Source organism: Streptomyces sp. NPDC002181, from assembly GCF_042890485.1.
Taxonomy (GTDB): Bacteria; Actinomycetota; Actinomycetes; order Streptomycetales; family Streptomycetaceae; genus Streptomyces.
Genome location: NZ_JBIASC010000005.1, coordinates 26,401 through 253,671, shown reverse-complemented (window position 1 = coordinate 253,671; position 227,271 = coordinate 26,401). Strand labels below are relative to the sequence as shown.

207 protein-coding genes, 14 tRNA genes, 1 other RNA gene, 3 pseudogenes and 1 riboswitch (1 of these 226 only partly in view) are annotated in these 227,271 nt (G+C 71.2%); of the genes and pseudogenes, 110 read left to right on the top strand and 115 right to left on the bottom strand.

From position 1 onward, the window contains the following. Both ACFYXV_RS16195 and pknB read left to right on the top strand, forming a co-directional pair. On the top strand, window positions 1–1,182 hold the 3' portion of the coding sequence (locus ACFYXV_RS16195; protein ID WP_385475443.1) for a peptidoglycan D,D-transpeptidase FtsI family protein. It extends 294 nt beyond the left edge of the window; 1,182 of the gene's 1,476 nt are visible here — the last part of the coding sequence; its start codon lies beyond the left edge, outside the window; it ends in the stop codon at window positions 1,180–1,182. A 214-nt stretch (window positions 1,183–1,396) separates the two neighbouring features. Next, window positions 1,397–3,421, top strand: a complete 2,025-nt coding sequence (gene pknB / locus ACFYXV_RS16190; protein ID WP_385475445.1) for a Stk1 family PASTA domain-containing Ser/Thr kinase — start codon at window positions 1,397–1,399, stop codon at window positions 3,419–3,421. Between the two features lie 151 nt (window positions 3,422–3,572). On the opposite strand, the gene ACFYXV_RS16185 is transcribed toward pknB, so the two are convergent. From ACFYXV_RS16185 to ACFYXV_RS16160, 6 genes and pseudogenes are all read right to left on the bottom strand, one after another. After that, the gene (locus ACFYXV_RS16185) at window positions 3,573–4,289 is read right to left on the bottom strand and encodes a class E sortase (RefSeq protein ID WP_389383181.1); all 717 of its coding nucleotides are present in this window, start codon (window positions 4,287–4,289) and stop codon (window positions 3,573–3,575) included. Window positions 4,290–4,314: 25 nt separating this feature from the next. Next, window positions 4,315–4,923: pseudogene (locus ACFYXV_RS16180) on the bottom strand (class E sortase); the annotation flags it as partial. A gap of 188 nt (window positions 4,924–5,111) precedes the next feature. Next, window positions 5,112–5,750 carry an aminodeoxychorismate/anthranilate synthase component II gene (locus ACFYXV_RS16175; protein WP_383337050.1) on the bottom strand — a complete coding sequence of 213 codons (639 nt, stop codon included), beginning with the start codon at window positions 5,748–5,750 and terminating at the stop codon, window positions 5,112–5,114. Beyond that, on the bottom strand, window positions 5,747–5,923 hold the full coding sequence (locus ACFYXV_RS16170; RefSeq protein ID WP_385475448.1) for a hypothetical protein: 177 nt from the start codon (window positions 5,921–5,923) through the stop codon (window positions 5,747–5,749). The genes ACFYXV_RS16175 and ACFYXV_RS16170 overlap by 4 nt, the downstream gene beginning before the upstream one ends. An 89-nt stretch (window positions 5,924–6,012) precedes the next feature. Next, window positions 6,013–6,813, bottom strand: coding sequence for a class E sortase (locus ACFYXV_RS16165; RefSeq protein WP_389383180.1), 801 nt, complete (start codon window positions 6,811–6,813; stop codon window positions 6,013–6,015). Beyond that, window positions 6,770–7,558 carry a DUF881 domain-containing protein gene (locus ACFYXV_RS16160; RefSeq protein ID WP_383337044.1) on the bottom strand — a complete coding sequence of 263 codons (789 nt, stop codon included), beginning with the start codon at window positions 7,556–7,558 and terminating at the stop codon, window positions 6,770–6,772. The genes ACFYXV_RS16165 and ACFYXV_RS16160 overlap by 44 nt, the downstream gene beginning before the upstream one ends. A 91-nt stretch (window positions 7,559–7,649) precedes the next feature. On the opposite strand from ACFYXV_RS16160, the gene crgA reads away from it, so the two are divergent. Then, window positions 7,650–7,904 carry a cell division protein CrgA gene (gene crgA / locus ACFYXV_RS16155; RefSeq protein WP_030153143.1) on the top strand — a complete coding sequence of 85 codons (255 nt, stop codon included), beginning with the start codon at window positions 7,650–7,652 and terminating at the stop codon, window positions 7,902–7,904. 142 nt (window positions 7,905–8,046) lie between these two features. Here the strand turns inward: crgA and ACFYXV_RS16150 are convergent, their stop codons facing one another. Beyond that, the gene (locus ACFYXV_RS16150) at window positions 8,047–8,922 is read right to left on the bottom strand and encodes a rhomboid family intramembrane serine protease (protein WP_385475452.1); all 876 of its coding nucleotides are present in this window, start codon (window positions 8,920–8,922) and stop codon (window positions 8,047–8,049) included. 131 nt (window positions 8,923–9,053) lie between these two features. After that, entirely contained in the window at window positions 9,054–9,581 is a 528-nt protein-coding gene (locus ACFYXV_RS16145) for a peptidylprolyl isomerase (protein ID WP_385475458.1), read from the bottom strand. A gap of 175 nt (window positions 9,582–9,756) precedes the next feature. On the opposite strand from ACFYXV_RS16145, the gene ACFYXV_RS16140 reads away from it, so the two are divergent. Continuing rightward, a complete protein-coding gene (locus ACFYXV_RS16140) occupies window positions 9,757–10,440 on the top strand; it encodes a DUF5324 family protein (RefSeq protein ID WP_389383179.1) in 684 nt (227 codons plus the stop codon). Window positions 10,441–10,532: 92 nt separating this feature from the next. Here the strand turns inward: ACFYXV_RS16140 and ACFYXV_RS16135 are convergent, their stop codons facing one another. Continuing rightward, window positions 10,533–10,943, bottom strand: a complete 411-nt coding sequence (locus ACFYXV_RS16135; RefSeq protein ID WP_385473661.1) for a LysM peptidoglycan-binding domain-containing protein — start codon at window positions 10,941–10,943, stop codon at window positions 10,533–10,535. Window positions 10,944–11,082: 139 nt separating this feature from the next. On the opposite strand from ACFYXV_RS16135, the gene ACFYXV_RS16130 reads away from it, so the two are divergent. Further along, window positions 11,083–11,607, top strand: a complete 525-nt coding sequence (locus ACFYXV_RS16130; RefSeq protein WP_385473658.1) for a GNAT family N-acetyltransferase — start codon at window positions 11,083–11,085, stop codon at window positions 11,605–11,607. Between the two features lie 83 nt (window positions 11,608–11,690). On the opposite strand, the gene ACFYXV_RS16125 is transcribed toward ACFYXV_RS16130, so the two are convergent. After that, window positions 11,691–11,763, bottom strand: a tRNA-Ala gene (locus tag ACFYXV_RS16125). Between the two features lie 164 nt (window positions 11,764–11,927). On the opposite strand from ACFYXV_RS16125, the gene ACFYXV_RS16120 reads away from it, so the two are divergent. Both ACFYXV_RS16120 and ACFYXV_RS16115 read left to right on the top strand, forming a co-directional pair. Then, window positions 11,928–12,476 carry a helix-turn-helix domain-containing protein gene (locus ACFYXV_RS16120; RefSeq protein WP_383337034.1) on the top strand — a complete coding sequence of 183 codons (549 nt, stop codon included), beginning with the start codon at window positions 11,928–11,930 and terminating at the stop codon, window positions 12,474–12,476. An 81-nt stretch (window positions 12,477–12,557) separates the two neighbouring features. Continuing rightward, window positions 12,558–13,826 (top strand): serine/threonine-protein kinase, encoded by a 1,269-nt coding sequence (locus ACFYXV_RS16115; protein ID WP_389383178.1) that lies wholly within the window; start codon window positions 12,558–12,560, stop codon window positions 13,824–13,826. A gap of 6 nt (window positions 13,827–13,832) precedes the next feature. Here ACFYXV_RS16115 and ACFYXV_RS16110 read toward each other — a convergent pair whose 3' ends face one another. From ACFYXV_RS16110 to dnaA (ACFYXV_RS16055), 12 genes and pseudogenes are all read right to left on the bottom strand, one after another. Then, on the bottom strand, window positions 13,833–15,137 hold the full coding sequence (locus ACFYXV_RS16110) for a hypothetical protein (protein ID WP_389383177.1): 1,305 nt from the start codon (window positions 15,135–15,137) through the stop codon (window positions 13,833–13,835). Between the two features lie 122 nt (window positions 15,138–15,259). Then, window positions 15,260–15,394, bottom strand: coding sequence for a DLW-39 family protein (locus ACFYXV_RS16105; protein ID WP_208809277.1), 135 nt, complete (start codon window positions 15,392–15,394; stop codon window positions 15,260–15,262). Between the two features lie 145 nt (window positions 15,395–15,539). Continuing rightward, window positions 15,540–15,613 (bottom strand) — tRNA-Ile (locus ACFYXV_RS16100). A 94-nt stretch (window positions 15,614–15,707) separates the two neighbouring features. Further along, entirely contained in the window at window positions 15,708–16,418 is a 711-nt protein-coding gene (locus ACFYXV_RS16095) for a DUF3566 domain-containing protein (protein WP_389383176.1), read from the bottom strand. Window positions 16,419–16,421: 3 nt separating this feature from the next. Continuing rightward, window positions 16,422–19,016 (bottom strand): DNA gyrase subunit A, encoded by a 2,595-nt coding sequence (gyrA, locus tag ACFYXV_RS16090; protein WP_385473609.1) that lies wholly within the window; start codon window positions 19,014–19,016, stop codon window positions 16,422–16,424. Between the two features lie 44 nt (window positions 19,017–19,060). Then, window positions 19,061–21,121, bottom strand: a complete 2,061-nt coding sequence (gene gyrB, locus ACFYXV_RS16085) for a DNA topoisomerase (ATP-hydrolyzing) subunit B (protein WP_383337001.1) — start codon at window positions 21,119–21,121, stop codon at window positions 19,061–19,063. 284 nt (window positions 21,122–21,405) lie between these two features. Next, window positions 21,406–21,945, bottom strand: coding sequence for a DUF721 domain-containing protein (locus ACFYXV_RS16080; protein WP_389383174.1), 540 nt, complete (start codon window positions 21,943–21,945; stop codon window positions 21,406–21,408). Next, complete coding sequence (recF, locus tag ACFYXV_RS16075) at window positions 21,942–23,102, bottom strand: DNA replication/repair protein RecF (RefSeq protein WP_389383173.1); 1,161 nt, start codon at window positions 23,100–23,102, stop codon at window positions 21,942–21,944. Before recF ends, ACFYXV_RS16080 begins: the two co-directional genes overlap by 4 nt. 85 nt (window positions 23,103–23,187) lie before the next feature. Next, on the bottom strand, window positions 23,188–24,063 hold the full coding sequence (gnd, locus tag ACFYXV_RS16070) for a phosphogluconate dehydrogenase (NAD(+)-dependent, decarboxylating) (RefSeq protein WP_385473599.1): 876 nt from the start codon (window positions 24,061–24,063) through the stop codon (window positions 23,188–23,190). Window positions 24,064–24,306: 243 nt separating this feature from the next. Further along, window positions 24,307–25,437 carry a DNA polymerase III subunit beta gene (gene dnaN, locus ACFYXV_RS16065; protein ID WP_030153167.1) on the bottom strand — a complete coding sequence of 377 codons (1,131 nt, stop codon included), beginning with the start codon at window positions 25,435–25,437 and terminating at the stop codon, window positions 24,307–24,309. Between the two features lie 895 nt (window positions 25,438–26,332). Further along, window positions 26,333–27,469, bottom strand: a pseudogene (gene dnaA, locus ACFYXV_RS16060) (chromosomal replication initiator protein DnaA); the annotation flags it as partial. Between the two features lie 149 nt (window positions 27,470–27,618). After that, window positions 27,619–28,120, bottom strand: a pseudogene (dnaA, locus tag ACFYXV_RS16055) (chromosomal replication initiator protein DnaA); the annotation flags it as partial. Window positions 28,121–28,475: 355 nt separating this feature from the next. Here dnaA (ACFYXV_RS16055) and rpmH point away from each other — a divergent pair. The 9 genes from rpmH (at window position 28,476) to ACFYXV_RS16010 (ending at window position 34,933) form a co-directional block, all read left to right on the top strand. Then, complete coding sequence (gene rpmH, locus ACFYXV_RS16050) at window positions 28,476–28,613, top strand: 50S ribosomal protein L34 (RefSeq protein ID WP_008741645.1); 138 nt, start codon at window positions 28,476–28,478, stop codon at window positions 28,611–28,613. Window positions 28,614–28,634: 21 nt separating this feature from the next. Next, window positions 28,635–29,009: a ribonuclease P protein component gene (rnpA, locus tag ACFYXV_RS16045; protein ID WP_389383172.1), complete on the top strand. Its 375-nt coding sequence runs from the start codon at window positions 28,635–28,637 to the stop codon at window positions 29,007–29,009. Beyond that, window positions 29,006–29,287 (top strand): membrane protein insertion efficiency factor YidD, encoded by a 282-nt coding sequence (yidD, locus tag ACFYXV_RS16040; protein ID WP_078613072.1) that lies wholly within the window; start codon window positions 29,006–29,008, stop codon window positions 29,285–29,287. The genes rnpA and yidD overlap by 4 nt, the downstream gene beginning before the upstream one ends. Window positions 29,288–29,290: 3 nt before the next feature. Continuing rightward, the gene (yidC, locus tag ACFYXV_RS16035; RefSeq protein ID WP_383336994.1) at window positions 29,291–30,394 is read left to right on the top strand and encodes a membrane protein insertase YidC; all 1,104 of its coding nucleotides are present in this window, start codon (window positions 29,291–29,293) and stop codon (window positions 30,392–30,394) included. Between the two features lie 15 nt (window positions 30,395–30,409). Then, entirely contained in the window at window positions 30,410–30,922 is a 513-nt protein-coding gene (locus tag ACFYXV_RS16030) for a R3H domain-containing nucleic acid-binding protein (protein ID WP_266786761.1), read from the top strand. A gap of 112 nt (window positions 30,923–31,034) precedes the next feature. Then, window positions 31,035–31,775 carry a 16S rRNA (guanine(527)-N(7))-methyltransferase RsmG gene (gene rsmG, locus ACFYXV_RS16025; protein ID WP_037835282.1) on the top strand — a complete coding sequence of 247 codons (741 nt, stop codon included), beginning with the start codon at window positions 31,035–31,037 and terminating at the stop codon, window positions 31,773–31,775. A 246-nt stretch (window positions 31,776–32,021) separates the two neighbouring features. Then, window positions 32,022–33,107: an AAA family ATPase gene (locus ACFYXV_RS16020; RefSeq protein WP_385473592.1), complete on the top strand. Its 1,086-nt coding sequence runs from the start codon at window positions 32,022–32,024 to the stop codon at window positions 33,105–33,107. Then, complete coding sequence (locus ACFYXV_RS16015; protein ID WP_389383171.1) at window positions 33,104–34,210, top strand: ParB/RepB/Spo0J family partition protein; 1,107 nt, start codon at window positions 33,104–33,106, stop codon at window positions 34,208–34,210. Before ACFYXV_RS16020 ends, ACFYXV_RS16015 begins: the two co-directional genes overlap by 4 nt. Window positions 34,211–34,315: 105 nt before the next feature. After that, complete coding sequence (locus tag ACFYXV_RS16010; protein ID WP_383336984.1) at window positions 34,316–34,933, top strand: GNAT family N-acetyltransferase; 618 nt, start codon at window positions 34,316–34,318, stop codon at window positions 34,931–34,933. A gap of 106 nt (window positions 34,934–35,039) precedes the next feature. Here ACFYXV_RS16010 and trxA read toward each other — a convergent pair whose 3' ends face one another. The 7 genes from trxA to ACFYXV_RS15975 form a co-directional block, all read right to left on the bottom strand. Further along, window positions 35,040–35,381, bottom strand: coding sequence for a thioredoxin (trxA, locus tag ACFYXV_RS16005; protein ID WP_385473587.1), 342 nt, complete (start codon window positions 35,379–35,381; stop codon window positions 35,040–35,042). 52 nt (window positions 35,382–35,433) lie between these two features. After that, entirely contained in the window at window positions 35,434–36,393 is a 960-nt protein-coding gene (trxB, locus tag ACFYXV_RS16000) for a thioredoxin-disulfide reductase (RefSeq protein WP_359170007.1), read from the bottom strand. A 126-nt stretch (window positions 36,394–36,519) separates the two neighbouring features. After that, entirely contained in the window at window positions 36,520–37,449 is a 930-nt protein-coding gene (locus ACFYXV_RS15995; protein ID WP_385473584.1) for an anti-sigma factor family protein, read from the bottom strand. Then, window positions 37,446–38,147, bottom strand: a complete 702-nt coding sequence (gene sigM / locus ACFYXV_RS15990; protein WP_389383170.1) for an RNA polymerase sigma factor SigM — start codon at window positions 38,145–38,147, stop codon at window positions 37,446–37,448. Before sigM ends, ACFYXV_RS15995 begins: the two co-directional genes overlap by 4 nt. Before the next feature lie 101 nt (window positions 38,148–38,248). Continuing rightward, entirely contained in the window at window positions 38,249–39,985 is a 1,737-nt protein-coding gene (locus tag ACFYXV_RS15985) for a protein kinase family protein (protein ID WP_385473578.1), read from the bottom strand. Window positions 39,986–40,102: 117 nt separating this feature from the next. After that, the gene (murJ, locus tag ACFYXV_RS15980) at window positions 40,103–42,277 is read right to left on the bottom strand and encodes a murein biosynthesis integral membrane protein MurJ (protein WP_385473575.1); all 2,175 of its coding nucleotides are present in this window, start codon (window positions 42,275–42,277) and stop codon (window positions 40,103–40,105) included. 46 nt (window positions 42,278–42,323) lie between these two features. After that, on the bottom strand, window positions 42,324–44,591 hold the full coding sequence (locus tag ACFYXV_RS15975; RefSeq protein ID WP_389383169.1) for a DUF6049 family protein: 2,268 nt from the start codon (window positions 44,589–44,591) through the stop codon (window positions 42,324–42,326). Window positions 44,592–44,776: 185 nt separating this feature from the next. Between ACFYXV_RS15975 and ACFYXV_RS15970 the strand changes: the two genes are divergently transcribed. Next, entirely contained in the window at window positions 44,777–46,219 is a 1,443-nt protein-coding gene (locus tag ACFYXV_RS15970; protein WP_385473569.1) for a CCA tRNA nucleotidyltransferase, read from the top strand. A gap of 53 nt (window positions 46,220–46,272) precedes the next feature. Here ACFYXV_RS15970 and ACFYXV_RS15965 read toward each other — a convergent pair whose 3' ends face one another. From ACFYXV_RS15965 to ACFYXV_RS15955, 3 genes are all read right to left on the bottom strand, one after another. Beyond that, the gene (locus ACFYXV_RS15965) at window positions 46,273–47,547 is read right to left on the bottom strand and encodes an MFS transporter (RefSeq protein WP_385477438.1); all 1,275 of its coding nucleotides are present in this window, start codon (window positions 47,545–47,547) and stop codon (window positions 46,273–46,275) included. 105 nt (window positions 47,548–47,652) lie between these two features. Next, window positions 47,653–48,735, bottom strand: a complete 1,083-nt coding sequence (locus ACFYXV_RS15960; RefSeq protein WP_385477436.1) for an inositol-3-phosphate synthase — start codon at window positions 48,733–48,735, stop codon at window positions 47,653–47,655. 49 nt (window positions 48,736–48,784) lie between these two features. Next, complete coding sequence (locus ACFYXV_RS15955; RefSeq protein ID WP_383336959.1) at window positions 48,785–49,387, bottom strand: PadR family transcriptional regulator; 603 nt, start codon at window positions 49,385–49,387, stop codon at window positions 48,785–48,787. Window positions 49,388–49,660: 273 nt separating this feature from the next. Between ACFYXV_RS15955 and ACFYXV_RS15950 the strand changes: the two genes are divergently transcribed. Continuing rightward, window positions 49,661–52,246, top strand: coding sequence for a transglycosylase domain-containing protein (locus ACFYXV_RS15950; RefSeq protein WP_389383167.1), 2,586 nt, complete (start codon window positions 49,661–49,663; stop codon window positions 52,244–52,246). A gap of 86 nt (window positions 52,247–52,332) precedes the next feature. Then, a complete protein-coding gene (locus ACFYXV_RS15945; protein ID WP_383336955.1) occupies window positions 52,333–53,793 on the top strand; it encodes a glycosyltransferase family 87 protein in 1,461 nt (486 codons plus the stop codon). 4 nt (window positions 53,794–53,797) lie between these two features. On the opposite strand, the gene ACFYXV_RS15940 is transcribed toward ACFYXV_RS15945, so the two are convergent. The 3 genes from ACFYXV_RS15940 to ACFYXV_RS15930 all read right to left on the bottom strand — a co-directional run bounded on the left by ACFYXV_RS15940 (window position 53,798) and on the right by ACFYXV_RS15930 (window position 56,464). Then, complete coding sequence (locus ACFYXV_RS15940; protein ID WP_099890647.1) at window positions 53,798–54,829, bottom strand: alanine racemase; 1,032 nt, start codon at window positions 54,827–54,829, stop codon at window positions 53,798–53,800. 70 nt (window positions 54,830–54,899) lie between these two features. After that, window positions 54,900–56,018 carry a peptidoglycan bridge formation glycyltransferase FemA/FemB family protein gene (locus tag ACFYXV_RS15935; RefSeq protein ID WP_030857748.1) on the bottom strand — a complete coding sequence of 373 codons (1,119 nt, stop codon included), beginning with the start codon at window positions 56,016–56,018 and terminating at the stop codon, window positions 54,900–54,902. A 131-nt stretch (window positions 56,019–56,149) separates the two neighbouring features. Next, window positions 56,150–56,464: a hypothetical protein gene (locus ACFYXV_RS15930; RefSeq protein ID WP_359171706.1), complete on the bottom strand. Its 315-nt coding sequence runs from the start codon at window positions 56,462–56,464 to the stop codon at window positions 56,150–56,152. 247 nt (window positions 56,465–56,711) lie between these two features. Between ACFYXV_RS15930 and rpsF the strand changes: the two genes are divergently transcribed. The 4 genes from rpsF (at window position 56,712) to rplI (ending at window position 58,416) form a co-directional block, all read left to right on the top strand. Beyond that, complete coding sequence (rpsF, locus tag ACFYXV_RS15925) at window positions 56,712–57,002, top strand: 30S ribosomal protein S6 (RefSeq protein WP_004950685.1); 291 nt, start codon at window positions 56,712–56,714, stop codon at window positions 57,000–57,002. A gap of 72 nt (window positions 57,003–57,074) precedes the next feature. Next, complete coding sequence (locus tag ACFYXV_RS15920) at window positions 57,075–57,671, top strand: single-stranded DNA-binding protein (protein ID WP_383336952.1); 597 nt, start codon at window positions 57,075–57,077, stop codon at window positions 57,669–57,671. A 43-nt stretch (window positions 57,672–57,714) separates the two neighbouring features. Then, on the top strand, window positions 57,715–57,951 hold the full coding sequence (rpsR, locus tag ACFYXV_RS15915) for a 30S ribosomal protein S18 (RefSeq protein WP_005315025.1): 237 nt from the start codon (window positions 57,715–57,717) through the stop codon (window positions 57,949–57,951). An 18-nt stretch (window positions 57,952–57,969) separates the two neighbouring features. Continuing rightward, window positions 57,970–58,416, top strand: a complete 447-nt coding sequence (gene rplI / locus ACFYXV_RS15910; RefSeq protein WP_382986209.1) for a 50S ribosomal protein L9 — start codon at window positions 57,970–57,972, stop codon at window positions 58,414–58,416. Between the two features lie 147 nt (window positions 58,417–58,563). Here rplI and ACFYXV_RS15905 read toward each other — a convergent pair whose 3' ends face one another. After that, window positions 58,564–59,901 (bottom strand): MATE family efflux transporter, encoded by a 1,338-nt coding sequence (locus tag ACFYXV_RS15905; RefSeq protein ID WP_389383165.1) that lies wholly within the window; start codon window positions 59,899–59,901, stop codon window positions 58,564–58,566. Between the two features lie 434 nt (window positions 59,902–60,335). Here ACFYXV_RS15905 and dnaB point away from each other — a divergent pair, with 434 nt between their 5' ends. Beyond that, the gene (gene dnaB / locus ACFYXV_RS15900; RefSeq protein ID WP_383336947.1) at window positions 60,336–61,817 is read left to right on the top strand and encodes a replicative DNA helicase; all 1,482 of its coding nucleotides are present in this window, start codon (window positions 60,336–60,338) and stop codon (window positions 61,815–61,817) included. A 72-nt stretch (window positions 61,818–61,889) separates the two neighbouring features. Beyond that, complete coding sequence (locus tag ACFYXV_RS15895) at window positions 61,890–63,275, top strand: serine hydrolase domain-containing protein (protein WP_389383164.1); 1,386 nt, start codon at window positions 61,890–61,892, stop codon at window positions 63,273–63,275. Between the two features lie 38 nt (window positions 63,276–63,313). On the opposite strand, the gene ACFYXV_RS15890 is transcribed toward ACFYXV_RS15895, so the two are convergent. Genes ACFYXV_RS15890 through ACFYXV_RS15880 form a run of 3 tightly spaced genes read right to left on the bottom strand, consistent with a single transcriptional unit; the run spans window position 63,314 to window position 65,928 of the window. Further along, entirely contained in the window at window positions 63,314–64,489 is a 1,176-nt protein-coding gene (locus tag ACFYXV_RS15890) for a winged helix DNA-binding domain-containing protein (RefSeq protein WP_389383163.1), read from the bottom strand. Window positions 64,490–64,543: 54 nt separating this feature from the next. Beyond that, entirely contained in the window at window positions 64,544–65,005 is a 462-nt protein-coding gene (locus ACFYXV_RS15885; protein ID WP_385463646.1) for a GNAT family N-acetyltransferase, read from the bottom strand. Window positions 65,006–65,034: 29 nt separating this feature from the next. Further along, on the bottom strand, window positions 65,035–65,928 hold the full coding sequence (locus tag ACFYXV_RS15880) for a GNAT family N-acetyltransferase (RefSeq protein ID WP_385463649.1): 894 nt from the start codon (window positions 65,926–65,928) through the stop codon (window positions 65,035–65,037). Window positions 65,929–66,046: 118 nt separating this feature from the next. Here ACFYXV_RS15880 and ACFYXV_RS15875 point away from each other — a divergent pair, with 118 nt between their 5' ends. Together ACFYXV_RS15875 and ACFYXV_RS15870 are read left to right on the top strand one after the other, a co-directional pair. Next, complete coding sequence (locus ACFYXV_RS15875; protein WP_385463652.1) at window positions 66,047–66,697, top strand: HAD family hydrolase; 651 nt, start codon at window positions 66,047–66,049, stop codon at window positions 66,695–66,697. 139 nt (window positions 66,698–66,836) lie between these two features. After that, the gene (locus ACFYXV_RS15870) at window positions 66,837–68,021 is read left to right on the top strand and encodes a globin domain-containing protein (protein ID WP_385463655.1); all 1,185 of its coding nucleotides are present in this window, start codon (window positions 66,837–66,839) and stop codon (window positions 68,019–68,021) included. An 86-nt stretch (window positions 68,022–68,107) separates the two neighbouring features. Here the strand turns inward: ACFYXV_RS15870 and ACFYXV_RS15865 are convergent, their stop codons facing one another. From ACFYXV_RS15865 to ACFYXV_RS15845, 5 genes are all read right to left on the bottom strand, one after another. Continuing rightward, on the bottom strand, window positions 68,108–68,587 hold the full coding sequence (locus ACFYXV_RS15865; protein ID WP_383336929.1) for an NUDIX domain-containing protein: 480 nt from the start codon (window positions 68,585–68,587) through the stop codon (window positions 68,108–68,110). 74 nt (window positions 68,588–68,661) lie between these two features. Beyond that, complete coding sequence (locus ACFYXV_RS15860) at window positions 68,662–69,567, bottom strand: LysR family transcriptional regulator (RefSeq protein ID WP_389383162.1); 906 nt, start codon at window positions 69,565–69,567, stop codon at window positions 68,662–68,664. A gap of 177 nt (window positions 69,568–69,744) precedes the next feature. After that, complete coding sequence (locus ACFYXV_RS15855) at window positions 69,745–70,941, bottom strand: cystathionine gamma-lyase (RefSeq protein WP_389383161.1); 1,197 nt, start codon at window positions 70,939–70,941, stop codon at window positions 69,745–69,747. After that, complete coding sequence (locus ACFYXV_RS15850) at window positions 70,938–71,429, bottom strand: low molecular weight protein-tyrosine-phosphatase (protein WP_389383160.1); 492 nt, start codon at window positions 71,427–71,429, stop codon at window positions 70,938–70,940. Before ACFYXV_RS15850 ends, ACFYXV_RS15855 begins: the two co-directional genes overlap by 4 nt. A gap of 10 nt (window positions 71,430–71,439) precedes the next feature. After that, on the bottom strand, window positions 71,440–71,820 hold the full coding sequence (locus ACFYXV_RS15845) for a phage holin family protein (protein ID WP_383336919.1): 381 nt from the start codon (window positions 71,818–71,820) through the stop codon (window positions 71,440–71,442). 89 nt (window positions 71,821–71,909) lie between these two features. Here ACFYXV_RS15845 and ACFYXV_RS15840 point away from each other — a divergent pair, with 89 nt between their 5' ends. The 4 genes from ACFYXV_RS15840 (at window position 71,910) to ACFYXV_RS15825 (ending at window position 74,244) form a co-directional block, all read left to right on the top strand. Further along, the gene (locus ACFYXV_RS15840) at window positions 71,910–72,227 is read left to right on the top strand and encodes a cupin domain-containing protein (protein ID WP_389383159.1); all 318 of its coding nucleotides are present in this window, start codon (window positions 71,910–71,912) and stop codon (window positions 72,225–72,227) included. Window positions 72,228–72,391: 164 nt separating this feature from the next. Continuing rightward, the gene (locus tag ACFYXV_RS15835) at window positions 72,392–72,610 is read left to right on the top strand and encodes a DUF5326 family protein (protein WP_099895491.1); all 219 of its coding nucleotides are present in this window, start codon (window positions 72,392–72,394) and stop codon (window positions 72,608–72,610) included. A gap of 316 nt (window positions 72,611–72,926) precedes the next feature. Beyond that, the gene (locus ACFYXV_RS15830; RefSeq protein ID WP_385463670.1) at window positions 72,927–73,697 is read left to right on the top strand and encodes an IclR family transcriptional regulator; all 771 of its coding nucleotides are present in this window, start codon (window positions 72,927–72,929) and stop codon (window positions 73,695–73,697) included. A 97-nt stretch (window positions 73,698–73,794) separates the two neighbouring features. Continuing rightward, window positions 73,795–74,244: an SsgA family sporulation/cell division regulator gene (locus ACFYXV_RS15825; protein WP_383336913.1), complete on the top strand. Its 450-nt coding sequence runs from the start codon at window positions 73,795–73,797 to the stop codon at window positions 74,242–74,244. A gap of 76 nt (window positions 74,245–74,320) precedes the next feature. Here ACFYXV_RS15825 and ACFYXV_RS15820 read toward each other — a convergent pair whose 3' ends face one another. Further along, the gene (locus tag ACFYXV_RS15820; protein WP_385463673.1) at window positions 74,321–75,745 is read right to left on the bottom strand and encodes a YibE/F family protein; all 1,425 of its coding nucleotides are present in this window, start codon (window positions 75,743–75,745) and stop codon (window positions 74,321–74,323) included. 72 nt (window positions 75,746–75,817) lie between these two features. Then, window positions 75,818–75,963: riboswitch (TPP riboswitch) on the top strand. Here ACFYXV_RS15820 and thiC point away from each other — a divergent pair. Continuing rightward, window positions 75,958–77,745 carry a phosphomethylpyrimidine synthase ThiC gene (gene thiC / locus ACFYXV_RS15815; RefSeq protein WP_383336907.1) on the top strand — a complete coding sequence of 596 codons (1,788 nt, stop codon included), beginning with the start codon at window positions 75,958–75,960 and terminating at the stop codon, window positions 77,743–77,745. It overlaps the preceding riboswitch by 6 nt. 88 nt (window positions 77,746–77,833) lie before the next feature. Here thiC and ACFYXV_RS15810 read toward each other — a convergent pair whose 3' ends face one another. Beyond that, window positions 77,834–78,964: a glycosyltransferase gene (locus ACFYXV_RS15810; protein ID WP_389383158.1), complete on the bottom strand. Its 1,131-nt coding sequence runs from the start codon at window positions 78,962–78,964 to the stop codon at window positions 77,834–77,836. 233 nt (window positions 78,965–79,197) lie between these two features. Between ACFYXV_RS15810 and ACFYXV_RS15805 the strand changes: the two genes are divergently transcribed. Then, a complete protein-coding gene (locus tag ACFYXV_RS15805) occupies window positions 79,198–80,280 on the top strand; it encodes a hypothetical protein (protein ID WP_389383156.1) in 1,083 nt (360 codons plus the stop codon). Window positions 80,281–80,298: 18 nt separating this feature from the next. On the opposite strand, the gene ACFYXV_RS15800 is transcribed toward ACFYXV_RS15805, so the two are convergent. The 3 genes from ACFYXV_RS15800 to ACFYXV_RS15790 all read right to left on the bottom strand — a co-directional run bounded on the left by ACFYXV_RS15800 (window position 80,299) and on the right by ACFYXV_RS15790 (window position 83,838). Beyond that, window positions 80,299–81,126 (bottom strand): hypothetical protein, encoded by an 828-nt coding sequence (locus tag ACFYXV_RS15800; protein WP_385463683.1) that lies wholly within the window; start codon window positions 81,124–81,126, stop codon window positions 80,299–80,301. A 150-nt stretch (window positions 81,127–81,276) separates the two neighbouring features. After that, complete coding sequence (locus ACFYXV_RS15795; RefSeq protein WP_385463883.1) at window positions 81,277–82,506, bottom strand: metallophosphoesterase; 1,230 nt, start codon at window positions 82,504–82,506, stop codon at window positions 81,277–81,279. A gap of 216 nt (window positions 82,507–82,722) precedes the next feature. Next, window positions 82,723–83,838 (bottom strand): LacI family DNA-binding transcriptional regulator, encoded by a 1,116-nt coding sequence (locus ACFYXV_RS15790; RefSeq protein ID WP_383336898.1) that lies wholly within the window; start codon window positions 83,836–83,838, stop codon window positions 82,723–82,725. A gap of 362 nt (window positions 83,839–84,200) precedes the next feature. Between ACFYXV_RS15790 and hisC the strand changes: the two genes are divergently transcribed. Then, window positions 84,201–85,280 carry a histidinol-phosphate transaminase gene (gene hisC, locus ACFYXV_RS15785; protein ID WP_385463686.1) on the top strand — a complete coding sequence of 360 codons (1,080 nt, stop codon included), beginning with the start codon at window positions 84,201–84,203 and terminating at the stop codon, window positions 85,278–85,280. A 53-nt stretch (window positions 85,281–85,333) separates the two neighbouring features. On the opposite strand, the gene ACFYXV_RS15780 is transcribed toward hisC, so the two are convergent. Continuing rightward, entirely contained in the window at window positions 85,334–85,702 is a 369-nt protein-coding gene (locus tag ACFYXV_RS15780; RefSeq protein WP_389383155.1) for a cyclophilin-like fold protein, read from the bottom strand. Between the two features lie 188 nt (window positions 85,703–85,890). Between ACFYXV_RS15780 and ACFYXV_RS15775 the strand changes: the two genes are divergently transcribed. From ACFYXV_RS15775 to ACFYXV_RS15760, 4 genes are read left to right on the top strand one after another with little or no spacing between them, the layout of a single operon-like run. Continuing rightward, window positions 85,891–87,396 (top strand): cytochrome ubiquinol oxidase subunit I, encoded by a 1,506-nt coding sequence (locus ACFYXV_RS15775; protein WP_389383154.1) that lies wholly within the window; start codon window positions 85,891–85,893, stop codon window positions 87,394–87,396. 18 nt (window positions 87,397–87,414) lie between these two features. Next, window positions 87,415–88,416, top strand: a complete 1,002-nt coding sequence (gene cydB, locus ACFYXV_RS15770) for a cytochrome d ubiquinol oxidase subunit II (RefSeq protein ID WP_385463693.1) — start codon at window positions 87,415–87,417, stop codon at window positions 88,414–88,416. Window positions 88,417–88,459: 43 nt separating this feature from the next. Then, window positions 88,460–92,032, top strand: a complete 3,573-nt coding sequence (gene cydD / locus ACFYXV_RS15765; RefSeq protein WP_389383152.1) for a thiol reductant ABC exporter subunit CydD — start codon at window positions 88,460–88,462, stop codon at window positions 92,030–92,032. Window positions 92,033–92,056: 24 nt separating this feature from the next. Then, on the top strand, window positions 92,057–93,793 hold the full coding sequence (locus ACFYXV_RS15760; protein WP_385463700.1) for a GAF domain-containing sensor histidine kinase: 1,737 nt from the start codon (window positions 92,057–92,059) through the stop codon (window positions 93,791–93,793). A gap of 3 nt (window positions 93,794–93,796) precedes the next feature. Here the strand turns inward: ACFYXV_RS15760 and ACFYXV_RS15755 are convergent, their stop codons facing one another. Then, entirely contained in the window at window positions 93,797–94,681 is an 885-nt protein-coding gene (locus ACFYXV_RS15755; RefSeq protein WP_385463703.1) for a Cof-type HAD-IIB family hydrolase, read from the bottom strand. Between the two features lie 148 nt (window positions 94,682–94,829). Here ACFYXV_RS15755 and ACFYXV_RS15750 point away from each other — a divergent pair, with 148 nt between their 5' ends. Beyond that, window positions 94,830–95,735, top strand: coding sequence for an LLM class flavin-dependent oxidoreductase (locus ACFYXV_RS15750; protein ID WP_389383151.1), 906 nt, complete (start codon window positions 94,830–94,832; stop codon window positions 95,733–95,735). Between the two features lie 48 nt (window positions 95,736–95,783). Here ACFYXV_RS15750 and ACFYXV_RS15745 read toward each other — a convergent pair whose 3' ends face one another. From ACFYXV_RS15745 to ACFYXV_RS15735, 3 genes are all read right to left on the bottom strand, one after another. After that, entirely contained in the window at window positions 95,784–98,852 is a 3,069-nt protein-coding gene (locus ACFYXV_RS15745) for a tetratricopeptide repeat protein (RefSeq protein WP_389383149.1), read from the bottom strand. Continuing rightward, the gene (locus tag ACFYXV_RS15740; RefSeq protein ID WP_389383148.1) at window positions 98,849–100,744 is read right to left on the bottom strand and encodes an HSP90 family protein; all 1,896 of its coding nucleotides are present in this window, start codon (window positions 100,742–100,744) and stop codon (window positions 98,849–98,851) included. Before ACFYXV_RS15740 ends, ACFYXV_RS15745 begins: the two co-directional genes overlap by 4 nt. A gap of 119 nt (window positions 100,745–100,863) precedes the next feature. Beyond that, a complete protein-coding gene (locus tag ACFYXV_RS15735) occupies window positions 100,864–101,403 on the bottom strand; it encodes an RNA 2'-phosphotransferase (RefSeq protein ID WP_385463715.1) in 540 nt (179 codons plus the stop codon). Window positions 101,404–101,545: 142 nt separating this feature from the next. On the opposite strand from ACFYXV_RS15735, the gene ACFYXV_RS15730 reads away from it, so the two are divergent. After that, on the top strand, window positions 101,546–102,352 hold the full coding sequence (locus tag ACFYXV_RS15730; RefSeq protein WP_385463718.1) for an aquaporin: 807 nt from the start codon (window positions 101,546–101,548) through the stop codon (window positions 102,350–102,352). Window positions 102,353–102,425: 73 nt separating this feature from the next. Here ACFYXV_RS15730 and ACFYXV_RS15725 read toward each other — a convergent pair whose 3' ends face one another. From ACFYXV_RS15725 to ACFYXV_RS15715, 3 genes are all read right to left on the bottom strand, one after another. Beyond that, complete coding sequence (locus tag ACFYXV_RS15725; protein ID WP_385463721.1) at window positions 102,426–103,340, bottom strand: MerR family transcriptional regulator; 915 nt, start codon at window positions 103,338–103,340, stop codon at window positions 102,426–102,428. A gap of 165 nt (window positions 103,341–103,505) precedes the next feature. After that, window positions 103,506–105,296: an SDR family oxidoreductase gene (locus tag ACFYXV_RS15720; protein WP_385463724.1), complete on the bottom strand. Its 1,791-nt coding sequence runs from the start codon at window positions 105,294–105,296 to the stop codon at window positions 103,506–103,508. Next, on the bottom strand, window positions 105,293–106,150 hold the full coding sequence (locus ACFYXV_RS15715; RefSeq protein WP_385463727.1) for a M24 family metallopeptidase: 858 nt from the start codon (window positions 106,148–106,150) through the stop codon (window positions 105,293–105,295). The genes ACFYXV_RS15720 and ACFYXV_RS15715 overlap by 4 nt, the downstream gene beginning before the upstream one ends. Before the next feature lie 263 nt (window positions 106,151–106,413). On the opposite strand from ACFYXV_RS15715, the gene ACFYXV_RS15710 reads away from it, so the two are divergent. The 5 genes from ACFYXV_RS15710 to ACFYXV_RS15690 all read left to right on the top strand — a co-directional run bounded on the left by ACFYXV_RS15710 (window position 106,414) and on the right by ACFYXV_RS15690 (window position 110,670). Next, window positions 106,414–107,397 (top strand): ABC transporter ATP-binding protein, encoded by a 984-nt coding sequence (locus ACFYXV_RS15710; protein ID WP_383336867.1) that lies wholly within the window; start codon window positions 106,414–106,416, stop codon window positions 107,395–107,397. After that, complete coding sequence (locus ACFYXV_RS15705; RefSeq protein ID WP_389383146.1) at window positions 107,387–108,274, top strand: ABC transporter permease subunit; 888 nt, start codon at window positions 107,387–107,389, stop codon at window positions 108,272–108,274. Before ACFYXV_RS15710 ends, ACFYXV_RS15705 begins: the two co-directional genes overlap by 11 nt. Then, the gene (locus ACFYXV_RS15700) at window positions 108,271–109,182 is read left to right on the top strand and encodes an ABC transporter ATP-binding protein (protein WP_099890725.1); all 912 of its coding nucleotides are present in this window, start codon (window positions 108,271–108,273) and stop codon (window positions 109,180–109,182) included. The genes ACFYXV_RS15705 and ACFYXV_RS15700 overlap by 4 nt, the downstream gene beginning before the upstream one ends. 14 nt (window positions 109,183–109,196) lie before the next feature. Next, complete coding sequence (locus tag ACFYXV_RS15695) at window positions 109,197–109,916, top strand: ABC transporter permease (RefSeq protein WP_383336861.1); 720 nt, start codon at window positions 109,197–109,199, stop codon at window positions 109,914–109,916. Window positions 109,917–110,001: 85 nt separating this feature from the next. Next, entirely contained in the window at window positions 110,002–110,670 is a 669-nt protein-coding gene (locus ACFYXV_RS15690; protein ID WP_385463737.1) for a rhomboid-like protein, read from the top strand. Between the two features lie 144 nt (window positions 110,671–110,814). On the opposite strand, the gene ACFYXV_RS15685 is transcribed toward ACFYXV_RS15690, so the two are convergent. The 9 genes from ACFYXV_RS15685 to ACFYXV_RS15645 all read right to left on the bottom strand — a co-directional run bounded on the left by ACFYXV_RS15685 (window position 110,815) and on the right by ACFYXV_RS15645 (window position 120,572). Then, a complete protein-coding gene (locus ACFYXV_RS15685) occupies window positions 110,815–111,627 on the bottom strand; it encodes an HAD family hydrolase (protein ID WP_385463740.1) in 813 nt (270 codons plus the stop codon). Then, window positions 111,624–112,901, bottom strand: a complete 1,278-nt coding sequence (serS, locus tag ACFYXV_RS15680) for a serine--tRNA ligase (protein WP_389383144.1) — start codon at window positions 112,899–112,901, stop codon at window positions 111,624–111,626. Before serS ends, ACFYXV_RS15685 begins: the two co-directional genes overlap by 4 nt. Window positions 112,902–113,428: 527 nt before the next feature. Then, the gene (gene pheA / locus ACFYXV_RS15675; protein ID WP_385463744.1) at window positions 113,429–114,364 is read right to left on the bottom strand and encodes a prephenate dehydratase; all 936 of its coding nucleotides are present in this window, start codon (window positions 114,362–114,364) and stop codon (window positions 113,429–113,431) included. A gap of 42 nt (window positions 114,365–114,406) precedes the next feature. Continuing rightward, the gene (gene efeB / locus ACFYXV_RS15670; RefSeq protein ID WP_389383143.1) at window positions 114,407–115,762 is read right to left on the bottom strand and encodes an iron uptake transporter deferrochelatase/peroxidase subunit; all 1,356 of its coding nucleotides are present in this window, start codon (window positions 115,760–115,762) and stop codon (window positions 114,407–114,409) included. Then, entirely contained in the window at window positions 115,687–117,669 is a 1,983-nt protein-coding gene (locus ACFYXV_RS15665; RefSeq protein ID WP_389383142.1) for a copper resistance CopC/CopD family protein, read from the bottom strand. Before ACFYXV_RS15665 ends, efeB begins: the two co-directional genes overlap by 76 nt. Before the next feature lie 22 nt (window positions 117,670–117,691). After that, window positions 117,692–118,177: a copper chaperone PCu(A)C gene (locus ACFYXV_RS15660; protein WP_389383141.1), complete on the bottom strand. Its 486-nt coding sequence runs from the start codon at window positions 118,175–118,177 to the stop codon at window positions 117,692–117,694. Next, window positions 118,174–118,830 carry an SCO family protein gene (locus ACFYXV_RS15655; protein WP_385463756.1) on the bottom strand — a complete coding sequence of 219 codons (657 nt, stop codon included), beginning with the start codon at window positions 118,828–118,830 and terminating at the stop codon, window positions 118,174–118,176. The genes ACFYXV_RS15660 and ACFYXV_RS15655 overlap by 4 nt, the downstream gene beginning before the upstream one ends. Before the next feature lie 111 nt (window positions 118,831–118,941). Beyond that, window positions 118,942–119,649 (bottom strand): YcnI family protein, encoded by a 708-nt coding sequence (locus tag ACFYXV_RS15650; protein ID WP_389383140.1) that lies wholly within the window; start codon window positions 119,647–119,649, stop codon window positions 118,942–118,944. Window positions 119,650–119,756: 107 nt separating this feature from the next. Continuing rightward, window positions 119,757–120,572, bottom strand: a complete 816-nt coding sequence (locus ACFYXV_RS15645; protein WP_385463762.1) for a hypothetical protein — start codon at window positions 120,570–120,572, stop codon at window positions 119,757–119,759. 218 nt (window positions 120,573–120,790) lie between these two features. On the opposite strand from ACFYXV_RS15645, the gene ACFYXV_RS15640 reads away from it, so the two are divergent. Continuing rightward, complete coding sequence (locus tag ACFYXV_RS15640) at window positions 120,791–121,282, top strand: ATP-binding protein (protein ID WP_389383139.1); 492 nt, start codon at window positions 120,791–120,793, stop codon at window positions 121,280–121,282. Between the two features lie 97 nt (window positions 121,283–121,379). Here the strand turns inward: ACFYXV_RS15640 and ACFYXV_RS15635 are convergent, their stop codons facing one another. Further along, on the bottom strand, window positions 121,380–122,846 hold the full coding sequence (locus tag ACFYXV_RS15635) for an aminopeptidase P family protein (protein ID WP_385463768.1): 1,467 nt from the start codon (window positions 122,844–122,846) through the stop codon (window positions 121,380–121,382). 104 nt (window positions 122,847–122,950) lie between these two features. Then, on the bottom strand, window positions 122,951–124,591 hold the full coding sequence (locus tag ACFYXV_RS15630) for a PP2C family protein-serine/threonine phosphatase (protein WP_385463771.1): 1,641 nt from the start codon (window positions 124,589–124,591) through the stop codon (window positions 122,951–122,953). Between the two features lie 408 nt (window positions 124,592–124,999). Between ACFYXV_RS15630 and ACFYXV_RS15625 the strand changes: the two genes are divergently transcribed. Both ACFYXV_RS15625 and ACFYXV_RS15620 read left to right on the top strand, forming a co-directional pair. Continuing rightward, window positions 125,000–125,704, top strand: coding sequence for a bifunctional DNA primase/polymerase (locus ACFYXV_RS15625; protein WP_385463774.1), 705 nt, complete (start codon window positions 125,000–125,002; stop codon window positions 125,702–125,704). A gap of 125 nt (window positions 125,705–125,829) precedes the next feature. Further along, entirely contained in the window at window positions 125,830–126,441 is a 612-nt protein-coding gene (locus tag ACFYXV_RS15620; RefSeq protein WP_389383138.1) for a hypothetical protein, read from the top strand. A 181-nt stretch (window positions 126,442–126,622) separates the two neighbouring features. On the opposite strand, the gene ACFYXV_RS15615 is transcribed toward ACFYXV_RS15620, so the two are convergent. The 3 genes from ACFYXV_RS15615 to ACFYXV_RS15605 all read right to left on the bottom strand — a co-directional run bounded on the left by ACFYXV_RS15615 (window position 126,623) and on the right by ACFYXV_RS15605 (window position 129,299). Then, window positions 126,623–127,597, bottom strand: coding sequence for a DUF5926 family protein (locus ACFYXV_RS15615; protein WP_389383137.1), 975 nt, complete (start codon window positions 127,595–127,597; stop codon window positions 126,623–126,625). A gap of 217 nt (window positions 127,598–127,814) precedes the next feature. Beyond that, a complete protein-coding gene (locus ACFYXV_RS15610; protein WP_383336824.1) occupies window positions 127,815–128,417 on the bottom strand; it encodes an ATP-binding protein in 603 nt (200 codons plus the stop codon). Between the two features lie 84 nt (window positions 128,418–128,501). After that, the gene (locus tag ACFYXV_RS15605; RefSeq protein WP_385463783.1) at window positions 128,502–129,299 is read right to left on the bottom strand and encodes a glycerophosphodiester phosphodiesterase; all 798 of its coding nucleotides are present in this window, start codon (window positions 129,297–129,299) and stop codon (window positions 128,502–128,504) included. A 224-nt stretch (window positions 129,300–129,523) separates the two neighbouring features. Between ACFYXV_RS15605 and ACFYXV_RS15600 the strand changes: the two genes are divergently transcribed. From ACFYXV_RS15600 to ACFYXV_RS15575, 6 genes are all read left to right on the top strand, one after another. Further along, entirely contained in the window at window positions 129,524–130,960 is a 1,437-nt protein-coding gene (locus tag ACFYXV_RS15600) for a S1C family serine protease (RefSeq protein WP_389383136.1), read from the top strand. A 117-nt stretch (window positions 130,961–131,077) separates the two neighbouring features. Next, window positions 131,078–131,983, top strand: a complete 906-nt coding sequence (locus ACFYXV_RS15595; protein ID WP_389383135.1) for a LysR family transcriptional regulator — start codon at window positions 131,078–131,080, stop codon at window positions 131,981–131,983. A 99-nt stretch (window positions 131,984–132,082) separates the two neighbouring features. Further along, window positions 132,083–132,637, top strand: a complete 555-nt coding sequence (locus tag ACFYXV_RS15590; protein ID WP_385463793.1) for a cysteine dioxygenase — start codon at window positions 132,083–132,085, stop codon at window positions 132,635–132,637. Continuing rightward, the gene (locus tag ACFYXV_RS15585; RefSeq protein WP_389383134.1) at window positions 132,637–133,695 is read left to right on the top strand and encodes a YeiH family protein; all 1,059 of its coding nucleotides are present in this window, start codon (window positions 132,637–132,639) and stop codon (window positions 133,693–133,695) included. Before ACFYXV_RS15590 ends, ACFYXV_RS15585 begins: the two co-directional genes overlap by 1 nt. 179 nt (window positions 133,696–133,874) lie before the next feature. After that, the gene (locus ACFYXV_RS15580) at window positions 133,875–134,834 is read left to right on the top strand and encodes a trypsin-like serine peptidase (RefSeq protein WP_389383133.1); all 960 of its coding nucleotides are present in this window, start codon (window positions 133,875–133,877) and stop codon (window positions 134,832–134,834) included. 39 nt (window positions 134,835–134,873) lie between these two features. Continuing rightward, a tRNA-Ser gene (locus tag ACFYXV_RS15575) sits at window positions 134,874–134,961 on the top strand. A 106-nt stretch (window positions 134,962–135,067) separates the two neighbouring features. Here ACFYXV_RS15575 and ACFYXV_RS15570 read toward each other — a convergent pair. Then, a complete protein-coding gene (locus ACFYXV_RS15570) occupies window positions 135,068–135,577 on the bottom strand; it encodes a GNAT family N-acetyltransferase (protein ID WP_389383132.1) in 510 nt (169 codons plus the stop codon). A 143-nt stretch (window positions 135,578–135,720) separates the two neighbouring features. Between ACFYXV_RS15570 and ACFYXV_RS15565 the strand changes: the two genes are divergently transcribed. The 9 genes from ACFYXV_RS15565 (at window position 135,721) to ACFYXV_RS15525 (ending at window position 144,476) form a co-directional block, all read left to right on the top strand. Further along, entirely contained in the window at window positions 135,721–136,179 is a 459-nt protein-coding gene (locus ACFYXV_RS15565; RefSeq protein WP_389383131.1) for a DUF6344 domain-containing protein, read from the top strand. Window positions 136,180–136,709: 530 nt separating this feature from the next. Continuing rightward, on the top strand, window positions 136,710–137,015 hold the full coding sequence (locus tag ACFYXV_RS15560; protein WP_383336804.1) for a hypothetical protein: 306 nt from the start codon (window positions 136,710–136,712) through the stop codon (window positions 137,013–137,015). Between the two features lie 204 nt (window positions 137,016–137,219). Continuing rightward, window positions 137,220–138,371, top strand: a complete 1,152-nt coding sequence (locus tag ACFYXV_RS15555) for an acyl-CoA dehydrogenase family protein (protein WP_389383130.1) — start codon at window positions 137,220–137,222, stop codon at window positions 138,369–138,371. Next, on the top strand, window positions 138,368–139,345 hold the full coding sequence (locus tag ACFYXV_RS15550) for a bifunctional MaoC family dehydratase N-terminal/OB-fold nucleic acid binding domain-containing protein (RefSeq protein WP_389383129.1): 978 nt from the start codon (window positions 138,368–138,370) through the stop codon (window positions 139,343–139,345). Before ACFYXV_RS15555 ends, ACFYXV_RS15550 begins: the two co-directional genes overlap by 4 nt. Then, window positions 139,345–140,394 carry an acyl-CoA dehydrogenase family protein gene (locus tag ACFYXV_RS15545; protein ID WP_385463815.1) on the top strand — a complete coding sequence of 350 codons (1,050 nt, stop codon included), beginning with the start codon at window positions 139,345–139,347 and terminating at the stop codon, window positions 140,392–140,394. The genes ACFYXV_RS15550 and ACFYXV_RS15545 overlap by 1 nt, the downstream gene beginning before the upstream one ends. Beyond that, window positions 140,391–140,786 (top strand): acyl dehydratase, encoded by a 396-nt coding sequence (locus ACFYXV_RS15540; RefSeq protein WP_385463818.1) that lies wholly within the window; start codon window positions 140,391–140,393, stop codon window positions 140,784–140,786. Before ACFYXV_RS15545 ends, ACFYXV_RS15540 begins: the two co-directional genes overlap by 4 nt. Beyond that, on the top strand, window positions 140,783–141,949 hold the full coding sequence (locus ACFYXV_RS15535; RefSeq protein WP_383497730.1) for a lipid-transfer protein: 1,167 nt from the start codon (window positions 140,783–140,785) through the stop codon (window positions 141,947–141,949). The genes ACFYXV_RS15540 and ACFYXV_RS15535 overlap by 4 nt, the downstream gene beginning before the upstream one ends. 170 nt (window positions 141,950–142,119) lie before the next feature. Next, entirely contained in the window at window positions 142,120–142,653 is a 534-nt protein-coding gene (locus tag ACFYXV_RS15530) for a SigE family RNA polymerase sigma factor (protein ID WP_030153345.1), read from the top strand. Between the two features lie 161 nt (window positions 142,654–142,814). Beyond that, window positions 142,815–144,476, top strand: coding sequence for a long-chain fatty acid--CoA ligase (locus ACFYXV_RS15525; RefSeq protein WP_389383127.1), 1,662 nt, complete (start codon window positions 142,815–142,817; stop codon window positions 144,474–144,476). 18 nt (window positions 144,477–144,494) lie between these two features. Here ACFYXV_RS15525 and ACFYXV_RS15520 read toward each other — a convergent pair whose 3' ends face one another. The 3 genes from ACFYXV_RS15520 to ACFYXV_RS15510 all read right to left on the bottom strand — a co-directional run bounded on the left by ACFYXV_RS15520 (window position 144,495) and on the right by ACFYXV_RS15510 (window position 149,066). Further along, window positions 144,495–145,079, bottom strand: a complete 585-nt coding sequence (locus ACFYXV_RS15520; protein WP_389383125.1) for an antibiotic biosynthesis monooxygenase — start codon at window positions 145,077–145,079, stop codon at window positions 144,495–144,497. A 13-nt stretch (window positions 145,080–145,092) separates the two neighbouring features. After that, on the bottom strand, window positions 145,093–148,509 hold the full coding sequence (locus ACFYXV_RS15515; RefSeq protein WP_389383123.1) for a PAS domain-containing protein: 3,417 nt from the start codon (window positions 148,507–148,509) through the stop codon (window positions 145,093–145,095). A gap of 119 nt (window positions 148,510–148,628) precedes the next feature. After that, window positions 148,629–149,066, bottom strand: coding sequence for an SSI family serine proteinase inhibitor (locus ACFYXV_RS15510; RefSeq protein WP_389383122.1), 438 nt, complete (start codon window positions 149,064–149,066; stop codon window positions 148,629–148,631). A gap of 235 nt (window positions 149,067–149,301) precedes the next feature. Here ACFYXV_RS15510 and ACFYXV_RS15505 point away from each other — a divergent pair. From ACFYXV_RS15505 to ACFYXV_RS15450, 12 genes are all read left to right on the top strand, one after another. Then, window positions 149,302–149,392: transfer RNA gene (locus ACFYXV_RS15505), tRNA-Ser, on the top strand. A gap of 253 nt (window positions 149,393–149,645) precedes the next feature. After that, window positions 149,646–149,718: transfer RNA gene (locus tag ACFYXV_RS15500), tRNA-Arg, on the top strand. A gap of 189 nt (window positions 149,719–149,907) precedes the next feature. Beyond that, window positions 149,908–150,273 (top strand): PH domain-containing protein, encoded by a 366-nt coding sequence (locus tag ACFYXV_RS15495; RefSeq protein WP_383336779.1) that lies wholly within the window; start codon window positions 149,908–149,910, stop codon window positions 150,271–150,273. A 123-nt stretch (window positions 150,274–150,396) separates the two neighbouring features. Then, a complete protein-coding gene (locus ACFYXV_RS15490) occupies window positions 150,397–150,831 on the top strand; it encodes an Lrp/AsnC family transcriptional regulator (RefSeq protein WP_383497720.1) in 435 nt (144 codons plus the stop codon). After that, complete coding sequence (locus ACFYXV_RS15485) at window positions 150,828–151,709, top strand: DUF2797 domain-containing protein (RefSeq protein WP_389383121.1); 882 nt, start codon at window positions 150,828–150,830, stop codon at window positions 151,707–151,709. Before ACFYXV_RS15490 ends, ACFYXV_RS15485 begins: the two co-directional genes overlap by 4 nt. 121 nt (window positions 151,710–151,830) lie before the next feature. After that, the gene (locus ACFYXV_RS15480; RefSeq protein WP_385463842.1) at window positions 151,831–152,169 is read left to right on the top strand and encodes an antibiotic biosynthesis monooxygenase family protein; all 339 of its coding nucleotides are present in this window, start codon (window positions 151,831–151,833) and stop codon (window positions 152,167–152,169) included. Then, window positions 152,153–153,031, top strand: a complete 879-nt coding sequence (locus ACFYXV_RS15475; RefSeq protein WP_389383120.1) for an amidohydrolase family protein — start codon at window positions 152,153–152,155, stop codon at window positions 153,029–153,031. The genes ACFYXV_RS15480 and ACFYXV_RS15475 overlap by 17 nt, the downstream gene beginning before the upstream one ends. Window positions 153,032–153,118: 87 nt before the next feature. Beyond that, entirely contained in the window at window positions 153,119–153,886 is a 768-nt protein-coding gene (locus ACFYXV_RS15470; protein WP_048476651.1) for a response regulator transcription factor, read from the top strand. A 23-nt stretch (window positions 153,887–153,909) separates the two neighbouring features. Next, window positions 153,910–155,481 carry a sensor histidine kinase gene (locus tag ACFYXV_RS15465; RefSeq protein WP_389383318.1) on the top strand — a complete coding sequence of 524 codons (1,572 nt, stop codon included), beginning with the start codon at window positions 153,910–153,912 and terminating at the stop codon, window positions 155,479–155,481. A 25-nt stretch (window positions 155,482–155,506) separates the two neighbouring features. After that, window positions 155,507–156,775, top strand: coding sequence for a glycosyltransferase (locus ACFYXV_RS15460; protein ID WP_385463849.1), 1,269 nt, complete (start codon window positions 155,507–155,509; stop codon window positions 156,773–156,775). Continuing rightward, window positions 156,772–159,039, top strand: coding sequence for an ArnT family glycosyltransferase (locus tag ACFYXV_RS15455; protein ID WP_389383119.1), 2,268 nt, complete (start codon window positions 156,772–156,774; stop codon window positions 159,037–159,039). Before ACFYXV_RS15460 ends, ACFYXV_RS15455 begins: the two co-directional genes overlap by 4 nt. A gap of 90 nt (window positions 159,040–159,129) precedes the next feature. After that, window positions 159,130–159,783: a TetR/AcrR family transcriptional regulator gene (locus ACFYXV_RS15450; protein ID WP_389383117.1), complete on the top strand. Its 654-nt coding sequence runs from the start codon at window positions 159,130–159,132 to the stop codon at window positions 159,781–159,783. Window positions 159,784–159,865: 82 nt separating this feature from the next. Here ACFYXV_RS15450 and ACFYXV_RS15445 read toward each other — a convergent pair whose 3' ends face one another. Together ACFYXV_RS15445 and ACFYXV_RS15440 are read right to left on the bottom strand one after the other, a co-directional pair. Then, window positions 159,866–161,527: an MDR family MFS transporter gene (locus ACFYXV_RS15445; protein ID WP_389383115.1), complete on the bottom strand. Its 1,662-nt coding sequence runs from the start codon at window positions 161,525–161,527 to the stop codon at window positions 159,866–159,868. Between the two features lie 13 nt (window positions 161,528–161,540). Further along, the gene (locus tag ACFYXV_RS15440; protein WP_383336753.1) at window positions 161,541–162,011 is read right to left on the bottom strand and encodes a MarR family winged helix-turn-helix transcriptional regulator; all 471 of its coding nucleotides are present in this window, start codon (window positions 162,009–162,011) and stop codon (window positions 161,541–161,543) included. 135 nt (window positions 162,012–162,146) lie between these two features. On the opposite strand from ACFYXV_RS15440, the gene ACFYXV_RS15435 reads away from it, so the two are divergent. Further along, window positions 162,147–162,392 (top strand): hypothetical protein, encoded by a 246-nt coding sequence (locus ACFYXV_RS15435; protein WP_385463862.1) that lies wholly within the window; start codon window positions 162,147–162,149, stop codon window positions 162,390–162,392. A gap of 124 nt (window positions 162,393–162,516) precedes the next feature. Here ACFYXV_RS15435 and ACFYXV_RS15430 read toward each other — a convergent pair whose 3' ends face one another. The 10 genes from ACFYXV_RS15430 to ACFYXV_RS15385 all read right to left on the bottom strand — a co-directional run bounded on the left by ACFYXV_RS15430 (window position 162,517) and on the right by ACFYXV_RS15385 (window position 169,436). Next, window positions 162,517–163,185: a hypothetical protein gene (locus ACFYXV_RS15430; protein WP_389383114.1), complete on the bottom strand. Its 669-nt coding sequence runs from the start codon at window positions 163,183–163,185 to the stop codon at window positions 162,517–162,519. An 85-nt stretch (window positions 163,186–163,270) separates the two neighbouring features. Next, complete coding sequence (locus ACFYXV_RS15425) at window positions 163,271–164,137, bottom strand: RNA polymerase sigma factor SigF (protein ID WP_382986384.1); 867 nt, start codon at window positions 164,135–164,137, stop codon at window positions 163,271–163,273. 219 nt (window positions 164,138–164,356) lie between these two features. Further along, window positions 164,357–165,319 (bottom strand): SigB/SigF/SigG family RNA polymerase sigma factor, encoded by a 963-nt coding sequence (locus ACFYXV_RS15420; protein WP_385463869.1) that lies wholly within the window; start codon window positions 165,317–165,319, stop codon window positions 164,357–164,359. 243 nt (window positions 165,320–165,562) lie between these two features. Further along, window positions 165,563–165,724, bottom strand: coding sequence for a hypothetical protein (locus ACFYXV_RS15415; RefSeq protein WP_165937499.1), 162 nt, complete (start codon window positions 165,722–165,724; stop codon window positions 165,563–165,565). 391 nt (window positions 165,725–166,115) lie between these two features. Beyond that, the gene (locus tag ACFYXV_RS15410) at window positions 166,116–166,403 is read right to left on the bottom strand and encodes a hypothetical protein (protein WP_385463873.1); all 288 of its coding nucleotides are present in this window, start codon (window positions 166,401–166,403) and stop codon (window positions 166,116–166,118) included. Window positions 166,404–166,578: 175 nt separating this feature from the next. Next, window positions 166,579–166,663, bottom strand: a tRNA-Ser gene (locus tag ACFYXV_RS15405). A 57-nt stretch (window positions 166,664–166,720) separates the two neighbouring features. Beyond that, a complete protein-coding gene (gene tadA / locus ACFYXV_RS15400) occupies window positions 166,721–167,212 on the bottom strand; it encodes a tRNA adenosine(34) deaminase TadA (RefSeq protein WP_383336738.1) in 492 nt (163 codons plus the stop codon). After that, entirely contained in the window at window positions 167,212–167,757 is a 546-nt protein-coding gene (locus ACFYXV_RS15395; RefSeq protein WP_383336736.1) for a hypothetical protein, read from the bottom strand. Before ACFYXV_RS15395 ends, tadA begins: the two co-directional genes overlap by 1 nt. Before the next feature lie 406 nt (window positions 167,758–168,163). Beyond that, a complete protein-coding gene (locus ACFYXV_RS15390) occupies window positions 168,164–168,358 on the bottom strand; it encodes a hypothetical protein (protein WP_383336733.1) in 195 nt (64 codons plus the stop codon). A 118-nt stretch (window positions 168,359–168,476) separates the two neighbouring features. Further along, window positions 168,477–169,436, bottom strand: coding sequence for a universal stress protein (locus ACFYXV_RS15385; RefSeq protein ID WP_385463878.1), 960 nt, complete (start codon window positions 169,434–169,436; stop codon window positions 168,477–168,479). Window positions 169,437–169,650: 214 nt separating this feature from the next. Here ACFYXV_RS15385 and upp point away from each other — a divergent pair, with 214 nt between their 5' ends. Further along, window positions 169,651–170,286 (top strand): uracil phosphoribosyltransferase, encoded by a 636-nt coding sequence (gene upp, locus ACFYXV_RS15380; protein ID WP_030160225.1) that lies wholly within the window; start codon window positions 169,651–169,653, stop codon window positions 170,284–170,286. Window positions 170,287–170,361: 75 nt separating this feature from the next. Here the strand turns inward: upp and ACFYXV_RS15375 are convergent, their stop codons facing one another. Together ACFYXV_RS15375 and ACFYXV_RS15370 are read right to left on the bottom strand one after the other, a co-directional pair. Next, window positions 170,362–171,024, bottom strand: a complete 663-nt coding sequence (locus ACFYXV_RS15375; protein ID WP_383336729.1) for a LytR C-terminal domain-containing protein — start codon at window positions 171,022–171,024, stop codon at window positions 170,362–170,364. A 152-nt stretch (window positions 171,025–171,176) separates the two neighbouring features. Continuing rightward, window positions 171,177–171,476, bottom strand: a complete 300-nt coding sequence (locus ACFYXV_RS15370) for a type II toxin-antitoxin system VapB family antitoxin (protein WP_266787007.1) — start codon at window positions 171,474–171,476, stop codon at window positions 171,177–171,179. Window positions 171,477–171,564: 88 nt separating this feature from the next. Here ACFYXV_RS15370 and ACFYXV_RS15365 point away from each other — a divergent pair, with 88 nt between their 5' ends. Both ACFYXV_RS15365 and opcA read left to right on the top strand, forming a co-directional pair. Continuing rightward, window positions 171,565–173,157 carry a helicase HerA-like domain-containing protein gene (locus ACFYXV_RS15365; protein ID WP_385476216.1) on the top strand — a complete coding sequence of 531 codons (1,593 nt, stop codon included), beginning with the start codon at window positions 171,565–171,567 and terminating at the stop codon, window positions 173,155–173,157. Window positions 173,158–173,259: 102 nt separating this feature from the next. Beyond that, window positions 173,260–174,198: a glucose-6-phosphate dehydrogenase assembly protein OpcA gene (opcA, locus tag ACFYXV_RS15360; protein ID WP_389383111.1), complete on the top strand. Its 939-nt coding sequence runs from the start codon at window positions 173,260–173,262 to the stop codon at window positions 174,196–174,198. Here opcA and ACFYXV_RS15355 read toward each other — a convergent pair. Continuing rightward, window positions 174,195–174,794, bottom strand: a complete 600-nt coding sequence (locus ACFYXV_RS15355) for an HhH-GPD-type base excision DNA repair protein (RefSeq protein WP_385476212.1) — start codon at window positions 174,792–174,794, stop codon at window positions 174,195–174,197. The genes opcA and ACFYXV_RS15355 overlap by 4 nt on opposite strands. Window positions 174,795–174,898: 104 nt before the next feature. On the opposite strand from ACFYXV_RS15355, the gene ACFYXV_RS15350 reads away from it, so the two are divergent. Then, entirely contained in the window at window positions 174,899–175,717 is an 819-nt protein-coding gene (locus tag ACFYXV_RS15350) for a VOC family protein (protein WP_385476210.1), read from the top strand. A 35-nt stretch (window positions 175,718–175,752) separates the two neighbouring features. Here the strand turns inward: ACFYXV_RS15350 and ACFYXV_RS15345 are convergent, their stop codons facing one another. After that, window positions 175,753–176,658, bottom strand: coding sequence for a helix-turn-helix domain-containing protein (locus tag ACFYXV_RS15345; RefSeq protein WP_389383109.1), 906 nt, complete (start codon window positions 176,656–176,658; stop codon window positions 175,753–175,755). 359 nt (window positions 176,659–177,017) lie between these two features. Between ACFYXV_RS15345 and ACFYXV_RS15340 the strand changes: the two genes are divergently transcribed. From ACFYXV_RS15340 to ACFYXV_RS15325, 4 genes are all read left to right on the top strand, one after another. Continuing rightward, window positions 177,018–177,881 (top strand): helix-turn-helix transcriptional regulator, encoded by an 864-nt coding sequence (locus ACFYXV_RS15340; protein ID WP_389383108.1) that lies wholly within the window; start codon window positions 177,018–177,020, stop codon window positions 177,879–177,881. After that, window positions 177,878–178,135 (top strand): DUF397 domain-containing protein, encoded by a 258-nt coding sequence (locus ACFYXV_RS15335; protein ID WP_389383106.1) that lies wholly within the window; start codon window positions 177,878–177,880, stop codon window positions 178,133–178,135. The genes ACFYXV_RS15340 and ACFYXV_RS15335 overlap by 4 nt, the downstream gene beginning before the upstream one ends. Window positions 178,136–178,216: 81 nt before the next feature. Further along, entirely contained in the window at window positions 178,217–178,408 is a 192-nt protein-coding gene (locus tag ACFYXV_RS15330) for a DUF1059 domain-containing protein (RefSeq protein WP_385476204.1), read from the top strand. A gap of 143 nt (window positions 178,409–178,551) precedes the next feature. After that, complete coding sequence (locus ACFYXV_RS15325; protein WP_366105293.1) at window positions 178,552–178,971, top strand: TOBE domain-containing protein; 420 nt, start codon at window positions 178,552–178,554, stop codon at window positions 178,969–178,971. Between the two features lie 8 nt (window positions 178,972–178,979). Here ACFYXV_RS15325 and ACFYXV_RS15320 read toward each other — a convergent pair whose 3' ends face one another. The 3 genes from ACFYXV_RS15320 to ACFYXV_RS15310 form a co-directional block, all read right to left on the bottom strand. Then, entirely contained in the window at window positions 178,980–179,426 is a 447-nt protein-coding gene (locus ACFYXV_RS15320; RefSeq protein WP_385476202.1) for a molybdopterin-dependent oxidoreductase, read from the bottom strand. An 80-nt stretch (window positions 179,427–179,506) separates the two neighbouring features. Beyond that, on the bottom strand, window positions 179,507–182,299 hold the full coding sequence (locus ACFYXV_RS15315; RefSeq protein ID WP_389383104.1) for a molybdopterin-dependent oxidoreductase: 2,793 nt from the start codon (window positions 182,297–182,299) through the stop codon (window positions 179,507–179,509). Continuing rightward, complete coding sequence (locus ACFYXV_RS15310; protein WP_389383102.1) at window positions 182,296–183,132, bottom strand: FAD binding domain-containing protein; 837 nt, start codon at window positions 183,130–183,132, stop codon at window positions 182,296–182,298. Before ACFYXV_RS15310 ends, ACFYXV_RS15315 begins: the two co-directional genes overlap by 4 nt. A gap of 238 nt (window positions 183,133–183,370) precedes the next feature. Here ACFYXV_RS15310 and ACFYXV_RS15305 point away from each other — a divergent pair, with 238 nt between their 5' ends. Then, window positions 183,371–184,831: a PucR family transcriptional regulator gene (locus ACFYXV_RS15305; RefSeq protein ID WP_385476196.1), complete on the top strand. Its 1,461-nt coding sequence runs from the start codon at window positions 183,371–183,373 to the stop codon at window positions 184,829–184,831. A 21-nt stretch (window positions 184,832–184,852) separates the two neighbouring features. Here ACFYXV_RS15305 and ACFYXV_RS15300 read toward each other — a convergent pair whose 3' ends face one another. Both ACFYXV_RS15300 and ACFYXV_RS15295 read right to left on the bottom strand, forming a co-directional pair. Then, window positions 184,853–185,257 (bottom strand): molybdopterin-binding protein, encoded by a 405-nt coding sequence (locus tag ACFYXV_RS15300; protein WP_383495002.1) that lies wholly within the window; start codon window positions 185,255–185,257, stop codon window positions 184,853–184,855. 62 nt (window positions 185,258–185,319) lie between these two features. After that, window positions 185,320–185,892: a hypothetical protein gene (locus ACFYXV_RS15295; RefSeq protein WP_389383100.1), complete on the bottom strand. Its 573-nt coding sequence runs from the start codon at window positions 185,890–185,892 to the stop codon at window positions 185,320–185,322. Window positions 185,893–185,990: 98 nt separating this feature from the next. On the opposite strand from ACFYXV_RS15295, the gene ACFYXV_RS15290 reads away from it, so the two are divergent. Then, complete coding sequence (locus ACFYXV_RS15290; RefSeq protein WP_385476192.1) at window positions 185,991–186,503, top strand: PadR family transcriptional regulator; 513 nt, start codon at window positions 185,991–185,993, stop codon at window positions 186,501–186,503. Window positions 186,504–186,542: 39 nt separating this feature from the next. On the opposite strand, the gene sigJ is transcribed toward ACFYXV_RS15290, so the two are convergent. Next, window positions 186,543–187,475 carry an RNA polymerase sigma factor SigJ gene (sigJ, locus tag ACFYXV_RS15285; protein WP_389383317.1) on the bottom strand — a complete coding sequence of 311 codons (933 nt, stop codon included), beginning with the start codon at window positions 187,473–187,475 and terminating at the stop codon, window positions 186,543–186,545. A 134-nt stretch (window positions 187,476–187,609) separates the two neighbouring features. Between sigJ and ACFYXV_RS15280 the strand changes: the two genes are divergently transcribed. Further along, window positions 187,610–188,050, top strand: a complete 441-nt coding sequence (locus ACFYXV_RS15280; protein WP_385476188.1) for a hypothetical protein — start codon at window positions 187,610–187,612, stop codon at window positions 188,048–188,050. Between the two features lie 39 nt (window positions 188,051–188,089). On the opposite strand, the gene ACFYXV_RS15275 is transcribed toward ACFYXV_RS15280, so the two are convergent. The 3 genes from ACFYXV_RS15275 to ACFYXV_RS15265 form a co-directional block, all read right to left on the bottom strand. Further along, window positions 188,090–188,815 carry a PaeR7I family type II restriction endonuclease gene (locus ACFYXV_RS15275; RefSeq protein ID WP_385476186.1) on the bottom strand — a complete coding sequence of 242 codons (726 nt, stop codon included), beginning with the start codon at window positions 188,813–188,815 and terminating at the stop codon, window positions 188,090–188,092. A 14-nt stretch (window positions 188,816–188,829) separates the two neighbouring features. Next, window positions 188,830–190,506, bottom strand: a complete 1,677-nt coding sequence (locus tag ACFYXV_RS15270) for an Eco57I restriction-modification methylase domain-containing protein (protein ID WP_385476184.1) — start codon at window positions 190,504–190,506, stop codon at window positions 188,830–188,832. A 169-nt stretch (window positions 190,507–190,675) separates the two neighbouring features. After that, a tRNA-Ser gene (locus ACFYXV_RS15265) sits at window positions 190,676–190,760 on the bottom strand. 141 nt (window positions 190,761–190,901) lie between these two features. Between ACFYXV_RS15265 and ffs the strand changes: the two genes are divergently transcribed. The 6 genes from ffs to ACFYXV_RS15235 all read left to right on the top strand — a co-directional run bounded on the left by ffs (window position 190,902) and on the right by ACFYXV_RS15235 (window position 199,422). Continuing rightward, an RNA gene (gene ffs, locus ACFYXV_RS15260) (signal recognition particle sRNA small type) lies at window positions 190,902–191,000 on the top strand. Between the two features lie 155 nt (window positions 191,001–191,155). Then, window positions 191,156–193,384 (top strand): DNA polymerase III subunit gamma and tau, encoded by a 2,229-nt coding sequence (locus tag ACFYXV_RS15255; protein WP_389383099.1) that lies wholly within the window; start codon window positions 191,156–191,158, stop codon window positions 193,382–193,384. A gap of 60 nt (window positions 193,385–193,444) precedes the next feature. Continuing rightward, window positions 193,445–194,698 (top strand): phosphoribosylamine--glycine ligase, encoded by a 1,254-nt coding sequence (gene purD, locus ACFYXV_RS15250; protein ID WP_383336681.1) that lies wholly within the window; start codon window positions 193,445–193,447, stop codon window positions 194,696–194,698. Window positions 194,699–194,987: 289 nt separating this feature from the next. Beyond that, window positions 194,988–196,601, top strand: a complete 1,614-nt coding sequence (locus ACFYXV_RS15245; protein ID WP_385471113.1) for a hypothetical protein — start codon at window positions 194,988–194,990, stop codon at window positions 196,599–196,601. 292 nt (window positions 196,602–196,893) lie between these two features. Beyond that, window positions 196,894–198,390, top strand: coding sequence for a N,N-dimethylformamidase beta subunit family domain-containing protein (locus tag ACFYXV_RS15240; RefSeq protein ID WP_389383098.1), 1,497 nt, complete (start codon window positions 196,894–196,896; stop codon window positions 198,388–198,390). A gap of 129 nt (window positions 198,391–198,519) precedes the next feature. Then, entirely contained in the window at window positions 198,520–199,422 is a 903-nt protein-coding gene (locus ACFYXV_RS15235) for a phosphoribosylaminoimidazolesuccinocarboxamide synthase (RefSeq protein ID WP_385471109.1), read from the top strand. A gap of 106 nt (window positions 199,423–199,528) precedes the next feature. On the opposite strand, the gene ACFYXV_RS15230 is transcribed toward ACFYXV_RS15235, so the two are convergent. The 6 genes from ACFYXV_RS15230 to ACFYXV_RS15205 form a co-directional block, all read right to left on the bottom strand. After that, a tRNA-Gly gene (locus tag ACFYXV_RS15230) sits at window positions 199,529–199,604 on the bottom strand. Window positions 199,605–199,628: 24 nt separating this feature from the next. After that, complete coding sequence (locus ACFYXV_RS15225) at window positions 199,629–200,240, bottom strand: response regulator transcription factor (protein ID WP_053693839.1); 612 nt, start codon at window positions 200,238–200,240, stop codon at window positions 199,629–199,631. Then, window positions 200,237–201,463, bottom strand: a complete 1,227-nt coding sequence (locus ACFYXV_RS15220; RefSeq protein WP_385471107.1) for a sensor histidine kinase — start codon at window positions 201,461–201,463, stop codon at window positions 200,237–200,239. Before ACFYXV_RS15220 ends, ACFYXV_RS15225 begins: the two co-directional genes overlap by 4 nt. 70 nt (window positions 201,464–201,533) lie before the next feature. Then, a tRNA-Gly gene (locus ACFYXV_RS15215) sits at window positions 201,534–201,606 on the bottom strand. Window positions 201,607–201,687: 81 nt separating this feature from the next. Further along, window positions 201,688–201,759, bottom strand: a tRNA-Gly gene (locus ACFYXV_RS15210). A 208-nt stretch (window positions 201,760–201,967) separates the two neighbouring features. Continuing rightward, the gene (locus ACFYXV_RS15205) at window positions 201,968–202,285 is read right to left on the bottom strand and encodes an Lsr2 family protein (protein ID WP_383336669.1); all 318 of its coding nucleotides are present in this window, start codon (window positions 202,283–202,285) and stop codon (window positions 201,968–201,970) included. Window positions 202,286–202,632: 347 nt separating this feature from the next. On the opposite strand from ACFYXV_RS15205, the gene purS reads away from it, so the two are divergent. From purS to ACFYXV_RS15180, 5 genes are all read left to right on the top strand, one after another. Beyond that, entirely contained in the window at window positions 202,633–202,884 is a 252-nt protein-coding gene (gene purS, locus ACFYXV_RS15200; protein ID WP_008740952.1) for a phosphoribosylformylglycinamidine synthase subunit PurS, read from the top strand. Between the two features lie 2 nt (window positions 202,885–202,886). Then, window positions 202,887–203,567 carry a phosphoribosylformylglycinamidine synthase subunit PurQ gene (gene purQ, locus ACFYXV_RS15195; protein ID WP_048476878.1) on the top strand — a complete coding sequence of 227 codons (681 nt, stop codon included), beginning with the start codon at window positions 202,887–202,889 and terminating at the stop codon, window positions 203,565–203,567. Next, window positions 203,564–205,813, top strand: a complete 2,250-nt coding sequence (gene purL, locus ACFYXV_RS15190) for a phosphoribosylformylglycinamidine synthase subunit PurL (protein WP_385471104.1) — start codon at window positions 203,564–203,566, stop codon at window positions 205,811–205,813. The genes purQ and purL overlap by 4 nt, the downstream gene beginning before the upstream one ends. Before the next feature lie 137 nt (window positions 205,814–205,950). Then, complete coding sequence (locus ACFYXV_RS15185; protein ID WP_389383097.1) at window positions 205,951–206,742, top strand: sterol carrier family protein; 792 nt, start codon at window positions 205,951–205,953, stop codon at window positions 206,740–206,742. Window positions 206,743–206,778: 36 nt separating this feature from the next. Continuing rightward, window positions 206,779–207,591, top strand: coding sequence for an META domain-containing protein (locus ACFYXV_RS15180; protein ID WP_385471100.1), 813 nt, complete (start codon window positions 206,779–206,781; stop codon window positions 207,589–207,591). Between the two features lie 37 nt (window positions 207,592–207,628). Here the strand turns inward: ACFYXV_RS15180 and ACFYXV_RS15175 are convergent, their stop codons facing one another. Further along, on the bottom strand, window positions 207,629–209,062 hold the full coding sequence (locus tag ACFYXV_RS15175; protein WP_385471098.1) for a sulfatase-like hydrolase/transferase: 1,434 nt from the start codon (window positions 209,060–209,062) through the stop codon (window positions 207,629–207,631). Between the two features lie 115 nt (window positions 209,063–209,177). Then, a complete protein-coding gene (locus ACFYXV_RS15170) occupies window positions 209,178–209,273 on the bottom strand; it encodes a putative leader peptide (protein ID WP_350325720.1) in 96 nt (31 codons plus the stop codon). Window positions 209,274–209,420: 147 nt separating this feature from the next. Here ACFYXV_RS15170 and purF point away from each other — a divergent pair, with 147 nt between their 5' ends. Together purF and purM are read left to right on the top strand one after the other, a co-directional pair. Then, entirely contained in the window at window positions 209,421–210,938 is a 1,518-nt protein-coding gene (gene purF, locus ACFYXV_RS15165; protein ID WP_030160137.1) for an amidophosphoribosyltransferase, read from the top strand. A 108-nt stretch (window positions 210,939–211,046) separates the two neighbouring features. After that, window positions 211,047–212,117, top strand: coding sequence for a phosphoribosylformylglycinamidine cyclo-ligase (purM, locus tag ACFYXV_RS15160; RefSeq protein WP_389383094.1), 1,071 nt, complete (start codon window positions 211,047–211,049; stop codon window positions 212,115–212,117). A 90-nt stretch (window positions 212,118–212,207) separates the two neighbouring features. On the opposite strand, the gene ACFYXV_RS15155 is transcribed toward purM, so the two are convergent. Beyond that, window positions 212,208–212,471 (bottom strand): DUF3073 domain-containing protein, encoded by a 264-nt coding sequence (locus tag ACFYXV_RS15155; protein ID WP_389383093.1) that lies wholly within the window; start codon window positions 212,469–212,471, stop codon window positions 212,208–212,210. A 280-nt stretch (window positions 212,472–212,751) separates the two neighbouring features. Continuing rightward, window positions 212,752–213,864, bottom strand: coding sequence for a Glu/Leu/Phe/Val dehydrogenase dimerization domain-containing protein (locus ACFYXV_RS15150; RefSeq protein WP_048476884.1), 1,113 nt, complete (start codon window positions 213,862–213,864; stop codon window positions 212,752–212,754). Window positions 213,865–214,047: 183 nt separating this feature from the next. Between ACFYXV_RS15150 and ACFYXV_RS15145 the strand changes: the two genes are divergently transcribed. Further along, window positions 214,048–214,902 (top strand): hypothetical protein, encoded by an 855-nt coding sequence (locus ACFYXV_RS15145; protein ID WP_385471092.1) that lies wholly within the window; start codon window positions 214,048–214,050, stop codon window positions 214,900–214,902. A 501-nt stretch (window positions 214,903–215,403) separates the two neighbouring features. Then, window positions 215,404–215,610, top strand: coding sequence for a developmental transcriptional regulator BldC (gene bldC, locus ACFYXV_RS15140; protein WP_003949541.1), 207 nt, complete (start codon window positions 215,404–215,406; stop codon window positions 215,608–215,610). Window positions 215,611–216,170: 560 nt separating this feature from the next. Here bldC and ACFYXV_RS15135 read toward each other — a convergent pair. Together ACFYXV_RS15135 and hrpA are read right to left on the bottom strand one after the other, a co-directional pair. Continuing rightward, a tRNA-Asp gene (locus ACFYXV_RS15135) sits at window positions 216,171–216,244 on the bottom strand. A 69-nt stretch (window positions 216,245–216,313) separates the two neighbouring features. Continuing rightward, the gene (gene hrpA / locus ACFYXV_RS15130; RefSeq protein WP_389383091.1) at window positions 216,314–220,249 is read right to left on the bottom strand and encodes an ATP-dependent RNA helicase HrpA; all 3,936 of its coding nucleotides are present in this window, start codon (window positions 220,247–220,249) and stop codon (window positions 216,314–216,316) included. Window positions 220,250–220,592: 343 nt separating this feature from the next. On the opposite strand from hrpA, the gene ACFYXV_RS15125 reads away from it, so the two are divergent. From ACFYXV_RS15125 to ACFYXV_RS15115, 3 genes are read left to right on the top strand one after another with little or no spacing between them, the layout of a single operon-like run. Further along, window positions 220,593–220,751, top strand: a complete 159-nt coding sequence (locus tag ACFYXV_RS15125) for a hypothetical protein (RefSeq protein ID WP_385471088.1) — start codon at window positions 220,593–220,595, stop codon at window positions 220,749–220,751. Between the two features lie 53 nt (window positions 220,752–220,804). Further along, complete coding sequence (locus ACFYXV_RS15120) at window positions 220,805–221,584, top strand: DsbA family protein (protein ID WP_389383090.1); 780 nt, start codon at window positions 220,805–220,807, stop codon at window positions 221,582–221,584. After that, a complete protein-coding gene (locus tag ACFYXV_RS15115; protein ID WP_385471084.1) occupies window positions 221,581–222,429 on the top strand; it encodes a cytochrome c biogenesis CcdA family protein in 849 nt (282 codons plus the stop codon). The genes ACFYXV_RS15120 and ACFYXV_RS15115 overlap by 4 nt, the downstream gene beginning before the upstream one ends. 36 nt (window positions 222,430–222,465) lie before the next feature. On the opposite strand, the gene ACFYXV_RS15110 is transcribed toward ACFYXV_RS15115, so the two are convergent. From ACFYXV_RS15110 to ACFYXV_RS15100, 3 genes are all read right to left on the bottom strand, one after another. Then, window positions 222,466–222,542: transfer RNA gene (locus tag ACFYXV_RS15110), tRNA-Phe, on the bottom strand. 22 nt (window positions 222,543–222,564) lie between these two features. Then, window positions 222,565–222,638, bottom strand: a tRNA-Asp gene (locus ACFYXV_RS15105). A gap of 39 nt (window positions 222,639–222,677) precedes the next feature. After that, a tRNA-Glu gene (locus tag ACFYXV_RS15100) sits at window positions 222,678–222,750 on the bottom strand. 128 nt (window positions 222,751–222,878) lie between these two features. Here ACFYXV_RS15100 and ACFYXV_RS15095 point away from each other — a divergent pair. The 5 genes from ACFYXV_RS15095 to ACFYXV_RS15075 all read left to right on the top strand — a co-directional run. Further along, window positions 222,879–223,229: a metallopeptidase family protein gene (locus ACFYXV_RS15095; RefSeq protein ID WP_030012899.1), complete on the top strand. Its 351-nt coding sequence runs from the start codon at window positions 222,879–222,881 to the stop codon at window positions 223,227–223,229. Beyond that, on the top strand, window positions 223,226–223,750 hold the full coding sequence (locus tag ACFYXV_RS15090; protein WP_389383088.1) for a fluoride efflux transporter FluC: 525 nt from the start codon (window positions 223,226–223,228) through the stop codon (window positions 223,748–223,750). Before ACFYXV_RS15095 ends, ACFYXV_RS15090 begins: the two co-directional genes overlap by 4 nt. After that, window positions 223,747–224,121, top strand: coding sequence for a fluoride efflux transporter CrcB (gene crcB, locus ACFYXV_RS15085; protein WP_383336643.1), 375 nt, complete (start codon window positions 223,747–223,749; stop codon window positions 224,119–224,121). The genes ACFYXV_RS15090 and crcB overlap by 4 nt, the downstream gene beginning before the upstream one ends. Window positions 224,122–224,350: 229 nt before the next feature. Next, a complete protein-coding gene (locus ACFYXV_RS15080) occupies window positions 224,351–224,863 on the top strand; it encodes a hypothetical protein (protein WP_389383087.1) in 513 nt (170 codons plus the stop codon). A gap of 270 nt (window positions 224,864–225,133) precedes the next feature. Then, a partial coding sequence (locus ACFYXV_RS15075; RefSeq protein ID WP_389383315.1) for a DEAD/DEAH box helicase occupies window positions 225,134–227,271 on the top strand: 2,138 nt, incomplete at its 3' end.

Sequence of the window (227,271 nt, the reverse complement as noted above, 5' to 3'; positions counted from 1 at the left end):
TCCACCCAGCTCGAATCCCTTGAGGACAAGATCCTCACCGGCAACGACGACCGGCTGTTCTTCGACCGCACCATCGGCATGTTCACCGGCGAGAAGAAGGCCGGCGGCAACGTCGTCACCACGCTGATGCCCGAGGCCCAGAAGGCCGCGTACGACACCCTCGGCGGCAAGACCGGCGCCGCGGCGGCGATCGACCCGCGCACCGGGGCCATCCTCGCCCTGGTCAGCACCCCCTCGTACGATCCGTCCGTCTTCGCCGGCAACTCCAAGACCGACGAGAAGAACTGGGTCGAGCTGAAGGACAGCCCGGAGAAGAAGCTCGTCAACCGCGCCCTGCGCGAGACGTACCCGCCCGGTTCCACGTTCAAGGTGGTCACCGCCGCGGCCGCGCTGGAGCACGGCGTCGTCACCGACATCAACGCGGCGACGGACACCCCCGAGCCGTTCTTCCTGCCGACGACCAAGACCCCGATGGTCAACCACGCCAAGGGCTGCGAGAAGGCGAGCCTCAACTTCGCGCTGCAGGTGTCCTGCAACTCCGTCTTCGCCAACGTCGCCGACAAGGTGACCAAGGACAAGATGCTGGAGACCGCGCAGAAGTTCGGCTTCAACAACGACAAGATCGACACCCCGGTCCGGGCGTTCGCCAGCATCTACGACAAGAACATGGACCGGCCCGGCAACTCGCTCTCCGCGATCGGCCAGTTCAACACCGCCGCCACCCCGCTCCAGATGGCGATGGTCGCCGCGGCCGTCGCCAACGACGGCAAGCTGATGAAGCCGTACATGGTCGACCAGCTCACCGCCCCCAACCTCGACGTCATCGAGAAGCACGAGCCGCAGGAGATGAGCCGCCCGCTCTCCCCGGCCAACGCGCAGAAGCTCCAGCAGATGATGCAGAACGTCGTCGAGAACGAGAACGGCACCGGCGGCAAGGCCAAGATCAAGGGCGTCACCGTCGGCGGCAAGACCGGCACCGCCCAGCACGGCGAGAAGAACGCCAAGCGCCCCTACGCCTGGTTCATCTCGTACGCCAAGACCGACAACGGCTCCCCGGTCGCCGTCGCCGTCGTCATCGAGGACAGCGAGGCCGACCGCGAGGACATCACCGGCGGCGGTCTCGCGGCCCCCGTCGCGAAGGCCGTCATGGAAGCCGTGCTCAAGAACCAGAACAAGGGCTGACGGGCGGACGCAAGGGACCCACAGGGACGCGAGAGCCGATCCGGAGTGATCCACATCACTGTTCCCGCCCGGATCCGAGCGTACGGTACCGGTCCGGTATCAGCCTGTGGTCACGAACCGATCACCGACGATCGGCCGGTAGCCTTTGCGCGAACAGCACACCGCCGGACCACACACGGGTGCGGTCGGGACTGACGGAGAGGGCTGCAACGTTATGGAAGAGCCGCGTCGCCTCGGCGGCCGGTACGAGCTGAGCCACGTGCTCGGCCGCGGTGGCATGGCCGAGGTCTACCTCGCCCACGACACCCGGCTCGGCCGTACCGTCGCCGTCAAGACCCTGCGCGCCGACCTCGCCCGCGACCCGTCCTTCCAGGCCCGGTTCCGGCGCGAGGCCCAGTCGGCCGCGTCGCTCAACCACCCGGCGATCGTCGCGGTCTACGACACCGGCGAGGACTACGTCGACAACATCTCCATCCCGTACATCGTGATGGAGTACGTCGACGGCTCCACCCTGCGTGAGCTCCTGCACTCCGGGCGCAAGCTGCTGCCCGAGCGCACCCTGGAAATGACCATCGGCATCCTCCAGGCGCTCGAATACTCGCACCGCGCCGGCATCGTGCACCGTGACATCAAGCCCGCCAACGTCATGCTCACCCGCACCGGCCAGGTCAAGGTCATGGACTTCGGCATCGCCCGCGCCATGGGCGACTCCGGCATGACCATGACGCAGACCGCGGCCGTCATCGGCACCGCCCAGTACCTCTCCCCGGAGCAGGCCAAGGGTGAGCAGGTCGACGCGCGCTCCGACCTCTACTCCGCGGGCTGCCTGCTGTACGAACTCCTCAGCGTCCGGCCGCCGTTCATCGGCGACTCCCCGGTCGCGGTGGCGTACCAGCACGTACGGGAAGAACCGCAGCCCCCGTCGAACTTCGACCCCGAGATCACGCCCGAGATGGACGCGATCGTGCTGAAGGCTCTGGTCAAGGACCCCGACTACCGCTACCAGTCCGCCGACGAGATGCGCGCCGACATCGAGGCCTGCCTCGACGGCCAGCCCGTCGCGGCCGCGGCGGCCATGGGGGTGCCCGGATACGGCTACCCCGACCAGGGCCACGGGTACGGACACCAGGGCTACGACCAGCCCACCACCGCCCTGCGCACGGCCGACGCCGGCCAGACCTCGATGCTCCCGCCGATGCCCCCGGGCGACGGCGGGTACCCGGGCCAGGGCCAGGGCGGCTACGACCAGAACGGCCACGGCCGCCGCCAGCAGAAGAAGAGCAAGGCCTCGACGATCCTGCTGGTCACGGCCGGCATCCTCGTCCTGGTCGGCGCGATCCTGATCGGGCGCTCCGTCTTCGGCGGCGGCGCCGACAACCGGCCCACCGTGCCCAAGTTCATCGGCGAGACCCTCGAAGCGGCCCAGAAGGCCGGCGACAACGTCGGCCTCAAGGTCGTGAAGGAAGCCGACGAGGCCTGCGACAACCAGCCCAAGGGCAACATCTGCTCGCAGAATCCGGCACCGGACACCAAGGCCGACAAGGGCTCCACGGTCAACGTCAAGGTCTCCTCGGGCGCCCCGAGCCTGCCGGTGCCCAACGTCGTCAACCTGAAGTTCGAGGACGCGGAGAAGGCGCTCAAGGACAAGGGCTTCGCCGTCGAGAAGAAGACCCAGGAGTCCGAGCGGCCCGCCGGCACCGTCCTCGACCAGGACCCGAAGAGCGGCCAGGCCCCGAAGGGCTCGACCGTCACGCTGACCGTCGCCAAGGAGCAGTCGAAGGCCGAGATGCCGGACCTCCTCGGCAAGACCCGGGAAGCGGCGATCAAGGCGCTGAACGACGCCAAGCTCAAGCTGGGCAGCCAGACGGAGGTCGACTCCCCGGGAGCCGCGCCGAAGACGATCGTCCAGCAGCAGTACCAGCCGGGCGAGCAGCTCGCCGTGGGCACCACGGTCAACGTCCAGATCGCCAAGGCCGCGCAGCAGACCCAGGTACCGCAGCTGCTGGGCAAGACGGTCGCCCAGGCCAAGAACGAGCTCGCGGGCCGGGGCCTGAGCCTCCAGGTCATCGCCGGCCCGACGGACGACAAGGCGATCATCATGGCCACCGATCCCCCGGTGGGCACCCCCGTCGAAGGGGGCCGGGTCATCAACGTGCAGACGATGGCCGGCCAGCAGAACGGCGGCAACGACGGCGGGACGCTGTTCGGCGGCCTGACCGGTGGGGGCGGCCGGCGCTAGCCGGCGGCCCTTCCCGGTGGGGGCGGCCGGCGCTAGCCGGCGGCCCTTCTCCCCACCAGGACACGGAAAAGCCCCCGTGGGCGGCCTCAGAGCCGCTCACGGGGGCTTTTCGGTACCGGCCGTGTCAGCCCTGCCGGCCGTACCGGCCGTGTCAGCGCAGCTCCGCCGGGAGGGTGCGCTGCGCGTCGACCTTCTCCGTACGCACCAGCTCGCCCCACACGACGTAGCGGAACTTCGACGTGTAGACCGGCGTGCAGGTCGTCAGCGTGATGAAACGGCCCGGCGCCGTGCGCCCCGATTCCTTCGGGACCGCCGAGATCACGTCCACGTTGTACTTCGAGGTCTGGCGCAGCTCCGCGAAGACCTTGTACACGTACCAGGTGTCCCGGGTCTCGAAGACGACGGCGTCGCCGTTCTTCACCTTGTCGATGGCGTGGAACTTCGCGCCGTGCCCGTCGCGGTGCGCCGCCAGGGCGAAGTTGCCCGACGCCTCCCACGGCAGGGCCGCCTTCACCGGGTCCGTGTAGTACCCGGCCACGCCGTCGTCGAGTACGTCCGGCGCCGTGCCCTTCTTGACCAGGACCTCGCCGTTCTTCATCGCCGGCACGTGCAGGAAGCCGATGCCGTCCATGGTGTCCAGCGCCCCCGGCACCGCGGCCCCGTTCGCCCCCGGGGCGGTCTGCCACTGCCGGCGGATCTCGTCGCCGTGCGCCGATGCCTGCCGGTCCGCGAGCACGTTCGTCCACCACAGCGAGTACGCGACGAACAGGCCGAGGACGAGGCCCACGGTGATCAGGAACTCGCCCAGCAGGCTCAGGAACCCGGCGAGCACACTACGGCTCGGCGGCGGCGACGCGGCACGTGACACTGCTTGTTCGTCCTTACGGGCTGGCCAGGGCGGGCGGAGCACCCTGGCTGCGGGGGCGTTCGTCGGTCATCCTGCCCCATACGATCATGCGGTAGGTGCTCGTGAACTCGGGAGTGCAGGTCGTCAGCGTGATGTACCGGCCCGGGGCGGTGAAACCCGAGCCCTCCGGCACCGGTTTGATCACCGACACGTTCGCCGGCGGGGTCTGCGCCAGCGACGAGGTGATCTCGTACGTGTAGTAGGCGTCCCGGGTCTCGACCACGACCGGATCCCCCGGCACCAGCCGGTTGATGAAGCGGAACGGTTCGCCATGGGTGTTGCGGTGGCCCGCCAGCGCGAAATTGCCCTGCTTGTCGGCCGGCATCGCCGACTTCAGCGCACCGTCCGCGTAGTGCCCGACCATCCCCTTGTCGAGCACCTTCGGCTTGCTGACCCCCTCCGCCACCGGCACCTTCACGTCCAGCTTCGGGATGTGGAGGATCGCGAAGCCCTGCCCGGGCTCGAACGCCGAGACCGGCGGGGCGGCGGCCCCGCCCCCGTCCCGCTCCCAGTTCTGGCGCAGCGAGCCGGCCGCCCCGTTCGCCGTCCGCTCCGCCAGCACGTTCGTGTACCAGAGCTGGTAGGCGACGAACAGCAGCATCACCACGCCCAGGGTGATGAACAGCTCCCCGGCGAGCCGGCTCAGGGCGACCACCGGGCCGCCCGACGCGGGCCGCCTGCGCCGACGGCCCCCGCCGCGCCTGCGCGTGCGCTTCGCGGCCTCCTGAGCTGCCCTGCGCCGCGCGGCCCGGCCCTCCGTGGGCGCGGACGGCGCGACCGCGGTCACGCGACGGCCTTGCCCACCACCGGGGCCAGCCCCACCGAGCGCTCGACGGCCCCCGCGTCCCCGCAGCGCACCAGCCAGTTCGCGAGCATCCGGTGGCCCCACTCGGTCAGCACCGACTCGGGGTGGAACTGCACGCCCTCGACGTCGTGCTCCCGGTGCCGCAGCCCCATGATGATCCCGTCCTCGGTGCGTGCGGTGACCTCCAGCACGTCCGGCAGGGTCCCCGGCTCGGCCGCGAGCGAGTGGTAGCGGGTCGCGGTGAAGGGCGAGGGCAGACCGGCGAAGACGCCGAGCCCCTCGTGCACCACCGGCGAGGTCTTCCCGTGCAGCAGCTCGGGGGCCCGGTCCACGACGCCGCCGTACGCCACGGCCATGGACTGCATGCCGAGGCACACGCCGAAGACCGGGACGCCGGTGTCGGCGCAGTGGCGGACCATGTCGACGCAGACGCCCGCCTGCTCCGGCGTACCCGGTCCGGGTGACAGCAGCACGCCGTCGAAGCCGTCCTGCGCGTGGGCGAGCCCGACCTCGTCGTTGCGCAGGACCTCGCACTCCGCGCCGAGCTGGTACAGGTACTGGACCAGGTTGAAGACAAAGCTGTCGTAGTTGTCGACAACCAGAATGCGCGCGCTCACGGAGTGGCTCCCGATCCCTCGTCCACCGTTACGTCGTTGAACGGGAGGAGCGGCTCGGCCCACGGGAAGACGTACTGGAACAGCACGAAGACCACTCCGAAGACCAGTACGAGGGAGATCAGCGCGCGGATCCACGCGTTGCCCGGCAGATGCCGCCAGATCCAGCCGTACATGCCGTCTGTTTCCTATCCGTCCACGATCGACCACCGCACCGCGGGGGCGGTACGCGAACAGACTAAAGGCAGCGGCCCGGCCGGGTGGGTCAGCTCGGCAAACCCTCCGGCCGGCCCTGGGCGACCGGGCGGGTCTGCGTCAGCTCCGCCCAGACGACCAGCCGGTGGCTGTGGCCCCACTCCGGATCGCAGGTCGTGAGGGTCAGGTACCGCCCGGGTCCGGTGAAGGGGGAGCGGCGCGGCACCGGGTCGACCACCCCGATGTCGGTGGGCAGGGTGCGCAGCGGCTCGCTGCGCACCGTGTACGTGTACCAGGCCGTGGCGTCCTTGAGGATCACGGCGTCGCCGGGGCGCAGCTCGGGGAAGTCCTTGAAGGGGTCCCCGTACGTGCGGCGGTGGCCCGCGACCGAGAAGTTCCCGGTGCCGCCGAGGCGGGCGGTGCCCGCGTAGTGGCCGAGGCCCTTCTTCAGCAGCTCCGTGCCGGTGCCCTCCAGGACCGGCTTGTTCCAGTCCGGGCCGAAGCGCGGGATGTACATCTCGGCGAACGGCTGGCCGGGCGGGTAGCCGGGCGGCTGTCCGGAAGGGTCCTGCGCCGGGGGCGCGGGCTGCGGTGCGGCCGCCGGCGCGGTGGCGGGAGCGGTGGACGGGGCCGCGGAAGGCGCCGCGGACGGCGCGGCGGCCGCAGCCGCGCTCCAGCGGTCGCGCATCCGGGCCATCTCCCCGTCCATGGCCCGGTCGGCCTTGACGCCGGTCCACAGCAGGACGTACGCCACGAACAGCACGATCAGCGTGCCCGCCGTCAGGCAGACCTCGCTGAACGTCCGCACCACCAGGCGCAGTACGACGTCACGGCGTACTGCTCGCGGAGGCGGATTCCAGCGGCTTCGCATAGTGGAGGTCCACTGTGCCGGAGTAGCCGGGGAGTGTCAGCTCCTTGTGCTCGTCCACTTTCCAGCCGAGCCCGTACGCCGTCACGTACTGCTGGTAGTTCTGCAGGGCCGGGGAGGCGGCGAGCGCCTTGCGCAGCGCGGCCGGGTCCCCGACCGCGCTCACCTTGTAGGGGGGCGAGTAGACGCGGCCCTGGAGGATCAGCGTGTTGCCCACGCAGCGCACCGCGCTGGTGGCGATCAGGCGCTGGTCCATGACCTGGATGCCCTGGGCTCCGCCCAGCCACAGGGCGTTCACCACGGCCTGGAGGTCCTGCTGGTGGATCACCAGGTCGTTCGGCTGCGGCTCGGGCACGTTGGGGATGCGGGCGGTGGCGTTCGGCGGGGCGTCGTTCAGGGTGACCGTGAGCCCCTTGCCGGACAGCGGCTCGGTGCCGGAGGCGACCCGCAGGGCCGCCAGCTTGGCGTCCTCGGCCCTGGTGCTGCCGTCGTCGCGCTCGGCGAGGGCGTCCACCCGGTCGCGGACGGCCGCGGTGCTCTGTTCGAGCAGGGCGTTGTTCTGGCTGCGCTCGTGGATGAGGTCCGAGAGCTTCAGGAGCGAGGCGTCCGTCCGGATGTTCGTACCCTTGGAAGTATTGAAACTGGTGACGAAGATGAGACCGGCCAGGGCGAAAACGGCGGCCGTCAGCAGCCGGACCGGCCTGGCCCGGCGACGGGGACCCGCGGAGGAGTCGTCGGAATTGCTCAACGTACCCTTCTCCTTCAACGCCACAGGTCCACTACGCTAACGGACGCCCGGGGCAGGCAAGGTCCCCAGCGCATCGACAGGAGAGCCCCTCGTGCCGAAGTCACGTATCCGCAAGAAGGACGACTACACGCCGCCGCCGGCGAAGCAGGCGCAGACGATCAGGCTGACCAACCGCAGCTGGGTCGCCCCGGTCATGCTGGCGTTCTTCCTGATCGGTCTCGCGTGGATCGTCGTCTTCTACGTGACCGAGACCCAGCTGCCCATCGAGGCACTGGGCAACTGGAACATCGTGGTCGGATTCGGCTTCATCGCGGCGGGGTTCGGCGTGTCCACCCAGTGGAAGTAGCCGGTCCCCGATCGAGCGTCCGCAAGCACAGGCGCACCGGGTCCGACAAGCTCTCCCCATGAGTTATCCACAGCGTCATCCACACCTGAGGAAAAGACAGAAGATCTGTGGATAACTCTGTGGAGTGTTGACGCCGGTGTGATCAGGTGAGTTCGGCCGTACGGACCAGGACCACCGCCGCTGCCAGCAGGAATGCCGCTCCACAGGTCCCCCACTGGACCAGGGTGCGCGTCCTGCCGGCGGCCGGTCCGACCATGCCCAGACCGACCAGCAGACCGGTCACCAGGCCCCCGATGTGGGCCTGCCAGGAGACCGACAGGCTGCCGCCGAAGGGCACGAAGGTCAGCACCAGCATGAGCACGACCATGGTGATGACCGGCCGCATCTCGTACCGCAGGCGGCGCACCAGCACGACGGTCGCGCCGAGCAGGCCGAAGATCGCTCCGGACGCGCCGAGGGTCGGCGTGTTCGGCGCGGTCAGCAGATAGACGAGGGCGCTGCCGCCCAGCCCCGACAGCACGTACACGGCGAGGTAGCGGACCCGGCCCAGGGCCGCCTCCAGCGGGCCGCCGATCACCCACAGGGCCAGCATGTTGCCCCCGATGTGCCACCACTCCACGTGCAGGAACACCGAGCTCAGCAGCCGGTAGTACTGGCCGGTCGAGACCCCTTCCACCGGGCCGCCGAAGTATTCGACGTACCGCCCGAGCAGCTCCAGCTGCACGACGACCGCCGGCGCGAGCAGGCCCACCAGGAACACCGCGGCGTTGATCCCGATGAGGATCTTGGTGACGAGGTGCGGATCGGCGGAGACCACCCCGCCCGCGACGGTGCGCGGCGCGTTCGCGGCCGGGGCGTGCCCCGTACCGGAGCCGTCACGGACGCACTCGGGGCACTGGAAGCCGACCGAGGCGCTGATCATGCACTCGGGGCAGATGGGGCGCTCACAGCGCGTGCAGCGGATCCCCGTGTCGCGATCCGGGTGGCGGTAGCAGCCCGGCAGACGGTCGGTGTCCATCGGTCCCCTCGGTCAGCGGCGGGACGGGCGGTGCACCCCGCCGGTCGTCCGGCTGTGGCCCCGGCGGGTTCCACGCATGCAGGACGGACGGGCGGGGCGGAAAGGTTCCCGGGGCGCCGGCGCGGCGGCGGTCAGCGCTTCTCGACGACGACGGACTGGATGATCACGTCGTCGAGGGGGCGCTCGGTGCGCGGGTTCGTCTTCAGGCCCGCGATGTCGTCCACGATCTTCTGGCTGGCCTTGTCCGTCACCTCGCCGAAGATGGTGTGCTTGCGGGTCAGCCAGGCGGTGGGCGCGACGGTGATGAAGAACTGGGACCCGTTGGTGCCGGGGCCGGCGTTGGCCATGGCCACCAGGTACGGCTTGGTGAAGGCCAGGTCGGGGTGGAACTCGTCGGCGAACTGGTACCCGGGGCCGCCGGTGCCGTTGCCGAGCGGGTCGCCGCCCTGGATCATGAACCCGCTGATGACGCGGTGGAAGACGGTGCCGTCGTACAGCGGATCGGTGGTCTTCTGGCCGTCGGTGGGACGGGTCCATTCGCGGGCGCCCGTGGCCAGCTCCACGAAGTTCTTGACCGTCTTCGGGGCGAAGTTGGCCAGCAGCTCGATCTCGATGTCGCCGTGGTTCGTCTTCAGGGTGGCGTAGAGCTTCTCGGCCACGGATCTGCCTTCCATAGTCGTCACTGTCGGTTCCAGATCCTCCCACGGAGCGCTGCGCGGCACAGAAATCCTCCACCCGTATGCCCTGTCACGCATGCCGCCCGACGGTATGGCAGGCATGATCCGACAAAGGGTGGAAAGGTGAACTGTGTCCGCCACCGAGGAGGAGGATCCTGTGACCCGCAAGGACAGCGTGCACCTGGCCGCCGAAAGCGCCAGGGAAACGGCGAGGCACGCAGCGGAAGCGGTGGCGCCGTACGCAACGGCCGCCCGGGACGCCGCTGCGCACTACGCGGCCGAGGCGAACGACCGGCTGGCACCGAAGGTCTCGTACGCGACGGCCGAGGCGGCCCGGCAGGCCCGTACGGCGTACGACGAGCATCTGCACCCGAGGATGAGGGCGGCCCGCACGCACGTGCCCCCGAACGTGGACCGGGCGGCGACGATGGCCGTGCACCACACGCGCCGGGCGGCGCGGCAGGCGGCCGACTACACGCAGCCGAGGCTGGAGAGCGCGCTGGCCGCGGCGCAGCCGGTGGCCGAGGAGGCCGCATCGCGGTCGACGGCTGCCCTGGCGGCGCTGCGCGGCCAGGTGTCGGCCAAGGAGGTCCAGCAGCTGGTGAAGCGCCACGAGCGGCGCCACCGGGCCGGCCGGGCCTTCAAGTGCATGGCGGTGGTCGGCGCGCTGGCCGCCGGTGCGTACATGGCGTGGCGGTGGTGGGACCAGCAGTCGAACCCGGACTGGCTCGTCGAGCCGCCGGCGGCCACCGAGCTCTCGCGCGAGCGCGAGCCGGCCAGCTTCGACGACGAACTGGCGGCCAAGGAGCGCGAATCCTCAGCCGGAACGGCGGACGAGTGAGCAGGTTCTGACCGCGGTCGCCCCTGAGCGGCACGGCGGGACGGCGGGAGGGCCCGGATCCGATGGATCCGGGCCCTCCCGCCGTCCCGCCACTAGCGGGGCAGGGTGAGCACCTGGCCGGGCTGGATCAGCTCGGGGTTCGAGCCGATGACTCCGCGGTTCATGGCGTAGAGCTCGCGCCAGCGGGCCTCGTTGCCCAGCTCCCGGCGGGCGATCGCGGAGAGCGAGTCGCCCGTCCGCACGATGTACGTGCGCTTCGCGGCGGCCGGCACCGGCTTGGGCTCCGGAGCCGCGGGAACCGCCTTGTGCGCGGCGGACGTGGGCTTCGGGGTGTGCGGCGCGGCCTTCGGCGGCGCCGCCGCGGCCATCCGCTCGGCGGCGGCCTTGGTGGCCGACACGGCGTCCGTGTACTTCGCCGCGTAGTCGGCGGCCGCGGCCGCCGCGGCCTTCTCGGCGGCCTCGTGCTTCTTCTTGTCGGACTTGAGGAAGTCGAAGAGTCCCATGTGTCTGTACGCCTCCGGCGTGGTGTCGCCCCCTGGCTCGGTGCCTTCCCCCACTGTCGGCCAGCCCGCGCCGCCCGGCCCTGTGACAGGGCCAACCGGGGGACCCGGGCGGGGGACGCCCGGCTGTTACCGTCAACGGATGCCCGAGCTCGTGTTCCCCTCCCCCCGCCTGCACGCCTCCTGGCTGGAAGCCCGTGCGGAATGGGGGCACGACAGCGACATGGACGGGGCCGGACTCGGCTCCGAGGACGACGTGGACAGCCCCGGGGGCTTCGCGGCCTGGACGGAGCGGCTGCGCGGGTACGGGGACCGGACCCGCCCCGTGGAGCAGGGCCGCGTGCACGCCACGTACTGGTGGATCGCCGAGGGCGACACCTATCTGGGCGCCATCGACCTGCGCCACTACCTGAACGGCTTCCTCCTCGACGCAGGCGGCCACATCGGGTACGGCATCCGGCCCTCCGCGCGCCGGCGCGGACTGGCCGGCTGGGCGCTCGGCTCGGTCCTGTACGAGGCCCGGCTGCTGGGGATGGACCGGGTACTCCTGACGTGCGACCCCGGCAACACGGGCTCGGTACGCACGATCGAGCGCAGCGGCGGGGTCCTGGAAGACGTCCGCGAGACCCTCATAGGCCCCAAGCGCCGGTACTGGATCGACCTCTAGCCGGGCGCGCCGCCGGGCGCACCCCACGACGCAAAGAGGCCACCTGACCCGCGTTTCCGCTGGTCAGGTGGCCTCTGGTGCTGTGGAGCTTAGGAGATTCGAACTCCTGACATCTGCCTTGCAAAGGCAGCGCTCTACCAACTGAGCTAAAGCCCCGAAAAGATGGACGCGACCGCCTCCCGTGAAGGTGTGGCCGTTCCGCAGAACAGAGTACCGGGTGTACCCCCGCATCTCGCAAAATTATGGGGGCTCCCGCCACGCGACCACGCTCCGTAAGATGCTCGCGAGGTTCGCACCAGCGAAGTAGGGGAGTACTGAGAGTGGACGCTGTTCAGCAAGAGGCCACGGCCAGAGCCAGGGAGCTTCAGCGCAGCTGGTACGGGGAGCCGCTCGGCGCGCTCTTCCGCCGGCTCATAGATGACCTCGGCTTGAACCAGGCACGCCTCGCTGCGGTCCTCGGACTGTCGGCGCCCATGCTGTCCCAGCTGATGAGCGGCCAGCGGGCCAAGATCGGGAACCCGGCCGTGGTGCAGCGCGTCCAGGCCCTCCAGGACCTCGCGGGCCAGGTGGCGGACGGAAGCGTCAGCGCGGCCGAGGCCACCGACCGGATGGACGAGATCAAGAGGACCCAGGGAGGCTCCGTCCTCAGCAACAGCGGCCAGACCACGACCGGTTCGGGCGCACCCACGGTCAAGCGCGTCGTCCGCGAGATCCAGTCGCTGCTGCGCTCGGTCTCCGCGGCCGGCGACATCATCGACGCGGCCGACTCCCTCGCCCCCAGCCATCCCGAACTGGCAGAGTTCCTCAGGGTCTACGGCGCGGGCCGCACCGCGGACGCGGTCGCCCACTACGAGTCCCACCAGAACTGACGCGACACCGCGGCGCGGGCCGCACGCACGGACGCATGCACGCACGGGACGCCACGCACGGAACGGGGGACGGGCGCAGCGATGGGTGAGATCTTCGCCGGCCGGTACGAGCTGATCGATCCGATCGGGCGCGGTGGCGCGGGCGCCGTGTGGCGGGCCTGGGACCACCGGCGCCGCCGGTACGTCGCCGCCAAGGTCCTGCGGCAGAGCGACGCCCACACCCTGCTCCGGTTCGTCCGGGAGCAGGCCCTGCGCATCGACCACCCGCACGTGCTGGCCCCGGCCAGCTGGGCGGCCGACGACGACAAGGTCCTGTTCACGATGGACCTCGTCGCCGGCGGCTCCCTCGCCCACGTCATCGGGGACTACGGCCCGCTGCCGCCCCGCTTCGTGTGCACGCTGCTCGACCAGCTCCTGTCGGGGCTGGCGGCGGTGCACGCGGAAGGGGTCGTCCACCGCGACATCAAGCCGGCCAACATCCTGATGGAGGCCACCGGATCCGGACGGCCGCACCTGCGGCTGTCCGACTTCGGCATCTCGATGCGCAAGGGCGAGCCGCGCCTCACCGAGACCGACTACGTGGTGGGCACGCCCGGCTATTTCGCCCCGGAACAACTGCTCGGCTCCGAACCCGACTTCCCCGCCGACCTCTTCGCCGTCGGGCTGGTCGCCCTCTACCTCCTGCGGGGCTCCAAGCCCGATTCCCGGGCTCTGGTGGAGCACTTCCTCGCCCATGGCACCCCCGCCGCCCCCGAGGGCGTTCCGGCGCCGCTCTGGGACGTCGTGGCGAACCTCCTCCAGCCGGATCCCCACAGCCGGTTCAAGACCGCCACAGGGGCCCGCAAGGCCCTTGCCGAGGCCGTGGAGCTGCTTCCGCCGCCCGCCCCCGACGAGGATCCGGTGGAGGTGTTCGACCAACTCGGTCCGCTGCCGCCCGGTTTCGGCCCCCGGGGGCCGCAGAGCACGGCCGCGGTGACCCCCGAGTCGCCCACCGCGGCGGGTGTCCCGCCGCAGGCGGCCGCGGTTCCCGCACCCGTCGCGCCGGCGGGGTTCGGACCGCCGCCGGCCGGGGTGTTCGGCCCGTCCGAGACGGGCAGCTTCCACCTCCCGCCGCCGGTGCGTTCCGGCGCGGCCGCGACGGCGACCGCGCCCGACCCGGCCGCACCCGCCCCGGCCGCACCCGCCCCGGCCGCCGTCGCCCCGGCCGCGGCCGCCTCCACCGCCCCGCACGCGCCGCCGCCCGTACGGACCGGCGGGATCGCCCCGCCGTCGCCGAAGGTCGCCGCCGGGATCCTCACCGCCGCGCTGCTCTGCTTCGCGGTGGGCGCCTGGGCGCTGACCCGGATCTGAGCCGCGCTACGCGCCCTGCCCGCGCCGGCCCAGCAGGAACCATCCGCCGAGCACGAGCAGCAGTACCGTCCCGGTGCCGAAGCCCGCGCCGGCCACCACCCGCATCACCGAGCGCCCTCCGGCCGCCTCCGCGGCCTCGGGTGCGGTGAGCCCCTCCCTGGCGGCCGCCCGGTCGTCCGCGCCGACCCCGAACCCGGCCGCGCTCAGGCTCTCCCCGTACGCGGGCGCCTTGGCCGGGCCGCCCGTCACGTCCATGCGCAGCGTCAGCGGCACCGGGCTCGCGTCCTGCGTGAACTCGGCGACCTTCGCGCCCAGGGTCACGGCGATGTAGTACCAGCCCGCCAGCCGGGCCCCCCGTACCTCCCCGGTGTCCGAGAAGCGGTTCTCGTACGCCACCGGCGCCGTCTTCGGCAGGGTGACGCCCGCCTGCTTGCCCCCGTACGCGATGCCCTTGTCCTCGATCAGCCCCCGGTACGGGCTGTACAGCGCGACGGTGAGCCCGTCGGAGGCCGAGCCGTACGACTTGGTCATCCTGGCGTCGGCGAGCTCGGCGCTGAGCCCCAACTGCTGTCCCCAGTCGAGCGGGACCCGGTAGAAGCGGGTCTGCCCGGGCCGCAGGTCGTCGCGCCAGACCCCGCTGCCCAGCGCACGGGCGTCGTTGAAGCCGGTGCCCCCGGGGCGCGCCACCGGCTCGCTGCCGGGCAGCGTCGGCGAGGCCGAGGGCCAGACGCTGGGGGCGGTGGTGGGGGCGCTGCCGGTGGCGAGGCCGGGTTCGCGCAGGAGCAGCAGTTCCACCGGCCACGCCCCCTGGTCGGAGTCCTTGGCGGCGGTGCGGGTGACCTTGGCGAAGTAGACGCCGGCGCCCTGGCATTCGGCGTCCTCCTCCAGCCGGCGGACCGCCACGGCGCCGAGGGGGACCGGGTCGTAGCCGAAACCGGCCCGGCCCGGGTTGTTCGGGCAGCGCTCGCCCTCCTTGGTCATGATCTCGACCTCAAGGCCGTCGCTGTAGCCGACCTTGGCGCCGCGCGGAGGCTGGACCACGGCGGAGAAGTACACGCTGGAGGCGTCGTCGAGATTCAGCCGGTAGAAGCGCTCGCCCGGGCCGATGGTGTCGGCGTAGGCCTGTCCGGCCGCCACGAGCGGCGCGTCCGCGCTGCCGGGCCCGCCCTGGATCCGCTTGGCGCCCTCGGCGCCCCGGTACGCCGGCGCCGGCTGCGGGGGCGCCGTGGCGGCGGACGCCGCGCCCGGAAGGCCCCCGGCCAGCGCCAGGGCCGCCGCCCCCGCCAGCACCGTCGTCCGTACCCGCCCCATCACGCCCACCCCGATTTTGCTAACGCAAGCCAAATCTTTGCATAACGTAACTTTTCGTCACAGAACAGCACAAAGCCCCGGCAGCAGCGGCAGCCGGGGCTTCATGAGATCAGCTTTGGGTCTCACACACCGGAACCAGAGGGCACGGAGTCAGTTGCCTCCGTCCACAGGTCCTGCTCGGCGCGGTCCGCCTGGATCTGGCGGTACACGAGGAGCCCGCCGATGGCGGCCAGTGCGACCAGGAGCAGCTTCTTCACCGCGCGACCTCGTCTTTCGTTGACGTTGGGGACTTCTGACGGCCAACAATACACACGCACCGATACCGTTCGGTGACCTGGGAAGCCCCCAACTGACCGTACGCAGAAGACCCCCAGGCCAAGGGCCTGGGGGTCTTCTTCACTGTGGGGCTAACAGGATTTGAACCTGTGGCCTCATCCTTATCAGGGATGCGCTCTAACCAACTGAGCTATAGCCCCATCCGCGCTGCGCGCTGACTCCTGAAGATTAGCGCACAGACACGGTCGAGCCAAAATCCGTTCCCCGGGGCAGTCCCCGCAGGTCAATCAGCGGTCATTCGTCCTCGGCGAGCGTGAGCTCCACACCGCCGACGAAGCCCGCCGACAAGTTGTAGATGAACGCGCCCAGCGTGGCCAGAGCCGTCGCCAGCACCACGTCGATGACCGCGATCACCGACGTGAAGATCAGAACGCGCGGCAGCGACAGGAACGACTGGAGGTCGAAGCCATTGCTCTCGTTCGACCCGGTCGCCTCGCTGATGGTGCCGCCGACGGTCGAGAAGACGCCCATGGCGTCCATGACCATCCACAGCACCGCCGCCGCGACGATCGTGCACACGCCCAGCGCGATCGACAGCAGGAAGCTGACCTTCATCACCGACCACGGATCGGCCTTGGCCACCCGCAGCCGCGCCTTGCGCGTCCTGGGCGTCGTACGGGCCCCCGTACGCGCCTTGCGCTGCGCGGCGGCGTCCCCGGCAGCCCGCGGCGCGCCCGGCGCCTGGGGTGCCGCGTACGCCTGCGGCGGGTGGTACGGCTGCTCCGGCGGCCGGCCGGGCGCGGCCACCGGGGCCGCCCCTGCCGCGGCCGGGGTCGCGCCGGCCGCGGCCGGCGCGGCCTTCTCCTGCTTCGGCTTGCGGGTGTCCGTCACGGTTCTCCCCCTGCCCTCGGCTGCCTCGGCGCCCCCGTCCGGGGAGTCCGCGGCGGGGCCACGGGTACCGTCCTCCCCAGTCTTGGCCGGTCCGGCGCCCGTGGCTCCACTCACGACTTACTCCTCGTGCTCCCCGGCCGAGGGCTGCGTGCCCTCGGCGGCCTCGGCGGCCTGTCCTTCGGCTGCGTCGGTCTCCTCGACCTCGTCAGCTTCCTGACCGGCCTCGGCGTTACGAGCGATACCGACCACGGCATCGCGCTTGCCCAGGTTGATCAGCTGGACGCCCATGGTGTCACGGCCGGTCTCCCTGACTTCGTTGACTCGCGTACGAATCACACCACCGCCCAGCGTGATGGCGAGAATCTCGTCCGTCTCGTCGACCACGAGCGCCCCGACGAGCGAACCTCGGTCCTCCACGATCTTGGCGGCCTTGATGCCCAGACCACCACGACCCTGGACGCGGTACTCGTCGACCGGCGTCCGCTTGGCGTAACCGCCGTCGGTCGCGGTGAAGACGAACGTACCCGGCCTGACAACGCTCATCGAGAGCAGTTCGTCACCTTCGCGGAAACTCATGCCCTTCACGCCCGAGGTGGCGCGGCCCATCGGGCGCAGCGCGTCGTCGGTCGCCGTGAAGCGGATCGACTGCGCCTTCTTGCTGATGAGCAGCAGGTCGTCCTCGGCGGAGACCAGCTCGGCGCCGATCAGCTCGTCGTCTCCGCCGGCCTCGGTCTCCCGGAGGTTGATGGCGATGACGCCGCCGGAGCGGGGCGAGTCGTAGTCCTTGAGCGCCGTCTTCTTCACCAGGCCGCCCTTGGTGGCCAGGATCAGGTACGGAGCGGCCTCGTAGTCGCGGATCGCGAGGATCTGGGCGATCTTCTCGTCCGGCTGGAAGGCCAGCAGGTTGGCCACGTGCTGGCCGCGGGCGTCGCGGCCGGCGTCCGGCAGCTCGTACGCCTTGGAGCGGTAGACCCGGCCCTTGTTCGTGAAGAACAGCAGCCAGTGGTGCGTGGTCGAGACGAAGAAGTGGTCGACCAGGTCGTCCTGCTTCAGCTTCGTGCCGCGCACGCCCTTGCCGCCGCGCTTCTGCGAGCGGTAGTCCTCGGTCTTGGTCCGCTTGACGTAGCCGCCGTGCGTGATCGTGACGACGATGTCCTCTTCGGCGATCAGGTCCTCCATGGACATGTCGCCGTCGAAGGGGACCAGCTTGGAGCGCCGGTCGTCGCCGAACTTCTCGACGAGGGCCGCCAGCTCCTCGCTGACGATCGAGCGCTGCTTCTCCGGCGAGGCCAGGATCGCGTTGTACTCGTTGATCTTCGCCTGGAGCTCGTCGTGCTCGGCGACGATCTTCTGCCGCTCCAGGGCCGCCAGGCGCCGCAGCTGCATCTCCAGGATCGCGTTGGCCTGGATCTCGTCGATCTCCAGCAGGCCCATCAGGCCCTCGCGCGCGATCTCGACGGTGTTGCTGCGCCGGATCAGCGCGATGACCTCGTCGATCGCGTCCAGCGCCTTGAGCAGACCGCGCAGGATGTGCGCCCGCTCCTCCGCCTTGCGCAGGCGGAACTTCGTGCGCCGGACGATGACCTCGATCTGGTGCTGCACCCAGTGGCGGATGAAGGCGTCGACCGACAGCGTGCGCGGCACGCCGTCCACCAGCGCCAGCATGTTCGCGCCGAAGTTCGTCTGCAGGTCGGTGTGCTTGTACAGGTTGTTCAGCACGACCTTGGCGACGGCGTCGCGCTTGAGCACGATCACCAGGCGCTGGCCGGTGCGCGAGGAGGTCTCGTCGCGGACGTCGGCGATGCCGCCGATCTTGCCGTCCTTCACGAGGTCGGCGATCTTCTGCGCCAGGTTGTCCGGGTTCGTCTGGTACGGAAGCTCCGTGACCACCAGGCACTGGCGGTTCTGGATCTCCTCGACCTCGACGACGGCGCGCATCGTGATGGAGCCGCGCCCGGTCCGGTACGCCTCTTCGATGCCCTTGCGGCCCACGACCAGCGCGCCCGAGGGGAAGTCGGGGCCCTTGATCCGCTCCAGGAGCGCGTCGAGCAGCTCCTCGTGGGAGGCGTCCGGGTGCTCCAGCGCCCACTGGGCGCCGGCCGCGACCTCGCGCAGGTTGTGCGGCGGGATGTTGGTGGCCATGCCGACCGCGATGCCGGCGCTGCCGTTGACCAGCAGGTTCGGGAAGCGGGCCGGCAGGACGGTCGGCTCCTGGTTGCGGCCGTCGTAGTTGTCCGTGAAGTCGACGGTCTCCTCGTCGATGTCCCGGAGCATCTCCATGGCCAGCGGCATCAGCTTGCACTCGGTGTAGCGCATCGCGGCCGCCGGGTCGTTGCCCGGGGAGCCGAAGTTGCCGTTGCTGTCCACCAGCGGCATGCGCATCGACCACGGCTGGGCCAGGCGGACCAGGGCGTCGTAGATGGAGCTGTCGCCGTGCGGGTGGTACGTGCCCATGACGTCACCGACGACGCGGGCGCACTTGTAGAAGCCCTTCTCGGGCCGGTAGCCGCCGTCGTACATCGCGTACAGCACGCGGCGGTGGACCGGCTTGAGGCCGTCCCGTACGTCGGGCAGCGCGCGGGACACGATGACGGACATCGCGTAGTCGAGGTAGGAGCGCTGCATCTCCGTCTCGAGCCCGACGGGCTCGATGCGCAGCACGGGCTGCTCCTCCGCGGGATTCTCGGCGGTGGGGGTGGTTTCGTCGGCCATTGCTGGTCAGAAGTCCTTTCAGGCGGCGGTCAGCGGAGGCCGACTCAGATGTCGAGGAACCGAACGTCCTTGGCGTTGCGCTGGATGAAGGAGCGCCGGGCTTCGACGTCCTCACCCATGAGCACCGAGAACAGGTCGTCGGCCTGGGCCGCGTCGTCGAGGGTGACCTGGCCGAGCACGCGGTGGTCCACGTCCATGGTCGTGACGCGCAGCTCCTCGGCGTTCATCTCGCCCAGACCCTTGAAGCGCTGGATCGAGTCTTCCTTGATCCGCTTGCCGTTCTGCTTGCCGAGTTCGACGAGGGCGTCGCGCTCGCGGTCCGAGTACGCGTACTCGAAGTCGTCCCGGCCCCACTTGATCTTGTACAGCGGCGGGCGGGACAGGTACACGTGACCCGCCTCGACCAGCGGCCGCATGAAGCGGAAGAGGAAGGTCAGCAGCAGGGTGTTGATGTGCTGGCCGTCGACGTCGGCGTCCGCCATCAGGATGATCTTGTGATAGCGGAGCTTCTCGATGTCGAAGTCCTCGTGCACGCCGGTGCCGAAGGCGCTGATCAGCGCCTGGACCTCGGTGTTCTGGAGGATCTTGTCGATACGGGCCTTCTCGACGTTCAGGATCTTGCCGCGGATCGGCAGGATGGCCTGGTACATCGGGTTGCGGCCGGACTTCGCGGAGCCGCCGGCGGAGTCGCCCTCGACGATGAAGATCTCGCACTTGGTCGGGTCGTTCGACTGGCAGTCGGACAGCTTGCCCGGCAGCGAGGCGCTCTCCAGCAGGCCCTTGCGGCGGGTGAGGTCGCGGGCCTTGCGCGCCGCGACGCGGGCCGTGGCCGCCTGGATCGACTTGCGGATGATGTCCGCGGCCTCGACCGGGTTGCGGTCGAACCAGTCGTTGAGGTGCTCGTGGACGACCTTCTGCACGAAGGTCTTGGCCTCCGTGTTGCCCAGCTTGGTCTTCGTCTGGCCCTCGAACTGCGGCTCGCCCAGCTTCACCGAGATGATCGCCGTCAGACCCTCGCGGATGTCCTCGCCGGCGAGGTTGTCGTCCTTCTCCCGCAGCAGCTTCTTGTCGCGCGCGTAGCGGTTCACCAGACCCGTCAGCGCGGCCCGGAAGCCCTCCTCGTGCGTACCGCCCTCGTGCGTGTGGATCGTGTTCGCGAAGGAGTAGACCCCCTCCGTGTACTGCGAGTTCCACTGCATCGCGATCTCGACCGAGAGCATGCGCTCCTTGTCCTCGGCCTCGACGTCGATGACGGTCGGGTGGATGAGCTCGCCCTTGCGCGAGTTCAGGTACTTCACGAAGTCGACGATGCCGCCCTCGTAGTAGTACGTGACGGTGCGCGCGGTGGGCGCGGCCGTGTCCGCCTCGGGGTCGTCCGCGCCGACGGTCGCCTTCGCCGACTCGCGCTCGTCGGTCAGCTTCAGGGTCAGGCCCTTGTTGAGGAAGGCCATCTCCTGGAAGCGCCGCGACAGCGTCTCGAAGGAGTACTCGGTCGTCTCGAAGATGTCGCCGTCGGCCCAGAACGTGACGGACGTGCCGTGCTCGCTCGTCTCCTCGTTCTTGGCCAGCGGGGCCGTCGGCACGCCCAGCTTGTAGTCCTGGGTCCAGCGGTGGCCGTCCGTCTTGACCTCGACCGCGACCTTGGTCGACAGGGCGTTCACGACGGAGACGCCGACGCCGTGCAGACCGCCGGAGACGGCGTAGCCGCCACCGCCGAACTTGCCGCCCGCGTGCAGGACCGTCAGGACGACCTCGACGGCCGGCTTCCCTTCGGACGGCACGATGCCGACCGGGATGCCACGGCCGTTGTCGATGACCCGCACACCGCCGTCGGCGAGGATCGTCACGTCGATGGTGTCCGCGTGCCCGGCCAGGGCCTCGTCGACGGAGTTGTCCACCACCTCGTACACGAGGTGGTGCAGCCCGCGCTCACCGGTCGAGCCGATGTACATGCCTGGCCGCTTGCGGACCGCGTCCAGGCCCTCAAGGACCTGGATCGCACTGGCGTCGTACGAGGCGGTGACCTCGCCGTTCTCGCCGGCTGTGGACTGGTTGTCGTTGGGGTTGCCGGAATCGGCCACGAAGCGCCCTTTCTGGCACAGCACAGGCCGTACTCCGGGCCAGCAGGCATGCAAGCAGGAGCGGCTGCGTCGATCTGCGTTGTCAGCGTGTATCAGCTAGATCCCGCAAGCGGCGGGATTCGCTTCAGTCTACCGGTACCACGGACATGAATGGGGGTTTGCCGGTACCTGAGTCCGCATGTGCCGCCCTGAACCTCCTCTCTCCGACTCCCCATATCCGGGAAGGGGCTCAAAGAGGCTCACACGGGCGTGCAGCGCTTCGGCCTGTCAACCTCCCGCTACCGTGAGGGACGCCACGCGAGCGCGGTCTATCCGTACGTGTCCCCCGGACCCGTACTGCCCGGCGCGCGCAGCGGTCCGTACCGCTTCGGGCGCCCGCCCGGGCCCTGGACCTTGATCATCCGGACCGTGCCCTGGCCCAGGTCCGCGTTGAGCCGGGCCACGAGCTGCGGGGCCAGCAGCTTCAGCTGCGCCGCCCACGCCGAGGAATCACAGCGCACGACCAGTTCACGGTCCTCGTAGCGTTCCGGTTCACAGTGCGCGGCGATCTCGGGGCCGACGATCTCCGGCCAGCGCTCCATCACGCCCGCGACCGCCATCGGCATCTCCCAGCCGTGCTCCGTGCGCAGCCGGTCCAGCGCCGCCATGAGGGGCATCGGGTCGCGGCCGTCGGCGCGGGCGCCCGAGCGCAGGCCCGGCCGGTGCTTGTTCTTCCCGGCTGCCGCGTTGCCGCGGGCCCGGGCCTGCTCGCGGGCGGCCGCCAGGGCCTGCCGGGCGAGGTCCACGCCCGAGGGCTCGGGGACCTTGCGGGGTCCGGTCGTACCGGGTTCCTTCTCCTCGCCGCTCACAGCCGGGTCACCTCACCGCCGGACACCCCGAACCGGGTCCCCGCCAGGATCCCCGGAACGTCGTCGTCCACCGCCGCCGTCACCAGTACCTGCTCGCCCGGGGCCACCAGCTCCGCGAGCCGCTCGCGGCGCCGCGCGTCCAGCTCGGCGAACACGTCGTCGAGGATCAGCACCGGCTCGGCGCCCTCCGAGCGCAGCAGCTCGTACGAGGCCAGCCGCAGCGCCAGCGCGTACGACCAGGACTCGCCGTGGCTCGCGTACCCCTTCGCCGGGAGGTCTCCCAGACGCAGCAGCACGTCGTCCCGGTGCGGGCCGACCAGGGTCACGCCCCGCTCGATCTCCTGCTTGCGCGCCTCGGCCAGGGCCGCCAGCAGCACCTCGTACAGGGCCTCGCGGGTGCGGGCCCCGTCCTCGGCGCCGGCCTCGCCGGCCTCCCCGGCCTCGCCGGCGGCGGCCGAGGACTTGTACGCGAGCCCCAGCGGGCCGCCGCCGGGCGCGAGCTGCTCGTACGCCTTGTCCGCGAGCGGCCGCAGCGTCGCGATCAGGTCGAGCCGCTGCGCCAGCAGCTCCGCGCCGGCGCGCGCGAGGTGCTGGTCCCAGACGTCGAGGGTGGAGAGGTCCATGGAGCGGCCGCCGTGCCGGCGGGCCATCGCCGCGGACTTCAGCAGGGTGTTGCGCTGCTTGAGCACCCGCTCGTAGTCGGAGCGGACGCCGGCCATCCGCGGCGAGCGGGCGGTGACGAGCTCGTCGAGGAACCGCCGGCGCTCCCCGGGATCCCCCTTCACCAGGGCCAGGTCCTCCGGCGCGAACAGCACCGTCCGTACGATCCCGAGCACGTCCCGGGGCCTGACCTGCGAGGACCGGTTGATGCGGGCGCGGTTGGCGCGGCCCGGGTTCAGCTCCAGCTCGACCAGCTGCTGGCGGGCTCCATGGGTGACGGCGGCGCGGATGACCGCCCGGTCCGCGCCCATGCGGACCAGGGGCGCGTCCGAGGAGACGCGGTGGCTGCCGAGCGTGGCCAGGTAGCCGATGGCCTCGACCAGGTTGGTCTTGCCCTGGCCGTTGGGGCCCACGAAAGCCGTGACGCCCGGGTCGAGGGGAACCTCGGCCCGGGCGTACGAGCGGAAGTCGGCCAGTGAGAGATGCGAAACATGCATACGGCGCCGACCTCCCCCGGCTTCCTGCTGCTCTGCTCTGTACTGCTGTGGTGCGGTTGTGGTGCGGTTGTGGACAGGCTGTGGATCAGGCCTTCTCGACCGCGTGGCCGCCGAACTGGTTGCGCAGCGCGGCGATCATCTTCATCTGCGGCGAGTCCTCCTGGCGGGACGCGAACCGCGCGAAGAGCGAGGCGGTGATCGCGGGCAGCGGCACGGCGTTGTCGATCGCCGCCTCCACCGTCCAGCGGCCCTCGCCCGAGTCCTGCGCGAAGCCGCGCAGCTGCTCCAGGTGCTCGTCCTGGTCGAGGGCGTTCACGGCCAGGTCCAGCAGCCAGGAGCGGATGACGGTGCCTTCCTGCCAGGAGCGGAAGACCTCGCGGACGTCGGTGACCGAGTCCACCTTCTCCAGGAGCTCCCAGCCCTCGGCGTAGGCCTGCATCATGGCGTACTCGATGCCGTTGTGGACCATCTTCGCGAAGTGCCCCGCACCGACCTTGCCGGCGTGCACGGCGCCGAACTCGCCCTCGGGCTTGAGGGCGTCGAAGACCGGCCGGACCCGGGCGACGTGGTCCTTCTCGCCGCCGTACATGAGCGCGTAGCCGTTCTCCAGGCCCCATACGCCGCCGGAGACACCGCAGTCGACGAAGCCGATGCCCTTGGCCGCCAGTTCGGCGGCGTGCTTCTCGTCGTCGGTCCAGCGCGAGTTGCCGCCGTCGACGACGATGTCGCCGATCGAGAGCAGCTCGGCGAGCTCGTCGACGGTGGACTGCGTCGCCGCACCTGCCGGGACCATCACCCACACGACGCGGGGGGCCTGCAGGCTGTCCACAAGTTCCCGCAGGCTGTGGACATCGGCAAGGTCCGGGTTGCGGTCGTATCCGATGACGGTGTGGCCTGCGCGGCGGATGCGCTCGCGCATGTTGCCGCCCATCTTGCCGAGACCGACGAGACCAAGCTCCATCAGGTGGTTCCTTAAGCGTTGTGGCCGTCTGTGCCGGGTTCCCCCGATCGCCGGGGGCACCCAGGCTCCGAGCCTACGCCGGGCGGTGCCGACGGGCGCCACGGGCGCTCCAGGACGGACGTACGGGGCCGTACGCGGCCGCGGCGGGCTCGTACGGGGGCCGGGTACGGGAGGCCGGTACGGGGGCGAACGCCGTCGGGCCCGGCCCCGCGCCTGCGAGACCGGGCCCGACGTGCGCGTGCGTCAGCCGGACAGGCGGACCGGCATGATCAGGTACTTGTACGCCTCGTCCGCCTCCGCGTCGACGGCCGGACGGCCGCTCAGCAGGGCGGGCTTGGTGGACGTGGTGAAGCTCAGCTGCGCGGCCGGCGAGTCGATCGCGCTCAGGCCGTCCAGCAGGAAGGTGGGGTTGAAGGCGATCGAGATGTCGTCGCCCTCCAGCTTGGCGTCCACACGTTCCACAGCCTGTGCGTCGTCGGAGGAGCCGGCCTCCAGGATCAGCACGCCCTGCTCGAAGCTGAGGCGGACCGGGGTGTTGCGCTCGGCGACCAGGGCCACGCGCTTGACGGCCTCGACGAACGGGGCGGTCTCGATGACGGCGATGGAGTTGAACTCCGTCGGGAACAGCGTGCGGTACTTCGGCAGGTCGCCTTCGAGCAGGCGGGTGGTGGTGCGGCGGCCCGCGCCCTCGAAGCCGATGAGGCCCTCGCCCGCGCCGGAGCCGGACAGCGCCAGGGTGACCGTGTCACCGCTGGTGAGGGACTTGGCGGTGTCCAGGAGCGTCTTCGCCGGCACCAAGGCCACGGCGGAGGCGTCCGGGTTCTCCGGCTTCCACAGGAACTCGCGGACCGCGAAGCGGTAGCGGTCGGTGGAGGCCAGGGTGACGCGGTCGCCCTCGATCTCGATGCGGACACCGGTCAGCACGGGCAGCGTGTCGTCGCGGCCGGCGGCGATGGCGACCTGGGCGGCGGCGGAGGCGAAGACCTCACCGGGCACGGTGCCGGTCGCGGTCGGCATCTGCGGCAGCGCCGGGTACTCCTCCACAGGCAGGGTGTGGAGTGTGAATCGCGAGGAGCCGCAGACCACGGTCGCCCGTACACCGTCTGTGGAAATCTCCACCGGGCGGTTGGGGAGGGCGCGGCAGATGTCGGCGAGGAGGCGGCCGGAGACGAGGACGGTCCCGTCCTCCTCGACGTCGGCCTCGACGGAGACGCGGGCGGAGACCTCGTAGTCGAAGCCGGAGAGGGACAGCGTGCCCTCCTCGGCCTTCAGCAGCAGGCCCGCGAGAACGGGCACCGGCGGCCGGGCCGGGAGGCTGCGGGCAGCCCAGGCCACCGCCTCCGCGAGTACGTCGCGCTCCACCCGGATCTTCACCGGAACCGCCTCCTGCTGTTGCTCGCTCGTCTGCCGGCCTTCGTTCTCGGCCCGATGCCTCGATGCCCTCGATGGCTCGGAGCCTCGGTGCCGGGGACCAGTCTGACGTACGGCGCCGACAGTCGGTGCTGCCGGAGGTCAAGTCGGGAGCGAGGTGTCGGGGAGGCGTCCCCACCGAGTTGTGCACAGGACCCGCTTGAAAACCGAAACCGGGCTAACTCTCTATGGGGGTAGTAGTAGGGCCTGTGGAAACGGTGGATAAGCCCGTTGCCCCAGGTCAGCCCGCGTTTTTTATCCACCGACCCTGTGGGTGACACCGGTGGACAACCCCCTGTGTCTGTGGAGAACAAAAACTTCTGCACAGGCCATCCCCAGATGACCCCGACTACTCCACAGGTGTGTCCCCAGGTTTCCCCCAGTACTCCACAGCCCAAACGTCGACTTCCGTGTGACGGCTTTCACTCCGGGCGGTGAGGGGAGGTGGAATGTTGCCGAACAGTGGACAGCGGTGTGGGTAACTCGTCGGATCCTGTGCACAGAGTGCGGGAACCTGTGGGTTGGCGGTGGACAGAGGAGTGGACGAGCCTGTGGACGGGGATTCTGTCCACAGGCTGTGGATGAAGCTTGCGCACAAATCCACAGGGGGCTGACCAGTGCTGATGGTGCCTCATCCCGCACCCCTGTGGACAGATTGTGGGTGACGGAACCCGTCCCCAGGCTGTGGACGGAAGAAAGTCGGGGAATCTGTGGATGAGTTGCTCCACAGGGGGCGTATTCGAACAGGTCAGGGGCGCGCGTACGGGAAAGGGCGCCCCCGAAGTACCCCGGGAGCGCCCTCTGGAAGCGTTTGAAAGGGCCCGTCCGAGCCCGCCGGCCCGGCCGAGAGGCCCCCGGCTCAGCCGTTCTTGATGCGGTTGGTGAGCTCGGTGACCTGGTTGTAGATGGACCGCCGCTCCGCCATCAGGGCCCGGATCTTCCGGTCCGCGTGCATGACCGTGGTGTGGTCCCGGCCGCCGAACTGCGCCCCGATCTTGGGCAGGGAGAGGTCCGTGAGCTCCCGGCACAGGTACATGGCGATCTGCCGCGCGGTGACCAGGACGCGGCTGCGCGAGGAGCCGCACAGGTCGTCCACGGTGAGCCCGAAGTAGTCCGCGGTGGCCGCCATGATGTCCGTGGCCGTGATCTCGGGGGCCGAGTCCTCGCCACCGGGGATCAGGTTCTTGAGGACGTCCTCGGTCAGGCCGAGGTCGACCGGCTGCCGGTTCAGGCTCGCGAAGGCCGTGACCCGGATGAGCGCCCCCTCCAGCTCGCGGATGTTGCGCGAGATGCGGGAGGCGATGAACTCCAGTACCTCCGGCGGGGCGTTGAGCTGCTCCTGTACGGCCTTCTTGCGCAGGATCGCGATACGGGTCTCCAGCTCGGGCGGCTGGACGTCGGTGATCAGGCCCCACTCGAAGCGGTTGCGGAGCCGGTCCTCCAGGGTGACGAGCTGCTTGGGCGGCCGGTCGGAGGACAGCACGATCTGCTTGTTGGCGTTGTGGAGCGTATTGAAGGTGTGGAAGAACTCCTCCTGCGTCGACTCCTTGCTCGCGAGGAACTGGATGTCGTCGACGAGCAGGATGTCCATCTCGCGGTAGCGCTTGCGGAACGCGTCGCCCTTGCCGTCGCGGATCGAGTTGATGAACTCGTTGGTGAACTCCTCGGAGCTCACGTAGCGCACGCGGGTGCCGGGGTAGAGGCTCCGCGCGTAGTGGCCGATGGCGTGCAGAAGATGCGTTTTGCCCAGCCCCGATTCCCCGTAGATGAAGAGGGGGTTGTACGCCTTCGCGGGCGCCTCGGCGACGGCCACCGCGGCGGCGTGCGCGAAGCGGTTGGACGCGCCGATGACGAACGTGTCGAACAGGTACTTGGGGTTGAGCCGGGCGGTGGGCTCCAGCGGGCCCGAGGTCGAGCCGCCCGAGGGGGCGGGCGCCGCGGGCCGGCCGGGCGCCTGGCGCGGGGCCGGCTGCTCGTACTGCTGCTGTTCGTATTGATGCGACTGATGGGGCTGCTGGGACTGGCGGGGCTCGTACGGCTGCTGCTCGTACTGCTGCTGTTCGAAGGAGCCCTGCTCGTAGCCGCCGGAGTCGGACTGCTGGAGGTAGCCCGGCTGGGGAGAGGCGTAGGGGTCGCGCTCGGGGAAGCCGCCGAGGCGCGGCTGCTGCCAGCCGTAGTCGTCCTGCTGGCCGCCCCGGGGCCAGGAGCCGGGCTCGGGGCGCGACTGCTGGTAGTCCGGGTAGGCGGGGCGGGCGGTCGGGAGCTGGTCGTCGGAGGGGCCGCCGGGGCCGGTGTGGCCGCCGCGCTGGTTGCCGTACGGCTCGTACCCGTCGGAACGCTGCTGCGCGGCCGCGGGCAGGGGCGCGGGTTCGCCGGCGGAGTCGTCCACGGTGATGGCGATGCGGATGGGGCGGCCGCACTCACGGCTGAGCGCATCGCTGATCAGCGGGGCGAGCCGGCCTTCCAGGACGCGCTTGCCGTATTCGTTGGGGACGGCGAGCAGCGCGGTGTCGGCGACCAGTGCCAGGGGCTGGCAGCGCTCGACCCACTGCTTGTCCTTGGGCTCGATGGCCTGCTGTCCCTCCCCGAGGAGCTTCTCGAGCACCCTTGGCCACACTGCGGCAAGATCGGCAGGTACGTCAGCCACAGAGCACGCTCTCTCACAGGGGTCCCACGAATGTGTGGTTCTTTGGGACGGTCGGGACAAAAAAACCGGGATCAGACAACGGTAGTCAGGCCGACGGGTACGGTTCAAGTCGTTGTCCACAGCCTGTGCACAGTGTGGGGGCACGTCGCCTCGGTTTGACCGGATGGCGTAGCCGCGCGTACCGTAACGAGGTCGAGTTGTCGATGGCTGCTGCCGCCTGCCTACCGATGGGCGAAGATCACCTTTTGTGATCGTTTAGCGGTGCCACTCGGGCGAACACGCGAGTTTCCTCGTGGGCGCACGGTGACAGCCAGGCGATGTCCCGCCACAACGATTCATTCTCTGGAGCCCCCGAGTGAGCAAGCGCACCTTCCAGCCGAACAACCGCCGTCGTGCCAAGACCCACGGCTTCCGTCTCCGGATGCGTACCCGTGCCGGTCGCGCGATCCTGGCGAACCGCCGTGGCAAGGGCCGCGCCGCCCTTTCCGCGTAACAACGCGCAGGTCGTGACGTCGTGCTGTCTCCCGAAAATCGGCTGAGGCGGCGCGAGGACTTCGCGAGCGCGGTACGACGAGGTCGGCGGGCAGGTCGCCCGCTTCTCGTCGTCCACCTACGTACAAGCGGTGCAACGGACCCGCACGAGCCGGGGGAGATCGATCCCTCGACGCGTGCGGGTTTCGTCGTCAGCAAGGCCGTGGGTGGCGCCGTCGTCCGTAACCGGGTGAAGCGCCGTTTGCGCCATCTTGTCCGGGGGCGGCTCTCCCAGCTGCCCGCCGGTAGCCTGGTGGTGGTGCGGGCTTTGCCCGGAGCGGGTGACGCCGGTGCCGACGAACTGGCCCGGGACCTGGATGCCGCCCTGACGCGGCTCCTGGGAGGCGTGGCTCGATGAAGTACCCGCTGCTCGCATTGATCAAGCTGTACCAGTGGACCATCAGTCCGCTGCTCGGGCCGGTGTGCCGTTACTACCCCTCGTGCTCGCACTACGGGTTCACGGCCATCGACCGGCATGGTGCGGTGAAGGGGACGGTCCTGACCGGCTGGCGGATCCTGCGGTGCAACCCGTGGTCCGCCGGTGGTGTCGACCATGTCCCACCCCGTAAACGCCCGCGTTGGCACGAGCAGCTGCGCAGTGCGTTGCGTAGATCTCGCAATGCTCAAGGAGCCTGATTAGTGGACACGATTGCCAGTCTGTTCAGCTTTATCACCACGCCCGTCTCGTGGGTCATCGTCCAGTTCCACAGCCTGTACGGCGCGATCTTCGGGCCGGACAGCGGTTGGGCCTGGGGCCTGTCGATCGTGTCCCTGGTGGTCTTGATCCGCATCTGCCTGATCCCGCTCTTCGTGAAGCAGATCAAGGCGACGCGCGGTATGCAGGCGCTCCAGCCGAAGATGAAGGCGATCCAGGAGCGCTACAAGAACGACAAGCAGCGCCAGTCCGAAGAGATGATGAAGCTGTACAAGGAGACGGGTACCAACCCGCTCTCCTCGTGCCTTCCGATCCTGGCGCAGTCCCCGTTCTTCTTCGCGCTGTACCACGTGCTCTCGGCCATCGCCAACGGCAAGACCATCGGCGTCATCAACGAGCAGCTGCTGGCCAGCGCCCGCCAGGCGCACATCTTCGGCGCCCCGCTGGCGGCGAAGTTCACGGACAGCGAGGAGAAGGTCGCCGCACTCGGCGCCTCTCTGACCGACGTCCGGATCGTGACTGCGATCATGATCATTCTGATGTCGCTGTCGCAGTTCTACACCCAGCGTCAGCTGATGCAGAAGAACGTCGACCTCTCCGTGAAGACGCCGTTCATGCAGCAGCAGAAGATGCTGATGTACATCTTCCCGCTGATCTTCGCCTTCATGGGCATCAACTTCCCCGTCGGCGTCCTCGTCTACTGGCTGACCACCAACGTGTGGACCATGGGCCAGCAGATGTACGTGATCAACCAGAACCCGACCCCCGGCAGCAAGGCGCAGGACCAGTACCTGACCCGTCTGCTGAAGCACGTCTCCACGCACGGCGACGTCAAGGGCCGGGGCAAGAAGAAGATCGTCGCCGCGATCGTGGCCAAGGGCCCGGACCGCAACGACAACGAGCGCAAGTTCATCGCGGCTCTCACGAAGCAGGGTCTGGCTGCGCAGGCGGACGGGTCTGTGATCAAGAGTGCCGAGGCCACGGCCGATTCGGATGCGGCGAGCGGCGGTGCCGCCAAGCGGCAGCAGCCGAAGCGGCAGTCGAAGTCGCAGCGCCAGACGCCCCCCAAGCCCTCTTCCAAGAAGTAAGAAGGAGTCCCTCCCGTGACGGAAGGCACCACCACCGCCGCCGCTGAGAGTGGCGACACCCTGACCCGCCTTGAGCAGGAGGGTGAGATCGCGGCCGACTACCTGGAGGGTCTGCTGGACATCGCCGACCTGGACGGGGACATCGACATGGACGTCGAGGCCGACCGGGCCGCGGTGTCGATCGTCAGTGACTCGGCCGGGCGGGATCTCCAGAAGCTCGTGGGCCGCGACGGTGAGGTCCTGGAGGCTCTGCAGGAGCTGACTCGCCTCGCCGTGCACCGTGAGACCGGGGACCGCAGCCGGCTGATGCTGGACATCGCGGGCTTCCGTGCGAAGAAGCGCGAGGAGCTGGCGGCGCTCGGTGCCCAGGCGGCGGCGGACGTGAAGGCATCCGGTGAGCCGCTGAAGCTGGCGCCGATGACGCCCTTCGAGCGCAAGGTCGTCCACGACGCCGTGGCGGCTGCCGGTCTGAAGAGCGAGTCGGAGGGCGAGGAGCCGCAGCGCTTCGTCGTCGTGCTCCCCGCCTGACCGCAAGCCTGAGTGTTCGGCCCCGTCTGTGTCGCAGGCGGGGCCGATGTTTGTCAGCCTGGCAGTGCCGGCCTGGGCGGTGCCAGTTCGAGCAGTGCGTTTTCAACGATCCATGCGGTACGGAAGGACGGTCCCCGTGACGGAGGCAGCGGAGCTTCCCCCGGCGCCTGAAGAGGCGCGCGCGGTGTTCGGCGAGTTTTTCCCGGAAGCTGTGCGGTATGCGGAGCTGCTGGCGGACGCGGGGGTCAAGCGCGGCCTGATCGGCCCGCGTGAGGTGCCGCGGTTGTGGGAGCGGCACCTGCTGAACTGTGCGGTGCTCTCGGAGGTGGTGCCCGAGGGCGTCACCGTCTGCGATGTCGGCTCGGGCGCCGGCCTGCCCGGTATTCCGCTGGCTCTGGTGCGGCGCGATCTGAAGATCACGCTCCTGGAGCCGCTGCTGCGGCGGACGACCTTCCTCCAGGAGGCCGTGGAGCTGCTGGGTCTGGATCACGTCACGGTGGTGCGGGGCCGGGCCGAGGAGATGCTCGGCAAGGTGCAGCCGGTACACGTGGTGACGGCACGGGCCGTGGCTCCGCTGGACCGGCTGGCGGGCTGGGGCGTGCCCCTGCTGCGTCCGTACGGGGAGATGCTGGCACTCAAGGGCGACACCGCCGAGGAGGAGCTGGTGGCGGCGAAGACCGCCCTGGCGAAGCTGGGTGTGGTGAAGACCTCGGTGCTCCAGGTGGGTGAGGGCGTGGTGGATCCCCTGTCCACGGTGGTCCGAGTGGAGGTCGGAGAAAGCCCCGGCGGGGTGAGGTTCGCGGCCAAGCGGGCTAAGGCGGCTCGTACCAGCCGGACCCGTCGGCGTCGCTGATTTCCTGGGCGTTGAGCCCTATAGGTATGGATTTCGGAGTGTCGTAGCGGCCCGAAGACCCTGTCCGGGCACTGTCCGGGCATCGTGTTTCACGTGAAACGTCGCTCTCTGCTGCACGGAATCATCAGCCGCGGCCGTGCGGCCGCGTCCCCTCGGCACCGTAAGGGCGAAGGGGGGACGGAGTTGTCCACAACGGTGGATTCATCCACAGGAGTACGGGCCCCGCTGGTTCGCGACCCGGGTGTCATGGCAGGCTCTGTTCATCGCGAGCCTGATGCCGAGGAGAGTGACACCGTGCGGTCCGACGCCAACCTCGCGGGGCCGATGGCCGACCCGGTCCCCGGTCCCCGCTCTGAACCAGCGGGCGACGATGTTTCACGTGAAACATCGTCGCCCCTTGTAGACAACGACACGCCCATCGGCCGTGCTGCCCAGATGGCGGTCGAGGCCCTGGGGCGGGCCGGCGAGGGGCTTCCCCGCCCGGCTGAGACCCGGGTCATCGTGGTCGCCAACCAGAAGGGCGGCGTGGGCAAGACCACGACGACCGTGAACCTGGCGGCCTCCCTGGCCCTGCACGGCGCGCGCGTCCTGGTGGTCGACCTCGACCCGCAGGGCAATGCGTCCACAGCGCTGGGCATCGACCACCACGCGGATGTGCCCTCGATCTACGACGTGCTCGTGGACAGCCGGCCGCTGCTGGAGGTCGTCCAGCCGGTGGTGGACGTGGAAGGGCTCTTCTGTGCCCCGGCCACGATCGACCTGGCGGGTGCGGAGATCGAGCTGGTGTCCCTGGTGGCTCGCGAGAGCCGGCTCCAGCGGGCCATCCAGGCGTACGAGCAGCCGCTGGACTACATCCTGATCGACTGCCCGCCCTCGCTGGGGCTGCTGACGGTGAACGCCCTGGTGGCCGGCGCTGAGGTGCTGATCCCGATCCAGTGCGAGTACTACGCACTGGAAGGCCTGGGTCAGCTGCTCCGCAATGTCGACCTGGTGCGGGCCCACCTGAACCCGGCACTGCACGTGTCGACCATCCTGCTGACGATGTACGACGGCAGGACCCGGCTGGCCTCGCAGGTGGCGGAGGAGGTGCGCACCCACTTCGGCAAGGAGGTGCTGCGCACGAGCATCCCGCGTTCGGTGCGCATTTCCGAGGCGCCGAGCTACGGCCAGACGGTGCTCACCTACGATCCGGGTTCGAGTGGTTCTCTCTCCTATCTGGAAGCGGCGCGTGAGATCGCGCTGCGGGGGGCCGGAATTTCGTACGACGCCCAGCACGCCCATCTGGGCGCGGGCATGAACAGCACGCAGAGTGTGGCGGAGGGGATCCAGTGAGTGAGCGACGTAGGGGTCTGGGGCGGGGGCTCGGCGCGCTGATCCCCGCCGCTCCGCAGGAGAAGACGCCGCCGGTGATCGGTGGCGGTTCGACGTCTCCGTCGGCGGTGCCGACGCTGCCTTCGGAGCGCGGGGTCGCGGCGGCGAAGCTGGCTTCGCTGGCGCAGGCCGATGTTGCACTGGGGGCACCCCCACCGGTGGCGATGACCGCGGTGGCGGTGGCCGATGAGCCGGAAGCGGTGGAGCCCGAGGCCAATGTGGTGGCCGGGGCGACCTTCGCCGAGCTTCCGATGGACTCGATCACGCCGAACCCGCGGCAGCCCCGTGAGGTGTTCGACGAGGACGCGCTGGCGGAACTGGTCACCTCCATCCAGGAGGTGGGCCTGCTCCAGCCGGTGGTGGTGCGGCAGTCGGCCCCCGGCCGCTACGAGCTGATCATGGGTGAGCGTCGCTGGCGGGCCTGCCGCGAGGCCGGGCTGGAGCGCATTCCGGCGATCATCCGGGCGACGGACGACGAGAAGCTGCTGCTGGACGCGCTGCTGGAAAACCTGCACCGGGCGCAGCTGAATCCTCTGGAGGAGGCGGCCGCGTACGACCAGCTGCTCCAGGACTTCAACTGCACGCACGACCAGCTGGCGGACCGGATCGGACGTTCGCGTCCGCAGGTGTCCAACACGCTGCGCCTGCTGAAGCTGTCGCCGCCGGTCCAGCGCCGCGTGGCCGCGGGTGTGCTGTCCGCCGGTCACGCGCGGGCGCTGCTGTCGGTGGAGCACTCCGAGGCGCAGGACAAGCTGGCGCACCGGATCGTGGCCGAGGGTCTCTCGGTGCGTGCGGTCGAGGAGATCGTCTCGCTGATGGGCTCGGAGCCCGAGGGACCCGTGAAGCCGAAGGGCCCGCGGGCCGGTGCCCGGGTGGCTCCGGCGCTCAGCGAACTGGCGACGCGGCTGTCGGACCGGTTCGAGACGCGCGTGAAGGTGGATCTGGGTCAGAAGAAGGGCAAGATCACCGTCGAGTTCGCCTCGATGGAGGATCTGGAGCGGATTCTGGGGACGCTGGCGCCGGGCGAGGGCCGGGTGCTGGAGCAGGGTCTGTCCGGGGAGTGAGTCCCCGGCCGCCGAGGGGCGGATCGTGCCGGTGCGAACCGGTGCGGTCCGCCCCTTTGCCTTGTCGCGGTTTCGCCTGATTCGGGCTGTGGATACGATGCGCTCATGGGGCGTCGGTTGGTACCACTCACGCTGGACAACCTCCAGGATCTGCCTCGGCGTTGCCGGTCCTGCGTGTTCTGGGAGTTGGATCCCGTCAGTGGTGAGGCCGCAGTCAAGGCGGGGACTCCGGCGCTGGAGAAGGAGGCGTGGATCTCCGCCGTCCTGCTCGACTGGGGTTCGTGCGGCCGCGTGGTCTACGTGGACGAGGTCCCGGTCGGATTCGTGCTGTACGCGCCGCCGGCCTACGTACCGCGGGCCGCGTCCTTCCCGACGAGTCCGGTCTCCCCGGACGCGGTGCAGCTGATCACGGCGTGGATCATGCCTGGCTATCAGGGGCAGGGCCTGGGACGGGTGATGGTGCAGACGGTGGCAAAGGACCTGCTGCGGCGTGGGTTCCGGGCGATCGAGGCGTTCGGAGACGCCCGCTGGGAGGGTCCTGCCTGTCTGCTGCCGGCGGACCATTTGCTGGCCGTGGGCTTCAAGACGGTACGGCCGCATCCCGCGCACCCGCGACTGCGGCTTGAGCTGCGCTCGACGCTCTCGTGGAAGGAAGACGTGGAGCTCGCGCTGGACCGGCTGCTCGGAGCGGCGCGCAAGGAGCCCGCGCTGCGGCCGCTCTGATCCCTGCACTCTGTGCTCGTGATGTGAGAACGGGGCCGCCCCTGTGAGGGGCGGCCCCGTTTCACGTGAAACGTTCCCGGCCATCGCCGGGCGGAGGTTCCGGCTGTCAGACGGCCTTGGCCTGGATGAAGCCCTCAAGGTCGCGGAGGATGGCGGCCTTCGGCTTGGCACCGACGATGGTCTTGGCGACCTCGCCACCCTGGTAGACGTTCAGGGTCGGGATGGACATGACGCCGTACTTGGCGGCAGTGGCCGGGTTCTGGTCGATGTTCAGCTTGACGATCTCGATCTGGTCGCCGTACTCGGCCGCGATGGCCTCCAGCGAGGGGGCGATCTGGCGGCACGGGCCGCACCACTCGGCCCAGAAGTCCACCAGGACGGGCTTGTCGCTGTTGAGGACCTCGGCGTCGAAGTCGGCGTCGGTCACGTTCTTGAGGGTGCCGGCCACTGCGGCCTCCTAATTCTTTCCTGCGGGTGTGGGGTGGGGGGTAGGCGAGGGGTCAGACCGTCGCGTGAGCCTTCTCGGCGTCCGCGAGAGCGGAGAGGAAGCGCTCGGCGTCCAGAGCCGCGGAGCAGCCGGTGCCCGCAGCGGTGATGGCCTGACGGTACGTGTGGTCCACGACGTCTCCGGCGCCGAACACGCCGGTGAGGTTGGTGCGCGTCGAGGGGGCCTCCACCTTCAGGTAGCCCTCCTCGTCGAGCTCCAGCTGGTCCTTGAACAGCTCGGTGCGCGGGTCGTGGCCGACGGCGATGAAGAGGCCCGTCACGGGCAGCTCGGAGGTCTCACCGGTCTTGGTGTTGCGCAGGGTCAGACCGGAGAGCTTCTGCTCGCCGTGGATCTCGGCGACCTCGCTGTCCCAGGCGAACTTGATCTTCGGGTCGGCGAAGGCGCGGTCCTGCATGGCCTTGGAGGCACGCAGCGAGTCGCGGCGGTGAACGATGGTGACGGACTTGGCGAAGCGCGAGAGGAAGGTGGCCTCCTCGATCGCGGTGTCGCCACCGCCGACGACGGCGATGTCCTGGTCCTTGAAGAAGAACCCGTCACAGGTCGCGCACCAGGAGACACCGCGGCCGGAGAGGGCATCCTCGTTGGGCAGCCCCAGCTTGCGGTGCTGGGATCCGGTCGTCACGATCACGGCCTTCGCGCGGTGCACGGTGCCGGCGGTGTCGGTGACGGTCTTGATGTCACCCGTGAGGTCCACGGACACCACGTCGTCCGGAACGAGCTCGGCGCCGAAGCGCTCGGCCTGGCCGCGCATGTTGTCCATGAGGTCCGGACCCATGATGCCGTCCTGGAAGCCGGGGAAGTTCTCGACCTCGGTGGTGTTCATCAGTGCGCCACCGGCCGTGACCGCGCCTTCGAAGACCAGCGGCTTGAGCGAAGCGCGTGCGGTGTACAGGGCGGCGGTGTAGCCGGCCGGCCCGGAACCGATGATGATCACGTTTCGTACGTCGCTCACGGGTTTCTTCCTCGTCTCTGTGGACTGCACGCTGCTTGCCGAAGGGGCCGGTGTGTTGTCTCACCCCACCCAACGGATCCTACGGCGCATGCATTCCCCGCCCGCTCCCTCGCGGACGCGAAGGTGTCAGCTTCGAGGATATGTCCTGGTCAGCAATGGTTTGTCGGGGGTGGTCGATGAGGTGCCCGTGCACTCGGCGCCCACGAGGTAGGCATCCACACGGGCGGGGTCGCCGGGGTGCGGCAGGACGAGGAGGTAGACCTCGGCGCCCTGGTAGCTGCCCCGTTCGGCCGCGAGCGGGCTGTCGGCGCGACCGGTGGCGTTCTGGACACAGGCCGGTACGGAGGAGGCGGTCGTGCGGTTGCCATCGCCGGGGGCCAGCTTCGGGGACGGCGTGGTGTTCTCCAATCCGTACGTGTTGTTCTGCTGCTCCTCCTGCGGGACGGCTTTGGCGCCCGGTCCGGCGGCCATGAGCCGGCGCACGTTGTCCTGGAGGCCCTGCGCGGTGTACGTGCCGTCTGCGGGCGCCTCGGCTGTCGCACTGGTCGCGGATCTGCGGGCGGCGGTGTCCGGGGAGCCGGTCCCGATCAGGTTGCCCGCGAGGAAGACGCCCAGGGCGCAGGCGGCCGCTCCGGCCAGGCCGGCGATGACGGCGATCCGGCGACGGGCGCGCCGGCGCCCGGGACCGGTTGCTCCGGCCGGGTGACCGGCGGGCCGCCGCGTCTCCGGACCCGAGGGAGCGGCAGGCGATGTTTCACGTGAAACATCGGAGGGCGGGGTGGTCTCCGCTCGGGGGGCGGTGGAGTCGAGGAGGGCTTCGGCGGCGAGGGCCGCGTCGATGCGCCCGGCGATGTCGGAGGGCATCCGGGGCGGCCCGGGCAGGGTGCCGAGGAGTCCCCGGATCTCCTCCAGGGAGGCGAGGACGTCGGCGCACAGGGGGCAGTCGCCCAGATGGCGGCGCACCTCGGCGGTCCGGACCGGGGAGAGGAGCCCTTCGGTCAGGTCGGAGATCTCCGAGACGTCAGGGTGCCGGATCGTGCCGGTTGCGGGAGTCACGTTCGTCCACCTCCACCCTTCACCGTGTCTGTGTCTGGGGCCGGCTGACTGGAGCCTGCCGCTGGTGGGACGGGTGTCCCCGGCGTCCGGTTCCTTCCCCGCTCGGCCTCGGTGTTATCCCCGGCATTCGAGCGCAGATGAGTGAGCATCGGAAGGAGTTTCGCCCGGCCGCGCGCGCACCGGCTCTTCACGGTGCCGGTGGGGACGTCGAGGACGCGGGCGGCCTCGGCGACGGGGTATCCCTGCATGTCGACGAGGACCAGAGCGGCCCGCTGTTCGGCCGGGAGCGTGCCGAGGGCGGCCAGGAGCTGCCGGTGGAGGTCCTGGCGCTCCGCGGGTGCCTCGGCGGACTCGTGGGGCTCCAGGAGGCGCTCCAGGCGCTCCGTGTCGTCGATGGGCGAGGTCCGGCGGGAGGCGGCCTTGCGGGCCCGGTCGAGACAGGCGTTGACGGTGATGCGGTGCAGCCAGGTGGTGACGGCCGATTCGCCGCGGAAGGTGTGGGCGGCCCGGTAGGCGGAGACGAGGGCGTCCTGCACGGCGTCGGCCGCTTCCTCACGGTCGCCGAGGGTGCGTAGGGCCACGGCCCACAGCCGATCGCGGTGGCGCCGTACGAGTTCCCCGAAGGCATCGGGATCACCGGCGGCGTGCAGGGCCAGCAGCTCCTGGTCGCTCCGCTCGTCTCCCCTTGGTGACTGCATCACACCTCCCCTCCGGAAGGGAGCGTACGGGTCGGGCGGGACGAATACGAGGGACCGCCGCGCAGTCGGCGCAGCGGCCCCGTATCGGTGGCGGTCCGGCCCTACTCGGCGGTGCCGAGCACCTTGATCTCGTTGATGCCGCCCCGGTAGCCGCCGCTCGAATCGGAAGGCAGCGCTGTGATGTGGATCACCAGGTAGCGGGTCTTCAGCGGGGTCTCCAGAGTGGTCTTCAGGTTCTTCCCCGCGGTGGTCAGCTTGACGACCTCGTGGGAGAAGTCCGAGAGGGAGCGCGCCGAAGCGGCCTCCGGGGAGGCGGCCCGGACCTCGACCTTCTGCCCCGCCGCATACATGTCGATGTCGAGGCCGGCCACGTCCTGGACGCTGCCGAGGTCGACGATGATCCCGCTGCCGTCGTCGTAGCTGTCCAGGTTGCCGAAATTGGCGTAGCCGTAGAACACCTTGGTGACCCAGGCGGTGTCCGGGTTGCCGTCGGCGGCCTTGTGCGCGTCCTCCGACTTGATCGGCTCCTTGCCGAAGGCGGTGGCGTCGCCGATGTTCAGGGGCTTGCCGGGGGTGGTCGGCTTGGCCCCCTTGGAGGCGTCGCCGGCCTTGGGCTGCTGGTTGGAGCCGTTGCTGCCGGTGTCGCCCTTGACGTGCTCCAGGAGGGTGTCGGCGAGCTGCCAGCTGCCCAGGCCCAGGGCGGCGATGAGCAGGGCGGCCACGCCCCACTTCAGGACGCGACCGGTGCGGCTCTGCAGCGGGGGCGGCGGCACGACGACGGACATCGTGTGGCCGCCCGGGGCGCCGGGATGCGTCTGCGGACGGCCGTAGCTGCCCTGCTGGTAGGTGGTGTGCTGGTACTCCGGCGGAGCGGTGAAAGCGGGCTCGGGCGGCCGGATGCGCGGCATCGCGGCGACGGCCTTCGCCAGCTCCTCCGGGGTGGTGCAGGGCGGCTCCTGACGGGAGGCGGTGGCCCCCTCGTTGGCGAGGGCGCGCATGGCGAGCTCGCCCAGTCCCCGGTGCACCCCGGCACGGACCTGGTCGGGTGCGATCAGGCCGACGCCCTTCGGCAGGCCGGTGAGCCCGTACGCGTCGTCCTCGTACGGCCAGCGCTGGGTCAGGGCGGCGTACAGGAGCGCGCCGATGGCCTCGGTGTCCGCGCGCTGCGGGGTGTCGCTGGTGATGCCGCGCAGGGCGGCGTTCACGGCGAGCCCGCGGATGCGGTACTGGCCCGTGGAGGTCCGCAGTATGGCGCTGGGCGTCAGCCGCAGGTGGGCCAGGCCCTCGCGGTGGGCGGCGGCCATCGCCTGGGAGACCTGGGTGACGAGCTGGTAGGCCTCGTGGGGTTCCAGGGGGCCCGCTGCGAGGATCGCGGTCAGCTCGGTGGCGTCGGGCAGCCACTCGTGGACGACGTAGACGAGGTCGTTCTCCTCGACGGCGTCGAGGACGTGGACGAACCGAGGGTCGCCGAGCAGGGCGGAGGAGCGGGCCGCGGCCAGGACGGCCCGGGCCCGCGGGTGGTCGGCGGGCAGCAGGTGGACGCCCACGGCACGGCGCAGCTTCTCGTCCATGGCGCGCCAGCTGCTGAATCCGTCCAGACGGGTGACGCACTCTTCGAGGCGGTAGCGCCTGGCGAGCTTGTGGCCGCTGTGGAGTTCGGGGGCGGCAGCAGGGGCCGCTTTTCTGCGTTCGCCGTCCTTTTCTGGCATGGGTCCGTCCGCGGCTCGTCCGTTCTGGGTGTCCACCCCGTCGGCCGTGGCCTGCGCCGCATCTGCGGCCGGCGGCTCATTGCCGCCGTTGTCGGCCACGTCGACGGCAGCCGTGCTACGTTCCGCCACCGTCGTTCCTGCCTCCCCATCCGTTACGCGCTGTCGGCCAGTCTGCGAAGCCATGCCAATTGTGCCCACAGTCCGGCGCTATGCACGACACGCGAGGGGGTCCGACGGTTGTGCGCATCAGCGACCCATACGGCCGCGGACCATTCCGACCATGGCGTTGAGCTCCTCGATGCGCATCCGCTTGGCCGCCACGAGGAAAACGGCGGCCAGTGCGACTCCGCCGGCGGCCAACGCCGCGAGGGAGCCGGTGACTCCGCTGCCGAGCCACTGGGTGACCGCGTAGGCGGCCGCGCCCGCCACGGCGGCCGCGGGGACGCAGGCGCCGGTGAGGCGGGCGTAGGTGCGCATCACGTGGGCACCGTCGAGGTCGCCGCCCAGCCGGTTGCGCAGGCGCCGCCAGGCGACGCCGACACCGGCGGTGTAGCCGAGGCCGTAGGCGGCGGCCATGCCGACGACGGCCCAGCGTGCGGGGAGCACGAAGAACGCGGCGGTGGAGACGGCCGCGTTGACGCCGGCGACGATGACCGTGTTGTAGAAGGGCGTCCGGGTGTCCTCGTAGGCGTAGAACCCGCGCAGGACGACGTACTGGACGGAGTACGGGATGAGTCCGAGGCCGAAGGCCATCAGGACGTAGCCGATGTTCTGGGCGCCGGATCCGGAACCGGCGTACAGCAGCGTGGCCATGGGGACGCCGAGGGCCAGGAAGGCGAAGGCGCAGGGCACGATCGCGACGGCCGAGGTGCGCAGCCCGTAGGAGATGTCGTCGCGGACGGCGGCGGCGTCCCCGTCGTGGGCGGAGCGGGAGATGCGCGGCAGCACCGCCGTCATGACGGAGACGGTGATGATGGCCTGCGGCATCTGCCACAGCAGCAGCGCGTAGTTGTAGGCCGTGATGCCGGTGCCGGGGTGGCCCTGCTTCTCCGCGACGGATCCGGCCCAGGTGGCCAGCTGCGTCACGACGACGAGGCCGACCTGGTTGGCCAGGACGAAGAAGAAGGTCCACTTGGCCAGCCGGGCCGCCTTGCCGAGGCCGTGGCCCCGCCAGTCGAAGCGCAGGCGCGGCCGGAAGCCGGCGTCGCGCAGGTAGGGCAGCATCGCGAGGGCCTGGACGGTGAGGCCCAGGAGAGTGCCGAGGCCCAGCAGGCGGACGCCCTCGGCGGTGACGGTGGTCGCGTTCACACCGGAGGTGGTGAAGCCGCCGAAGGCCCAGATGAACGCGCCGAACGTGGCGATGACGACGATGTTGTTGAGGACGGGGGTCCACATCATCGCGCCGAACCGGCCGCGTGCGTTGAGGATCTGACCGAGGACCACGTGCACGCCCATGAAGAACATGGTCGGCAGGCAGTAGCGGGCAAAGGCGACCGCGACGTCCATCTGCTGGGGGTCGGACGCGAGCTTCGGCGACATCATCGTGATGAACACCGGTGCCGCGAGGACGCAGATGGTGGTGATGGCGGCCAGCAGCACGACGACGAGCGTCAGGAGGCGGTTGGCGTAGGCCTCGCCTCCGTCGTCGTCCTGCTTCATGGCCCGCACCAGCTGCGGGATGAAGACGGCGTTGAGCGCGCCGCCGCCGACCAGCACGTAGATCATCGTCGGCAGGGTGTTGGCGATCTGGTACGTGTCGTTGAACGTGCCGACGCCGATGGCGCCGGCGATGACGAGCGTCCGCAGGAAGCCGGTGATGCGGGAGACGATCGTGCCGGCGGCCATGAGGGCGCTGGACTTGAGCAGGCTGGAGGCACGGCCGGCGGGCTTGCTCGGCGCGGGCGCGGCGACGGGGGCGTCCTCGGCGGGGGTGCCGGGAGTGCCCTGCTGGTCGCGGTAGAGGTGCGCGAAGGCGTCGGGCTCGGGCTTCTCGTCCGCCGCCTTGGTGACCAGGGAGTCCACCCCGACGAACTGGGTGGTCGTCGCGTGGTCGCCGTAGGGCAGGTGCCGTGAGGGCCCGTCCGGCTCGGGCGGCGGGGTCTGGGCCCAGACGTGCGGGTCGGGTGCGTGTGCGGGGGCCTGAGGGGCCGCGTAGAGCGGCCCGGGCTCCTGGTAGGTGCCGGGCGGCGGCGGAGGGTGCGAGGCCCGGTCGTAGAGGACCTCGGCGACGGGGTCCTGGGCCGACAGGTCCTGGGACCGGTACGGGTCGTAGTCGTAGGCATCCTCGACGTACGGGTCACGGTCCGGTGCGGGCGCAGGCGCGGGGACCTGCCCGGCCACCGGGGTGCCCGGGGCAGTGCCCTGGTAGGGCGCGGGCCCACCAGTGCCCTGCGCGCGGTCACCGTCGTACGGCGCGTTCATCGAAACCCCACCTCATCGTCCCCAGGCCGACCGGCCACGGCATCGCTCAACGGTCCACTGTCTCACCCGTGCCGGACGGCCCGGTGCTTTGCGCTCCGGTGTCCGGGGTCCCGTCACTCGGCTGCGTGCTCTCCTCGGCCGCCGCCCGGGCCGCGACGCGCTTGCGGCTGGCGTACATCTTGATGCCCGCCAGGACGAGAAGGAGGACGCCGCCGGCGATGACGAGCATGACGGTCGGAGTGATCTCGGTGGCCTCCACGGTGAACTTGCGGGCCTTGCCGTAGGGCACGCCGTCCGTGGTGAAGAGCTGCGCGGTGACCTCGACGGGGCCGCTCGCGGTGGCGTTGGCGGTGAACTTGACCGTCTGGCTGTGTCCGCCCGTGACGGTCACTTCCTGCTCGGCCTGGCCGCTGTCGCCGAACATCAGGCGGGTCGGGTTGGCCGACTTCACCCGCAGGACGAGGTTGTGGACGTCCTGGACGAGGCTGTTCTGGACGCTGACCGGGATGGTCGCGCTGTGCCCGGACAAGGTGGCGTCGGACTTGGGGACGACCTTGACCTTCTCGGTGAGACCGATCAGGTACTCCTGCACCTGGTCCCGGTAGAGCCGGCCCTCGTCCGGGCGGCCGCGCCAGGAGGTGGACATCTCGCGATTGGTGGTGTTGCCGAAGGGGATCTCCACGCGGTCGGGCGCGCTGAGGATCACCTTGAAGTGGTCCAGGGTGTTCTGGGTGGTGCGGATCTTCTCGAACGCGGAGACCGGGAGTTCCGTCTTGCGCAGCGCCTCGGGGTACTGGCCGGCGCCCGGGACCTGGGTGTTGACGCCCGCGTCGGGCTTGGCCGCGGCTGCCGCGTCGAGGTCGGCCGGCTGGGTCCAGCGGCCCGCCTGCAGGCCCCGTACGGCGGCCGCCATCGTCTGCGCCTGGCTGGTGGTCGGCATCCGCTGCGGGGTGACGACGAAGCTGCGCTGGCTGTCGGTCTTCTGGAGGTTCAGGGCGAGGCTCTGGGCGAGGAAGCGCTGTACGGCCAGCGTGGCGTCCCCGGCGTTCAGCATGTCGCCCTGGAAGGCGGTCGACAGGTCGGCGTCGGCGACGACCGCCGTGGTGCCCGCGCCGATGGGACGGGCCGCGGAGGGCGTGTAGCCGAGGGCCCCCGTCTCCTGGAGGCTGTCGCTGCGCGTCAGGACGTTGTGGGCGCCCGCCGAGGTCGCCACGTTGACGATCGACGGGTCGATGGCACCGTCCAGGGGCCAGGAGAAATCGGTGGACGGGGTGACGTGCAGGACGGTCTCCACGGCCTGCTTCGCCTTGTCCGTGGCGGGCCGCAGCTGGCCCAGGGTGCCCGAGACGTCCTTGCCCTGGTGGGCCAGGGAGGCGATGTCGGGGTCGGCGAACGGCAGCGCGACGATCTTCTTGCCCTGGACCGCGGCTTCCAGGGAGCTCAGCCACTGCTCGGCGACGGCCTTGTTCTTGCCCTGGACGATCCGGCCGTCCGGTGTGCGGTACCGGTAGCCCTTGGTCATGGCGTCGACCGTGTAGAGCAGGTCGGGGTCGATGACCCAGGTGACGGGCAGGTCCTTGCCGAGGGCGACCATCTGCTGGAGGCGCCCGCCGGGCTTGAGCTCCTCGGCGAGGGAGTCGTCGAGGAAGACGGGGGTCTGGAGCTCGTCCGAGCCGGTCTCCGCCGTCAGCCGCGTGGTGGAGATCAGCGGCCACAGGTACGTGAGCTGGGAGCGCTTGGCGGCTGCCTCCGGCTGCCAGGGCAGGAAGGTCCGCTTGATGCCGAGCACCTGCTCGTACTGGCGGCTCTCGGTCTCTCCGGACAGCGAGACGCCGAGCTGGTAGACGCCGTCCTTGTCCAGCTCCAGCTTGTTCACGGGAACGGTGAGGGTGAAGTCCTGCTTGACCTTGGACGGCAGCGAGGGGATCTTCACGGCATACGCCGGGTCGATCTCACCGGGATCCGTGCCGGCCCGGAACCCGGCGCGTTCCGCCGCCTCGTCGATGGAGGCCCGGTCGCCCAGGGCGGGCCCCACCCGCAGGCCCACGTGCGCGCCGGTGATCGTCTCGCGGCCGTTGTTGACCACGCTGCCGGAGATGGTGAGCGTGTCGCCCTTGACCGGGGCTGCCGGGGCCATCCCGTCCAGCTGAACGTCGACGGTGCCCGCCTCCGCAGCCTGGGCGGCCTGTGGGGCGGGCGAGTACACCAGAGCGGCGAGCACCGGGGTCCCGGCGAGCAGGACGACTGCGCGCCGCAGCCAGCGGCGCCGGGCAGGTGCGGGGGGTGCCCCCTGGATGTCTGCCGCCTCGGCCACGCGCTAGCCCGTCCCTCGAAGTGTCAGTGGTCGTCGTTTGTGCGTCCACGCATGGTAACGAGACCCGCTGTGCGCGAGTGCCGCGCCTTGCTCCACATGATCGGGGCCGGGCCGGCGGCGCCGTATGCCGGGGCGGCCGTAAAGGCGGAAGCCCCCGCCGGGCTGGGCACGTACCCTTTTCTGTTGTGCCGAACGCCAACGAAGACAACCCCAGTGCCCTGAGTCAGGTGCAGCTCCGCGCAGTCAGTGAACTGCTGCGGGTCGCCCCTGTCGCCGACGAGCTCGGCCGCCGGTTCCAGCAGGCCGGCTTCCGCCTCGCCCTCGTCGGCGGGTCCGTACGCGATGCGCTGCTCGGGCGTCTCGGCAACGACCTCGACTTCACCACCGACGCCCGGCCCGAGGACGTCCTGAAGATCGTCCGGCCGTGGGCCGACTCGGTCTGGGACGTCGGCATCGCCTTCGGCACGGTCGGAGCCCAGAAGGATGGCTTCCAGATCGAGGTGACCACGTACCGCTCGGAGTCCTACGACCGCACCTCGCGCAAGCCCGAGGTCTCCTACGGCGACTCGATCGAGGAGGACCTGGTCCGCCGCGACTTCACCGTGAACGCGATGGCGGTCGCCCTCCCGGAGAAGGAGTTCGTGGACCCGCACGGGGGCCTGGAGGACCTCCAGGCGGGCGTTCTGCGCACTCCCGGCACCCCGGAGGCCTCCTTCTCCGACGACCCGCTGCGGATGCTGCGTGCGGCGCGTTTCGCGGCCCAGCTCGACTTCGAGGTCGCCCCCGAGGTCGTGGCGGCCATGAAGGCGATGTCGGACCGGATCGAGATCGTCTCGGCGGAGCGGGTGCAGGGCGAGCTGAACAAGCTGCTGCTGTCCGCGCACCCGCGCAAGGGCCTGGGCCTGCTCGTGGACACCGGGCTGGCCGACCACGTGCTGCCCGAGCTGCCCGCCCTGCGGCTGGAGAGTGACGAGCACCACCGGCACAAGGACGTCTACGACCACTCGCTGATCGTCCTGGAGCAGGCCATCGCGCTGGAGCACGAAGGCCCGGACCTGGTGCTGCGGCTGGCGGCCCTGCTCCACGACATCGGCAAGCCGCGCACCCGCCGCTTCGAGAGCGACGGCCGGGTCTCCTTCCACCACCACGAGGTGGTGGGCGCGAAGATGACCAAGAAGCGCATGACCGCGCTGAAGTACTCGAACGACATGGTCAAGGACGTGTCCCGGCTGGTGGAGCTGCACCTGCGCTTCCACGGCTACGGGGACGGCGAGTGGACCGACTCCGCCGTGCGCCGCTACGTCCGCGACGCCGGCCCGCTCCTGGACCGTCTGCACAAGCTGACCCGGTCCGACTGCACCACGCGCAACAAGCGCAAGGCCAATGCCCTCTCCCGCACCTACGACGGCCTGGAGGAGCGCATTGCGCAGCTTCAGGAGCAGGAGGAGCTCGACGCCATCCGGCCCGACCTGGACGGCAACGAGATCATGCAGGTCCTGGGCGTCGGTCCCGGGCCGGTGATCGGCAAGGCGTACGCGTTCCTGCTGGAGCTGAGGCTGGAGAACGGCCCGATGGAGCGTGACGCAGCGGTCACCGCACTCAAGGAATGGTGGGCGGCGCAGGCCTGAACCGTGGTCGGCCGGGTCGATGTTTCACGTGAAACATCGACCCGGCCGACGCGTCAGACGCCTTGAGGACGGGGTGCCCGCTGTTTCAGGTAGACGGCGGTCACCGCGTAGAGGACGGCAACGCTCACGATCAGCGTGACGGAACGCCCGTCCGGCGGGAGCACCAGGGCGGCCACGGCGGCCGCACTCACGAACGCGATGTTGAAGAGCACGTCGTAGACGGAGAACACCCGGCCGCGGAACTCGTCGTCCACATGGGACTGGATGGCCGTGTCGGTGGAGATCTTGGCGCCCTGGGTGGCGAGGCCCAGCAGGAAGGCCGCGACCAGCATCGGTCCCGGTGCGAAGAACAGGCCGAGCGGGGGCACCAGGATGGCCGCGCCGGCGGAGCAGGCCGTGATCCAGCCGCGGGTTCCCAGGCGGCCCACCAGCCAGGGGGTGATCACGGCGGCGGCGAAGAACCCGGCCCCGGAGACGCCGACCGCGATGCCCAGCAGGGCGAGGCCGGCGGATTCGCTGTCCGACCAGGCGTACCGGCAGAGCATGAGGAGCGTCACGAACAGCGCCCCGTAGCAGAAGCGCATCAGGGTCATGGCGGTCAGCGTCTGGGCCGCCTCGCGCCGGGAGGCCAGGTGCCGGAGCCCTTCGGCCATGCCCCGGACGGTCAGGGCCATCCCCTGGGCGACCGAGGGGTGGACCTGGCCGGTGGGGTGGTCCGGGCCGAGCAAGCCCACGGCCAGGCGCAGCGAGACCAGGGCCGCGCAGAGGTAGAGCCCGGCGCCGAGCAGCACGACCAGGGCGTTCGAGTCGGAGACCAGCAGCCGGACGAGGAAGGCGAGCCCTCCGCCGGCGACCGCCGCGAGCGTCCCGGCCGTGGGTGAGAGCGAGTTGGCCGTGACCAGTTGGGCAGGTGCGACGACTCGGGGCAGGGACGCGGCGAGCCCGGCCAGGACGAAGCGGTTGACGGCGGTGACCGACAGGGCCGAGGCGTAGAAGAGCCAGTCGGGGACGTGTACGACGATCAGCACGCCGGTGACGCAGGCGAGGACCGCGCGCAGGAGGTTGCCGTAGAGGAAGACCTGGCGCCTCCGCCAGCGGTCGAGCAGCACTCCCGCGAAGGGGCCGATCACCGAGTAGGGCAGCAGCAGGACCGCCATGGCCGAGGCGATGGCCGCGGGCGAGGTCTGCTTCTCGGGGGAGAACACCACGTACGTGGCGAGCGCCACCTGGTACACGCCGTCGGCGGCCTGGGAGAGCAGCCGTACGGCGAGCAGGTTGCGGAAGTCCCTCAGGCGCAGGAGTACGCGCAGATCACGTACGACAGGCATGAGGGAAAGGGTCACACACGCGGAGGGTCCCCGGGCACATTGCCCGGGGACCCTCCGCGGAAGAACAGTCGAAGACCAGGTGTCCGAAGACCCGTGGGATCCGACTTAGCGCTCGACCTCGCCCTTGATGAACTTCTCGACGTTGGCCAGGGCCTCGTCGTCGAAGTACTGCACCGGCGGGGACTTCATGAAGTAGCTCGAAGCCGACAGGATCGGGCCACCGATGCCGCGGTCCTTGGCGATCTTCGCGGCGCGCAGGGCGTCGATGATGACACCGGCGGAGTTCGGGGAGTCCCACACCTCAAGCTTGTACTCAAGGTTCAGCGGGACGTCGCCGAAGGCGCGGCCTTCGAGGCGGACGTAGGCCCACTTGCGGTCGTCGAGCCACGCCACGTAGTCGGACGGGCCGATGTGGACGTTCTTCTCGCCGAGCTCGCGGTCGGGGATCTGCGAGGTGACGGCCTGCGTCTTGGAGATCTTCTTCGACTCCAGGCGGTCGCGCTCCAGCATGTTCTTGAAGTCCATGTTGCCGCCGACGTTGAGCTGCATGGTGCGCTCAAGACGGACACCGCGGTCTTCGAACAGCTTCGCCATCACGCGGTGCGTGATGGTGGCGCCGACCTGCGACTTGATGTCGTCGCCGACGATCGGGACACCGGCCTCGGTGAACTTGTCGGCCCACTCCTTGGTGCCGGCGATGAAGACCGGGAGGGCGTTGACGAAGGCGACCTTGGCGTCGATGGCGCACTGGGCGTAGAACTTCGCCGCGTCCTCGGAACCGACGGGCAGGTAGCAGACCAGAACGTCGACCTCGCGGTCCTTGAGGATCTGGACCACGTCGACCGGGGTCTCGGCGGACTCCTCGATCGTCATGCGGTAGTACTTGCCCAGGCCGTCCAGGGTGTGGCCGCGCTGCACGGTCACGCCCGCGTTGGGGACGTCGCAGATCTTGATGGTGTTGTTCTCGCTGGCGCCGATGGCGTCCGAAAGGTCGAGGCCGACCTTCTTCGCGTCGACGTCGAACGCGGCGACGAACTCGACGTCACCCACGTGGTAGTCGCCGAACTGGACGTGCATCAGACCGGGGACCTTGGCCGCCGGGTCGGCGTCCTTGTAGTACTCGACGCCCTGCACCAGCGAGGCGGCGCAGTTGCCCACGCCGACGATGGCTACGCGAACCGAACCCATTCCGGTTGCTCCCTGTTCGTTCTTGGACGAGGCCTGCGAGATGCAGGCCTCACTTTGCAGTTTCGTCGGGCGGACCGGGTCGTCTCTGATCCCGTCCCGCCCGCTCACTCTCGATGAGCTCGTTCAGCCAGCGCACTTCGCGCTCCACGGATTCCATACCGTGCCGCTGCAGCTCAAGCGTGTAGTCGTCGAGCCGCTCCCGCGTACGGGAGAGCGAGGCGCGCATCTTCTCCAGGCGCTCCTCCAGCCGGCTGCGGCGGCCTTCCAGGACCCGCATGCGCACTTCCCGCTCGGTCTGACCGAAGAAGGCGAAGCGCGCGGCGAAGGACTCGTCCTCCCAGGCATCGGGGCCCGTGTGGGACAGGAGCTCCTCGAAGTGCTCCTTGCCCGCGGCCGTCAACCGGTAGACGATCTTGGCGCGGCGCCCTGCGAGTGAAGTGGCGAGAGCGTCTTCCGGGGCATTGCCCGGTTCTTCGATCAACCAGCCGTTGGCGACCAACGTCTTGAGGCAGGGGTAGAGCGTCCCGTAGCTGAACGCCCGGAACACCCCCAGCGAGGTGTTGAGCCGCTTGCGGAGCTCGTACCCGTGCATGGGGGATTCACGAAGCAGGCCGAGGACGGCGAACTCGAGGATGCCTGAGCGCCTGCTCATCCGCCTGCCTCTCCTTCGCCCCTGAGTTTTATACCGAGCTGATGTATCGACTCGATACATCCAGACGATAGAACGGGGCGCCCCTGGCGACAAGGGGAGATGTAGTGACCGGCGTCACATCACTAATTCGCACCAAGCGAGTTGCCTGATTTGGGGTGAACTTCGGCACTGTTCGGGTTTTGAGCGTGCGTAGTCTGTGGGCCATGACAACGGGGGAACCGGAATTCACCTGCCGCTTCCAGGCCACTCGCCTGCCCGAGGAGTAGTCGTTCGATGAGCGAGCACCGCCGCAAACCGCCGCAGCCCGAGGGAGGCGGACGTGCCGCGGCCCGTCGGGCCGCCCAGCAGCGCCCTGGCCGGGGCGCCGGGCCCGCGCGCGACGTCCCCACCGCGTCGCCCAGCGGACCGTACGCAGAGCCGCCCGGCCACGGCGGCCGTGCCGGCGCGCGCCGGGCCACCCCCCGCGGGCGCGGCGCCGCGGGCGCCGGTGCCGGCCGCGGCGCGGGCCGCCCGGACAAGAGGCTGATCAACTACCCGCGCTCCGACAAGAACGGCTGGCAGCGGTTCGTTCCGTCCTGGAAGCTGGTCTGCGGCACGGCGCTCGGCTTCTTCGCCGTCATCACGGCGGGGGCGGGCATCGGCATCGCCTCGGTGAACACGCCCGACCCGAACAAGGCGGCCCAGGCCCAGAACAACGTCTTCTTCTGGGCGGACGGCACACAGATGGTGGCCACCGGCGGTTCGATGAACCGCCAGATCGTGCCCATCGACAAGATCCCCAAGTCGATGCAGAACGCCGTGATCGCCGCGGAGAACGAGTCCTTCGAGACGGACAAGGGCGTCGACCCGATGGGCATCGCCCGCGCCGTGTGGAACATGGCCAAGGGCGGCTCCACCCAGGGCGGCTCGACCATCACCCAGCAGTACGTGAAGAACACGTACCTGGACTCCGACCAGACGCTGAAGCGGAAGGTCACCGAGCTCTTCATCTCGATAAAGCTGGGCGTGTCCGAGGAGAAGGACACGATCCTCGCCGGCTACCTGAACACCGCCTACTACGGCCGGGACGCCTACGGCATCCAGGCGGCCGCGCGGGCCTACTTCGGCAAGGACTGCAAGGACCTCTCGCCGTCCGAGAGCGCCTTCCTGGCCTCGGTGCTCAAGGGGCCCAACCTCTACAACCCGGACGGCGGCGTCGGCACGGCGGCCACCCCCGAGAAGAACACCGAGCGGGCCAAGGAGCGCTGGGCCTGGGTCCTGGACCGAGAGGTCGCGGTGGGCCGCATGCAGAAGGCCGAGCGGGACCAGTTCGCGGAGTTCCCGAAGATCGTCGACTCCGAGCAGGCCCGCAGCCTGTCCGGACAGACCGGCTACCTGGTCGACACCGCCAAGAAGTACGTGATGAAGGTCACGGGCCTCACGGCCGAAGAGATGGCCCGCGGTGGCTACCAGATCAAGACCACCTTCCAGAAGCCCAAGGTGGACGCCCTGGTCAAGGCCGTCGAAGACACCCGCAACGACTTCCTGGACGAGAAGGCCCGGCCCGAGTACGACACCTTCGTCCAGTTCGGCGCCGCCTCGGTGGACGTGAAGACCGGGGCGATCGTGGCCCTGTACGGCGGTCCGGGCATGGACAAGAAGTACTTCAGCAACAACGCCGACACGCTCGGCGTCCCGGTCGGCTCGACCTGGAAGCCGTACGTGCTGGCGGCCGCGATGCGCTACGGCACGCAGAACTCGCACGGCGAGGGCATCTCGGCCGACAGCAAGTACAACGCGAACGACCTGACCGTGATCAACAACCGCGACGGCAAGCCGCTGCGGGACGCCTCGGGCAAGCCGTTCAAGCAGAAGAACGAGAGCACCTACCCCTACGGATACGTGACCCTCAACGAGGCGATGGAGAAGTCCATCAACGTGCCGTTCGCCCAGCTCGTCTTCGACGTCGGCCACAGCAAGGTCCGGGAGATGGCCCAGTCCACGGGCATCCTCAAGGACTCGATGAACCCGAACGACGACGCCTCGTTCGCCCTCGGCACCTCGACGCCGAGCGCCATCCGCATGGCCGACTCGTACGCGACCTTCGCCGCCTCGGGCACCCACCGCGATCCCTTCTCGGTGACCAGCGTCGAAAAGGACGGCAAGGAGCTGCCCGGGTTCGGGGCTCCCAAGGAGCAGCGGGCGATGGACGACTCCATCGCCGACAACGTCACCAAGGTGCTGGAGAACGTCGTCGACAACGGCACCGGCACCAAGGTCCGCAAGCTCGGCTTCAACCGGCCCGCCGCCGGCAAGACCGGAACCACCGACCAGAACAAGTCGGCCTGGTTCGTCGGCTACACCCCGGAGCTGTCCACCTCGGTCGCCCTGTTCCGCACCGACCCGAACTCGAAGGACAAGAAGCTCATCTCCATGAACGGCGTGGGCGGTGTCGACTCCATCCACGGTGGTGACATCCCGGCCGCGATCTGGACCGAGTACATGAAGGAAGCCCTCAAGGGCGTCCCGGTCAAGGAGTTCCCGGAGGCCGAGAAGATCGGCGTCACCGCGGACGCGTCCGGTGCCCCTTCGCCGTCTCCGTCCTTCTCCCCGTCGCCCTCCCCGTCGATGCCCTCGCCCTCGGCGAGCTCCTCCCCGCCGGTCTCCCCCTCCCCGTCGAAGGGCGGCAAGCCGACCTGCAAGCCGTGGGAGCTGTACTGCATCCCGGACACCAACGGTGGCGCGAACAGCGGAAACACCAACGGGGGTCCCGGCGGCGGAACCGGAGGACCCAGCGGATCACCGTCCGGCAGCCCGTCGGGCAGACCGGGACGCCCGGGCGGCACCAGCTGGGGGACCTCGATGGGCACCTCGGGCTGACCCCTCTCCCCCCGCTCCGACGAGGGCCGTCGCACACCGTGCGGCGGCCCTCCCGCGTGCCCGGCCCCGTACGGCAGGATGAGCGCATGACGAAGGTGCACGAGGACCGGCCCGTACTGCCCACCCAGCAGGACGAGGTCGCCGCGGCCGGCAGTGAGTTCCTCGGCGGCCCCATGGGCCGCTACGCCCGGCTGGGCGGACACTGGCTGACTCCGGTCCGGGTCGTGGCCCTCGTGGCCCTGGGGATGTTCGCGCTGGGCATGGTGCAGAAGCTGCCCTGCTACGACTGGGCGTGGTTCCGGGGGGCCGGCTCCCAGTACACGCACGCCTGCTACTCCGACATCCCGCACCTGTTCTCCGTACGCGGCTTCGCCGACGGGCTCACCCCCTACTTCGACCGCCTCCCGGGCGACATGGAGTACCTGGAGTACCCGGTCCTCACCGGCCTCTTCATGGAGGTCGCGTCCTGGCTCACACCCGGCGGCGGCTCCGTGCAGCACCGCGAGCAGATGTACTGGATGGTCAACGCCGGGATGCTGATGGCCTGCACCGCCGTCATCGCCGTGTGCGTCGTGCGCACCCACCGCCGCCGGCCCTGGGACGCGCTGCTCTTCGCCCTCGCGCCCGCCTTCGCGCTCACCGCGACGATCAACTGGGACCTGCTGGCCATCGCCCTGACCGCCGCGGGGATGCTCATGTGGTCCCGCGGCCGGACCCTGCTCTTCGGCGTCTTCATCGGCCTGGCCACCGCCGCCAAGCTCTACCCCGTCCTGCTGCTCGGAGTGCTGTTCGTGCTGTGCTGGCGGGCCGGGAAGTGGCGGGCGTTCGGCTCCGCCGTCCTCGGCGCGGCCGTCTCGTGGCTCGTGGTGAACCTGCCCGTCATGCTCTTCGCCTGGGACGGCTGGAAGAAGTTCTACACGTTCAGCCAGGAACGCCCGATCGACTTCGGATCCGTGTGGCTGCTGATCTCCCAGCGCTCCGGGAACCCCCTGGACGACGCCAACACGTACGCGACGGGCCTCACCCTGCTGCTGTGCGCGGGCATCGGCGTGCTGACGCTGACCGCCCCCCGCCGCCCCCGCTTCGCGCAGCTCGCCTTCCTGGTCGTGGCCGCGTTCATCCTGGCCAACAAGGTCTACTCGCCGCAGTACGTGCTGTGGCTCATCCCGCTCGCGGCGCTGGCGCGACCGCGCTGGCGGGACTTCCTGATCTGGCAGGCCGGCGAGGTCGTCTACTTCTTCGGGATCTGGCTGTACCTCGCTTACACGACCAGCGGGGACAAGCACCAGGGCCTGCCCACGGAGGGCTACCAGCTGGCGATCGCCGCCCACCTGCTGACGACCCTCTACCTGTGCGCGGTCGTCGTCCGCGACATCCTGCTGCCCGAGCGGGACGTCGTACGGCGCGACGGATCGGACGACCCCTCCGGCGGAGTCCTGGACGGGGCCGAGGACGTGTTCGTGCTGTCGGACGCCGCGAGGGCGCCGCAGGACGCGGCGCCCTCGGAGGGACAGCGGGTGGACTGGGGCACGGCTCCCAGGGACTGACCGGTCAGGCGTCGAGCACCCGGTCGAACTGCGTGGTGGTGTGGCGCAGGTGCGCCACCAGCTCGTCGCCGACCTTCGGCTCGGGGGCGTCCGAGGGCACGAACAGGATCGAGACCTGCATGTGCGGGGGCTCCGCGAACCAGCGCTGCTTGCCCGCCCACACGAACGGCGACAGATTGCGGTTCACGGTCGCCAGACCCGCGCGGGCCACGCCCTTGGCGCGCGGCATCACGCCGTGCAGGGCCTTGGGGGCCTCCAGGCCCACCCCGTGCGAGGTGCCGCCCGCGACCACGACCAGCCAGCCGTCGGAGGCGGCCTTCTGCTGGCGGTAGCCGAACCGGTCGCCCTTGGCGACGCGCGTGACGTCCAGGACGGCGCCGCGGTACTCGGTCGCCTCGTGGTCGCCCAGCCACAGCCGGGTGCCGATACGCGCCCGGAAGCGGGTCTGCGGGAACTGCTGCTGGAGCCGGGCCAGCTCCTCGGCCCGCAGGTGGCTGACGAACATGGTGTGCAGCGGCAGCCGGGCCGCGCGCAGCCGGTCCATCCAGCCGATGACCTCCTCGACGGCGTCCGAGCCGTCCGGGCGGTCCAGCGGCAGGTGCAGGGCGAAGCCCTCCAGCCGTACGTCCTCGATCGCCGCGTGCAGCTGGCCCAGGTCCTGCTCGGAGATGCCGTGGCGGCGCATCGAGCTCATGCACTCGATGACCACGCGGGCGCCGACCAGGCCGCGGACCCCGTCCAGCGAGGACACCGAGCGGATCACCCGGTCCGGCAGCGGCACCGGCTCCTCGCCCCGCCGGAACGGGGTGAGGACGAGCAGGTCGCCGCCGAAGTAGTCCTTGATGCTGGCGGCCTCGTACGTGGTTCCGACGGCCAGTACGTCGGCGCCCAGGCGGGTCGCCTCCTCGCACAGCCGCTCGTGGCCGAAGCCGTAACCGTTGCCCTTGCAGACCGGGATCATCCCGGGGAACTGGTCCTGGATCTGCTTCTGGTGCGCACGCCAGCGCGCGGTGTCGACGTAGAGCGTGAGCGCCATGCCCGTCCGGAGCCTCTCTCGAAAAAGCTGCCTGTGCAGCGGTGCGGTGTGTGGGGGGTGCGGCAGTGGGTCAGCGGCGCGACATGTAGATGTCGAGCGCCTTGTGCAGCACCTTGTTGAGCGGGAAGTCCCACTCGCCGACGTACTCGACGGCCTCGCCGCCGGTGCCGACCTTGAACTGGATGAGGCCGAACAGGTGGTCGTTCTCGTCCAGCGTGTCGCTGATGCCGCGCAGGTCGTAGACGCTCGCACCGAGCGCGTACGAGTCGCGGAGCATGCGCCACTGCATCGCGTTCGAGGGCCGCACCTCGCGCTTGTGGTTCGCCGATGCGCCGTACGAGTACCAGACGTGCTGGCCGACGGTGAGCATCGTGGCCGCGGCCAGGGGCTCGCCCTCGTGCTTCGCGATGTACAGCCGCATCCGGTTCGGGTCCTCGGAGTTGAGGGCCGTCCACTGGCGCTGGAAGTAGCTGAGCGGGCGCGGGCGGAACTTGTCGCGCTCGGCCGTGACCTCGTACAGCTCCTGCCAGACCGGCAGGTCCTCGTAGCCGCCCTGGACGACCTCGACACCGGCCTTCTCGGCCTTCTTGATGTTGCGGCGCCACAGCTGGTTGAAGCCCTTGAGGACGTCGTCCAGAGAGCGGTTGGCCAGCGGTACCTGGAAGACGTAGCGGGGCTGGACGTCACCGAAGCCGGCGCCGCCGTCCTCGGCCTGCTGCCAGCCCATGCGGCGCAGCTTGTCCGACACCTCGAAGGCGCGGGGCTCGATGACCGAGGCCTCCACGTCGCGCAGGCGCTTCACGTCCGGGTCCTGGATGCCGGCCTTGATGGCGGCCGAGTTCCAGCGGCGGATGACGACGGGCGGGCCCATCTTCACGGTGAAGGCGCCCTGCTGCTTGAGGTGGGCCAGCATCGGCTGGAGCCACTCCTCCAGGTTCGGGGCGTACCAGTTGATGACCGGGCCCTCGGGAAGGTACGCGAGGTACCGCTTCACCTTGGGCAGCTGCCGGTACAACACGAGTGCGGCACCGACCAGTTCGTCGTTCTGGTCGAACCAACCGAGGTTCTCGGAGCGCCACTCGTTCTTCACGTCGGCCCACGCCGGGACCTGGCAGTGGCTAGCCGAGGGCAGGCTCTGGAGGTATCCCAGATGCTGCTCTCGGCTGATGGTCCTCAGGGACAGGCTCATGCGGGGCGTCTCCTCCGGCGGCTTCGCTGGCTATGGCGCGAAGCCTACTGCGACAAGGGCGCCACCCATCTGGGGGACGGGCCGGGCCCGGGCCGGCGTGTGGCCGGCGCCCTGTCGCCGAGGTGCCCCGGTCAGCCCGCCCAGCCGCCGAAGAGACCGCCGTGCGCCATGCCGAGGTAGAAGCCCACGCCCGCGGCGCCAAGCCCGATGATCAGTGCGAAGCGCTCGCGTGTCGTCTCCGAGATGAACTGTCCGTACGCGCCGGTGAGGATGCCGACGAGTCCGGTCCACGAGCTCAGCAGGTGCAGATTGTCGAAGAAACCCGTGATGAACGCCACGATGCCGAGCACCAGCGTGGCCACCATGAGGGTGTCCTGGAGCGGATGGGGCTTGCCGTCGGTCGCGAGGAGCGAGATGGAGGACTTGGGTTGCATGGCCTGTGCCATCGGAAGGCACCTCCTGGCTGAAGCAGAGCGGTGCACGGCCGCCACCGGCAGGGGCCGGGGGCATAGCACCGAGCACACCCGATGAATACAGAGTGTGGCCTCTTCCTGCCGGATTTCAACCGGAAGGAGTCGAGCAGGTAGTCTGTACAGCTGCGCGGTGTCTGCTTGCAGACGCCGTGCGCACGCATCACGACCCTCCTGCCACGGAACGACCGTGGCCGCTGAGTCCAAAGGAGGTGGGTTCCACATGCGTCACTACGAAGTGATGGTCATCCTCGACCCCGATCTCGAGGAGCGCGCTGTCTCCCCGCTGATCGAGAACTTCCTCTCCGTCGTCCGTGAGGGCAACGGAAAGGTCGAGAAGGTCGACACCTGGGGCCGTCGTCGTCTCGCTTACGAGATCAAGAAGAAGCCCGAGGGCATCTACTCGGTCATCGACCTTCAGGCCGAGCCTGCGGTCGTCAAGGAGCTTGACCGACAGATGAACCTGAACGAGTCGGTTCTCCGGACCAAGGTCCTTCGCCCCGAGACCCACTGAACTTCGGTTCAGCGGTAATCGGGACCGAGTAGCACAGCAGCCCAGCAGCAATCCCCGCCGAGAGGTTCATCCATGGCAGGCGAGACCGTCATCACGGTCGTCGGCAATCTCGTCGACGACCCCGAGCTGCGCTTCACCCCCTCGGGTGCGGCGGTCGCGAAGTTCCGTGTCGCGTCCACCCCCCGCACCTTCGACCGTCAGACCAACGAGTGGAAGGACGGCGAGAGCCTGTTCCTGACCTGCTCGGTGTGGCGGCAGGCGGCCGAGAACGTCGCCGAGTCCCTTCAGCGAGGCATGCGCGTCATCGTGCAGGGCCGGCTGAGGCAGCGGTCGTACGAGGACCGTGAGGGTGTCAAGCGCACGGTCTACGAGCTGGACGTCGAGGAAGTCGGCCCCAGCCTGAAGAACGCCACGGCCAAGGTCGCCAAGACCACCGGTCGCGGTGGCCAGGGCGGATACGGCGGTGGCGGTCAGCAGCAGGGCGGCGGCGGTGGCAACTGGGGCGGAGCCCCCGGTGGCGGCGCCCCTCAGGGCGGCGGAGCTCCCTCCGACGACCCGTGGGCGTCCAGCGCGCCGGCCGGCGGCCAGCAGCAGGGCGGCGGCGGTGGCGGCTGGGGCGGAAGCTCCGGCGGCTCCGGCGGTGGCTACTCGGACGAGCCGCCCTTCTAGGGCAGCTCGCACCCCCACTTCTTGATTTCACAGGAGAGACACAATGGCGAAGCCGCCTGTGCGCAAGCCTAAGAAGAAGGTCTGCGCTTTCTGCAAGGACAAGACCGCGTACGTGGACTACAAGGACACGAACATGCTGCGGAAGTTCATTTCCGACCGCGGCAAGATCCGTGCCCGCCGCGTCACCGGCAACTGCACGCAGCACCAGCGTGACGTCGCCACGGCCGTGAAGAACAGCCGTGAGATGGCGCTGCTGCCCTACACGTCCACCGCGCGATAAGGAAAGGGTGACCGACTAATGAAGATCATCCTGACCCACGAGGTCTCTGGCCTCGGCACCGCCGGCGATGTCGTCGACGTCAAGGACGGTTACGCTCGCAACTACCTGGTCCCGCGTGGTTTCGCGATCCGCTGGACCAAGGGTGGCGAGAAGGACGTGGCGCAGATCCGCCGCGCCCGCAAGATCCACGAGATCGCGACCATCGAGCAGGCCAACGAGGTCAAGGCCAAGCTCGAGGGCACGAAGGTCCGTCTGGCCACCCGTTCGGGTGACGCCGGCCGCCTCTTCGGCTCCGTGACCCCGGCCGACATCGCCACGGCGATCGAGGCTTCCGGTGGTCCGAAGGTCGACAAGCGCCGCGTCGAGCTGGCTGCCCCGATCAAGACCCTCGGTTCGTACCAGGTCTCGGTGCGTCTGCACCCCGAGGTCGCTGCGAACGTGGGCGTCGAGGTCGTCGCCGCCTAAGTGCTGCGAGCGAAGGGCCGCACCCCTGTGGGGGTGCGGCCCTTCGTCGTTCCCGGGCTCCGCCGGTCCGTGTTTCACGTGAAACATGCGAGGGCCCGCCGGCCCGTCCGTTGTTTCACGTGAAACAACGGCTTACAGCGGAGTGGATCAGCGGGTCGCCCCCGCGACCAGCCAGCGTCCGGAGCGGGCGCGCAGCTGGAGGGTGGCCATGCGGACCAGCATCATCAGCGTCATGGCCCACCAGAGCGCCGTGAGACCGCCGCCGAGCGCCGGGACGAGCAGGGCGGCCGGGGTGAACACGGCGAGCGTCAGGAGCATGGCCCAGGCCAGGTAGCGTCCGTCCCCCGCGCCCATCAGAACCCCGTCGAGCACGAAGACGATGCCGCACACGGGCTGGGAGACGGCCACGACCAGCAGGGCCGGCAGCAGAGCGTCCTCAACCACCGGGTCGCCGGTGAAGAGCGGGATGAACAGAGGGCGGGCCGCCACCACCAGTGCGCCGAGGACGATTCCGGAGGCGATCCCCCACTGCACCATCCGGCGGCAGACGACCTTGGCCCCGTCGGTGTCTCCGGCGCCCAGGTAGCGGCCGATGATGGCCTGCCCGGCGATGGCGATGGCGTCGAGGGCGAAGGCGAGCAGGCTCCAGAGGGAGAGCAGTATCTGGTGGGCGGCGATGTCCGCGTCGCCGAGCCGTGCGGCCACGGCGGTGGCGATCATCAGGACGGCGCGCAGGGACAGTGTGCGCACCAGCAGCGGTACGCCGGCTTGGGCACAGGCACGGATGCCCGCGGGGTCGGGTCGCAGGGAGGCCGCATGTCGGCGGGCTCCGCGGACGACGACGAAGAGGTAGGCGCCGGCCATGGCGCACTGGGCGATCACCGTGCCCCAGGCGGAACCGGCGATGCCGAAGCCGGCTCCGTAGACGAGGGCGCCGTTCAGGCCCGCGTTGAGGGCGAACCCTGCAATAGCCACGTAGAGCGGTGTACGGGTGTCCTGGAGGCCGCGGATGACGCCGGTGGCGGCGAGCACCATCAGCATGGCGGGGATCCCCAGGGCGGAGATCCGCAGATAGGTGACCGCGTACGGGGCGACGGTGTCGGAGGCCCCGAACAGGGAGACCAGCCAGGGCGCCGCCGGCAGCAGGACGGCGACCACGGCGGCCCCGATGAGGAGGGCGAGCCAGATGCCGTCCATGCCCTGCCGGATGGCGGCCCGGAGATCGCCCGCGCCGACCCGTCGGGACACGGCCGCCGTGGTGGCGTAGGCGAGGAAGACGAAGACGCTGACCGCGGTGGTGAGCAGGGCCGCGGCTATGCCGAGGCCGGCCAGCTGGGGGGTGCCGAGGTGCCCCACGATGGCGCTGTCGGCCATCACGAACAGGGGTTCGGCGACGAGCGCGCCGAACGCCGGGACGGCGAGGGCGAGTATCTCGCGGTCGTGCCGTCTCGGGGCAGGCTTCAGCGGGGCGAGGGCCTGTGTCATGCGCTCAATCTAATCTTCCACAGGTAATGGACGCAATGGTCTTTGGATCCTTACCTGCGAGTTGGTTCACACGTTCTCGGCACCCCGTTGGAGGCGATCTCGAAACTGGTGCGGAGAAATTTCTCCCCCACAGCCCGTGGAGGAAGAAATCGCAGGTCAGGATGGGTGATTGGGTGGGTCAGGTGATTTTGTCCACAGCACCGTCCCCCGGTCCGTACACAGCTTCCGGCGAGTTACCCACAGCATTGGGTCGGTCATCCACATCTCATCCACACAGCCTGTGGATAACAAGATTGGCTGACGTCGCCGCCGGCCCTACCGTTGTGCGTTGCCCGACTCGCCGACGGCGGATCAGGGTGCCCCACATGTCAGAGCCGTGTCGTAGAAAGAGTGGCACGGCAAGGTCCGCTTTGCGGACGGGAGGAGGCGGCCCGGTGAGTATGCCCGAGCCCATGGACGACCCCTGGGCCGACAGCGGTCCCGGTGACCGTCTGCCCGCCCGTTCGCGCCGCAACGGCGATAGCCGGGGCCGCGGGGACGAACAGCACGAGCGGGGCCGCGAGGGCGGCTCCTGGGACGGCGGTGGCGGCGGCTTCGAGCGCGTCCCGCCGCAGGACCTCGACGCCGAGCAGTCGGTGCTCGGCGGCATGCTCCTGTCCAAGGACGCCATCGCGGACGTGGTCGAGGTCATCAAGGGCCACGACTTCTACCGGCCCTCGCACGAGACGATCTACCAGGCGATCCTCGACCTGTACGCCAAGGGCGAGCCGGCCGACCCGATCACCGTCGGCGCCGAGCTGACCCGCCGCGGCGAGATCAGCAAGGTCGGCGGGGCTTCGTACCTGCACACGCTCGTCCAGTCGGTGCCGACCGCGGCGAACGCCGAGTACTACGCGGAGATCGTCCACGAGCGGGCGGTCCTGCGCCGCCTGGTCGCCGCCGGTACGAAGATCACGCAGATGGGATACGCGGCGGACGGCGACGTCGACGAGATCGTCAACAGTGCCCAGGCCGAGATCTACGCCGTCACCGAGCAGCGGACCTCCGAGGACTACCTGCCGCTGGGCGACATCATGGAGGGCGCGCTCGACGAGATCGAGGCCATCGGCTCCCGCAGCGGCCAGATGTCCGGCGTTCCGACCGGTTTCACGGACCTCGACTCGCTGACCAACGGCCTGCACCCCGGCCAGATGATCGTCATCGCGGCCCGTCCCGCCATGGGCAAGTCCACCCTCGCGCTCGACTTCGCCCGAGCCTGCTCCATCAAGAGCAACCTGCCCAGCGTGATCTTCTCCCTCGAAATGGGTCGCAACGAGATCGCGATGCGCCTCCTGTCGGCGGAGGCCCGGGTCGCCCTGCACCACATGCGCTCCGGCACCATGACGGACGACGACTGGACCCGGCTGGCCCGCCGGATGCCCGATGTCTCCGCCGCACCGCTCTACATCGACGACTCCCCGAACCTGTCGATGATGGAGATCCGGGCCAAGTGCCGGCGCCTCAAGCAGCGCAACGATCTCTCGCTCGTCGTCATCGACTACCTCCAGCTGATGCAGTCGGGTGGTTCGCGCCGTCCCGAGAGCCGCCAGCAGGAGGTCTCGGACATGTCCCGAAACCTCAAGCTGCTGGCCAAGGAGCTTGAAGTGCCGGTGATCGCGCTCTCCCAGCTGAACCGTGGTCCCGAGCAGCGCACCGACAAGAAGCCGATGGTCTCCGACCTGCGTGAGTCGGGTTCGATCGAGCAGGACGCCGACATGGTCATCCTGCTGCACCGCGAGGACGCGTACGAGAAGGAGTCGCCCCGTGCGGGCGAGGCCGACCTGATCGTGGCGAAGCACCGTAACGGCCCCACGGCGACGATCACGGTCGCCTTCCAGGGCCACTATTCGCGATTCGTGGACATGGCCAACACGTAGCATCCGCCGGGACCAAGGCACCTTCGAGGAGTTCTCTGAGGAAAAGGCATCGAAGGTGAGAACCTACGGATCATGGATGCCGTATCTGAAGACCTGGAGCTCCTCCCCGCCACCCGGCGCGCGCTGAGGCACCGGATCGCCGTCGCGCAGAGCGAGGGCCGGGCGCCGTCGGTGGTGGCGGCCGTGGCCCGCGGCGGCGAGGTGGTCTGGGAGGGGTCCCGGACCTCCGTCGAGGGACACGGTCCCGATGGGAGCGTGCAGTACCGGATCGGGTCGATCACCAAGACCTTCACCGCGGTTCTGGTGATGCGACTGCGGGACGAGGGCCTGCTGAGCCTTGAGGACCCGCTGGAGAAGCATCTTCCGGGAACGGGCACAGGAGAGGTGACCCTCGCCCAGTTGCTGTCCCACACCGCCGGGTTGGCGGCCGAGACGCCGGGCGAATGGTGGGAGCGCTCGCCCGCCGAGCTGAGGCCCGAGCTCGCGGACGTGCTGGGCGAGAGGCCTTTCCGCTTCCGGCCCGGCCGGCGCCATCACTACTCCAACCCGGGCTACACGCTGCTCGGTTCGCTCGTGGAGGCCGTACGCGGAAGGCCGTGGGCCGAGGTGCTCCGGGCCGAGGTGCTGGAGCCGCTGGGGCTGGACCGTACGACCGCGCGGCCGCAGGCTCCGCACGCGGGCGGCTGGGCGGTCCACCCCTGGGCCGACGTGATGATGCCCGAGCCGTTGGAGGACCTCGGCCTGATGGCTGCGGCCGGACAACTCTGGTCCACGACGCGCGACTTGGCGCGGTTCGCCCTGTTCCTCGCCCACGGTGACGAGCGGGTGCTGAGCGCGGCGTCGGTAGAGGAGATGCGGACGCCGGCCGCCCCGCCCGAGTCCGGTGTCGCCGAGCTCGGCTACGGGCTCGGCATGCAGCTGACGGACGCCGGCGGTCGCAGGCTCGCGGGCCACAGCGGTTCGCTGCCGGGGTTCGTCGCGGGTCTGTGGCTGAGCGAGGCGGACGACGTGGCGGCCGTGGTGCTGGCGAACTGCACATCGGGGCTGCCCGCGGCGGCGGTGGCGGCGGAGCTGGTGGGGATCGTCGCTGACGCGGAGCCGCGGTTCCCGCAGCCGTGGCGGCCGTTCCGGGAGGCCGATCCGGTCGCCCTGGAGCTGTGCGGCCCCTGGTACTGGGGCACGTCCCCGCAGGTCCTGCGGCTGAAGGCGGACGGGCTGCTGGAGCTCGCACCGGTGGGTGCGACGGGCCGGGCGGCCCGGTTCCGGGCGGAGCCCGACGGCAGTTGGACCGGACTCTCCGGCTACTACGCGGGGGAGTCCCTCCGTGCGGTCCGGCGTGCGGACGGTTCGGTGAGCCACCTCGACCTGGGTTCGTTCGTGTTCACGAGGCAGCCGTACGACGCACAGGCACCGGTGCCCGGCGGGGTGGACCCGCAGGGCTGGCGGGGTATCGGCTAGGTCGTCTCCGGAACGGGTGTCCCGGGGCGCCGGCCGGATCAGGCGACGAGTTCGCGTTCCAGCGGGGTGCGGAAGCGCGGGGTGATCCTGGCGGCGCCCACCCATCGGGCGAGGCGGGCCGCCTCGGCGGCGACGCCCTCCTCGGTGGCGCGGCCGCGGTCGGCGAGCAGCCGCCAGACGATCTCGCCGTCCGCACGCTGGGCCCAGCCGCCGACGATCTCACCGTTCCACCAGACCGTGGGGCCGATGTTGCCGGCGTAGTCGAAGAGCGCGGGCCGGTGGGCGGGGTCGAGGTGGAAACCCCGGTCGGCCCAGCCCATGCCGCTGGGGTCCAGGCCGGGCAGCAGCGCGGCCCACGGCTCCGGTGCGGGTTCGGGCGCGGTGTCGCCGGGGCTGACCAAGGCGGTTCTGCCGTCGTCGAGGCGGACCTGGTCGGGCCCGACGACTGCGAGGGCCTTGCGGACGTCGGTGAGGGTCCAGCCGGTCCACCACTTGAGGTCCGCCTCCGTGGCGGGTCCGTAGGCGCGCAGCCAGCGGCGGGCGATCTCGGTACGTGCCTCGGCCGGCGGTACGGCGGGCCAGGGCTCGGTGTGCACCCAGCGGAACTGGCTGGAGGTCCACGACCCGCGCGGCCGGTCACGGCGGATCCGGCCGTCGGCAGCCAGGAGCCGGATGACCCGGGTGGCGACACCGGTCTCGGCCTCGTACTTCTTGCCGCGGCCGATGGTGATCTTCTGTCGCAGGGCGGGCACGGCTGCGGAGAGCTGGCTCCCGGTGCTGGGGCCGAGGGTGTCCAGGGCATCGAGTGCGGCCGCCTCGGCCGCGGCCAGCCAGTCGGCGTCGAGGCCCTGGCCGTCCTCGTCCAGGTGCTTGAGCAGGCTGCTGCGCTCCTTGACGGCGATGCCCCGCGCGGTGGAGGAGTCCACGTACGGGGCGAGTTCGCCGGAGACGGCGAAGAGGGTCCTGCGCATGCTGAGCAGCCGGACGAGGGAGCCGTCCTCGTAGAGGGCCTGTTCGACCATTGCGGGGCCGCCTTCCACGAGCCGGGCGCGGGTCGAGAGGAACAGGGTCGCGGCATCGGTGGCGTGCAGGGCCACGACGGCGTCCGCGGCCTCGGTGACGGTGGTGGCATGCGCCGAGGGCGCCAGGCGGTGCCTGTGCCCGAGCCGGTGGCGGCGCTCGGCGGTGGTGACGAGGGGAAGGCTGGGGCTCATCCTCCCGATCGTAGGCCGGACCGCCGCTGCCGGCCCGGCCCACGGAGCCGGCGGTCAGAGGGAGAGTTTGAACCCGACGTGGGACGGCGTGAACCCGAGCCGCTCGTAGAAGCGGTGGGCGTCGGCGCGGGTCACGTCCGAGGTGAGCTGCACGAGTTGGCAGTTCTCACGGCGGGACTGCTCGATGGCCCATTGGATGAACCGGGTGCCCAGGCCGCTGCCGCGCTCGTCGGCGTGGATCCGGACGCCTTCGATGATCGAGCGGGTGGCTCCCTTCCGGGACAGCCCGGGGACGATGGTGAGCTGGAGGGTGCCCACGACGCGGCCCTCGCGGACAGCGACGACCACGTGCTGGTGGGGGTCGTCGGCCAAGCGCTTGAACGCCGCGATGTACGGCGTGAGGTCATCGGGCGATTCGCGCGCCGCGCCGAGCGGGTCGTCCGCCAGCATGGCGACGATGGCGGACAGGTCCTCCTCGGTGGCGGGCCGGATCGCAGGCTCATCGGATTCGGTCATGGGGCGCTTCCTTTCTCGGCTCGCTGCTCTCAGCCCGCTGCCACGGTGAGCGGGGCCCAGCGGCGGGTCCAGTCGCCGGGGAGGCCCGGGATGTCACGAGTCATGACGGCGTTGAACGCCACGGAGTCGAGGCCGCGGTCCTTGAGCCAGCCGAGGAGCTCCTCGTGGCGTACGTCGATGTCGGTCCGCAGCGGCCGGTCGGTGGCGGCGGCGAGTGCGGTGACGAGCGCCCGGGCGCCGGCCGTGTCCCGCGCGATCAGCGGCCCGATCACGTGGGTCTCCATGTTGGGCCAGATCGCGGCGTAGCCGACGAGCTCCCCCCGGGCGTCCTCGGCGACCAGCAGCCGGTCCGCGAAGGCGGGAAGCCGCGCGATCATGTGCGTCCGGTCGGTGCCGAAGACCTCAGTGTCCAGGCGGACGATCCGCGGGATGTCCTCGCCGCTCGCCGGCCGGACCGCCACGGAGTCCGCCTCGGGAGCCAGGTCCGCAGGTTCTCCGCGGAAGGTGCCGCGGAGCATCTCCGCACGGCCCGTGGTGTCGAAGCCGAGCTCCTCGTAGAGGGGGCGGCCGTGGGGAGTGGCGTGGAGGGTGAGGGGGATGCCCTTGAGGACCTCGTCGCAGACGTAGGTCATGAGGTGGCGGCCCAGGCCCTGGCGGGCAAAACGTTCGGCGACGAGAACCATCCCGATGGCGGCCAGCTCCGGACCGGAGGGCGTGTGCCCGTACGAGGTGACGACGCAGGCTGCGGCGAGTCCCTGTCCATCGGGCGCGTCGATGCCGTAGCCGCTGCCCGCAGCGAGAAGCAGCCCCCACTTGTGGTCTTCGCGCGGCCACCCGCGGTCTTCGGAGAGGTCGGCACAGCTGCGGAGATCATCCACGGTCAGTGCACGGATCGGGAGGTCGGTGAGGTGTGGTGGTGTCACGGGCCCAGACTGGATCATCAGCTGGGGGGCGTCCAGAGGATTTGGGATCGATGTTTCACGTGAAACATCGACCGGACGATGTTTCACGTGAAACATGAACGGGCTAGCCTCCTGTGCCATGAGTCTCCTGCACCTTTTCGATCTCGACGGGACGCTGATGTACGGCTCCGCGGCGCCGGTCGAGATCTCCCGGCAACTCGGTCTGAGCGCGGAGATCGCCGAGCTGGAGCGGGCCTTCGGCGCTCAGCAGATCGGACCGCACGAGTTCTCGGTGGCGGCTCATGCGCTGTGGGCGGGGCTGACGACCGCGCACGTCCGGGCGGCGTTCGACGGAGCTCCGTGGCTGACGGGGATCCGTGACGTGTGGCGGGAGATCAGGGAACGCGGGGACTACTGCGCGGTGATCTCGTTGTCGCCCTCGTTCTTTGTGGAACTGCTGCTGGAGTGGGGCGCACATGCCGCTCACGGTTCGGTTTTCCCGGAGGTGCCCTTCACCCGGCCCGTGGAGGCGGCCGGGCTCCTGACGCCTGAAGGCAAGGTCGCAGTGGCGGACCGGCTCTGCGCGCAGTTCGGGGTGCGCCGGGCCGATTGCATCGCCTACGGGGATTCGCCGACCGACTCGTTGCTCTTCGAGGCCGTTTCGGTGTCGGTGGCGGTCAATGCCGGTCCCTACCTGGCGGAGCGGGCGACGTACGTCTACGAGGGCCGGGATCTGCGAGAGGCATACCAGCTGGTCGGGGCGGCGCGCACGGAAGTCCAAACATCTTAGGAGGGAAGCGGGTTCGAAACGCGGACTTTCCGGTTTTTCCCGCGAGTAGTTGGGGCGGCTGGCAGGCTCTGAGGCCCGGAACCACGGATTCGAAGGCCGTGGCGCGTTACCGACCGAGATGTTCGAAGCGAGGCATCGCATGGACGCTCCGCCCACCAGATCGGCCAGACGGACGGCCCGGATACCGTCCGGGGGCGTTGCGGTCGAGCCCTCCCCGGACGCGGTACTCATCCGCCGGACCCTTGAGGAGATCGCACCGATCGCCGACAGGGTGACCTCCTACTTCTATGCCCTGGTCTTCGCCGGCCATCCCGAGGTGCGGGACATGTTCCCGGCCGCCATGGACACGCAGCGCGATCGGCTGCTGAAGGCCCTGCTGACCGCTGCCGAGCACATCGACGACCCGGAAGTGCTCGTCCCCTACCTGCGCCGGATGGGTGCCGGGCACCGCAAGTACGGGACGATGGCAGGGCACTACCCGGTGGTGGGCGAGGCCCTCATCGGCGCCCTGTCCCGGTACGCCCAGCAGACCTGGGGTCCGGAGACGCAGGCCGCATGGGTTCGGGCCTACACCACGATGTCCCAGACGATGATCGACGCGGCGGCGGAGGACGAGGTGGAGAGCCCCGCGTGGTGGCACGCGGAGGTGGTCTCGCACGATCTGCGCACCCCGGACATCGCGGTGCTGACGGTCCGCCCCGACCAGCCGTACGCCTTTCTCGCGGGCCAGTACACGAGTCTGGAGACCCCGTGGTGGCCGCGGGTGTGGCGGCACTACTCGTTCGCCTCGGCGCCTCGCGCCGACGGGCTGCTGTCCTTCCACGTCAAGGCCGTTCCGGCGGGCTGGGTCTCCAACGCGCTGGTACGGCACGCCCGGCCCGGCGACGTGCTGCGGCTCGGACCGCCCGCCGGCTCGATGGTGGTGGACCACAGCACCGACAACGGGATGCTCTGCCTCGGCGGCGGAACGGGCATCGCCCCGATCAAGGCGCTGATCGAGGACGTGGCGGAGCACGGCGAGCGCCGCCCGGTGGAGGTGTTCTTCGGGGCGCGCAGCGACGGCGACCTGTACGACAAGGACACCCTGCTGGGGCTGCAGCGCTCTCACCCGTGGCTGTCGGTGCGCCCGGTGGTCGGTGAGGGTCTCGCGAGCCAGCTGCCCCAAGCCATCGGCGAACACGGGCCGTGGAGCTCGTACGACGCGTTCGTCTCGGGGCCGCCCGCGATGATCCGCAGCGGCGTGAACGAGCTCAAGCGCATCGGGATACCGGGTGACCGGATCCGCTTCGACGCGGTGGAAGAGCTGGTGGGCGCGGCCGGCTGAGACCCGGCGGACCGGCCGGACCGCGCCCTCCACCGCGCCCCGGGCCGAAGCGACCCGGGACGCACCGTGTGCGGACCGGGACGGGATCAGCCCAGGTCGGGGGCGTGCATGGCGCGTACGCCTTCGATGTTGCCGTCGAGGTAGTGGCGCAGGGACAGCGGGACGAGATGCACGGCGGCGATGCCGACCCGGCTGAAGGGCACGCGGACGATCTCGTACTCGCCTTCGGGCTCGTCGATTTCGGGGCCGTGCCGCTGGCTTGGGTCCATGGATTCGAGGTGGCAGACGAAGAAGTGCTGCACCTTCACGCCCGTCACCCCTCCGTCGGCGATGTGCTCGACGGTGTCGACGAAGCAGGGCACCACATCGGTGATCTTCGCGCCGAGTTCCTCGTGGAGCTCTCGGTGGAGGGCGTCGACGACGGTGGCGTCCGAAGACTCCACTCCCCCGCCGGGGGTCAGCCAGTACGGATCGACGCCGGGCTTGGTGCGCTTGATGAGGATCAGGTCGTCACCGTCGAGCAGGATCGCGCGGGCGGTGCGTTTGACCACGGGACGTTCGGTCATGGGAGAAGAGTGGCCCACACCGGGGTGTCTGAAACGCGTGGCGGCGAAACGCGTCGCACGTCGGAAGCGGAGGCTCACCAGTGGGCGGCGGCGCGCAGCAGCCGGTCGTGCGCACGGGCGAGGTGGGCGAGGGCGAGACTGCCGGTCCGTACGACGAGGAACCAGGTGCGCAGCGGGGGTACGGGCGGTTCCAGCAGGGCGACGATCTGCCCGCTGTCGAGGGCGTCCTGGCACAGATAGCGAGGCAGGACGGCAAGCCCGGCGCCGGCCCGGACGCACTCCAGTACGGCCCGCAGGTCGGGGGCTACGACGGTGGCCGCATCGGGCCGGGTGCCGGGACGGGTCTCGAAGACCGCGGCCCAGTAGCGGGCGACGAGCGGAAGCGTCTCGTGGACCTCGACGAGCGGAATGCCGGCGAGGGCGGCCGGGCCGGCCTCGCGGAGCCGGTCCGGATCGACGAGGGCGGCCCAGTAGGGTGCGGCGACCAGCACGTGCTCCTCGTCGCACAGAGCGGTCGCGCTGAAGAGCCCGCCGCGTGGGCGGGCCGTGGTGGCGATGAGGTCGTGGTGGCCGGCGGCGAGTCCGTCGAGAGCCTCCTCGGCTCCGGCCTGGAATACGGCGCGCAGGGTGTGGCCCTGGCCGACGAGCGGTGCGAGGGCGGGCAGGACGCGCAGGCACAGGAACTCGGGGGGACCGGCGAGGTGCAGGGTGCGCAATGCGCCGGCGGCCTCGCGTTCCGCCTCGGTTATCCGCAGCAGGGCGTCGAGGTGGGGGGCCGCCTTGTGGGCGAGTTCGTCGCCGACGGCGGTGGGGGTCACACCGCGGGCCCTGCGGTGGAAGAGGGGCCGGCCCAGCTGCCGTTCAAGAGTGCGGATCTGCGAGGTGACGGCGGGCTGTGACAGCCCGAGGAGTGCGGCGGCCCGGGTGAACGAGCCCGCCCGGTGCACGGCGACGAAGGTGCGCAACAGGGCCAGGTCCATGAAGGCCCCTCTCGGTGGGGGCCTTCAACTATAAATATGCCGATAGGCCCCTGTCGTTACCGTGATTGGACTCTGACGTTGAGTCAACTAGCCTTGTGTGCGTGGTTCTTCGCGCGCGGAACCCGGAGCGGTCCGAGTCACCAGGGGGGAGGCTCGGACCGCTCTTGTTCCTGCTGATCAGACGCCCGCGCCCGCCGCGTCCAGCGCCCGCAGCACGTCCGCGACCAGGTCGTCGGTGTCCTCGGCCCCTGCGGACAGGCGGATGAACCCCTCCGGAACGGGGTCGCCGCCCCACCGACCGCGCCGCTCCGCGGTGGACCGTACGCCACCGAAGCTGGTGGCGTCCTCGACCAGGTGCAGGGCGGCCATGAACCGCTCGGCGTGCGCACGGTCCGCCAGGGTGAAGGAGACGACGGAGCCGAAGCCCCGCATCTGCCGGGCGGCCGTCTTGTGGGACGGGTCCGCGGGCAGGCCGGGGTAGCGCAGCCCGGTGACGTCCGGACGGTCGGCCAGCGCCTCGGCGACGGCCAGGGCGTTCGCCCACTGCCGCTGGGCCCGCAGCTGGATGGTGGCCAGGGAGCGGTGGGCCAGCCAGGCCTCCATCGGACCCGGGATCGCGCCGATGATCTTGCGCCAGCGCCGGACGGTGGCTGCGAGCTCGGGGTCGCGGCAGACGACGTAGCCGAGCAGGAGGTCGCCGTGGCCGGTGAGGCCCTTGGTGCCGCTGGCGACGGAGAAGTCCGCGCCGAGTTCCAGGGGCCGCTGACCGAGCGGGGTGGCGAGGGTGTTGTCGACGGCGACGAGGGTGCCGCCCGCGTGGGCGGCCGCGGCCAGGCGCGGGACGTCGCACACGTCGAGCCCGGGGTTGGAGGGCGTCTCGATCCACAGCAGCCTGGCCCCGTCGAGGACGGCCAGCTGCGCGTCCCCGGCGGTCGGCGCGGTGCGGACGTGGATCCCGTAGGCCTCCAACTGCTCGCGGACCAGCGGCAGCGCCTGGTAGCCGTCGTCGGGCAGGACGACGGTGTCGCCGGTACGGGCCTGGGAGAGGAGGACGGCGGAGACCGCGGCCATGCCGGAGGCGAAGACGACGGTGTGGACGCCGTCCTGGCCGGGCGCTTCGAGTTCCCCGATGGCCCGCTCCAGCAGGGTCCAGGTGGGGTTGGTGTCGCGTCCGTAGGTGTACGGGCCCTCCACGTCGCCGGGGAGGTGGAAATGGGCGGCGAAGACGGGTCCGGGCAGGGACGGTTGGTTCTTGAGGGGCTCGGGCAGCCCGGCGCGTACGGCCCGGGTGCCTTCGCCGAGCCCTTCCGCCGCAGTGGCCCCTGTCCCGGGTCCGGGCCCGGCCGTCCCGGTCCCGTCGGCGTGGTCGTTCATGGGGCGTGCTCCTTCACTGTCTCGCGTACGGCCTCCAGCAGGCCCGCGCTCGCCGCCTCGACGAGCTCCAGGCACTGCTCGAACCCCTCCAGGGAGCCGTAGTAGGGATCCGGTACGTCGGCTTCTGCGGCAGTCGCCGCCGGGTCGTAGGAACGCAGCAGTCGCACCTTGGCGGCGTCTTCGGGAGTGGGCGCGAGCGCCCGCAGGTCCCGCAGGTGCCCGGCGTCGAGCGCGATGACGAGGTCGAGGCCGGCGAACCACGAGGCCCGGAACTGCCGGGCGCGGTGGCTCTGCTCGTATCCGGCGGCCTCCAGGACGGTGACCGTGCGCGGATCGGCGCCGTCCCCCTCGTGCCAGCCGCCGGTGCCGGCGCTGTCCACCTCGACCAGGGCGTCGAGCCCGGCCTCGGCGACGCGGGCCCGGAAGACGGACTCGGCCATGGGGGAGCGGCAGATGTTGCCCGTGCAGACGAAGCACACGCGGTACATGGCAGCCGGCTCAGTTCTTGTCGGGCAGGGCCATGTTCACGGCCCAGGAGACGACGGAGATGATCAAGCCGCCCAGCAGGGCGGTCCAGAAATTGTCGACGTGGAAGCTGAGGTCGAGCTGCTTGGCAAGCCAGGAGGTCAGCATCAGCATCAGGGCGTTCACGACGAGGGTGAACAGTCCGAGGGTGAGGATGAACAGGGGAAGTGAGAAGAACTTCACCACGGGCTTGACGATCAAATTGACCAGGCCGAAGACCAGGGCGACCAGAATCAGGCTGAGGGTCCGGCGGCCGAGGGAGCTGTTGTCGTCGAGCGTGATGCCGGCGAGCAGCCAGATGGCGACGGCCAGGGCAGCCGCGTTGGCGAGCGTCTTGACTACGAAATTCGTCATGTGTCTGATCGTGGCAGAGAAGATCCCGGCGGGACATCAGCAGATCAGCGGATGCCAGGGAACGCGAGAGAGCAAGGGGCACAACGACGATGAAGGCCTTCCGGCTGGACGAGCTTGAGGCGGAGCGGCTCGCGAACGACGGCGCCTATCTGCAGTTCCTGCGCGAACGGAACATGTCGGTCGGGCTGTACGCCCTCGACGCCGGACGGAGCGACCCGCAGCAGCCGCACCGCCAGGACGAGGTGTACTTCGTGGTGAGCGGCCGGGGTTCGATCACGGTCGGGGAGGAGACCACGACGGTGGCGCGCGGCAGCGTCGTCTACGTGCCCGCCGGGGTGCTGCACAAGTTCCATCACATCACCGAGGACCTGCGGGTATTGGTGGTGTTCTCCCCGCCGGAGGCCTGACCGGGCGACCCCCGACCCAGGGTCGGACCTCCTGATTCCCCTAGGGGGCGGATCAGGGGAGTCCGGGGGCTCGCGGGCCCCCGGGCGGTTGAGCGGCCCCCTAGCATCGAGAGCAGGAAGTCACGGCTCGGGAAGCTCAGGAAGAGGTTGAGGACATGGACGGGATCCGGCAGACATTCGCAGGCATGCCCTGGTGGGTGAAGTGGGTCGCGATCCCGCTTCTGGTGCTCTTCGTCTTCGGTGGCGTCATCACGAGCATCCTCGGAGCCCTGATCTCGTTCGTCTTCAAGCTGCTGCTCTTCGTCGCCCTCGTCGGCGGCCTGATCTTCATCGTGAAGAAGTTCACCGGCGGCGGTACGAAGTCCTCCTCGCGCGACTGGTAGGTCCCCGGAGCCCAGACCGCTGGGCTCCGGGCCCCGGGCTCCGAGCCGTGGGCTCCGGGCTCCGGGCTCCGGGTCAATCCGGGGGATTAACCCGGGCGGGGGAACGTGGGGTGGCAAACCGCCCGCGCCGCGGGAATCGGCCGATAGGGTGGCAATCTGCGCCGGCCCCTGGGCGCCGGACGCCGGTGGTGCCGCCTTGACCTGCGGTTTTCTCCAGTGTCGGCCTAGTACGGCCCCCAGGAACCGCGGCGCGCGCGGGGGCGGCCCCCGCAGGGCGGGCCCTCCCCAGGCCCGTCGCCACGCCTGGGGGTGAGCTTTGTCTTCGGTTCACAATGCCGGTGTGCCGACGCTGATCGGTTCGGTGCAGCGCGCGTTGAGGCTGCTCGAAGCAGCGGGTTCCCACAGCGAGGGAGCCCCGGCGAAACAACTGGCGCGCGAAGCCGGGCTCCCGCTCCCCACCGCCTACCACCTGTTGCGCACCCTCACGCACGAGGGCTATCTGCGGCGCGAGGGCGGAGTGTTCGTGCTCGGAGCAGCCGCCGGGCGGCTGGCGGGCGGCGGACTGCAGCAGAAACGTCGCAGCATGATCCTCGACTCCCTCGCGCACTTCCGCGACGCGGTCGGGGCCCCCGTCTACTTCGCCGTGTTCCGCGAGGGTGAGATCGAGCTCGTGGGTGTCTCGGACACCCCGGCCAGCCCCGCCGTCGAGGAGTGGGCGGATTTCCGTGCGACCGGCCACGCGCACGCCATCGGGCAGTGCCTGCTGGCCCAGCTCGACGAGAAGACGCGCAGGGACTACTACGAGCGGCACCCGGTAGAGGCCGTCACCCAGTACACCGTCCGGGACCAGAGCGCCCTCGAACATCGCATCGGCTCTCTCGGCCGGATGGAGCCGGTTACGGAGCGTCAGGAGTACGCGCTGGGCACCGTGTGTGCAGCCATCCCCATCACTGCGGGCGATACCGCCGCAACCATGGCGATTTCCCTCCCTTTGCACCAGGAGGAACGATTGCTGTATGTGGTCGATCGACTACGGAGTGAAGTAGGCGCGCTGTTGAGCACCCTCTCGTTCTCTATCAGTATCTGAAAACTCACTCCTTGTGATCTGCATGCGCTTCCACCACCCTTGTCAAGAGGGCCCTGGGGGATCATTCCTGGCCACTTCCACTACAGCGGGGTAGTCCATGCGCGAGTCGGTACAGGCAGAGGTCATGATGAGCTTCCTCGTTTCCGAGGAGCTCTCCTTCCGGATCCCGGTGGAACTCCGGTACGACACCCGGGACCCCTACGCAGTGCGTCTGACGTTCCACCTTCCCGGAGATGCCCCCGTGACCTGGGCGTTCGGCCGGGAGCTGCTCCTCGACGGCATCAACAAGCCGTGCGGTGACGGTGATGTGCACATCGCCCCCACCGATCCGGAAGACCTTTCCGACGTCCACATCCGGCTCCAGGTCGGCAGCGACCGGGCCCTGTTCCGTGCCGGCGCGGCGCCGCTCGTCGCGTTCCTCGACCGTACCGACCGGCTTGTTCCGCTCGGTCAGGAGCGAAACCTCGGCGATTTCGAGGAGAACCTCGACGAGGCGCTGGACCGGATCCTGGCCGAGGCCCGGCAGAACGAGCAGAACGCCGGCTGAGCGGGCGGACCCGGCCGGCCGAGCCGACGGGCCGCACGCGCCGAGTCGCCCCGGGCCCCCGAGCCTCCCGGGCCGCTCAGCGCTTGCGCCGCCGGCCCCGGCCACCGCGGACCGGCCCCGAGGCCGCCGCTCCGGCCGGGGCTCCCGGCCGGTCGGCGGAGACCACCAGCGCCGCGAGCGCGGTGGTGACGGGGACCGAGGCCACCAGGCCGATCGACCCCACGAGGGTGCGCACGATCTCCTCCGCGACCAGCTCGCTGTTGGCCACCGAACCCATGCTGCTGTTCGCGATCGAGAACAGCAGCAGCAGCGGAAGCGCCGCGCCCGCGTAAGCCAGTACCAGGGTGTTGACCACCGAGGCGATGTGGTCGCGGCCGATCCGGATGGCCGCTCGGTACAGGGCGCGGGGCCCCATCGACGAGTCGGCCTGGTGGAGTTCCCAGACCGCCGACGTCTGGGTGACCGTCACGTCGTCGAGCACGCCCAGCGATCCGATGATCACGCCCGCGAGCAGCAGACCGCTCATGTCGATGTCCGGGTAGAGCCCGTGGATGAGCCCCGTGTTGTCGTCGGTGTTGCCGCTGAGGAACGCCCAGTCGACGAACACCGAGCCGAGCAGCCCGATCAGCAGCAGCGAGACGAGCGTGCCGAGGACGGCGACGGACGTACGGGCGCTCAGGCCGTGGCACATGTAGAGCGCGATGAGCATGATGGCGCTGGCACCGACGACCGCGACGACCAGCGGGTTCGAGCCCTGGAGGATCGCCGGGAGGATGAACAGGGTCAGCACGCCGAAGCTGACGACCAGCGCGATCAGCGCGAACAGGCCCCGCATCCGTCCGACGACGACGACGGCCACGGCGAAGATGCCCGCCAGTACCGCCAGCGGCAGCTTGCGGTTCACGTCGACCACGGAGTACTGGAGGTCCCGGGGCGCGTCCGGCGCGTACGCGACGACCACCTCCTGGTCCTTCTCCAGCTGCCGTGGCGCGCCCGGCTGGACGATCTCGATGAACGTCCGGCCCTTGTCCTGCCCGGTGCCGACCTCGATGGTGGCCTTCTTGCAGTCGCCGGTCTGCTGGGCCCGGGCCTCACGGCCCTCCGGGGTGGTGACGTTCCCGGTGGTGGGCACCTGCGAGGCGTTCACCGATTTGCAGTCGACCTGTTCGATCGCGACGACCCGGCCCTGCTGGGTCTGCCGGTCGAAGCCCACCCCGGAGCGCTCGTGAGCGGGAGCGCCGCCCGGCCAGAGCACCACCATGCCGACGAAGACGGCGACGGCGAACGGGATCAGGACCGCCGCGATGACCTTGCGCAGGTGCTTCGAGACGGGAGCCGCCGGTCCGTGGCCGTGGGAATGTCCGTGGGGGTGGCCGTGGGAGTGGCCCGGGGCCGGGATCCGGTCATGCCGGTGGTCGTCGTGCTCGTGGCCCGCGTGTGAGTGGTCGCTGTGACCCGTGGGCTCGGTGGGCTGGGTGGGGGGCTGCGGCGAGGACGTCACCGGCAGATCATCGCAAGAGTTGAGGGGGCCCACTGTTCAGCACGCCACAAATGACGCTAGCGTGGGGGCACCTTTGCACAACGCGGGAGCTCGGAGCACCGGGCTGAGAGGGCGCTGATCACCGTACGCGCGGCACAGATGCGTACGGGAAGAGGCTGCGTCGACCGCCGAACCTGTTACCGGGTAATGCCGGCGTAGGGAGATCAGGTCTCATGACCATTCAGGACGCACGCACGCCTGCCGTCAGCCAGGACGACGCCGACCGGACCGAGCGCCAGCCGGGCTGGCACAAGGGCTACGTGGCGGGCTCCCGCCCCGACATCCGGGTGCCGGTCCGCCAGGTCCACCTCACCAACGGCAAGGACGTGACGCTCTACGACACGTCCGGGCCGTACACCGACCCGCAGATCGAGACCGACGTGCGGCGCGGCCTTCCGCCGCTGCGCGAGAACTGGATCATCAGCCGCGGCGACACCGAGGAGTACGCGGGCCGCCCCGTGCGCCCGGAGGACGACGGGATCAAGCACACCTCGCCCCGAGGTGGCCTCAAGAACCTCGACGCGGTCTTCCCTGGACGTCCGCGCCAGCCCCGCCGGGGCCGTGACGGCGCCGCCGTCACGCAACTCGCGTACGCCCGCCGCGGTGAGATCACCCCGGAGATGGAGTACGTCGCGATCCGGGAGAACGTCTCCCCCGAGGTGGTCCGTGAGGAGATCGCCGCAGGTCGCGCGGTGCTTCCCGCGAACGTGAACCACCCGGAGATCGAGCCGATGATCATCGGCAAGCGGTTCCTGGTGAAGGTCAACGCCAACATCGGCAACTCCGCGGTCACCTCCTCCATCGAGGAGGAGGTCGACAAGATGACCTGGGCGACCAAGTGGGGCGCCGACACGGTCATGGACCTCTCGACCGGCCGCAACATCCACACCACTCGCGAGTGGGTGCTGCGCAACTCCCCGGTCCCGATCGGCACCGTGCCGCTGTACCAGGCGCTGGAGAAGGTCGACGGCCGCGCCGAGGACCTGACCTGGGAGATCTACAAGGACACGGTCATCGAGCAGGCCGAGCAGGGCGTCGACTACATGACGGTCCACGCCGGCGTACTCCTGCCGTACGTGCCGCTGACCGCCCGCCGCAAGACCGGCATCGTCTCCCGCGGCGGGTCGATCATGGCCGCCTGGTGTCTGGCGCACCACAAGGAGAACTTCCTCTACACGAACTTCGAGGAGCTCTGCGAGATCCTCGCGACGTACGACGTCACGTACTCGCTCGGCGACGGCCTGCGCCCCGGCTCCATCGCGGACGCCAACGACGCGGCCCAGTTCGCGGAGCTGAAGACGCTGGGCGAGCTGAACACGATCGCCAAGCGGCACAACGTGCAGACCATGATCGAGGGCCCGGGCCACGTCCCGATGCACAAGATCAAGGAGAACATCGACCTCCAGCAGGAGATCTGCGAGGAGGCGCCGTTCTACACGCTCGGCCCGCTGACCACGGACGTCGCCCCGGCGTACGACCACATCACCTCGGGCATCGGCGCCGCGATGATCGCCTGGTGGGGCACCGCGATGCTCTGCTACGTCACGCCGAAGGAGCACCTGGGCCTGCCCAACCGTGACGACGTGAAGACCGGCGTCATCACGTACAAGATCGCTGCACACGCGGCGGACCTGGCCAAGGGCCACCCGGGCGCCCAGGAATGGGACGACGCCCTGTCGGACGCGCGGTTCGAGTTCCGCTGGGAGGACCAGTTCAACCTGGCCCTCGACCCGGACACGGCCCGTGAGTTCCACGACGAGACGCTCCCGGCCGAACCGGCCAAGACCGCGCACTTCTGCTCGATGTGCGGTCCGAAGTTCTGCTCGATGAAGATCTCCCAGGACATCCGCCGCGAGCACGGCGGCGACCTGAAGGCCGATGAGATCGAGGCGGGCATGGCGGAGAAGTCCGCCGAGTTCGCGGCGAGCGGGAACCGGGTCTACCTCCCGCTGGCGGACTGACCCGCCCGTGGGGGCCGGCGCTGCTCTGGGAGGTAGAGGGGGCTTCCCAGAGCAGTGTTCCGGCACGCCAGCCGCGTTGCGCTGGAGGTCAGACCTTCGCGTCGCGCGATGTTTCACGTGAAACAGGGACGGACGGCCCACTGCGGGCCGCCGCGAACCCGCGATTGGCCTCCGTCTGCCGGCGATACGACTCCGGCAGGTCGGGCAGTTCCAGCAGCCGGTCGCAGGCGCGCAGCGAGGTCTGCATGTCCCCCACCCAGTACGCGGTGATGGAGTGCTCGAAGAGCAGCCCCCACTGGTACACCCACGGCTGGACGAACAGCAGGTCCGGAGGGGCCGGGCGGTCCAGTACCGCTGAGGTGATCGCGTGGGCCGTGCGGTGGCGCCCCAGCACCCTGAGCCTGGAGGCGAGTTCGTAGCAGGCTTCCAGCCGGGTGGGGCGGGACTCCCAAGCCTGCGAAAGGGCGTCCATGGCAGCGGGCCAGTCGCCGGACTCGGCGCTCAGGACTCCGGCCTGGAGCAGCGCGTAGTAGACCTCCTCGGCCCAGCCGCCCATGGCCGCGCGGTGTCGGTAGAGCCGGATCGCCGCAGCGGTGTCACCCATGTCCCGCATCGTCTGGGCGAGGTAGAAGGCCGTCCTGGTGTTGGAGGGGTCCCGTTCGAGTTCGGCGCCGAGCAGGCGGGCATCACGCTCGAACTTGTCGTGCCGGGATCCCCCGTCCGCATGGTCCTCGATGAACAGTGCGTCGAGGTTCTGCTGGAAGCCGGGGCGCTCGTCGTACTCCCCGGGGGCGTCGCAGGTCAGGTACTCGTGGGTGACGCCCTCGTACCGCCAGGGGAGGTCACCGCGGACCAGCCGTTTGATGCGGTATTCCGTCGCACCCTCGTGGCGCAGCATGTACGACTGCGCCGTGAGCGGGGGCAGCGGGCCGGTGCGGCGCAGGACGAGGTCGGCGTCGACGAGGAGCAGGTAGTCGGCCTTGCCGCGGGCATGCGCGATGTTGAGACTGCGATTGTGCCCGAAGTCGGTCCAGGGTTCCTCGTGGAGCTCGCCGGGGATCCCGCGCAGAGCGCTCCGGATCAGCTCCTGGGTGCCGTCGGTGGATCCGGTGTCGGAGATGACCCAGGTGTCGATGAGGTCCCGTACCGAGTCGAGGCAGCGCTCGATGACGGCGGATTCGTTCTTCACGATCATGCAGAGGCAGATGGTCGGCTTCACGGCCGCTGACCCTAGGGACGGGGCCGGGCGGCCCGTCGGCGCCGCGCCGGGGTGCGGCCCCGGGTGGCTCCCTGCTGCACCGCCAAGTGGCTGCGCACGCTGGTCCGATTTGCTGACAGGTGGGCGCGGCGAAGTGGCTTACGGGGAACCGGTCTTCAGGATGACCCGCGAGGTCCGGTCGTCTGTCCGGACTTCGAGCGATCATTCGATCCGGTGTCTGCGAGGAGCGGTACATGAGTTCTGAGGACAGGGCCCGATCCATCCTGGGGCCCCTGCCCCGAAGGGCCGGCTGGCTTGCGGGAGGCACCTTCGCCTCCGTTGCGCTGGTTCTGGCGAGCATCGCGGCCCCGGCCGCGGCCGGCGCCACGCAGCCGACGGGGTCGGTGGTGACCGGTGGCGGTGGCGGTGGCGGCGGTGGTGACCACTGCAAGCAGCAGCGCCCCAAGAAGAAGGCGATGAGCCCGTCCGGGCAGTCGTACGACAAGTGCAAGGTCGGTCCGACCGGCCCGCGGGGTCCGCGCGGCCCCAAGGGTCACACCGGAGCGACCGGCCCGACCGGCCCGACGGGTCTCACGGGTGCCACGGGTTCGACCGGTCCGACGGGCGCGACCGGAACCGGTGTGACGGGTGCGACCGGCCCCACGGGCCCCGCCGGCCCGGGGACGGGCGTGACCGGTCCCACCGGGCCGACCGGCCCCGCGGGAACGGACGGCACTCCGGGCCTGACCGGCGCGACGGGCTCCACCGGCCCGACCGGCCCCACCGGGCCGACCGGCGCCACGGGAACGGACGGCACTCCGGGCCTGACCGGCGCGACGGGCTCCACCGGCCCCACGGGACCGACCGGTCCCACGGGCCCCACCGGTGCAACGGGCGCGACCGGTACCCAGGGCGCCAGCGGCCAGTGCTTCGACGTGGACTCGATCCGGCCCGCTGCCTCTCGCGAGGTCAAGGCCGTCCTCTCCGACACCATCACCTACGCGGGCATCCGTGACCTGACGCCCTCGCCGACCAACTGGCGCTGGTACGACCTGACCGACACCGGGGAAACCTACCCGACGGACGCGTGCGCGGTATCGATCTCCTCCCAGGCCAACATCGTCAACATCGAGGTCCTGACGACCGGGGGCGACATCTACGAGACCACCTGCACGATCAACCCGGGAAGCCCGGACGCTCTCACGTGCAACGAGATCTGGACGGCGGCGAACCCCCAGCCGGCCCCCGGCGCCAATGGCGTCGTCACTCCGCTGGCACGGTTCTCGCACCAGCTGACCAAGGAGGACCTGAACCTGCGCCCCAAGGAGATCAAGTAACGGCAGACCAGGCCGCCGTCACTGCGAGCCGCCGTCCGGGCTCGTGAAGTCCGGGCTCGTGAAGTCCGGCGGGGTGTAGCCGGGTCGGGGACCCTGTGAAGGGGACCCCGGGCTGGTGAAGTCGGGCCGGGTGTATCCCAGGTTGGGGATGCGCCCGGCCTTCGGCGTGTGCGGGGCCGGATACACCGGCCCCGCGCTCGGATCGGCCAGCGCGTCCCGCAGGAACGGCAGGATGCCCCGCTCCAGCAGGGCCCGCCGCCAGGCCTCGCGGGCCCGCGCGACCTCGTCGGGCATCGCGTCCGTCCCGTCCTCGGCCACCACCTCGGTCGCCCGGTTGCGGACGGCCGTCACCAGCAGCCCGACCACCGCGAACAGCAGCGAGACCACGGTCAGCGCACCGAAGAGCCAACCGGCCGTCAACATCGTGTCGGCGAAGGACGGTTCGGGCTCGATCGCCTTCAGGATGTAGCCCACCAGCAGGAATATCAGCATCGCGGTGCCCGCCAGGACCGGCGCGAGCACCGCGACCACGGCACTGACACCCGCGCCGTCCTCGCCCTCGTCCTGCGGCCCGCCATCCCGCTCTCCGGTCGAACCGGGGGTGGACAGGGCCTCGTCGCGCCGTTCTCCGCGGAGTTTCACGTAGTGGTCGTACTCGGCCGCGGCCGCCGTCGTCAGCAGCGCGCTGGCCCCGATGGCCATCGTGCGCAGCTGCTCGGCGTTCAGGCGCTCACCGAGGGCGGAGAGCTCGGGCCGTTCGCGCGCGGTGCGCAGCGCCTCGTCGAGGAGCCGATCGAACTCGGGTCGGTCTTCGGTCAGCAGGTGCGGAGCGCTGTTCATGTGCATCCCCCGATGCTCCGTAGGGACCGGTTTGCCCGCGTAGACCCGGGCGCCGGCACAAACGGAGGAGAGCCTGCTACGGATAGGGCGATGGTAGAGCGCCCATGCCACGCCGTGACAGGGGCTTTCCCGAAATTACCCCCCTTCTGATAACCCTCAGTCGTTCAGGGGGAGTTGCACCACCAGCAGTTTGCCCGCCATCGTGACCCCGCCGTCCATCGCGATGGCGAGCCCCTCCGCGTACACGTGCGGCCCGGTCACGGCCTCCGGGCCGCGCGACGCGTCGCCGTCCTCGGTGCCCACCTCGCCCAGCAGGTACGGGATCGGGCTGTGCCCGTGCACGACGCGGCCGCCGCCGTAGGTGTCGAGGAGTTCGCGTACGGCCTGGGGGCCGGTCTCCTCGTCGCGGAACGCGAACCGCTTGGTGAACTTGCGGAACAGGTCCCAGGTGATGTCGGCGTCGTTGCGGTTGAGCAGCTCGTGGATGGTGTCGTTCACGTCCTCGACGGAGTCGCCGTAGTCGAGGTACGCGGTCGTGTCGGAATGGAGCAGCAGGTGCCCGTCCTCCAGCACGGCCGCGTCCAGCCGCTGCATCCACTGCAGGTGTACGTCCTCCAGGCGCTCCATGTCGGTGCGCTGGCCGCCGTTGAGGAGCCAGGCGGCCTGGAAGGTGGCGGTGCCCGCGCCCGAGGCGACCGGGGTGTCGCCGAACCGCTTGGCGCCGATGAGCAGCAGCTCGTGGTTGCCCATGAGGGCCTTGCAGTAGCCGCCGGCGGCGGCCGCCTCGGCGGACAGCCGCATCACGAGGTCGATGACGCCGATGCCGTCGGGGCCGCGGTCGGTGAAGTCACCGAGGAACCAGATGCGTGCGTTGCCGGCCGACCAGCGGCGGTCCGCGTCGATGAGGCCTTGCGCCTGGAGTTCGTGGACGAGCTCGTCCAGATAGCCGTGGACGTCGCCGACGACGTACAGCGGTCCGGGGCCCGCCGCCTGGGACTCCTGGGGTACGTACTGGACCTGGACGGTGTCGCCCGGTCCGCCGCGGCCGATGACCGGCAGATCGCGCTGGGTGGGGGTGTAGCCACCGTCGTAGACCTCGTCGGTCCCGTCCCCGTCGGCCGGGGCCGGTCCCCCGGGGTCGGGGGTCTGGCCGGCGGGCGGCTGCGGGGGTACGGAGGGCTGGGGCGGTACGGACGGCTGAGGGGGCAGGGGCGCGCCCTCCCCGTAGTACGCGGGGTACTCGCCGTACACCGGGGCCTCTTCGGGAAGCGCGCCGGGCACGCCGTACGGGACGGGCTCGGCGACCGGAACCCGGAAGTCCCGCAGCGTCTCCGTCCGCATCGCGGGTCCCTGACCGGCCCCCTGAGTCATCGACCCCTCCACCACCGTCGCGCTGCCGTACACCTGCGGACCCTCCTGGCCTCCTGAGCGGAGGGTCCGTGATGTCGTGCGCCCATCATAGGAATGCGGCTCGCGCTCTGTGACGCACCAGGGGTGGTGAATCCTGGGCGGAACCAGTAGTTCCTGCCGCTTTCTCCCGAAATGGGTGTTGCGGAAATCCCCAGCGGGACCGTCAGCCCCGCCGGTATCGCGCCGCGGCGGTCAGTCCTTGGCCGGAGAACGGGGCGGGCTGACGGTCGTACGGGGCTGCCTGCGCTGCGAGGAAGTGCGGATGATCAGCTCGGTCGGGACCACCTGTTCGACCGGGCGGCCGGTGTCGACCCCCTCGATGGCATCGATCAGCAGCTGTACGACGGCGGTGCCGATGCGGCGCGGTTTGAGGGAGAGGGTGGTGATGGGAGGTTCGGTGTTGGCGTACACGGTGGACTCGCTGCAGCAGACGAGCAGCAGGTCCTCGGGAACGCGCAGGCCGTAGCGCCGGGCGGCGGCGAGGAGATCGGTCCCGTTGGGGTCGAAGAGCCCGTAGACGGCGTCGGGCCGGTCGGGCCGGGCGAGCAGGCGGTCCGCGGCGACGGCGCCCGCGCACGGGTCGTGGGCGGGGTAGGACTCGTAGACGGGGTCCTGGCCGACGCGCTCGCACCAGCTGAGGTAGGCGGTGGTCGACAGCCGGGTGTAGGTGTCCGTGGTGGTGCCGGTCAGCAGCCCGATCCGGCGGGCGCCGGCGGCGGCGAGGTGGTCGAGCAGATTGAGTACGGCGGCCTCGTGGTCGTTGTCGACCCAGGCGGTGACGGGGAGGGAGCCTGCCGGGCGGCCGTCGGAGACGACGGGGAGGCCCTGGCGGACCAGTTCGCTGACGACGGGATCGTGGTCGGAGGGGTCGATGACGACGGTGCCGTCGAGGGCCACGTTGGACCACACGTCGTGTCGGGAGGTGGCGGGGAGGATGACGAGGGCGTAGCCGCGGGCGAGCGCGGCGGAGGTGGCGGCCCTGGCCATCTCGGCGAAGTACGCGAATTCGGTGAAGGTGAAAGGTTCATCCCCGTACGTGGTCACGGTCAGGCCGATGAGGCCCGATTTGCCCGTACGGAGGGTGCGGGCCGCGGCGGAAGGGCGGTAGCCCAGCCGGTCGGCGACCTCGCGAACGTGGCGGCGGGTGGCGTCCGGCAGCCGCCCCTTGCCATTGAGCGCGTCGGAGACGGTCGTGATCGAGACGCCCGCCGCGGCGGCCACGTCCCTGATGCCGGCCCGGCCCTGTCGGCCGGCGGCCCGCCGGGTGGTCTCGGTCCGGCTCACCTGATGCTTCCCTGCTGCTGTCATGGCGAGCCGATAGTAGGGCTCGGCGGGGTGGGTGGTCCGGGTGCATATGCACGCGTTGACAGGCACGATTCTGCATGGTTCGCCACCCCCAATGACCTTGGAAATGAAGGAATTTGAGCGCGGAGAGTGAGCGGGGCGTTTGTCGGCGGGTACGGGCATGCCAAAGCGGTGTGGTCTCGGGACGGTCTCAACTCACCTGTACGAGGGATGCGCGCCACGGCGCGGGCCACCGGCGTGCGCATATATGCGCACGCTCCCCCGCAATCCTGGCGCCGCCCATTTTCGGAAGAGCGGAATCCTCATAAGGTGAGCAGTATTGAGTCGACGGCGACGTCGTACGGGACGGTCGAGGAGGACCTGCGGTGAGCGAGAAGAGCCCGAAGCTGCGCGCCGAGCTGGACGGCATTCCCACCTACAAGCCCGGGAAGCCCGCTGCCGCGGGCGGGCCCGTCGCGTACAAGCTGTCCTCGAACGAGAACCCGTACCCGCCGCTGTCCGGGGTGCTGGAGACCGCCGTCGCGGCGGCCGGACAGTTCAACCGCTACCCCGACATGGCCTGCACGGGCCTGGTGAACGAGCTCGCCGAGCGGTTCGGGGTGCCGGTCGAGCACATCGCCACGGGCACCGGCTCCGTGGGCGTGGCCCAGTCGCTGATCCAGTCGACGGCCGGCCCGGGCGACGAGGTCATCTACGCCTGGCGCTCCTTCGAGGCCTACCCGATCATCACGCAGATCTCGGGAGCCACGTCCGTGCAGGTCCCGCTGACCGACGGGGACGTGCACGACCTCGACGCGATGTTCGACGCGATCACCGAGCGGACCCGGCTGATCTTCGTCTGCAACCCCAACAACCCCACGGGCACCGCCGTGCGCCGCGCCGAGCTGGAGCGGTTCCTGGACCGGGTGCCCTCCGACATCCTCGTGGTCCTCGACGAGGCGTACAAGGAGTTCGTCCGCGACACCGAGGTGCCGGACGGCATCGAGCTCTATCGCAGCCGCCCGAACGTCTGCGTGCTGCGTACGTTCTCCAAGGCGTACGGGCTGGCCGGCCTGCGGGTGGGCTTCGCGGTGGCGCACGAGCCCGTGGCGGCGGCTCTGCGCAAGACGGCGGTGCCGTTCGGCGTCAGCCAGCTCGCCCAGGACGCCGCGGTCGCCTCGCTGCGGGCCGAGGACGAGCTGATGGGCCGGGTCGGGGCACTGGTGGGCGAGCGCGCCCGGGTCCACAAGACGCTGCTCGGCCAGGGCTGGACGGTGCCGGACACGCAGGCGAACTTCGTGTGGATGCGGCTGGGAGAGCGCACCGCCGAGTTCGCGGCGGCTTGCGAGAAGGCCGGTGTGGTGGTCCGGCCCTTCGCGGGCGAGGGCCTGCGGGTCACGATCGGTGAGCCCGAGGCGAACGACATCTTCCTGCACACGGCCGAGGCCTTCTTCAAGGAGATGTAGCTCTCGGGCTCCAAGGAGACGGAGCCCTGGGGGACCGCGTGAGCCGTGAGCGGCTACGCGAGTTCCACGCGGATCGGGTCGCCGTCGCGGACGGTGGACAGCAGGCGGGGGTCGCCCTCGAACGAGCCGAGCACATTGCACGGGCTCGCCAGGCGGCTCTCGCCTGCGCGCGATATGGGCGTGGGTCCGTAGGGCAGCGCGAGCGCGTCGCCCTCGGTCCAGTACGCGACCGTGCCCGGGTCGACGACCTGCCGGGCGTCGTGTTCCAGCGCCACGGAGACGCCGGTGTCGAAGTAGACCTCCTCGCCCCAGGTATTGGCGGAGGCGGAAATCGGGAGTGCCTCGGCCAGCGCCTTGCTGGTCGGGGTCTCGTCCAGGGTGGCCGTGAGCTGGCCCGCGGGCCAGGAGATACGAATCCTCATGGGCGGCATTCAACAATCTGTTGAATGCCTTGGCTAGGGGGACCCCGGCTGAAACGCACCGGAGCCGGTACGACATAATGCTTGTGAATGTGAACGCGTTCACAAGCGTGTCATGCTTCATCCCGTATTGGGTGGGGCAGGCCAGGCAAACTGCGGCAGTACCACGGCGCACCGAAGGAGACGACGACGTGGACGTAGCTTTGGCGCCAGAGACGTTGGCCCGATGGCAGTTCGGCATCACCACCGTCTACCACTTCCTCTTCGTCCCACTGACGATCTCGCTCGCCGCGCTGACGGCGGGCCTTCAGACCGCCTGGGTACGTTCGGAGAAGGAGAAGTACCTCAGAGCCACCAAGTTCTGGGGCAAGCTCTTCTTGATCAATATCGCCATGGGCGTCGTCACGGGCATCGTGCAGGAGTTCCAGTTCGGCATGAACTGGTCCGATTACTCGCGCTTCGTCGGGGACATCTTCGGCGCGCCGCTGGCTTTCGAGGCGCTCATCGCCTTCTTCTTCGAGTCGACGTTCATCGGGCTGTGGATCTTCGGCTGGGACAAGCTGCCCAAGAAGATCCACCTGGCCTGTATCTGGATGGTCTCCATCGGAACCGTCCTCTCGGCCTACTTCATCCTCGCGGCCAATTCCTGGATGCAGCACCCGGTCGGCTACCGGATCAACGAGGAGCGGGGCCGGGCCGAGCTCACCGATTTCTGGCTGGTCCTCACCCAGAACACCGCGCTGACCCAGTTCTTCCACACCATCACGGCGGCCTTCCTGGTCGGCGGCGCCTTCATGGTCGGCATTTCCGCCTTCCACCTGGCCCGCAAGAAGCACGTCCCCGTGATGCGGACCTCGCTGCGGCTCGGCCTGATCACCCTGATCATCGCCGGCATGGGCACCGCCATCAGCGGTGACCTGCTCGGCAAGGTGATGTTCAAGCAGCAGCCGATGAAGATGGCCGCCGCCGAGGCGCTCTGGGACGGCGAGGCGCCCGCGCCCTTCTCCGTCTTCGCCTACGGAGACGTCGAGAAGGGCCACAACAAGGTCGCGATAGAGATCCCGGGCCTGCTGTCCTTCCTGGCCAACGACGACTTCACCTCCTTCGTCCCCGGCATCAACGACGTCAACAAGGCCGAACAGGAGAAGTTCGGACCCGGCGACTACCGGCCCAACATCCCCGTCGCCTACTGGGGCTTCCGCTGGATGATCGGCTTCGGCATGGCCTCGCTCGCCGTCGGCGTGCTGGGGCTCTGGCTCACCCGGAAGAAGTTCATGCTGCCTCCGGGGCTGCGCACCGGCGAGGACGAGGTTCCTCACCTGGTCCTCTTCAAGAAGGCGCTGAGCCCCCGGTTCGCCACCTGGTACTGGATCGTCGCCCTCTGGACCATGGGCTTCCCGCTCATCGCCAACTCCTGGGGCTGGATCTTCACCGAGATGGGCCGCCAGCCCTGGGTGGTCTACGGAGTGCTGCGCACCCGCGACGCGGTCTCGCCCCACGTGTCCCAGGCCGAGGTGCTCACCTCGATGATCGGCTTCACGCTCCTGTACGCCGTGCTCGCGGTGATCGAAGTGAGGCTGCTGGTGAAGTACGTGAAGATCGGCCCGCCCGAGCTGACCGAGGCCGACGTCAACCCGCCCACCAAGATCGGCGGGGACGACAAGAACCCCGACCGGCCGATGGCCTTCTCCTACTGAGGCTGAGGGGACCCCACCATGCAACTCCATGACGTCTGGTTCGTGCTCATCGCCGTCCTGTGGACCGGCTACTTCTTCCTGGAGGGCTTCGACTTCGGGGTCGGAGTCCTGACCAAGCTCCTCGCCCGCGACCGCAAGGAGAAGCGGGTTCTGATCAACACGATCGGACCCGTGTGGGACGGCAACGAGGTCTGGCTGCTCACCGCGGGCGGTGCCACCTTCGCCGCCTTCCCCGAGTGGTACGCCACCCTCTTCTCGGGCTTCTACCTGCCGCTCCTGCTCATCCTGGTCTGTCTGATCATCCGCGGTGTCGCCTTCGAATACCGCCACAAGCGGGACGAGGAGCGCTGGCAGACCAACTGGGAACACGCCATCTTCTGGACCTCGCTGATCCCCGCGTTCCTGTGGGGCGTGGCCTTCGCGAACATCGTGCGCGGAGTGAAGATCGACCAGCAGATGGACTACGTCGGCAACCTCTTCGACCTGCTGAACGTCTACTCCCTCCTCGGCGGCCTCGTCACCCTCACCCTCTTCACCTTCCACGGCGCGGTGTTCACCTCGCTCAAGACGGTCGGGGACATCCGGGAGCGTTCGCGCACGCTGGCGACCCGGCTGGGTGTGCTCACCGCCGTGCTGGCCCTCGTCTTCCTGATCTGGACGCAGGTCTCGCGCGGTGACGGCAAGAGCCTGATCGCCATGGTCGTCGCCGTCCTGGCGCTGGTCGGAGCCCTGGGCTTCAACCTGGCGGGCCGCGAGGGCTGGTCGTTCGCCCTGTCCGGCGTCACCATCGCGGCCGTGGTCGCGATGCTCTTCCTGACGCTCTTCCCGAACGTGATGCCGTCCTCGCTGAACGAGGCCTGGAACCTCACGGTCACCAACGCCTCGTCCAGCCCGTACACCCTGAAGATCATGACCTGGTGCGCGGGCGTGGCCACGCCGCTCGTCCTGCTCTACCAGGGCTGGACGTACTGGGTGTTCCGCAAGCGGATCGGTACGCAGCACATCGCCGATGCCCACTGATCCCTGACCCTGCTGCCCGACCCTGTTCTGGGGGATGTTTCACGTGAAACCGATCGATCCGCGCCTGCTCCGGTACGCCCGCTCCACCCGCCTCTTCCTGGCGGCCGTGGTGGCCCTGGGACTTGCCGGGGCGGGGCTGGTCATCGGTCAGGCGATGCTGATCGCCGAGATCGTGGTCGGCGCCTTCGAGCGGGGACTGGACGGCGACGCGCTGCGGACCCCGCTGCTGTTGCTCGCGGCGGTCGCGCTGGGGCGCGGCTTGCTCGCCTGGCTCACGGAGCTGGCCGCCCACCGGGCCAGCGCGGCGGTCAAATCGCAGCTGCGCGGCCGCCTGCTGGACCGGGCCGCGGATCTGGGGCCCGGCTGGCTGAGTGGACAGCGGACCGGATCGCTGGTGGCGCTGGCCACCAGGGGCGTGGACGCCCTCGACGACTACTTCTCCCGCTACCTCCCCCAGCTGGGGCTCGCGGTGGTCGTCCCGGTGGCGGTCCTCGCCCGGATCGTCACCGAGGACTGGGTCTCGGCGGCCATCATCGTCGTCACCCTGCCGCTGATTCCTCTGTTCATGGTGCTGATCGGCATGGCCACCCAGTCCCGGATGGACCGGCAGTGGCGGCTGCTGTCCCGGCTGTCGGGGCACTTCCTGGACGTGGTGGCCGGGCTGCCGACGCTGAAGGTCTTCGGCCGGGCCAAAGCCCAGGCCGAGTCGATCCGCAAGATCACCGACGACTACCGGCAGGCGACGGTACGGACCCTGCGCATCGCCTTCCTCTCCTCCTTCGCCCTGGAACTGCTGGCGACGCTGTCGGTGGCGCTGGTCGCCGTGACCATCGGCATGCGGCTGGTCCACGGGGAGCTTGACCTCTACACCGGGCTGGTCATCCTGATCCTGGCGCCCGAGGCGTACCTGCCGCTGCGCCAGGTCGGGGCGCAGTACCACGCGGCCGCCGAGGGGCTGGCCGCCGCGGAGGAGATCTTCGAGGTGCTCCAGACCCCGGTCACCGCCTCCGGCGGCGTGGCCCCGGTGCCGGCCGACGGGCTGCGGATCGAGATCGAGGGGGTCGCGGTCCGCCACGAGGGCCGCGGTGAGGACTCGCCGGGACCGGTCTCGCTGGCGGTCGGGCCCGGGGAGTGCGTCGCCCTCATCGGGCCGAGCGGGGCGGGCAAGTCCACCCTGCTCCACGTGCTGCTGGGCTTCGTCGAGCCGACCGCGGGGCGGGTGCGGATCGGCGGCGCGGACCTCGCCTCGCTGTCGCTCGAACAGTGGCGGGAGCGGATCGCGTGGGTTCCGCAGCGGCCGCACCTGTTCGCCGGGACGATCGCGCAGAACGTACGACTGGCCCGCCCCGACGCTTCCGCGGAGGCCGTGGCGGGGGCGCTGAAGGACGCCGGGGCCTGGGAGTTCGTCGCCGCGCTGCCGCGCGGTGTCGAGACGGAGCTCGGGGAAGGCGGGGTCGGGCTCTCCGCCGGACAGCGCCAGCGGCTGGCACTTGCGCGGGCGTTCCTCGCGGACCGTCCGGTGCTGCTGCTCGACGAGCCGACCGCTGCCCTCGACGGTGAGACCGAAGGGGCCGTCGTGGACGCCGTACGACGCCTCGCGGTGGGGCGGACCGTGTTGCTGGTCGTCCACCGTCCTGCGCTGCTGGCCGTGGCCGACCGCGTGGTGCGGGTGGGCGCGGAGGCTGCGGTGCCGGGCGAGGCGGGGCTGCTGCCGGCTCCCTCCGCCGACCGGGCAGGGATCGCCCCGGCGGCCTCGGGCCGCCTCGGAGGGGAGCGCGCGGGGCCGGCCGGCCCCGGGGAGTGGATCCTCGGCCGCGCCCCCGAGAGGGCCGCCAAGGCAGGCGGCGCCGATGCGGGCGGCGGCGATCCGCTCCGGCGGGTACGCGCCGCGGCCAAGGCATGGCAGGGGCGGTTCCGGCTCGGGTTGCTGCTGGGGGCCCTGGCCGTCGGGTGCAGCGTCGGGCTGATGGCCGTCTCCGGATGGCTCATCTCGCGGGCATCCGAACAGCCGCCGGTGCTCTACCTGATGGTGGCCGTCACGGCCACGCGGACCTTCGGGCTCGGGAGGGCCGTCTTCCGGTACGCGGAGCGGCTCGTCTCCCATGACGCCGTGCTGCGGATGCTCGCCGACGTGCGGGTGTCGGTCTTCCGCAGGCTGGAGCGCATCGCGCCGGCCGGTCTGCGCGAGCAGCGCCGCGGGGACCTCCTGGCCCGCCTGGTGGCCGACGCCGACTCCCTCCAGGACTACTGGCTGCGCTGGCTGCTGCCGGTGGGCACCGCGGTGCTCGTGGGCACCGGCTCGGTCGCCTTCACCGCCTGGCTGCTGCCCGGGGCGGGTGCCGCGCTCGCCGTCGGGCTGCTCGCCGCCGGGGTCGGAGTGCCGCTGGTCAGCGGAGCCTGCGCCCGGCGTGCGGAGCGGCGGCTCGCGCCCGCCCGGGGGGAACTCGCCGTGCGGGTGGCCGATCTGCTGACCGGGACCGCCGAGCTGACCGTCGCCGGCGCGCTGGCCGGGCGGAAGGACTCCGCGAAGGAGAGTGACAGGACGCTGACCGCCATCTCCGCACGGGGAGCCGCCGCCACCGGGCTCGGGAGCGGGCTGACCGCCCTCGTGTGCGGGCTGACCGTGGTGGTCGCCGCGGCCCTGGCCGCCGAGGCCGTGCACGGTGGACGGCTGTCCGGGGTGGCCATGGCCGTGGCCGTGCTGACCCCGCTCGCCGCCTTCGAGGCGGTCAATGGGCTTCCGCAGGCCGTCCAGTACCGGCAGCGGGTGCGCCGGAGCGCCGAGCGGATCCACGAGGTCCTCGACGCTCCCGTCCCGGTCGCCGAGCCGGAGCGGCCGGCCGCGGTGCCGGCCTCGCCGTTCCCGCTGCGGCTGACCGGACTCGCCGCCCGGCATCCCGGGCAGGAGCGGAACGCGCTGCACGGGCTGGACCTCACCCTGGAGGCCGGCCGGCGGATCGCCGTCGTCGGCTCCTCGGGTGCGGGCAAGACCTCGCTGGCCCAGGTCCTGCTGCGGTTCCTGGACCTGTCGGAGGGCACGTACAGCCTGGGCGGCACCGACGCGCGCACGCTCGACGGCGACGAGGTCCGCCGGATGGTGGGCCTGTGCGCCCAGGACGCACACCTCTTCGACAGCTCGGTACGGGAGAACCTGCGGCTGGCCCGGACCGGGGCGAGCGAGGAGCAGCTGCGGGAGGCCCTGGCGGCGGCCCGGCTGCTGGAGTGGGCCGAGGGCCTTCCGGACGGGCTGGACACGCTGGTGGGTGAGCACGGCGAGCGGATCTCCGGCGGCCAGCGCCAGCGCCTGGCACTGGCGAGGGCGCTGCTCGCCGACTTCCCCGTCCTCGTCCTCGACGAGCCGGCCGAGCACCTGGACCTGGCCACCGCGGACGCCCTGACGGCGGATCTGCTCGCCGCCACCGAGGGGCGCACGACCGTGCTGATCACGCACCGGCTGGCGGGCCTGGAGGCGGTCGACGAAGTGCTCGTACTGGACCGCGGAGCGGTCGTGCAGCGCGGTACGTACGCGGAGCTGGCCGCGGCCGAAGGGCCGCTGCGCAACCTGCTGGAGCGGGAGCGGGCCGCCGACGGGGCCCTGGCCGACTTTCCCCGGTAAAAGGGACTAACTAGTCTCAAGGGCATGTCAGTGCAGGAGTCGCAGGAACCGCCGGAGTCCTCACCGGGAACACCGGACCCGCTGGAAGCGGCCACCCAGGCCACCCGAAGTCTGCAGGGCCTCTCCACCGAGCTCACGGCCCGGGTTCCGCAACTGCTGGAGGCCATGCGCTCCGTCGGCACCGGACTCGAACTGCACTCCACCCTCGATCGCATCTGCGAGACGGCGGCCGAGCTCGCGGACGCCCGGTACGCGGCGATCGGCGTCGTCGACACCGAGGGCCGCGGGCTGTCGGACTTCGTCACCTTCGGGATCGACGCCGAGACGGCCCGGAAGATCGGGCACCGGCCGGACGGCAAGCGGGGCCTGCTCGGCGCGCTGATCTCCCACCCCGACACGGTGCAGCTCGCCGATCTCACGAAGGATCCGCGCTCGGCCGGGTTCCCGAAGCACCACCCGCCCATGAAGACCTTCCTCGGTGTCCCGATCCGGGTGCAGGGGGAGATCTTCGGCAATCTGTACCTCGCCGAGAAGAACGGCGGCGGCCGGTTCAACGACTACGACATCCACATGGTCCGGGTCCTGGCCACCGAGGCGGGCATCGCCATCGGCAACGCCCGGCTGTACGAGGCCGCCACCCAGCGGGAGCGGTGGATCGACGGCTCGGTGGCCGTCACGACCGCCCTGCTGTCGGGCGGGGACGCGGACGACGCGCTGTCGGTGGTGGCCGAGCAGGCACGCCACCTGGCCGACTCCGCCGCCGGGATCGTGATGCTGCCGGCTGAGGACGGCGGTATGGAGATCGTCGCGGTCTCCGCCGAGAGCGCGGCCACCTCCCTCGGTCTGGTGATCCCTGCCGAGAGCCCTGTGGTGGCGAAGCTGTTGGAGGGTGAGCCGGTCTTCGTGGAGGACGCCGCCAGCGACCCTCGCATGATCAGTCGGCTGACCAGCCAGTACGGGCCCTGCATGATGCTGCCGCTGCACAGCGGCGGGCGGGTGCTGGGCGCGCTGGTCACCCCGCGGGCCCGCGGCAAGAGGCAGTTCAGCGAGGCGGAGCGGACCCTGGCCACCCAGTTCGCCTCCCAGGCGGCGCTCGCGCTGATGATGGCGGAGGCGCAGCGCGACCGGGAGCGGCTGGCGGTGTTCGAGGACCGCGACCGGATCGCGCGGGACCTGCACGATCTGGTCATCCAGAGGCTGTTCGCCACCGGGATGATGCTGGAGGGCGCCCAGCGGCGGTCCGTCGTCCCCGAGGTGGTCGACGGAGTCGGCAAGGCCGTGGACGAGCTGGACGTGACGATCCAGGAGATCCGTACCGCGATCTTCGCGCTCCAGCAGGGACCGGCAGAGGCTCCGTCGGGACTGCGCACCCGGGTCCTGCGGGAGATCAACATGGCCGCGGTGCCGCTGGGCTTCAAGCCGGCGCACCGCTTCCTCGGCCCGGTCGACACGATGGTCGGCGAGCTGGTGGGCAAGAACCTGATCGCGGCGCTGCGCGAGGCCCTGTCGAACGCCTTCCGGCATGCGGAGGCGTCCCGGATCGAGGTGGTCGTGGACTGCACCGGCACGCTGGCCGACGGGAGGCCCGGGGTGCGCCTGGAGGTCGCCGACGACGGGGTGGGCATTCCCGAGGGCGGCCGGCGCAGCGGGCTGCGAAACCTGCGCCGGCGGGCCGAATCGCTGGGCGGATCGAGTTCGTACGGCCCCGGCATCGGGGAGGACGGCACCGGGACCACCCTGGTGTGGGAGGCCCCGCTCTGACGTCTAGCGCTGGTGCGCGGCGCGTTCCGCGAGGATGCGCTCGATGACGACGGCGACGCCGTCCTCGTTGTTGGCGACCGTGCGTCCGGAGGCGGCCGCGATCACGTCCGGGTGGGCGTTGCCCATCGCGTACGAGGTGCCCGCCCAGCGCAGCATCTCCACGTCGTTCGGCATGTCCCCGAAGGCGACGACCTCGGCAGGGGAGATACCGCGCTCGGCGCAGCACAGCTCCAGGGTGCTGGCCTTGGAGACCCCGAGCCCGCTGATCTCCAGCAGGGCGGTCGGGCTGGAGCGGGTGATCGACGCGTAGGCGCCGGCGGCGGAGCGGGCGAGCGCCAGGAACTCGTCCGGGGCCAGCTCGGCGTGGTGCGCGAGCAGCTTGAGGACGGGAGCGGCGGTGTCGTCGGCCTCCTCCTCCAGCAGTTTCTCGGCCGTTGCCACGTGGGCACCCGGGTCCTGGAAGAAGGGCGGGTACAGCGGCTCGTAGTTGATGCCGGTCGTCATCTCGACCGCGAAGGAGGTGCCCGGCGCGGCGGCGCGCAGCGTCTCCACGACCCTCAGCGCCGTGGCCCGCGGCAGTGCGCGCACCTGTACGAACTCCCGCCCCGCGTGGAGATCGACCACCGCGGCCCCGTTCGCGCAGATCGCCAGGCCGTGGCCGTGGACGTGGTCGCTGACCACGTCCATCCAGCGGGCCGGGCGGCCGGTCACGAAGAAGACCTCGATCCCTGCCTCCTCGGCGGCGGCGAGCGCGGCGACCGTGCGGAGCGAGACGGATTTGTCGTCGCGCAGCAGGGTGCCGTCGAGGTCGGTGGCGATGAGCCGGGGAGCGGGGGTTGGCCCGTCCGGGCGCTGGGGAGCCGAGGTCACGGATCCATCTTCACCCATGGCTCTGCGACAGCCGACCAGAGCGGGCCGGGCACCCGCGTCGGATGGCGATGTTTCTCCCCCGCCCGCCGCAGTGCGGATGCCCGTGGTGAAGGGGCGACGGGCGATGTTTCACGTGAAACATGAGCGGAGCCGTAGGCTCGAACGCATGAGTCTGCGTCTGAGCACTGTGATCCTCCCGGTACGCCCGTGGCGTGAGGGCGGCCGTGACCAGTGGGTGCGAGCCGAGAGGCTCGGGTTCCACACCGCTTACACCTACGACCACCTGACCTGGCGGTCCTTCCGGGACAAGCCCTGGTTTGGCGCGATCCCGACCCTGACCGCGGCGGCCGCCGCCACCGAGAAGCTGCGCCTGGGCACGCTCGTGACCTCGCCGAACTTCCGGCACCCGGTGACGCTGGCCAAGGAACTCATGTCCCTGGACGACATCTCCGGCGGCCGCTTCACCCTCGGTATCGGCGCCGGCGGCAACGGGTTCGATGCCACCGCGCTCGGTCAGGACCCCTGGACCCCGCGCGAGCGCGCGGACCGCTTCGCGGAGTTCGTGCCGCTGCTGGACCGGCTGCTCACCGAGGCCGAGATCAGTGAATCCGGCACGTTCTACTCCGCAGAGGAGGCCCGCAATCTCCCCGGCTGCGTGCAGCGGCCGCGCCTGCCCTTCGCCGTCGCCGGGAACGGTCCGCGGGGCATGAAGCTGGCGGCCGCCCACGGCCAGGCCTGGGTGACCACCGGCGATCCGAAGCTCTTCGACGAGGGCACCCCCGAGCAGTCGGTGGAGGCCATCCGCGGCCAGCTGGCCCGGCTCGACAAGGCATGCGCCGAGATCGGCCGCGCGTCCGAGCCGATGGACAAGATCCTGCTGACCGGCTTCACTCCGGACCGCAACACGATGCTGGACTCCGTCGACGCGTTCGTCGACTTCGCAGGCAACCACCGGGAACTCGGCATCACCGAGATCGTGATCCACGCCCCGATCCCGGACTCCGAGTTCGCGGCCGACGAGAACGTCTTCGAGAAGATCGCCACCGAGGGCCTGGCCCAGCTGAACGGCTGAGGCGAAGACGACTGCCCCCGCCGCCACCGGGCGGCGGGGGCACCGTGGTCAGGACCGCAGGCTGTCGAGGGAGGACCGGGCGCGCTCCAGGAGCCCGTCCGGGACGACCCCTTCGGGCATGGCCCCGAGTTCCTCGACCAGCGCCGCGAGCCGGGTGGCTCCCGCGTCCGCGCGACCGATCTCCTGCTCGGTCCAGGCCGCGTACTGCACGCACTGGAGCCGGTCCCCCAAGTGGTCCGGACCCAGTTCCGCGTACAGCTCACCGGCGCGCGCGGTCAGCTCGATCTCCTCCAGCCTCAGCGCCTCGATGTCGGCGTCCACGTCGGCGCGGGGGAAACCCCCGCCGTTCCCGTCGTCCCCGCTGACTTCCCCGGCCTCGTCCTCGTCGTCCTCGTCGTCCTCGTAGTCCTCGGACTGCTCGTGCGAGGTGACCCGCCAGTCGAGCACCTGCGCCAGCTGGAGCCAGGTCTGGGCGAGCTCCGCCCGCAGCGGCGAGGCCTGTCCCTCGGAGGACCCGGCGTCCGCGGCGTGCTCGGTCAGCGCAGCCTCCAGGACCCCGCAGGCCTGCTGCATCAGCTCTCGTGCACGTGCCCACGCCGCCGCACCGGCGCCTCCCCGCGGAGCCAGCCAGGCCAGGGAGCGCAGGATCCGCACCTCGGCGATCGGTGCATCCCCCGTCACGCGGAACAGCTCCAGGGACCGCTCGTACGCGGCGGTCGCCTCCTGGTCCATGCGCGCGGCGGACAGCTGTTCCGCCGCGGCCTGCGCCAGAGCGGCCTGTGGGCGGGTGTCCTCCCAGCCCTTGGCCACCTCCGCCGCCAGCAGGTATTGCTCCGCCGCTGCCCGGGGGTCGTTCAGCTGCCGCAGCAGATCGCCGAGGAACTCCCGCACGGACACGGCCTGTCCCTCGCCGTGCTCCAGCAGATCGGGCAGCGTCGACTGCAGCACCTCCGCCGCGTCGGCGTGCCTGCCCTCCCGCGCGTACGCCCGGGCCAGCACCAGCCGGGCCTGCGCCCCGCCGTCCGCGGTCAGACCCGCCTGGTCGAACCAGTGCGCGGCGGTCAGGGCGTGCTCGGCCGCCTCCGCCGCCGCGTCGGCCCGGCGCAGCAGGATGTCCGCCAGGGTGAGCCGAACGACGCCGTGCGTCTCGGGCTCCGTCACCTCCGCCGAGTGTTCCAGCGCGGAACGCGCCGCTTCCTGCGCCTCCTCGGGCCGGTCCAGCGACATCAGCACACCGGCCCGCAGCACCAGCGCGTCCACCGCCTGCCAGGGCAGGCCAGCCGCCACCGCGCGCGCCGCGGACGCGGCCAGGAACGGCAGGGCCCGCTCGGGCTCCCCCTGCGACAGCGCGACGCGGCCCAGCATCTCCTCGGCTTCGGCCGCCAGGTCGGGCAGCGCTTCCTCGTACGCGGTGACGAAGGCGCCGAGTTCGGCGGCCAGCTCACCGTGTCCGTGGTCCTGGCCCGGCGCGTGGAGGTGCGCGTGCTCGGGGCCCTCCTCCAGCGAGCGCAGGTACGACTCCACCCGGATCGACGACAGCTCCGCCAGTGCGATCCGGCGCCCGCGCAGCGGCTCGTCCGCGTCCAGGGCCTCGGCGGCCTTCAGGGCAACCGCCAGCAGCTCCCGGATCCGCTGAGGCTCGGCCCCGGACTGCGCGGCCGCGCTCGCGAGCCGCAGCTGCGCCAGTGCCGCGCGCTCCGCCTGCCGGAGCTCCCGGTAGCGGTCGCGGACCGCCTCCAGCAGCTCCGCCGCGTTTGCGGCGCCGCCGCGCGCCGCCGTCAGCGCCCGGTGGTCGGCGACATCGGCCGCGAGCAGCGGGTCCACCTCGTCCGCCGGGCGCGCGTCCACCCGTACGGCGACCTCGGCCCAGAGCGCGTCCGCGGCCGGGTGCCGCTGTTCCCGGGCCTGTCGGGCCCGCTCCACCAGTTCCGCCACATCGGCTGCGGGCACCGGGGAGACGGCCGCCGCCGCAGGGGTGGTCACGGCGGCCGTCGGCCGCGGCAGCGCCGAGCTGCGCACGCCCAGCGGCAGTACGCCGACCAGCGGCTCCCGCCCGATCCGGGCGAGGAAGCGCTCGGATACCCGGGTGGTGCCGTTGCGCGCGTCGAACCGGTGGGCGATCTCCAGCGAGCTCGCGCGCAGCACCTCGTGCAGTTCGGACACCGTGTGCGGGACGCCCTCGTACGGGACGGCGGGGCTCTGGCCGTGCCCCAGCTCCGTCAGCCGGCGCAGCAGTACGAGGATGCCGCCGTGGAAGGCCAGCTGGTCGTCGACGTTGACCAGCGGGCTCATGTGGGCGGCATGCTCCGCGAGGATCTCCAGACCGCGCGACTCGTTGCCGCTCAGGGCGCAGAACTCGATGTGCTTGCCGATCGAGGGCAGCAGGCTCTCGTTGCCGCGGGCCATGCGGTAGCCGCGCACGTGGTGCGAACGGGCCTCGTCCGAGCGGCCCAGGCGCAGCAGCGGCAGCAGTGAAGTGGCGAGCAGCCGGTGGGGTTCCTCGGCGCAGGTCCGCTCGCCGGCCAGCACCGGCTGCCAGAGCTCCAGGGCCCGGGCGTCCTCCCCGCGCAGTACGGCGTACGCACCCTGTCCGTTGAGCTCGCAGGCGTGGCAGTCGCTCATGTCGTCGCGTTCGGCCGCCAGCCAGGCCCGGTGCGCCCGCTCGGCCCGGTCGTCGTCGCCGATCGCGTCGGCGAGCCACAGCTCGGACTCGCGGACCGGCCGCTCGCTGTAGCCCGCGACCCGGTAGCGGCGCTCCATCTCGTCCAGCCAGCCGACGGCGGACTGGAGCGGGATCTCGGGGGAATCGCTGATGGCCGTGGCCACCCACTTGAACTGCCAGAACAGCGAGTGGGCGTCCCACCGGTCGAAGGCGCCGGGGTCCTTGTCGTACTCCTGGAGCAGCCGGGCGAAGGGCACCAGCATCTTGGAGGACTCGGCACTCCAGAGGTAGGCGTTGATCAGGTTGTCCAGGGCCTTGCGGAACAGGGGCCCGTCACCGATCGCCTCCGCCGCGCCCACGAGCACTTCGGCGTGCGCGTTGCGTGCGGTTCCGTTCGGGGAGCTCCTGTTCTCGACCAGGCCCTGCTCGATCTCCTCGCTCGTCAGCATGGTCACTTCTGTCCCTCCTGGGAGTCGGTGGAGTGGGTCGCCCATTCGAGGAGGCCGAGGAAGGCCCGGTTGAGCAGCGTGGAGTCGGAGGGGCGCAGCGGCCGCTGGGACATCAGCAGCGCCTGCCCGTACAGCGATTCGACGGCCGTGCCGGTCAGGGCCTCGTCGGGCAGGGCCGACATCCGGCGGATCAGCGGGTTGTTGTGGTTGAGCACCAGGCGGGCGCGCGGGGCGGAGCCGCGCAGCGCTCCGAGGATTCCGCTCCACAGGGAGTCGGCGCTGTCCAGCGCCGCCGTGCGGTCGCGCTCCTGGCGGGCCTGGCGGTCGTCGAGGTAGAGGGCGGGGACGGAGACGGGCTGGAAGGCGCGCAGCACGACATCGCAGCCCTGGGCCTCCAGACGGGTGCGCGCCGTGGACAGGAAGGGTGCGAGGGCCAGTTCGGCGGAGGTCGGGACCGGGTCGAGCCGCTCGGTGACGGCGCCGGCGTCCAGCTCCGTGACCTTGAGGTCCGGCCGGACGGCGGGCAGCAGGGCGAGAAGGTCGGCGTCGTATGTGTATCCCGCGTTGATGACGCCGAGGCCGTGGGCCGCGGCGATCGGGGCGATCTGGCGGAACTCCTCGACGGTGCGCGTGAAGTGGATCTCGGTGTGCGCGGCCGTGAACTCCTGGAGGCTCATGGAGCCCTCGCTCGTCTCGAACGGCAGCCAGGGCAGCATCAGGCCGAGCAGCTCGGCGTCGTGCCGTGCCAGGGACTTCACCCCGAGGTGATGGACGCTCAGGAAGGCGGCGAGGCGCTCCGGTTCGCTCGCGGCGAGCTCTGCGAGCCAGGCCCGGACCCGGGCGCCGAGAGCCTCCCGTACGGCGGAGAGGGTCTCGTCGTCGTACAGGTTCTCGCGCGAGGCCGTGGGTCGCAGGGTGTCGGTGTCGATGACCGCGCGGATGAAGAAGGCCCAGTCCGGCAGGAGGTTGTCGGCGTGGTCCGTGAGCAGCATGCCCTTGAGGTGGACGCGGTGTCCGGCCCGGTGGGCGGGACTGGTCGGCTCGGGGAGGACGTACGCGACCCCGCGGACCCCGGCGACGGGCAGGTCGAGGTCGATGCTGTCGAGCGGGGTGAAGCCGAAGAGCTGTGCGCAGTGGCCGGCGAGGGCGACGCGGCGCGCGGCGGGGGTGGGGAAGGGGCGGTCCCACACGGCGGGCCGGTCGGTGATGCCCCGCGGCTCACCGCTCCCGCCGGCCGTGCCCTCGTCCTCGTTCCCGGCATCGCCTTCGGTGAAGGTGATGTCGTACGGGAGCAGGGAGCCGTAGTCGCGGGCCAGCTGCTCGACCTTGGCGGGGACGGTCCACTCCTCGGCACCCGGGCGGGCCTGGAGGATCACGGTGGTGCCGGGCTCCCGGCGTGCCTCGTCGGGCAGTTCGCGGACGGTGTACGAGCCGTCGTCCGTGGCCAGCCATTCGACGGGCGCGGCCTGGGGGTCGCGGGCGGAGCGGGTGATGACGCGGATCTGGCGGGCCACGACGAAGCACGCGAGCAGGCCGATGCCGAACTGGCCGAGGAACTCCCGGCGGGTGGTCTCCAGGCCGTGGTCGCCGCCGCGCTTGGAGCTGCGGCCGATGGTGGCGAGGAGGGAGTGGGCCTCGGCGGCGGTCAGGCCGATGCCGCTGTCCTCGATGGTCACCCGGCCCGCGGTCGCCGACAGGCGGATGCGGATTTCCGCCTCCGGGTGGAGTGCCTGGCGGGCGGTGACGGCGTCCACCGCGTTCTGCAGCAGCTCGCGGACGTAGACGCGCGGGCTGGAGTAGAGGTGGTGGGAGAGCAGGTCGACCAGGCCGCGCAGATCGACTTGGAAGCTGCCGGCGGCGGGGTCGGAGTGGGTGGAGGAAGAGGATGCGGACGTCATGGGGCGTCACCTCGCGTGCTCGCATGGATGGTTCGGCGATCGCGAGGTGCCCCCCTCACGGACCGGAATGAGGAACAGAGTAGGGGGATGATCTGACAATCTCGTCTTGAATTCCCGCGCTAGGAGAAGCGCAGGAACTGCGGCGGTACGGCGTCCGCCAGCCACACCCCGTTGGCGCTGATACGGAACACGTGCCCGGCCGCGCGCATCGCTCCCGCGTCCACGGCGAGCACGACCGGCCGGCCGCGCCGAGCGCCCACGCGGGTCGCCGTCTCCCGGTCGGGGGACAGGTGCACGTGGTGGCGGGCCATGGGGCGCAGGCCCTCGGCGCGGATCGCGTCCAGGGCGGCGGCGACGGTGCCGTGGTAGAGGTACGCGGGCGGTTCGGCCTCCGGCAGGCCCAGGTCCACGGGAACGGTGTGTCCCTGGCTGGCGCGGATGCGGGTGCCCTCGACGGCGAACCGCTGCTTGTCGTTGGCCGCGACGACGTGGTCGAGCTCGGCGCGGCTGATCGGGAATCGGTGGGCGGCGGCCGCGGCCAGGAGATCGCCGATCTCCACCCAGCCCTGCGGGTCGAGCACCAGTCCGATGCGTTCAGGCTGATGCCGCAGGTGTTTCGAGACGTATTTGGACACCTTCACGGTGCGTCTGTCGTCCATGGGACCAGCTTGCCGGGTCGGGCGGGGGGCGAGCAGGGATTTATCGGGGCTCCGCCGCCCTGGGGCGCCGCGGAACCCCTCTACCGCGTTTCCAAGATACGGAATACATTTTCCGCTGTACTTCTGCCCAGGGGGAGAACCCATGACAATCCACGCTTCCCTGCCGCGCCGCGCGGTCGCCGAGCTCGTCGGCACCGCCGGCCTCCTCGTGGTCGTGATCGGTTCCGGTATCCAGGCCGCAGGCCTCAGCCGTGACGCCGGTGTCGCGCTCGTCGCCAACTCGCTCGCCTCGGCCATCGGCCTCGGCCTGATCATCACCCTCTTCGGGCCGCTGTCCGGAGCCCACCTCAACCCGGTCGTCACCCTCACCTCCTGGTGGGCCCGGCGCACCGGCGGCGAGGGACTCGGCGGCCGGGAGGCCCTCGTCTACACCGCAGCCCAGACCGCCGGGGCCATCGGCGGGGCCGTGCTCGCCGAGGTGATGTTCGGCCGCGCGCCCGGTACCTTCTCCACGCAGATCCGCAGCGGTGGTCACCTGCTCGTCGGCGAGGTCGTCGCCACGGCCGGGCTCGTCCTCGTCATCCAGGGCCTGGAGCGCATCGGGCGAGCGAAGCTGATCCCCGCCGCGGTCGCCGCGTACATCGCCGCCGCGATCTGGTTCACCTCGTCCGGCTCCTTCGCCAACCCGGCGGGCACCATCGGGCGGGCCTTCAGCGACTCGTTCACCGGGATCGCCCCGCAGTCGCTGCCCGGATTCGTCGCGGCCCAGGTGGTCGGCGGGGTCCTTGGGCTGGCCCTCTCCGCGCTCCTGTACGGGAGCGCCCGGCCCGGTGCGCAGGAGGAGCCGGCGGCGTTGTCCACAGAGTTGCCCACAGGCAATACCGACTTGTCCACAGCTGGTTGGGCTGGTTTTGCGGGCAAACGAGTGATCCGCCCTGTGGACTACTGAGCGGGTGCTGCCGGCCGTTACCCACCGGCCGTCACCCGCACGCCGTCACCCGCACGCCATCACTCGCGCGCCGTTACCCGCCCGCGCGGCGCGCCAGTTCGTTCATCGTCCGGGCCTGGAGCTCCCGCTCCGTGGCGGCCCGGACGAACTCCCCCACGTGCTCGGCGCCGACCAGCTCCTGCACCGCCCGTACGGTCTCCGCCGGCAGGGCCACCGGCGCCGGGCCCGAGGGCTGCGGGGCGCCGGCAGCCCCCAGGTGGCGCTGCAGGTGCCGGGTCGCGAACAGCCGCATCGCCCGCGCCAGCTCGGCGTCCACCGTCTGCTGGGCCAGGGGGCGCAGTCTCCGTACCATCGTCGCCGCCTCCGCCGCGTCGGCGTCGGTCGGCGGGACCTCCCCGAGGTAGCGGGCGAAGACGTGCTCGGTGGTGAACTCCAGGAACCGCGAGGCGATGTGCTCCACCTGCCCGCGCAGCTCCCGCAGGTGGCCGGTGATCGCCGGCAGCGGCACCCCGGCCGCGTACAGCTCGGCGGCCACCGCCAGCTCCTGGGGGGAGGGCACCAGGAACTCGTCCGGGCGTCCCTCGATCGCCTCCAGCACCCCCAGCTCGCACGCCTCACCCACCGCGTCGTCGTCGGGCCGGCCGCCGAACCGCTCGTTCAGCTCGGCCCGGCTGATCCGGGCGGCCTCCTCGTCGGTCCACGGCCCGTGAACCTCGGCGACGAGCCCCAGCACGCCGCCGAGCCCGCGCCCGGCGTCCCAGGCCTCCAGAAGTTCCTTGATGGAGGCCAGGGTGTAGCCGCGGTCCAGCAGATCTGCGATCTGGCGCAGCCGTGCCAGATGCGTGTCCCGGTAGACGTTGGAGCGGCCGCGCCGTTCCGGCTTCGGCAGCAGCCCACGGTCCTGGTACGCCCTGATCGTGCGCACCGTCGCCCCGCTGTGGTGTGCGAGATCCTCGATCCGGTACTCGGCCACCGCCTGTTCTGACAATCCCGGCTCCCTACGACATGGCGGCTCGGCCGACCGCGGCCGCCGCGGCCCGGGCGGCAGGCGAAGCCGCAAGGTGCTCGACCGCCCTGCGCAGCGAGCCCTCCTGCGAGGGATGGTACGACCGCCGGAAGGAGCGGGATATGGCCGTGCCGGGCTCTGTCCCGCTCACAGCCGCGGCTCCAGTTTCGCGAGCCGGCGCAGGGTGCCCGGCGCGAACCGGGACATCCACAGGGCGCCCTTGGACTCCGGGGTCACCGGCACCACGGCCTCGTTGCGCACCACGGCCCGCAGGACCGCCTCGGCGACCTTCTCCGGCGGGAAGTTGCGCAGCCCGTAGAGCCGCGAGGAGCGCTCCTGACGGCGCTTCTCCTCCGCGGCGTCGACCCCGGCGAAGCGCGAGGTGGCGGTGATGTTGGTGTTGACGATGCCGGGGCAGATCGCCGAGACCCCGATCGACCGCGAGGCGAGCTCGGCGCGCAGACACTCGCTCAGCATCAGGACCGCCGCCTTCGACGTGCTGTACGCGGGCAGCGTCTTGGACGGCAGGTAGGCGGCGGCGGAGGCGGTGTTGACGATGTGCCCGCCCTGGCCTCGCTCCGCCATCTGCCTGCCGAAGATCCGGCAGCCGTGGATGACACCCCACAGGTTGACGTCGAGGACCTTCTTCCAGTCCTCCGCACTGGTCTCCAGGAAGGGCCCCGACAGGCCGATTCCGGCGTTGTTGACCAGGACGTCCACGACGCCGTACTCGGCGGCGGTCTTCGCCGCGAGCTTCTCCATCGCCTGCTCGTCGCTGACGTCGACGCACTCGCCCCAGGCCTCGGGGGCCCCGACGAGCCGTGCCATGTCGGCCGTGCGGGCCGCGCCCTCGGCATCCCGGTCCACGCACACCACCCGGGCCCCGGCCTCGGCGAACGCGAACGCGGTGGCCCGGCCGATCCCGCTGGCGGCGCCGGTGACCAGGACGAGCTGGCCGCCGAACCGGTCGGCGTACTTGCCCGGGGCCTTCTGTTCCGGCGCCCGGGCGGCGGGCTCCTCGCGGGCGGTGACGAACTCGGTGATCCACGCGGTCAGCTGGTCGGGCCGGGTCCGCGGCACCCAGTGCTTGGCGGGCAGGGTGCGCCGCACCAGGTCGGGGGCCCACCGCTCCAGGTCGTCGTAGAGCCGCTCGGAGAGGAAGGCGTCACCGGTCGGGGTGATCAGCTGGACGGGTACGTGCGCGTACGCGTCGGGGCGCGGCCGGCGCATCCGGGGCCGTACGTTGTCGCGGTAGAGCCAGGCCCCGTGCGCGGCGTCCGAGGGCAGCGAGGCCGTCGGGTAGGAACCGGAGGGGACCTTCTCCACCCGCTCCAGCATCCGCGGCCACCGCTTGCCGAGAGGCCCGCGCCAGGCGAGCTCCGGCAGCACGGGCGTGTGCAGCATGTACACGTACCAGGACTTGGCGCCCTGGCCGAGGAGCTGCGCGGCCCGGCGCGGGGTGGGCCGGGACATCCGCTTCTTGATCCAGTGCCCGAAGTGGTCCAGGGAGGGGCCCGAGATCGAGGTGAAGGAGGCGATCCGGCCCTCCGTGCGGGCGACGGTCGCGAACTCCCAGCCCTGCACGGAGCCCCAGTCGTGGCCGACCAGGTGCACCGGGCGGTCGGGGCTGACCGCGTCCGCCACCGCCAGGAAGTCGTCGGTCAGCTTCTCCAGGGTGAACCCGCCGCGCAGGGGCGCCGGAGCCGTGGACCGCCCGTGGCCGCGTACGTCGTAGAGCACCACGTGGAAGCGGGCCGCCAGCCGCTGCGCGACCTCCGACCAGACCTCTTTGCTGTCCGGGTACCCGTGCACGAGCACCACGGTCGGCCGGTCCGCCTCGCCGAGCTCGACGACGCACAGCTCGATGCCGCCGGTGCTCACCCGGCGCTCGCGCGCCCCTTCGAGGCCCGACCCGTTGATCTCGCTCATGCCGCTCATGCTGCCCTCTCCTCGGCCCAGCGCCGCACGTGCGGCAGATCGTCGTCCAGCCAGAACGCGCTCTCCGCGGGATCCCGTGAGTCGGTGACCACCAGGATCTCCTCGAACTTCGCACCGGTGCCCCGGAATCCCAGGTGCGGCTCCACCGCCCACAGCCCGGGCTGCGGCGGGTGATCGGAGAAGCGGTACGGGCTCCACAGCGGGGACCAGCCCTCGCGGTGTCCGTGCAGGGCGTCGGAGGCCAGCCCCTTGAGGGACTGCGTCCCGAACCCGAAGGCGGTCGGGGACCAGCGCCGCTCCTTGACCCGGTCTATCTTGTGGGCGATCACGCCGAAGGGGTAGGCGCGGTGCCGGTTGGCGTACCCCTGGAGGATCATCAGCCGCTCGACGTTCTCGTAGATCTCGCGCAGCGGGCGGCGCTCGCGCACCTGGTCCAGGATCAGCTCGCGGTGCACCCGGAGATCGGACATGAGCCGGTCCTGCACCGGGTTCAGCCCGAGGCTGCCCGAGTACCCGATGTCGGCCGCGTACCCCTTGTACACGGGCGCCATGTCGAGGATGAACGGCATCCCCGGCTCCAGCTTCCGGTTCGTCGGGAAGAACTGGAGGGGGATCTTGAAGTTCGCGAAGGCGGTCCGGTCCCCGAACCACGCGAACGGCAGGTGGAACCAGTCCCGCACCCCGCGCTCGCGCAGCCACTCGCGCTGCATCCGCGCCGCCTCGCGCTCGGTCACCCCCGGCCGCAGCTGCGCCGCGACGGTCTCCGCGCACTCGTACGAGAGGCGCTGCACTTCCCTGAACCCGCGCAGGTCCGGCGAGAGTTGCGCGGGGCGTTGCCTGGTGTCCGCAGCCATGACAGCCGTCCGTCCGTAGAGCCGTACGCGCTACGCGCCCGTAACTTGACACTGATGAATGTGACAATGACCGGAGATCACGTCAAGGGTCGTGCACGGACCTGTGGACAACTTGTCCGATCCACCGCCTACGGTCCGCTTCGTCGGTCCGCCTCGACCGGTCCGCATCAGCCTTTCGTCAGGGTCTGTAGTCCTGAAGGCGGAGACGGGATGACGCTCCAGGTCTGACGATCGGCGCGGTCCGCGCCACTAACGTCGAAGCCGTGACTGTCATCGCGACCGAAAGCCTGAGCAAGCGGTACCCACGAGTGACCGCAATCGACCGGCTCTCCCTGGACATCGGGCCGGGAGTGACCGGCCTCGTGGGTGCCAACGGAGCCGGCAAGTCCACGCTGATCAAGATCCTGCTTGGACTGTCCCCCGCCACCGAGGGCCGCGCCGCCGTGCTCGGACTCGATGTCGCCACCCATGGCAGCGCCATCCGCGAACGCGTCGGCTACATGCCCGAGCACGACTGCCTGCCGCCCGACGTCTCGGCCACCGAGTTCGTCGTGCACATGGCGCGCATGTCCGGACTCCCGCCGACCGCCGCCCGCGAGCGGACCGCCGACACCCTGCGCCACGTGGGCCTGTACGAGGAGCGCTACCGCCCCATCGGCGGCTACTCCACGGGCATGAAGCAGCGCGTCAAGCTGGCCCAGGCGCTCGTCCACGACCCCCAGCTGGTCCTGCTCGACGAGCCCACCAACGGCCTCGACCCCGTGGGCCGGGACGAGATGCTCGGCCTGATCCGCCGCGTCTACACCGACTTCGGCATCTCCGTCCTCGTCACCTCCCACCTCCTCGGCGAGCTGGAGCGGACCTGCGACCACGTCGTGGTCGTCGACGGCGGCAAGCTGCTGCGCTCCAGCTCCACCAGCGACTTCACGCAGATCACCACGACCCTTGCGGTCGAGGTGACCGACACCGACGAGCACCCGGACGGCACCGCAGCCCTGCGCAAGGCGCTCGCCGGGGCGGGCCTGACCCTGCACGCGGGCGAGGAGCAGGGCCTGCCCGGAGCCGGCCACATCCTGCTGCTGGAAGCCACCGGCGAGGACACCTACGACATCGTGCGCGACACCGTCGCCGACCTCGGCCTCGGCCTGGTCCGCATGGAGCAGCGCCGCCACCACATCGCGGAGGTCTTCCGCGACAACGACCAGCAGCAGCTCGTCCGGAAGGGAGCCGGTTCCGATGGCGCCTGACACCTCGACCCAGATCCACAACATCGGCTACCGCTCCTACGAGGGAGCCCGGCTCGGCCGCGCCTACGCCCGCAAGTCGCTGTTCTCGCAGTCCCTGCGCGGCGCGTACGGACTGGGCCGCTCGGCCAAGTCCAAGGTCCTGCCGATGCTCCTCTTCGCGGTGATGTGCATTCCCGCAGTGATCATCGACGGTGTCGCCATCATGGTGCCCGGCTCCACGGACCTGCCGATCAAGTACACGACGTACGCCCTGACCACCCAGGTGATCATCGGCCTGTACCTCGCCTCCCAGGCTCCCCAGTCGGTCTCCCGGGACCTGCGCTTCAAGACCGTGCCGCTCTACTTCTCGCGGCCCATCGAGCGCGTCGACTACGTCATCGCCAAGTTCGCGGCGATGGCCTCGGCGCTGTTCATCCTCACCGCCGCACCACTGCTGATCATGTGGATCGGCGCGCTGCTGGCCAAATTCGACTTCGCGGACCAGACCAAGGGGTTCGCCCAGGGACTGGTCTCCGTGCTGCTGCTCTCGGTGCTGTTCGCCGGCCTCGGCCTGATCATGGCCGCGCTCACCCCGCGCCGCGGCTTCGGCGTCGCCGCCATCATCGCCCTGCTCGTGATCCCCTACGGTGCGGTGACCGCCGTCCAGGGCATCGCGTACAGCACCGGTGCGGCCGGTGCCATCGAGTGGATGGGCCTGTTCTCCCCGATCACCTTGATCGACGGCGTGCAGACGGCCTTCCTCGGTGCCACGTCCGCCTTCCCCGGCGGAGACGGCCCCTCGGCCGGTGTCGGAATCGCCTACCTGCTCGTCGTCCTCGCCCTCATCGCCGGCTCCTACGCCGCCCTGATGGCCCGCTACCGGAAGGCCGGGCTGTGACCACCATCGACATCGACCACACCTCCCGCTGGTTCGGGAACGTCGTCGCCGTCAACGACGTGACCATGCACATCGGCCCCGGGGTCACCGGGCTCCTCGGTCCCAACGGCGCCGGAAAGTCCACCCTCATCAACATGATGGGCGGCTTCCTCGCCCCCTCCACGGGCACCGTCACCCTCGACGGCGCGCCGATCTGGCAGAACGAGCAGGTCTACAAGCAGATCGGCGTCGTGCCCGAGCGCGAGGCCATGTACGACTTCCTCACCGGCCGCGAGTTCGTCGTCGCCAACGCCGAGCTCCACGGCCTCGACGACGCGGCCGCCCAGCGGGCGCTCGCCACCGTCGAGATGGAGTACGCCCAGGACCGCAAGATCTCCACGTACTCCAAGGGCATGCGGCAGCGCGTGAAGATGGCCTCGGCCCTCGTCCACGACCCGTCCGTGCTGCTGCTGGACGAGCCGTTCAACGGCATGGACCCGCGCCAGCGCATGCAGCTGATGGACCTGCTGCGGCGCATGGGAGACGACGGCCGCACCGTGCTGTTCTCCTCGCACATCCTGGAAGAGGTCGAACAGCTCGCTTCCCACATCGAGGTGGTCGTCGCCGGCCGGCACGCCGCATCCGGTGACTTCCGCAAGATCCGCCGCCTGATGACGGACCGCCCGCACCGGTACGTGGTCCGCTCCTCCGACGACCGGGCCCTCGCCGCGGCCCTGATCGCCGACCCCTCCACCGCCGGCATCGAGGTCGACCTGAAGGAAGGCGTCCTGCGCATCCAGGCCGTCGACTTCGGCCGCTTCACCGAGCTCCTGCCCCAGGTAGCCCGGGCACACGGCATCCGGCTGCTGACGGTCTCGCCTTCCGACGAGTCCCTTGAGTCGGTCTTCTCCTACCTCGTCGCGGCCTGAAGGAGCTGGCACCCATGTACAACCCCACCGTCGCCCGGCTCACGTACCGCGCACTGCTCGGCCGCCGCCGCGCTCTGATCCTCTGCGGGCTGCCCGTCCTGCTGATCGTCCTCTCGATCGCCGTCCGCGCCTTCACCGGCCTGGACGACAAGGTCGCCGCCGATCTGCTCGGCGGTTTCGCCCTCGCCACCATGGTTCCGCTGATCGGCGTCATCGCCGGGACGGGGGCCATCGGCCCCGAGATCGACGACGGCTCGATCGTCTACCTGCTCTCCAAGCCGGTGAAGCGCCCGACGATCATCATGACCAAGCTGATCGTCGCGATCGCCGTCACGATGGCCTTCTCCGCGATCCCGACCCTGATCGCCGGGTTCATCCTCAACGGCAACGGCCAGCAGATCGCCGTCGCCTACACCGTCGCGGCCCTCGTCGCCTCGATCGCCTACAGCGCCCTGTTCCTGCTGCTGGGCACCGTCAGCCGGCACGCGGTCGTCTTCGGCCTCGTCTACGCCCTGATCTGGGAGTCACTCTTCGGCAGCCTGGTCTCCGGCGCCAAGACGCTCAGCGTCCAGCAGTGGGCCCTGTCCCTCGCCGAGAAGATCGCCGGCGAAGGCTACGTCGATGCCACCGTCGGCCTGCCCACCGCGGTGATCCTGCTCAGCGTGGTGACCGTCGGCGCCACCGTCTACGCCGGCCAGAAGCTGCGCCGTCTCACCCTGGCGGGCGAGGAGTAGGTCCCCGCCGTACCGGCTCAACGCCCGGTGCCCCGCCCGGCCCACCGGCCAGGCGGGGCACCGCCGTACGGGGCAAAATCAGGGCATGGTCGAGCACCCCGAGCCCGAGCAGTCCAGGCCCGTACGGTCCTGGATACGCTCCTCGCCGGGTACGCACATATGGCTGCTGCTCCTCGCCGTCACGAGCGTCATCGTCGTGATCGCGCCCGACCACCTTGAGCACGTCCTGCTCCACCGCCACAGCAGCAATATCCACGAGCTCACCCGGCACCCCGTGAGGGCCCTGCTCTCCAGTGCCTTCTGGATCGAGAACCCGGCTTCACTGGCCCTGTACGCCGTCCTCTTCGAGCTCTTCCACGCGCCGGTGGAACGCTGGCTCGGCACCCTGCGCTGGCTAGCCATCGTCGCGACCGCCCACATCACGGCCACCCTGGTCAGCCAGAAGGTGGTCCAGATGGCCATTCAAGACCACCGGGCCCCGCACAGCATGGTCCACGTCGTCGACGTCGGCGTCAGCTACGGCCTCGCGGCCTCGATCGGTGTCCTCACGTACCGGCTCCCGAACCCCCTGCGCTGGCTCTACCTCGCCGGCGTCGTCGCCTTCTTCGGCCTGCCCCTCCTCACGGGAGGAACCTTCACCGACCTGGGGCACGCCATCTCGCTCGCGGTCGGCCTGCTCGCGTGGCCGCTCACCCGCCATCCGCACCCCCGGCATGTTTCACGTGAAACAGAGCATCACGCCGATCGCGGCTGACCCGCGGAAATTGACTGGTACGGGCCCTGCGCCCCGGGCAGAGTGAGTCGTGCGGGGAGCAACAAAAAAGGTCCGGAGCAGCCACTTCGAGCGCGCCTCGCGGCGCGGGCTGTTCCGGACCTTCCCCGTTTCCCGGGCGGTCCGTCAGGCGGCGCCCAGCAGTCGCTCCAGCACCACGGCGATGCCGTCCTCCTCGTTGGAGGTCGTCACCTCGTCGGCCACGGCCTTCAGCTCGGCGTGGGCATTGGCCATCGCCACCCCGTGCGCCGCCCAGCCGAACATCGGGATGTCGTTGGGCATGTCACCGAAGGCGATCGTGTCCGCCGCCTTCACACCCAGCCGGCGGGCGGCCAGCGAAAGGCCGGTGGCCTTCGTCAGCCCCAGCGGCAGGATCTCCACTATCCCCGGACCGGCCATGACGATGTCGACCAGGGAGCCCACGGTCTGCCGGGCCACCTTGACCAGGGCATCGTCCCCGAGCTCTGGGTGCTGGATGTAGAGCTTGTTCAGCGGAGCCGTCCAGACCGCCGCCGTGTCCTCCAGGTAGAGCGCCGGGAGGCCCCCCTGCACCTGGTAACCGGGCCCGAAGAGGACGTCGCCGTCCACTCCGTCCCGGCTGGCGGCGAGCGCCAGCGGACCGACCTCGGCCTCCAGCTTCGACAGCGCCAGACCGGCCAGCTGCCGGTCCAGCGTCACCGACGTCAGCAGCCGGTGCGCGCCCGCGTCGTAGAGCTGCGCGCCCTGCCCGCACACCGCGATCCCCTTGTAGCCGAGATCGTCGAGCACGCCCCGGGTCCAGGGCACGGCCCGGCCGGTGACGATGATGTGCGCCGCGCCCGCCGCGGTGACCGCGGCGAGCGCTTCACGGGTGCGCTCCGAGACGGTGTCGTCGCCACGCAGCAGCGTGCCGTCGAGATCGGTGGCGACGAGCTTGTACGGGAACGGGGCCGGGCTCACTTGGCGATCGGCTCCAGGACCTCACGGCCGCCCAGGTACGGGCGGAGCGCCACCGGCACGTGCACGGAGCCGTCGGCCTGCTGGTGGTTCTCCAGGATCGCCACGATCGTGCGCGGTACGGCGCACAGGGTGCCGTTCAGCGTCGAGAGCGGCGCGGTCTTCTTGCCGTCGCGGTAGCGGATCGACAGGCGGCGGGCCTGGAAGCCGTTGCAGTTTGAGGCGGAGGTCAGCTCGCGGTACTTGCCCTGCGTCGGGATCCACGCCTCGCAGTCGAACTTGCGCGAGGCGGAGGCACCCAGGTCACCGGTGGCGACGTCGATCACCTGGAAGGGCAGCTCCAGGCTGGTGAGCCACTGCTTCTCCCACTCCAGGAGGCGCTGGTGCTCGGCCTCGGCGTCCTCCGGCGCGACGTACGAGAACATCTCGACCTTGTCGAACTGGTGGACGCGGAAGATGCCGCGGGTGTCCTTGCCGTACGTGCCGGCCTCGCGGCGGAAGCACGGCGAGAAGCCGGCGTACCGCAGCGGCAGCTTCTCGGCGTCGATGATCTCGTCCATGTGGTACGCGGCGAGCGGGACCTCGGAGGTGCCGACCAGGTAGTAGTCGTCCTTCTCCAGGTGGTACACGTTCTCCGCGGCCTGGCCGAGGAAGCCGGTGCCCTCCATGGCGCGGGGACGGACCAGCGCCGGAGTCAGCATGGGGATGAAGCCGGCCTCGGTGGCCTGCGCGATCGCCGCGTTGACCAGGGCGAGTTCCAGCAGGGCGCCGACACCCGTCAGGTAGTAGAAGCGCGAGCCCGACACCTTGGCGCCGCGCTCGACGTCGATGGCGCCGAGCGATTCGCCGAGCTCCAGGTGGTCCTTGGGCTCGAAGCCCTCGGCGCCGAAGTCGCGGATCGTGCCGTGCGTCTCAAGGACGGTGAAGTCCTCCTCGCCGCCGACCGGGACGTCCTCGTGGACGATGTTGCCGAGCTGGAGCAGCAGACGCTTGGCGGCCTCGTCGGCCTCGTTCTGCTCGGCCTCGGCGGCCTTGACGTTCGTCTTGAGCTGCTCGGCCTTCTTCAGCAGCTCTGCCCGCTCCTCCGGGGAGGCCTTGGGGATGAGCTTGCCGAGCGACCTCTGCTCATTGCGCAGTTCGTCGAAGCGCACGCCGGAGGACCTGCGGCGCTCGTCGGCGGAGAGCAGTGCGTCGACGAGGTCGACGTCCTCTCCACGGGCGCGCTGCGAGGCGCGGACACGGTCAGGGTCTTCACGGAGCAGCCGGAGGTCAATCACCCCTCCAGGCTACCGGGCTGGGCTTCCTCGGCTCACACCGATATCACGCTGCGTGTCACTATGTCCCAATTGTGGAGAATGGAAAATGGTGAACGCGCTGGCTGGAAGTGCTCGTTCCCAGGCGGTCAATAAAAGCGGCCCATTCCCTGAAAAGGGGCACAGGCGCGCTATCCGGGCACCCCCTGAGCAGGGCGGGAGGCCCTTCCTTGTCCACAGGAATTGGCCGCCGGAGGGACTTGTCCACAGGCTGTGCGCCGCATCTGTGGACACGGAAATAGATCAATCCGCACCCGTGGCCCGTCGGGACCATTCAGGGTTCAAACCCCCCTCACACACTCATTCGGGTGGGAATGGCTCGCTCCAAAGAGTTGATCGGCGATGCGGGGGTGACGCCGTTCACCCTCCGCTCCCCAGCGCGAAACCTGGGCCCCCCGACCGATTTGTCGACCTTGTCGCGTCGCGATGTCGACTAGTCCACAGGTCTCCATCTCTGCCTGTGGATAACTCTGTGGACAGTGGACGAAGAGCTACGCCCGGCCGTCGAGGCAGCGCGTCAGCCAGTCGGAAGCGGCCATGAAGTCACCGTCGGAGGTTCCGGGCCGCGGAGCGCGCACGTCACCCTGAGCGACGCCGGCACGCGGATAGGAACCGAGGAAGCGGACCTGGGGGCAGGTCCGCTTGAGGCCCATGAGCGCCTCGCTGACCCGGCGGTCGGAGACGTGGCCCTCGGCGTCGACGGCGAAGCAGTAGTTGCCGATGCCCTCGCCCGTCGGCCGGGACTGGATCAGCATCAGGTTGACCCCGCGGACGGCGAATTCCTGCAGGAGCTCCAGCAGCGCACCGGGGTGGTCGTCGCCGAGCCACAGCACGACGGACGTCTTGTCGGCGCCCGTCGGCGCGGCCGGCCGGGCGGGCCGGCCGACGAGCACGAACCGGGTCTCGGCGTTCTCCGCGTCGTGGATCTCGGTGACCAGCGGGACGAGCCCGTACGTGGCCGCCGCGAACTCGCCCGCGAAGGCGGCGTCGAAGCGGCCCTCCTGGACCAGCCGGGCCCCGTCGGCGTTGGAGGCGGCAGACTCCCAGACCGCGTCGGGCAGGTGCGCCCGCAGCCAGTTGCGCACCTGGGGCTGGGCGACCGGGTGCCCGGTGACGGTCTTGACGTCCGACAGCTGGGTACCGGGCCGCACGAGCAGCGCGAACGCGATGGGCAGCAGCACCTCGCGGTAGATCATCAGCGGTTCGCCGGAGGCCAGCTCATCCAGAGTGGAGGTGACCCCGCCCTCCACCGAGTTCTCGATCGGCACCAGGGCGGCCGCGGCCTCCCCGTTGCGTACGGCGTCCAGGGCGGCCGGGACCGACACCATGGGGACGAGCTCCCGGGTCGCGGCTTCCGGCAGTGTGCGGAGGGCGGCTTCGGTGAAGGTGCCCTCGGGACCGAGATAGGTGAAGCGGGTGGCCGACATGTGATCAGCCTAATGCCGGGTCCCCGACCGCCGGGTCGCTGTTCATCCTTCGAGCAGCCGCTGCCCGACGTACTCCCCGTCACGCGGGCCGGGCGGGACCGCGTACAGCCCGCTGGACTCGTGTCGGATGAACTCCGACAGGGCGTCCCCCCGGTCCAGCTTCCGCTGGACGGGGACGAAACCGCGCAGCGGATCGGCCTGCCAGCAGATGAAGAGGAGCCCCGCGTCCGGAGTGCCGTCGGCGGCGATCCCGTCATGGAAGGAGAACGGGCGCCGGAGCATGGCGGCCCCGCCGTTCTGCTCGGGGGCGGAGATCCGGGCGTGGGCGTTCGACGGAATGACCGGCTTGCCTTCGGGGCCGATCTTGTCGAGGGCCATCTTCGTGGTCTCGGTGCCGCCGGTCAGGGGCGCGCCGGTGGCCTTCGTCCGGCCTATGACCTGCTCCTGCTGGGTCAGGGACTGCTTGTCCCAGTCGTCGAGGAGCATCCGGATGCGCCGTACGACGGCGTACGAGCCCCCGCCCATCCAGGCGTGCTCGGCCGGGCCGGGGCCGGCGGCGGGGACGAAGATCCGTTTGTCGAAGTCGGGCTGCGCGGGCTTCGGGTTGCCGGTGCCGTCGATCTGGCCCATGAGGTTGCGGGCGGTCATCGGGGCGGCGGTGGCGCCGGGGGACCGGTTGAAGCCGTTCATCTGCCAGCGGACCCGGGCGGCCTCCCCGGCCTCCTTCTGGAGGGCCCGCAGGGCGTGGAAGGCGACGAGCCCGTCGTCGGCGCCGATCTGGACCCACAGGTCGCCGTTGCTGCGCTGGGCGTCGAGCCGGTCGGCGGAGAAGTCGGGCAGCGGGTCGAGGGCGGTGGGACGGCGGGGGGCGAGCCCCGTGCGCTCGAAGAAGGAGTGGCCGAAGCCGAAGGTGACGGTGAGGGACGACGGTCCGGCGTCGAGGGCGATACCGGAGTCCGCACCCGAGGCGGGCTTGCCCGCCATCAGCAGACGGGCGGTGTCGGACCAGCGCCGCATCAGGGCGGCGGCCTCCTTGCGGCCGGCCCCGGGGGCCAGGTCGAAGGCGAGGACGTGCCCTTTGGCCTGGAGCGGGGTGGTGATCCCGGCCTGGTGCTCGCCGGTGAAGGCCACATGGGTGGCGCCGAGGGAGGCGAGGCTCCCGGCGGCCCCGGATGCGCCGGCCGGGGAGTCGTCGAACGCGGAGTGCGCGAGTGCGCCGCCGGTGGCGCCGAGCGCGAGTCCGGCGGCGCCCGCGGCGCCGACGGTGCCCAGCAGCCGGCGCCGGGAGATCTCGATGTCGGGGTTGCTCTCGGTCACGCTGGTCAGCCGATCTTCACGTTCTTCTGCACGGTCGTCTGGTCGATGTCGGAGGTACGGACGGTCACGTCGATCCGCCATTCCCCGGCCAGCGGCAGCTGGACACCGGAAGCGCTCCAGTGCCCGGGGGCCGCGCGCTCAGGGAGGAGCGGCAGAGGGCCGATGTCCTTGGCGGGGAGGGTGAAGGCGACCTTGATCTCCGGGATGTCGAGGGGCTGGCCCTGCGGGTCGTCGACCCACACGTGGAGCGAGTTGGCCCCGACTCGGCCCGGGTCGACCTCGACCCGGACCGACCCCTTGCCGTTCTGGCCGCCGGTGTCGAACGGCAGTGTGATCTTGATGGCGCGGTTGGGGACGGCGGTGGCCGCCGAGTCCCGCCCGCTCGCCTGCTCCGCCGTCCGGCCCGGCTCGGTGCTGGTCAGCACGGTGGTCACGGCGAGCAGGGCGATGGCGACGCCGGCCTCGGCGAGGACGGAGCGGCGCAGTCCCGCCCGGGCCGGATCGGCGTCGCGGGCCTGCTTCTCACGGGCGCTTTCCCGGGCGGCACGCTGCCGGGCGAGCTGGGCGGCCCGCTTGGGGTCCTCGGGAACGGTGACGGAGGCGGGGGATGTTTCACGTGAAACATCGCGCTGCCGGGCGATCTTGGCCGGCTTGTCGGCGGGGGCGTCGGTGAGCCGGGATGTCCACGAGCGGGAGACGTAGGCGATGGCGACGAGGACGGCGACGAGCCCGACCTTCACCAGCAGGAGCTGCCCGTAGCTGGTGCCGGTGAGGGCCGACCAGCTGCCGATCTGGCGCCAGGACTGATAGACGCCGGTGGTGGCGAGGACCAGGACGCTGACGAACGCGACCCGGGAGAACCGCTGGACCGCCTCGCGCTCGATTCCAGGGACCTTGTGGAGGGCGACGAGCAGGGCGGTGAGCCCGCCGAGCCAGGTGGCGACGGCCAGCAGGTGCAGGATGTCGACGGGCATGGCGATACCCGGCTGGATGCCGGTCGAGGCGTGCTCGGAGAGCGCCCAGGTGGCGGCGATGCCACCGGCCACGACCGTTCCGCCGATGCCGAGGCCGAAGAGCAGGTCGGCCGCCTCCTTGTCCGCCGCCGGCTGCTTGTCCGCCCCGCGGCCCTTTTCCTTGCCCGTGCGCTGGGCCGATTCACCCGCCTCCGCGGTCCTGCGGGCGAAGGCGCCGAACAGCACGGCGATGAACAGCGCGGCGGCGCCGAGGAGCAGCAGCCGGGATACGAGGGAGGCCCCGGTCTTGGTCTCCAGGACGGCCTTCAGGCCGTCGAGGTCCAGGGTGTCGGCGAACTTCCCCGATCCCGTGTACGGAGTGCGGAGCACCAGCATCGCGAGCGTGGCCGCGGTGAGCGTGACCCAGGCGCGCACGATGAGCTTCTGCAGCGGGCGCTGCGCGGAGCCGCGCCGCCAGCACAACAGGATGAAGGCCGCGCCGCCGACGAGGACGGTGAAACCGGCGTAGGCGGCGTAGCGCGCGATGTCGTACGCGATGCCGACCGGTCCGCCGCCCACCCGCGCGGTGGGCAGGGCCACGCTGGTCGCCGAGGGGGCGCCGATGGAGAAGGTGAAGGCGCCGGAGACCGGGTGGCTGTCCGCGGAGATGGCCTGCCAGGCGACGGTGTAGGTGCCGTCCGGCAGGCCGGAGTGCAGCGCGGTGCCGTAGCGGATGGTGGTCCCGCTGCACATGTCGCGCAGCTCACCGGTGTCCACCCGCTTGCCCTGCGGGTCCATGACGCGGATGGAGTCGTCGCCCATGGCGACCTGCTCCGAGAAGGAGAGGGTGACCTGGGCGGGGGCCGTGGCGACCACCGCCCCGTCCTGGGGGTCGCTCGCGGTGAGCGCGGCGTGTGCCGAGGCCGGGCCGGCCGCGGTGAACAGGGCCGCCAGCAGAGCTGCGAGGACCAGCGCGAGCCGCGGCAGGAGTGCCGTGGCCCGGACGCGGGCCGGGGAGGGGGCGATGGCCGTCATGGCGTGTCAGTACCTCGGTCCGTCAGTGGGCGCTGGTGTTCTGGCCGTTGTACGTACGCTCCTTGACGTCCAGCTCGACCTTGACCGGGTCGGCCTTCTCGAAGCGCAGCTCGAAGGTCACCTTGTCGCCGACCTTCGGCAGGCTCTTCAGACCCATGAGCATGATGTGGCTGCCACCGCGCTCCAGCCGGAGCTCACCGTTGGCGGGCACGTCCATGGCCGCGACCTGCTGCATCTTCTGGTCCTTGGTCTCGTGGATCTGCAGATCGTCGGAGAGCGGACTGGTGACGGCCGTGAGCTTGTCGGCCGTCTTGGAGTCGTTCTTGATGACCATGAACGCGCCGGCCATCTGGTCGTTCACGGGCTCCGGCATGAACGCGCCGCTGACCGTCATCTCCGGCTTGTCCGCGCCGGCCTTGGCGTCGGAGTCCGAGGAACAGCCGGATATGGCGAGCGCTGCCGTCAGGGAGAGGGCGGCGGCCAGGGTGCGGGTGGTGCGGGCGTTCACGGGTTCTCCCCCTTGACGATCTTCGGCAGGTCCTTGGTGTAGTCGTCGACGGTGGTGCCTTCGCCGTAGAGGAGGTAACCCTCGTCGGTCTTGGGCGAGAACGCGATGACCTGGGCGCCGTGCATGGAGACGACGGTTCCGTCGGCCTCCTTCTTCGGTGCCTCGATACCGATGCCGAGCTTGCGCGCGGCGGCCTGGATGGTGGCGAAGTCCCCGGTCAGTCCGGTGAAGGACGGGTCCTGGGCCTTGAGCCACGCGCCGAGGGAGTCGGGGGTGTCCCGTTCGGGGTCGGTGGTGACGAACACGACCTGGAGGTTGTCCTGGTCGGCCTTCGGCAGTGCCTTCTTGGCGACGGCGATGTTGCTCACCGTCAGGGGGCACACGTCGGGGCAGTGGGTGTAGCCGAAGTAGATGAGCGTCGGCTTGCCCTTGGTCTGCTCGCGCAGGTTCCACTGCTTGCCGGTGGTGTCCGTCAGGACCAGCTCCGGCTTGTCGAAGGGGCGGTCGAGGACCGTGGCCTTGCCGGCCTTGGTCTGGCCGCCGGCGATCTGGGTGACCGTGTTCGGCTTGGCGGCGGTCTCACCGCCGCAGGCGGTGAGGGTGAGCGCGGCCGCCGCCACGAGGGCGGCGACCGTCACACGAGTGGTGCGCATGAAGAGGTGTCCCTGGGATCGGGTAGGGGGGTGCGGGCGGGCCGGCCGTGAAGAAGGGCCGGCTGCGCGCGCGTTACTGGACAAGGGCATACGGCCTGCGGCCGCTCGGGGTCAGGAGGCGCGGCGGCGCGAGGCGACACCGAAGGCGACACCGCCGAGGCCGACGACGATGCCCGCGACGCCGAGGGCGCGCGCGGTCGTGTCGGAGGTGCTCTTGGCGGCCTCGTCGTGGCCCTTGTCGTCCTTCGCCGCCGCGGCGGTCTTGTCGTCGTGGTGGTCGTCGGCGGCGGCCTTGGCGGCGGTCAGCTTCAGGACGGGAGCCGGGTTCTGCGGCTCCGCCGCGCCCGCCTTCGTCTCCTCGATCCAGCGGACGACCTCGTTGTTGTCGTACGTCTGGATCGCCTTGAAGACCATCTGGTCGGCGTTGTCGGGCAGCTTGCCGACGGAGACCGGGAACTGCTGGAACTTGCCGGGCTCGATCTTGCCGCCGCTCCAGGTCACCTTGGTGACGGCCTCGTTGACCTGCTTGCCGTGGACGGTGAGCGGCTTGTCGAGCTTGCTCTTCTCGACCGTCACGGTCCAGCCGGGGATGTCCTGCGGCATGACGGAGGTCAGCGGCTGGTCCACGGGGAAGTTGACTTCCAGCTGCGTGGTCGAGGCGTTGTCGCGCTCGTTCGGGACCTTGAAGTTGATGGTCGCGTAGCCGCCCTTGACGGCGTCCCCGGGCTGCACGCTGACGTGCGCGAACGCGGTGCCGGACAGGACGAGGACGGTGCCGGCGGCAAGGGCGGCGGCGAAGGAGACGCGAGAGGTCTTCATGGCGGAACACTCCACTGGGGCAGGGGTGACGGTGGCTCCGCGCACGGGCGCGCGCGGAGTTCGCGGCACCTGTGCTCCCGCCGGATGCTCCGGGGAGGGGTGCCGCGTCAGGCTGCGAGGGCGAGCGCCGTGCGGGGCGGCCCGCGCCTGGTCACCGTGTGCTGGAGCGCGTCCCGGCCGGTGTGCGCGGCGTCTTCGGCGGCGGTACGGGCCGCCTGCGGGGGGCCCGCGGGCGTGCCCGCGAGCCCGGCGCCGAGAGCCCGTACGAAGGCCAGTGCGGCGCGCAGCGGACGTACCGGATCGGCTTCGGCGGAACTGCGGGACAGTTCCACGAGCCGGAGCAGGGCGGCGTCCCCGCGCCCCAGCAGCCAGCCCGCGGCCAGCGCGGCCAGCAGGTGGCCGACGAGCATTCCGGTGCTGAACAGGCCGGTGGCGGGCGCCGCGGAGGCCTGTGCGAGGTGCTCGTGCCCGGCATGGACGGGCGCCGCGCCCTGCGAAGCGGCCAGGGCCACCGGGTCCAGACCGGCGGTCTCCAGGATCTGCCGGGCGTCGGCCGGGCTCAGCGGGACGGAGTTGCCCCCGCAGACCAGCCGGGCGGCGAGCGCCGCGAGCGAGGTGTCGGCGGTGGCGGGTGCCTGGGCCGCGGCGGCGCCGTGCTGGCCGAGGCCGAACACCGCGTGCAGCCCGAGCTGTCCGAAGGCGAGACCGGCGGCGATGCCGGGCAGCGAACGCCGACGGCCCGCGAGCGGGGCGGCTACCGCGAACACGGCGAGGAAGGCGATGACCAGGGCCCACCACGGCACCGCGGCGCAGGACGCCAGCGCGTGCCCGGCCGCGGACAGCACGACGCAGACCGCGGTGAACACCGCGGCCCGGAACAGCCGGAGTCCGGCTCCGGCGGGCGTCGCGTGGGGGACAGTCATGGCCGGGCCATCATCGCACTGCCCTCACACCGTCCATACGGCAGGTCCGGAAGGTCGTGAGTGCCCCTGTACGCGGGCTTCACCTCGGGTGTCCGTGCCGGCCCCGGGCCCGTGCACCGCCGCATACACCGCCGCTTCGGAGTGCCGCATCGGCCGAATGAGGGCTGTGACGTCCGCCGGGGGCTTACGCCCCGCCGCGGGCGGCAATACGTAACCGTATGAGCATCTGGTGGTCTCTCCACTTGAGGCGCGAAGCCGCGAGCGTGCCGCTCGCCAGGCGGTTGCTGCTGGGGACGATGGAGACCGCGGGGGTGGACCCGGACATCTCCTTCGATCTGTCGGTGGCACTGACCGAGGCCTGCGCGAACGCGGTGGAGCACGGCGGTCCGGCGGCCGAGGCCGGTGCCGGCACGGAGTCCGTCCCGGAGGCGTGCGCGGAGTACCGCGTAACGGCGTACCTGGACGGGGACCGCTGCCGCATCGAGGTGACCGATTCGGGCCCGGGATTCCCGGCGGCGACGGTCGCGGGGCGCAGACCCCCGCCGGCCGGCCCCTCCGAGCCCTCGGAGAGCGAGCACGGCCGGGGACTGTGGCTGATCGCGGAGCTCGCCGACCACGTCAGACTCCGCAACCGGCCGGGCCGGGGCGCGGTGGTCAGCTTCGACAAGATCCTGAAATGGCGTGAGGGAGCGCTGCTGAAGGTGTCGTAGAGGCGGAAGGACTCCCGGATACGCCGATGGACGGGACTCGCGTACGAGATCCCGCCCATCGGAACCGAACTCGGGGCCCGGCCAGGGCCCTCGGGCCTCAGCCCTTGAGGCGCGCCATCCAGGCCTCGACATCGGCCGAGGCGCGGGGCAGTCCGGCCGAGAGGTTCCGGTTGCCGTCCTCGGTGACCAGGATGTCGTCCTCGATCCGGACACCGATGCCCCGGTACTCCTCGGGCACGGTCAGGTCGTCGGCCTGGAAGTACAGACCGGGCTCGACGGTGAGGCACACGCCCGGCTCCAGCGTGCCGTCGACGTACGCCTCGGTGCGCGCGGCAGCGCAGTCGTGGACGTCCATGCCGAGCATGTGGCCGGTGCCGTGCAGGGTCCAGCGGCGCTGGAGGCCGAGCTCCAGGACCCGCTCGACCGGGCCCTCCAGCAGACCCCACTCGACGAGCTTCTCCGCCAGCACGTGCTGCGAGGCGTCGTGGAAGTCGCGGAACTTGGCGCCCGGCTTGACGGCGGCGATGCCGGCTTCCTGGGACTCGTACACCGCGTCGTAGATCTTGCGCTGGATGTCGGTGTACGCGCCGTTGATCGGCAGCGTGCGCGTGACGTCGGCGGTGTAGAGGGAGTGGGTCTCCACACCGGCGTCGAGCAGCAGCAGGTCGCCGGAGCGGACGTCGCCGTCGTTGCGGACCCAGTGCAGGGTGCAGGCGTGCGGGCCGGCGGCGCAGATGGAGCCGTAGCCGACGTCGTTGCCCTCGACGCGGGCGCGCAGGAAGAAGGTGCCCTCGATGTAGCGCTCGGACGTGGCCTCGGCCTTGTCCAGGACCTTCACGACGTCCTCGAAGCCGCGGACGGTGGAGTCGACGGCCTTCTGGAGCTCGCCGATCTCGAACGCGTCCTTCACGGCGCGGGCCTCGGAGAGGTAGACGCGCAGCTCCTCGTCGCGCTCCTTGGTGACCTTGTCGGTCAGGGCCGTCTCGATGACGGAGTCGTGGCCGCGGACGCACCGGACCGGGCCCTCGGCCTCGGCCAGCTCTTCGGCCAGCTTGCGCACGTCCTTCGCCGGGAGGCCCAGCAGCTGCTCGGCCTCGGTGAGGGAGTGGCGGCGGCCGACCCACAGCTCGCCCTGGCCGGACAGCCAGAACTCGCCGTTCTCGCGGTCGGAGCGGGGCAGCAGGTAGACGGTGGCGGTGTGGCCGGTCTCGCCCGAGGGCTCCAGCACCAGCACGCCGTTCTCGGTCTGGTCGCCGGTCAGGTACGCGTACTCGGTCGAGGCGCGGAAGGGGTACTCGGTGTCGTTCGAGCGCGTCTTGAGGCGGCCCGCGGGAACGACCAGGCGGTCGCCGGGGAAGCGCGCGGACAGCGCGGCGCGGCGGGCGGCGGTGTGCTCGGCCTGGGCGATCGGCTCCAGCCCGTGCAGCTCGGTGTCGGCCCAGCCCGTGCGCATGCTCTCCGCGAGTTCGTCGCTGACGCCCGGGTACAGCCCGTTCTTGCGCTGCTTGTGCTTCTTCTGGGGCTGCTCTTCTTCCGGGGTCTCCGGGGTGAGCTCGTCAGCCACGTCTTCTCCTCAGCTACGACACGTACGACAGCTACTGCAGGACCGGGTAGGACCGTATCCATCGTATGTGCGAGGGGAAGACGCCCGGCGGCGGGTGTGAGGAATCAGTCAAAACGGGCAGCAAGCAGGACGATGTCCTCCACTTCGCCCCCCGTGGCGGCCATGGCGGCCGTCGCGTCGGAAGCGGCGGACGCGGCGGAAGCCGCCGCCGCGGGGGCCGCTCCGACCGGCGCGACCGCAGGATCGTCCGCCGGCAGCACGGCCCGCAGGATGTGGTCGCAGATGGCCGCCGGATCGTCCCGGATGCCCCGGGGGACCCCCGCGGCCGCTGCGTGCAGCCGCGCGTAGGCCCGGTCCATGGGGTCGCCGGTCCGCCGCAGGAGCCCGTCGGTGTACAGCAGCACCGTTTCTCCAGGTGCGGGTTCGATCTCCACGCTCGGAGCCTCCCAGCACGACAGCATCCCGAGCGGCGCGGAGAGCGTGGTCTCCACGTACTCCGTGCGGTGTTCACCGATGAGCAGCGGCGGGGCGTGCCCCGCCCCGGCCAGGACGATCTTCCGTCCCTGGCCGCCCGCGTGCGCGGATCCGGCGGGCTCGCAGTACGCGAAGAGCGCCGTCGCGCAGCGCGCGGGCTCGGTCAGGCGCAGCAGCAGCTCCAGGTCGGACAGGACCGCGACGGGGTCCTCCCCCTCCATGACGGCGTACGCGCGCAGCGAGGCGCGCAGCCGCCCCATCGCGGCGATGGCGCTGGGCCCGGCACCGGTGACGGAGCCGACGGCGAGTCCCAGGGCTCCCTCGGGCAGCGGCAGCGCGTCGTACCAGTCGCCCCCGCCGCGCGGTCCGGTGTGGTGGCGGGCGGCGAGCTGGACCCCGGGGATCCGGGGAAGCCGGCTGGGCAGCAGCTCCTCGGCGACCGTGGCCAGGCGGCTGCGGGAGCGTTCCACCTCAAGCATCCGGGCCAGGTGCTCGGCGCCGTGGCGGACGTAGAGCCCGGCGAGGTCGCGCTGGCGTTCGCTGGGTTCGGCCTGTTCGTCGTAGAGCCAGACGGCGGCTCCCAGCCGTCCGGTGGCCTCGGCTGTCAGCGGCAGCGCGTAGCTCGCGGCGTAGCCGAGCCGGGCGGCGACCTCGCGGTGGCGGGGGTCGACGGGGGTGCCGTACCCGCCCGAGCCGGGGGCGGCGTCGGGTTCGGGGAGCACGTCGGATCCGCCCCGGGCGTCGGGGAGTCCGTCGAGGATCCGGCCGTACGAGGTCGCGGTGCGCGGGACGGTCTCGATGTGCCCGAGGTCCGCGCGGCCGAGGCCGAGGCCGATCGTGGTCGTCGGACCGAGCCCGTCGGAGGGCTCCAGGACGATCAGGCCGCGGCGGGCACCGACGAGGACGGCGCCGGCGCGCAGGAACTCGTGGAGGGAGGAGTCGAGGTCACAGGCGCGGGCCAGCCGCTCGGTGAGCTCGTGGAGGGTGGTGAGGTCGGAGACCATCCCCGCCAGCCGGTCCTGGATCACGGTGCTCGGTCCGGGGACCGCTGCCGCTGCGGGGGCGGTTCGGGCGGGCGTGGGCGCCGCAGTTTGCGGGACCGCGGTAACTGCTGGATCGATTCCAGCCACTTTCGGCAGATGCGGGGCGCTCATGGCGTCCGCCTTTCCACCTGGTGCGATTCGCCATATAGCATCGCAAACCCCCAGATCGTGCTGCGCCGCCATCAATGAATCCACATCTACACGCACACGAGGATCGATGTCCAGCATTGCCCAGGTGGGAATCCTGGTGTCCGTGGGACGGCAACTCACTGTCCAGCCAAGGCTAGAACTTGGCTGGAAAAAGCCGGAAGCAGACGTTTTTTGCGATCGACTGGTCGGGCGTCAGAGCGGCTCCGGGTACCTAATCGGTGGTGCACGGGGAGAGTTGGCGCAGCCCGGCGGTCGCCGGGAACCGCCCGGCGCGGTCCGTCGTCCTTAGCGGCGGCAGCCGGTCTCGGCACTGGCGCGGGTAGCGTTCCGCCCCCGCCGGACGTTTCATGGACCCGTAAGAAAACTGCACGAACCGTGTGAACCTGCTTCAAGGCGGACAGTGACGCGAAACGTGTGCGTGTGGTGAAACACCGGTTACATGGTGTGATGTGGCCCTCGGCGTTCAACGGAAAGGAACGAGCGCTCATGCGCGAGATCCTCGGAAGGCGTCTCCAGCGGCTCCGCGATCGCTTGAAAACCCTCCGCCCCGCCCCCGGGCAGAGCGGTGACCCGGCTCTCCCCCTCCTCGACGCGGCGCTCGTCTGCGCCACCACCCGTCAGTGGCCGGTGCTTCCCGGCGTCGGCCGCTCCGTCGCCGACAGCAGCCGGTGCGCCTGCCCGGACCCCGACTGCGCCGTGCCCGGCGCCCACCCCTTCGACCCCGGGCTGCTCGCGGCCACCACCGACCCCCGGATGGTGGCCTGGTGGTGGACCAACCGGCCCACCGCTCCCATGCTGCTCGCCACGGGCGGGTCCGCCCCGTGCGCCGTGAGCCTGCCGGCCAACGCGGCCGCGCGGGCCGTCGTACGGCTGGACGCGCAGGGCATGCGGCTCGGGCCGATCGTGGCCACGCCCACCCGCTGGGCGCTGCTGGTCGCGCCCTACTCGCTGGAGCGGCTCGGCGAACTCCTGTACGCCAAGGACCATGTGCCCTCCGCCTTGCGCTTCCACGGCGAGGGCGGCTATCTGTTGCTCCCGCCCTCCCCCGCGTCGGGCGGCGGGCAGGTGCGGTGGGAGCGTGAACCGGCGGACGACGGCGACCCGTGGCTGCCGGAGGTCGAGGCCGTCGTGCACGCGCTGGTCGAGGCGAGTACCGGGGCCTCGGGCGGCGGAAGCCGGCTCGCGTACTGAACCGGCCGCCGGACGCCCGCCGATCACTCGTACGGGTGCCAGCGGGACGAGTTTCCAAGGGAATTGGGCGCGGGGATCTCCGCGCCCCATTCCCGCATCGCTATCTTCGCCGAATGAATCTCCGCTTGATCGGTATCAGCGCCGGTGTGCTGATCATCTTGTCGCTCCCGCTGGCAGGGGCGATCGCCGGACCGGATTTCGCCGGTCAGGACGACGGAAAAGGCGGCGGGCTGCTCTCCTCGCTCGGACTGGCCGATCCGGCGTCCGGATCCCGTACGCCGACACCGGCCGCGGGGCCGGGGCGGCAGGACGGGCCGCCGCGGACGGGGCAGCCCGGGCGCCTGCCTGCCGCTGCCGAAGAGCCGCAGCCCGGTCCGTCCGAGCAGCCCCGTACGGATTCGAGGTGCGGACCCGAACTCTCTTCCCCGCAAGGCCTGGAGGCGCAGACTTGCGTCCTCGCGGGTGAGGGTCGGACGTGGGGGCGCAGCTACTACCGCAACACGAGCGGGCGCGCACTGGACGCGGTCCTGACGGTGATGGGACCGGCGGGGCGCACGGTGCAGATCCGCTGTGCGGTGGGGGCCGACGACGAGCCGGGGCTGTGCGAGACGCCGCGTGAGGACTCGACGGGGGCGCCGGACGCCTACTCGGCAGTTGCGGAGTTTGCAGTTCCGGATGACGAAGGGCGGTTGCTGCTGCGGTCCGGGAGCAACTCACCGGCACCTGCCGACGGTTGAACGACGGCGGAAATGGAAGGGCCCGGTCGCTGGCGACGGGGGATGCACCAGCGACCGGGCTACAAGAACGGTAACAAGAGATCGCCTGTTCGCAAATTCGATCTCTGATATTCAGACACCGATTTGCAGGCGATTAGCGGGAGTTGTGACCCCAGTCACCGCTCCTGCGGGTGCTCGGCGGTCAGCTCAGCGTGACCTGGCGGTTGGTGAGTCCGCCGCGCGCCCGGCGCTCGTCCGCGGTCAGCGGGGCATCCGAGGCCAGGGCCGTGGCCAGCCGCTCCGCGAACTCCGCCGCGGGCTTCTCCACGTCGTCGGCGGTCACTCCGGTCGGCAGGTCCCAGACGGGGACCACGAGTCCGTGCGCCCGGAAGGAACCGACCAGTCGGGTGTCTTCGCCGAGCGAGGAGGTGCCGGCGGCGTGCAGCCGCGCGAGGGCGTCGAGCAGCTTCTCCTCGGGGTGCGGCATGACCCAGCGCAGGTGGTTCTTGTCCGGGGTCTCGCACCAGTAGGCCGCGTCCACGCCGGCCAGCTTGACCGTCGGGATCGCGGCGGCGTTGGCGCGCTCAAGGGAGGCGGCGATCTCCGGGGAGGCGCTCTGGGCGCTCTCCGCATCCGGAATCCAGAATTCGAACCCGCTGTGCACAACCGGCTCGAAAACGCCGTCCGTGTCCAGGAGATCCTGAAGTCGGGGGCCTTCGGCGGGAACGCGGCGGGCCGCCACCGGAGTGCCCGGCTCCGCGACGAGCGCGCGCTCCAGGGTGTCGGCCATGTCCCGGGCGAGGTCCCCGGTGGTCGAGTCGTTCTGGAGGCCGAGCAGGACGGACCCGTCCTCGCGGCGCAGCGCCGGCCAGGCCATGGGCAGTACGGTCACCAGCGTGACGGACGGGACGCCCTCGGGCAGGCCGCCCTTGAGCGTGAGGGGGATGGTCGCCGCGGGCACGAGCTCGCGCAGCGCCACCCAGTCGCACTCGCCGGGCAGGCCCTCGAAGGGGCGCGCCACGTGCTCGGTGACGGCGTGTGCGGCGGCTGCGCCGTGGCAGGCCTTGTAACGGCGCCCGGATCCGCAGGGGCAGGGCTCGCGTGCGCCCACCACCGGGATCTCCCCGTTCTTGAGCTGCGGCTTTGCAGTCTTCGCTGCGGGGCGCTTCTTGGCCATCGTGGGTGTCTCCCGGTTGCGGCGGTACGGCGTTGTGTCTGGGCGCGAGCCTAGCCGTTCGTACCGCCGCAGCCGGGAGGGTGCGGCCGGGAGCACGGTCGGCGTGCGCTCCCGGCGGCCGCTCGTTCGGACGGCCGGTCTTGCGCGTCCTGCCTGCGGGTGCCGTGGCAGCGGACCGGGGTCGGGATCCGGGTCGGGGATCCGAGCCGTGATCCGGTCACGGACGGAGATCGTCGAAGGCCGTGCTGAAGTCGATCGCCGGGGGCGCAACGCGCGTAGCGAAATCCTCGTGCCGGGCCCCGCACGCAACGGTCACCCATACGGTGACCTCGCCTGCCGCTCCGTCCCGGACACCCCAGTCCTGGGCGAGGGCGCTGATGATGTTCAGCCCCCGGCCGCCGCGCGCGGTGACCGAGGGCGTGGCCGGAACCGGGCGGGTGGGACCGCCTCCGTCCGTGACCTCGACCGTCAGCCGCCCCGCCTTGTCGATGCGCCACGCGGCGCGTATCTCCCCGTCCCCCATCTCGCCGGCGCCCAGCGGTCTGCCGTGCCGGCAGGCGTTGCTGAGCAGTTCGGAAAGGATCAGTACGGCATCGTCCACGACCGATTCGGACACCCCGCTCATGCGCAATTGCTCACGCATGCGGCGCCTCGCCTCACCCACGCCCGCAGGACCATGGCATACGTCCATGCACGAAGACGTGGGCACTTCCTGTGCCACCACCAACGCCACCCCCGGAACCTCCTTAGCCCCACGCCATGGTCTGGATGCCCCAATGGCCTGGACCGGAAACCGGTCAAGCGGAGCCCTCTGACGCATTCATGCGGGCGATTGCGGAGCGGATGCGCCGGTGCACACCCTGTCACGCACGTGGCGCGCGGGACGGGTGGGCAAAACGGGACGTCAGCGCCCTAGCTGTGACAGAACTTGTCGCGGCCTGTTCGTGATGATTGCTTCCACACCCAGATCAGCGCAGAGCTGAACGTCTTCGGCTTCGTTCACGGTCCATACGTGTACGGAGTGGCCCGCGCCCTGGAGCTTGCGGATGAACCCGGGGTGGTTGCGCACGATCCGCATGCCCGGACCCGCGATCCGCACCCCGGCCGGCAGCCGCCCGTCCCGCATCCGGGGCGAGATGAACTGCATCAGGTACACGGTCGGGATCGTGGGCGCGGACGCCTGCACCCGGTGCAGGGAGCGCGCGGAGAAGCTCATGACGCGGACCGGGTGCGGGCCCTCGGCGGGCGGCGCGTCCAGCCCGAACCGCTTGAGGAGGAAGAGGAGGCGTTCCTCCACCTGTCCGGCCCAGCGGGTCGGGTGCTTCGTCTCGATGGCGAGCTGTACCGGCCGGCCGGCGTCCGAGACCAGTTCCAGCAGGCGCTCCAGCGTGAGCACGGAGGTGCGCTCGGGGTCGGCGTCCCAGTCGGGGGACTCCTCGCGGTCCTTCCACGAACCGAAGTCGAGGGCGGCGAGATCGGCCAGCTCAAGGGCGGAGACGGCGCCGCGGCCGTTGGAGGTGCGGTTGACCCGGCGGTCGTGGACGAGGACCAGATGGCCGTCGGCGGTGAGCCGGACATCGCATTCCAGGGCGTCGGCGCCGTACTCGATGGCCTTGCGGTAGGCGGCCAGGGTGTGCTCGGGGGCATCCTCCGAGGCGCCGCGGTGGGCGACGACCTGGATGGGCGGAAGTGCGTGGGTCACCGGGTCATGGTGCCACCGGTACGGCCCTGGATGTCGGGCTCCGCCGTGCGGATGCGCCCGGAATGCCGGATATAAAGGATGGGGAAGACGCACAGGTCCGGCTTACAGTGCTCTGACGGGTCATGGGGAAGGCTTTTCCCAGGAACTTGTGCGGCACGTCGAACGTTCGGCCGGGCCGAATCGCCAGTTTTTCTGAAGCCGTGTGTGACGAGGAGAAGAGCGCTGTGAGCACCGAGAACGAGGGCACCGCGGCCCCGAAGCCCCCCGCGGCCCCGTCCACACCCCCGGTGGCCGCTCCTGCCCCCGAGACGCCCGCGCACGGCACGGAGCCGACCCAGCAGATCCCGCCGACCCCGGCGGGCCCGGCACCGGCGCAGGCCCCCGGCTACGCCCAGGCTCCCGCGCCGCAGGCCCCGGCCGCGTACGGCGCCGAGGGCTGGCCGCCCCCGCCGCCCGCGGTTCCGGCGTACGGCTCGGGCGGCGGCCACGACGGCGGCACCTGGGGCGCGCCCCCGACCGCCGACGGCATGCCGCCGGCCAAGCCGAAGGGCAAGGGCGGCCTGGTCGCCGCCGTGCTCGTGGCGGCCCTCCTCGCCGGCGGCGTCGGCGGGGGCATCGGCTTCTGGGCCGCCGAGCGCAGCGAGAAGGGCGTCGGCTCGACCACGGTCGCCGCGAGCAACACCCCCAAGGACATCAAGCGGGAGGCCGGCTCGATCGCGGGCCTGGCCGCGGGTGCGCTGCCCAGCGTCGTCACCATCGAGGCCTCGGCCGGCGACGGCGAGGGCGGCACCGGCACCGGCTTCGTCTACGACCAGCAGGGCCACATCCTCACCAACAACCACGTGGTGGCCTCCGCCGCGAACGGCGGCAAGCTTTCCGCGACCTTCTCCGACGGCAAGAAGTACGAGGCGGAGGTCATCGGCCGGGCCCAGGGCTACGACGTGGCCGTGCTCAAGCTGAAGAACCCGCCGTCCGGCCTCAAGCCGCTGCCGCTCGGCGACTCCGACAAGGTCGCGGTCGGTGATGCGACCATCGCGATCGGCGCCCCCTTCGGCCTGTCCAACACGGTCACCACCGGCATCGTCAGTGCCAAGAACCGCCCGGTGGCCTCCGGGGACGCCTCCGGCGGCAAGAACTCCTACATGAGCGCCCTCCAGACCGACGCCTCGATCAACCCGGGCAACTCGGGCGGCCCGCTGCTCGACGGGCGCGGAGCGGTCATCGGCATCAACTCCGCCATCCAGTCGGCCGGCAACGGCGGCTTCGGCGGCGGTCAGGCCGGCTCCATCGGCCTCGGCTTCGCGATCCCGATCAACCAGGCGAAGAACGTCGCCGAGTCCCTGATCAAGACCGGCAAGCCGGTCTACCCGATCATCTCGGTCTCCGTGGACCTCCAGTCCAAGACCGACGGCGCCAAGATCTCCGATCAGGGCGCCCCCGCCAACGACCTGGTCGACCCGAACGGTCCGGCCGGCAAGGCCGGCCTCAAGCCCGGCGACGTCATCACCCAGTTCGGCGACAAGCCGATCGACAGCGGCCCGACCCTCATCAGCGAGATCTGGACGCACAAGCCGGGCGACGTGGTGAAGCTGACCTACCTGCGCGACGGCAAGCCGAACACCGTCGACATCACCCTCGGCTCGCGGGTCGGCGACAAGTAACGACGACCGACGGCCGGACCGGTACCTGACGGACCGGACCACCGGCCGGCCCGATGGGAGGGGCCGTGGGCGCGAATCCGCCTACGGCCCCTCCCAACGTCCGCTTATGCTTCCCTTGTGTTCGATTCGCGGCACATACGCACCTTCCACGAAGTGGTCGCCTCCGGGTCGTACTCGGCGGCCGCCCGCGCCCTGGGGTACACCCAGCCCGCGATCACCCAGCAGATGAAGGCGCTTGAACGCGCCGTCGGCACCCCCCTCTTCACCCGGGTCGGCCGCAAGATGCAGCTCACCGAGGCCGGCGAGTCCATGGCCCGGCACGCCGAGTCCATCCTCGGCAGCCTCTCCGCCGCCGAGGCACAGCTCAAGGCGTACGCGCGCCTGCGCACCGGGCGGGTCCGGCTCTGCGGCTTCCCGAGCGCCAACGTCACCCTGGTCCCCGAGGCCCTGAGCGATCTGGCCAAGGACCATCCGGGCATCCAGGTCGAGCTGTTGGAGGGGGAGCCCCCGGAGTCGCTGCGCCGGCTGGAGCGCGGGGAGTGCGACATCACCCTGGCCTTCACCTATCCCGGGCTGCACGAGGAGATACCGGAGGAGGTCGCCGAGGTGAGACTCATGGAGGACCAGCTGACGGTGCTGCTCCCGACCGGGCACCCGCTGGCCCGGCGGCGGGCCGTGCACCTGGCGGACCTCGCGGAGGAGCGGTGGATCGCCGGTTGTCCGCGCTGCCGGGCCAACCTGCTGCACGAGTGCGCCGAGCTGGGCTTCGTGCCCGACATCCGGTTCGCCACCGACGACAACCTGGTCGTGCAGAGCATGGTCGGACAAGGACTCGGCGTGGCGATGATGCCCGCCCTCGTGCTGCCTTCCCTCTCCCTGAGCAAGGTGTGCGGGCGGCCGCTCCAGCCCGCCGCGCGCCGCCACATCGCCGCGTACGTCTACCGCGACCACCTGCGCATCCCGGCGACCGCCGTGGTCCTCGACGCGCTCAAGCAGGTGGCCGGGAACCGCGTGGGCTGCTGATCACCCGGCCTCACCTCACCTGAATTCATAAGCAGTACTTGGGATTTCAGGTGAGAACTGTCGTTGGACGTGATGGATCGGCGGTCCGACGCTGCTTCCATGACCACCACTACGCCGGCCCGTACGACCGCGAGGATGGCCGCCCTCGTCAGTGAAATCCGTACGGTCGTGGACCGGGGGCTGGCCCCGGACCTGACCGCCTACCTCGTCGGCGAGCGCGTGGCCCCGCACCTGGGCACACCCGACCTGCTCACGCCCGAGCAGCGCGTGGGGGACCCCGACCGGTACCGGCAGCACGTCCTGCACGCCGAGCCTGACGGCAGCTTCTCCGTGGTCGCGCTGGTGTGGCTGCCCGGTCAGGAGACCGCCATCCACGACCACGTCTCCTGGTGCGTGGCCGGGGTGCACGAGGGCGAGGAGAGCGAGCTCCGCTACCGGCTCGCCCCCGCGGCGGGAGACGCCTGCGCCCGGCTGGTGGCGACCGAGCACGTGGTCAACGGTCCCGGCGACGTCTGCGGATTCGCCCCGCCCGGCGATATCCACAAGGTCTACAACTCCTGTCGCACCACGGCGATATCCCTGCACGTATACGGAGCCGATGTCATCCGCCTGGGCAGCAGTGTCCGCCGCGTCTACACGCTCCCCACCGACTGATGGCCCTGCTGAACCGCCCGCTGCGCGGGGCGGAGACCGAAGGTGCCGGGCCTGTTTCACGTGAAACATCCTCGCCTTGGCCCGGGTTGGGGATGGCGGTCGCCGGAGTACTGGTGGCCTGGTGCGCGCACCGGCTGGTGCCCGCGGTCCCCATGCTGACCGCGTCGGTCGTGCTCGGCATCGCGGTGGCCCATCTCCCGGGCGTACGGGACCTCGTACGGGGAGCGGCCCGCCCGGGGCTCTCGCTGGCCGGGCGGCGGCTGATGCGGATCGGCATCGTCCTGCTGGGCCTCGGCCTCGGCCTGGACCAGGTGCTGCGGCTGGGCTGGACCACGGTGGCGATGGTGGCCGGGGTCGTCGCCGCCACCTTCTTCGGCACGCTCTGGCTGGGCCGGAGGCTCGGGCTGCCGGGAGACCAGCCCCTGCTGATCGCCACGGGGTACTCGATCTGCGGGGCCTCGGCCATCGGCGCCGTGAGCCAGGTGTCGGGCAGCGACGAGGAGGACGTGGCCGCCTCGGTGGCGCTGGTGACCCTCTGCGGAACCCTGGCGATCGCGGTCCTCCCGCTCCTCCAGGGCCCGTTGGGGCTCTCGGACCCGGCCTTCGGCCGCTGGGTCGGCGCGAGCGTCCACGACGTCGGCCAGGTGGTGGCCACCGCCCAGACCGCCGGCCCGGGCGCGCTCGGCGAGGCGGTCCTGGTCAAGCTGATGCGGGTGGCCCTGCTGGCTCCGCTGGTGGCGGCGGTGGCCTTCTCCGTACGGGCGCGGCGCCAGGGCGTGCGGATGCCCTCGGGGCGCCGCCCGGCACCGGTCCCGCTGTTCGTGGCCGGGTTCCTGGCCGCTGCCGCGCTGCGCGCCACCGGGGTGCTGCCCGAGGCGGCACTGGACTGGGCGCACACCGCGCAGGAGCTCCTGCTGGTGGCGGCCCTGTTCGGGCTGGGCAGCGCGGTGGACCTCCCCCGGCTGGCCCGGACCGGCGGGCGGGCCGCGGTACTGGGGCTCGGGGCCTGGCTGGTGGTGGCGGGGGTCTCGTACGCGGGCGTGCTGCTGACGATGTGACCGCGGCTCCGTGCCACGGGCAGGAGTTGGCCAATTCCTGGCCGGAACCGACCGAACGTTCAGAGCGTCTCCTGACTTCTCGCGCCGCGCGTGCGAACCTGCCGCCGATCCGCACCGACAGCTCTTCACCCCCACCCTGCCCGTTCCGACGGGACCGGGCACGGCAGAAGGAGTCCTGCGTGAATCGTCATCGCACGGCAGCATCGGTCCTCATGGCGGCGGGCGCCCTGATCGCGGGCGCGCTGACGGCGGCCGCCCCCTCGGCCGCGGCCGACTCCCCGGCCTCGTTCAAGCAGCAGCACGCCCAGGGTTTCTGGACCGCCGAGCGGATGCGCGGCGCCACCCCGCTGGACGTGACGGCAGCGCCCGGGACGGGACGGGCGCCGGTCGCGGCCAACGCGGCCCCCACGGCGATCGCCCCGACGGCGGCCACCGCCGCGGCGGCCTCTCCGGCTTCGTTCCCGCAGGCGGGCGGCGCGTGGACGGGCGGCGGAGCGGTGGTCAAGACCTCGGGCCGGGTCTTCTTCACCTTCGGTGACCGCACTGCGTCCTGCTCCGGCGACTCGATCACCAGCGCCAACGGCAGCACGGTCATCACGGCGGGCCACTGCGTGAAGTACCAGGGCGCCTGGCACACCAACTGGATCTTCGTTCCCGGGTACGAGAACGGGAACGCGCCCTACGGCCAGTGGTCGGCCACCAAGACCTTCGCGACCGACCAGTGGGCCGCCAGCGAGGACATGAACATGGACGTCGGCCTCGCCGTCGTCGCCCCGCTGAACGGGCAGAAGCTCAGCCAGGTCGTCGGCGCCCAGGGGATCCTGTTCAACGGCGGCTACAACAAGAAGATGTACTCGTTCGGGTTCCCGGCGGCCGCGCCGTACGACGGCACCAAGCTGGTCTACTGCAGCGGGAACACCGGCAAGGACTTCCTGCTGACCAAGGACCACAGCCTGGGCTGCAACATGACCGGCGGCTCCAGCGGCGGCCCCTGGTTCCAGGACTTCAACGAGGCCACGGGCCTGGGAACCCAGGTCTCGGTGAACAGCTTCGGCTACACCTTCCTGCCGAACCGGATGTTCGGCCCGTACTTCGGCAACGAGGCGAAGGCCGCCTACGACAAGGCCCAGAATTCCTGACCCGGCCGCCCCCCGCCTGCCGGTACTCTGTACCGGCCAGGTGGGTTGCCCGAGCGGCCTAAGGGAACGGTCTTGAAAACCGTCGTGGCGCGAGTCACCGTGGGTTCAAATCCCACACCCACCGCCAGGTCAGAGAAGTAGCAGGTCAGAGGGCGGGTTCCCCGATACGGGGGGACCCGCCCTCTCTGCTCGGTGCCGGTGTTCGGGTGGCGGCGGCGCGCCGGTCCGGCGGGCTACGCCAGCACCGCCCGCCAGTCGTTGCTCGTGTGCCACTGGCCGGGCGGGTACTCGAACTCGGTCTCGCCGAGCAGTACGAAGCCCGCCTTGCGGCAGACGGCGTTGGACGCCCCGTGGTCGACGGACGGGAAGGCGTGCAGGTGCCGGCGCGTACCGTGCGCCGCCGCATGGGCGATGACCGCGCGGGCCGCCTCCGCGGCGAAGCCGCGTCCCTGGAACTCGGGGAGGATGCCCCAGCCGGTCTCGTAGACCTCCTCGTCCTTCCACACGCGCTCCCAGAAGGCGATGGTGCCCGCGCTCTCGCCGCCCCCGGTGACGATCCGGAACACCCGTCCGGCCCCCGGCTCGCGGGCGCTCAGCGCCAGATACCGCTGATGGCGGTCTCTGAGCTTGGCGTCGGTCTCCGGGCCGCCGAGGTGTTCGGTCATGACGGGCTCGTTCTTGCGCAGCAGGAGCCAGAAGTCGTCTTCTGCCCAGGGCACGAGCCGGAGGGAGGAGGAATCCATGCCGTCACGGTAGGGGTTGGGCCTTCCGAGTGGTGTTTGTCGGAAGATCGGCGCGCGTGGTGGGTGTGCTGCGGTTGCGGTCACATCATGACGAATGTATTCAGATCCGCCCGTCGGAACATCGCGAAGCGAAGGACCTCGTCATGGCTCACCGCATCACCGCCGCCTCGATCTGGACCGCGTTCGTCGCCGTCCTCGTCGCCCTGCTCGCCTCCCTCGGCTTCGGCGCCAAGGCCGCGCCGGCCACCGCCATCGCGGCCACCGGCGCCGGCGCGCCCGTTCCTTCCCGCCGCGCGGCGGCCGCCGTACGGCCGGCCCGGCCGATGGGGCGGCGGAGCTGGCGGGCGATGATGCGGGGCGGTTCGCTCCCGCCGACCATCAAGCAGCGGATCCGTGCCGAGGCGCACGGCAAGGCCCCGTCCGTCCGCCGCTCGACCACCGCCGCCGCGTCCGCCACCGCCGCCGCGTCCGCCACCGCCGCCGCGTCCGCTTCACCCGCCGCGTCCGCTTCAGCCTCCGCCTCAGCCTCCCCTTCCGCCTCCGCCTCCATGGCCAGGGCCGGCTCCGGAGTCGGCCGCGACGGGCTCGACCTGGTCGCGTAGCGCCCGTACGGCATACGGCATCACCCGCTGCGCGGTGGTACGCGCAGGAGGCAGTCCAGAGCGGTAACGGCAGCAGTAGGCGCTGGAGCCCGGTCGGCAGGTCGCGGCCGCGGATCGCGCCGGTGATGTGCCCCGGAGCGGGGCACGGTGGGATGGCCCCGGCGGTTGCCGGGGGCGTGCAGGGGGCGTGAAGCCCGGCATTGCAGGGCCGCAGGCCCGGGAGACGGTGGGGTTCCCGGACGGAGCGGCCCTTTTCGGCATGTCCGGCGCACATGAGTTTGAGGGAACGTTTCATCCCAGTTCTGGTGGTGGTTTCAGCGGTCTCCGACGCGCTGACCTGGGGCGTTGGGGTGCGAATGAGGTTTATCCGATGTTGCTCATGCTTGCGGGGGAATCGTGGGCTCCGGGCTGGTTCGCCGGGGATTCGGTGGGCAACTCTGGTCTCGCGACGTCGTCACCACGCAACGACCGAGGCGGTCGGCCAACTGCCTTGGAGCAAGCCCCACTTCGCTTTTCTGGAGGATCCACACATGGCAAGCATCCGTACCGCCCGCGTCATCGCCGCCGTCGCCGCCCTCCCCCTCGCCGCCTGCCTCTTCGGCGGTGTGGCCTCGGCCGACAACGGCTCCTTCGCGAACGACGGATCGAATGCGAGTGTCGCCAGCATCATCGGCAGCGGTGTCGGCGGGAACAACAGCGGCAATTCGTCCACCTCGCAGCAGGTGGCCACCGGCTCCGGCGCGTCCAACCAGAACAACACCGCGCAGGTCAACGGCTCGGCCTTCACTGCGATCCAGCAGGGCAACGTCGCGGTCAACTTCCACCCCTGGTGGTAGGCGCTCCCCGAGTCCTCTGAGTGTTTGAGGGCGCCCGTGCCACCGGACCGGCTGGGGTCCGGTGGGGCGGGCGCCCTCGCGCGTTCGCGCCCCCGCGCATCGAGTGGGGCCGGCCCTTCCCGGGCTCTCCCGACCTTGACATCCACAGGGAATCTGACGGACAGTCAGGTTCCCTCGATGATGTGATGCCGGGAGGCCAGCGCCGTGCACCTCGCCCCGACCGAAGGCCAGTTGCGGCTCCGCGCCGAACTGCGGGAGTACTTCCACGATCTGCTGCCGGACGGGCCCCCCGAGGACCCCGCCGCGCAGCGCGCGCTACTGCGCCGCATCGGCGCCGACGGACTGCTCGGCCTCGGCTGGCCCGTCGAGTACGGCGGCCAAGGACGCGGTCCCGAAGAGCAATTCGTCTTCTTCGACGAGGCGTACCGGGCCGGAGCCCCCGTCTCCATGGTCACCCTGAACACCGTCGGCCCGACCCTGATGAAGTACGGGACCCCGGAGCAGAAGGACTACTTCCTCCCCCGGATCCTCGGCGGCGAACTGGTCTTCGCCATCGGCTACTCGGAGCCCGAAGCCGGCACCGACCTGGCCTCGCTGCGCACCCGCGCCGTACGCGACGGGGCGGACTGGGTCGTCGACGGGCAGAAGATCTTCACGTCCAACGCCCAGAACGCCGACTGGATCTGGCTCGCCTGCCGCACGGACCCCGAAGCCCCCAAGCACAAGGGCATCTCGATCATCCTGGTGCCCACCGGTGCCCCCGGCTTCGCGTGGACCCCGATCGACACCGTCGGCGGCCTGACGACCACCTCGACGTACTACGACGGGCTCCGCGTCCCCGCCGGCAACCTCGTCGGCCCCGAGCACGGCGGCTGGGGGCTGATCACCAACCAGCTGAACCACGAGCGCGTGGCCCTCGCCGCCATCGGCATGCAGGCCGAGGACTTCTACGCGAGCGCGCTGCGCCACGCCCGCACTCCCGATCCGGTCACCGGCGAACGCCCCGCCGACCGGCCCTGGGTGCAGTCCCGGCTCGCCGAGGCCCACGCCCGGCTGGCCGCCGTACGCCTCCTCAACTGGCGCCTCGTCCAGGAGGTGGGCGGAGGCACCCTGGCCCCCGGTGACGCCAGCGGCGTGAAGTTCCTCGGCACCGAGTCCGCCGTCGAGGTGTACCGGATGTGCCAGGAGGTGGTGGGCGAGGAGGCGCTCGTACGGGGGCCCGGCGCCTTCGCCGGGGGCGAGCTGGAGCGGATGAACCGGGCCGCGCAGATCAACACCTTCGGCGGCGGGGTCAGCGAGGTCCAGCGGGAGATCGTCGCCATGATGCGGCTCGGCATGAAGGGAAGGAAGCGATGACCGCCACGGCGGACCAGGCAGCGGGTGCGGGTGAGGACGCGGACGCGGGCGCGGGCGCGGGAGCGGGTGCCGAGGAGGCCGCCCGGTTCCACGCCCGGCTCCAGGCCTTCGAAGGGCGGCCCGCCGCCACGGCGGGCCAGGGCAAGGACCCCGTCAACCAGCCGATGATCCGGCACTGGTGCGAGGCGATGGGTGATGCCGACCCCGCCTACTCGGGCCCGGACGCCATCGCCCCGCCCACCATGCTCCAGGCCTGGACGATGGGCGGGCTCTCCGGCCACGGCGACCGCTCGTCCGCCTACGACGAGCTCCTCGCCCTGCTCGACGGCGCGGGCTGCACCTCCGTGGTCGCCACCGACTGCGAGCAGGAGTACCTGCGGCCGCTGCGTCCCGGCGACACGGTCACCTACGACGCCGTCATCGAGTCCGTCTCCCCGCGCAAGACGACCAAGCTCGGCACCGGCCACTTCGTGACCACCCGCATGGACGTCCGCGCGGGCGGCGAGCTCGCCGGGACCCACCGCTTCCGGATCCTCAAGTACGCACCCGCCGCCCCCCACGAGAAGAAGCCCGCTGCCCGCCGCCCCCGCCCGGTGGTCAACCGCGACAACCAGGGGTTCTGGGACGGGGTTGCGGAACACAGACTGCTGATCCAGCGCTGCACCGCCTGCGCGACCCTCCGGTTCCCCTGGCTGCCCGGCTGCAACGCCTGCGCGAGCCTGGACTGGGACACCGTCGAGGCCGGCGGCGCCGGCACGGTGTTCAGCTACGTCGTGATGCACCACCCGCCGTTCCCCGCTTTCGACCCGCCCTACGCGGTCGCGCTCGTCGAACTCGCCGAGGGCGTCCGGATGGTCAGCAACATCACCGGAGTCCCGTACGACAAGGTCCGCATCGGGATGCCCGTGCGGCTGGAGTTCCTGCGGGTCGACGAGGACCTGGAACTGCCGGTCTTCCGAGGGAGCGAGGGCTGATGGACTTCCACCCCACCGAGGAGCAGGCCGCCGCGGCCGAACTCGCCGCCCGGATCTTCCGCGATCTCGCCACCCACGAACGCCTCGCCGCGGCCGGCACCGGCAGCGACGCCGAGCTGTGGAAGGCCCTCACTGCCGCCGGTCTGACCGCGGCCGTGGAGGAGATCGGCCTGCTCGGGCTGGTGCTGCTGCTGGAGGAGCAGGGCCGCACCACGGCGCAGGTTCCCTACGCCGCCACCTGCGCGTACGGGATCCTGCCCGTCGCCGCGCACGGCAGCGCCGAGCAGCGCGCCCGGCTGCTGCCCGCACTGGGCTCCGGAGAGGCGGTCGCCACCGGCGCCTTCCCGGCCCGCGGCCGCATCACCGCCTCGCCGGACGGCCGGCTCACCGGTACGGCCCCCGTCGTGCCCTGGCTGCGCGATGCCACGCACGTGCTGCTCCCGGACGCCGACCGGGCCCTGTGGCTCGTACGGACGGACGCACCCGGCGTCGGGACGCCCGAGGTGGAGACCACCGCCCCGTGGTCGGCGGGGTGCCTCACCCTGGCCGGGGCCGAGGCCGAACGGCTCGGGGACCGCCGGGCCTACGAAGAGGTCCTGGCCGCCGCCCGCACCGCCTTCGCCGGCCTCCAGGCGGGCGTGTGCGCCGGCTCCCTGGCCCGCGCGGTCGAGTACACCTCCACCCGCGAGCAGTTCGGCCGGCCGCTCTCCACCAACCAGGGGGTCATGCTGCGCGCGGCCGACGCGTACATGGACACCGAGGCGATCCGGGTCACCGCGTACGAGGCGGCCTGGCGGATCGACGAGGGACTTCCCGCCCGCGAGCACGCCCTGACCGCGGCCTGGTGGGCCTCCGAGGCCGGCAAGCGCGTCGTGCACGCGGGCCAGCACCTCCACGGCGGGATGGGCGCAGACCTGGACCATCCCGTCCACCGGCACTTCCTCTGGGGGCGCCAGCTGGACGCCTACCTCGGCTGCGGCAGCGAGCTGCTGGCCGAGCTGGGCGCGCTCCTGTCCGACCACGCCGCACCCGAGGGGGACGACGCATGAACGTCGGCGACACACTGGCGCCGCTGGAGATACCGGTGACGCGCACGCTGATCGTCGCGGGCGCGATCGCCTCCCGCGACTACCAGGACGTCCACCACGACGCCGCGCTCGCCCGTGAGAAGGGCTCCCCGGACATCTTCATGAACATCCTGACCACCAACGGCCTGGTCGGCCGGTACATCACCGACCGCCTCGGGCCGGGCACGGTGCTGCGCAAGGTGGCCATCCGGCTCGGCGCCCCCAACTACCCCGGCGACACGATGGTTCTGACCGGCACCGTGGCCGCCGTCGACGGGGACCGGGTGGAGATCCGGGTCCTCGGCGCCAACTCCATCGGACACCACGTCACCGGCACGGTCACCGCCACCGTCACGGCGGAGGTGGCGGCATGAGCGTCCTGCACCGCGACACGCTCGGCGGGCGCGCCGCCATCGCCGGCATCGGCGCGACCGAGTTCTCCAAGGACTCCGGCCGCAGCGAGCTGAGGCTCGCCGTCGAAGCCGTGCAGGCCGCCCTCGACGACGCCGGGCTGACCCCCGCCGACGTCGACGGCATGGTCACCTTCACCATGGACACCAGCCCCGAGATCACCGTGGCCCAAGCGGCCGGGATCGGGGACCTCTCCTTCTTCTCCCGGATCCACTACGGCGGTGGCGCGGCCTGTGCCACCGTGCAGCAGGCCGCCCTCGCCGTCGCCACCGGGGTCGCGGACGTCGTGGTCTGTTACCGCGCCTTCAACGAACGCTCCGGCCGGCGCTTCGGCTCCGGCGTCCAGCAGCGCGAGGCCTCGGCGGAGGGCGCGGCGCTCGGCTGGTCGTTGCCCTGGGGACTGCTCACCCCGGCCTCCTGGGTGGCCATGACCGCCCAGCGCTACCTGCACGCCTACAACCTGACCCCCGAGGCCTTCGGCCATGTCGCGGTCACCGACCGGCGGCACGCCGCCAACAATCCCGCCGCCTACTTCCACGGGAAGCCCATCACCCTCGCCGATCACGCCGCCTCGCGCTGGATCGTCGAACCGCTGCGACTGCTGGACTGCTGCCAGGAGACGGACGGCGGCCAGGCGCTGATCGTCACCAGCACCGAGCGAGCCCGGGACCTGCGCCACGCGCCCGCCGTGATCACGGCGGCCGCACAGGGCGCCGGCCGCCGTCAGGAGGGAATGACCTCCTTCTACCGCGACGACCTCACCGGCCTGGCGGAGATGGACGTGGTCGCCCGCCAGCTGTGGCGGACCAGCGGACTGCGCCCCTCGGACATCGACGTCGGCATCCTCTACGACCATTTCACCCCGTTCGTCCTGATGCAGCTGGAGGAGTTCGGCTTCTGCAAGCCCGGTGAGGCCGCCGACTTCGTCGCCGCGGACGCCCTCCCGCTCAACACCCACGGCGGCCAGCTCGGGGAGGCGTACCTGCACGGCATGAACGGCATCGCCGAGGCCGTTCGCCAGCTGCGCGGCACCTCCGTGAACCAGGTGGCCGGAGCCGCCCGCGCCCTGGTCACGGCAGGGACCGGGGTACCCACGTCGGGCCTGATCCTCGGCGCCGACGGCTGAGTCCCGAGCCGTCGACCGGTTCGCCGCCCGTCCTGCGGACCGCCCGGAGCCCGCCCCGCCTCCTCCACCTTCAGGAGGTGGGGCGGGCCCCACCCCTACAACCTGAGATGGACCCCGCTTCGGCACCTGCGGCCGATCCCAGGCCCGGCCCGCGCTTCTAGCGTGGAGCCATGACCACGCCTGTGTGCACGCTCGCCTCGAACCCGACGCCGTACCCGTCGTTCTCGGCGTACGTCCGGACCCGCGGCTCGGTCCTGATGCGCACCGCACGCTCGCTCACCGCCAACCCGTGCGACGCCGAGGACCTCCTCCAGACGGCCCTCGCCAAAACGTACGTCGCCTGGGACCGCATCGAGGACCACCGCGCCCTCGACGGGTATGTCCGCCGGGCCCTGGTCAACACCCGCACCTCGCAGTGGCGCAAGCGCAAGGTCGACGAGTTCGCCTGCGACGAGCTGCCGGAGCCCGAGGAGACGCCCGCGTCCGACCCCGCCGAGGCGCAGGCGCTGCGCGACGCGATGTGGCGGGCGGTGACCCGGCTTCCCGACCGGCAGCGCGCGATGGTCGTCCTGCGCTACTACGAGGACCTGAGCGAGGCACAGACCGCCGAGCTGCTCGGGGTCTCGATCGGCACGGTCAAGAGCGCCGTCTCGCGCGCCCTGGTCAAGCTCCGTGAGGACCCGGAGCTCACCCCCGTCCGCTGAACACGCCCACGTTTCACGTGAAACATCGGCGTTTCACGTGAAACGTCCGCGATGAGTTGCCGTGTTTGTACTTCCGGGTAGTGACATGCCGACCGGTACGTGCGCAGAATCGGCTGCATCCGTAGCCGCCGCAGCGCCGCAGCGCTCACCGGGAGGACGCTTTGCTGAGCACCATGCAGGACGTACCGCTCCTCGTCACCCGCATACTCCAGCACGGGATGACGATCCACGGTAAGTCCCAGGTCACGACCTGGACCGGGGAGGCCGAGCCGCACCGCCGCAGCTTTGCCGAGATCGGTACCCGCGCCACCCGCCTCGCCAACGCCCTGCGCGACGAACTGGGCGTACAGCAGGACGACCGGGTGGCCACCCTGATGTGGAACAACGCGGAGCACGTCGAGGCGTACTTCGCGATCCCCTCCATGGGCGCCGTGCTCCACACCCTCAACCTCCGCCTGCCTCCCGAGCAGCTGGTCTTCATCGTGAACCACGCGGTCGACCGGGTCGTGCTCGTCAACGGAACCCTGCTGCCGCTCCTGGTCCCGCTGCTGCCGCACCTGCCGACCGTCGAGCACGTGGTCGTCTCCGGCATCGGCGACCGCTCCGGCCTCGAAGCCCTCGCGCAGGAGCGCGGCCTGCGCGTCCACGACTACGAGGAGCTGATCGCGGACCGCGCGTCCTCGTACGACTGGCCGGAGCTGGACGAGCGCCAGGCCGCCGCCATGTGCTACACTTCCGGCACCACCGGCGACCCCAAGGGCGTCGTCTACTCCCACCGCTCCATCTACCTGCACTCCATGCAGGTCAACATGGCCGAGTCGATGGGCCTGACCGACAAGGACACCAGCCTCGTCGTGGTCCCGCAGTTCCACGTCAACGCCTGGGGCCTGCCGCACGCGGTGTTCATGACCGGCATCAATCTGCTGATGCCGGACCGGTTCCTCCAGCCCGCCCCGCTCGCCGAGATGATCGAGCGGGAGAAGCCCACGCACGCCGCGGCCGTCCCCACCATCTGGCAGGGGCTGCTCGCCGAGGTCACCGCCAACCCGCGCGACCTGACCTCGATGAAGCAGGTCACCATCGGCGGCGCGGCCTGTCCGCCCTCCCTGATGGAGGCCTACGACAAGCTCGGCGTCCGCCTCTGCCACGCCTGGGGCATGACCGAGACCTCCCCGCTGGGCACCATGGCGCACCCGCCGGCCGGCCTGAGCGTCGAGGAGGAGTGGCCGTACCGGATCACCCAGGGCCGCTTCCCGGCGGGCGTCGAACCGCGCCTGGTGGGCCCCGGGGGCGACATCCTGCCCTGGGACGGAGAGTCGGCGGGCGAGCTTGAGGTACGCGGCACCTGGATCGCGGGCTCGTACTACGGCGGAGCGGCCGGCGAACCGCTGCGCCCCGAGGACAAGTTCAGCGCGGACGGCTGGCTCAAGACCGGTGACGTCGGAGTGATCAGCCCCGACGGGTTCCTCACGCTGACCGACCGCGCCAAGGACGTCATCAAGTCCGGCGGCGAGTGGATCTCCAGTGTGGAGCTGGAGAACGCGCTGATGGCGCACCCCGAGGTCGCCGAGGCGGCGGTCGTCGCCGTCCCGGACGACAAGTGGGGCGAGCGCCCGCTGGCCACCGTCGTCCTCAAGGAGGGCGCGACCGTGGACTACGCGGGGCTGCGCGTCTTCCTCGGCCAGTCCATCGCCAAGTGGCAGCTGCCCGAGCGCTGGACGACCGTCGCGGCCGTCCCGAAGACCAGCGTCGGCAAGTTCGACAAGAAGGTGATCCGGAAGCAGTACGCGGACGGCGAGCTGGTCGTCACCCGGATCGGCTGAAGCCCGAAGGCCTGATGCTCAGCCCTGGCCGCCCTTGGTCAGCCAGGGCCGCAGCAGCCTGCTGACGGCCGGCATCGCCAGGTAGGTCATCAGCGTGCTGAAGACGACGGCGAAAGCGGCCGTCCGCAGCACGAAGTGCAGGTTCACCAGGTACGGCCCGAGCACCGCGTTGCCGACGAGCGAGATCGGGAAGATGGCCAGCCCCGAGCTGATCGCCATCTTCCAGCGCGGCGGCGCGGGCCGGGTCGTACCCGGCTTGGCGAACCAGGTCTCCATGCCGTGCAGTTCCCGCCGGGCTATCTCGGTGTGGTGGTGGCCCAGGCAGTTGGAGAACCACTGGGCCCGCTCGGCGGAGTCCTGCCAGCGCTGGAAGGCCTCGTGGTCGCGGAAGCGGTGAACCAGGAACCACGGCCCGCCGTTCGCCGCCGGACGGAACAGCCCGTACCCCAGGTGCCCGGGAAAGGTCGCGGCCGTCTCCAGGATGCCGTGGGCCCAGGCCTCGAACGCCTCCTCGTGGCCCGGCTCCACCTGTCGGGCGATCAGCAGGTTCACCTCCCCGTTGTCGGCGGGGACGGTCTGCTCGCTCGTGTCGATGATGGCCATCGGGCCAGGATGACTAGTTCGTTCCGATCTTGGCCAGCAGGTCCACGATGCGGCCCTGGACGTCCGCCGTGGTCGACCGCTCGGCGAGGAAGAGCACGCTCTCCCCGGAGGCCAGCCGCGGCAGTTCGGCGGGGTCGATCCCGGTGGTCGTGTAGACGACCAGCGGGGTCCGGTTCAGCTGCCCGTTGGCGCGCAGCCAGTCCACGATGCCGGCCCGCCGGCGCCGGACCTGCATGAGGTCCATGACCACCAGGTTGGGCCGCATCCGCGTCGCCAGCTCCACGGCGTCGGTGTCCGCGCCCGCCCGTGCGACCTGGAGGCCGCGTCGTTCCAGGGCGGCCGTCAGCGCCGTCGCGATCGCGTCCTGCTCCTCGATCAGCAGCACCCGGGAGGGGTGCTGCTCGCTGTCGCGCGCCGCGAGCGCCTTGAGCAGGACGGCCGGGTCGGCCCCGTACGCCGCCTCGCGGGTGGCGTGCCCCAGCCCGGCCGTGACCAGTACGGGGACCTCGGCGGCCACCGCGGCCTGGCGCAGGGACTGCAGGGCGGTCCGGGTGATCGGCCCGGTCAGCGGGTCCACGAACAGCGCGGCGGGGAACGCGGCGATCTGCGCGTCCACCTCCTCGCGGGAGTGAACGATCACCGGGCGGTAGCCGCGGTCGCTGAGCGCCTGCTGGGTCTGCACATCGGGCGCCGGCCACACGAGCAGGCGGCGCGGGTTGTCCAGGGGCTCCGGAGGCAGCTCGTCGTCGACCGGCAGCGGTACGGGCCGGTTGACGACCTCGACGGCGCCCCCGGGCCCGTCCAGCGGCTCGGGGCCCTCGGCGGCGCCCGCCTCGGGGGCTCCTATCGCGAACGCCCGGCCCTGGGGCGCGGGCTCGGCGAGCCGGCGCCGGCGGCCGGAGCCGCCCGTACCGCCCGCGCCGTTGGTGGATCCGGAGTCGACCGAGATGCCCTGGCCGAGAGTGCCGAGGGCGCGCACGCTGATCGGCTGCGCGGCCTCCGCCGGGGTGTCCTGCGGCTGCCGGGCGCCGGGCACGGCCACCGGGCCGGCGGCGTCCTCGTCCTCGGGAGCGGTCCGGGCGGCCGGGACGGGCCAGGCGGGGGTGGCGGGCAGCGCACGACGCCGGCCGGTCGGCGGTACGGGTTCCTCGGCGGCCGGAGCCGGCTGCGCGGCGGGAGCCGCGGGCTCGGCGGCGGGCGCACCCAGGACCCGGCGCCCACGCCGCCCCGCCGGGGTCTCGCCCTCGGCCTCACCGGGCGCGGGGACCGGGCCGGTCATGGCGGGGTTCTGCGCGGGGTTCTGCGCGGGGGACGGCTCGGGAGCCGCCGGGGTCGGGCCGGCGGGCAGTGCGAAGCCGCCCTCGGGGGCGATGGGCCGTACGGGGGCCTGCGGGGCTGCGGCCTGAGCCGGGCCCAGGCCGGTCGCGGGCACGGGGCCGCCGGGCTGCGGCGCCGCGGAGGTACCCAGCGCGCGCCGCCGGCCGGCGGGATGCTCGCTCACCGGAACCGGCGGTACGGCGGGCACCGGAGGTACGGGCGTCACCGGCGTGCCCTGCTGCACCGGGGGCACACCGGGACCCGGACCGGGCGGCGGCCCCTGCGGCACCGGCGGGAGCGCGGGCATGGCGGTGCCCTGCGGGGGCACGGGACGGCCGGGGCCGCCTTCGCCGCTGCCGTCACCGTCCCGGCCGCGCCGGCGCCCGGTGCCCAGGCCCGCCGGGTTCACCGGGGACTGCGCGAGCTCGGGGCTCGCGGCGTCGACGGCACCGGCCTCGCCCGCCCGCCGCCGCCCGGAGGGGAGCGCCAGCGCGCTCCCGCCCTCGGCGGCGCCGTTCGCCTTGGCCTCCTCGGCCGAGTCCTCCAGGAAGGCGTCCACCCCGCGCCGGGCACGCCGGCCGGCGGGGTTCTTGCCCGCGCCCTCGGCGGCCGCCGGCTCCTTCGCGGGCTCCGGCTTCGGCTCCGGCAGCGTCACCGTTCCGGCTCCGGCGCCGAGCGGCAGCTCCAGCACGTACGCACCGCCGGGCGCGCCCGGCACCTCCACCGTCTGCAGCACGCCGCCGTGCGCGGCCACGACACCCCGCACGATCGGCTCGTGCACCGGGTTGCCGCCCTCGTACGGCCCGCGCACCTCGATCCGTACGACGTCGCCCCGCTGCGCGGCGGCCACGACGATCGTCGAATCGCCGTAACCGCTGCCCTGGGGGGTCTTGCCGGTGGCGTCCACCCCGGCGACGTCCGCGACCAGGTGCGCGAGGGCGCCGGCGATCCGCTCGGCGTCCACCTCGGCCTCGATGGTCGGTGCGTGGACGGCGAACTGCACGCGGCCCGGGCCGATCAGCTCGACCGCGCCGTCGATGCCGGCCGCGACGACCCCGTCGATCAGGACCTTCTTCTTCCTGAGCTTCTCGGTGCCCGCGTCGAGCCGCTGGAAGCCGAGCACGTTGTCGACGAGCGCGGTCATCCGGGAGTACCCGGCGGCCAGGTGGTGCAGCAGCTGGTTGGCCTCGGGCCACAGCTGCCCCGCGTCGTCGGCGGCCAGCGTGGCCAGTTCCCCGCGCAGCTCCTCCAGCGGCCCGCGCAGGGAATCGCCGAGGACGGCCAGCAGCTGGGCGTGCCGGGCGGCCAGCGCGTCGTAGGGACGCCGGTCGGTGAACGTCATGACGGCGCCGACGAGCAGCTCCCCGTCCCGTACGGGCGAGGTGGTCAGGTCGACGGAGACCGGCTGCCCGGCCTTGTTCCACAGCACTTGGCCGCGGACCCGGTGCTTGCGGCCGCTGCGCAAGGTGTCGGCGAGCGGGGACTCCTCGAACGGGAACGGCGAGCCGTCGGCGCGCGAGTGCTGGATCAGCCCGTGCAGCTCGCGGTTGCCGAGATCGGTGGCGCGGTACCCGAGGATCTGGGCCGCGGCCGGGTTGACGAGCACGACCCGCCCGTCGGTGTCCGTACCGACGACGCCCTCGGCGGCGGCGCGCAGGATCATCTCGGTCTGCCGCTGCGAGCGGGCCAGCTCGGCCTCGGTGTCCACGGTCTCGGAGAGGTCGCGCACGACGAGCATCAGCAGCTCGTCACCGGTGTACGCGGGCTGCGGCTCGCGGTAGGCGTCGCGGCCGTCGAGGTGGGCGGCGGTGACCTCGACGGGGAACTCGGTGCCGTCGGTGCGGCGCGCGACCATCCGCTTGGGCTTGGCCCGGCCGCCCTCGTCCTCGCCGGGCCGGCGCATGGAGCCGGGGATCAGCTTGGAGTCGAACTCGGGGAGGAGGTCCAGTACGCCGCGGCCGACGAGGCCGGTGCCGGGACTCTCCATGACCTCAAGGGCGATCGAATTCGCGTTGACGACCGTGCCGTTGGCGTTGACGAGCAACAGCGCGTCCGGAAGAGCGTCGAGTATTGCTGCGAGGCGAGCAGCGCCTCGGGATGGCCTGCTGCTCACGACGAGCTTCCTCCCTGACCACAACTACCGGCATGTCACGGGAGGAGTCTAAGGGCACGGCCCCGGCCTGAGGTGGCGGATGTTCGGTGGATACCGTGCATCCTTCGCATCCTCCCAGGTCAGGAGCGCCCACCCGGAAGCACAGGTTCCAGGTTGTTCCAGCGGGCGATCTCGCATCCGTTGGTCCGCCGGAACGTCGCGTCCACCTTGCGGCCTTGCCAGGTTCCGGTGATGTGGGCGGTGGCCGGACCTCCGTCCTGCATGGTGCAGATCTGCCGCTTGGAGGCCGGGGCGAAGGGGTCCTTGCCCTGGTTCGCGAGGACGCCGAGGCGCTCGCAGGCCCGCTCGGCCTCGGGGTGGTTCCCGCCGACGGGGTCGCACTCCAGCAGGTACTCGCCGTTCGCCCGGGGGTTGCCGGTGGCGGACACGGCGATGGTGAGGCGGTCGGGTGCGGCCAGCAGTCGGCTCAGCGGCGCCAGCGGGGGCAGGGGCCCGGCTGCCGTGGCCGCCGAGGCGGCCAGGGCGGAGGTGACGGCGAAGGCGGCGAGACGCAGCATGGGGCACTCCAGGTCGTCCGTACGTCGTACGCCTGACCAACGACGTGCGCCCGCCGACGTTGCGGACGCACGGGAGAGCGGACGCACGGGAGTGCGGATATACGGCAAGGGCGCGTGCCGGGCGGCTTAAGGCTTTGCTCTGGCGGCGGCTGTCCTTGTACCGTGGGAGCGGATTGGTGAGCGGCCGGGTGGCTGTGTCATCATCTGCACGCACCCTCCTACGCGGGGGTGTGCTGGAGGCGTCGCCTAGTCCGGTCTATGGCGCCGCACTGCTAATGCGGTTTGGGTCTTAAAGCCCATCGAGGGTTCAAATCCCTCCGCCTCCGCACCTGCCGAAGCCCCGGTCCTGACGGACCGGGGCTTCGGTGCGTTCCGGGGTCTTGCTTTTGACGCGTTCCGGCCAGGCCGACCACCACCCCAACCCCGCCCCGGCGTCGGTGCGAACCGCTTCGGATGATCTTCGTCTGAAGCATTTCCGCAGGTCAGGGCCGGTTTGGCTAATGGATTTCGCGTCCCGCCGAGGTCCATGTATTGTTGTTCTCGCAAGGCCAACGGGGCGCAAAACCCCGAGAAGCCCAAGCACTCGTAGCTTAACGGATAGAGCATCTGACTACGGATCAGAAGGTTGCAGGTTCGAATCCTGCCGAGTGCACAGCCTGAGAGGCCCCCCGGTTCGCCGGGGGGCCTCTTGCGTTGCCCGGGTCCTTCTTGGAGGGGAGGAGGGCCTCGGGGTTGTCCGGGGGTCGGGGTCGGTCCTGCGGGGGATGATCGCCGGTCCGGGGGTGGATACGGTCCTTGAAGACGGTTCGCAGCGGGTCGGGCCGCGAGAGAGGGGACTGTCATGGGGCTGTTCGGGAACGCGCACACTGTCGATCCGGTGTCGGCGCAGCGGGACTACGCGCGGCTGCTCGGGCAGGGAGAGCAGGTGCACGCCGCGTACCTGTTGATACGCGACACGATCCTGTTCACCGACCGGCGGCTCGTGCTCGTCGACAAGCAGGGGCTCACCGGGAAGAAGGTGGAGTACCACTCCATCCCGTACCGGAGTATCACGCACTTCTCCGTGGAGACCGCCGGGCACTTCGATCTCGACGCCGAGCTCAAGATCTGGCTGTCGGGGAGCGCGACGCCGATCGAGAAGACCTTCACCAAGGGCGTGGACATCTACGAGGTGCAGGCCGTCCTCACGCAGTTCGTCGCACGATAGGGGCGTGGGGCGCTTCTTCCGCCTGGCTCCGCGCTCTGCTGAACCTGATTCGGTCATAGGGTGGGATTTGAGAATCCTGTACTGTCGACCCCAGGTTTTCAGGGGATGTGGGAGGAAAATCGCGTGGATGACATCGACCGGGCGCTCGTCCGCCGCTTGCAGCAGGACGCGGGCCAGTCGTACGCCGCCCTCGGCACCGCCGTGGGGCTCTCGGCCGGAGCGACCCACGAACGCGTGCGCAAGCTGCGCGAGCGCGGGGTCATCCGGCGCACGACGGTCGAGGTGGATCCCGCGGCCGTCGGCAGCGGGGTGCTCGCGTACGTGATGGTCGACTCCAACGCCTGGATGGGGGACTCGAAGGAGGCCTTCGAGGCGATCGCCGAGATCCAGGAGGCGCACATCATCGCGGGGAGCGCCTCGGTCCTGGTCAAGGTGCGCACGGCCACGACCGAACAGCTCCAGGACGTCCTGCGCCGCCTCTACGCCGTCGACGGCGTCAGCGGTACGCACGCCACCGTCGTGCTGGACACCTTCTTCGAGCGCCCGCTCCCGCTGTGACCTGGCGGTGCACCGGCATCCGGTGGAGCGGCGGCGTTCCCGCCATCGGGTGGTGCGCCGAGGGGCGAGGCGAGCGCGACAGTCCGCTCGCGTACGGGCAGAGGCTGGCGTTCGAGGCCCGCGGGGAGCGCCGGTGCCTCGGTGTGCGGCGGGCCGGGAAGCGGACCCCGTGCCCTACGGCCGCCGCCGTTCCCGGCCGGGCCGGCAACGCCCAGTGCCCCGAATGCGCCCGTCTGGACCGGTCCTTCTCGGTGGCCGCCGACACCAACGCCGCCGATCCGCGCACCTACCGCGTCTACCTGGCATGGTTCGGGCCCGAGATGGTCAAGGTCGGCATCACCGCCGAGGAGCGCGGCCCGGTCCGGCTGCTGGAGCAGGGGGCGGTGACCTGGAGCTGGCTGGGGCGGGGGCCGCTGATGGCCACCCGCCGTACCGAGGAGCTGCTGCGGGCCGCCCTGGGCGTGCCGGACCGGATCGCGTACGCCCGCAAGCGCGCCGTACGAGGCCACCTGCCGGCGGCGGCCGACCGGGCCCGGGAGGTCGCGGAGCTGCACGCCAGGGCCGCGGCCCTGCCGGGGTGGCCGGAGTCGCTGGAGCGCCTGGAGTGCGAAATCGACGATCACGCAGGGCCGTTCGGGCTGGACGGGCTGCCCGCCCCGGCCCGGGTGGTCACCGCGATGGCCCCCGGCGGGGCGGTCGTGGGCCGGCTCGTCGGTGCGGCCGGTCCGGATCTGCATTTCGCGGACGGCCTCGTGGTGGACAGCCGGCTGCTCGCCGGCTGGGAGCTCGTCGCCCCCGACGCCGACGCCACGACCGCCGTACGCGTCGCCGAACTGCCACCGCTCGCCGCCCCCGGAGGGCAGGACGGGCTGTTCTGAACCACCGCGGCCGCCGCCCTCGTCGCCACCAGGACGTCCAAGGTCAAAACTTGGATCCCTTTGGGCTCCCGGGCCCCGTTCCGGTGGACATGCCGGGGGGCTGCTGCGGAAGGTGGTGGGCATGAGCATCCAGCCCGTACCCGCCTTCGAACCGCCGTACGTGATGGCGGTTTTCAGCAACATCCGCACGCCTGACGACACCGGATACCCGGAAGTCCTCGACCGGATGCAAGAGATCGTGAGCGCCAACCCGGGCTTCCTCGGCTACGAGTCCGCCCGCACCCCCGGAGGCCTCGGCATCACCGTCGCCTACTTCCGCGACCACGAGTCCCTCGCCCAGTGGCGGCAGGACCTGGAGCACCAGGCGGCCATGAAGAAGGGCCGCGCCGACTGGTACGAGAGCTACACCCTGCACGTCGCGACCGTCGAACGGAGCCACGGCTTTGCCCGCAACGGCTGACGCGGTCCGCGCCTTCCGGGAGCGGCTCGGGCTGCCCGGACTGGTCGACGTCCACACGCACTTCATGCCCGAGCGGGTCCTGGCGAAGGTGTGGGACTACTTCGACGCCTTCGGACCGCTGAACGGCGTCGAGTGGCCCATCACCTACCGGCACGAGGAGGAGCAGCGGGTCGCGCTCCTGCGGGAGTTCGGAGTCCGGGCCTTCACCTCCATGCTCTACCCGCACAAGCCGGCGATGGCCGCCTGGCTCAACTCCTGGTCCGCCGATTTCTCGGCCCGGACCCCCGACTGTCTGCACACCGCGACCTTCTTCCCCGAGGAGGGGGCCGGGGCGTACGTCCGCCAAGCCGTCGAAGCCGGGGCCCGGGTCTTCAAGGCGCACCTCCAGGTCGGCGGGTACGACCCGAACGACGACCTGCTCGACCCCGTCTGGGGGCTGCTCACCGAGGCGGGCATCCCGACGGTGATCCACTGCGGATCGGGGCCGGTCCCGGCCAAGCACACCGGACCCGAGCCGATCGCCCGGCTGCTGGCCCGCCACCCCCGGCTCCCCTTGATCGTCGCGCACATGGGCATGCCCGAGTACGCCGACTTCCTGGTCCTCGCCGACCGGTACGCCGCGGTGCGCCTCGACACCACCATGGCCTTCACCGATTTCTCCGAGCGGTTCCGCAGCTTCCCGGACACCGAGCTCGGGCGGCTCGCGGACCTCGGCGACCGGATCCTGCTCGGCACCGATTTCCCGAACATCCCGTACCCCTACGAGCACCAGCTGGAGGCACTGGAACGGCTAGGCCTCGGCGACGACTGGCTGCGCGCGGTCTGCCACGACAACGGGGCCCGGCTGTTCCGGCTGGTCTGAGCGGTGTGCCCGGCAGCACCGGGGTTTCTCAGGGAATTCACAGGTAGGGACAAGAACGCTCTCAGAGGCCGCGGTCAGCGTGGTCGCATGACTGCGACGACCACCGCCCACGCGTCCACGTCCACCAGCAACCCGACGGCCCTCGTCCGGCCGGACGGCGGCCCCTGCCGGGTACTCGTCGTCGACGACGAGGCCTCGCTCTCCGAGCTGCTCTCCATGGCCCTGCGCTACGAGGGCTGCGAAGTCCGCAGCGCGGGCGACGGGGCCGGCGCGGTGCGGGCCGCGCGGGAGTTCCGCCCGGACGTCGTGGTCCTCGACATCATGCTGCCCGACATGGACGGTCTCGCCGTCCTCGGGCAGCTGCGCCGGGAGATCCCGCAGCTCCCGGTGCTGTTCCTGACCGCGAAGGACTCCGTCGAGGACCGCATCGCGGGCCTGACGGCGGGCGGCGACGACTACGTCACCAAGCCGTTCAGTCTGGAGGAGGTCGTGGCCCGGCTGCGCGGCCTGGTCCGCCGCTCGGGCGCGGCGCAGGCCGCCCGCGGGGGCTCCGTCCTCGCCGTCGGCGACCTGCGGCTCGACGAGGACAGTCACGAGGTGTCCCGGGGCGGCCGGGAGATCCACCTGACCGCCACCGAGTTCGAGCTGCTGCGCTACCTGATGCGCAACCCGCGGCGCGTGCTGAGCAAGGCGCAGATCCTGGACCGGGTGTGGTCGTACGACTTCGGCGGCCAGGCCAACGTCGTCGAGCTGTACATCTCCTACCTGCGGCGCAAGCTGGAGAGCGGCCCCGGCTACCCGCCGATGATCCACACCCGGCGCGGCGCCGGCTACCTGATCAAGCCGGCCGAGTAGTGGCCCGCCGCCCGCCGCGGCCGCTGCGCGCCTCCCGCCCGCTCCGCTTCTTCCGCCCGGTCCGCTCCTGGTCCCTGCGGGCCCGGCTCGTCGTCTCGGCGGTGGCGCTGATCGCCGTGGTGGGCACGGCCATCGGGGCCGTCACCACCCTCGCGCTGCGCTCGTACCTGGTCGACAAACTCGACGACCAGCTGAGGGTCTCCGTGGAGATGGGCATCCGCAAGCCCCTCGGGGAGAAGGAGGTCCGCGACAAGGACGACAAGTTCGTCCTGGCCCCCGGATCCCCGCTGGGCGCCGCCGGAATCCGTCTCCTCGCCGACGGCACCGTCGCCAGTACGGCCCGCAGCGCCGCCCTCGGCGGGCCGGGGTACGACCACATCCAGCGCCTGACCGCGGCCCAGACCGATGCCCTGGCGAAGGCCGCCCGCAAGGCCGCCGGTCAGGGCATGCCGGGCGCCGTGAACCTGGACCTGCCTGACCTCGGGGCGTACCGGGTGCTCACCGCTCCGGACGGGAGCCTGATCCTCGGCTTCCCGCTCGCCGAGGTCGACTCCACCGTGAGCACGCTGATCGCCGTGGAAGTCTTCGTCACCCTCGCCGGGCTGATCGCGGCCTCCCTCGCCGGGCAGGCCCTGGTCGGGGTCGCCCTGCGCCCGCTGCGCCGAGTGGCGGCCACCGCCACCCGCGTCTCCGAACTCCCCCTGCACAGCGGCGAACCCGCCCTCCACGAGCGGGTCCCGGACGCCGAGGCCGACCCCCGTACCGAGGTGGGACAGGTCGGAGCCGCCCTCAACCGGATGCTGGGGCACGTCTCCTCCGCCCTCACGGCCCGCCAGCAGAGCGAGACCCGGGTCCGTCAGTTCGTCGCGGACGCCAGCCACGAGCTGCGCACCCCCCTCGCCTCCATCCGCGGCTACGCCGAACTGACCCGCAGGGGACGCGAGGAGCCCGGCCCCGACACCCGCCACGCCTTGGGCCGCATCGAGTCCGAGGCCACCCGGATGACCGGCCTCGTCGAGGACCTGCTGCTGCTCGCCCGGCTCGACGCCGGCCGCCCCCTCAGCTCCGAGGACACCGACCTCGCCCCGCTCGTCGTCGACGCCGTCAGCGATGCGCGGGCCGCCGGCCCCGAACACCACTGGCGCCTTGAGCTCCCCGACGAGCCCGCGCCCATCCGTGCCGACCCGGCCCGGATCCAGCAGGTCCTGGTCAACCTGCTCGCCAACGCCCGCACGCACACCCCGCCCGGCACCACCGTCACGGCCCATGTTTCACGTGAAACATCCGCCGCCCGGCTGAGGATCGAGGACGACGGGCCGGGAATCCCGGCCGCCCTGCTCCCCCACGTCTTCGAACGGTTCGCCCGTGGTGACGCCTCCCGTTCCCGGGCTGCGGGCTCCACCGGCCTGGGGCTGGCCATCGTCGAGGCCGTCGTGACGGCGCACGGTGGACAGGTGGACGTACGGAGCGAGCCGGGCCGCACCTGCTTCGAGGTCCTGCTCCCGCTGGCCCCGGACCAGACCTCGGGCAAGGACACCCGGGCGGGCTTCCGGACGGACTCACAGACGGGGCACAGGCTCACCACACAGCGGTGACAGCCCGCCCGGAGAAGGTCGGTACATGCGAACCGACACCTCCTCCGGCGCCCTTCCGGCACGGGCGCACCTCGCGCCCGTGCCCGGTGAGCCCGTACTCGACGTGGTGATCCCGGTCTTCAACGAGGAGAAGGACCTCGGCCCCTGCGTGCGCCGGCTCCACGACCACCTCACCCGTACGTTCCCGTACCCGTTCCGCATCACGATCGCCGACAACGCGAGCACCGACCGCACCCCCGAGGTCGCGGCCGCCCTCGCCGCCGCGGTCGACGGCGTGCGCAGTACCCGGCTGGAGGAGAAGGGCCGAGGCAGGGCGCTGCGGACGGTCTGGTCCGACTCCGAGGCGCCCGTCCTCGCGTACATGGACGTGGACCTGTCCACCGACCTCAACGCGCTGCTCCCGCTGGTCGCCCCGCTCATCTCCGGGCACTCCGACCTCGCCATCGGCACCCGTCTCGCCCGCTCCTCGCGCGTGGTGCGCGGAGCCAAGCGCGAGTTCGTCTCCCGCGCCTACAACCTGCTCCTGCGCTCCTCCCTCTCCGCCCGCTTCAGCGACGCCCAGTGCGGGTTCAAGGCCATCCGGCGGGAGGTCGCCGAGCGGCTGCTGCCGCTGGTGGAGGATTCGGGCTGGTTCTTCGACACCGAACTGCTGGTCCTCGCCGAGCGGGCCGGGCTGCGGATCCACGAGGTCCCCGTGGACTGGGTGGACGACCCGGACTCCACCGTCCACATCGTCAGCACCGCCACCGAGGACCTCAAGGGCATGTGGCGGGTGGGCAGGGCCCTCGCAGTCGGCGCGCTGCCGCTCGACAGGCTCGCCCGCCCCTTCGGCGACGACCCGCGCGACCGCAGCGCCCTGCCCGGAGTGCCGCGCGGGCTGGCCCGCCAGCTCCTGGGCTTCTGCGCCGTCGGGGTGCTGTCCACGCTGGTCTACCTCGCCCTGTACTCCCTCTTCCGGCTCGGCGCCGGACCGCAGCTCGCCAACGCCGGAGCCCTGCTGGTATCCGCCGTCGCCAATACCGCCGCCAACCGCCGGCTCACCTTCGGGGTCCGCGGCCGGGACCAGGCCGTACGGCACCAGGCCCAGGGCCTCGTCGTGTTCGGCGTCGGACTGGCCCTGACCAGCGGATCGCTCGCCGCGCTCGGCGCGGCCACCTCCGCGCCCTCCCACAGCACCGAACTGGCCGTACTGATCACGGCCAACCTCGCCGCGACCGTGCTGAGGTTCCTGCTCTTCCGCGCCTGGGTCTTCCCCGAGCGGCGCGCCACTCCCGCGAAGGACGACAACCGATGACCACGGCCGTACCACCCATGGACTCCCCGTTCCCCGAACGGGCCCCGACCGCCCGGACCGCGCCGACCGCGCCCGGCTCCGAGCCCGGCTCCGCGGCCGGTACCACGACCGCCGGACGTCCCCGCTGGGAGCGGCCCGCGTACGTGGCGCTCCTGCTGGCCACCGCCGTCCTGCTGCTGTGGAACCTGGGCGCCTCCGGCTACGCCAACTCCTTCTACTCCGCAGCGGTCCAGGCGGGCAGCGAGAGCTGGAAGGCCTTCTTCTTCGGCTCCTCCGACGCCGGGAACTCCATCACCGTCGACAAGCCCCCGGCCGCCCTGTGGCCCATGGCCCTGTCCGTCCGGCTGTTCGGGCTCGGCGGCTGGCAGATCCTCGTCCCGCAGGCCCTGATGGGCGTCGGCACCACCGCCGTGCTCTACGCCGCCGTACGGCGTCACTTCGGGCCCGCGGCCGCACTGATCAGCGGCGCGGTCTTCGCGCTCACCCCGGTCGCCGCGCTGATGTTCCGGTTCAACAACCCGGACGCGCTGCTCGCCCTGCTCATGACCGTCACCGTCTACTGCGTGCTGCGCGCCCTCGACGGCGCCCACACCAAGTGGCTCGTCTGGGCGGGCGTCGCGGTCGGCTTCGCCTTCCTGACCAAGACCCTCCAGGCCTTCGTCATCCTGCCTCCGCTCGCCCTCGTCTACGCGGTCTGCGCGCCGACCCGGCTGCGCCGGCGGCTCGGCCAGCTGCTGCTCGCCGGAGCCGCCATGGTGGTGGCCGGCGGCTGGTGGGTGGCGATCGTGGAACTCTGGCCCGCCTCCTCCCGCCCGTACATCGGCGGCTCGCAGAACAACTCCTTCCTGGAACTCACCCTCGGGTACAACGGCCTCGGCCGGATCAACGGCAACGAGACCGGCAGCGTAGGCGGCGGAGCCCGCCCCGGCGGAGGCGGCGGGGGCGGGGGCGGCTGGGGAGAGACCGGCATCGCCCGGCTCTTCTCGGCCAACATCGGCGGTCAGATCTCCTGGCTGCTCCCGGCGGCCCTGGTCATGCTCGTCACAGGACTCGTGATCACCTGGCGGGCCCGCCGGTCCGCCGACTCCCTGGAGGGCATGGCCCGGGCGGCGTTCCTGGTGTGGGGTGGCGCCCTGCTGACCACGGGGCTCGTCTTCAGCTACATGCAGGGCATCTTCCACGAGTACTACACGGTGGCGCTGGCGCCGTTCGTGGCCGCGCTGGTCGGCATGGGCGTGGCCATGCTGTGGGAGGAGCGGGGCGGCAGGGCCGCCGCGATCACCCTGTCCGGCACCCTCGCCCTGACCGCCTGGTGGTCGTACGTCCTGCTCGGCCGTTCGACCGGCTACCTGCCCTGGCTGCGCTGGACGGTGCTCGCGGCCGGTCTCGTCGCCGCCGCCGGCCTGCTGGTCGGCTCCCGGCTCGGCCGGCGGTTCGCGCTGGGCGCGGCGGGGCTGGGGCTGGCGGCGGGGCTGGCCGGCCCGCTCGCGTACTGCCTGACGACCGTGGACTCCACGCGCGGCGGGTCGATCGTGACGGCCGGCCCGGCGGTCTCGGGCGGCCGGGGCGGAATGGGCGGCATGGGCATGCGCTTCGGCGGCGGTGAACTCCCGCCGGGCGCCCTCCCGCAGGGGATGCCGCAGGGCGCCCCGCAGCAGGGCGGGCCCGGAGGCGGCGGCTCGCAGGGCGGTTCCCGGCAGTTCCCCGGCGGTCAGGGATTCCCCGGCGGTCAGGGTTTCCCCGGCGGCGGGCGCGGTGCGCGCGGCATGGAGAACTCCGCGGGCGGCCCCGGCGGTGGCGGCGGCTTCGGCGGCCTGCTGAACGGTACGAAGGCCGGCAAGGAGGCCACGGCCGCCCTGCGCAAGGACGCGGGGAAGTACACCTGGGCGGCGGCCGCCGTCGGCGCGCAGAACGCGGCGAGCTACCAGCTGGCCTCCGGCGAGCCGGTGATGCCGATCGGCGGTTTCAACGGCAGCGACCCGTCCCCGACGCTCGCCAAGTTCCAGGAGTACGTGCGCGCCGGGAAGATCCACTACTTCGTCGGTGAGGGCGGCGGCTCGGGCGGCGAGGCCCAGGGCATGCGCGGCGGCCCGGGCGGCGGTCAGGGTGGCGGCCCTGGCGGCGGTCAGGGCGGAGGCCCGGGTGGTGGCACCAGCAGCGCCATCACGAGCTGGGTCAAGGCCAACTTCAAGGCCACCACGCTCGGTGGAGCCACCTTCTACGACCTGACCGCCCCCCTGAACGGCACGTCCGCCCCGTCCTGAACCTGCCGGAACGCGGGAGGCACCCTCTAGCATCAAGTGGGCGGACCGGGCATTCCGGGCTGATCCAGTTGTCGTGAGGAGGGTGCCTCCATGGTGACCACGGCCGATCCCGGCGCTTCCCGGACCAGCGTGTGGCTGGCCCCCCGGCACTCCGCACCCGCCAGGCGCCGCAGCGAGGCGCCCTCGGGCCTCGACCGGGACCGGATCACCGGAGCCACCGTCCGGCTGCTCGACGCCGAGGGGCTGGCCCGGTTCTCGATGCGGCGGCTCGCGGCCGGGCTCGGGGTCACCGCGATGTCCCTGTACTGGTACGTCGACACCAAGCACGACCTGCTCGAACTCGCCCTGGACAGGGCCCTGGGCGAGCTCCCGCTGCCCCGCAGCGCCCCGGCCGATCCGGCCGCACCCCCCGCGCCGCCCCAGGACGGCTGGACCGGCCGGCTGAGGTCGCTGGCCTGCGGGTACCGGCGGCTGCTGGCGGAGCACCCGTGGGTGGCCCCGCTGACCGCCGCCTACCCCAACATCGGCCCGCACGCCCGCGCCTTCGACTCCGCCTTGCAGCGGCTGCTCGACGCCACCGGCCTGGCGGGTGCCTGCCGGACCGGCGCGCACCTGGCCGTGTCGCAGTTCCTGCACGGCTGCGGCGGCGTCGCCCGGCGGGCGCCCGACGGGGACTTCGCCCTCGCGCTCGACGTCCTGATCGCGGGCATCGAGGCCAAGGCCGCCGCCCGGCCGGGGGCATAGGAAACCCCCGCCGGGCACCGCTCCCGTCCTGTCAGAGGGGAGGGGCGGCCCGACGGGGGCCGGCGGGTACCGCTCGCCGTCGCTACTCCGCGGTGGCCGCGGCCGCAGCCGGGGCCGTCGCCACCGACGCCGACGCCGTCGGCGCGTGGGACGCGGGCTTCGACTTCAGCGCGACCTCCTTGATGAACAGCACCAGGACGAGCCCGAGCAGCGCGAACGGCGCCGCGTAGAGGAAGACGTCGCCGACGCCGTGCCCGTACGCGGACTCGATGACCGTGCGGAACGGCGCGGGCAGCTTGTCGAGGTCGGGGATCCCTCCGCTGGCGGTGCCGCCGTGGCCCATCGCCGCCGCCTTCGGACCGAGTTCGGCCAGCCCGTCCTTGACGTACTGGGTGACCCGGTTGGCCATGACCGCGCCGAGCGCCGAGACGCCCATGGCGCCGCCGAGCGAGCGGAAGAAGGTGACGACCGAGCTGGCCGAGCCCAGGTCCTCGGGGGCCACCTGGTTCTGGGTGGCGAGGACGAGGTTCTGCATCATCATGCCGAGACCGAGGCCGGTCAGCGCCATGTAGATCGCGATGTGCCAGTACGGGGTGTCGTACCGCAGGGTGCCCAGCAGACCGAGACCGGCCGTCAGAAGGACGCCGCCGGAGACGAGCCAGGCCTTCCACTTACCGGTCTTGGTGATCACCTGACCGGAAACCGTGGAGGAGACGAAGAGTCCGCCGATCATCGGAATCGTGAGGATTCCGGACATCGTGGGGGACTCGCCGCGGGCCAACTGGAAGAACTGGCTGAAAAACACCGTGCCCGAGAACATCGCGATGCCGACGAACAGGGAGGCGGCCGAGGCGAGGGTGATGGTCTTGTTGCGGAACAGGCGCAGCGGGATGATCGGGTCGCTCGCCTTGGACTCGACCAGGAGGAAGAGCAGGCCGAGGAGGACGGCGCCGCCGGTCATGGCCGCGGTGGTCCAGGAGATCCAGTCGTACGAGTCGCCGGCCTGCGTGACCCAGATCAGGAGCAGGGACACGGCCCCGCTGATCAGGAAGGCGCCGAGCCAGTCGACCTTGACGTCGCGGCGGACGACCGGGAGGTGCAGGGTCCGCTGGAGGACGATCAGGGCGATGATCGCGAACGGCACGCCGACGTAGAAGCACCAGCGCCAGCCGAGCCACGAGGTGTCGGTGATGACTCCGCCGAGCAGCGGGCCGCCGACGGTGGCGACGGCGAAGACCGCGCCGAGGTAGCCGCTGTACCGGCCGCGCTCGCGCGGGGAGATCATCGCGGCCATCACGATCTGGGCGAGGGCGGAGAGGCCGCCGACGCCGATGCCCTGGACGACGCGGCAGGCGATGAGCATGCCGGTGTTCTGGGACAGGCCCGCCACGACGGAGCCGAGGACGTAGATCACCAGGGATATCTGGACCAGCAGCTTCTTGCTGAAGAGGTCGGACAGCTTGCCCCAGAGCGGGGTCGCGGCCGTCATCGACAGCAGGGCGGCGGTGACGACCCAGGTGTACGAGGACTGCGTGCCCCCGAGGTCGCTGATGATCTGGGGCAGGGCGTTGGAGACGATCGTGGACGACAGGATCGCCACGAACATGCCCAGCATCAGGCCGGACAGCGCCTTCATGATCTGGGCGTGGGTCATGGGGGCGTGGGAGCCGGGGGCGGACGCGGGGTCGGACGTGGTCTCCGACCGGCTGCCTCCCTGCACACCGGTGGGTGCGGTGGTCGCCATGTGTTTCCTTTGTCTAGAAGCTCGATCGGAGCCGGGTCAGCAAGGTGTTGAGTACGTCGATGTCGTGCGGGGACCAGTCGGCCAGGGCCTTTTCCAGCGCACCGGTGTAGCGGGCGCCGACCTCGGCGAGGAGGGCGTGGCCGGCCGGGGTGAGCCGCAGGATGCGGCAGCGGCCGTCGCCGGGGTCGATGTCGCGGGTGATCCACCCGCGGTCGGCGACGTGGGCGACGTGGCGGCTGGTCACCGAGATGTCGATGGCCATGAGGTCGGCGAGGCGGCTGAGCCGGATTTCGCCGTGGCGGTCGAGCAGGGTGAGGACGGCGGCGGAGCCGGGCGGGCAGTCCGGGGGGAGCAGGCGGGCCAGGTCCCGCTTGACCGCACCGATGCCGGTGAGCTGGCGGGCCAGCTCTTCGTAGCGGGTGGTGGGGGTGTGTGGCGCGGGCGGCGCCGGTGGCGCTTGCAGCGTCTGGGCTTCGGTGGTCATGGGGCTCCCCCCTCCCTTTCCTCGTCACGGATGTTGTTGCTTAGGGCAACCATAGGATCGATTGGTTGCTACAGGCAAATGAATAGGGGGGTGGGGGCGGTAAAGGAATCGGAAAACCCGCTAGGGTCCTGAGGCATGGCTGCGAACCACAACTCACAGGGACCCGAGGGCAACTACGACCCCGCGGGCAGCACTCAGATGTTCCGGGCGTTCGTCGAGGAGGCCGCCCCGGCCGGACCGGGGCCGGGGCAGGGGCCCGTGGCTCCGGGGTCCCGCCGGCGCCAGGCCGCGCAGGGCTCCGGCTCGAAGGCCGGGCTGTGGCTGGGGGTGGGGGTCGCCGCCCTGGTGCTGATCGGGCTGGTGGCCTGGCTGGCCCTGTAGCCCCCGGGAAGGCCGGAGGGGCCGGGCGGGCCGGAAGGGCCTGAGCGGCCTGAGGTGGCGGAAGGGCCTGAGGTGGCGGAAGGGCCTGAAGGGCCGGAACGGCCCGAGGGGTGCGGCGCCGCCCTCACGTCCAGGTCGCCGTGGCCTTCCGGGTTTCCACGTGCATGCCCAGGGGGACCCGCCAGGACTCCACGCAGACCGTGTAGGTCTGCGCCTTCGTCGTGCCGCCGGGGACGGGGGCGGGGAGCGGCTGGACGGTGTCCATCGTCGCCCAGTCGATGCCCAGCGCGCCGATGATGTGCGTCGAGAACGTCACCGTTCCTGAAGTGGCCGGTTTCGTTCCCGTGTTGGTGAACGCCACGGTGACCCTCTCGCACCACCGGTCCGCCGCCGGGGCGCGGGTCGGCGGGCCCAGCGTCAGGTTCGCCGGCGTGCCCGGGGGCGTGGTCCCCGGGGCGGGGGCGGGGGGCTTCGAGGTGGGCGGAGGCTGCTCCGGCGGAGGCTGGGGCGGCTGTGCGGTCCCGGCCGGGGTGGCCGGGGATCCGCCCGGGGCGGAGGCCGCGGCACTCCCCTGGGCCGGGGTACCGGGCGGCGTACTGCCTGCCGGGGCCGGGGCCGGGGCCGAGCGAGCGGGGCCGTCGCCCAGTGGCCGGAGTTCCACCGGGGCCTGCGGCGGTACGTTGTCGCCGGCCCGGCGCTCCGGGCCCGGGGCCACGGCTCCGGCGGCGGCGTAGCCGTCACGTGCCGGGCCGCCGCATCCCGTCAGGTACGCGGCGGCCAGAGCACAGCACAAGCTCGTCAGGGTGAGCGTTCGGCGGTCCACTCGCATCGCCGTAGTTTCACTGACCCTGCGTCAGGTGGGAACCCTTCGGTCGGGGCTACTCGCCGATCAGGCCTACGCGCAGCTGTGCCAGCGTGCGCGTCAGCAGCCGGGAGACGTGCATCTGGGAGATGCCGACCTCCTCGCCGATCTGCGACTGCGTCATGTTCGCGAAGAACCGCAGCATGATGATCTGCCGTTCCCGGGGCGGGAGTTTGGCGAGCAGCGGCTTGAGCGACTCGCGGTACTCGACGCCCTCCAGCGCGGTGTCCTCGTACCCGAGGCGGTCCGCGAGCGAGCCCTCGCCGCCCTCGTCCTCGGGGGAGGGCGAGTCGAGCGAGGAGGCGGTGTACGCGTTGCCCACGGCGAGGCCGTCGACGACGTCCTCCTCGGACACCCCGAGCACGGCCGCCAGTTCCGGCACCGTCGGCGAGCGGTCCAGCTTCTGGGCGAGCTCGTCGCTGGCCTTGGTGAGGGCGAGGCGCAGCTCCTGGAGGCGGCGCGGGACGCGCACGGACCAGGAAGTGTCCCTAAAGAATCGTTTGATCTCGCCCACGACGGTCGGCATCGCGAACGTCGGGAACTCCACGCCGCGTTCGCAGTCGAACCGGTCGATCGCCTTGATCAGGCCGATCGTGCCGACCTGGACGATGTCTTCCATCGGCTCGTTGCGGCTGCGGAAGCGGGCGGCCGCGTACCGCACCAGCGGCAGGTTCAGCTCGATCAGGGTGTCGCGTACGTACGCCCGTTCGGGGCTGTCCACGTCCAGGGCGGCAAGTCGCTGGAAGAGGGAGCGGGAGAGGGTGCGGGTGTCGATGGCTTCCGAGCGGACAGGCGCTGCAGGCAGTGCAGGCACTGCAGGCGCTGCCGGTGCTTCGCTCTTGACGAGCGTGAGCACCTTGGAGCTGCCCTGGTCTACGGACATGCCACCCCCTTGAGGTCGCGGACGGTCGCGTACTGCGCGCCCGTCGGAGGAACGCAGCCTCCACCTGAATACCGGAGGCGGAGCTGCGGCAAACGCGGTTCCAGCAGAATGTCACATGTCGGCAACACGCTGTAGCGCCAAGTCGACATATATCTCCAGCGACAGAGCGGAATGAGCCCATTCCGTGGGAAACGGCGGAACGACGTCCACCCGTTCCAGCTACGCCTCGATCCTGTTTGCGGATCGGAGCCGGGCGAAGCTGCGCGCGAGCAGCCGCGACACGTGCATCTGGGACACGCCGAGCTCCGCGCTGATCTGCGACTGCGTCAGATTGTTGTAGTACCGCAGCAGCAGGATCCTTTGTTCACGTTCGGGCAGCTGTACGAGGAGGTGGCGTACGAGGTCGCGGTGCTCGACCCCGGCCAGCTCCGGGTCCTCGTAGCCGAGCCGGTCCAGCAGGCCCGGCAGCCCGTCGCCCTCCTGGGCGGCCTCCAGCGAGGTGGCGTGGTACGAGCGGCCGGCCTCGATGCAGGACAGCACCTCGTCCTCGGTGATCCGCAGCCGCTCGGCGATCTCGGGGGTCGTGGGCGTGCGCCCGTGCAGGGTGGTGAGGTCCTCGGTGGCCGCGTTCACCTGGACCCACAGCTCGTGGAGCCGGCGCGGCACGTGGACGGTGCGGACGTTGTCGCGGAAGTACCGCTTGATCTCGCCCACGACGGTCGGCATGGCGAACGTCGGGAACTGCACCCCGCGGTCGGGGTCGAACCGGTCGATCGCGTTGATGAGGCCGATCGTGCCGACCTGGACCACGTCCTCCATCGGCTCGTTGCGGCTGCGGAAGCGGGCGGCCGCGTACCGGACGAGCGGAAGGTTCGCCTCGATGAGGGCCCCGCGCACCCGGTGGTGCTCGCTCGTGCCCGGCTGAAGGCCCTTCAGCTGCCCGAACAGGACCTGGGTGAGCGCCCGGGTGTCCGCGCCCCGGCTCTGCGGTCTCGGGGGCGCCGGAGGCTCCGCGGGGGGATCCTGCTGGGGCGGGACCTGGGAGTCCTGCGGTGCGTCCGGTGAGGGGCCCTGGGCCGAGCCCGGGGCCGAAGCCTGGGAGGCGCCCTGGAGGGCGCTCTGGGAGGGGCCCCGGGGGGGACGCGGGGAGGAGTCCTGCTGGGGCTCCTGCTGGGGTGGCACCTGAGGCGCAGTACTGGCCGGCACGGTCACGCCACCCCTTCATGTCAACTCATCCGTCAAAAGCGGTCATAGCATCACAAGACATGTGCACTGTGTGCAAGCACCGTATATCGCCGTGTTGAGGGCAAGTTGGGCATAATGGGGTGTTTTGGGCAAGGTAATTACAGGGGTGCGGGAACGCGAAAGCCCCCCACCCGTCGGAGTGGGGGGCCGGTCAGTCGAAAGGCCGCGTCAGCGTACGGGTCAGCGCACCAATTCGGTCATGAACGCGCCGATGCCGTGGGCGGCGTCCGATATGCCCTGGAAACCTATTTTGACGATGTCGGCGGCCTTGACCGGCTGGGTGATGATCACGAAGAGCACGAACACGACGAGCCCACTCATGATCATCTTCTTGGTGTCCATCAGCGGTGTCGGCCTCCCCAACCGGTACTGCCAAGTCGGGTGAGTCTAACCGTTCGTCTTCGGACACTCACCAGGCCTTTATGGACCAATGACCCGGCGGTCCGGGTCCTTTGCCGCAGTACGGGAGGGTGGGGGTGGAGCAGTATTGAGGGCGAGCCCACCGGTTCTGGCAGGAAATCGGTGGGTGAGGGACAGGACCTCACTGCGGGGTCCGAGCCGCGAGCTTCCCCCTGACTGCGGCCCGGACTGGCAGGTTCCGTCCTCGTCGGGGGAAGTGGCTTGTCCCCCCGATGCCACTTCCCCCGCCCGTACGTGGAAGGCCCCGACCCCGGTCGGGGCCTTCTTCGCGTCCTGCGGGAGGGCGGCGGCCGTCCGCGGCTGCCGCGGCCGGCTACTGGATGGCGCCGAGCAGGTCCAGGAGGGGTGCCACGGGGGCGATCGCGGGGTCCAGGTCGTTCGGCAGCTGCGTCAGCCGGCCGAGCTTGTCCAGCTCGTTCAGCTTCCCGCCGATCTCCTGGACGGAACCGGGCGTGGCCCCCTGCGGCATGCCCGGGGCCGCCTGCGGCAGGTCCGGGAGGGTGATCGGGGCCGGGGCGGCGGCGGAGGCGGCGGGAGCGGCGAGGCCCGCGGCGGCCCCCGCGAGGGCGAAGGCGGCGAGCATGCGCTGGGTCTTGGTCATGCCGTCACAACGGCCGAGCGGGGCGCGCGGTCACGCGGGCGTCATCCGTAAAGACGCGTCGGCACGCTCGGCACGCTCGGCACACGGCGGGGCGCGGCGGGGCAGGGGGCGGCAGAGGACGTCCGGGAAAACGCCGAGAGCCCCGTCCCTTGCGGGGCGGGGCTCTCGAACGAAGCGGTAGTGGAGGGATTTGAACCCCCGATGGGTTGCCCCATACTCGCTTTCGAGGCGAGCTCCTTCGGCCACTCGGACACACTACCGAGATGGATCCTAGCCTAAGGATCGGCATCAAATGAAATCGATACCGCCGAGCTCCTTCAACGGTCGCGGAAGAAGTCCGTCAGCTGCCGCGCGCACTCCTGCGCGAGCACGCCGCGGATCACCTCCGGACGGTGGTTGAGCCTGCGGTCCCGTACGAGGTCCCAGAGCGACCCCGCGGCACCCGCCTTCTCGTCGTCGGCGCCGTAGACGACCCGGGCCACGCGCGACTGCACGAGCGCGCCCGCGCACATCACGCACGGCTCCAGGGTCACCACGAGGGTGCACCCCGGAAGCCGCCATTCCCCGAGCCGGGCGGCCGCCCGGCGCAGCGCCAGCACCTCGGCGTGCGCCGTGGGGTCGCCGGTGGCCTCGCGCTCGTTGTACCCGGTGGCGAGGAGTTCCCCGTCCGGGCCCAGCACGACGGCGCCGACCGGCACGTCGCCGGCCGGCACCGCCCGGGCGGCCTCCGCGAGCGCGAGGCGCATGGAGTCCCGCCACGGGTCCCGTACGGGATCGGGGCCGTGCGGGGGGTGGTGCGTGGTGATCACTAGCGGACGGCCTCCAGCACCTCGGTGGCGCCGAGGGACTCGGCGATCTCCGAGAGGGCGTCCCCGTCGAGGGTCATCAGTTGTTTGTTGCTGACGCCGAGGTCGTCCAGCAGCCGGGGGTCGCCGAGCGGGCCGGCGGGTACCGGTTCCGCACCGGGCGAGTCCTCCTCGTCCTCGTCGTCGGCATCGGTGAACGCGGCGATCGTTTCCTCCTCGCCGTCCTCGGTGCCGTCCAGGTCCAGTTCGTCGAGTTCGTCGTCCTCCTCGTCGCTGCCCAGCAGCTCGTCGGTCAGCATCGAGCCGTAGGAGCTGCGGGAGGCCGCGGAGGCGTTCGACACGAAGTACCGCGGGTCCTCCTCGCCGTCCACGCGGACGACGCCGAACCAGGCGTCCTCCTGCTCGATGAGGGCGACCACCGTGTCGTCGTCGACAGCGGCGGACCGGGCGAGATCGATCAGATCACTGAGGGACTCGACGTCGTCGAGTTCCATGTCGCTCGCTTCCCACCCGTCTTCGGTGCGCGCGAGCAGTGCGGCGAAATACACCGTGACTCTCCCACTGGTCATAGGCGTGCCGGTTGGAGGTCCCCCCGGCCGGAGGTGGGGAGGGTTGGAACGGCTGTCCTGCTCGCCGTTCGTGCCCCGCCCAATCGGCATCGTGGCAGAAAGCGCGGCTTTGCGAGAGGTCTTCGGCGCTTGCGTCGTCCCGTGCCGTGCGCTCAGCGGGCTGCGCGGGGGCCGTACGGGGGCTGCCGGGGCGCGCTGCGGCGGCCGCGCGGGGGCTCCGCGATCCCGCCTGCGGCGTCGGCGCGGCGAACGCCGGCGCGGGGCGGGCCGGGCCGGCACGGGGCGGCACGGAGGGCGTACGGGCCCGACGGCCGGGGCTGGGAGGGGCGGGCCGGGGCGGCGGGCCGGGGCGGACCGGGGCTGGTCACCAGCGGACCGGGGCGGGTCACCAGCGGAACGTGCGCATGCGCATCTGCTGGCGCATGCGGGCCGCGCGGGCGCGGCGGGGCTGGACGCGGTCGCGCAGGGCCCGCGCCTCCATCAGATCGCGCAGGAACTGCGCGCGGCGCGCTCTGCGCTGCGCCGCCGTCTCCGGCTGCTCAGGCGCGTCGTCGCCCCGGCTCGGCTGCGTGTCGGGCATCGGCCACCACCCCGGCTGATCCGGTCGTCCTCCTCCGCCGGCGCGAAGCAGACCCCCCGCACCCCACCTTCCCCCGGATGGGGCGATTGATGCCACCCTTTCGTAGCGCTTTCGCAGCTCAGACGGGTGCTGCGCCGTGTTGCGCGCCGTCCGGCAGGGTCGGGACGACCGCCACGGGACCGTGCGCGTGGTGCAGGACAGCGTGGGCCACCGAGCCGATCATCAGGGACCCGAGACTGCGCCGGGGGTGATGACGGCCCACCACCACCAGGGCCGCCGACCGGGAGGCCGTCACCAGCCGCTCCGCCGCATCGCCCGGGGCCGCCGCCTGCTCCACCGGCACCTGCGGCCAGCGGGCCCGGAACGGCGCCAGCCGCTCCGTCTGGGAGCGCAGCATCTCCCGCTCCGCCGGCACCGCGTTCCCGTCGTCGGCCAGGCCTTCCGGCGGGATCACCTGGAAGGGGGCGTCCACCACCACCACCGGCGCCGGCGGGATCGCGTACGCGGAGACCACCTGGACGGTGGTCCCCCGTGCGGCCGCTTCCGCGAAGGCGAAGGCCACCACGTCGTCCGCCGTCTCCGCGGCGTGCAGGCCGAGCACCACCCGCCCGCCGGACGGCCCGTCCCCGGCCTCGGCGCTGCGCTGCGCGTGCGGGACCACCACCACCGGGCACACCGCCGAGGAGGCCACGGCGCGGCTGTTCGAGCCGAGCAGCAGGGCCGCGAAGCCGCCGCGCCCCCGGGAGCCCATCACCACCATCAGGGCCTCCTCAGCGGTCACCCGCAGGGCCTCGGGCACCGAGCCCTCCAGAGCCTCGTACCGCACCTCGGCCGGCAGCTCGGCGGCCCCGGCGAGGATGTCCCGCACGTGCTCCCCGACGGGGTCGGCGTACTCCTGCGGCTGCGAGGGGTCGGCGAGGGAGGAGCGGCGCGCCGCGTACAGCTGGGAGCTGTCGGGCAGCACGTGCGCGACCACGAGCGGGGCGCCGCGGCGCAGCGCCTCGGTCCGTGCCCATTCCAGCGCTTTGAGGCTGTGATCGGATCCGTCGACCGCCGCGACCACCGGTGCGTTGCTCATCCGTCCAGCGTGCTGGGCGCCCGGGCGGGTCGCATCCGCAGGGGATCCGGTACGGATCGGGAACGGATCGGGTGGGGATCCGCGGGCGGCGGTGCGGGTTCGGACGCGCGGGGGTGCGCGCACCGCGTAGCCTTTTGACCGTGGGTCGCGAAAAGGTGCGGCCGTTTTTGCAGGTCGCAGGTCGAAACCCGGCAGCTGAGCCTTGGAGGATGTTGTGCGTTTGCAGGTCGTCGATCACCCCTTGGTGGCGCACAAACTGACCACCCTGCGCGACAAGCGCACCGACTCCCCCACCTTCCGCCGGCTCGCCGACGAGCTGGTGACCCTCCTCGCGTACGAGGCCACCCGCGACGTGCGCACCGAGCAGGCCGACATCGTCACGCCGGTCGGGCCCACCACCGGCGTGAAGCTCTCGCACCCGCGCCCGCTGGTCGTGCCGATCCTGCGCGCCGGCCTCGGCATGCTGGACGGCATGATGCGGCTGCTGCCGACCGCCGAGGTGGGCTTCATGGGCATGGTCCGCAACGAGGAGACCCTGGAGGCCTCCACGTACGCGACGCGCATGCCGGAGGACCTCTCCGGGCGTCAGGTGTACGTCGTCGACCCGATGCTGGCCACCGGCGGCACGCTCGTCGCGGCGATCCAGGAACTGATCAAGCGCGGCGCGGACGACGTGACCGCCGTGGTGCTGCTGGCCGCTCCCGAGGGCGTCGAGGTCATGGAGCGCGACCTCGCGGGAACGCCGGTGACGGTCGTGACGGCCGCGGTGGACGAGCGGCTCAACGAGCACGGCTACATCGTTCCGGGCCTGGGCGACGCGGGCGACCGCATGTACGGCTCGGCCGAGTAGGACCCGAGGGACGAAACGGCCGGCCGCCCCGGGAGGGGGCGGCCGGCCGTTCGCGTTCGTTCGTCCGTCGTCGGGTCAGCAGGTCTTGGCGGGCGCGGGCTGGGGGTTGGCCAGCAGGTACAGCTCCTTGTCCGCCGCCTCCTTCGGGCTCAGCTCCTTGAAGGCGTCGCCGAGGATGAGGTCGATGTCCGCGCCCTCCCGGGCGTCGGTCTGCTGGGTATCGCCTTCGAGCTGGGTGCCCAGTACGGAGAAGGCCGCCTTGTCGGTCTTGGGCGAGCCGAGCAGTATCCCCGTACCGGGGACCTTCTTGTCGAAGTCGGCGGGTGCGTTGCCGACCTTGCCGATGGTGAAGCCGCGTTTCTTCAGCTCGTCGCCCACCGCCTTGGCGAGCCCGGCGCGCGGGGTCGCGTTGTAGACGTTGACCGTGATCTCGCCGGGCTGGGGCAGGGCCACGGCCGGCTTGGCCGCGGCGGGGCTGGCGGCCGCCGCGGCGGCGCCCGCCCTGGGCTTCGGGGTCGCGCAGTCCTTGCCCGCGGCCTGGTGTTTGCCGCTGCCGCCCTCGCCTCGGAACACGTTCATGAGCTGCACGGATCCATAGCCGAGCAGGGCCAGACCGAGGACTGCTCCGAGCACGGTGAGGACGATCCGGCGGCGCCGCCGCGGTCGGCTCATACGGGGGTAGGCAGCACCCGTGACGCGGTACTTTCCGCCCATGCCGGGGGGAGTGAGCATGCTCATGGGCGCAGCGTAATACCGCCCGCCTGCGATGCCCACCAAATGATCTGTTGATAGGGCAAGACCGACCCGAAAGGCGCAATTCCCGCGAACCGGAAACCCAAGCGGGGCCCGGGCAGGAGCGTTTCTCGGGCTTTTTTACGGCGTGTTCGGGCTCAGTAGTCCATTTCGAGTACGCGCGCGTGCAGCACCTGGCGCTGCTGAAGGGCCGCGCGCACGGCGCGGTGCAGCCCGTCTTCCAGGTACAGGTCGCCCTGCCACTTCACGACGTGGGCGAAGAGGTCCCCGTAGAACGTCGAGTCCTCGGCGAGCAGCGTCTCAAGGTCCAGCTGCCCCTTGGTCGTCACCAACTGGTCGAGCCGGACCGGGCGCGGGGCGACATCCGCCCACTGCCGGGTGGTTTCCCTGCCGTGGTCGGGGTACGGCCGCCCGCTTCCGATGCGCTTGAAGATCACACGGAAAGCCTACCGGGCCGGTGCCTGCGGGCGCAGCCTTGCCAAGCCGGTGCAAAAGTGGCATGCAGGGCTATTTCGGGAGTGATGTATGAGCGAGAGCACCGACCCCGCGTCCCCGGCCGACCAGATCGCCGCCGGTTACGCCTTCACCGGACCCGCGCTCGAACTGGGTGCCCTGCTCTGGGACGGAGCCTGCCTGCCGGACCGCCAGATCCGCATCCCGCTGTCGATGCTCAACCGCCACGGCCTGGTCGCGGGCGCCACCGGCACCGGCAAGACGAAGACGCTCCAGCTCATCGCCGAGCAGCTTTCGGCGGGCGGCGTCCCGGTGTTCCTCGCCGACATCAAGGGGGACGTCTCCGGGATCGCGGCGCCGGGCACGGCCAACGACAAGATCGCGGAACGGGCGGGGGAAGTCGGCCAGCGGTGGCAGGCCACCGGGTTCCCCAGCGAGTTCTATTCGCTGGGCGGGCTCGGAGCGGGCATCCCGGTCCGGGCCACCGTGACGAGTTTCGGCCCGGTGCTGATGTCGAAGGTGCTCCAGCTCAACCAGACCCAGGAGCAGTCGCTCGGCCTGATCTTCCACTACGCCGACACCAAGGGACTGGAGCTGATCGACCTCAAGGACCTGCGGGCGGTCGTCGCCTTCCTCGTCTCCGACCAGGGGAAGGCAGAGCTCAAGGGCATCGGCGGGCTGTCCACCGTGACGGCCGGGGTGATCCTGCGCTCCCTGACCGCGTTCGAGCAGCAGGGCGCCTCGGAGTTCTTCGGCGAGCCGGAGTTCGACACCGGTGAATTCCTGCGGACCGCCGCCGACGGGCGCGGACTGGTCTCCGTCCTCGAACTCCCGGCGGTACAGGACAAGCCGCAGCTCTTCTCCACCTTCCTGATGTGGCTGCTGGCCGACCTCTACTCCGACCTGCCCGAAGTCGGCGACCTGGAGCGGCCGAAGCTGGTCTTCTTCTTCGACGAGGCCCATCTGCTGTTCAACGGCGCGTCGAAGGCCTTCCTGGAGTCCATCACCCAGACCGTGCGGCTGATCCGGTCCAAGGGCATCGGCGTCTTCTTCGTGACGCAGACCCCCAAGGACGTGCCGGCGGACGTGCTCGCGCAGCTCGGCAACCGGGTGCAGCACGCGCTGCGCGCCTTCACCCCGGACGACGCGAAGGCGCTGAAGGCCACCGTGAGGACCTTCCCGAACTCCGCGTACGACCTGGAGGAGCTCCTGACCGGGCTCGGTACGGGCGAGGCGGTGATCACCGTACTCAGCGAGAAGGGCGCCCCGACCCCGGTCGCGGCGACCCGGCTGCGCGCCCCGCAGTCGCTGATGGGCCCGCTCGGTGCGGCGGACCTGGACACGGCGGTGAAGTCCTCGCTCCTCTACGCGCGGTACGCGGAGCCCGTCGACCGGGAGTCGGCGTACGAGAAGATCAGCGCCGAGCAGGCCGCGGCCGAGGCGGCGGCGGAGGCGGCCGCGGCCCGGGCGGAGGCCGAGAAGCAGGCCGGAGAAGAGGCCAAGGAAGCGGCGAAGGCGGCGCGCGGCGCGCCGAAGCCGGATCCCTCGCTCGCCCAGCAGGTGGTGGGGAGCGGGCTGTTCCGTTCGCTGGCCCGGTCGATCGGCACCCAGCTGGGGCGGGAGATCTCGCGGTCGGTCTTCGGGACGGCGAAGCGGCGCAGATGAGGGCCCCACCGGCCCCCCGCCGCTTGGCACGTGACGGATTCCGGGGCCCGGATCCCCCGCCGGGGTGCCGCCGGGGGCCCCGGCGCTGACAGACTTCGACCCATGCGGACCGAACTCACCGACACCACGTCCAGCAAGATCGACCGGGCCCTGCTCGATGCCCGCCGCGCCGTCGGCAGCCCCACGATGGGCCTGGTGCTGACGCTCGTCATCGCGACCGACGAGGAGAACGCGTACGACGCCGTCCGCGCGGCCTCGGAGGCCTCGCGCGAACACCCCTGCCGCATCATCGTGGTGATCAAGCGCACCTCGCGCGGCTCGCACAAGCTCCGCCAGACCCGCCTGGACGCCGAACTGCGCGTCGGCTCGGACGCCGGGACCGGGGAGATCGTGCTGCTGCGCCTGCACGGGGCGCTCAACGAGCAGGCGGGCTCGGTGGTCCTGCCGCTCCTGGTGCCGGACGCGCCCGTGGTGGCGTGGTGGCCGGCCGACGCGCCCGCCGACACGGCGCGGGATCCGCTCGGCGCGCTCGCGCAGCGCCGGATCACGGACGCGGAGGCCACCGCCGACCCGGTGGCGGAACTGGACCGGCGGGCCGCCTCGTACGCCCCCGGGGACACCGACCTCGCCTGGACCCGGCTGACGCCGTGGCGGGCGCTGCTGGCCGCCGCGGTGGACCAGAAGCCGCTGCCGGTGACGGGCGCGGCGGTGGAGAGCGAGCCCGACAATCCGAGCGCCGAGCTGCTGGCGCGCTGGCTCGGGGACCGGCTCGGGGTTCCGGTGGAGCGGGTCGCCACGGACGGGCCCGTGATCACCCGGGTCCGGCTGGCCACCCGGGAGGGCGAGATCACGGTGGACCGCCCCGACGGGGCGCTGGCCACGCTGATCCTGCCGGGCAGCCCCGACCGCACGGTGGCCCTGAAGATCCGCAGCATGGCCGAGCTGATCTCGGAGGAGCTGCGGCGCCTGGACGCGGACGAGGTCTACGCGTCGGCGCTGCGGGCGCGTCCGGCCCAGGCCCTGGCCGCACTCCCGGGCTAGGCCGTGTCCTTCTCCGCCTTGGCGGCCTTGGCCGCCGCCTTCATCTCCTGTTTGTGCGCCCGCACCTTCGCCAGGGACTCCGGCCCGGTGATGTCCGCCGCAGAGCGGTAGACGTTCGCCGGGCCGTAGCCGCCGGCCGCCTCGCGCCAGCCCTTGGGGCGCACGCCGAGCTGCTTGCCCAGCAGCGCCAGGAAGATCTGCGCCTTCTGCTCGCCGAACCCGGGCAGCTCCCTGAGCCGCTTCAGCAGCTCGTCCCCGGTCCGCACGCCGCGCCAGACGGCCTCGGCGTCACCGTCGTAGTGCTCCACCAGGTACGCGCACAGCTGCTGCACCCGCTTCGCCATCGACCCCGGGTAGCGGTGCACGGCCGGCTTCTCGGAGAGCAGCGCGGCGAAGGCCTCGGGGTCGGACGCGGCGATGGCATGGGCGTCCAGATCGTCGGCGCCCATCCGCCGGGCGATCGTGTACGGGCCCGAGAACGCCCACTCCATCGGCACCTGCTGGTCGAGCAGCATGCCGACGAGGGCGGCGAGCGGGCTGCGGCCGAGGAGCTCGTCGGCCTCCGGCTGCTGGGCCAGCCGCATCGTGATGTCCATGGCTCCAGACTCCCGCGCGGCGGCGTTCCCCGCGCGGTCGGCGCACCGCGCGCCTAGCGTGAGAACGCGCAAAGCAGACGAAACGACACAGGAGTCGATCGATCATGGCTGAGTTCCCGGAAGGCGCTCCGTGCTGGGTGGACGCGATGTTCAAGGACGTGGAGGGCGCCAAGACCTTCTACTCCGACGTGCTGGGCTGGACCTTCGGCGAGTCGTCCAGCGAGTACGGCAACTACACGCAGGCCTACTCCGACGGCAAGGCGGTGGCGGCCGTCGTGCCGCCCATGCCGGGTGCCGATGCCCCGTCGCAGTGGTGTCTGTACTTCGCCTCGCCCGACGCGGCGGCCACGGCCGAGAAGATCAAGTCGGCCGGCGGCGAGCTGATGATGGAGCCGATGCAGGTCGGCACCTTCGGCACGATGGCCATCGCCAAGGAGCCGAGCGGCGCGGTCTTCGGCGTCTGGCAGCCGGGCGAGCACAAGGGCTTCGAGAAGATCGGCGAGCCGGGCGCCTACGCCTGGGCGGAGGTCTTCACCCGTGACCCGGCCAAGGCGGACGGGTTCCTCTCGCAGGTCTTCCCGTACGGGGCCCAGACGATGGAGCCCGGCGACGACCCCGAGATGGCCGGGATGGACTTCAGGATCTACAGCGTCGGCGGCAAGGAGAACCCGGTCCTCGGCCGGATGAAGATGGGCGACGAGTTCCCGCCGGAGATCCCCCCGTACGTCCAGGTCTACTTCGGGGTCCCGGACTGCGACGAGGCCGTGGCCAAGGCCAAGAAGCACGGTGGCGCCCTCCACTTCGGCCCGATGGACAGCCCCTTCGGCCGCTTCGCTGCGCTGACGGACCAGCAGGGCGCGGCCTTCGCCGTGATCGACATGTCGAAGACGACGGGCGAGATGCCGAAGATGTCGGACGCGTAGCCGTCCCCCTCCGGGGGCGGGCGGGGCGGGCGGGGTCACCTCTCGACGGGTGGCCCCGTCCTCGTGCATCCGGGGCAGGTCCCGGGGGCGGGGGCGCGGAAGGCGAGGTCGCACTTCTCGCAGCTCTGGAAGGGGTCCGGCGGGACGAAGGGGGCCCTGCGGGGGAGCGGGGTCAGGTCGGGCGGCAGCTGGGCGGTCAGGCGGTGGGCGATGAGACCCGCCGGGTTGCGGGGGTGGTCCGGGAGGTTCGCCGTGAGGGCGCTGGTCACCGCTTGATGGGTGGCCCCGCGTTCCAGCCAGGCCTCGACGGCGCCCGCGAGGCGTTGGATGTCCCGCTCGCCGAGGAGCAGGCGGGGGTCGACCCGGCGGAGTTCGGCGAGGATTTCCTCGGCCAGCCGCCGGCGGGCCGGGTTGTCCGGGTTGCGGGGCGCGGGGAGGAACGCCGCCGGGAGGAACGCCGCCGGAGGCGGCGGCCCGGGGTCGGGCGCGGGTTCGGGGTCCGGTTCGGGCGCAGGTTCGGGCGCCGGTGCGGGCCTCGGTTCGAGCCTCGGTCCCGGTGCCGGCCGGGGCACCGGTTCGGGCTTCGGCTCCGGGAGGGTGACGGCCTTCGGGGCGTTGCAGAACACCGTACGGGTGACGATCCGCCCGTCCGGGAGCTTCTCCTGGAGCCGCCGCAGGTACCCGTACGCCTCCAGCTCGCCCAGCGCCTTGCCGATGGCCTTCTCCCCCAGCGGCAGCTGCCCGGCCAGGGCTTTGATGCCGACCGGGGTGCCGCGGGGCACGGACTGGATGTACGAGGCGAGGGCCCGCGCGTTCATCGACAAGTGCGGGTGCCGGATCAGGTCGTTGCTGACCACGGTGAAATTGCGGGTCTGCCGGACGACGGAGTGTTGAACGCCGTACGCAGCGCGCGAGGCCGCGTTAGAGTGCTGGAAAGCCATCGGGAAGATTCGACCTTCTCGTGGTCAGGCCCTCGTCGGGATTGCGAGTCCCGGCGGGGGCTGCCTTGTGTCTGGGGTTGTCGCGGCGAGCATATGCCAGGCAACCGGCATGAAATCCAGCCGAGTTGGGATCATTCACCCGTGTGAGTGAGAGCCGCTCCGGGGAGGCTGGAGGGGTTGGGCGGGAGTTTCTTTCTCTTGGTCCTTCCAAAGACAAAGCGTCGTGCCGCACCGGGTCGTGCCCGGGCACGACCCGCCCGCGGGGGCGGTCCCGCACGAACGTCCACGACTTTGTCCAAAGCTGTCGAGACTGGCTCAACGCGAGTGACGGGTATGGCGCGTTGAGGAGGTGGGTGCGCATGGGCGTGGACGTGGACGGTGACGGTACGGATGAGCACAGCTGGTCCGTGGATCCCGAGGACGAACAGGGCGCGGCGGTGATCGCGGCCCTCGGCCGGCAGATGCGGGCGAGGCGGGAAGCGCTGGGGATGCGGGTCGGCGACCTGGCGGAGGCGATCCAGTACGGCGAAGCCCTGATCTACAAGGTCGAGAACGGCAAGCGCATCGCCAAGCCGGAGTATCTGGACAAGGTCGACGAGGCGTTGGAGGCCGGGGGCCTGATCCGGGCTATGCGGGAGGACCTGGGGCGGGTCCGGTACCCGAAGAAGGTCCGGGAGCTGGCCAAGATGGAGGCCTTGGCCGTCGAGGTCGGCGCCTTCACCATTCAGGGTCTGCATGGTCTCTTGCAGACCGAGGGCTACGCGCGTGCGCTGTTCGAGATGCGGCAGCCCGCCTACTCGCGCGACGAGGTCGAGCGCGGAGTGGCCGGACGCATGGCCCGCATGTCGATCTTCGAGCGGGGGCCTGCTCCGACGCTCGGATTCGTCCAGGAAGAGGCAAGTCTTCGACGCCCCATCGGGGGCACAATGGTCATGCGTGGACAGCTCGAACGCCTATTGGAATTGACCGAGTTGCGGAATGTGACTCTCCAGGTGATGCCCATGGATCGTGAGGCCCACGCGGGAATGGAGGGCCGGATCGAGCTGCTGAAGTTCGCAGACGGTACGGCGGTGGGACGCTCCGAAGGAGCATTCAGCGGACGCCCCGTGTCCGACCCGAAGCGGCTCCGGACCCTTGACCTGCGGTATGGCATGCTCCGGGCCCAAGCGCTGACGCCCTGGGAGTCGCGCGCCTTTATCGAGCAACTGCTGGGAGAGACATGATCCACGAGGCCGAGCTGGACTGGTTCAAGAGCAGTTACAGCAGCAGCAGCGACATCAACGACTGCGTCGAAGTGGCGTGGGTCAAGAGCAGCTACAGCGGTGGATCCGAAGGTGACTCCTGCGTCGAGGTGGCGGCCTGCCCCGATGCCGTCCGCGTGCGCGATTCCAAGGTGCTCGAAGGGCCCCAGCTGGCGCTCACGCCGCGGGCCTGGGCCGGTTTCGTCTCGTACGCGCGCGAGGTCGGGCCCTCGTAGCCGCGGCCCGGCTTTCGCCCGGGGGCGATGCGGAGGATCGTGGTCAGTGGACCCGTAGGCATCGCCACTGGGAGGTGCGTCATGCGCAAGGTCATGGACTGCAGGGAGTACCCCAGCGAGATCGGGTGCACCCTGACCATCACGGGTGAGGAAGACGAAGTCATGGGGGCGGCGGTCCAGCACGCCGTCGCCGTACACGGTGAAGAGGACAGCCAGGAGTTCCGCGACGCGCTGCGCGGCATGCTGAAGCCCGAGGTGGCGCAGAACGCCTGAAAGCGGCAGAGGCGAGCCGCACGGGTGGTTCCGGCTGGCGGATGCGATGGGGCGAACGCACGGCACGGCCACGGTGATTACGGTCGATCTTGTGCGGTTCCACCGGACCGCGCGAGGTCACTACCGAAGAGGTCGGACAACCCATGAGCCTGAGCATCCGCAACCAGATCGCCGGCACCGTCACCGCCGTCACCACCGGCGAGGCCATGGCCACGGTCAAGGTCCGTCTGGAAGGCGGGCAGGACATCACCGCCGCCATCACCGCCGACGCCGTCAAGGACCTCGGCATCGCCGAGGGCTCCTCGGTCAAGGCGCTCGTCAAGGCCACGGAGGTGGCGCTGGCCACCGGCGCCGTCGAGGGCCTCAGCATCCGCAACCAGCTGGCCGGCACCGTGTCCGACGTGGCCACCGGTGGCGCCATGGCCTCGGTCAAGGTGGACGTGAACGGCGGCGGGCTGACCGCCGCCATCACCAAGGACGCGGTCGAGGCGCTCGGCCTGGCCGCCGGGTCCTCCGTGGTCGCGCTGATCAAGTCCACCGAGATCTCGCTCGCGACCGTCTGAGTCCCTGGTCAGAGCCCCAGGTTCGGCGGCGACAGCGAGCCGAACCACACGTGCGTGACGGCGCTGACGTAGCGCGCCCCGCACCGGTCCGAGGGGACCACCAGCTGCGTGCCCGCCTCGTCGAGGTCCTCCCCGTCGAGGCGGGTGGCCAGCAGCACCGGGCTGTTGCCGAAGTCCGCGTCGAGTTCGGCCCAGGACAGGACGGTGTGGTGCCCGTCCCCGCCGCTGACCGCCAGCAGGAAGCGGCTGCGGTCCTTGCGCCGGCGCGCGTCGAAGGACGGCCCGGCGTCCGAGACCACGTCGCGCAGCAGCGCGCCTTCGAAGACATGGTGCTGCGGACCGTTCGTCGCGCAGTCGAAGGTGACCTCGGCCCGGTGCTGTACCCAGTCCCGCAGGTCCGCGACGCTCAGGGTCGCCGGGTGGTCCAGATCTCCGTGCAGCATGAGTTTGGCCATGTGGCGATTGTGCCCGGGGGCCGTCATTCCGGAACCTCATCTGCAAGGTTGATGGCTTGATACAACCCGCAGATGTGGCTTCATCGTGTGTTCTGCCCTTGCAGGTCCCGCAACCTCTGATTCACCTTCCGCCAGACGATGTCGCGTGTCACCGGCATCTCCGTGAACCGCACCCCGGTCGCGTCCCGCAGCGCGTTGGCGAACGCCGGGGCCACCGGGTTGAACGGGCTCTCGCTCATCGACTTCGCGCCGAGCGGGCCGATCGCGTCCGACGTTTCCATGAAGTGCACCTCCGTACGCGGGACGTCCGCGTACTGCGGGAGCCGGTAGCGGCGGAACGCCGCCGTGGTCACCTCCCCGCGCCCGTCCACCCGTACGGTCTCGAACAGCGTCGCGCCCAGCGCCTGGGCCACGCCGCCCTCCACCTGGCCGCGGCACTGCATCGGGTTCATGACCTTGCCCGCGTCCGCCGCGTGGACGGACCGGAGGATCTTCATCTCGCCCGTGTCCGGGTCGACGGCGAGGCGGAACCACTGCGCGTTGAAGGCGACCGAGCGCGGTGATCCGGTCCAGTGGCCGTCCGCGGCCATCTCCTCCAGCCTGCCCTTGTCGTACGCGGCCTCGTACAGCTCCTTCAGCGTGACGGTCCGGCCCGCGCAGTCGAAGGACTCGGCCGACAGCTTGCACAGGTGCCGGGCCACGCCCGTGTGCCGGGCGGCGAAGGTCAGCAGGCGCTCGGCGAGGGAGTTCGCCGCCAGCATCACCGCCTTGCCCGCCACCACCGTGCCCGCCGAGCCGAAGGCGCCGGTGTCGTGGCGGACCACGTCCGTGTCGGACTGGCGGACGGTGATCCGGTCGACCGTGGTGTTCAGGGCGCCCGCGGTGATCTGCTTGTGGACGGTGGTCGTGCCGTTGCCGAACTCGGCCGTGCCCACCGCGATGTCGTACGTGCCGTCGCGCAGCAGCGAGACCCGGGCGTCGGCGAAGTGGCCGCCCGGCGGGCCCGTGGCGATCATCGCGACCGCCGAGCCCGTCCCGGTGAGCCAGCCCTCCGGGACGTCCTCGTGGCTGCGGTCCTCGGCGGCGGCCTTGCGCACCACGTCCATGCACTGCCGCATCCCGTACGAGCCGATGAAGAGGTCCTCCTCGTGGCCGATCGGGGTCACCATGTGGTCGCCGGCGCCGATGACGTTCTTCTCGCGCAGGACGAGCGGGTCCATGTCCAGCTTGCGGGCGAGCTCGTCCATCACCGATTCGAGGGCGAAGAGGACCTGGCCGAGGCCGTAGCCGCGGAAGGCGCCCGCCGGCACGCCGTTGGTGTAGACGGAGTACGCCTCCACCTCCTTGTTCGGCGCCTTGTAGACGGCGAAGGACTCGCCGACGCTGTGGAACATGACGGCCGGGCCGTGGTTGCCGTACGCGCCGGTGTTGGAGAGCACCCGGATGCGCAGGGCGGTGAGCGTGCCGTCGGCCCTGGCGCCGATCTTGATGGTGATCTTGAAGGGGTGGCGGGTGGTGGCCCCGTAGAACTGCTCGGCCCGGGTGAATTCGAGTTTCACCGGCCGCCGCAGCTTCAGGGCGGCGAGGACCACGATGTCCTCGGTCAGCATCTCCTGCTTGCCACCGAACCCGCCGCCCACGCGGCCCGCGACGACGCGGACCTCGTCCTCGTTCAGGTCGTAGAGCGCGCACAGCGCCCGCCGGGTCAGGAAGGGCGCCTGCGTGGAGGAGCGGACGGTCATGCGCTCGCCGTCGCCCTCCTCCTTGGGTTCGAAGTACGCGACGCTGCCGTGGGTCTCCAGGCTGGCGTGCTGCACGCGCTGGGTCCGGAAGGTCTCCTCGTAGACGACGTCCGCCTCCGCGTACCCCTTCTCCATGTCGCCGATCGTGTTGTGGACCTCGCCGCACACGTTGTTCTCGGCACGGAAGATCCCCGACTCGGGGCCCTTGGGGTGCAGGACGGGCGCGCCCGGGAGCATGGCCTCCTCCGGGTCGGTCACGTACGGGAGCTCCTCGTACGTGACCACCACGCGGCGGCAGCCCTCCTCGGCGGCCTGCTCGCTGTCGGCGACGACGGCCGCCACCCGCTGACCGACGAAGCGGACCACGTCGTCCAGGACCCGGGTGTCCATCGGGTCCTCGGTCGGGTGCTCGTGCCGGGCGGACGAGTACAGGCGGTCGGGGGCGTCGTGGTGGGTGAGGACGGCGTGCACGCCCGGGACCTGGAGGGCCTCGCGGATGTCGATGTCGACGATGCGGGCGTGCGGGTGCGGGGAGCGCAGCAGCTTCATGTGGAGCAGCCCGGGCACCTCGACGTCGAAGGTGTAGCGGGCGGTGCCGGTGACGACGAGGGGACCGGCGGGGGCGCCGAGGCTCTTGCCGACGGCCGCGCCCTGTTCCGGGGTTTCGGTGTGCTTCACCCCGCGTACGGCGTCCTCGATGGCGCGATAGCCCGTACAGCGGCAGATGTTGCCCTTGAAGGCGCGCGGGAGGTCCTGGAGCTTGCCGTCGTCGTGGGCGGTGCCCTCCTCGGCCTGGAGGGCGGCGGTGGTCATCAGGAAGCCGGCCGTGCAGAATCCGCACTGGAAGCCCTGCGCGTCGAGGAACTGCTGCTGTACCGGGTGGAGTTCGCCGCCGGGCTTGGCGAGGCCCTCGACGGTGGTGACCGAGCGGCCCTCGGCGCGGACAGCCGGGTAGAGGCAGCTGTGCACCGGCTGCCCGTCGACGTGCACGGTGCAGGCCCCGCAGTCGCCCTGGTCGCAGCCCTTCTTCACACCGAACCAGCCGCGCTCGCGCAGGTAGGTGCGCAGGCACTGGCCGGCGCGGGGCTCGGTGTCGAAGCGCTCCTTGTTGATCTCGATCTCGTAGCTCATCGGGAAACCTCCTGCGGCGTCGCCGCCGTGAGTTCGCGGCGGATCTCCTCGGCCAGGCGCAGGGCCATGTGGCGCCGCCAGTCGGGCAGTCCGTGGATGTCGTCGAACCACTCGTCCGGCCGGACGGCGGTGTCGATCGCATCGCGCAGCTCGGCGGCGGTGGGCGGCAGCGCGAACCAGAAGCGGAAGGGGCGGGTGGTGGCGGCGCTGACCATGACGGCGAACGAGCCGTCCTGCGGGTCGCGGGCGCCGACGACGAGGGCGCCGGAGCGGCCGAGCCCGTAGAGCGAGGCCTGCCGGAAGGCCGTACGGAAGGTCAGCGAGCGGGCCGGGACGCGGACGGAGCGCAGCAGTTCGCCCTCGCGCAGGTCCTTGACCCCGGCCCCGCGGATGAAGTCGGTGACGGGCAGGCGGCGGGTGGCGCCGTCCTGGCCCTGGAGGAGGACGGTGGCGTCGAGGCCCGCGGCCAGGGAGATGACCGGGCCGGCCGGCAGGCCGTTGCAGAGGTTCCCGCCGACGGTGGCCATGTTCCAGATCTTGAAACTGGCGAGGAAGGCCCGGCAGCACTGCTCGATCAGCGGCGCCGCGGTCGCCGGCAGGGACCGGCCGAACCGGGACAGCTCGGTGATGGTGCAGGTGGCGGCGATGTCGAGGGCGCCGTCGGGCTGCCAGGACAGGGGCGGCCAGCCCATCCGCGAGAGGTCGACCAGGCGGCGGACGTGCGGCTGGGGCTCGGAGAAGAGGTACGTGCCGCCGCCCAGCCAGGCGTCGCCGGGGCGCCAGGGCTCGCGGCGGCGTGCGTCGCGCACGTCGAGCACGGTGTTGAGATCCAAGGGGAGCCACCAGCCTCTCTGGTCCGCAGACCGTGCGTTTCCAGTCAGTGAACCAACGGGAGCGGGGCCCGGACGACTGTGGCCGGGCACGGAAAGGGACGGTCCGCCGGCACTCCTCCCTGGATGATCAACCAAGAGGCTGATGAGACACTTGCCCTTGCATTTACGATGGTGTTTCTCATATTCGCCTGGCGAATGTGGCCACCGTGGGCTGCCACCCACCCCAAGGAGTCCCGCCGTGCACGTCCTCGACCTGCTTCAGTCCGACAATCTCGGCCTCACCCTGCTCTGGGGCGAGGACGCCCTTCTCGGCCAGGAGGTCAGCGGGGTCACCGCCACCGACCTGGAGGACCCGCGCCGTTTCCTGGGCCCCGGCGAGCTCGTGCTCAGCGGCCTGGTGTGGTGGGCCGACGGCGACGTGGTGAAGGCGGAACGGTTCGTCTCCGCGCTCGCGGAGGCCGGGGCCACCGCCCTCCTCGCGGGCGAGGAGACCCACGGCCGGGTCCCCGACGAACTGGTGGCCGCCTGCCGCGCCCACCGCGTGCCGCTCGTGGCCGTACCCGCGCAGACCAGCTTCCGCGCGGTCACCGAGGCGGTCTACCTGCGCCAGTGGGGCGACCTGAGCCGCCGCCCGAACCGCCTCTTCGCACTCCCCGAGAACGTGCGCGCCGAGCTCAGCCGCCTCCTCGAAGGCGGCGCGGGCCCCGCCGAGTTGCTGGACCGGGCCTGCGCGCACCTGGGCAAGGTCGCCTGCTACCTGCTCACCGCGAGCGGCCGCACCGTCGCCCGCACCCCGTCGGCGCCCGCGATACCGGCGCGGCGGGCGGGCGGCGCCGCGCTGCGCGGGGGGCTCTCGCTGCGCATCGAGGCCGAGAGCACCCCGTACGACGCCTGGCTGCTGCACATGCCGGACGCGGACGCCGCACCGCCGCGCGTGCTCCACGAGATCGCCGAGGTCTTCGCCCAGTACCGCGACGGCCGGGCCCGGCGCGCCGACCAGGCCCGCGCCGCGGGCCGGGAGCTGGCCGCACTCCTCGAAGCGGAGGAGCAGGTCACGGAGGCGGGGGCGCTGGAGGAGGCGCTGGCCGCGGCCGGACTCCCGGCGGGCGGCCCGTACCGGGTGCTCGCGGCGACGGACGGCGACGCCCTGGCCGAGGCGCTGGCCCACCTGGACGGCGTCCGGTACGCCGTGGGGCGCTCGGTCGCGGTCCTGTACGAGGACCAGGACGCGGCGGTCGACGTTCCGGGCCTGCTCCGCCCGGTCTGGCCGCTGGTCCGGGCCTGCGGGGACCCGGAAGCCGATCTCCGTCTCGGCGCGGGTGCGCGGGCTCCGGGGGCCGAGGCACTACGCGCGTCGATGCGCCAGGCCCGCTTCGCCCTGACCGCGACGGACGAGACGACCCCGGTCCGCGGGGTGGAGCAACTGGACACCCTCTCGGCCCTGTTGGCGGGAGTCCCGGAGGAGGTCCGGTCGGTCTACGCGACGCGGACGCTCGGGGCGCTCGGGGACGGGATGCTGCGCGAGACGCTGGAGGTGTTCCTGGCCAACAACTGCTCCTGGACCCGCACGGCGGAGGCCCTGCACCTGCACGTGAACACGGTGCACTACCGGATCGAGCGGGTGGAGTCCCTGACGGGCCGGGACCTGTCGCGCCTGGACCACAAGCTGGACCTCTACGCGGCGCTGCGCTGCACGTAGCGCTTCGGCGGCCGCGGGCGGTCAGGGGACGTCGACGTACACCTCGGTGGACTTCACCCGCGCGATGACGCTCGCCCCGACCGCGATCCCGAGCTCCTCGACCGACTCCCGCGTCACCACGGACACCACCCGGTGCGGGCCCGACTGGATCTCCACCTGGGCCGCCACGTCGTCGAGCCGTACAGCGGTGACGATCCCGACGAAGGAGTTCCGGACGGAGGTGGCCGTTCCGGTGCCCGCCGGAGGCTGCGGCCGCGGATCGCCGGCCCGCGCCTTGGCGAAGGCGGCGAGCGTCGCCCCGTCGAAGGACCGGGCCCCGTCGGCCGTGCGGCGCACGGGCAGCCGCCCCCCGTCGGCCCAGCGGCGGACGGTTTCGGCGCTCACGCCCAGCAGCCCCGCGGCCTGCCCGATGGAGTACGACGACACGCCCGCACCCTACCCCCGCGGGTCCTGCCGCTCCCGACCGGCGGCCCGGCGTCCGCAGTTGCTCAGCGCGCGCCGGGCGCGCCCGCGGCCTTGGCCTTGGCCTGCGCGGCGGCGACGTAGCGGACGGTGAAGAGCATGGGGACGACGAACCCGGCGGCCTGGACGAGCGTGGCGGGCGTCGAGTGGCCGTGGCCGGCGTGGGCGAGGGCGGCGAGCGCGCCGGCCGTCAGGGCGAAGGCCGCGGTCCACACGCCGGTGATGACGGCGTTGGTCCGGATGAACGGCCGCAGGCCCCAGACCTCGCGGGGGGTGGTGCGCTTGGCGATGCCCAGGGTGAACGGCCTGCCCACGAGCAGCGAGACCCCGGCGATGAGGGCCAGGGTGGCCGAGGAGAGGGCCGCCGAGTAGTCGTGCACGCCCGAGCGGGGGTCGGCGAACGCGATGGCCGTCAGGGCCGCGAAGAAGACCGCGGAGCCGATCTCGATGATCAGTGCGTCGAAGCCGGCCCCGGTCAGCCGCTGCTGGACGGTCACCGCCACCGCCGCGACGAGACCGGCGAGCGCGGCCCACTGCCACTGGCCGGACGGAAGCACCGCGAAGACGATCCACGGAAGGAAGGTGCGTACGTACGACATCGGAGACCCCCGGCTGATGACTGACGTTCCTGTTCTGACATGTCGAAAGTAGAGGTTCCATAAGTGACATGTCAAGGATGGAATGTAAGGTGGGGGCCATGAGCCTTCGACATGCCCTTCTCGGACTCCTGTCAGAGCGCCCGGCCAGCGGATACGACCTGCTCAAGCGCTTCGAGACCTCGCTGGCCACCGTGTGGCCCGCCACTCAGAGCCAGATGTACACAGAGCTGTCCAAGCTCGCGGACGCCGGGATGATCAGCGTCTCGGCGGAGGGCCCGCGCGGGCGCAAGGAGTACACCCTCACCGACGACGGGCTCGCAGAACTGCGTCACTGGCTGACCGGGACCAAGCCGCAGCGCAACACCCGCAGCGACATCCTGCTGAGGGTCTTCTTCCTCGGCGTGCTCACGCCCGAACAGGCGCGGGACTACCTCACCGTCCTGACGGAGATGTCCGAGCAGGAGTACGAGGGCCTGCGGCAGCTGGAGGCGTCCATCGACTGGGGCGACGATCCGCTCTCGGTCCACGGCAGGATCGCCCTGGAGTACGGCCTGCGGTTCAACGCCATGCGCCGGGAGTGGGCCGAGTGGGCGGCCGGCCAGATCCGCTAGAGGGGCACACCGGGCACCTGGGCACCCCCCGTGCACCCCTCAGGCATCCCGGTTCCACGCGCGGAGCTTCTCCGGATTGCGGACGGCCCAGATGCGCGTGACGCGGTCGGCGGCGAGGCCGAACGCGGCCACGGTCACGGTGGTGCCGGCGTACCGGGCCACCAGCCCCGGCCGGCCGTTCACCGTCCGCTCCAGGAGCGTCAGCCCGGGGGCCTTGGCGGCCATGTGGATCAGGTACTGGGCGATGCGCTCGCCGCCCTCGACCGGGCGGAGCGCGGCGCCGGCCAGTCCGCCGCCGTCGGCGACCATCGTGGCGTCGGGGTCGAGGAGCCCGACGAGGGCTTTGATGTCCCTGGCCTCCCACGCTTCCTTGAAGTGCCGTACGAGGGCCGCCTGCCCGGCGGTGGTGGTCGCGGCCGCGGGGGCCCGTGCGGCGCGGACGCGGCGGCGGGCCGAGGTCGCCAGCTGCCGGCAGGCGGCCGGTGACCTGGCGATGATCACGGCGATCTCGGCGAAGGGGTACCGGAAGACGTCGTGCAGGACGAACGCCACGCGTTCGGCCGGGGTCATCGACTCCAGCACGACGAGGAAGGCCATGTTCACCGACTCGTGCAGGGCGACCCGGTCGGCGGGGTCGGACGGGGCGCCGGTCCACTCCGTACGGTCGGGCAGCGGCTCGGGGATCCATGCGCCGACGTAGCGCTCGCGCCGGGCCCGAGCGGAGCCGAGCAGGTCCAGACAGATGCGGCCGGCCACCGTCGTCAGCCAGGCGCCGGGGGACTCGACGGCCTCCCGCTGCCGAGGCGGCATCGCGTACCAGCGGGCGTAGGCCTCCTGTACGGCGTCCTCGGCCTCGGACAGGGAACCGAGCAGCCGGTAGGCGACGGCGAGCAGCCGGCGCCGCTCGCCGAAGACCGGGTCCGGGGCCGGGCCCGGGTCGGGGTCCGGGTCGGGGTCCGGGTCGGGGTCCAGATCCGTCTCGGAGGTGCTCACGGCAGCGACCGCTCCCTGTTTCTCTCGCTCGCCTCACATTTCGCGGGCCCGCGTCGTCGGAATGCCGAGACAGTACCGAGCCGCCGCCGCGAGGCGGGAGAGGGGACGACACCATGGCCACCCAGACGACCACGGACCGGACGACCGCGGACGGGACGAGGACGGACCGGACGAGGACGGACCGGCGCACCCGCACGTTCCTGCGGGTCTCGATCGCCCTGCAGACCCTGGCCCTCTTCTTCCAGGCGAGCACCGCCGGACTGCTGCTGTCCACGTCCTACGGCGAGACGCTGCACGGCGTCGGAGCGCGTGTGATGTACGGCGCCTCGATGCTGTACGTGCTGGCCGCGGTCCTCGCCTGGCGCCCGGGCGGCGGAAGCCCCCGCCCCGTCCTGTACGCGTCCGGCTTCCTGGCCCTCGCCTCGGCGCAGGTGGTCCTGGGCATCGCGCACATGCCGTCGCTCCATGTGCCCCTGGGCGTCCTGATGTTCGGCCTGAGCGTGCTCGCCCTCTTCCGGACACCGTCCGCCGCCCGCCGCACGCCGGGGCGATAGGCGGCTGTCGGCCGGACGTACGGGGGACGTCCGGCCGGCTCAGCCGGGGAAGCCGAGGTCCCTGAGGTACGTCAGGCGGGCGTTCACGGCCGCGGAGAAGTGCCTCCAGTCGAGGCTGTCGACCAGCTCGACGGGCTTGGGGTTCTCGTGGGACGACGTGACGTAGCAAGCCGCGTCGTAGAGCTGCTCGGCGATGAGCCGCTCGCAGAAGATGCCGAACCGGTCCTGGTACGACGTGTCGAGCCAGGAACTGTCCGGCGGCAGCGCGCCCTTGGCGGTTGCGACGGGGCTACGGGACCCCTCCCCGTCCTCCATGATGAAGAAGTAGCCCAGCCAGGGCTTCTCCCTGGGGTACAGGTCCGCCAGCACTGCCCGGCGAAGGTCCACGGCGCTGCCGAGGGCTTCCTCGACCCGGTTGTTGTAGTTGTTGCTGTACGACGGTCCGCTGAGCCCCTTCATCTCGAAGGCCGCGACCAGGACGTCGTCGTGGACGACCACCAGGTCCCACTGCTTCTGCGGGCGGTAGTAGCCGGGGAGCGCCAAGCCCTGCTTCCTCGTGACCCGGATGCTCTCGGGCGGGTAGCCGGCATCGAGGAAGAACTTCGACAACAGGACCGTGATGGCATCGAAGTGCTTGCCACCCCGGACCGATCCCGCGGTGCCGGCCCCGACGGCATCCTTGATCGCGGATTTCTCCTTCTGCAACGCCTTGGTTCCCCAGTACTGCGCGATGGCGTCCTCGAAGTCCTGGCGGGTGACCGTCAAGATCCGTTCCCTCCCTAGTCGGGCAGCTCGGTGAGCCCGTAGACACGCAGTGCGGCCTCCGTGGCGGCCTTCACGTCACGCCGGTCGAAGGCCTCCGCGAGGGCGGTCCTGTCGCGCTCGCCGATCGCTTCCGGGTCGGGCACGCGGATCTTGCGAAGGTACTGCGCCTGGAAGCGGAGCGTTCCGCCTCGCATCCTGACCGCGTAGGCCTCGACGAAGGCGCCCGCGATCCTCGAGAGCAGCAGGCCACCGAGTACGCGCATGTCCCAGACGTCCGAGACGATGAAGTACAGGTTGTGGTGAGGGTACAACCCGCCTTCGTCGAGGACCGGATGGATCGTCAGCTTCATGTCCGGGAACAGCAGCTTGGGGCGCTCGGTCAGGCGACCGTCGACCTTGTCGATGGTCTTGTACCAGCGTTGGGGCTGCTTGACCGCCACGTAGCGCCTGCGGAGAGCAGCGGAATGCTCCTCGAAGTACGCGGCGAGCCGCGGGTAGGCGGTCAGGTCGACCAAGTCGCCCTCTGCGGTCCACGGGTTGACCAGGTAGGTGCCGTTCCAGTCGAGGGTGCCGCTGGTGGTGTCGCGGACCATGGCCATCCGCAGCAGCCGTTCGTCCTCGACGAGGTTCCCGTCGTCCGTGAGGAAGACCTTGTCGGCGCCGGTGGCGATGCCGATGCCCACGCGCGTCCCGGTCCGGGCGTCCTCCAGGAGATGGAAGCGTTCCGTGAGGTCTTCCAGGACGGCCAGCCTCGCCGGCGAGGCGGCCGGCCACGAGTCCTCACCCGGGAACCAGTGCGGCATGCGAGCCGCCTGGAACGCCGCGGCGGTGACCGTCTGCGACGTGCCCTCCGCGTACCACGTCAGGAAATCGCGGGCCTGGGAGCTGCCGAACGCCCGCGTCGTGTCCGCGGCCACGGCCGAGCCCTGGTCGCGGTTGGAGATGATCGTGATGGCAGGGTAGGCGGCGACCTGGTCCTCGAACGCGTCGACGTCGTGCATCACGAGGGCCAGATCCATGCTGAACCGCTTGGTCACCAGTTGCCGCAGGCGCCGGCCGTACTGGTTCCGCATCCAGCGGTCCGCACAGATGAAGCCGAGCTTGCCCGCGGGATCGAGGCTGCGCAGGGCGACCTCGTAGAAGCCGATGTAGATGTCAGCCCGGCCGCCCATGGTGGGGCAGGCGTTCCGGTACGCGGTCATCCGGTCGTCGGGGACGTCCTCCAGGCGGATGTACGGGGGGTTGCCCACCACGTAGTCGGCGCGATGATCGGAATCCCGCTGGAGCAGGTAGTCCCCCTGCTCGATCCAGGCCCGTGAGACCCGGCGCGCGGCCTCGGGGTCCCATCCCCCGCTCACGAGTTCCTGCGCGACCGCTGCCCGGCTCCGCCGCACGTTCCGGTCCAGCAGGTCGAAGGCCCGGACGGAGCCGAGCGCGTCCTCGATCGGGCGGTTGTGCTTGCGGCACGAGGCGCTGATCCGCGCGGCGATGGCGGACAGGAAGGCTCCCGTGCCGCAGGCCGGCTCCACGAGCTTCGCGGCGCACAGGTCGTTGTCGGCCGTGTACCCGATGAGGTCGAGGACCAGCTCGACCACCCAGCGGCGGGTGAACACCTCACCGTGCTCCACGGCCTCGGCGGGGAGGGCGGGGAGGTCGTGCGCGGTGGGATCGGCGAACAGGGGAGTGGCCACGCCTCGACCCTACTCGGCGCGGCCTGGGCCACCGGTTCGCCACCGGTTCGCCCGTGGACGACCGGTGGGGCCGTCGAACCGCCCTCCGCCGTGCGCCTCGGGACCGCGGAACGACGAAGGACCCGGCCGCAGAGCGGTCGGGTCCTTCGTCTGCCCTGACGGGCGAGTGCGGAGGATACGAGATTCGAACTCGTGAGGGGTTGCCCCCAACACGCTTTCCAAGCGTGCGCCCTAGGCCACTAGGCGAATCCTCCGCCGCAAACAATACAAGACGTTGAGGGGTGCTCGCGAACGTGATCGTCCGCGGGGGATCCGGGCGGCGACCTGGTCGGGTCCCGGCGGGGTCCGAGCCGGGGGCAGGGTCGATTCCGGGGGCTTTCATCCGCTAGGGTGGGGCCAGCCCCTCACGTGGCGCTATCTCACCCAACTCCCCCAGGGCCGGAAGGCAGCAAGGGTAAGTGGGCTCTGGCGGGTGCGTGGGGGGCGCTTTGCGTTCCGGGGCGGCCTGCGGGGCCTCCGGCAGCAGCCCGTGCGGCCTTCGGCAACTGCCTGTGCCGCCTGCCTTCGGCAACGGTGCGGCCTCCGGCAACGGGCCTGTGCCGCCGTCGGCGGGACGTCTTTGTCGGCGGGCCCGGATAACCTCGTAGACGTGTCGTCCCTTGCGCTGTACCGCCGCTACCGCCCCGAGTCGTTCGCCGAGGTCATCGGGCAGGAGCATGTCACTGTCCCCCTGATGCAGGCCCTGCGGAACAACCGGGTCAATCACGCGTACCTGTTCAGCGGTCCGCGAGGCTGTGGCAAGACCACCAGTGCGCGCATCCTGGCGCGGTGCCTGAACTGTGAGCAGGGTCCCACTCCCGAGCCCTGCGGCGAGTGCCAGTCCTGCAAGGACCTGGCGCGCAACGGGCCGGGCTCGATCGACGTCATCGAGATCGACGCCGCCTCGCACGGTGGTGTGGACGATGCCCGTGACCTGCGCGAGAAGGCCTTCTTCGGGCCCGCCTCCAGCCGGTACAAGATCTACATCATCGACGAGGCGCACATGGTCACCTCGGCGGGCTTCAACGCCCTGCTGAAGGTGGTCGAGGAGCCGCCGGAGCACCTCAAGTTCATCTTCGCGACCACGGAACCGGAGAAGGTCATCGGGACCATCCGGTCCCGTACGCACCACTACCCGTTCCGGCTCGTGCCGCCGGGGACGCTGCGGGACTACCTCGGCGAGGTCTGCGGGCGCGAGGGGGCCAAGGTCGAGGACGGGGTGCTGCCGCTCGTCGTGCGGGCCGGCGCCGGATCCGTGCGCGACTCGATGTCCGTCATGGACCAGCTTCTCGCCGGTGCCGCCGAGGAGGGTGTGACGTATGCCATGGCCACCTCCCTGCTCGGGTACACCGACGGCTCGCTGCTCGACTCCGTCGTCGACGCCTTCGCCGCCGGGGACGGGGCGGCCGCCTTCGAGGTCGTCGACCGGGTGGTCGAGGGCGGCAACGACCCGCGCCGGTTCGTCGCCGACCTGCTGGAGCGGCTGCGGGACCTGGTGATCCTGGCCGCCGTGCCCGACGCCGGGGAGAAGGGGCTCATCGACGCCCCCGCCGATGTCGTGGAGCGGATGCAGGCCCAGGCGTCGGTGTTCGGCGCCGCCGAGCTGAGCCGCGCCGCCGACCTGGTCAACACCGGGCTCACCGAGATGCGGGGGGCGACCTCGCCCCGGCTCCAGCTGGAGCTGATCTGCGCCCGGGTGCTGCTGCCCGCCGCCTTCGACGACGAGCGGTCCTTCCAGGCCCGGCTCGACCGGCTGGAGCGGGGTGGGTTCGCCGCCGGTGCCGCCGCCGGCATGACGGCCGCCCCGGCCGGCGCCCCCGCCATGGGGTACGTGCCCGGGCCCGAAGCCCACGGCATGGCCCCGGCCGGGCCCGGCGGGGCCGTCGCCGCCGCCCGGGCCGCCGCTGCCGCCGTACGGGCGCCCGAGCCGGCTCCCGCAGCTGCGCACGCGCCCGCTCCGGTCCAGGCGCCCGCTCCGGCTCCCGCCCCCGAGCCCGCCCCCGCCCCCACCGCCGCGCAGGCTCCCGCCGCCGCGCCCGGAGCCTGGCCCGGGGCCGCGCAGACCGGTGGCGGAGCCGCCCCCGGCGCCTGGCCCGGAGCCGCCGCGGCCGCCCCCGCCCCCGCCCCCGCCCCGGCGGCAGGGGCCTGGCCGAGCGCCGCCGCGCCCGGGTCGGGTCAGCCCGCCGCGGCCACCCCCGCACCGGCTCCGGCCGCCCCGGCGCCCGCAGCCGCGGCCGCTCCCGCCGCCGCGCCCTCGCCCGGCATGGCCGCCGGCGCCGGGCAGGTCCAGGCGATGTGGCCCGGCATCCTCGAAGCCGTCAAGAACCGCCGTCGCTTCACCTGGATCCTGCTCAGTCAGAACGCCCAGGTCACCGGCTTCGACGGGACCACCCTCCAGCTGGGCTTCCCCAACCCCGGAGCCCGCGACAACTTCGCGAGCAGCGGCAGCGAGGACGTGCTCAAGGCGGTCCTCGCCGAGCAGTTCCAGGTCAACTGGAAGATCGACGCCGTGGTGGGCGCGGGCGGCGGCCTGCCCGCAGCCGCCCCGTCCGCGTATGCGGCCCCGCCCGCCTACAACCCCGCTCCCGCCGCCCCGGCCCCCGACCGGCAGCCCGGTCCCGCCGCGCCGCAGCAGCCGTACCAGCCGCCGCAGCCTCCGGCCCAGCCGGGCGGCTCCGCGCAGCAGCCCCCCGTACAGCAGGCGCCCCCGCCGGTCGCTCCCGAGGACGACGTACCGGAAGAGGACGATCCGGACCTGGTCGACAGCGCCCTGACCGGACACGACCTCATCGTGCGGGAGCTCGGAGCCACCGTCATAGAGGAATACACAAACGAGTAGGGCCGTCTCATTGGGTGGCCGCACGAAGGGCATCGCGCCACGCGGGCTAGGCTGCATGGCGTGAAGGTCCTCGTCATCGGCGGCGGCGCCCGCGAACACGCCCTGTGCCGCTCTCTGTCCCTCGACCCCGACGTCAACGCGCTGTACTGCGCTCCCGGCAACGCCGGCATCGCCGAGGTGGCGGAGCTGCGCCCGGTCGACGCCCTCGACGGCGCGGCCGTGGCCCGCCTCGCCACCGAACTCGGTGCCGACCTGGTCGTCGTCGGCCCGGAGGCGCCCCTGGTCGCCGGCGTCTCCGACGCCGTCCGCGCCGCCGGCATCCCCGTCTTCGGCCCGTCCGCGGAAGCGGCGCAGCTGGAGGGCTCCAAGGCGTTCGCCAAGGACGTGATGGCCGCGGCCGACGTCCCGACCGCCCGCAGCTACGTGTGCACCACCCCCGAAGAGGTGGACACGGCCCTCGACGCCTTCGGCGCCCCGTACGTCGTCAAGGACGACGGCCTGGCCGCCGGCAAGGGCGTCGTGGTCACCGGGGACCGGGACGCCGCCCGCGCGCACGCGCTCGGCTGCGACCGCGTGGTCATCGAGGAGTACCTCGACGGCCCCGAGGTCTCCCTCTTCGCCATCACCGACGGCGTCACCGTGCTGCCGCTCCAGCCCGCGCAGGACTTCAAGCGCGCGCTCGACGGCGACGAGGGCCCCAACACCGGCGGCATGGGCGCGTACTCGCCCCTGCCCTGGGCCGACCCGAAGCTGGTCGAGGAGGTCATGGAGAGCGTCCTCCAGCCGACCGTGGACGAGCTGCGCCACCGCGGCACCCCGTTCTCCGGGCTGCTGTACGCCGGGCTCGCGATCACCTCGCGCGGCGTGCGCGTCATCGAGTTCAACGCCCGCTTCGGGGACCCCGAGACCCAGGTGGTCCTGGCCCGGCTGCGCACCCCGCTCGCGGGCGTGCTGCTGAACGCCGCCAACGGCACCCTGGACACCCAGCCGTCGCTGCGCTGGAGCGCGGACGCGGCCGTCACCGTCGTCATCGCCTCCCACAACTACCCGGAGACCCCGCGCACCGGGGACCCGATCGAGGGCCTGGCCGAGGTGGCCGCCGAGGACGGGCCCGACGCGTACGTCCTGCACGCCGGGACCCGCAGCGAGGACGGGGCCGTCGTCAGCGCGGGCGGTCGCGTGCTCTCCGTGACGGCGACCGGTTCCGATCTGGCACAGGCGCGCGAGAAGGCGTATAAGGCCGTCGCGCGGATCCGGCTGGACGGCTCCCAGCACCGTACGGACATCGCCGCCAAGGCGGCCGAAGGCCGCTGAGCAGCGGGGATTCCGTCCTGCGGGCCCGGTGCGCACCCAGGTGCGACCGGGCCCGCGCGCGTGTCCGCGTACGAGTGCATCCGGCCGCGTTCGAACGCAGCCACCTTTGCCCAAAGCCATTCCATCGGGTGATGGTCACCCGGTCCGGCTGACTGCCGGTCGCTCCCCAACTAGGGTGCGATGCCAAGCATTCCGGCACTTGGCCCACCGGCATTGCGATGTCAGTGGCGGGTGTCACAGTGGGGGAATGAGCGAAACCGCCGCAGGGCAGAGGGGGTGAGGTCCGGCCGTGTCCGGAACCGGTTCGATCGTGGAAGGGGGCGCGCCGTCCGCGCGCTCCCGGGCCCTGGCCGTGCTGCGTGTGCGCAGCCGGGCGCTGGCCCTCGGGGTGCTGCCCGCCGCCCTCGCGGTGGTGCTGGTGAGCGCCCGGATGACGGGCCGGCTGGCCGGTGATCCCTGGCCGGTGGTGACGCTCGTCGTGTGCGTCGTCGCCGTGCTGGTGCTGCTCGTCGGCGGGGTGTTCGCCGCGGTGGTGCTGCGGGCGAGCCCGGCCGTGACGCCGACGGTGCCGCTGCCGGAGTCGGCCGCGCCCGACCTGTACCGGATGGTGCGGGACCTGGCCGACCGGATGGACGTGCCGGCGCCCTCGGCGATAGCCCTGACGCCGGACTGCGACAGCTGGCTGGAGGACCGCACGCACGCGGCCCACCGGCGCAGCGGCATATCGGGCGGGCGCGAGACGGAGCCGGGCGCGGCCCCCGTGCTGGTGATCGGCTCGCCGTTCCTGTGGTGGATGCGGGTCGCCGAACTGCGGGCGGTCCTGGCGCCGGTCGTCGCCGGTACGGGCCCCTCCGCGCATCCGGACATAGCCGACGCCCGGAACTTCGTGCGCGGGCTCGACGCCGCGGTGGACGTGGGCAGCCGCCCCGGCCTCGGCTGGATCGGGCACCCGGCCCGGCTGCTGCTGAGGCTGTGCCAGGTGGACGCCGCCGAGATGGAGCGCGGGGTCGCGGCCGCCGCCTCGGACCGCGCACAGGGCGTGGACTACGGGCTGCGCATCGTCGCCCAGGAGCAGGTCGGCCTCGCCTACGCGGGCTGGGACCGGCTGCTGACCAGGGTGGCCCTGCCCGCGTGGCGGATGGGCCGCTGGCCGGCGCACCTCGACGCCGGGGTGGTCTCCGCGCTGACCGAGCTGTCCCGGCGGGACCGGCTGGCCGAGGGCTTCACCTCCCGGCTCGGCGAGCGGCCCGCGTGCGATCTGCTGGAGCGGCCCGGGGTGATCGACGAAGCGGCTTCGCTGCTCGCCGCCCGGCTCTTCCACGGCGGTCCGGCCGAGGCCGGACCGGACTGGTCCCCGGTGGACTGGGCCGCGTACCCGGAGGAGGTCGTCGACCGCAAATGGCGTGCGGAGGCGACCCGGCTGCACGAGGCGCTGGACGCCCTCGCCGTGCCGCCCGGCCCGGGGCCGACGCTGGACCGGGTGCTGGGCTATCTCACGGACGCCGCCGGAGAGGGCGCGGCCGGGGAGGCGCTGGCCGGCCGGCTCAGCGGCGACCTGGCCCGGGAAGAGCGTTGCGCGGGCGCGGGAGGGAGCGGCGCGGGCGCCCCGGTGGCACGCGGGGCGGACACGGTGCCGCTGTTCCCGCTCCAGCCGCCCCGCAGCGGGCGGGACCTGCTCGCCGATCACGTGACGGCGATGGTGTGCGCCGCGGCCGTCGACTCGGCCGATGCCGCGCCGGGGCTGGACTGGCTCGACGGCCCGGTCCTCCTGGTCGACGGAGCACGGCGCGCGGACCTCGCCCCCCGGGTGCTGAGCCTGGTGGAGGACGGGGACCCGGAACCCCTGCGCGACTGGCTCGCCGAGCTCGGCGTACGCCCGGAGAAGCCGGTCCGGCTGGTCTGACCGTACGGCCGCGGAGGTCCGGTCCGGCCCGTACGGCCGCGGAGGTACGGCCCCGCCCTCGCGGCCCCGTCCGTCCGCCCGGCCGGGCACGTCCGCCCGGCCGGGCACGGCCGGCCGGGCGGGCACGGCCGGCCGGGCGGACGCGGCACTCCGTGAACTCCGGATGTGGCGAACGGTGACGGAAAGAGTGCGTTATGTGATGTGCTGGGACCGGTAGCGGTTCGTTGTCCGGAAACCGTGCCGTGTCGGCACGTTCAGAGTCCGTTCGGGGGAGCGAGGGAGGGGAGCGATCATGGGTGGTGCGGACCAGATCCGGCGTTGGGAATCGGGTGCGCTCGCGCACGCGGTGACCGATCCCTTCGGCCAGGGCCCGCTGCCGTGGTTCCGCGGCAGCGAGCTGTACTTCGACGACACCGGGCACGTCGTGCCCTGGTACGTGGACCCGGCGCTCGCCGACCCCGCGCTCGCCCCCGGCCGGATCCCCCGCGCCCGCGGCAACGGCGGCCCGCGCACCGCCGATGACGTGCACCGGCAGATCAAGGGCTTCGCCTCCACCGGAGCCGTCGCACCCGGCGAGGCCATCGACTTCCACATCACCGTGGATCCGCCCCAGCAGTTCTCCGTCGACGTCTACCGCATCGGCCACTACGGCGGCGACGGCGCCTCCAAGATCACCACCAGCCCCCGGCTCTCGGGCATCGTCCAGCCGGCCCCGCTCACCGCCGACCGCACCGTCTCCTGCCACCACTGGTGGCTCTCCTGGCGGCTCCAGGTCCCCTCCTACTGGAGCGTCGGCGCGTACGTCGCCGTCCTCACCACCGCCGACGGGTACCGGTCGCACATCCCCTTCACCGTCCGCGACGACCACCCCGCCGATCTCCTCCTCCTGCTGCCCGACATCACGTGGCAGGCCTACAACCTCTATCCCGAGGACGGGCGGACCGGCGCGAGCCTCTACCACGCCTGGGACGAGGAGGGCCGGCTGCTCGGCGAGCAGGACGCGGCCATCACGGTCTCCTTCGACCGGCCCTACGCCGGCGCCGGCCTGCCCCTGCACGTGGGCCACGCCTACGACTTCATCCGCTGGGCCGAGCGCTACGGCTACGACATCGCCTACGCCGACACCCGCGATCTGCACGCCGGCCGCGTCGACCCCACCCGCTACCGCGGCCTGGTCTTCCCCGGCCACGACGAGTACTGGTCGGCGCCCATGCGCCGCACCGTCGAGCGCGCCCGCGACCACGGCACCTCGCTCGTCTTCCTCTCCGCCAACACCATGTACTGGCAGGTCGAGCTGGGCCCCTCCCCCTCCGGGGTCGACGACCGGCTCCTCACCTGCCGAAAACGCCGCGGCCCCGGCCGCCCCAGCCTCTGGCGCGAGGTCGACCGCCCGGAGCAGCAACTGCTCGGCATCCAGTACGCGGGGCGGGTCCCCGAGCCCGCGCCCCTGATCGTGCGCAATGCCACGCACTGGCTCTGGGACTCCACCGGCGCCGCCGAGAACGACGAACTCCCCGGCCTGGTCGCCGGCGAGGCCGACCGGTACTTCCCGCGCACCCAGCTCCCCGAGCACCAGGACCGGATCCTGCTCGCGCACTCCCCGTACCGCGACGGCGAGGGCGCCAAGCGCCACCAGGAGACCTCCTTGTACCGGTCCCCGAGCGGAGCCCTGGTCTTCGCCTCGGGCACCTTCGCCTGGTCCCCGGCCCTGGACCGCCCCGGCCACGTCGACGAACGGGTCCAGCGGGCCACCGCCAACCTCCTCGACCGGATCTGCAAGCGGGACTGAGCCGGGGACCGATCCGGTGACCGTGCCGGGCCGGGGCGCGCCCGTGCCGGGCCGGCACCCCCGGAACCGGGCACGGGCCCCCGTGCGGGAGAATGGGGTCGCGCTCGTACAGAACCACAGGGAGACCCCGTGTCCGGATTCGTCGAAAAGCCCGAGCCGGTTCAGGTGCCCGGCCTCGTCCACCTCCACACCGGCAAGGTGCGCGACCTCTACCGCGACGGCGACGGCAACCTCGTCATGGTCGCCAGCGACCGCATGTCCGCGTACGACTGGGTGCTCCCCACCGAGATCCCGGACAAGGGCCGCGTCCTGACCCAGCTCTCCCTCTGGTGGTTCGACCAGCTGCGGGACCTCGTCCCGAACCACGTGATCGGCACGGACCTGCCCGCCGGAGCCCCCGCCGACTGGGCGGGCCGCACGCTGATCTGCAAGAGCCTCGACATGGTCCCGGTCGAGTGCGTGGCCCGCGGCTACCTCACCGGCTCCGGCCTCGCCGAGTACGAGAAGACCCGTACGGTCTGCGGACTCGCCCTCCCCGAGGGGCTCGTGGACGGCTCCGAGCTGCCCGCCCCGATCTTCACCCCGGCCGCCAAGGCCGCCGTCGGCGAGCACGACGAGAACGTCTCGTACGAGGAGGTCGCGCGCACCACCGGCGCCGAGACGGCGGCGCTGCTGCGCCAGACCACCCTGGCCGTGTACGGCCGGGCCCGGGACATCGCCCGCGAGCGCGGGATCATCCTGGCGGACACCAAGTTCGAGTTCGGCTTCGACAAGGACGGCACGCTCGTCGCCGGCGACGAGGTGCTGACCCCGGACTCCTCCCGCTTCTGGCCGGCCGACCAGTGGGAGCCGGGTCGCGCCCAGCCCTCCTACGACAAGCAGTTCGTCCGCGACTGGCTCACCTCGCCCGCCTCCGGCTGGGACCGCACGGGCGAACTCCCGCCGCCGGCCCTCCCGCGGGAGGTCGCCGAGCAGACCAGCGCCAAGTACATCGAGGCGTACGAGCGCCTCACCGGCCTCGGCTGGGCCTGACGCCGGATGTCCCAGGCCCGGCCCGGGCCTGGGACGCGGCCCGGGATCCCGGCCCCGGGCCGAGACACGAAGAAGCCCCCGGTCACAGGACCGGGGGCTTCTTCGATGGAGCGGACAACGCGACTCGAACGCGCGACATCCACCTTGGCAAGGTGGTGCTCTACCAACTGAGCTATGTCCGCAGGTGCGCCGTAGCGCGAGGACTACTATACCCAACCTCGCTCGCGTGCGAGACGCACTGCCGTGTGACGGTTCTCGGCGCCCAGCTTCGTCGCCGCCGAAGAGAGGTAGTTCCTCACCGTCCCCGGCGAGAGCGAGGCCCGCTCGGCGATCTCCGCGATCGGCGCCCCGTCCCCCGCGAGTTCCAGCACCTCGGCCTCGCGCGCGGTCAGCGGGGAGTCACCCGCGCTGATCGCGTCGGCAGCCAACTCAGGGTCCACGTAACGCCCTCCGGCATGCACGGTGCGGATCAGCTCGGCGAGCCGCTGCGCCGACACCGTCTTCGGGGCGAAGGCCCGCACCCCCGCGGCCAGGGCCCGCTTCAGGTGCCCGGGACGCCCGTGGCTCGTCACGATCATCGTCCGGCAGCCGGGCAGTTCGGCCCGCAGCGCTGTGGCCACGCTCACACCGTCCGCCCCGGGCATCTGCAGGTCCAGCACCGCCACGTCCGGCCGGTGGGCGCGCGCCATCGCGAGGGCCTCCGGTCCCGAGGCCGCCTCCGCGACGACCAGCAGGTCGTCCTCCAGGGCCAGGAGCGCGGCGAGGGCACCGCGGATCAGGTGCTCGTCGTCGGCCAGCAGTACGCGTACGGGGCTCATGCCCGTGCCTCCAGTCCTCGCGGTCTTCCGCCCGGGATCCGGGCCAGCAGCCGGAACCGGCCGTCGCCGACCGGGCCGGCCTCCAAGGTGCCGTCCAGGGCCGCGAGCCGTTCCCGCAGGCCCGCGAGGCCGGAGCCCGGCGGTCCGGCCGGCGCCTCGGGAGCCCCGTCGTTCTCCACCACCAGCGTCAGCGCGCCCGAATCGGGTGCGGTGAGCCTGATCACACAGCTGCGGGCGTCCCCGTGCCGCAGGACGTTGGTGGTCGCCTCCCGGACCACCCAGCCGAGCGCCGACTGCACTTCGGGCCGCAGCGCCCGGCCGGCCTGCACCTCGACGCGGCAGTCCATCCCGGCCGCGCTGAGCACCCCGCGGGCGCCCTCCAGTTCCACGGTCAGATCCGCCGCGCGGTAGCCGCGCACGACGTCCCGCACCTCGCGCTGGGACTCGCGGGCGATCCGCTGGACCTCGATCATCTGGTCCACGGCCTCCGGGCGTTCGCGCCGGGCCAGCTGGACGGCCAGCTCGCTCTTGAGCGCGATCACCGCGAGGTTGCGGCCCATCACGTCGTGCAGGTCCCGCCCGAAGCGCAGCCGCTCCTCGGCCACGGCGAGCTGGGCCTGGAGCTCCTTGGCCCGGTCGAGTTCGTACACCGTCTTCAGCAGCCAGGCGGAGAATCCGCACGCCAGGACGAGCAGGCAGCAGGTGAGGAGGATGCCGACCCCGTAGCCGGCCGCCTCCCCGGCGGGACGGCCCGCGGCCAGGGCCGCGGCCGCCGACCCGGCCCCCGCGGCCGGGGCCACGCAGAGCATGTGCCGCACCCGGGTCAGGACCAGTGTCAGGGAACCCGAGGCGAACGCGACCGTGTTGACCGCGAGGGACGGGGTGACGCCCGCGTGGGAGATGGCGCCGAACGAGCGCAGGACCAGTACGGCGACCGACAGGGCGGCGGTCAGCGCGACCAGGGCCGTCGCGAGCCGTACGGGGCGCTCACGCCGGCCGAGCACCCAGTCCAGCGCCCTGGAGGACACCACTCCGCACAGCGCGATCTGTGCGCACAGGGGCAGGAGCAGGGCGCCGGTGACGAGGCCGGGGCCCTGGGGGGCGAGGCCCAGGAGCACCGCGCAGGATTCGAGGAGCACGAAGAAGTGGAACGACCAGCGGGTGTAGAGCTCGACCTTCGCCGCACTGCTGCGGTTCTTCCACCACCCCGTCAGTTTCGACATGCCCCGGCCCCCCGATGGTTCGACACATACGACAAAGGCCCTGATCAATGATCAGGGCCTTTGCACGCTGAGCGGACGACGCGACTCGAACGCGCGACATCCACCTTGGCAAGGTGGTGCTCTACCAACTGAGCTACGTCCGCATGCTTGCTCGGGCATGAATGCCGTCGCGATGCGTGCATCACTCTACCCGATCCACCGGAGTGGTCGGTAAAGCTTTGCAGAGCGGGTGACAGGGATCGCACACTGCGCCTTCCCCCTGGAAGGGGGATGTTCTGCTACTGAACTACACCCGCACGACCTTCGGGGTTTTGGCCTGCGGCCTCGCCCCTCGGCGTGATCCACACACTAGCGGACCGGAGGGGGTGGATGGCAAATCGGTCCCCGGCAGGCTCCGTTAGCGGACCCGGTGAGGCCCCCCGGAGAGCCCTCGGAGAGCTCCCGGGGAGCGTTCGGCGGCCCCCGGAGGGCCCCCGGGCCCCGTCGCGCGGCCCCCCGCGCCCCTCAGTGGGCCTCGCTGTACGCCGCGTACACGCGCTTCGGGATGCGGCCGCGCGGCGGCACGTCGAGGTCGTTGGACCGGGCCCAGGCGCGGACGACCGCCGGGTCCGGGGCCAGCGAGGTGTGCTTGTACGTCTTCCCGGAACGGGCTTGCCGGCGTCCGGCGGCCACGAAGGGCGCGAGGCTCTTCCGCAGTTTCTTTGCGTTGGCCAGATTGAGGTCGATCTCGTACGACTTACCGTCCAGGCCGAACGTGACCGTTTCCGCCGCTTCCCCGCCGTCGATGTCGTCGGAGATCGTGACTACTACGCGCTGCGCCACGGATATCGGTCCCTTCGTGCGACGCCGCCCACCCGTTGGACGTGCGGTGATGTCGCCTGTGTGGATGTTTCGGAGCAATGCATGATTCCGCCCCGGATCGTGCGGTGAAAAATGCCGCTCTTCCGGTGGAATCCTTTGTACCGCGATTCCCATTGCATTGCGAAGCCCAGTTAATTGTCTCCGCGTGTCCCGCCGCAATGCCGGGTGCGTGGTTTTCCGGTGGATTTTGCGAAGCGTTGGTGAAGCCGAAACGGGGCGCCGGTTGTGCCCGGAGGATATCTACCCGCGTAGAAATTTCGGCCGGGTACGCTGAGGGAACCGCCTTCGCACCAACCACCTCATCGGGAGTGCCAGTGGCACGCGTCGTAGTCGACGTCATGCTCAAGCCGGAGATCCTCGACCCCCAGGGCCAGGCGGTGCAGCGTGCACTACCGCGCCTGGGTTTCGAGGGCATCGCCGACGTCCGCCAGGGGAAGCGCTTCGAGCTGGAAGTGGAGGGACCGGTCGACCAGGCCGCCCTCGACCGCATCCACAAGATGGCCGAAACGTTCCTCGCCAACACCGTCATCGAAGACTTCACCGTGAAGGTCGAGGCCTGACGGTGACCACTCGCATCGGAGTCGTCACGTTCCCCGGAACGCTCGACGACCGTGACTCGCTGCGCGCCGTCCGCCTCGCCGGGGCCGAGCCCGTTTCGCTGTGGCACCGCGACAAGGACCTGCACCAGGTCGACGCGGTCGTCCTCGCGGGCGGCTTCTCCTACGGGGACTACCTGCGCGCCGGAGCCATCTCCCGGTTCTCGCCGGTGATGGAGACCATCATCGAGCAGGCCAAGGCCGGGATGCCCGTCCTCGGCATCTGCAACGGCTTCCAGGTCCTCACCGAGGCCCACCTGCTGCCGGGGGCGATGCTCCGGAACAACCACCTGCACTTCATCTGCCGCGACCAGAAGCTGCGGGTGGAGAACGCGGAGACCGCGTGGACCGGCGACTACGCCGCCGGCCAGGAGATCTCCGTACCGCTCAAGAACATGGACGGCCGGTACGTCGCCGACGAGCGCGTCCTCGACGAGCTCGAAGCCGAGGGCCGCGTGGCCTTCCGGTACGTCGACGTGAACCCGAACGGGTCGCTGCGCGACATCGCCGGCATCACCAACGCCGCGGGCAACGTGGTCGGCCTCATGCCGCACCCCGAGCACGCGGTCGAGCCGCTGATCGGGACGGGCCGCACCGACGGCCTCCCGTTCTTCACCTCGGTCCTGAAGAAGCTGGTCTCCGCATGAGCCTCGACACCGTCAAGAACGCCACCGAGACCCCGGACGCCTCCCAGCCCTGGAAGGAACTCGGCCTCAAGGAGGACGAGTACGCCCGGATCCGGGAGATCCTCGGCCGCCGCCCCACCGGCGCCGAGCTCGCCATGTACTCGGTCATGTGGTCCGAGCACTGCTCGTACAAGAGCAGCAAGGTCCACCTGAAGCAGTTCGGCGAGAAGGTGCCCGAGAACGACGCCATGCTCGTCGGCATCGGCGAGAACGCCGGCGTCGTCGACGTCGGCCAGGGGTACGCGGTCACCTTCAAGGTCGAGTCGCACAACCACCCCTCGTACATCGAGCCCTACCAGGGCGCGGCCACCGGCGTCGGCGGCATCGTCCGCGACATCCTCGCCATGGGTGCCCGCCCGGTCGCGGTCGTCGACCCGCTGCGCTTCGGCGCGGCCGACCACCCCGACACCAAGCGCGTCCTGCCGGGAGTGGTCGCGGGCATCGGCGGCTACGGCAACTGCCTGGGCCTGCCGAACATCGGCGGCGAGGTCGTCTTCGACGCCTGCTACCAGGGCAACCCGCTGGTCAACGCCGGCTGCATCGGCGTGATGAAGCACGAGGACATCCACCTCGCCAAGGCCTCCGGCCCCGGCAACAAGGTCATCCTCTACGGCGCCCGCACGGGCGGCGACGGCATCGGCGGCGTGTCCGTGCTGGCCTCGGAGACGTTCGACGACTCCAAGCCCACCAAGCGCCCCGCCGTCCAGGTCGGCGACCCCTTCCAGGAGAAGCTCCTCATCGAGTGCACCCTGGAGATCTTCAAGGAGAAGCTGGTCGCGGGCATCCAGGACCTCGGCGGCGCCGGGCTCTCCTGCGCCACCTCCGAGCTGGCCTCCGCCGGCTCCGGCGGCATGCGCGTCGAGCTCGACACCGTCCCGCTGCGCGACGCGACGCTCTCGCCCGAGGAAATCCTCATGAGCGAGTCGCAGGAGCGCATGTGCGCGATCGTCGAGCCGCAGTACGTGGACCGCTTCATGGAGATCTGCGAGAAGTGGGACGTCATCGCCACCGTCATCGGTGAGGTGACCGACGGCGAGCGCCTGGAGATCTTCTGGCACGGCGAGCAGATCGTGGACGTGCCGCCGGGCACCGTCGCCCACGAGGGCCCGGTCTACCACCGCCCGTACGCGCGCCCCGAGTGGCAGGACGCCCTCCAGGCCGACGACGCGGGCAAGCTGCCCCGTCCGCAGACCTCCGAGGAGCTCCGCGCGCAGGTCCTGGCGCTGGTCTCGTCCCCGAACCAGGCCTCGAAGTCCTGGGTCACGGACCAGTACGACCGCTTCGTCCAGGGCAACACGGTGCTCTCGCAGCCCGAGGACGCGGGCATGGTCCGCATCGACGAGGAGTCCAACCTCGGCGTGGCCATGGCCACCGACGGCAACGGCCGCTTCGCGAAGCTCGACCCGTACACGGGCGCGCAGCTCGCGCTGGCGGAGGCGTACCGCAACGTCGCCGCGACCGGCGCCAAGCCGCTCGCCATCTCCGACTGCCTCAACTTCGGATCCCCCGAGGACCCGGGCGTCATGTGGCAGTTCGCCGAGGCCACCCGCGGTCTCGCGGACGGCTGCCTGGAGCTGGGCACCCCGGTGACCGGCGGCAACGTCTCGCTGTACAACCAGACCGGCGACATCGCGATCCACCCGACCCCGGTCGTGGCGGTCCTCGGTGTGATCGACGACGTCAACCGGCGCACGCCGATGGCGTTCGCCGAGGCCGGCCAGCTGCTGTACCTGCTGGGCGACACGGCCGAGGAGTTCGGCGGCTCGGCCTGGTCCCAGGTCGTCCACGACCACCTCGGCGGCATGCCGCCCAAGGTGGACCTGGGCCGCGAGAAGCTGCTCGGCGAGATCCTGATCTCGGCGTCCCGCGACGGCATGGTCGACGCGGCGCACGACCTGTCCGACGGCGGCGTGATCCAGGCGCTCACCGAGTCCTGCCTGCGCGGCGGCAACGGTGCGCGGATCGTGGTCCCCGAGGGCCTGGACGCGTTCACCTTCCTGTTCTCCGAGTCCGCGGGCCGGGCCATCGTGGCCGTCCCGCGCAGCGAGGAGCTCCGCTTCACCGACATGTGCGGTGCGCGGGGCCTGCCCGCCACGCGCATCGGCGTGGTGGACGGCGAGGAGATCGAGATCCAGGGCGAGTTCACGATCCCGCTGGCCGAACTCCGCGAGGCCCACGAGGCCACGATCCCGGCCCTGCTGGCCTGATCCCGCATGCTGTGCGCACGGCCCCGTCCACGGGTGTGGGCGGGGCCGCGGCGTCGTCCCCGCCGGCCGGTACGGTGCGAACCGCCGCCGCGCGGCGGGCACGCACCGGTGTCACCGTCCCCGGATAGGGTCGCCGCATGCCACCCGCCAAGAAGAAGGCACGTACCTACGATGCCGCGAAGATCCGTGCTGCCGTCATCGCGCAGTTCGGGCACGTAGCCGCTGCCGTGGGGGAGTTGGGCGACGAGCGGCTCGCGCGGCCCAGCGGGGTCGGCGAGTGGAGCGTCGCCGAACTCGCCGCGCACATCGCGTGGATCGCGGATTCGCTGGCCGCCGGACTGGCCCGGCCCCCGGCCGCGGTGCCGGAACTGACGGCCGTCGAATGGCCCTTCGCCACGGCCTCCCTCGCCGGGAAGATCGCCGAGGCGGCCAAGGAGACCCTGGGGGGCGCCCCGCTGTCCGAGCTGTACGAGCGCGCCGGCACCCGCATGGGCGAGGCGCTGGCCGAGAACCCGGGCAGCAGGGTGCTGGACCTGTGGGTCGGGGACATGACCCTGGCGGACTTCCTGGTCACCCGGACCGTGGAGCTCGTGGTGCACACGGACGACCTCAACCGGGCGGCGGGCCTGGACGTCCCCGTAGAGCGCCAGGCCCTGGCGGCCTGCACCCGGCTGCTCGCCGACGCCCTCGCGCTGAAAGCCCCGGGAGGCTCGGTGGAGGTACGGATCCCGCCGTTCGCGGTGGTCCAGTGCATCGAGGGCCCCCGGCACACCCGCGGCACCCCGCCGAACGTGGTGGAGACGGATCCGCTGACCTGGATCCGGCTGGCCACCGGCCGTACGGACTGGGCCTCGGCCGTGGAGGACGCGCAGGTCAGGGCCAGTGGCGAGCGGGCCGACCTGTCCGCGCTGCTCCCCGTCATGAGCTGAGGGGAACCGCCCGCGGGCCGGATCCGTCCCAGGGGCATGCGTACGCCACGGCACCTCCCCGCCGCCCTCGTCGCCCTCCTGACCCTGGCCGCCGCCACCGCCTGCGCCGACGGCGGTCCGCGCGGCACCCTCCCCGCCCACGGCTCGGCCGGGACCTGGTTCGTCCAGAGCCTGACCACGGGCGGGAAGACCGTCACGGCGCCGGCCGTGGCCCAGGTCCACCTCCCGCCGTCCGGATCCGACCAGGCCACCGGCAACTACGGCTGCAACGGGTTCACCGCGAAGGTCACGTACGAGGGTGCGAGCGCCATCACCGTGAAACCGGGCTCCACCACCGCCATGGCCTGCGAGAACACGGAGTTCGAGACGGCCTTCGCCAAGCTGTTCACCGGCCGGCTGACGGCCGACCGGCAGGCGAACGCGCTCACCCTGAAGACCGCCGACGGGAGCACCATCGCGATGAGCGCGGAACCCCCCGCCCCTGACGCCCCGCTGACCGCCACCGCGTGGACCGTGACCTCCCTGGTCGGCGGCCAGAGCGCCGAGTCCTTGCCGGCCGGGGCGGCCGGCAAGGCCGTTTTCACGATCGCCCCCGACGGCTCCGCGAGCGGCAGCCTCGGCTGCAACCGCTTCAGCGCCAAGGCCTCCGTCGAGGGCCCCAAGGTCTCCTTCGGTCCGCTGACCAGCACGCGGATGGCCTGCGAAGGACCGGTCGGCGAGCTCGAACGGAAGCTGACGGGGCTCTTCGCAGCGTCCCCCCTCACCTGGGGCATCAAGGGCGGGAACCTCACCCTCACCGCGCCGGACGGCACGGGCCTGACCGCGACGGCCGGCTCGGCCGCGGAATGACCCGCGGCGCAGCCGGTTCCCGTGAGCCCGGCTCCGGTCAGCCCGGGTACGGGAGCAGCCCCGCGTCCACCTTCTCCCAGGCCGTACGCAGCTCCGCCAGCCGGGCCGGCTCCAGGGCCGCCTTGTCGGCCTGTTCGCGGACGTCCCCGGCCAGGTTGAACAGCTGGTCCTTGCCCGTCTTGCCGCGGTAGTACTTCCAGTCCCCGCGGCGCAGGGCCCGCTCCCCGCGCACCCGCCAGAACAGGTTCCGCTCCGCGGTCTTCTCGCCGCGCAGCAGGTATCCGGCCAGGCTCACCCCGTCCAGCGGGTGGGCCGGGTCCGGCCGGGTCCCGGCCAGCTCCAGCAGGGTCGCCGTCCAGTCCGGGGTGAACACCGGGACCCGGCTCACCTGGCCGCCGTCGATCCGGGCGGGCCAGCGCACGATGTTCGGGACCCGGATCCCGCCCTCCTGGAGGGAGGCCTTGTTGCCGGAGAGCGGCCAGTTGTGGGAGAAGCGCTCGCCGCCGTTGTCGCTGGAGAAGAAGACCAGGGTGTCGTCCTCCTGGCCGGAGCGCTTGAGGGCCTTCAGGACCTCGCCGACCGAACGGTCGAGGTCCTCGACCATCTGCTTGTACTTCTCGACGGATCCGCCGTCCTGGTGCCACAGGGCCCGCGCGTCGCCCGCCTTGATCCGCCGCTCGATCTCGGCGCTCGCCGCGGTGTCCCCGTCGGCGATCCAGGGCCAGTGCGGGGTGGTGAAGTTGAGGTTCAGCAGCCAGGGCTTGCCGTGGTGGTCGCGGGAGACGTACTCGCTCGCGCGCTCGGTCAGGATCCGCGTGTAGTAGCGCAGGTCCTTGTACTCGGCGTCGCCCTCGTAGAGGTCGTACTCCCCGCCGAGGCCCAGCTTGGAGTAGTACTCCAGGGCCCCGCCGAAGTTCCCGAAGAACTCGTCCCAGCCCGACTTGGTGGGGCTGTAGTCGGGCAGGTAGCCGCAGTGCCACTTGCCGATCAGCGCGGTCGCGTAGCCGGAGGCGCGCAGCAGTGAGGCGAGCGTCGGGTGGGTCGGCTCCAGGCCCGCCGATTTGTCGGCGATGGGCTCCGCGAGCCCGCCCGCGGTGCGGCCCGGGTAGCGGCCGGTGTACAGGCTGAACCGGGTCGGGGAGCAGGTGGCGGAGCCGGAGTAGGCGTCGGTGAAGCGGACCCCCTGGCGGGCCAGCCGGTCGAGGTTGGGGGTCTTGATGTGCGGGGAGCCGTACGAGGACAGGTCGGCCCAGCCGAGGTCGTCTCCGAGGATGAACAGGATGTTCGGGCGCCGCGAACGCCGGCCGCGGGCGGCCTGGAACGGACGCTCCCCGGGGTCGGTCGGAGCGATGTCGGAGGCGTCGGAGGCGGCTGCCGGGCCGGCCCCGAGTCCCACCGCGGCGGCCGCGGCGCTCGCTCCGAGGGCACCTCCGAAAGCACGACGGGACAGATTGCTGTTGTACGAAGACACGAGAACTCCAAGGCGCGGCTCGGCGGCCCCGCCCCGGGCGGGCGCGGGACGGCGCGCGGCACGGCGGGGCGGGGCTCGGCGGAGCGAAAGGGAGAAAGGAGAGGGAGAGTTGTGGCTACGCAGAACAGCGACAGATGGCGCTCGCGACACGGACCAGGTCTACGTGGCGGCGCTCGACAAGGGTGACGGAACGGTCACCGAGAGGCTGCATGAGGCGAGAGCCTGTACGAATACCTTCGTAGATGTCAACAAAGGCTCCGAATAGCGAGACAGAGTCGCCCCGTCACCCTCTGTGCTGTGACATTTCCCGGCCATCCCCAATTCGGACCAGTGGTCGATCTCGCCTACACTCGGGAGCGTGCCTCGTGGTGATGGACGACTCAACCACGACCTGCTCCCCGGCGAAAAGGGCCCCCAGGACGCTTGCGGCGTCTTCGGTGTCTGGGCTCCGGGTGAAGAGGTCGCCAAGCTCACCTACTTCGGACTGTATGCGTTGCAGCACCGTGGACAAGAGTCCGCGGGAATCGCTGTGAGCAACGGTTCCCAGATCCTCGTCTTCAAGGACATGGGCCTCGTTTCCCAAGTCTTCGACGAAACCTCTCTCGGCTCGCTCCAGGGTCATATCGCGGTCGGTCACGCCCGCTACTCGACCACCGGAGCCTCCGTCTGGGAGAACGCGCAGCCCACTTTCCGCGCGACCGCCCACGGCTCCATTGCCCTGGGTCACAACGGCAACCTGGTGAACACCGCCGAGCTCGCCGAGATGGTCGCCGACCTCCCCCGTCAGGACGGCCGCGCCACACAGGTGGCGGCCACCAACGACACCGACCTGGTCACGGCCCTGCTGGCCGGCCAGACGGACGACGACGGCAAGCCCCTGACGATCGAGGAGTCGGCCACCAAGGTCCTCCCGAAGGTCAAGGGCGCCTTCTCGCTCGTGTTCATGGACGAGGGAACCCTCTACACCGCCCGTGACCCGCAGGGCATCCGCCCGCTGGTCCTCGGCCGCCTGGAGCGCGGCTGGGTGGTCGCGAGCGAGACCGCCGCCCTCGACATCTGCGGCGCCAGCTTCGTCCGCGAGGTCGAGCCGGGCGAGCTCATCGCGATCGACGAGAACGGTCTGCGCACCTCTCGATTCGCGGAAGCGAAGCCCAAGGGCTGTGTCTTCGAGTACGTCTACCTGGCGCGCCCGGACACCGACATCGCCGGCCGGAACGTCTACCTCTCGCGTGTCGAGATGGGCCGGCGCCTGGCCAAGGAAGCCCCCGTCGACGCCGACCTGGTGATAGCGACGCCGGAATCCGGCACGCCCGCCGCCGTCGGCTACGCCGAGGCCAGCGGAATCCCCTACGGCTCCGGCCTGGTCAAGAACGCCTACGTGGGCCGGACCTTCATCCAGCCCTCGCAGACGATCCGCCAGCTGGGCATCCGCCTCAAGCTCAACCCCCTCAAGGAAGTCATCCGGGGCAAGCGCCTGGTGGTCGTCGACGACTCGATCGTCCGCGGCAACACCCAGCGGGCCCTGGTCAAGATGCTCCGCGAGGCCGGCGCGGCCGAGGTCCACATCCGGATCTCCTCGCCGCCGGTGAAGTGGCCGTGCTTCTTCGGCATCGACTTCGCCACCCGGGCCGAGCTGATCGCCAACGGCATGACGGTCGACGAGATCGCCACGTCGCTCGGCGCGGACTCGCTCTCGTACATCTCGCTCGACTCGATGATCGAGGCGACGACCATCCAGAAGCCCAACCTCTGCCGTGCCTGCTTCGACGGCGAGTACCCCATGGAGCTGCCCGACCCGCAGCTCCTGGGCAAGCAGCTCCTGGAGAGCGAGCTGGCCGGCGGCACCGACGCCGCCGACGCGCTCCGGCGCCCGTAGCGCCGCGACCCGCGACCCCGGCTCCACCTGCGCCGGGCCCTGTCTTTACGAGTGCTTCTCCCAGGGCCCGGCACCACCCGCAGTAACGACACGAAAGCTCTCCCTGTCATGACAGAGAAGACCACCGGTGCCAGCTACGCAGCCGCGGGCGTGGACATCGAAGCCGGAGACCGCGCGGTCGAACTGATGAAGGAGTGGGTGAAGAAGACGCAGCGCCCCGAGGTCCTCGGCGGCCTCGGCGGATTCGCCGGCCTCTTCGACGCCTCCGCCCTCAAGCGCTACGAGCGCCCGCTGCTGGCCTCCGCGACCGACGGCGTCGGCACCAAGGTGGACATCGCCCGCCAGCTCGGCGTGTACGACACCATCGGCCACGACCTCGTCGCGATGGTCATGGACGACATCGTCGTCTGCGGCGCCGAGCCGCTCTTCATGACGGACTACATCTGCGTGGGCAAGGTCCACCCCGAGCGTGTCGCGGCGATCGTCAAGGGCATCGCCGAGGGCTGCGTCCTCGCCGGCTGCGCCCTGGTGGGCGGCGAGACCGCCGAGCACCCGGGCCTGCTGGGCCCGGACGACTTCGACGTGGCGGGCGCCGGCACCGGCGTCGTCGAGTACGACCGCCTGCTCGGCGCGGATCGCATCCGTACGGGTGACGCCGTCATCGCGATGGCATCGTCCGGCCTTCACTCGAACGGGTACTCGCTCGTCCGGCACGTCCTCTTCGACCGCGCGGGCATGTCGCTCGACCAGCACGTGGAAGAGCTCGGCCGGACCCTCGGCGAGGAGCTCCTGGAGCCCACCAAGATCTACTCGCTGGACTGCATGGCTCTCACCCGTACGGCCGAGGTGCACGCGTACTCGCACATCACCGGCGGCGGACTCGCGGCCAACCTGGCCCGCGTCATCCCGGACCACCTGCACGCCACGGTCGACCGTTCGACCTGGGCGCCCGGCGCGATCTTCGACCTGGTCGGCAAGGCCGGCCAGGTGGAGCAGCTGGAGCTGGAGAAGACCCTGAACATGGGCGTCGGCATGATGGCCGTGGTCCCGCAGGAGTCGGTCGACGTGGCGCTGACCGCGCTGGCCGACCGGGGCGTGGACGCCTGGGTCGCGGGAGAGATCCTGGACCGGGGCGACCGCACCGAGGGCGCGACCATGACCGGTTCCTACGCGAGCTGACACGGCCGGGGCAACACTGAAACCCGGTCCGGGGCGAGGCCCCGGACCGGGTTTCAGTGTGTGTTGCTTTCGTGCAGACGCGAAAGAGCGTCAAGCGCCGCGACGCTGTGCCGACGGACCGGACTCGTCGTCCTCGTCGTCGTCATCGCTGTTGTACAGATCCGCGTACTTGGCGTACGGGTCGTCGTCGTCCAGATCGTCATCGACTTCGACCGGCTCGCTGACAGGCAGCAGCGGATCCGTCGGCGATGCGCCCAGCTCATTGGCCAGACGCGAGAGGTCAGTCCCGCCGCTGTTGTACTTCAGCTGGCGGGCGACCTTTGTCTGCTTGGCCTTGGCCCGGCCGCGCCCCATGGCTCGACCCCCTCGGTGACGGGGCTCGACGGCCCCAGAGTCTGACACGCGTTCATGGTTCGGAGCGGGCTCTCCGTGGAGAGACCGTCCGTAGGGGTTTAACGGTACCTGCTTCCGCGGCCATACGGTACGCCGCCCGCATGACGTGCCCCGGTGCAGGACCAATGAGGCGCCCCGTCCTCGCTGGTCAGCTGCGATTTTAACCCTTTCCTGGCGAGCGACCCGCCGAAGTGCAGTGAGTTCCGTCTCGCCGCAACCCCGGCGGGCGCACGCAGGGGCCCTACAGGGCCGGGGCCGAGCCCTTCGCGGCCTTCGCGGCGCGGGCGTCGGCCATGCGCTGCTCGGCGATCCGGTCGGCCGCGGCAGCCGGCGGAATACCGTCCGCCTTCGCACGAGCGAAGATTTCGAGCGTGGTGTCGAAGATCTTCGTGGCCTTCGCCTTGCACCGGTCGAAGTCGAAGCCCCGGAGCTCGTCGGCGACCTGGATGACCCCGCCCGCGTTCACCACGTAGTCGGGCGCGTAGAGGATCCCGCGGTCCGCGAGGTCCTTCTCCACGCCCGGGTGGGCGAGCTGGTTGTTCGCGGCGCCGCACACGACCTTGGCGGTCAGGGCCGGTACCGACTCGTCGTTCAGCGCACCGCCGAGCGCGCAGGGGGCGTAGATGTCCAGGCCCTCGGTGCGGATCAGCGCGTCGGTGTCCGCCACCGCGGTGACCTGCGGGTGCTTGTCGAGGACACGGCGCAGCGACTCCTCGCGCACGTCCGTGATCACGACCTCGGCGCCGTCCTCCAGGAGGTGCTCGACGAGGTAGTGGCCGACCTTGCCGACACCGGCCACGGCGACCTTGCGGCCGCGCAGCGTCGGGTCGCCCCACAGGTGCTGGGCGCTGGCCCGCATGCCCTGGAAGACGCCGAAGGCGGTGAGGACCGAGGAGTCGCCGGCGCCGCCGTTCTCGGGGGAGCGGCCGGTCGCCCAGCGCGTCTCGCGGGCCACGACGTCCATGTCCGCCACGTAGGTGCCGACGTCGCAGGCCGTGACGTAGCGGCCGCCGAGGGACTCCACGAACCGGCCGTAGGCCAGCAGCAGTTCCTCGGACTTCAGTACGTCGGGGTCGCCGATGATGACGGCCTTGCCGCCACCGAGGTCGAGACCGGCGAGGGCGTTCTTGTACGACATGCCGCGCGAGAGGTTCAGCGCGTCGAGGACGGCCTCCTCGTCGGAGGCGTACGCGTGGAAGCGCGTACCGCCGAGGGCGGGGCCCAGGGCGGTGGAGTGGATCGCGATGACGGCTTTCAGGCCGGAGGCTCGGTCCTGGCACAGCACGACTTGCTCGTGGCCGCCCTGTTCCGAACGGAACAGGGTGTGCAGGACGCCGTCGGTCATTTCGGTCACGGTGGTGACTCCCATGGAAGAGATGCGGCGGAATGACGCCCGCCCTGCGGGTGGGGGAGGGCGTGCTGGGAGCAGAGTAAGACCTGCGGGCCGTGTGCAGGCGTCCTGTCCGGAGATCGGAACACTCCGGGGGTCCGCCCCGCCCGGCGAGTAGCTCCCGGCGGGGCTGGGGAGTACGAGAGCGTGAGCGAATCCCCCGACCCCAAACTGCCCGCGGCGCGCTCGGCGCCGACCGTCCCGTACGCCTCCTACCTGCGCGTCTACGAGCCCCTGGCGGCCTTCGCGGAGCCGGAGCGCACGCACTGGGCCTCGTACGCGCGGCGCGGCGTGGTGGCGACGGCCCAGGACGAACTGCGTCGCTCCCTCTCCGACCTGGTCCGGGTCCCGGTGGTGGGGGTGCCGGCGCACGAGAGCGCGGACGCCTTCACGGCGCAGGTGGACGGGGTGCTGCTGGTCTGCCCCTGGCGGACCAGGCTGCGCGGCTGGCTGGCCCTCCAGGAGCTCGTCGACCAGTTCCCGCTCCCGGTGCTGGACGCGGCGCTCCCGCCGGGGGAGCGGCGCAGGGCGGCCGAGGAGTACGAGCGCTGGCGCGAACGGAACCCGGACGCGCGCCCGTGGATCCGCACCGGGGTGTGGCAGGTGCCGCTGCGCTGGTTCGTGCTGGTGGCCGACGACGAGCGGGAGTACCTGCCGGGCGAGCGGCTGCGCTACCGGACCCCGATGGTGCAGGCCCGGCGGCGGCTCGCGCGGGCGCTGCGGATCCTGCGGGCGGCGGAGGGGTACGGGGGGCTCGCGGAGGGGCTGGTGGACGTCGGCAGCTGGCTGGAGGAGTTCCATCCGCGCTCGATGGTCGAGCTGGACTACGCGGGCCTGGTGCACGCGCTGCCGGCGGACCGGCTGCGGGAGGACCGGTCGGCCCGGGACGTGGCGGCGGGGATCGCGGCGCTGGGGGCCGGGGACCCGGCCGCGGCGGCGGAGGCCTACACGGAGCTGGCGCAGCGCTGGAGGGAGGTCCGGGAGAGACTGTTCGCGAACTGACCCCCTGAGCGACCCCCCCGCGTTCTTGATCAGGACGCATTCGGGCCTTAGTTCCAGGACCTACGTCCCGATACGGGCCATTGACTCAAGCGTGACGGACCGCACTATCTACACCCTTGCGCCCTTCCCCTACCCTCGTGCCAAAATAGGACAAGGAGTCCGGGGAGGGTTCCTTCCACCCAACTTTGGGCGGAATGCTCGGCATTGCACTCTACGGGGGGTCCTGACGACTCCTGATCGCTCTGTGACTGATCGTCACAGTGGGGTGACTGTCCGTTATGGGACGGTCCATCGGCTTCCGCCGCTGATGAACACCTCGGAGGGCAATTCCATCGGTTTGGCCGTCACGGCTGGACGGATGGTGTAGTTGTAGTGCCGAGGACAAGCCGTTCGTCCTATAACCGACTCGGCCCGCGTATGTCCATTTCGGGCAACGCGGGCCAAGGTGCAGAATTTAGAGGAAAGAACCGAGATGGTTCGGTTCTCCCGAGGAGGCCGCTCATGACCGCTCGCACCCCTGATGCCGAGCCGCTGCTGACCCCGGCTGAGGTTGCCACGATGTTCCGCGTGGACCCGAAGACGGTCACCCGCTGGGCCAAGGCTGGCAAGCTCACGTCCATCCGCACCCTGGGTGGACACCGCCGTTACCGCGAGGCCGAGGTTCGCGCTCTGCTCGCGGGAATCCCGCAGCAGCGCAGCGAGGCCTGAGGTCGCGCAAGCACTCGCTTTACCGGGCTTGAATCGGGTCCCCCAATCCGATGAAACCCAAAGGCTTCAAACGCTTGGACCTGCCCCAACAGGTTCTTGTCGTCAGATCGCGCTGGACTCCGCCGGGTCCAGCGCGATCTTTTTTATGCCCGGGGGGAGGTGGGATCGGGCGGACGCGGGAGGCCGGCGGGGTAGGTGCCATTGCACATATTAAATTGAGCACGCGTATGGGTGCGATAAATGTGCGAGTCTCAAAAACTCATGTGGTGACTCCCGTCACAGGCAGTGACACTTGTGCGACGCGCAATGCACCCGTAAGGGGACGTGCGTCGCAGAGCGCCTCATGCGGACGGGGGATTTGAGCCGGTGAAGCCCGGACGGGGCGGGCGGGGCGGGCGGGGCCACTGTGCCGAGCGGGGCGCGTCAGGCGACACGCGACACGCGTCAGGCGACATCCGGCAGCCGACACGCGGTGGCCGACACGCGGTGGCCGACACCCGGCGGCGGGCCACACGCAACAGGGCCCGCATCCCTGGGGGATGCGGGCCCTGCACTTCTTGCGAACCTGACGGGACTTGAACCCGCGACCTCCACCTTGACAGGGTGGCGAGCTAACCAACTGCTCCACAGGTCCTTGATTTGCGGCCGCTGGGCGGCTGCGAATCAGACTGTACCCCAGCTCAGGGGGTGCAGTCGAACCCGATCAGCGGGCCGGCCCCGGGGCCGCCGCGTCCACCGCCTTCACGATCCGCTTGTCGGAGACCGGGTACGCGGTCCCGAGCGCGTGCGCGAAGTAGCTGACCCGGAGTTCCTCGATCATCCAGCGGATGTCGGTGACCGCGGACGGCACCGGCCGGCCCTTCGGAAGCTGCTCCAGCAGCCACGCGTACTCGTCCTGCATCTCGTGCACCTTCTGCATGCGCGTGGTGTCGCGCTGGGCGCCCGTGGGCATCTGCTGGAGCCGCCGGTCCACCGCCACCAGGTAGCGCATCAGGTCCGGCAGCCGGCGCAGGCCCGTCAGCGTCACGAAGCCGGGCGGTACGAGGGCCGCCAGCTGCGTTCTGACGTCCTGCACGTTCGCCACCAGAGCCAGGCTGTTCGTGGCCTTCAGACGGCGCTCACAGGCCTGCCAGGCGGCCAGGACCTGCTGTACCTGGGCCACCGTCCGCACGGTCGTGTCCACGAGGTCCGCGCGGACGGCCTCGTAGAGGGCGCGGAAGGCCGCCTCGTCCCAGGCCGGGCCGCCGTGGTCGGCGATCAGCTTGTCGGCCGCGGCGGTCGCGCAGTCGTCGAACAGCGCCTGGATGGAGCCGTGCGGATTGCGGGACAGGGCCAGCTTCTGCTGGTTGGTCAGGTGGTCCGAGGCGAACTTCGCCGGGTTCACCGGGATGTTCAGCAGGATGAGCCGCCGCGTGCCCAGCCACATCGCCCGCTGCTGCTCGGCCTCCGTGTCGAAGAGCCGTACGGAGACGCTCGCGCCCTCGTCCACGAGCGCCGGGTACGCCTTCACCGGCTGTCCCGCCCGCCGGGTCTCGAAGACCTTGGTCAGCGAGCCGATCGTCCAGTCGGTGAGTCCCGTACGCTCCAGCGACTCCCCGCCCGCGCGCTCGGCGGTGGCCGCGGCGGCCTTGGAAAGGGCCTGGCGGGCCTTCGGCTTCAGCCTCAGCCGCAGGGCTTCGAGGTCCTTGTCCTCGGCGAGGTTCTTGCGGCGCTCGTCGACGATCCGGAAGGTGATCTTCAGATGGTCCGGGATCCGGCCGAGGTCGAAGTCCTCGGCGGAGACCGGGACCCCGACCATCCGCTGGAGCTCGCGCGCCAGGGTGACCGGCAGCGGCTCCTGGAGGGGTACGGCCGTGGCCAGGAAGCGCGTCGCGAAGTTCGGCGCCGGTACGTAGTGCCGGCGGATCGGCTTCGGCAGCGACCGGATCAGCTCGGTGACGACCTCCTCGCGCAGGCCCGGGATCTGCCAGTCGAAGCCCTCGTCGGTGACCTGGTTCAGCACCTGGAGCGGGACGTGGACGGTCACGCCGTCCGCGTCCGCGCCCGGCTCGAACTGGTAGGTCACCCGGAACTTCAGCTGCCCCTGGCGCCAGGAGTCCGGGTAGTCGGCCTTGGTGACCCCGGCCGCCTTCTCCGTCAGCAGCATCTCGCGCTCGAAGTCGAGGAGTTCCGGCTCCTCCCGCTTCTTGTGCTTCCACCAGGAGTCGAAGTGCGCGCCCGAGACCACGTGCTCGGGGATCCGCTGGTCGTAGAAGTCGAAGAGGGTCTCGTCGTCCACGACGATGTCGCGGCGCCGTGCCCGGTTCTCCAGCTCCTCGACCTCGGTGAGCAGCTTGCGGTTGTCGGCGTAGAACTTGTGGTGCGTGCGCCAGTCGCCCTCGACCAGTGCGTTGCGGATGAAGAGTTCGCGCGAGACCTCGGCGTCGATCCGGCCGTAATTGATCTTCCGCTGGGCGACGATCGGCACGCCGTACAGCGTGACCTTCTCGTACGCCATGACGGCCGCCTGGTCCTTCTCCCAGTGCGGTTCGCTGTACGTGCGCTTGATCAGGTGCTGGGCGAGCGGCTCGACCCACTCCGGCTCCACCTTGGCGTTGACCCGGGCCCACAGCCGCGAGGTCTCCACCAGCTCCGCCGACATCAGGAACTTCGGCTGCTTCTTGAAGAGCGCCGAACCCGGGAAGATCGCGAACTTGGCGGACCGGGCCCCCAGGTACTCGTTCTTGTCGGTGTCCTTGAGGCCGATGTGCGAGAGCAGGCCGGCCAGCAGCGAGATGTGCACGCTCGTCTCGGGGGCGTCGCCCTCGTTGACGTGGATGCCCATCCCCTTGGCGACCGTGCGCAGCTGCGAGTAGATGTCCTGCCACTCGCGGATGCGCAGGAAGTTCAGGTACTCCTGCTTGCACATCCGGCGGAACGAGGACGAGCCGCGCTCCTTCTGCTGTTCGCGGACGTAGCGCCACATGTTGAGGAACGAGAGGAAGTCGCTGGTCTCGTCCTTGAAGCGGGCGTGGTTCTGGTCGGCCTGCGTCTGCTTGTCCGAGGGCCGCTCGCGCGGGTCCTGGATCGACAGGGCCGCCGCGATGACCATGACCTCGCGGACGCAGTTGTTCTTGTCGGCCTCGACGACCATGCGGGCCAGGCGCGGGTCCACGGGCAGCTGGGAGAGCTGGCGGCCCATCGGCGTGAGCCGCTTCTTGGGGTCCTTCTCCGCGGGGTCGAGCGCGCCGAGCTCCTGGAGCAGCTGGACGCCGTCGCGGATGTTGCGGTGGTCCGGCGGGTCGATGAAGGGGAACTTCTCGATCTCGCCGAGGCCGGCCGCGGTCATCTGGAGGATGACGGAGGCCAGGTTGGTGCGCAGGATCTCGGCGTCCGTGAACTCGGGACGGGAGAGGAAGTCGTCCTCGGAGTAGAGCCGGATGCAGATGCCGTCGCTGGTACGGCCGCAGCGGCCCTTGCGCTGGTTGGCGCTGGCCTGGGAGATCCGCTCGATGGGCAGGCGCTGGACCTTGGTGCGGTGGCTGTAGCGGGAGATCCGGGCGGTGCCCGGGTCGATCACGTACTTGATGCCGGGGACGGTGAGGGAGGTCTCGGCGACGTTGGTCGCGAGGACGATCCTCCTGCCCGTGTGCTGCTGGAACACGCGGTGCTGCTCGGCGTGCGAGAGGCGGGCGTAGAGGGGGAGCACCTCGGTGAACCTGAGCTTGCGCTTGTCGAGGGCGTCCGCCGTGTCGCGGATCTCGCGCTCGCCGGAGAGGAAGACCAGGACGTCCCCGGGACCCTCGGACTGGAGTTCGTCGACGGCCTCGCAGATCGCTGTGATCTGGTCGCGGTCGCTCTCTTCGGAGTCCTCTTCCAGCAGGGGCCGGTAGCGGACCTCCACCGGGTACGTACGGCCGCTGACCTCGACGATCGGGGCGTCGCCGAAGTGGCGGGAGAAGCGCTCCGGGTCGATGGTCGCGGAGGTGATCACGACCTTGAGGTCGGGGCGCTTCGGCAGCAGCTGGGACAGGTAGCCGAGCAGGAAGTCGATGTTGAGGCTGCGCTCGTGGGCCTCGTCGATGATGATCGTGTCGTACGCGCGCAGCTCGCGGTCCGTCTGGATCTCGGCGAGCAGGATGCCGTCGGTCATCAGCTTCACGAAGGTCGCGTCCTGGTCCACCTGGTCGGTGAACCGGACCTTCCAGCCGACCGTCTGGCCGATCTCGGACTTCAGCTCCTCGGCGATCCGCTCCGCGACCGTGCGGGCGGCGATGCGGCGGGGCTGGGTGTGCCCGATCATGCCCCGGACGCCGCGGCCCAGCTCCATGCAGATCTTGGGGATCTGCGTGGTCTTGCCGGAACCGGTCTCACCGGCGACGATCACGACCTGGTGGTCGCGTATCGCCTCGGCGATCTCGTCCTTCTTCTGGCTGACGGGCAGGTTCTCGGGATACGTGACCTCCGGCATCCGCGAGGCACGGCCGGCCAGTCGCGCGGCGGCCTTCTCGGCCTCCGCGGCGATCTCGTCGAGCACGGCCTGCTTGGCCTCGGGCTTTCGGATGCGGCGGGCGCCTTCGAGGCGGCGGCCGAGGCGGTGCGCGTCACGGAGGGAGATCTCCCCGAGGAGCGTCTGCAGGGCGGCGAAGGAAGTAGACATACCTGATCGAGGATCTCACCCGCGGGTGCCGGGTGGCGAACGCATTTGTGCCTCCTCCCCGTACCATTTCGGGACGAGATCGTCTGAACCGACCTGTTGACCGAGGGAGAGGCCCGCCGTGTACCGCTTCCGTGGTGTCCGGTGCCTGCTCGGCGCCGTGATCGCGGTCCTGGTCGGGTGTGCGGTGCCCGCGGCGGCGCTTCCGGTTCCGGTTCCGGGTTCTGCGGGTGCGGTTCCGGGTGCGGTTCGGGTCGCGACCGCTCCCGTGGCGCACGCCGTGGCCTCCGCCGGGCAGGGACCCTCCTGCGACCCCGGGTCCGGGGATCACGGGCAGGCTCCGGGGGTGCCGCCGCGCGGCGCCGGGGAGCACGCGCACGCTCCGCTGGGGCGGCCCGCGGCGGATCAGCTGTGGGCGGACCGGACGCCGGCCGTGCGGGTGCACGTACGGGGGCCGGACCAGGCGGCTCCCGGGCCCGTGGAGCTGTCCGTGATGCGGGTGTAGAGGACCGGCCTTCCGCCGGTCCGATTCACCACCCGCATCTCCGGAGCACCCGTATGCCTTCTTCCACTTCCCGTTCCTCCTCCTCTTCTTCCTCTTCCTCCTCTGCTTCCGCTCGCAAGCGGCTGCTGATCTCCGCCGGGGTCGCGGTCGCCGCCGTCACCCTCGGGATCGTGTCCTGGCGGGCCACCGCGCCCGAGGACCGGCCCGACCGGACCTCTTCCTCTTCCTCCTCCGCGGCCGCGGAGGAGGGCTCCGAGGTCCACGCCGAGCTGGCGAAGCTCGCCCGCCGGGAGGCCGGGGACAAGCTGGCCGTCGGCCGGGCGGACGCCCCCGTCGTGCTGATCGAGTACTCCGACTTCAAGTGCGGCTACTGCGGGAAGTTCGCCCGCGACACCGAGCCCGAACTGGTGAAGAAGTACGTGGACGACGGCACGCTGCGCATCGAGTGGCGCAACTTCCCGATCTTCGGAGCCGACTCCGAGACCGCCGCCAAGGCCGCCTGGGCCGCCGGGCAGCAGGACCGGTTCGCGCCGTTCCACGCGGCCGCGTACGCCGACGGGGCCAAGGAGAAGGGCTTCGGCCGGGCGCGGCTGCTGGAGCTGGCCCACGAGGCCGGGGTCCCGGACCTGGAGCGCTTCGAGAAGGACATGGCCGGCGAGGCCGCCGCGGCCGCCCTCCGGACGGACCAGGAGGAGGGCTACCGCATCGGCGTCACCTCCACCCCCTCCTTCCTGGTCAACGGGCAGCCGATCGCGGGTGCCCAGCCGCTCGACGCCTTCGCCGCGGCGATCGCCAGGGCCAAGGCACAGGCCGACGGCATGGCCGCGCGGTGAACGGCGTCGGCGACATCGGGTACCTGGCCGCGCTGCTGGGCGGGCTGCTCGCGCTGCTCAGCCCGTGCAGCGCCCTGCTGCTGCCCGCGTTCTTCGCGTACTCGATCGACTCCGCCTCAAGGCTGCTCGCGCGGACCGGGATCTTCTACGCGGGCCTCGCGAGCACCCTCGTACCGCTGGGCGCGGCGGGTTCGTACGCCGGACGGTTCTTCCACGGCAACAGGGACGGGCTCGTCCTGGCGGGCGGCTGGCTGATCATCGCGCTCGGGCTCGCGCAGATCCTGGGCCTGGGCTTCGCCCCGAAGCGGATCTCGGAGCTGTCGGGGCGGATCCGGCCGACCACCGCCCTGTCGGTGTTCGCACTGGGGGCGGTCTACGGGCTGGCCGGGTTCTGCGCCGGCCCGATCCTCGGCAGCGTCCTGACGGTGGCGGCGGTCAGCGGCAGCCCGGTCTACGGCGGGCTGCTGCTGGCGGTGTACGCGCTGGGGATGGCCGTACCGCTGTTCCTGCTGGCGCTGCTGTGGGAGCGCTTCGACCTGGGCCGGCGGCGCTGGCTGCGCGGGCGGACCGTCCGGTCGGGCCGCTTCGAGCTGCACACCACCTCGCTGCTGTCCGGGCTGTTCTTCATCGCCCTGGGCGCGCTGTTCCTCGCGTACGACGGGGCGAGCGCGCTGCCGGGGCTGCTCGACGTGGACGATTCGTACGCGGTGGAGCAGTGGGTCCGGTCGTTCGCGGACGCGGTTCCGGACTGGGCGCTGCTCGGGCTGGTGGCGTCGGGCGCGGCGGCGGTCGGCGTGACGCAGTGGCGCCGCCGTACCCCCGGCCCCGAGGGGGAGAAGGAGTAACGCAGAAGGCCCCGTCCGATGGACGGGGCCTTCTTGTGGTGGCTGGGGCCGGGGTCGAACCGGCGACCTATCGCTTTTCAGGCGATCGCTCGTACCAACTGAGCTACCCAGCCACGAGACCGTTTCCGGCCTCAGCGATCCTGACGGGACTTGAACCCGCGACCTCCACCTTGACAGGGTGGCGAGCTAACCAACTGCTCCACAGGACCTTGCAGTGTGCGAGACCAAGTCTTGCACACGGTAATGCGTACCCCCAACGGGATTCGAACCCGTGCTACCGCCTTGAAAGGGCGGCGTCCTGGGCCACTAGACGATGAGGGCTAAAGGCCCGCCGGGCACTTCTTCAGCGCGTCGGGGACGTGAGAAGCATATGGGATCCGGGGAGCTATCGCCAAAACGGTTTCTCCCCCACATGCGGGAGGCGCCCCCGCCGGGGGGACAATGGCCCGGTGCTGGAGATGACGCGCGAGGAGTTCGAAGAGCTCGTCGCAGAGGCCCTGGACCGCATCCCGCCGGAGCTGACGCGGCTGATGGACAACGTGGCGGTCTTCGTCGAGGACGAACCGCCGGCGGACGATCCCGAGCTGCTCGGCCTGTACGAGGGGACCCCGCTCACGGACCGCGGCGAGTGGTACGCCGGGGTGCTGCCGGACCGGATCACGATCTACCGGAACCCGACGCTGAGGATGTGCGAGGACCGGGAGAGCGTGGTCGCGGAGACGGAGGTCACCGTGGTGCACGAGATCGCCCATCACTTCGGGATCGACGACGAGCGGCTGCACGCACTGGGGTACGGGTGACCGGGCCGGCTGGGGACGTCCCGGACGGCTCGAACGTCCCGGCGGAGGCCATCGATCCGGACGTCGACCTCCATGTGCCCGAGCAGCGGGCCGAACGGCCCGGTCCGGTGCTCGCGGCGATCGCGGCGGGCGGCGCGCTCGGGGCCTCGGCGCGGTACGGGGCCTCGCTGCTGTGGCCGGCGGCCGGGCCCGGGGCCTTTCCGTGGACGACCTTCTGGACGAACGTGATCGGCTGCGCGCTGATCGGGGTGCTGATGGCGCTGATCAGCGAGGGCGGGCGGACGGCGCCGCATCCGCTGGTCCGGCCGTTCGCCGGGGTCGGGGTGCTCGGCGGGTTCACCACGTTCTCCACGTACGCCGTCGACTTCTCCCGGCTGCTGGACGCGGGGGAGGCCGGGCGGGCGCTGGCGTACGCCGGGCTCACGCTGGTCGCGGCGCTGGGCGCCGTGTGGGCGGGGGCCGCGCTGACCCGGCTCGCGACCGGTCTTCCCGTACGGGGTGGCCCGAGGGGGCGGGCGTGAACTGGCTGTTGGTGGTGGCGGGCGCGGTCGTGGGGGCGCCGCTGCGCTATCTGACGGACCGTGCGGTGCAGGCGCGCCACGACGCGGTGTTCCCGTGGGGGACCTTCGTGGTGAACGTGGGCGCGTGCCTGGTGCTCGGCGTGCTGACCGGGGCGGCGCTGGCCGGCGCGGCGCCCGAGTGGCTGAACCTGCTGCTGGGGCCCGGGCTGTGCGGGGCGCTGAGCACGTACTCGACGTTCTCGTACGAGACGCTGCGGCTGTACGAGCGGGGGCGGCGGTTCCTGGCGGCGGCGAACGTGGCGGCCTCGGTGCTGGCGGGGCTGGGCGCGGTGACGCTGGGCTCGCAGGTGGCGCGGCAGTTGTTCGCGTGAGCCCGCCCGAGCCGCCCGAGTCGTCCGGGCCCGTCCGAGCCGTCCGGGCCGTCCGGGCCGTCCGAGCCGTCCGAGCCGTCCGGCGGACGGGGCCGGGGGCGCGGACAGGCGGTGTCCTCAAGGGCGTGTCTCTTACGGGGTAAAGGGAGTTGGGCACATTGACCCGCTCGACGCGGGGCCCTGACCGCCCCCTCCCGGCTGCCGCCGGGGGACCCCCAGGAGGTGCCCCGTGCGCCAGTTGTCCGCTTCCCTCCGGCTGGCCGCCGCCGTGCTCGCGGTCGCGGCCACGGCGGGCTGCATGAGCGTCGGTGAGGACGGCGCGAAGCCCGGGCCCTCCTCGCAGGCGGACCGCAAGGCGGCCGCGGAAGCGGCCGGGGGCTCCGCTTCCGGCAAGGGTTCGGGGGCGCGCGGCAACGGCCACGGCTCGAAGCCGGGCGCGACGGGCGAGGACGGGAGGCCGGCCGAGGACGGCAAGGCCTCCGGCGCCACCGGAGCCACCCCCAGTCCGGGTGCTCCCGCCGGGCGGCCCGGGGCCCCCTCGCCGTCGGCCGGACCGGGCGGCGGGCCCGGGGGCCAGGGCGGACAGCAGCCGACCTCGGGCGGATCCGGAAGCAACGGTTCCGGTGGGACGCAGGTCTCGCCGCCGCCCGTCCAGTCGCCGACGCCGGAGCCGCCCGTGACTTCGCCCACTCCGCCGCCCCAGTCGCCCCCGGCCCCGGAGCCCAGCCCGACGGCCTCCTAGAGGGCCGCGGGTACCTCCCGGGGGTGGTGCGGATCTCCCGGACTGTCGGCATCGTCGCAGGTCAGAGGGGATCTGGCCGGAATGACTTGCCAGACCCGGGGGAGGGTGCGTATGGTTATAGATCGTTTGATCCCATTGCCCGGCGCCGAATCCGAAGAGCGCCGTGTGGCGCGTACTCTCCCTAGCCGTGGCTGACCGCATTGAGGCGGTCGATTTGCGATTCACGGAGTTTGGGCGCGTGCCGAGACTCCGGAAGGTTTCGCATTTCGCATGTCCATTTCCAGTTCTGACCGTGCCGTCATGCCCGAGAACGACTCGAACGAGATCGTCGACGCCGTCGAGGCCCTTGTGGTCACCGAGGCGATCGAGGCCGCTGAGGCGGACGAGATCATCGAGGCTCTTGAGGCCGACGTGACGACCGACCAGTCCATCGACGCCGAGGCGGACGACGCCGACGCCGAGCCCACCATCTCCTTCGGCGACCTCGGTCTGCCCGAGGGCGTCGTGCGCAAGCTCGCGCAGAACGGTGTCACCTCCCCCTTCCCGATCCAGGCCGCGACCATCCCGGACGCCCTGGCCGGCAAGGACATCCTCGGCCGCGGCCGCACCGGCTCCGGCAAGACCCTCTCCTTCGGTCTGCCCACCCTGGCCCGCCTGGCCGGTGGCCACACCGAGAAGAAGAAGCCCCGCGCGATCATCCTGACGCCGACGCGTGAGCTCGCGATGCAGGTCGCGGACGCCCTCCAGCCGTACGGCGACGTGCTCGGCCTCAAGATGAAGGTCGTCTGCGGCGGTACCTCGATGGGCAACCAGATCTACGCCCTGGAGCGCGGCGTCGACGTCCTCGTCGCCACCCCGGGCCGTCTGCGCGACATCATCAACCGCGGCGCCTGCTCCCTGGAGAACGTCGAGGTGGCCGTCCTCGACGAGGCCGACCAGATGGCCGACCTGGGCTTCCTGCCCGAGGTCACCGAGCTGCTCGACCAGATCCCCGGCGGCGGCCAGCGCATGCTCTTCTCCGCCACCATGGAGAACGAGATCGGCACCCTGGTCAAGCGCTACCTGTCCAACCCCGTCACGCACGAGGTCGACAGCGCGCAGGGCAACGTCACGACCATGACGCACCACGTCCTCGTCGTGAAGCCGAAGGACAAGGCGCCGGTCACGGCCGCCATCGCCGCCCGCAAGGGCCGCACCATCATCTTCGTCCGCACCCAGCTGGGCGCCGACCGCATCGCCGAGCAGCTCGTCGAGGCCGGCGTGAAGGCCGACGCGCTGCACGGCGGCATGACGCAGGGTGCCCGCACCCGCGTCCTCGCGGACTTCAAGGACGGCTACGTCAACGCGCTCGTCGCCACCGACGTCGCCGCCCGAGGCATCCACGTCGACGGCATCGACCTGGTCCTGAACGTGGACCCGGCCGGCGACCACAAGGACTACCTGCACCGCTCGGGCCGTACCGCCCGCGCCGGCAAGTCGGGCGTCGTGGTCTCCCTGGCCCTGCCGCACCAGCGCCGCCAGATCTTCCGCCTGATGGAGGACGCGGGCGTCGACGCCTCGCGCCACATCGTCCAGGGCGCCGGCGCCTTCGACCCGGAGGTCGCCGAGATCACCGGTGCGCGTTCGCTGACCGAGGTCCAGGCCGACTCCGCGAACAACGCCGCCAAGCAGGCCGAGCGTGAGGTCGCCGACCTCACCAAGCAGCTGGAGCGCCTGACGCGCCGTGCCGCCGAGCTGCGCGAGGAGGCCGACCGCCTGGTCGCCCGCTCCGCCCGCGAGCGCGGCGAGGACCCGGAGGCCGCTGTCGCCGAGGTGGCCGAGGCCGCCGAGGCCGAGGTCGCGGCTGCCGTCGCGGCCGCGCCGGTCGCCGAGGAGCGCCCGTCGTTCCAGGCCCGCGACGACCGCGGCAACTACGAGCGCCGCGACAACCGTCGTGACGACCGCGGTGACCGCGGTGGCGACCGTGGCGGCTTCCGCCGCGACGACCGTCCGTCCGGTGGCTTCCGTTCCGGTGGCGACCGTCGTGATGACAACCGTGGTGGCGGCTTCCGTCGCGACGACCGTCCGTCCGGTGGCTTCAACCGTGACGACCGCGGTGGCGACCGTGGCGGCTTCCGCCGTGACGACCGTCCGTCCGGTGGCTTCCGTTCCGGTGGCGACCGTCGTGATGACAACCGTGGTGGCGGCTTCCGTCGCGACGACCGTCCCTCGGGCGGCTTCAACCGTGACGACCGCGGTGGCGACCGTGGCGGCTTCCGTCGCGACGACCGTCCCTCCGGTGGCTTCCGCTCCGGCGGCGGCGACCGCCCGTCCGGCGGCTTCCGTCGCGACGACCGTCCCTCGGGCGGCTTCAACCGTGACGACCGCGGTGGCGACCGTGGCGGCTTCCGTCGCGACGACCGTCCCTC

Coding starts and splice junctions, on each gene's coding strand:
- ACFYXV_RS15410 (WP_385463873.1), bottom strand. CDS start 166,403: ATGACCAAGACCCAGCGCATGCTCGCCGCCTTCGCCCTCGCGGGGGCC.
- ACFYXV_RS15850 (WP_389383160.1), bottom strand. CDS start 71,429: ATGTACCGCGTGTGCTTCGTCTGCACGGGCAACATCTGCCGCTCCCCC.
- ACFYXV_RS15955 (WP_383336959.1), bottom strand. CDS start 49,387: ATGAGCAGGCGCTCAGGCATCCTCGAGTTCGCCGTCCTCGGCCTGCTT.
- ACFYXV_RS15715 (WP_385463727.1), bottom strand. CDS start 106,150: ATGGCTGCGGACACCAGGCAACGCCCCGCGCAACTCTCGCCGGACCTG.
- cydB (WP_385463693.1), top strand. CDS start 87,415: ATGCAACTCCATGACGTCTGGTTCGTGCTCATCGCCGTCCTGTGGACC.
- ACFYXV_RS15625 (WP_385463774.1), top strand. CDS start 125,000: ATGCGCGAGATCCTCGGAAGGCGTCTCCAGCGGCTCCGCGATCGCTTG.
- ACFYXV_RS15315 (WP_389383104.1), bottom strand. CDS start 182,299: ATGAGCTACGAGATCGAGATCAACAAGGAGCGCTTCGACACCGAGCCC.
- ACFYXV_RS15425 (WP_382986384.1), bottom strand. CDS start 164,137: ATGTCCGTAGACCAGGGCAGCTCCAAGGTGCTCACGCTCGTCAAGAGC.
- ACFYXV_RS15220 (WP_385471107.1), bottom strand. CDS start 201,463: ATGTCGAAACTGACGGGGTGGTGGAAGAACCGCAGCAGTGCGGCGAAG.
- ACFYXV_RS15335 (WP_389383106.1), top strand. CDS start 177,878: ATGATCCACGAGGCCGAGCTGGACTGGTTCAAGAGCAGTTACAGCAGC.
- ACFYXV_RS15690 (WP_385463737.1), top strand. CDS start 110,002: ATGGTCGAGCACCCCGAGCCCGAGCAGTCCAGGCCCGTACGGTCCTGG.
- ACFYXV_RS15805 (WP_389383156.1), top strand. CDS start 79,198: ATGAGTTCTGAGGACAGGGCCCGATCCATCCTGGGGCCCCTGCCCCGA.
- ACFYXV_RS16150 (WP_385475452.1), bottom strand. CDS start 8,922: ATGGACACCGACCGTCTGCCGGGCTGCTACCGCCACCCGGATCGCGAC.
- ACFYXV_RS15530 (WP_030153345.1), top strand. CDS start 142,120: ATGACCACGCCTGTGTGCACGCTCGCCTCGAACCCGACGCCGTACCCG.
- ACFYXV_RS15650 (WP_389383140.1), bottom strand. CDS start 119,649: ATGAAGACCTCTCGCGTCTCCTTCGCCGCCGCCCTTGCCGCCGGCACC.
- ACFYXV_RS15565 (WP_389383131.1), top strand. CDS start 135,721: ATGGCTCACCGCATCACCGCCGCCTCGATCTGGACCGCGTTCGTCGCC.
- ACFYXV_RS15240 (WP_389383098.1), top strand. CDS start 196,894: ATGGGTGGTGCGGACCAGATCCGGCGTTGGGAATCGGGTGCGCTCGCG.
- hrpA (WP_389383091.1), bottom strand. CDS start 220,249: ATGTCTACTTCCTTCGCCGCCCTGCAGACGCTCCTCGGGGAGATCTCC.
- ACFYXV_RS15325 (WP_366105293.1), top strand. CDS start 178,552: ATGAGCCTGAGCATCCGCAACCAGATCGCCGGCACCGTCACCGCCGTC.
- ACFYXV_RS15760 (WP_385463700.1), top strand. CDS start 92,057: ATGTCAGTGCAGGAGTCGCAGGAACCGCCGGAGTCCTCACCGGGAACA.
- ACFYXV_RS15905 (WP_389383165.1), bottom strand. CDS start 59,901: ATGACACAGGCCCTCGCCCCGCTGAAGCCTGCCCCGAGACGGCACGAC.
- ACFYXV_RS15365 (WP_385476216.1), top strand. CDS start 171,565: ATGAGCGAGAGCACCGACCCCGCGTCCCCGGCCGACCAGATCGCCGCC.
- ACFYXV_RS15585 (WP_389383134.1), top strand. CDS start 132,637: ATGGCCCTGCTGAACCGCCCGCTGCGCGGGGCGGAGACCGAAGGTGCC.
- ACFYXV_RS15840 (WP_389383159.1), top strand. CDS start 71,910: ATGAAGGCCTTCCGGCTGGACGAGCTTGAGGCGGAGCGGCTCGCGAAC.
- ACFYXV_RS15320 (WP_385476202.1), bottom strand. CDS start 179,426: ATGGCCAAACTCATGCTGCACGGAGATCTGGACCACCCGGCGACCCTG.
- ACFYXV_RS15800 (WP_385463683.1), bottom strand. CDS start 81,126: ATGCACATGAACAGCGCTCCGCACCTGCTGACCGAAGACCGACCCGAG.
- ACFYXV_RS15180 (WP_385471100.1), top strand. CDS start 206,779: ATGCGTACGCCACGGCACCTCCCCGCCGCCCTCGTCGCCCTCCTGACC.
- ACFYXV_RS15170 (WP_350325720.1), bottom strand. CDS start 209,273: ATGCAGCCTCTCGGTGACCGTTCCGTCACCCTTGTCGAGCGCCGCCAC.
- opcA (WP_389383111.1), top strand. CDS start 173,260: ATGCGGACCGAACTCACCGACACCACGTCCAGCAAGATCGACCGGGCC.
- ACFYXV_RS15415 (WP_165937499.1), bottom strand. CDS start 165,724: ATGGACACCAAGAAGATGATCATGAGTGGGCTCGTCGTGTTCGTGCTC.
- ACFYXV_RS15825 (WP_383336913.1), top strand. CDS start 73,795: ATGCGCGAGTCGGTACAGGCAGAGGTCATGATGAGCTTCCTCGTTTCC.
- pheA (WP_385463744.1), bottom strand. CDS start 114,364: ATGTCGGCCACCCGCTTCACCTATCTCGGTCCCGAGGGCACCTTCACC.
- ACFYXV_RS15890 (WP_389383163.1), bottom strand. CDS start 64,489: ATGAGCCCCAGCCTTCCCCTCGTCACCACCGCCGAGCGCCGCCACCGG.
- ACFYXV_RS15390 (WP_383336733.1), bottom strand. CDS start 168,358: ATGCCCGACACGCAGCCGAGCCGGGGCGACGACGCGCCTGAGCAGCCG.
- gyrA (WP_385473609.1), bottom strand. CDS start 19,016: ATGGCCGACGAAACCACCCCCACCGCCGAGAATCCCGCGGAGGAGCAG.
- ACFYXV_RS15350 (WP_385476210.1), top strand. CDS start 174,899: ATGGCTGAGTTCCCGGAAGGCGCTCCGTGCTGGGTGGACGCGATGTTC.
- sigM (WP_389383170.1), bottom strand. CDS start 38,147: ATGCAGTCACCAAGGGGAGACGAGCGGAGCGACCAGGAGCTGCTGGCC.
- rpsR (WP_005315025.1), top strand. CDS start 57,715: ATGGCGAAGCCGCCTGTGCGCAAGCCTAAGAAGAAGGTCTGCGCTTTC.
- ACFYXV_RS15295 (WP_389383100.1), bottom strand. CDS start 185,892: ATGTCGTACGTACGCACCTTCCTTCCGTGGATCGTCTTCGCGGTGCTT.
- recF (WP_389383173.1), bottom strand. CDS start 23,102: ATGCATGTTTCGCATCTCTCACTGGCCGACTTCCGCTCGTACGCCCGG.
- ACFYXV_RS15960 (WP_385477436.1), bottom strand. CDS start 48,735: ATGGGTTCGGTTCGCGTAGCCATCGTCGGCGTGGGCAACTGCGCCGCC.
- ACFYXV_RS15570 (WP_389383132.1), bottom strand. CDS start 135,577: ATGGATTCCTCCTCCCTCCGGCTCGTGCCCTGGGCAGAAGACGACTTC.
- ACFYXV_RS15655 (WP_385463756.1), bottom strand. CDS start 118,830: ATGCGCACCACTCGTGTGACGGTCGCCGCCCTCGTGGCGGCGGCCGCG.
- ACFYXV_RS15185 (WP_389383097.1), top strand. CDS start 205,951: ATGCCACCCGCCAAGAAGAAGGCACGTACCTACGATGCCGCGAAGATC.
- ACFYXV_RS16130 (WP_385473658.1), top strand. CDS start 11,083: ATGCCCGAGCTCGTGTTCCCCTCCCCCCGCCTGCACGCCTCCTGGCTG.
- ACFYXV_RS15435 (WP_385463862.1), top strand. CDS start 162,147: ATGGCTGCGAACCACAACTCACAGGGACCCGAGGGCAACTACGACCCC.
- ACFYXV_RS15450 (WP_389383117.1), top strand. CDS start 159,130: ATGGTGACCACGGCCGATCCCGGCGCTTCCCGGACCAGCGTGTGGCTG.
- purM (WP_389383094.1), top strand. CDS start 211,047: ATGACAGAGAAGACCACCGGTGCCAGCTACGCAGCCGCGGGCGTGGAC.
- ACFYXV_RS15345 (WP_389383109.1), bottom strand. CDS start 176,658: ATGGCTTTCCAGCACTCTAACGCGGCCTCGCGCGCTGCGTACGGCGTT.
- ACFYXV_RS15560 (WP_383336804.1), top strand. CDS start 136,710: ATGGCAAGCATCCGTACCGCCCGCGTCATCGCCGCCGTCGCCGCCCTC.
- thiC (WP_383336907.1), top strand. CDS start 75,958: ATGACCATTCAGGACGCACGCACGCCTGCCGTCAGCCAGGACGACGCC.
- ACFYXV_RS15440 (WP_383336753.1), bottom strand. CDS start 162,011: ATGACCACCGAAGCCCAGACGCTGCAAGCGCCACCGGCGCCGCCCGCG.
- ACFYXV_RS15640 (WP_389383139.1), top strand. CDS start 120,791: ATGAGCATCTGGTGGTCTCTCCACTTGAGGCGCGAAGCCGCGAGCGTG.
- ACFYXV_RS16135 (WP_385473661.1), bottom strand. CDS start 10,943: ATGGGACTCTTCGACTTCCTCAAGTCCGACAAGAAGAAGCACGAGGCC.
- ACFYXV_RS15355 (WP_385476212.1), bottom strand. CDS start 174,794: ATGGACATCACGATGCGGCTGGCCCAGCAGCCGGAGGCCGACGAGCTC.
- ACFYXV_RS16115 (WP_389383178.1), top strand. CDS start 12,558: ATGGGTGAGATCTTCGCCGGCCGGTACGAGCTGATCGATCCGATCGGG.
- ACFYXV_RS15155 (WP_389383093.1), bottom strand. CDS start 212,471: ATGGGGCGCGGCCGGGCCAAGGCCAAGCAGACAAAGGTCGCCCGCCAG.
- ACFYXV_RS15780 (WP_389383155.1), bottom strand. CDS start 85,702: ATGAGGATTCGTATCTCCTGGCCCGCGGGCCAGCTCACGGCCACCCTG.
- ACFYXV_RS15290 (WP_385476192.1), top strand. CDS start 185,991: ATGAGCCTTCGACATGCCCTTCTCGGACTCCTGTCAGAGCGCCCGGCC.
- ACFYXV_RS15120 (WP_389383090.1), top strand. CDS start 220,805: ATGCCTTCTTCCACTTCCCGTTCCTCCTCCTCTTCTTCCTCTTCCTCC.
- ACFYXV_RS15495 (WP_383336779.1), top strand. CDS start 149,908: ATGGGGCTGTTCGGGAACGCGCACACTGTCGATCCGGTGTCGGCGCAG.
- ACFYXV_RS15540 (WP_385463818.1), top strand. CDS start 140,391: ATGAACGTCGGCGACACACTGGCGCCGCTGGAGATACCGGTGACGCGC.
- gnd (WP_385473599.1), bottom strand. CDS start 24,063: ATGGAGCTTGGTCTCGTCGGTCTCGGCAAGATGGGCGGCAACATGCGC.
- ACFYXV_RS15375 (WP_383336729.1), bottom strand. CDS start 171,024: ATGAGCATGCTCACTCCCCCCGGCATGGGCGGAAAGTACCGCGTCACG.
- ACFYXV_RS15340 (WP_389383108.1), top strand. CDS start 177,018: ATGGGCGTGGACGTGGACGGTGACGGTACGGATGAGCACAGCTGGTCC.
- ACFYXV_RS15545 (WP_385463815.1), top strand. CDS start 139,345: ATGGACTTCCACCCCACCGAGGAGCAGGCCGCCGCGGCCGAACTCGCC.
- ACFYXV_RS15520 (WP_389383125.1), bottom strand. CDS start 145,079: ATGGCCATCATCGACACGAGCGAGCAGACCGTCCCCGCCGACAACGGG.
- ACFYXV_RS15790 (WP_383336898.1), bottom strand. CDS start 83,838: ATGACAGCAGCAGGGAAGCATCAGGTGAGCCGGACCGAGACCACCCGG.
- bldC (WP_003949541.1), top strand. CDS start 215,404: ATGACCGCTCGCACCCCTGATGCCGAGCCGCTGCTGACCCCGGCTGAG.
- murJ (WP_385473575.1), bottom strand. CDS start 42,277: ATGAACGCGCCGTACGACGGTGACCGCGCGCAGGGCACTGGTGGGCCC.
- ACFYXV_RS15470 (WP_048476651.1), top strand. CDS start 153,119: ATGACTGCGACGACCACCGCCCACGCGTCCACGTCCACCAGCAACCCG.
- ACFYXV_RS15885 (WP_385463646.1), bottom strand. CDS start 65,005: ATGACCGAATCCGATGAGCCTGCGATCCGGCCCGCCACCGAGGAGGAC.
- ACFYXV_RS15740 (WP_389383148.1), bottom strand. CDS start 100,744: ATGACGTCCGCATCCTCTTCCTCCACCCACTCCGACCCCGCCGCCGGC.
- ACFYXV_RS15630 (WP_385463771.1), bottom strand. CDS start 124,591: ATGCTGGACATCGATCCTCGTGTGCGTGTAGATGTGGATTCATTGATG.
- ACFYXV_RS15590 (WP_385463793.1), top strand. CDS start 132,083: ATGACCACCACTACGCCGGCCCGTACGACCGCGAGGATGGCCGCCCTC.
- ACFYXV_RS15330 (WP_385476204.1), top strand. CDS start 178,217: ATGCGCAAGGTCATGGACTGCAGGGAGTACCCCAGCGAGATCGGGTGC.
- ACFYXV_RS16110 (WP_389383177.1), bottom strand. CDS start 15,137: ATGGGGCGGGTACGGACGACGGTGCTGGCGGGGGCGGCGGCCCTGGCG.
- ACFYXV_RS16165 (WP_389383180.1), bottom strand. CDS start 6,813: ATGCGAAGCCGCTGGAATCCGCCTCCGCGAGCAGTACGCCGTGACGTC.
- ACFYXV_RS16010 (WP_383336984.1), top strand. CDS start 34,316: ATGGGGCGTCGGTTGGTACCACTCACGCTGGACAACCTCCAGGATCTG.
- ACFYXV_RS15535 (WP_383497730.1), top strand. CDS start 140,783: ATGAGCGTCCTGCACCGCGACACGCTCGGCGGGCGCGCCGCCATCGCC.
- ACFYXV_RS15965 (WP_385477438.1), bottom strand. CDS start 47,547: ATGCCTGTCGTACGTGATCTGCGCGTACTCCTGCGCCTGAGGGACTTC.
- ACFYXV_RS16170 (WP_385475448.1), bottom strand. CDS start 5,923: ATGTACGGCTGGATCTGGCGGCATCTGCCGGGCAACGCGTGGATCCGC.
- ACFYXV_RS15845 (WP_383336919.1), bottom strand. CDS start 71,820: ATGACGAATTTCGTAGTCAAGACGCTCGCCAACGCGGCTGCCCTGGCC.
- ACFYXV_RS15510 (WP_389383122.1), bottom strand. CDS start 149,066: ATGCTGCGTCTCGCCGCCTTCGCCGTCACCTCCGCCCTGGCCGCCTCG.
- ACFYXV_RS15705 (WP_389383146.1), top strand. CDS start 107,387: ATGGCGCCTGACACCTCGACCCAGATCCACAACATCGGCTACCGCTCC.
- ACFYXV_RS15550 (WP_389383129.1), top strand. CDS start 138,368: ATGACCGCCACGGCGGACCAGGCAGCGGGTGCGGGTGAGGACGCGGAC.
- ACFYXV_RS15860 (WP_389383162.1), bottom strand. CDS start 69,567: ATGGACCTGGCCCTGTTGCGCACCTTCGTCGCCGTGCACCGGGCGGGC.
- ACFYXV_RS15445 (WP_389383115.1), bottom strand. CDS start 161,527: ATGGCGACCACCGCACCCACCGGTGTGCAGGGAGGCAGCCGGTCGGAG.
- ACFYXV_RS15460 (WP_385463849.1), top strand. CDS start 155,507: ATGCGAACCGACACCTCCTCCGGCGCCCTTCCGGCACGGGCGCACCTC.
- ACFYXV_RS15945 (WP_383336955.1), top strand. CDS start 52,333: ATGACGAAGGTGCACGAGGACCGGCCCGTACTGCCCACCCAGCAGGAC.
- efeB (WP_389383143.1), bottom strand. CDS start 115,762: ATGGCGGATCGACGTGACCGTCCGTACCTCCGACATCGACCAGACGAC.
- ACFYXV_RS15855 (WP_389383161.1), bottom strand. CDS start 70,941: ATGAACGACCACGCCGACGGGACCGGGACGGCCGGGCCCGGACCCGGG.
- ACFYXV_RS15930 (WP_359171706.1), bottom strand. CDS start 56,464: ATGGCACAGGCCATGCAACCCAAGTCCTCCATCTCGCTCCTCGCGACC.
- ACFYXV_RS15385 (WP_385463878.1), bottom strand. CDS start 169,436: ATGAGCAACGCACCGGTGGTCGCGGCGGTCGACGGATCCGATCACAGC.
- ACFYXV_RS15865 (WP_383336929.1), bottom strand. CDS start 68,587: ATGACCGAACGTCCCGTGGTCAAACGCACCGCCCGCGCGATCCTGCTC.
- ACFYXV_RS15695 (WP_383336861.1), top strand. CDS start 109,197: ATGTACAACCCCACCGTCGCCCGGCTCACGTACCGCGCACTGCTCGGC.
- ACFYXV_RS15645 (WP_385463762.1), bottom strand. CDS start 120,572: ATGACTGTCCCCCACGCGACGCCCGCCGGAGCCGGACTCCGGCTGTTC.
- ACFYXV_RS15280 (WP_385476188.1), top strand. CDS start 187,610: ATGGCCACCCAGACGACCACGGACCGGACGACCGCGGACGGGACGAGG.
- ACFYXV_RS15940 (WP_099890647.1), bottom strand. CDS start 54,829: ATGGCGCTCACGCTCTACGTCGACACCGCGCGCTGGCGTGCGCACCAG.
- yidD (WP_078613072.1), top strand. CDS start 29,006: ATGAAGTACCCGCTGCTCGCATTGATCAAGCTGTACCAGTGGACCATC.
- pknB (WP_385475445.1), top strand. CDS start 1,397: ATGGAAGAGCCGCGTCGCCTCGGCGGCCGGTACGAGCTGAGCCACGTG.
- ACFYXV_RS15755 (WP_385463703.1), bottom strand. CDS start 94,681: ATGGGTGAAGATGGATCCGTGACCTCGGCTCCCCAGCGCCCGGACGGG.
- ACFYXV_RS15615 (WP_389383137.1), bottom strand. CDS start 127,597: ATGGCCAAGAAGCGCCCCGCAGCGAAGACTGCAAAGCCGCAGCTCAAG.
- ACFYXV_RS15750 (WP_389383151.1), top strand. CDS start 94,830: ATGAGTCTGCGTCTGAGCACTGTGATCCTCCCGGTACGCCCGTGGCGT.
- ACFYXV_RS15895 (WP_389383164.1), top strand. CDS start 61,890: ATGGATGCCGTATCTGAAGACCTGGAGCTCCTCCCCGCCACCCGGCGC.
- ACFYXV_RS15950 (WP_389383167.1), top strand. CDS start 49,661: ATGAGCGAGCACCGCCGCAAACCGCCGCAGCCCGAGGGAGGCGGACGT.
- ACFYXV_RS15875 (WP_385463652.1), top strand. CDS start 66,047: ATGAGTCTCCTGCACCTTTTCGATCTCGACGGGACGCTGATGTACGGC.
- ACFYXV_RS16020 (WP_385473592.1), top strand. CDS start 32,022: ATGGCAGGCTCTGTTCATCGCGAGCCTGATGCCGAGGAGAGTGACACC.
- rplI (WP_382986209.1), top strand. CDS start 57,970: ATGAAGATCATCCTGACCCACGAGGTCTCTGGCCTCGGCACCGCCGGC.
- ACFYXV_RS15610 (WP_383336824.1), bottom strand. CDS start 128,417: ATGCGTCAGAGGGCTCCGCTTGACCGGTTTCCGGTCCAGGCCATTGGG.
- ACFYXV_RS15665 (WP_389383142.1), bottom strand. CDS start 117,669: ATGACGGCCATCGCCCCCTCCCCGGCCCGCGTCCGGGCCACGGCACTC.
- rsmG (WP_037835282.1), top strand. CDS start 31,035: ATGCGGTACGGAAGGACGGTCCCCGTGACGGAGGCAGCGGAGCTTCCC.
- ACFYXV_RS15935 (WP_030857748.1), bottom strand. CDS start 56,018: ATGAGCCTGTCCCTGAGGACCATCAGCCGAGAGCAGCATCTGGGATAC.
- ACFYXV_RS15720 (WP_385463724.1), bottom strand. CDS start 105,296: ATGAGCGGCATGAGCGAGATCAACGGGTCGGGCCTCGAAGGGGCGCGC.
- ACFYXV_RS15730 (WP_385463718.1), top strand. CDS start 101,546: ATGACAATCCACGCTTCCCTGCCGCGCCGCGCGGTCGCCGAGCTCGTC.
- ACFYXV_RS15870 (WP_385463655.1), top strand. CDS start 66,837: ATGGACGCTCCGCCCACCAGATCGGCCAGACGGACGGCCCGGATACCG.
- ACFYXV_RS15225 (WP_053693839.1), bottom strand. CDS start 200,240: ATGAGCCCCGTACGCGTACTGCTGGCCGACGACGAGCACCTGATCCGC.
- ACFYXV_RS15920 (WP_383336952.1), top strand. CDS start 57,075: ATGGCAGGCGAGACCGTCATCACGGTCGTCGGCAATCTCGTCGACGAC.
- ACFYXV_RS15735 (WP_385463715.1), bottom strand. CDS start 101,403: ATGGACGACAGACGCACCGTGAAGGTGTCCAAATACGTCTCGAAACAC.
- rpsF (WP_004950685.1), top strand. CDS start 56,712: ATGCGTCACTACGAAGTGATGGTCATCCTCGACCCCGATCTCGAGGAG.
- ACFYXV_RS15480 (WP_385463842.1), top strand. CDS start 151,831: ATGAGCATCCAGCCCGTACCCGCCTTCGAACCGCCGTACGTGATGGCG.
- purL (WP_385471104.1), top strand. CDS start 203,564: ATGAGCCTCGACACCGTCAAGAACGCCACCGAGACCCCGGACGCCTCC.
- ACFYXV_RS15455 (WP_389383119.1), top strand. CDS start 156,772: ATGACCACGGCCGTACCACCCATGGACTCCCCGTTCCCCGAACGGGCC.